A 220,566-nucleotide genomic window follows, 5' to 3' on the forward strand; every position below is an offset into this window, starting at 1 on the left:
GCCAGCGGCTCGTCATCGTGCTCAAGCGCGACGCGGTCGCCAAGGTCGTCCTCAACAACCTGTACAAGCACACCCAGCTGCAGGAGACGTTCGGCGCGAACATGCTCGCGCTGGTCGACGGCGTGCCCCGCACGCTCCGCCTCGACCAGTTCGTCCGCTACTGGGTCGACCACCAGGTCGACGTCGTCGTCCGGCGCACCCGCTTCCTGCTGCGCAAGGCCGAAGAGCGCGCCCACATCCTGCGCGGCCTCCTCAAGGCCCTCGACCGCATCGAAGAGGTCATCGCGCTGATCCGGCGCTCGCCGTCCGCGGCCGAGGCGCAGAACGGCCTGATGCAGCTCCTGGAGATCGACGAGATCCAGGCGCAGGCCATCCTCGACATGCAGCTGCGCAAGCTGGCCGCCCTCGAGCGCCAGCAGATCACCGATGAGTACGACAAGCTCATGGCGGAGATCGCGGACTACAACGACATCCTCGCCTCGCCGGAGCGGCAGCGCGGGATCGTCCGCGACGAGCTGCAGACCATCGTCGAGAAGTTCGGCGACGAGCGCCGCACCCAGATCATCCCCTTCGAGGGCGATGTGTCGATGGAAGACCTCATCGCCGAAGAGGACGTCGTCGTCACCATCACCCGCGGCGGCTACGCCAAGCGCACCAAGACCGACCTGTACCGCGCGCAGAAGCGCGGCGGCAAGGGCGTACGCGGCGCGCAGCTCAAGCAGGACGACATCGTCGACCACTTCTTCGTGACGACGACCCACCACTGGATCCTGTTCTTCACCAACAAGGGCCGCGTCTACCGCGCCAAGGCGTACGAACTGCCCGAGGCCGGCCGGGACGGCCGCGGCCAGCACGTCGCCAACCTGCTGGCGTTCCAGCCCGACGAGCGCATCGCCGAGGTCCTCGACCTGCGCGACTACGGTGTCGCCCCGTACCTCGTCCTCGCCACCAAGCAGGGCCGTGTCAAGAAGACCGACCTGTCGGCGTACGACTCGCCGCGGTCCGCCGGCCTCATCGCGATCAACCTCGAAGAGGGTGACGAGGTCATCGCCGCCCGCCTGGTCTCCCCCGAGGACGACCTGCTCATGGTGAGCAGCGGCGCGCAGGCCATCCGCTTCCCCGCCCGCGACGACGTCCTGCGCCCGATGGGCCGCGCCACCGCCGGCGTCATCGGCATGCGGTTCGACGATGGCCAGGAAGTCCTCGACATGCATGTCGTCCTCGAAGGCGAAGACGTGCTGGTCGCCACCGAGGGCGGATACGCCAAGCGCACCCCCGCCGACCAATACCCCGTTCACGGTCGTGGGGGGAAGGGTGTACTGACCGCTAAGATCGTGGAGAATCGCGGCAGGCTGGTCGGTGCCCTCATGGTCAGGCCCGAGGATGAGGTGTACGCCATGACTGCCAGCGGTGGCGTAATCCGTACACGAGCGGCCGAGATCAAGCAGTCTGGGCGCTCCACGATGGGGGTACGCCTTATGAATCTCGCTGATGGGGACAGTGTGGTCGCCATCGCGAGGAACGTGGAGTCCATCGAGGACACCGAGGCTGAGCCGGACACAGAGTCCGGGGAGGGGAGCGACGCGTGAGACGCCTCGTGGCGCGTCATGACGTGAGTCGCCTCCCCGGGGAGGTTATATGACGGCCAACGCCGGAAAGGGCGCCGACGGGGAGTCCGGGCGTACCACCGGGAAGGGCGGCAAGAGCGGCCCGGGCAAGAAGACCAGCGCCGCGAACAGGCCGCCGACCGACGAGGTGACGGTGAAGAAGACCGACGACAAGGCCAACGAGGCGGAGCCGGCCGATCGGGCGGAGGAGACCGTCATCGACCTGGCCACCAAGAAGGACGGCAGCGAGGACACCGTCCAGGACCTCCGGCTGCCGCCCAAGAAGCCGGACCCCACCGGAGACGCCGCCGGCAGCAAGGACCGGCTCGTCTCCCGGGGTTCCAAGAGCTCCCTGGATGAGGGATCGACCACGGAAACGTCGAAGACGAGCGAGCCCGGCTCCGCGTCGGGTAGGACGACGTCCATGGACATTCCCAAGACCAGTCCAGGCTTCGGCTCCACCGGCTCCGGCCCGTCGTCGTACGGACCCGGCTCCTCCACCGCCCTGGAGCCCGCTCGGCGCCCCGCGGACGCGACGCCGCCCGCCGGCGGCAAGCCCGCCGGGCGCAAGGCGCCGCGCAAGGCCCACCTTCAGGTCGCCCGGTTCGAGCCGTGGTCGGTGATGAAGTTCAGCTTCATCATGTCGCTAGTGTGCTTCCTGGTGCTGTTCGTCGCGGTCACCGTGCTCTACCTCATCCTGTCGGCGCTGGGCGTCTTCGACGCCCTCACCAACACGATCAAGGACCTGCAGGGCAAGACCAACGGCGGCCTAAACCCCGCGAGCTGGTTCTCCGCAGCCCGGATCCTCGGCTACACCGCGCTGATCGGCACCCTCAACGTCCTCCTCATCACCGCTCTGGCGACCGTTTGGTCGGTCATCTACAACATGGCCGCCGACCTCGTCGGAGGCGTCGAGGTCACCCTCAAGGAGGCCGACCAGTAATCTGCGGTCCGCCGCCCCGGAGAACGGGATTCGATTTCCTGTTGGGGCCGACGATCGGGTATGTTTCTCGACGTCGCCCCGGTTGGTTCGACGCGGGGGCGGCTGCATGGGCCTATAGCTCAGTCGGTTAGAGCGCATCCCTGATAAGGATGAGGCCGGTGGTTCAAGTCCACCTAGGCCCACGCGAGGCGGGTCACCATGGTCGGCGCTGAGGCGCCCTCCCGGTGGCCCGCGCTTTGTTTTCCGGGGGGTCGACCCCCCGGAGCCCCCCGATGTGGGGGCTCCGCCCCCACGCCCCCTCTCGGGCTGGGGTTTGCGAAGGCCAACAGGTCGCCGTAGGGCTGAGCCGCCTGCCGTGCCGCGCCTTTGCGCCACCGGTAAGTGCGATCGCAGACTCGCCGACCTCGCGCGACCGATGAAGATCTTGGTCTTCTGGAGACACAGCGAGCCGACCACCTTCCCATTCTGACGCGGCGTGAGCCCCGTGCTTTGCCGAATTCCGCTGTATCGGATCAAGGCGGCGGCGCAAGCGCCGCCGCAGGCCGCCCGCTCCGGCACGCCCTACGGGCGTGCGGCGTGGGCGCCGGTCCCTCCGGCCGCGCCGATCGGGCGGTCCCGGCGAACGAAGACCCCACCGCGGATTCCCTCCAGCGCCATCAGTTCCGAATCGTTCTCGCGGGACGGGCGCAGGGCCGCCGGCCAACTTCACTTCGTTCGCCCTTCGGGTCGCCTTCGGCGATTGGCAGGCCGCCCAGCTCACCAGCCACGGAGGGCTCTTACAACATGCCTCCGGCGGGGGCGCTCAGACTCGGGGATAGTCCCAGACCGCACGCGGCGCACGGTAGTTAGTGGTTGAGGCGGAAGCCGGGTCATCCCCTCTGCCGACGTCCCAGGCCTAGCCAAGCAGACCAGGCCCTACGGGTCGAGGTCGTTCGTCCAGTGGGGCGCTCCACCTCGACCCGTAGGGCCTGGCCCGCTTCCCGATGGGTGGGACGACGACAGACGGGATGACCCGGCAGGGAGGACTGTGCGGACGCCCAACAAGACGAACACGACACTGCCCGCTGTGCGATCTTTGTGGTCCACTACCAGCATGAGTGGCGCGCTCACGAGCCTGATCGCGGTGACCGGAACCTTGCTCGGCTCAGTGGTGACCTACGTCTTTCAGCGAAGAACCGCCGGACGTGCTGAGCGATTTACGCGAGACGAGCGGCTACGACAAGAACGCTTGTCCGCGTACAGCGCTTTCGCCGAGGCGGTGATGGAGTATCGGCACGAGCAGCTCATGCAGTGGCTCCGTCGTCACGGAGAACTGATCGACCCCTCATCGAGGGCGGATCATGGCGAACAAGGACGTTCGCGCGCGGCGGCGTGGCAGGCGAGATATCGGGTCCAGCTTCTGGCCGACGAGCCGAAGCTGATCGAACTCGCCGATGAGGCCATTGACGCGGTGGCTGATATACACCGATCCAAGGACTCCGCTGAGCTAGAGCAGCACGGCAAACGTACGCGGCAACGGGTCGAGAGTTTCATCCGCGCAGCCTCCGCCGACATCCGCTGACACCATGCCCCCGCCGGAGGCGGGAGCGCTGACGGCAGTGACGGCAACGATGACGGCAACACACGCAGACGAAGCCGGACGATCACGATCGTTGGAAGACGGGGCGATCATAGGCAAGGCTTGATCACCTTGAGCAAGATCGAACTGATAAGGATGAGGCTGGTGGTTCAAGTCCACCTAGGCCCACCCGAGGCGGGTGCACCAGGCAGCTACCGTCCCGGCGTGTTCTTCGACGAGCGAGACCGCGTTCTCATGGTCGTGCCCTCTGACACGGACTACCGGGACATTCCGGCGGCAATCTCGAACACGAATTGAGCCGACCTCCCGGCAACGCCGCAGGCCGCCCGCGAGCTTGGGTGAGTCGGTGCTGGTCGCGAGTCAGGGCTGCACACTCACCATCCAGACGTGACCGTCAGGATCGGCGAATACACCGGCGTAACCCCAAGGCTGCTGCCCGGGGGGAGTGATGACCGTTGCCCCGGCCTTGCGGGCCTGCGTGATCATCCGGTCAACGTCGGCAGGTGTGACAACGGGGAGCGTCAGTACACACTCGCTGGTCCCGGGTTCAGCGACCGCGCGATCACCGATGACCCAGCCGAAGCCGCCGGTCGGGATGAACATGACCCGAACGCCGTCGTTGATCACGAACTGCAGTGGTTCCGGAACCCCGTCATCCGCCGGTTCGCCGACCGGCTCGAGGCCGAGTTCCTCGCGATAGAACGCATACGACCGCCGGCGGTCAGCAATCGGCAGACAAACGACGAGGGGCGACGCGGACATCCCGGACACTCCGTACCTCCTGATGATCGGTAGGCGGTTTGACGGTACTGACCCGAGCGGACAGGAAGACTCATCGCTCGGCTTAAAGGACAGGCACGACGTTCGCCGTTGCTGCAACTCAAGTCCACCTAGGCACACGTGCGGGGCAACGATCGTCCGGTGCGGCGATTCCCCGCCGTTATGAAGCGCGCGTCCGTTGGTCCTTCTGGCGCCGGTGGCCACCCGGCGAGCAGGCGTTCGGCTTTCGGCCGCCGCCTCCTCGGGGCCTCGGTCATGAGGACCCGCTTCCGCTTGCGGTACGGGCCCGCGTCCCAAACGGCCGGCGGCCTCAGACTCGGGAATGAGCCAGCCCGGCGCCGTACGGTCTCGGGTTCTCGTCGAAGGCACGAAGTACGCGCGTGCTGGGGTCCGGCGCTTTCCCGTCCCGAAGGCGGTCGGTGAGTAGGAGGTCGGCCAGTTCGAACGCCGAGGCGTGCTCACTCTCGCTGAGAAAAGAGGTCCCGCGGAGTAGGTCGGGATCCCAGCCGTGTGCCAGGGCATAGTCGATGACCGTCCGCACATCCTTCGGGGTCGGATGGCTGTCGTCGGCGGCGCATCCCCACGGCAGGACCGTCTTTGACAACAGGTCCGCCTGGAGCGCATGACGGTCGCGCTCACCGGCCTGGTGACAGATCTGGCCCGTCCATGCGAACTCTCGGCCGTCTGCGTACAGCCTTCGCAACCGCCTTTTCACGCCCGCTCCCCTCGCCGCATCTGGAGGGACGCGCCTACGGTCGCTCGTCCGTGCGACGCGAACGGATTCGAGGCATGCTTGTGCGTGCGCAGCGGCGATGACGAGCAGTTCACGAGCCCGGAGCACGGCGTGGTACAAAGCGCAGGTGACTGACATACCGGGCGCTCGCGTTAAGCCGCGACCCGACTTGGTGGATCGTTCGGCGCCCTTCCTGCCTGTGGGCAGCGATATACGCCAGGTGTTCATCGCCCAAGCCGCACCGAACTTCGGATTTTTCCTTATCACGTACCTCACCGGCCTGACGATGTCCTGGATCAAGTACCGCTGTGTGGCGGTCACCAAGGACGCCATCTATGTGTTGGAGAGCAGCAAACTCTCGGGTGGTGCCAAGCCGCAGTCACTGGTGGCCACCTTGCCGCGCCACACCCGACTCGGCCCGGTTTCTGGTCGATGGGGCCGGATGAACCTCATCGGCGAACGCCACTGGGTTCACAAACGCTTCCATGACCAGGTCGCTGCCGCAGATCGCGATGCCGGTTTCGCGCGATGACACGGCCGACACACCCCAGACTCCGGCCGAGAGACCGTCGCCTGAAATAGAAGCTGGCTCCCATACCACGGATGGTAGAGAGCCAGCAGTTCTAAAAGCGACATGCCCCTTGTGGCGTAGTCGCAGTATGGGTGGTGCGGCTTTGTAACATCCTCAGATGTCCGCTGCCCTAGGCAGCGACATACTTGCGCGCCCGGGGTCACCTCGCGCTCTCACTGGCGTCTACCCAGGCGACGCGTCGTCTCGCCTCAGCGGGCAGCACCGGAAGCCACGCCTCGCCCGGCGGGCGAACCATCACCTGCGCGGACCGTCCCGCCCGGCCGGCGCTGACCGTACCGCTCGCCGCGCCGCACGGCCACAGGTCGACCAGCAAGTGATTCACTGCGGACTGGTCGGTGCTGAGGTCCCTTCCCTGGTGGCCCGGCGGCACCCGGAAGGGGAAATGCGGGGTTCTGGCCGCGACGGACCGCGAATCGACCCCCCGGAAAAGCAGAACCGCCGAGACTTTCGTCTCGGCGGCTGGAAGGCCCGCAGGGTGGACTCCCTGTTTGTCGTCAAGCTTCAGAGAGAGCCGTGCGGCCACGGGCGCGTCGCGCAACCACGGATCGCCCGACGATCGCGCCGAAGTCGCCCTGATATGATCTTGGTGAACGTTCAGCCTTCCTGGCTCGGGACTCGTCCGGCAGGAAGGCTTTTTTCATGCCTGAGGGCGCTTCGCCCAGTGCCGGTGGATCCCTCGGTCACGGCCGGCCGGGACCTGATCAGTGACTTCGGCCTGGAGCCTCGTCATTTCACCTCTTCCGCCAAGGAGACTCAGATGCGTTTCGTTGCCGTCCCGGTAAGGGGGCGTCGCTCAGCATGACCGCACACGTCGGTGACGCGGCGGCCGCAGGGACCTGGAGGCTCGGTGACCTGACGGTCAATCGCATCGGCCTCGGCGCGATGCGCCTCACGGGTGATGCCGCCTTCGATCTCGGTGCGCCGCGTGACCGCGCGCGTTCGATCAGCGTGCTCCGGCGCGCGGTCGAACTGGGCGTGAATCACATCGACACGGCCGCGTTCTACTTCTCGTCGCTCCGGTCGGCCAACGAACTGATCAACACGGCGCTGCGCCCGTACCCGGATGAGCTGGTCATCGCCACCAAGGTCTGGCCGGGCCGGGATTCCTCCGGTGAGTGGTGGTGGGCCACACCGGCGCAGTTGCGCGGTCAGGTCGAGGAGAACCTGCGGCAGCTCGGTCGCGACCATCTCGACCTGGTCAACCTGCGCATCCCCCGGCGGCCGGTCGACTCGATCGCCGAGCACTTCGCGGCGCTGGCCGCTCTCCGTGACGCCGGCCTGATCCGGCACCTGGGCGTCTCGAACGCCACCGCCGGGCACCTCGCCGAGGCCCGGTCCATCGCGCCCGTGGTCTGTGTCCAGAACGCCTACGGGGTCGGCGCGCCGCCCGAGGCCCAGGCACTCCTGCGCACCTGCGGAGAGCAGAGCGTGGCGTTCGTACCGTTCTTCACCATCGCCGGTGAGGGGCGCGAGGCCGGTGCCGGCGGTGCCGAGAGCGCGGAGGTTCTCGCCGTCGCGCGCGCCCACGGTGCGACGCCCGCGCAGGTGCGGCTGGCCTGGGCGCTGCATCAGGGGCCGCACGTACTGGTCATTCCGGGTACCGGCGACCCGGACCATCTCGCCGAGAACGTGGCCGCGGGGTCCCTGCGGCTGTCCGACGAGGAGGTGGCGCGCCTGTCGGGTCAGCCCAGGTAGTACCGGGCATACCAGCGAGCCTGTGAGGCAACGGAGAAGCCCACGAAGTCACCGGCCGCCTCGCAGCTGAGCAGGTAGGCGAGCGCCGCCGAGGCGTCCTCGGAGGAGGCGGCCGCCAGGTGCTCCTTCGTCTCCGCCAGGCCGGCGCCGCAGAGCAGTTGCACATCGATGGAGCCGTGGGCGTCCCAGCTCGACTCCTCGGCCCGCCAGATGGGCAGTACGTCGCCCAGGGCGCCCGCGTTGAAGAGCTGTACACAGCTCAGCTTCAGCAACTCGGTGTCACCATCGCCCTGGCGCCGGCGTTCCATCTCCGTGCGAGTCTCCAGCAGCTCACGGATTCGTTCAAGATCTCCTGCGGATGGACGCAGGCCGTACCGCCGCAGGCTCTCATCCTCGTCCACAGCGGCATTCTCACATGGGCGGCGAGGCGGCCCGTCCGCGGCGGATGGTCACGCGGTTCACTGGAATTGGCCGACTGTTTTCATTTCCTTCACACCGCTCACCGTAGCCATGGCGATCCGGTAAAGCGACACGTGTCGAGTCGCACGATAAACCCTTGGGCCGAACCGTGTTCTGGCGGCCGCCCTCCCGTACGGGGAGGCGGCCGCCAGAGATCACGAGAGCGACGGCACGTTCACCATCGGTACCAGCGACGACGCGGGCCGCCGGAGGTCGCCGAGCCGCGGAAGACGAAGCCCAGCAGCCACAGCACCAGCACGACGAGCGCGATCCACCACAGAACGTGGACGGCGAATCCGGCGCCGCCGAGGATAAGAGCAAGGATGAGAACCGCGATCAAGAGGGGCACTTTTTTCTCCTTTCAGGCCTGGCGTCCTCTTCATGACCGACAGGAAAGCGGTTAAACATCCGCCGTGACGGCTCGCACGGCAAGCACCGGGAAATAACGAATTGTAGATACGTGAACTCGCGCCGTGAACAGATGCCGGTGAGCCGTCGCGGGCCGACCCGCACCGGCGGACGCGCCGCGGCACGCCGGTGCGGAGAGCGTCAGAAGGAGAAGCCGCCCGGCCGCCCGTTGCGGTCGGCGATGAGCCCGGCCAGCGTCGCGACGGCGATCTCCGCGGGCGTACGGGAGCCGATGTTCAGGCCGACCGGCCGATGCACCCGGGCGATCTCCTCGGCCGGTACGCCCAGCTCCGTCAGGAGCCGTACGTGTGGGCCGGGGTGGCGTGGATTGCCGAGCACGCCGATCCACCGGACGTCACGGGTCAGCAGGTCGCGCAGGACGACGCCGAGGTCGGAGCGGTGGTGGTCGGTGACGACGACGTCCGCCGTACCGTCCAGGTCGGCGGGCGGGGCGGTCACCACGGCGGCGGAGTCGTGCGCCGCGGTGGCCGCGCGCTCGGCGTCCGGCTCGAGCAGGAGACATCGGTAACCGAGCTCGCCGCCGAATCGCAGCAGGTGGTCGGCCACCGGCGAGGCGAACACCGCGACGAGCGTACGGTCGCCCACGTCGCCGGGGGTCTCGCCGTGCGCGACGGCGCATGCCGGGTCGTGCTCGTGTCCCTCGGCCATGCCGCCAGTCTCGCACGGGATTCGGCGAGATTGACCTGAAGCATGGTTGAGGTTGCAGGGTGGAGCACCAGACGTGATCGAGCGAGGGAGAGTCCGTGCACGCCATCCGACAGCATGAGTTCGGCCCGCCGGAGAACCTGCGATACGAGGAGGTCCCGGACCCGCGACCCGGTGCGGGACAGGTGGGCATCGCCGTACGGGCGTGCGGGGTGCACCTGGTCGACACGATGCTGCGCAGGGGGACGTACGAGGGGCCGTTCGCGCTGCCGGACCTGCCGATGACCCCCGGTCGTGAGGTGGCCGGGGTGGTCAACGAACTCGGCGACGGCGTCGACGAGAGCCGGCTCGGCCGGCGCGTGGTGGTCCATCTCGGCATGGCGAGCGGCGGCTACGCGGAACGCGCCGTCGCCAACGTGACGGACCTGCACCCGCTCCCCGACGACCTGGACTACGCCGCCGCCGTGGCGATGGTCGGGACCGGCCGCATGACCATCGGCATCCTCGACGTCGCGCAGCCGACGGCGGAGGACGTGGTGCTCGTGACGGCGGCCGCGGGCGGGATCGGCACGATGCTCGTGCAGGCGACGCGGAACCTCGGCGCCACGGTCGTCGGTCTGGCCGGCGGTGCCGCGAAGGCCGCCCGCGTACGTGAGTCCGGGGCCACGGTCGCGGTCGACTACACGGCGCCGGACTGGACGGACCGGGTACGGGACGCGCTGGAGGGCCGTGGGATCACCCTGGTGCTGGACGGCGTCGGCGGACCGGACGGACAGGCCGCCTTCGACCTGCTCGCCCCCGGGGGCCGGCTGGTCGTCTTCGGCTGGTCCGGCGGTGAACCGATCCGGTTCGACTCCGCGGATCTGTTCAAGCGCAGCCTGTCGGCGTCCGTCGCCCTCGGCCCCGGGATCCTCCGTCGGCCGGGCGGTCTGCGCGGTCTCCAGGAGAGGGCGCTCGCCGAGGCGGCGGCGGGCCGCCTCGTCCCGGCCGTGCAGACGTTCGCGTTGAAGGACGCCGCGGCGGCGCATGCCGCGTTGGAGACACGCGCCACCGTCGGCAAGGTGGTCCTGGTGCCGTGACGGCCCGGAGGTCAGGCGGGGGCCGCGGTGTTCAGCACTTCTTGAGCACCGCGCTGATGGCCTTCTTCTCGGCGGAGTCGACGGACAGGCCCCAGACGTACTTCACGCTGACGTAGGCGCGGATGTAGGTGCAGCGGAAGGCGCGGCGCGGCGGCAGCCAACGCGCGGGGTCCTTGCCGCCCTTCTGCTGGTTGACGGGGTCGTCGGCGGTCCACAGCTCGGGGTGCTTCAGGTCGTTGGCGAAGGCGCGGCGCTTGGCGGTGCTCCAGGACCTCGCGCCGGAACGCCAGGCCTCCGCCAGTGCCACGAGGTGCTCGATGTCGACCTTGTGGGGGTTGGTGAGGTACTTCCCGTCGTACGGGCTGTACCAGCGGCCCTTCACCGGGTAGCAGTCGGACCCGACGCGGACATGCGCGCCGTCGCGCTTCAGGACGACCTCGCGGGTGTTGCAGCCGTGGCCCTGGTCGCTCCACTGGGGGAACTTCGCGCGGCTGTACCTGGAGAGCGTGCCCTCGCGGCGTACTTTCAGCCTGGCCAGTTCCTTCTTCGCCGTCGCCGTGGTGGGCGGCGATGGCGGTGCGGCGGAGGCGGGGGTCGCGAGGGCGACGGACAGAAGGGGGAGGGCGGGCAGGAGGGCGGTGACGGCGATCGCGCGTCTCACGGGCAATCTCCTCTCGGGGGGCTTCCCACGCGCGAGAGTCGCTCCCCCGAGCCACGCCGGAGCGATCACAGAGTGAACCGAATATGGCGTTATGTGAGTCAAGTGGTAACTAGCGCCATTTACTGTGCTTTGCGGGTGCTGTCACCCATCAGTGAGGGTCCGGAGGGGCGATGATCCACTCGCCGAGCCAGCGGCGGCGGGCCGGGGCTGGAGTGCTCGATCGCGCGGATCGGTGAAGGGGCGACCGCTCCGGCGCACCGCTGCGGCCTGGCCATCCCCGAGTTGTCCACAGGGTGTGTGGATAAGTGGGCGCGTCCGTGGCGACGAAGTCGGGCTGCGGACCGCCGAAACGGTCGGTTATCCACAGGCGGTGGAGAACATCCTCAGGTCGACAGGGTGATCCGGGCCGTCGGCGATCCGGACACCGTACGCGGGACCGGTCCGAGGCCGTACGCCGGAGTCGAAAGCACAGGTCAGCGCGGATCTCTGTCTGATCGGAACGGGAGACCGTGAGGGGCCCCGCGGATCCGCGCCGTACGTCCCGCGCCGGGCGCCGTCCTTCACTGCCGTGCCGTCCCGGCGCGGCCGTGTCCACATGATGTCCACCGGGTGGTCCGGCTGCGGCTCACTCTCTGATCATCGAGCGAACGAGACGTCGATGCCTTCGCAGCAGGTGCGCCTCAACCGGGTATACGGGGATTGTGAGGCAATTGACCGCCTCGACGCTGAAGAACCATGGAATCCAGATGTTCCGCGACCCACAGGGGGAAGGCGCACGGGCGTGCCGGGGTGGTTGCTAGGCTGCGGTAACGCAGTGCTAGTCGAGGTTTGAAGGGGTTCCCATCGTGAAGAAGCTCATCGTTCTCGCGCTGGTCGCCCTCGGTGGTTTCGCGGTTTGGCGCCGGCTTCAGCAGGACCGGGCCGAGCTGGACCTGTGGACCGAGGCGACGTCGTCCGACAGCTGAGAGATGTCTTGACCGTGCCGGCGAGGGCATACGGGGGGTGGGCGTGGACGACGATTCGCGGATCACGCTCGCCTGTCTTGACCTCGCCGGTACGACCGTCGCCGACGACGGAATGGCCGAGCGCGCCTTCACCGATGCCCTGGTAACCCAGGGCATCGTCGCCGGCACCGACTCCTACCGCCGTGCCATGGCCCGGGTGCACGCCGCCCGCGGCAGGTCCAAAATCGACATCCTCCGCGACGTCTTCGCGGACGAGGACCGTGCCCAGGCCGCCAACCACGCGTTCGAGCAGGCGTACGACTCCATCATCGACCGGGTCGGCCTCTCCCCGATCCCCGGCGCGGAGGCGGCGATCGACGCACTCGCCGCGTCCGGAGTCCGCATCTGCCTGATGACCGGCTTCGGCAGCCGGACACTGGGCCACATCATCGACACCCTCGGCTGGTGGAAACGCGCCGACCTACTCCTGTGCCCCGCCGACGCGGGCGGCCGCGGCCGCCCGTACCCCGACATGATCCTCAAGGCGGCGCTCCACGTGCAGGTCGACGACGTCCGCCACATCGCCGTGTGCGGTGACACCGAGAGCGACATGCGCAGCGGCCGGCGTTCGGGCGCCTCCATCGTCGCGGGCACCCTCACCGGCGCCCACGACCGCGCCCGCCTGGACGCCGCCGGCGCGACCCACATCCTCAGCAGCATCACCGAACTTCCCGAGGTTGTCGAAGCCGTAGGACGCCCCGTCACCACGCCGTACGGCGATCAGGTGGCACCATGACGAGCGGGCAGTCCCCATCCCCCGGTAGGCTGTAGGGCGATCTCCAGGGGCCATAGCTCAGTTGGCAGAGCGCCTGCTTTGCAAGCAGGAAGTCCGGGGTTCGAATCCCCGTGGCTCCACCAGCCAAAACGCCCCCGCCCTGATCAGGGGACGGGGGCGTCGGGCCATTAGCGGGCCATTAGGCCACCGGGACGAGCAGACCACCGGCCGGGCCATCGTCGTCACCCTCCGGCAGCTCCGCCTTGATCCGTGCGTCGAGCGCTTCGGCGATCCGATCGTCAGCGTGCCGAGTCGCGTGCTGGTAGATCAGCGCCGCACGGTCACTGTCCTGCCCCATCCGAGCCTTGAGGTCCGCCAGGCTCGCACCACTCTGCGCGGCAAGGGTGTTGCCCGTATGGCGCAGGTCATGGAAATGGACACCGGACAGGCCCATCTCGTCGAGCGCCCGGTACCAGTTCGCGGCACGGCGGAAACTGCTCCCGCGCAGGAACGCGCCCTTGGCCCCGAGGAACACGAAGGCATCCGAGGCGTCGTCGACGTAGGCATCCAGATGCTCGGCCAGCGCCGGAACGATCACAGCCGGAAAGCTCACGACCCGCTTACCCGCGCGGGACTTGGGCGGCCCCAGGATCATCTGCCCGCCGTCCAGCTCGATGAGCTGTTCCCGGACGCGAACGGTTCGCGCGGCAAGGTCGAGGTCCGATCGCCGCAGCGCGGTCACCTCGCCCCAGCGGAGGCTAGCGAAGGTGGCGAGGAGGACCAGCGCGCGGAATCGCCGGTCATGCTTGATGACCACCTGGCCCTCAGCCGCCAGGAGCCACAGCGCCCGCTCGGCCGCCGCCCGGCTGGAGTAGACCACGGGCGAGGTACATGCCTCTCCGTCCGGCTCGCGATAGCGGAGCTGGAAGCCGCCGGTCTTGAGTTTGCGCACGTTGCCGACCGGTTGACGGCCGAGCAGTTCGGCCAGCTCGAAGACCTCGACAGGACTCAACACCGGCCGCTCGGCCGTCTGCTCGTTGTCCGCCCCCCGAATCCGGCACGGGTTCCGGGGGAGCATCTTGTCCTCATCCACCGCCGTGGTCAGGATCGACCGCAGCAGCCGGTATGACTTGGCCGTCGTCGAGATCGACACACCGGCGCTCAACAGGTTCGCCCGCCAGGTGCGGACCATCTGAGGCGTGATCTTTCGGACCTCGACCTTGCCGAGGCTAGGAATGATGTGGCGCTCCAGGAGCCACGTGTACAGCTCGACCGTCTTGGGCCGTAGGTTCGGCCGCTCTCTGATCCACGTCGCGCCGTAGTCGCCGAGACGAACCCTCCCACGCTCAGGATCAGTCCATTCCCCCGTGATCATCTGAGCTTCGATCAGGGCAAGAGCCCGTTCCGCGTCGCCCTTCCTGGCGTAGGTCGTCTCCCCGGTGCGCAGACGCCCGTCAGGCCCCGGATAGCGGATCTGATAGCGGCCGGACTCTCGCATGCGGACGTTGCCGAAACGGCGGTGACCGCCCTTGTTCGCCATCAGGCAGCCCTCCGCACGTTCGATACGGACATCGGTTCGACGAGCCCGGCGGCGATGAACTCCCGCAGCGCCGATTCGGGGATGCGGACGAACCGGCCGACCTTGACGAAGCGGATGCGTCGTTCGGCGATCAACCGGCGGGGGAAGCGTTCAGACGTCTTGAGTAGTTCGGCGGCCTCGGCCACCGTCAGGAGCGGGTCATCAGCGAGGTTGGTCACGCGGCCTCCTGAGTTGCCGAAAGATCGAGGGTGGTCTTGGCGTGGTCGAGTTGGCGTCGCATCTCCACCCGTTCGGCGATGGAGGCGAGTAGTCGCTGTTCGACCGGTTTCACGTCCGGGTCATCGGGTGGGGCGAGTTCCCAGGCGTAGCGGCCGGGTTGGGCCGGGTGGCCGGTTGCCGAAACGCCGGCCTCGGCCAGCCGGGCGAGAACCCAGTTCTTGCGGTCGTTCTTGTGGTCGGTGAGGGTCTTGCCGGACCACTTGCGGGAGACGAGGACGCGGCGTCCGGCGTAGCCGAGGTATTCGCGGCGGTGTGCTTTGGCCTTGCAGTAGCCGGGCGTGAGCCCGTGGCGGGCGTTTTTGGGTTGGATGCCGTAGCGGAGCCAGTTCGCGCACGTCGGTGAGCACGGTTCGTATCGCAGCGCCTCCAGCATCCGATCAGCGTGATCAGCCTGAGCAGGCGTCTGGGCGTCGTGGCATTCGGCGATGTCCTTGACCAGGTACTTGGTCAGGTAGCCGATCAGCCGGGAGGACTCCGGCGTGCCCGCCATGACGCCTTGTGCGTCGATCTGGCGTCCGAATCGGCCGACGTGCAGTGGTTCGGCGTCGTCGTCATCGAGCGTCTTGAGCGCTTCGGTCCAGGTGGTGAGGGGTTGGTGGGTGTCCGGGTCGAGGTAGGCCCGAGTACGGGCGTCCCAGTACGGCAGGCGCTCCCCCGCGTAGATGACTCGGTCGGTCGAGGGCCACCACACCTGTGTGTAGGTGGCTGCGACGACTTGGCGGAGTTCGGCGCGGGAGATGGTGCCGCGGATTGCCATGTGCAGGTGTGGGGCGAGGCGGCGTTGTGGTTCGACGGCGGCGAAGTACTGCACGTCATAGCCGACGAACCGGCGCAGGTTCTGTACGAACCGGTCCACCAGCTTGGAGAAGTGCAACGCGTCTCGCGCCGCCCGCCGGTAGTCGTAGGTGGCTGGGTCGACCGGTGTCCCGTCGTTCTTCACGCGCCCGTAGGAGTCCAGCGTGAGCGTGAGGAACAGCGACGGCCGGAAGGTCTTGCCGTCCGGTGCGGTGTAGACCTTGCCGACCGTCCGGGCCGCGACCGGCCGCCGGGGAAGGTCAGGCACGTCCTGGCGGCGCTTGGTCGACCGCTTGGGCCGTTCGGGCTTGTCGGTGGGGAGTCGGCCGACGACGCCGGTCTGGGCGAGTTCGGCGTTGATCTCGGTCAGCAGCTCCCGCCACTCCGAGGCATCCTCATCGGCCGCCTCAACCCGTTCGGCCCAGGCTTGGACCTCGGCGCGCTTTTCCATCCAGAAGCGTTGTTCCTCGTCCGGGTCGGCCCGCTCGATCACCGGCTCACTCTCGAGATGCCAGCCCTCCCGGCACTGAGTAGCCCGAAGCTTCCGCTTCCGCTCCGCACACGGCGGGCACACCGAGGCCAGGGTGTGACCGCACGGCATGTTCACGATCGCCGTCTCACCCGTGACCAGGTCGGTCCGGCGCATGGCCACGGGGCGGATGCATACGCCGTGTTCGACGGCGACGGCCTTGACGACCTCACGGGCCAGGGGCGGACGGATCTTGTGCGGAGTCTCCGGCGTGGTCTGCTCGGTCACTTCGCCTCCCTGGTCTTGTCGGTGCCGGGGACCGCCGCCGGCCAACTCACTTTGTTCGCCCTTCGGGTCGCCTTCGGCGATTGGCAGGCCGCGATCCCCTTGCGTCGTGAGTGGTGGGGCATCAAGCGGTCTCCGCCGTCAGGTATTCGCCCATCGCGGCAATGTCGTCATCGGAGACGAAGGCCGCGCGGACCCGGACCGGGTCCGGGGAGTCCTCCAGCCGGACGTAGGCGACGCCCGCGCCGACCTGGGGAATGGGGGAGATGTGGTCGGCGAGTGCCCCGCGCTCGTATGCGCCGTCGCCGAGAACCATGTCGACCTGATCTGCCTCATCCAGCCGCAGCGCGATCCGGGTCGGGAACAGGTTGCGGATGTTGATGACGTCCTTGCGCGGGTCTTGCAGGGCGCCCACGACGCAGATCCCGACCGAGCGGCCTTGAGAGGTCAACGTGGCCAGCGCCGCATCGGCCCGCTTGCGCAGGTCACGGTCCGGGCAGTACGCGGTCAGGAAGGCCAACTCGTCGACCATGACGACGATGAACGGGTCAGCCGCGGTGGCCAGGAAGGTGCGGGTCACACCGCCGAACCGCGCGGCCCGCTTGTGCATCTCGGCCACGGCCGCCTCCAGCAGCGCGACCATGCCGCCCGTCGCGTCGTCGCTATAGCGGTTGAAGATGCCCCGCCCGAAAGCCAGCTCCATGCGCTTGGGGTCGATCCCCCAGACCTGGACCAGGCCCGCGCGCATGGCCGGGAGGAGCGCCCGGACCAGGCCCCACAGGATCGAGCCCTTCCCCGCCCCCGTCGCGCCCGCGATCAGCACGTGCGTGCCGAGGAGGCGCAGCAGCCACGGCGAGGCGTCCTCACGCTTGCCGACCGGCAACGCCGTCAAGTCGACATCACCCCCAGAAGCGGGCACCGGGAGCGCGGGCAGCGGCACCGCCAAGGCGTCACGGCGGACCAACTCCAGCCACACGAACCCCGGCTTGTCGGCCGTACGGACCCGGCACAGGGGGGCCCCGAAGCCATGGGCGAGGTTTTCGGCATGGTCCCGCCAGATCTGTGGAGCCTGCCCGGACAGCATCTTGACCAGGACCCGATCGGTGGTCGCGGTGACGCGGACACGCGTGATGGCGGGCAGGTATTCGCGGGCGTTGCGGTAGAACGCCAGCCCGGACATCACCATCACCGGTTGCCAGTGCCGCCGGTACACCAGCACGTGCCGGACGCGAGCGCGGACGGGGCGGGCGACCAGGCGCACGAACGAGGTCCGCCAGTACGCCGCCCAGCAGCCCAGCCCGAGCAGCACCAGGCCGAAGCCGAAGAGGGGCAGTTGCCAGCCGACCGCGTACACCAGCCAGGCGACCCCGCCGGCCACGATGGTGGCGAGGGGGTGGCGGGCGAGAAAGAGCACCAGGCGCACCAGCGCGCGGACGAGGTTGACGAGCAGGACCAGGCCCTGCGGCATATGCCAGACCGGCGGAGCCCACCGCGGCCCCTCGAACGGGTCGGCCGTCGCCGGAACCATCACGTTGTCCGACGGAGCGTCCTTGCGAAGGCCCATCACCGACCACCCCTCGCCGGGCGAACGGGACGGGAGAGACGTTCGGCCAGGCGCTTGGGGAACAGCACGGTCTGGCCCTTGCACGGTCCGCACTTGGTGGCGGTGGCGTCCTTGGGCAGCGGATTACGGCACACGACGCAGCGCGGCCTTTGGCGTGTTGACATGAACCGATCTCCATTCGGAGCAGCAACGAAGGGTGAGAGATCAAAGGGGGCGGCCGGAAGGGTGAGAGCTTCCAGCCGCCCCGCCTGATGTCACGCCGCAGCGTGACCGGATTGTTCGGCGTGGATGCGCTCGACTTCGGCCAGCAGCGCCGCCGACACGTCGGCCAACCGGCGGACCAGCGCGACATCTTGAGCGGTGACCGCGACGTTGGGGCGCGGGCCGATGTTCACGCTGACCCCGCCGTGATCGATCCCCAGGAACGGCCGGTCCTTGCCCGCGCCGTACAGGTCGATCCGGGCGGACTCGTCCAAGTAGAACGAGGTCGTGACGGACATCGCCTCACCGGGCCGACCGGTGATCGTCGTGAACGTGTAGCCGGAGTTCTCCATCAGGCTGCCGCCTTCCTGGTCGCGCCGTTCCGGTACATCCGCTCGACCTCGACCGCGTACGCCGCCGCGTGCTCCGCCAACGAGCGCGCGAACTCCACATGCGCCGCCGAGACCCGCTCGGGCAGGGTCAGGGAGACCAGCACCCCGCCCGTGGTGAAGGTGAAGACCGGTGTCCGGCGCGCGTAGGACCGGAACTCCGCGCGCGACCGGGAATCGACCGGCAGGGACAGCGCCGAGGCCCGCCCCGTCATCAGGCCGCCGCCGCCTTACCGGCCGCAGGAGCAGCGGTCTTGGCCGCGCCCTTCGGGTCGCGCATGGCCTTGGCCCGGAATGAGTACGCCAGCCGGTTGGTCTTGGAATCGACGTAGGGGGTGACGGTCAGGCCGTCGAACTCGACCGCCGCGAACGGGAAGCCCGCCGGCGGAGCGGGCGGGACGGGCTGGTGTTCGCCGAACAGCTTGACCTTGACCGAGCCCTTGGCGGTCGGGTCGGCGTCGATGATCTCGACCTGCCACACCCGCTCGCCGGTCTCCTTGTCCCGCGCCTGAACCGGGTTGTCCTTGGTGGACTTGTCGAAGTCCCGGACCGGCTCGACCTCGCCCCGGATGAACGCCCCGTGCGGGAAGACGAACCCGAAGTCAACGGGGATCGGACCCTGCAATGCCATCGAACTACCTTTCGCCGACTTCCCGACAACTCGTGTTATCGAGTGATTCGACGATAAGTCGCCCTCGTCAACTCGACAAGTCGAGTTTGGATCTTAGGTGAGTGATCTGGATCACATACCAGATTGGCGCTGGTCAGAGGGTGTATTCGTCCTCAAGCTCATGCAACTCGCCGGGTAGGACAAGCTCAACAACGAGCACGGGACGGCCGGTCACCTCGTACACCGCAGCGGTCACGCCGAGCACCGGAGCGGTCTTGCCGAGGCTGAGCGCTTCGGCTTCCTCGCCAGTCGGGCGGCGCGCGGTCAGCCGCTCGGTGACGCGGCCAAGCCGGACGTTCGCCGCCGACTGCAACCGCTGACGCACTCCCGCCGAGGAGGGGGTGTCCTGATCGAGGCCGGCCGCCTCAGCGATATGCGGCAGGACCCAGTAAGACACCAGCTCACACGGGGCGTCGTCCTGGAACGCCAAGTGCTGCCGCAGCAGCACCGGGAAGTTCTGCGGCACCTCCAGTAGCGCCGCGACCGACGCCGGAGCCGGACGCCGATCGAGCGTCAGCAGGGAACCAGACACGGGCTCGTCCAGGACCGCCCGCGTGGGGCGCTGGTGATCCTCGGCGCTGCCCGTAGACGCCTTAACGAACGACCCGCGCCCGTGCTCCCGCTCGATCTCGCCGCGCAGCTTGAGAGTGTCCAGCGCTTTGACGACGGTCGGCCGGGAGACGCCGAACTCCTGAATCAGCCGGGTCTCTGACGGAAGCATGGACCCCGGCGGATACGTGCCGTCCTTGATACGCCGCCGGATCGTCTGGACGATCTGGATGTACTTGGGCGGCGCGTAGTCCGTGTCTTCCATGACGACCTGCCATCAACTCGACTGGTCGACAGCCTAGCGGCCAGTCAACCGGCCGTCACGACTACCGGACAGGTCCAAACCGCCGCCGGATACGGCCAGGTCGCCGCCGACAAGATCGCTTTGGTCAACTCCTCGGGGTCCACGGCCTCGACCAGACGCCATCGCCCGGCCACCCACACCATCGCCCACCATGACCGCGTGGCCACGCCGAACCAGATCACCACACCGGGGAACCGGCGCGTCAGCACGGCCAGCGCATCGGCGGTCATGACCGGTCGCCGGGCCCCGCGTCACGAAGCCTCAGGTACTCGGCGATCTGCGCTGCCGCCCCCGCCGGGTCGTCCAATCCGTGACGGGCCTGGCCGTCGTACGGCCATACGAACGTCCCGCCCGACAGGTCGACCTCGATCCAAAGCTTCCGCTCGGCCAGCGCTCCCCGCGCTGACAGTGCCGGACGCGCGTCACTCAGCCCGACCTTGACCCCGAGCTTGGCCAGCTCGCGGCACAACTCGGTCAAAAGACCAACCTGCCGACCGTGATTCGACCCGTTCACCCTCGCTCCCTCCGGTTGGGCGCGGGGACCGGTGACGCAGGTGTGAGCGACGAGAAGCCATCCCGTCAGCGCCACCGGCCCCGCAGCTCATCAGGCCGCCGACAATTCGCGACCCGTGCCCGAGCAGCGCGAACACGGCTCCCGACCCGCCGACGCGCTCACCGATTCGCCCGCCCGCGAAACGATCAGACCGCGCCGAGGCGTCACGTACTTCCACCGCCGCCCCTCACAAGCCACGCAGCTCATGGGGGTTTCTTCGTCGTCGCCGCTCATGTCCCACAGACTCGCGAGCGCCGGAGGGTAAACCAATGGCCTCCGGTTATCCATCGGTTGGATAGGCTCCGAGCAGCAAGGGTTACGCGACGTGTTACGGAGCCTTGCGAGGGGATGGCGCCGAATGTCCGGATCAGCGTTCGAGCCGATCAAGCTGCCCGGTTCGGTATGGCGGCATGAGCAGACCAGAGCCCTCCTGCGTGCCCGCGACATCGGGGGCCTGTTCCATCTCGCGAAGAAGTACGCAGGCGCGAGTCAGAACCGCATTGCAGTGGCAACCGGAGTACCCCAGCCCAGGGTTAACGCGCTCATGAGGGGAACCGGCGGCCCAATCCTCCAGCTTGAGGTCTTCGAGCGCATCGCCGATGGACTGAACATGCCAGACGACGCCCGAATCTGTCTCGGGCTTGCGCCGGCCAGCACGAAAACCTCAGAAGTCTCCCAGCCACGGCCGCATCGAAGCGCGGACTCTCCGGAACAGCGTATCGACGACCTCATCGCCGAAATAACCGCCTCTGATACGCAAGGCGACGTCATCGAACAACTCGCGAGCGCAACGCATTCGCTGGCGGAATCACACACACGCATCCCCGCAAGCAGGATCATCGCCGAGGTTCTACGGCTTCACGGGCAGGCACGGGAGCTATCGGCGCGTCGACAGAGGTTGAGTCAGCAGCGCGAGCTATACCGAGTCGAATCACAGCTTCTCGCCCACGCGTGCCTGCTTCTCGGCGACCTTGGGCAGAACTTCACAGCCGACAAATACGGAGCGGCATCAGTCCTCTATGCCCAGGAAGCTGGCGCGAATGAGGCGGTGTCCTGGAGCGCACGCGCCAAGACGCTTAGATGGCAGGACAGGTATATCGAGTCCGCCGACATGGCAAGGCGCGGCTACGACTGCAGCCCTGCCGCCCCTATACGGGTGCAGCTTGCCAGTCAGGAGGCGAACGCCGCCGCGCTGATGGGTGACATCGCCAGAGCGCGGGAGGCGCTAAGAAGGTCCGAAGTGGACGCTGAGACGGTAGCGGCAGACTCCGGTCTCTCCGCATGGTCGTTCCCCGTGACCCGGCAGGCACTCTTCAACCAATCGGTTGCGATCAATGCGGACGATCCCGAAGCGGCGCTTCGAGCTGCCCAGATGGCCGATGAAGCATGGGCATCCGGAACGCCTCAGGTGCTCGCTACCTGGGCGCAGATCCGAACCGGTGCGGCCATCGCACATCTGATGAAGGGCTCGCTCGACGGAACGATCGAGGAGCTTAAGGCAGTGTTGACGCTTGCCCCGGAGTTTCGAGTATCCACGGTCACCGCCTTCCTCGAAAACCTAGAACGACGACTAGGCCATCCTGATTTCAGGAGCAGCAGAGACGCCATCGAACTGAGGCAGAAGATACGGACGTTCAACTCTGCCGCGCCAGTCCTATCGAATGAATCCTGAGGTGGCAGATGAGTCCGCTTCCGACGAAGTTCCATGATCGATGGCTGAACAGACATGAGGCGCAGCAAGGATGCGGGACGATCTACTGGCATGTCCTGATGAACGGCTACCCGGAAGTGAGTGACCTATCTCGACAGGTTCAACAAAGGATCTCGGGATTCCCTGGATTCCACATCACGCCGGACAAGTGGCTTCATGCGACGATCCTGGTCGCGGGTACAACCAGCGAGATATCCCGAGACCAGATGAGCGCGATGCTTCACCATGCATCCCGAACGTTGGAAGACGTCTCGCCGATACCGGTAACCCTTGGCAGGATTCTTTACCATCCTGAAGCGATCATGCTAGGGATTTCACCGGAGCGCGCACTTGATCCCATCCGGGAGGCCGTACAGGCAAGCACGTGCGAGGTGATCGGGACGACCGGCCAGACTCGCAACGCTTCGCGCAGGTGGACCCCGCACGTGACAGTGGCCTACAGCACTGCCGAGCAGGCGGCAGGGCCGATCATCTCGAAGCTCGGGAAGGACCTGCCTCCCCGTGCGATAAGCATTGCCGCCGTGAGTCTCGTCGTTCAGTGGGGCCCAGAACGGCTCTGGGACTGGGAACCCGTCGGTGCTATCCGGCTGAATGGCCAGGAGCGCTGAGAGGTGGCAGCCTGGCGTCCGTGATGTCACGACAGGCATGCTGCGGACTGCGCAACGCTCTGCGGTAGCGCGGAAGTTGCCGAATCTCGCTGTATTGGATCAAGGCGGCGGCGCAAGCGCCGCCGCAGGCCGCCCGCTCCGGCACGCCCTACGGGCGTGCGGCGTGGGCGCCGGTCCCTCCGGCCGTGCCGATCGGGCGGCCCTGGCGGACGAAGACCCAACCGCGGATTCTCTCCAGCGGCATCGGCTCCGGATCGTTCTCGCGGGATGGGCGCAGGGCCGCCGGCAGACTCGCATTCGCTCGCCCTACGGGTGGCCTACGGCCATCAGACGGCAGCCCCGCTCACCAGATCATGGGTCCTGTAGAAGATGCCTCCGGCGGGGGAGCTTCCGGCTCCGGGATGGGAGCCACGCCGGGCACTGGTTGGCCGGTGGTTGAGGTGGAAGCCTGGTCATCCCGTCCGCCGTCGTCCCAGGACGAGCCGAGCAGACCAGGCCCCACGGGTCGAGGTCGTTCGTCCGGTAGGGCGCTCCACCTCGACCCGTGGGGCCTGGCCCGCTCCCCGGAGGGTGGGACGACGGCAGACGGGATGACCAGGCGGATGGCTTACGGAAGGGCTGTGCATTGACAGATCTTGAGCGCGTCCTAGGGAAGGCCCTCGTGGAGATCATCGTCTCTATCGATCTGAGTGATGACGACGACATCGATCCGGACGTGGCAACAAGCCTTCTGGAACCGGTGGCCGCCGTCCTGCAAGGTACGTCCGCTGAGGGTCGACGTGCCCTCGTCGATCTGCTCATCGAGTGTGCAGAGGAGGAGACCGTGCCCGAGCGGAGAATGACCGTCCTGGACCTCCCCGGAGCCCTGGGCCTCATCTAATCGGGGGCTCTGTCCGCAGCCTCACGCCGGGCCATTAGCGGGCCATTAACCCCGGCGATCAAGGGTCAACAGCGGTCACTGGCGGACACATGCTCGCCCAGGTCAACGGCCATATGGGGCAAGATCGGCATGATTTGCAAGCAGGAAGTCCGGGGTTCGAATCCCCGTGGCTCCACCAGCCAAAACGCCCCCGCCCTGATCATGGGCGGGGGCGTCGTGCAATTAACGTGCATGAGGCCGGCCCTGGCGCAGGCCTTATCGGGAGGAGTCGCCTTGCGGAGCGGCCTGTTGCCGAGTTTTTGGCACGGCCTCGACATCAACCGCGGCTGATCAGATTCCAAGGCCTCGCAGGAAGTCTGTGATGGCGGATCGGATCCGGCCTTTCCAGGGATACGTCGTGGCCGGCTGCCCGCCGGCCCGGCTCCTGCGGCTTATGGTTGGCCCATCGGACTCCGGAGGTGCGAGCATGTCGCGCATAGGAAGCCCCGTCCGCGCGCTGATGCGACTCGACGATCGAGTCCTGGGAGCCCGGCTCTACTACCGGCCGCTGCCGCCGCTCCGCGTGGACATCGCCCGTACGGTCGCCGCTGCCACCCTCGTATCGCTGTTCGCCGCCCTCACCGGGAACCTGTTCTTCCTCGTTCTCCCGGCTCCCGCCATCGCCGCGGTCTGGTACCGGCGAGCCCGTCACAATCGCCGATCCGGCTGACCGAGAAGCACCTCCGGTGGGGCCCACAGGCTCCGGAATGCCCAGGCCGAGCAGAGCGGCACCATCGAGGCGCCGACACCGCCGGAAGCGGCGTACACAGGCTGCAGGACCTCCGCGCCGCGCTACCGACCGGTCACCACGGGGCGGTCTGAGGGAATTCCCCACTCGCTCCAGGACCCGTCGTACACGGCCAGCTCCCGGTACCCGGCCAGCCTGGCCGCCAATGCCAGGACGCAGGCGGTGACCCCCGAACCGCAGCTGAAGGTCAGCTTTTCGCGATCCTCAACGAGACCCTCGAAGATGCCTTTCAACTCGGCGGTGGGGCGCATCAGTCCCTCCCGCTGCACCTCGCCGAACGGCAGGTTGACCGCCCCAGGCATATGGCCGCCGCGCAGTCCCGGACGGGGCTCAGAGGCCGTACCGGAGAATCGGTCCCGAGAACGGGCGTCGAGGACCGTTGAGGATGGATCGATCAGGGCGGCCGCCACCTCGTCACCGCCGACGATCCACCCCGGTCGCGGGCGGGCTGTGAAGCTCCCAGAGTGCGGTGCGGGTGCAGGCCGCCCGCTTTCCACCGGCAGCCCGGCTGCTTCCCAGGCGGGCAGGCCACCGTCGAGTACGGCAACCCGGTCGAAGCCCATCGCCTGGAGCATCCACCAGGCTCGGGCGCTGGAGTAGATCCCTGCCGTGTCGTAGACGATCACCGTGCTGTCGTCGTCCAGTCCGAGGGAGCGCATCTCGTCGGTGAACTGGTCTGCCCCGGGCATCGCATGGGGCAGCGGATTGGAGTGGTCGGACAGTGCCCCGTCGATGTCGAAGGGCCGTGCACCCGGGATCCGCCGAGGGGCGCCGCGGTGCACTCCCACCGACGCATCAAGCACGACCAGGCCGGGCGCAGCCAACTGGCGCGCAAGCCAGTCGGCGGTAACGAGCGGGCCGAATGGTCCAGGGGCACTTCCTGTCAACGCCTCGTCGGCTCGTTCCACGCAACGCCCTCCTCGGGACCCGCCCAACCGCGGCCGCATCCTAGCCGGTACGCCTAACGAGCGAGCCGCGTGGCGCGTAAGGCGGTCAGGGATCAGCGACGGTCACCCACGGGTACATGGGCGCAAGGTTTCCTCCGGATCTGCCGAGTGGGCGGGCCGGGCCGGCCTTACCTATCGCATCCCGCGTCGTGGACATCGCCGCAGCGGCGAAGGAGACTGTGATCATGCTCTGGTACGTGTTAACGCTCGCAGGAATCGTCGTGCTGCTTCTGGCGGTCGCCGCCGTCTCCGACCTACGAGGTCGTCGCCGGGGAAAGAGTCCGAAGAGCGCAGGGCGCATATGGCGACCGATCCGCGAGACCCAACGCGATATTCATGCGTACCGCGCCTTCTCACGGACGGTCCGAGGACCGGGCACTGATTGGATGGACCACCGCCGTCGCAGATAGTGATACGGGACAGCCTCGCAGGGCGCAGGGCCGCCGGGGACGTTCGGCGTGCTGGTCAACGACAGCGAACTGCAGGGCGGCAACTACGGGATCGCCAAGGAGAACATCTCCGTCGACGGGCCTGACGACAGCGAGCTGCACTGGAGCAGAACCTTCGGTTGCACCGGCTCGAGCGGCACTCCCTCGTCCTGAACCCGCCGCACGTCCACCCGTCGTTCGCCACAACCCGGCGGGTGGACCTCCGGTCTCTTACTCGGGCCACCCGATCACCTGGTCGAGATGAAGATTCCGGAGAACGGCGTTGGCGAGTTTCGCGCCCGTGACGTCGGACAGTCCGTAGGGACGGATGCCTGTGTTGACGTATCCCAGCCGGGCTCCGGTGAGGTCGGCGTTCCGGAGATCGGCTTCGCGCAGATCACAGGCGGCGAAGTTCGCGCCTCTCAGCGACGCGCCTCGTAGATCAGCGCCTCGGAAGTCGCACATCTTGAACGAACAGCCGTCGAGAGTGGCGTGGCGGAGGTCGGTTCCGATGAAAGAGCAGCGATCGAACCTCAGGTGCTGCGTCCGTACCGACGACAGATCCCGGCCGTCGAAGACCCGCCGGTCCACGGCCGTACCGTAAGGCAGCTCTCCCAGCGATCGCCTCGGCTCGGAACGCACTGGTCGCGCCTACGGGCGTGGCTCGCGGGTGAGTCCTTCCGGCGGTCCCGATCGGGTGGTCGGCGGTGCAGCCTCGTTCCCCGGTGGCTGGGCGCCGCCGTACGTCCTCTGGCGAGAAAGCGGTCGCCGGCGCTCGAACGCCAGCAGCACCAATTCGGGTACTCCGCCCAGCCACCACCACCGTCGTGGAGTATCGGAACGCGCGCGTATCCAGTAGCCGACCGTCCAGGCGAGAAACAACACACCGTAGGAAACGGTCAGTGAGTAATCCGGCGGTACCTGAACACTGCCCATCGCTGCGACCAGCACCCCGACGATCACCCAGACGACGAGCGCCATGATGAAACGGACGATCACTGTCCGAGCTTTTCACACGTGTGCGTTTCCGACTGAATTCCGCTTCGTGACCGTACATTCCGGCCGACTCCGCGCCCGCTCCGGTTACCCCCAAGCCCTTGAAGGAACTCCGCGACGGCGGCTCGGACCGCCTCCGGTCTCTCCAAGTGCACGTCGTGACCGGCTCCCGGCACCGTGACCATGGTCGTGTTCGGCCGATCACGCGCGATCTCGCGCGCGGCGTCGGCGGAGAAGAAGCCGGACTCGGCGAGCACGACGAGGGTCGGACAGGACACCTGTCTCCACTCCGGCCAGAACGAACGCCGAGACAGCTCCACCACGGACCGGACCATGAGCTCGGGTTCGAAGCGCGGCCACCAACCGTCCTGCCGTTCCTCCAGGGCGGCCGCCCAACCCGAGCCCACCGGGCCGCCGCCGAAGAACTCGATCGCCGCATCCTGCGAGCCGAATGGCACGGGCCATGACGCGAGCCAACTCCTGATGGCGTTCGGGAGGTCGGCGTCGGGGTTTCCAGGACCGGCTTCGACCAGCACCAACGCCTGGACCAGGTCGGGGCGGGCGGCCGCCGCGAGCATGGCCGTGTGACCGCCCAGAGACTGCCCGATCAGGACGGCCTCTCCCAATTCCAGCTCGTCGATGATGGTGACGACGTCGGCGACGTAGGCCGCTCGGGACACATCGGCCGGACGCCGCTCACTCGCCCCGTGCGCACGCTGGTCGAAGGCCAGGACACGGTGTCGTTCCCGCAACCACCCGGCGGTCGTATCCCACTCACCAGAGTGACCGGCCAGCCCATGGAGCATTACGACCGGCGACCCGGACCCGCCGTAATCGCGGACCATCAGCCGGACGCCGTGCCTGACCACGCCGCGTTCCACCCGATCCATCCCAAGCCCTCCGTTGCGAATCGCCATCCGACCCATCGTCGGGATGGGTTTGCCGGCCCGTACGGCCGGGACCGTTCTCAGCGGCGCATCCAGAGGAAACCGATGTTGTCCTCCTCGTACTGCGGGATGTCGACGACGGCGAGTGCGCGGCCGGCCAGGTGCGGGGCCGGCGTACGGGTGATCGGTACGGGGCCGGAGGCCGACGGGTGAGGCGATCCACCCGTGCACGCCGCCAGGGCCGCCGCCGCTAACGCGGCTCGGACGATCATGACGCGATCGTATGTGGGGTCTCGTCCGATGTGCGTGCTTCGCCCGCGCCGATGCGCTCGCGCCGCGATCGCGTACGGCAGTGTCCTCGTAGATCAGGCGGGTTCTGAGGAGGTCTCCTCAGGCTGGAGTGCGGCGGTGTCCGGCTTGGCCGGCCCGGCGGGGACCAGCAGGAAGACCTTCGGGCTGAGGCGTTCCATGTCGCCGCCCCGTGCGCAGATGAGGCCGGCGGAGAAGTCGACGAGTTGTCTGGCTTCGTCGTCCGTCATCGCCGTGAGGTCCATGACGACCGGAACACCCTCGCGGAAGTAGTGCCCCACATGGAGCACCTCGTTGTAGTCGCGTGGCCGCAGCCTCTTCACGATGCCCGTCGTGGTGCCCGGCTCGGCTGGTGTCGAGGGAATCAGGAGGAAGACCTTGTGACTGAGGCGTTCCATGTCGCCGCCGCGCCCGTAGATGAGGCCGGCGGAGAAGTCGACGAGTTGTCTGGCCTCGTCGTCCGTCATCGCCGTGAGGTCCATCACGACCAGAACGCCCTTACGGAAGTAGTGCCCCACATACCGGACGTCGTTGTAGTCACGAGGCCGCACTGTCTCGACTATCACGGCCCCAGTCTTCCGCAGCGACCAGGAACATCAAGGCTCTCAGGCGTACGCGCGCGGTCGTGGCGGCAACGGCCGGTGCCATTTCGGGACGCCGAACCCGCGCGGACGGAAAGTGCCCCGTACGCGCAGGTCCGCGCGTACGGGGCACCGCTCCGGCAGGGCCGCTCGGCGGCTCGTGGCCGCGGTCAGCGGCTCGTGGCCTTGCCCTTGGTCCAGGTGGATTCGAGGTCTCCACCGCTCCGCGTCGTCGTCTCCTTGCGGACGGTGTTCTGCGCGGAAGCGGACGTGCCTGCCGCGAGTCGGACCGCGATCTTGTCCTCGATGTCCTTCGGGGCACCGCCCTGGTAGCCGTTGAACATGATCGAGAAGATCAGCGGCTGCCCGGTGTCGTCCTTCACGTAGCCGCTCAGCGCGGTCACGCCGGTGAGCGTGCCGGACTTCGCGTGGACGTTCCCGGCCGCGGGTGTTCCCTTCATCCGCGAGGCCAGGGTGCCGCCGACGAGCTGGTCGGGCTGGCCGGCGATGGGCAGCGCGTTGTACCAGGTCGAGAACCAGGGCTTCGCCTGTACGGCCTTGAGGATGACGCTCACCTGACGGGGCGTCGTCTGGTTCGTACGCGAGAGCCCCGAGCCGTCGGTCTGCTTCACCTTGGTGGTGTCGACGCCGAGCGTCTTCAGGTATCGGGACGTCGCGGCGATTCCCGCCGCGCGGGTGCCCTTGCCCGCGACCTTGTGGCCGATCGCCTTGGTCAAAATCTCGGCGATCTGGTTGTTGCTGAGCTTGAGGAAGGGCGTCGCCAGCTGGGACAGCGGCATCGACCGCCGGGTGGTGACCATCTTGGCGGTCTTGGGGGTCGCGGCCCGCTTTGTCGCCCCCACGACGGTGACTCCGTGGGCCTTGAGCGCGCTGCGGAAGACGTCGGCCGCGTACTGCGTCGGGTTCGGCGCGGTGGAGAGATGGTCCTCCTTCCCGCCGTTCGCCGGGTAGGACCCGGTGATGACGATCGTGTTGGTGCCGTTCGTACGGTCGACCGACACGGTCGAGCCCGTCCCCGCCTTCCCCGTCGTCGCCCGATTGTCGATCTTCACGACGCTCGTCGGAGGATTCAGCGTGACGTTGACGGGCTGCCCCTCCTGGCCCGGGGTGATGGTCACGCCGATCGATCCGGCGTCGAACACGTCGTCCGGTGAGACGTTCAGCGCCGAGATCCCGGCCGCGTAGGAGTAGGGCAGGTCCGACGGGTCCCATCCCGGCGGGGTGTACTGCCGGTCGAACCAGGTGTCGTCGGCGACCAGGTTGCCCTTGATCTTCTTGATGCCCTTGGCCGCGACCGCGGCGGCGAGCTTGTCGTAGTCGGCCGCGCGCAGGGTCGGGTCGCCCGTGCCCTTCAGGTACAGGTTCCCGCCGCGCGTGTAGACGTTCGTACGGAAGCGGTAGCCGGCACCGAGGATGCCGAAGGCCGCGGTGGACGTCTCGATCTTGTTGTTCGAGCCCGGGATCTTCTGCGCGTCGGAGTCACGGTCGTAGAGGACCGCGCCGGTCTTGGCGTTACGGACGATGACACCGATGCTCGCGCCCTTGAGGCGACTGTCCGTCAGGATGTTGTCGATGTCGGCCTTGAGGTCGCCGCTGGTGGCCGCCGTCGGCGTCACCGTGTTCGTATCCGTCTGCGCGAGGGCCACGGCCGCCGTCGCGACGACCGCACCGCCCGCCATTACGGCGATTGTCCCTTTCAAAGATCGACTCATGGCAACCGATGGTAACGATCACGACACGCCGTCTACGCGAGACTTGCGATATTCGCCCGTTATCCGCCCGCGGAATTCGGGGGCGACCATGCGTTGAAGCCGGTGGAAATCCCCGCTGACCTGGCAGAATTCGCCGCTTGCATGGCGCGGTTCATGAGGTGCTCGCGGGCATCCTGACAGTCGGCACCGACACTTCCGGACCCGCCCATCAGCGGGCCGGAAAATGTCGGCGGGGTCGGCCATGCTCTCTCGCGGGTTCCCCGAGAAGAGAGGCCTCCCCATGTCGATCCCTGTCTCCGGCCGGCGCGCAGGCGCGCGTACGGGACGGTCAGTGGACTCATCGGTCCCGTTCTGGGACGGGTCACCGGCCGTTGACCGGCCGTGCCGGGCACGTGTCGAAGGGCGCCGGCGATGACCGAGTGGGAGCGGCGGAGCGTGGTGCGGGTGGTCCCGCCCGCCCGGCCGCGGAAGCTGGCGAAGGTCCCGTTCGTGGAGCTGGCGGAGGGGCGGCTGCAGGGTGTCGTGTCCAGCGGATCGGACATCGCCCGGGTCTATGTGTCCTCGATCGCGGCGGGCACCCACGCGTACAGCTGCGGTACGAACAACAACCGGCCCTGCGGCGGGCTGTACGGCGCCCCGTGCAAGCACCTGCGGGCGCTCGTCAGCGAGGCGGTGCTGCAGTACGGCCTCGACCGCGTCGCCCGCTACCTGAGGGTGGACGTCGGTGAGGGCGAGGACCTGATCAGTCGCCTGGACGGGGGGCCGGAGCGCGCGCCGGCCGCGGGGGTGTTCAGCCGCTTCCTTCGTCACCTGGCCTATCTGGAGCTTCCGGACACGACGGAGCCGATCGCCGAGTTGCAGTGGTTCCCGGCCACGAGGGAGGTGGGCTGATGCTCGGGGTGCAGCTCGCGGCGCTCCTCGACGGCGCGGTGCCGGGGGTGGCGGAGACCCTCGATCTGGTGGCCGGATTCGACGACGCCCTGGTGTACGGCCTGGGCCGGCTGGACGAGGAACAGACGGGACGGCTCGCCGCGATGGCGGGCGCGCTGCGCGACACACCGCTCGGACCCGCGGTGGGCGAGGCGGTCGAGAAGATCACGGCGGGTTCGGTCGGGGACGAGCAGCTGGCCACACTCGCCGGCGCCCGTACCGCACTGCTCGGCGCGGTGCACGACGCACAGCTCGGCCGGTTCGACGCGGCGCTCGGCCGGGCCAGGGCCTCGTGGGAGGAGACCCCGGCCGCACCGGTGGACGGCCCACTCGGTGCGAGCCGGTCGTGGCTGCAGGAGCTGGCGATCACCGGCTGGCGGGGCGTCGACCACGACCTCGTCTCCTCATCCGACCAGGCCATCTCGGCACTGCTGGCCGAGCCGCGCCTGCGCGGGGCGGCGGTGCTGCTCGACGGGCTGGCCGCGGAGCTGCGGGCCTCGTGCCCGGTGGCGACGATGGACCGCGTGCCTGCCCGGCGCTGGGCCGATCTGTGGGCCCGCGCCCTGCTGCTCTCTCAGCCGGGGACGGGCGGCCCCGCGCGCGTCGGCGTGGTCTCGGGGAGGCTGCTGCCGCTCGGCGTCGACGTCCTTGAGCACGGTACGGCCGTGCAGGTCCAGGTCCATGGGGTGCTCGAGGCCGCCGACGGTTCCGCCGCCCGTCTCGTACGGGCGAGCGTGACGGCGGCCAAGGTCGACACGATCGTCGGACCGACGCTGTGGCGGCTGCTGGACGGACATCCCGTGCTGCTCAAGGCACTGGCCGAGCACCGGAGCGTGGACCTGGCGGAGTTGCCCGTCACGGCGGGCGGGGACCTGATCTGGCGGGACGACCAGGCGACCCTGGGGGAACCGGCGGATCCGTTCGCGACGGCCCGGCTCCGGCTCACCGACGCGCTCGCTCCGGCGGTCCCTCCCCTGGAGCGCCACCCGGTGCGGATCGCCGAGCCCGTTCTGCTCGAGGGGTACACGGTCGACGGCGACGCCCTGGCCCTGGACGGGCACACCCTCACGGTCGACCTGGAGCGGTTGCCGAGCTGCGGGCCGTTGACCCCGGAACTGGTGGCGGCCTCCTCGGCCTGCATCGGCCTGGTCCGGTGGGAGGCCGGCCGGTGGACGCTGCAGCCGCTCGCCGTGCGGGCGACGGTCAAGCGCAAGGCCGTGGAGGCGCACGGCGGCGACTGGGCGCTCGGCCCCACGGATCCGAAGGTCGTGAAGGCCGAGGCCAGGGCCGGTGACGCGGTGGCCGTGCTGCGCGAGCGGGCGGGGAGGTTGTTGCGGCGATGAGCGACCACACGCCGGATGAGAACCGGCGGCAGGTGCTCTACTGGCGGCTGCTGGCGCGGATGTTCGACCACGAGGAGCAGCCCGCGCTGGAGGCGGCGAGCGTGGCGATCGTCGAGGACATCGGGCTGCCGCCCGCGCTGCTCGATCCGTCGGTGTCGGTGGACAACCTGGTCCAGCGCTTCCCCGATCTGCAGGCGGAGCTGGACGGGCTGCTGACCGCCGGCGACGACGACCAGCGGGTGCGCCGCGCCGCGCTCGTCTCGAAGCTGCTGCTCAACGTGATGTCGACCGGGTCCGGCAGCGTGACGGCCACGCGGCTCGCCGACTGGCAGCGGGACGCCGGGTGGCTGAAGCGGGCGCTCGGCGCGGAGGGCGCGGCCGAGCTGGCAGGGGTGCTGTCGGGGCTGGAGGGCGACCTCGTGAGCCGGATGCGGCTGCGTGAGGTGCTGGCCGATCCGGCGCTGGCCCGGCAGCTCACGCCGAGCATGTCGCTGATCGAGCAGCTCTTGCGCGACAAGTCGAACCTGTCGGGCGTGGCGCTGGCCAACGCCAAGGCGCTGATCCGCCGCTACGTCGACGAGGTCGCCGAGGTGCTGCGCACCCAGGTCCAGCAGACCAGCGTCGGGGCGGTCGACCGGTCGGTGCCGCCGAAGCGGGTGTTCCGCAACCTCGACCTCGACCGCACGATCTGGAAGAACCTCACCAACTGGGACCCAGAGGAAGAACGGCTGTACGTCGACCGGCTGTTCTACCGGCAGACCGCCAAGCGCACGACGCCCGCCCGCCTGATCGTGGTGGTCGACCAGTCCGGGTCGATGGTCGACTCGATGGTGAACTGCACGATCCTGGCGTCGATCTTCGCCGGCCTGCCGAAGGTCGACGTCCACCTGATCGCGTACGACACCCGGGCCCTCGACCTGACGCCGTGGGTGCACGACCCGTTCGAGGTGCTGCTGCGGACGAAGCTCGGCGGCGGCAACGACGGGCCGGTCGCGATGGCCATGGCCCGTCCGAAGATCACCGACCCGCGCAACACGGTGATGGTGTGGATCTCCGACTTCTACGAGTTCGACCGCTCGCAGCCGCTGTTCGACGGGATTCAGGCGGTGTACCGGTCCGGGGTGAAGTTCATCCCGGTCGGGTCGGTGAACAGCTCGGGACACCAGAGCGTGAACCCCTGGTTCCGACAGCGTTTCAAGGATCTCGGCACGCCCGTGATCTCAGGCCACATCCGCAAGCTCGTCTTCGAGCTGAAGAACTTCCTGGACTAAGAGGAGAACGATGACCGACGAGATGCTGCGCGCCCCGGCCGAGGTCAAGTACGCCGAGGAGCTCGACTGGCTGGAGTCCGTCGACGACGGGCCCAAGCCGTTCTCGTGGCGGCTCAGCCCGCGGATGGTCCGGCTGTTCATCCTGGGCTCCGAGCGGTCCGACGGGCTGGACCGGGAGATCCCGCAGAAGTGGTTCGGCGACCGGAGCTTCGTCGAGCGGAGCATCGTGACGCTCGCCTCCGACCGCGGTCTGCTGCTGATCGGCGACCCCGGCACCGGCAAGAGCTGGCTCGCCGAGCTGCTGTCGGCGGCCATCTGCCGTAACTCGACGATGGTCGTGCAGGGGACGGCGGGCACCACCGAGGACCACATCAAGTACTCGTGGAACGTCTCCATGGTGATCGCCAAGGGGCAGTCCCGCCAGTCGATGATCCCTTCGCCGATCATGACGGCGATGGAGCAGGGGATGATCGGGCGGTTCGAGGAGCTGACCCGGTCGACGAGCGACGTGCAGGACGCCCTGATCTCGATCCTGTCGGAGAAGTACGTCTCCATCCCCGAGCTCGACGACGACAACATCGTCTTCGCCAAGCCCGGTTTCTCGATCATCGCCACCGCCAACAGCCGTGACCGGGGCGTGAACGACCTGTCGTCCGCGCTCAAGCGGCGGTTCAACTTCGTCCGCATCCCGGTGGTGACGAGCAAGCGCAGCGAGGCGGAGATCGTCCGGTTCCGTACCGCCGAGCTGATGCGCCGGCACCGGATCGACCTGGAGGTGCCGCCCACGCTGCTGGACATCCTGCTGCAGAGCTTCGCCGACCTGCGCGCCGCGGCGGCCTCGGCCACCAGCGACGACGAGAAGCTGGAGTCGGCGCTGTCCACGGCCGAGCAGATCGGCGTGCTGGAGGACGCCATCCTGCACAGCCAGTTCTTCGGCGACCGTACGCTCCGGGCGGAGACGCTCGCGGGTTCGCTGGTGGGTTCGCTCGCCCGGCGCAGCCCGGAGGACCTGGCGATCCTGAACAAGTTCTGGCATGGCGTGATCGAGCCGCGCAGCAAGGAGGACGACGGCGGGTCCTGGCAGGCGTTCCTGGAGGGCGGCCGGCAGGCCCTGGGCACGCTGGCATGAGCGGATCGACGCCATCCTCCGACACCGAGGTCGCATCGACGCCGCCCGGCGCCGGACTCGGATCGACGGCGCCCGGCGCCGGGCCGCGGGAGGCCGACGCCCGGGCCGAATCGGCGCCGCCTGCCGCCCGGGCCGAGGCCCGGCGGCCCGGCGCCGCGACCGGGGTGACGCCGGCGGGTCCGTTCGGGGCGCTTCGTTCGCAGCTCCTGGACGCGGCCGCCGCGTTCGCCGGGGAAGGCGCCGGCGGCGCGGATCCGGTGCCCGGCATCCTGGCCGGCATGGTCGACGACGTCGACCGGGCGCTGCGGGAGGAGCTGGAGATCTTCCCGGTCTGCCACCACTCGCCCGCCTCGGCGCTGGCCATGGCGCGGCGGCTGCGCGAGAAGCGGCCGGCCGTCGTCTACCTCGAACTCTGCGAGGACCTGCGACCGCTGCTCGACGAGCTGCGCAACTGCCGGCTGCCCGTCGCGCTGCAGGCGTTCGCCACCGAGCTGGACGACTTCCCGGCGGCGTGGGCGCCGCTCAGCGTGGTGGCGCCCGTCACCGAGGCGTCGGCCGAGTACCAGGCCATCGCGTACGCGCTCGACACGCCCGGCGTCGAGCTGGTGCTGGTCGACCGCTCCACGGACCACGTCTTCCAGTGGGAGCCCCGTACACCGCCCGAGCCCGCGCCCGGACCAGCACCTGCGGCGGACGGCGGCGAGGACGCGGCCCTGCACGGTGACGCGGTCGGCATCGAGATCGGTGACCTGCGTCCCCGCTTCGCCGAGCTCGAGGCGCACCTGCTGCACCACGGCAAGGTCCGGCACTGGTCCGAGTGGTGGGACCAGTACGTCGAACAACCCCTCGTCGGCGCCGACTACGCCACGTACCGCCAGGTCATGGTGATGATCGGCAGCCTCTTCCGGCGGCTGCGCCCGGACCGCGACGCCCGGAACGATCGGGACGAGGACCGCGAGCGCTACATGTGGACCCGCATGCGCGAGCACCTCGCCGCCTCCGGGGCGGACCCCGAGCGGTGCCTGTACGTCTGCGGCGCGTTCCACGCGGCCAGCCGCGTCGAGCAGTTCGGCGTGCGCGCCGACGCGCCGTTCGAGATCACCCCGCGTACGGCGACCCGCTGGCAGTACGGCCTGATCCCCTCGAGCCACTCCGCCATCGAGGCGCAGTTCGGCCTGGCGCCCGGGTCGGTGTCGATCGCCGCTGCCACCTGGGCGAAGGCGGTGAAGGGCAGCGGCGTCACGCCGTACCGGCTCAAGGGCCAGAAGGGGGACAAGCCGAAGGCCGTACGGGCCCGGCGGGCGGCCGATCCGGGCGGGGAGGTTGCGGACCGGCTGTCCGGGTTCCTGTCCCGGCCACCCGCGCCGAGCGGCGTCGACGAGGACGAGCTGCTGGGCTGGTGCGTCGACATCGTCCGGCTGGCCCGCCGCAACGGCTACCTCGCGAGCACGGCCGACGCGATCGCCGTGTACGAGACGTCGATCCTGCTGGCGGGCCTGCGCGGCCGGGGGCGCCCCACCCCGTACGACTTCCAGGACGCCGCGGTCACCTGCATCGAGAAGGACACCGTGCCGGGCCGCCGCGACGTGCGCCGGCTGTGCGAGATCCTGCTCGGCGGCGACCGCGTCGGCCAGGTCGGCTACGAGTCGCTTCCGCCGCTGGCGCGGGACGTGCTCGACCGGCTGGAGCCGCTGGGGCTCGACCTCACCAAGCGCACGATCCAGCGCGCGCTGCTCGACCTCGACGCGAACCCGGAGCTGCGGCCCTGCTCCGACCTGCTGTGGGTGCTGCGCCGCCTGCTGCCGACGGAGGCCGCCCGCCCCATCATGGGCTCGCGGCGGCTGGGCGAGCGCCCCATCCAGGAGAGCTGGGACCTGGCGATCGGCCGTCATCAGCGGTCGATCGTCGAGCTCGGGTACGAGGGCGTCACGATCGAGCAGGTCCTCGAACAGCGGTTGCGCCGGATGGTGGCGGATCCGAAGGCGACCGCCGCGGTGGCGCTGGAGGCCGTGGAGGACGCCATCCTCTACCTCGGCGGCGGGCGGGTCGCCGACGACCTCGGGAACCGCGCCGTCGAGCTCCTCGCCGCCGAGCGGACCGTGGACGACGCACCCGACGTGCTGCGCCGGATCCGCAGGCTGCTCGCGCACTACCGCACCACCGAGTCCACCCTGCCGGAGTGGTGCGGACGCTTCGTCACCGCCGGGTACGCGCACTACTGCACCCTGCTGCCGACCGCGTTCGTGGACGAGGACACCGGCGTCCGGCAGGTGGCGGCCATGCTGGGCTTCCTGTTCGGCATGGAGAGTCTCGCGCTGTCGCTCGGCTGTGACCACTCGCAGCTCGAGCTCGCCGTGCGGCAGTCGCACCCGGAGACGCCGGCCAAGGTCGCACTGCTGTGGGCGGCCCGGTCGCAGCTCGGACTGCTGCCGGTGGCCGAGCTGCGCGCGCGGTACGACGAGTTGCTGGCCAACCCGCTCGTCGTCCCGTCGATCCCGCTCTACCTCAGCGGGTTCGTCCAGGCGCTCGAGCCGGTCCCGTCCCTGGCCCCCGTCGTGGTGGAGGTGATGTCCAAGGCGTTCGCCCGGCTGCCCGATCCCGTCCTTCTCCCCTGGCTCCCCAAGCTGATCACCACGCTGCGGGACCAGGCGGCCGAGCTGGTGCCGGTCCTCGTACGGGAGGCGGGCCGGGTGTTCCCGGCCGCCCTGCCCGCCGTCGACGCCTGGGTCCCGCCGTGGTCGGCGCGCCGGTCGGCGACGTCGGCGGCGGCTCCGGTTCCGGCGTCGGCCCCGGCGGTCGCGGACCTCCTGGCGGCCCACCCGGCGGCGTGCGACGCGGTGGCCGGGCTGCTCGGCCACGACGCCGGATGGCGGCCGGCCGCCGGCGGCGGGGCCGAGTACGAGCAGGTCACCGACCTACTGGCCGCCCACGGCGACACGGCTCACGCCGTGACGGCCCTGCTCGGGAGAGCGTGATCGCGTAGCGGGCCCACCGACAGGCCCCGCTCCCGTACCTCGTCCAGGAGCGCGGGCAGCGCGCCGAGCGTGTTCCTCCACGACTCAGGAGCCGACGTGCAGTCGGAGTCGTGGAGGAGCACGGTCGCTCCCCCTTCGAGGTCGCGCGTGACGGTCGCGAGGACGGACGCGGGGGTGGCCGTACGCGTCCAGTCGCGGCCCCAGTTCGTCCAGAGGACCGGCGTGAGGCCGAGCCGGCGCGCCGCCCGCAACGCCGACGAGCTCAGCACCCCGTACGGCGGCCGGTACCAGCGCGGCACCGTGCCCGTGACGTCGACGATCGTCTCCATCGCCCGCGCCAGGTCGTCGTACGTCGCGGCGGGGCCGCGCAGCAGCATGCAGCGGTGCGCCCAGCCGTGCACCGCGATCTCGTGCCCGGCGTCGACGAGCTCCCTTCCCACGTCCGGCGCCTCGGTCAGCATCCGGCCGAGAAGGAAGAAGGTCGCCGTCACCTCGTACTCGCGCAGCGCGGCCAGGAACGCCGGCGTCGAGCGCGGGTCCGGTCCGTCGTCGAACGTGAGCGCCACATGACCGGGATCCCCGACCCCGGCCAGACCGGGGAACAGACGGCGGCGCAGCGGGCCGATCGAAGTGATCGCCGGTGCCGCGTGCGCGGCGGCCAGAACTCCCGCCGCGGCGGCGGTGGCCCGCGAGCCTCGCCCGCCGGCCCGGAGCCGGGCGGCGCTCATCGGGACGCCTCCACCACGGCGAGCTCCGGCGCGCCCGCCGGCTCCCGGCCCGCGGTCACCGTCGCGTTCCGCTCGGCCGCGAGGGCGGCGACGATCGCCGCCGGGTCCGCCGCGACCGCGCGGTCCACCGTCCGGGGCCCGGTCAGCGCCGTGAACAACGCCTCCGGGAGCAGGTCCGCGTGGCGCGCCCACGGCGCCCAGCCGGCCTCTTCCAGAACGGCGGCGTTCGCCCTGCCGTGGCCGGGGAGACAGCGGTAGCTGAGCACGGGCAGCCCGGTCGCCAGTGCCTCGAGGGAGCTGAGGCCGCCGGCGTTCTGCACCGCGACGTCGCAGGCGCGCATCAGTGCGGGCATGTCGTCCACCCAGCCCAGGGTGATGGCCGCGCCGGATCGGGCGAGCTTCTCGCGCAGCGCCGTGTTGCGGCCGCACACCACGACGGGGGTCACCAGCCCGGTCGCGGCGACGTCGGACACGGTGGCCGCGACGTCGCCGCTGCCCCAGGATCCCGCGGTGATCAGGGCCAGCCGCTCGTCGTCCGGCAGGCTGAAGCGCAGCCGCGCCAGCTGCCGCTCGAGGACCGACGACGGCGGCCGGAACCCGGGGCGTACGGCCGGCGCGCACACCCGTACGTCGGCGGCGCCGAGCCGGTGCGCCTCGGCCGCCGTCGCCGGGTGCAACGCGAGATGCACGTCCACTCCCTCGGCCACCCAGAGTGGGTGCACGGACAGGTCGGTGAGGTACGTGACGACCGGGGCCCGCAGTACGCCGCGCTGCCGCAGCCGGCCCAGCGCCTGGCTCGCGAGCGGGTAGGTCGAGACGATGGCCGCGGACTCCGGAGCGGCCGTACGGGCGATGCGCCGCGCGGCGAGCCCGCTCAGGGCCCGCACCGCCGCCGCGAGGTTCCGCCGCCGGTCCAGGGCGGTGAACAGCCGTTCCCAGCTCTCCGGCGCGGCCCGCAACTGCACGGCGTACGACTGCCGCAGCAGCCGTCCGAGCGAGGCGGGGAGCAGGTCCAGGAAGTCATGACAGTCGACCGAGAACCCGGCCGCGCGGAGCCGCCGGGCCAGCTCGTTCGCCGCGCCGTCGTGGCCGGCGCCGACGCTCGCCGACACGATCGTGACGTGGCGGCTGCCGCCGGGCCGGATGAGGGAGGTGTTCACTGCTCGATGCCTGCCTATGTCGTGGTGGTACCCCGGCCTTGTCGGCCGGATCTCAGGGGAGGAAGGGTCAGGGTCGCCGGGCGGGGGCGGTCAGGAGCGGAGGCCGCCCCGGATGCGGAGGCGTCCGCACGAGTCACCGCGATGGCTGACCCGGACGGTCGTGAACCGGCCGTGCGCGACGGCCAGCCAGCAGAACCCGCCGACCATGAACACGTCGGCCGGGTACCGGCGCGTCCAGCCCGCGAACAGCACCTCGGGGAGGGCCCCGCCGCCGGGGAGCCGGCCCCAGGCGATGGCGCACGGGCCGCCCGGGGAGGCGCCGCGCCGGGCGCCCCGCAGGGTCTCCGGCGCCACCGGCGTCTCGACGACGACGTCGACGAGCGTCTCCGCGTCGTACACCTCCAGCGCGGGCCGGCCCGTCGAGCTCCGACCGAGCCGGACCGCCCATGGGGTGCCGGTCAGCCGGCCCTCGGCGGACGTCGCGCTGGTGGCCATGGGGGGTGCTCCTTCCGTGCCCGGCTTGTCGGGCACGGCACCAGCGTCGCGGGCGGAGGCACTCCAGAGCAGTAGCGCGGTCATCAGATTCGAGGTGGCACCAGGTTCACCTTCGGACCTCCCGCCTGCTCCAGGTAAGCCGCTGACCTGGGCGGACGGGACCGCCATGGGCCGGAGACGCGCGTCGTTAGACTCTCGGCGTGATCACCCCGACGGACGAAGAGATCCGCGCGTTGCACGAGCGGCACGCCCCGACGGAGGCGGCCTTCGAGCTCGTGTACACGCACTGCGAGATCGTGTGCGGGATCGCCGAACAGCTCCTCGCCGACGGTGCCCCGGGCGTCGACGCGGACCTCGTACGCGCCGGCGCCCTCCTGCACGACATCGGCGTCTACCGCCTGTACGACGCCGAGGGCCGGATCGACGAGGCGGGTTACATCCGGCACGGCCTACTCGGCCACGAACTGCTGAGAGACGAAGGGCTGCCCGAGGCCCTCTGCCGGTTCTGCTCGTGCCACACCGGGATGGGCATCACCCGCGACGACGTGCGGAGGCAGGGACTCCCCCTGCCGGTCGCCGACTATGTGGCGGAGTCGCGCGAGGAGGAGTTCGTCATGTACGCCGACAAATTCCACAGCAAGACGGACCCGCCGACCTTCGTCACCTCCGCCTCCTACGCCGCCCGCATCCGGAGGTTCGGCGCGGACAAGGTCGCGCGGTTCACGTCGATGTGCGAGACCTTCGGCGTCCCCGACCTCGGGCCGCTCGCCGCCGAGTACGGGCATCCGGCGGCGTAGGCGGCCCGTTCGTCGGCGGGGGCCGCTTCCCGGCCGGATCTTCACAGATCCCACACAGATCGTCCGAAAGATCTCCGCACGCGTTACCTAGGCTCGCCGCCATGCAACGGATCCTTGTCGTCGAGGATGAGCCCACCATCGCGCAGGCGGTCGCCGACCGGCTGGCGGCCGAGGGCTTCGAGGCGCGGACGGTCGCCGACGGGCCCGCCGCCGTGGTCGCCTTCGGGGAGTACCGGCCTGATCTGGTCGTGCTCGACCTCATGTTGCCCGGCTTCGACGGGCTGGAGGTCTGCCGCCGTATTCAGGCGGAACGGCCGGTACCCGTACTGATGCTGACGGCACGCGACGACGAGACGGACCTGATCGTCGGGCTGGCGGTGGGGGCCGACGACTACCTGACCAAGCCGTTCAGCATGCGTGAGCTGACCGCACGCGTCCGGGCCCTGCTGCGCCGGGTCGAGCACGCGGCGGCGCTGGCCGCCGCCCCGGCCCGTGACGTGCTGCGGCTCGGCCCGCTGGAGATCGACCGTGCGGCCCGCAGGGTCGCCGTCGACGGCGCGCTCGTGCACCTGACGCCCACCGAGTACGACCTGCTCGACTGCCTCGCCCGTACGCCGGGTGCCGTGCTGACCAGGGCGGTCCTGCTGGAGCAGGTGTGGGACTGGGCCGACGGCACGGGAACGCGGGTGGTGGACAGCCACATCAAGGCGCTGCGCCGCAAGCTCGGCGCGAACCTCATCAGGACCGTCCACAGCGTCGGTTACGCGTTGGAGGCCGGGTCGTGAGCGTCATGCACAGGCTGTGGACGGCGCTGCCGCGTCCCCTCGACCCGATGCGGTCGATCAAGATCAAGCTCGGCGTGCTGGCCGTCTGTAACGCCTGTGTCGGCGGGCTGATGATGGTCTGGGGGTACGGCCTGGGCCTCCGCGGCCGGATCACCCTGCCGACCGCGCTGCTGATCTCCATCGTGATCACGCAGATCCTGGCGCACGGCATGACGGCGCCGCTACGCGAGATGACGGCCGTCGCCCGGGCGATGGCGCGCGGCGACTACCGCCGCCGGGTCCGGGTGACGTCCCGCGACGAGGTCGGCGAGTTGGGCAGGGCCTTCAACCGGATGGCCGACGATCTGGCCGAGGTCGACCGCCAGCGCCGGGAGTTCGTCGCCAACGTGTCGCACGAGTTGCGCACGCCCATCGCCGCGCTGCGGGCGATCCTCGAGAACGTCGCGGACGGGGTCACCCCGGCCGAGCCGGAAGTACTCGAAGGCGCCCTGGCCCAGACCGAACGCCTGGGGCGCCTGGTCACCCAGCTGCTCGACCTGTCACGTGTCGAGGCGGGCGCGGTCTCCCTGGACCTGCTGGACTTCGAGATCGGTCCCTTCCTGGAGAGCGCCGTCACCGAGGCCCGAGGCGGCCACCCGGGGCCGGTGTTCACGGTGCGGACCGAACCGGGACTGGTCGTCCGCGCCGACCGCGACCGGCTGCATCAGGTCGTCGCCAACCTGCTCGACAACGCGGCCCGGCACAGCCCACCCGGCGGCGCCGTGACGATCACCGCGACGACGCGCGCCCAAGCCCTCTGCCTGGAGGTACGGGACGAGGGCCCGGGCATCCCGGTCGCCGAACGCACGCGGGTCTTCGAACGCTTCTCCCGCAGCTCAGCATCACCGGCCGGGACCTCCGGCGGCGGCACCGGCCTGGGTCTCGCCATCGCCCGCTGGGTGGTCGACCTGCACGGCGGTGAGATCGCCGTCGCCGATTCTCCCGGCGGCTGCCTCATCCGCGTCCTGCTTCCACAGCCTCCCGAAGGATCGTCATGACCGAGCCTCCGTGGCATTTCCGACCGGACTCACCCGACCCCGGTAAGGCACCGTCGACAGCGGCCGAACCGGCTTTGCCCGCGACGGATCCGCTCGTCCCGGGAGGTCTGCCGCGCCGGGATCCGCTGGTGATCGAGTGGCCCGAGCCGTCGAGGCCGGCGTCGTACGGGCTGTTGGTCCGCGCCGTGGTGACAGGAGCGCTCGCCGCCGCGCTGCTTCCCGGGCGCCCGGGGCTGAATCTGCCGCTCGTCGCGACCGCCGTGATCGTCACCCTGTTCCCGGTCGCCCGCCGGAACCGTACGTCGTTGGTGTTCGCGGTGCTGGCACTGGCGCTGTCGGCACTGCCCCTGCTCGTCGACGCCGGCTGGATCGTCGCCCTGGCGATCGCCCTCGCGATGCCGCTCGGCTCGTACGCCCTGACCGGGGGCCGTAGCTGGATCGAGCTGGCCGGCGGGGGACTCGCGGTCATCCCGGCCGTCTCCCGCGCGGTGCCCTGGGCGGGGCGTGGGGCGATCACGCTCGCCCGTTCCGGGCGCCGGCCGACAGGGCCGGTGGTCGGCTCGCTGCTGCTCGCCGGCGCGCTTCTCGTGGTCTTCGGCGGGCTGTTCGCCACGGCGGACGCCGCCTTCGGCCGGGCCGTCACCGGGCTGATCCCCGATGTCGGGGCGTGGTCCCTCATCGCGCGGATCCTCGTCTTCGGCGGGAGCACCGTCGCCGTCCTGACCGGAGCGTTCCTAGCCACGGCCCGGCCGCGCTTCCGGCGGCCTCCGGCCGCCTCTGACGTCGGCCGTACGCCGTGGGCCATCCCCATCGTCGCGCTCGACCTGCTGTTCCTCGGCTTCGTCGCGGTCCAGGCCGACGTCCTGCTGGCCACCGACCGGGACCGGCTGCTGCGGTCGACGGGACTGACCTACGCCGAATACGCGCGCCAGGGCTTCTGGCAACTACTGGTCGTGACCGGACTGGTCCTCCTCGTCGTGGCCGTCGCGGTCCGGTACGCCCCGGTGAAGAGCCGGGCGGACCGGGCCACCGTCCGTACGCTCCTCGGCCTGCTGTGCGCACTGACGCTCGTGGTCGTGGCCGTCGCGCTGCGTCGGCTCTTCCTCTACGAGGAGGCGTACGGCTGGACGAGGCTGCGGCTGTGGGTGCACGCCTTCGCGCTGTGGATGGGGCTGGTCGTCCTGCTGGTCGCGATCGCCGGCATCCGCCTCAGGGCGACCTGGCTGCCGCGCGCGGTGGCCGCGAGCGGCGCCGTCGGCCTGCTGGCTCTTGGTCTGCTCAACCCCGACGGGTTCATCGCCGCCCACAACGTCGATCGCTTCCGGGACACCGGCAGGGTCGACCTGTCCTACCTGGCGGGCCTGTCCGCCGACGCGGTTCCCGCCCTCGATCGTCTCCCCGAGCCGCAACGCTCGTGCGTCCTGCACCATCTCGCGGAATCGCTCCCCGAGGGGGACTCGTGGACTCGATTCAACCTGTCCAGGGACCGCGCGCGGGACCTCCTCAGCAGGCGCCCGGCCTTCCGGTCGCCCGACTGCTGAGCATCGGCGTCACTTCGCCGTCACTCCGCCGGCCTGCGGACGAGGAGACGGCCGTGCAGGAACCTCTCGGCCTCGCCCGGCTCTCGGCGCATCCGGGCCAGCTCCACCAGTCCGGCCTCGCGTGCCAGGCCCGCGAGGTGGTCGATGGACAGCCGGTAGGCGGTGGTCACCTTGTGGTCGAAGGGCTCGGCCGGGTTCGGCGAGTCGTCGTCGGTGGTGAAGAAGCCGAGCAGCAGGTGACCGCCCGGGGCCAGCACGCGGCCGAGCTCCGCGAACACCGTGGGAAGCTCCGCGGGCGGCAGGTGGATGAAGGAGTACCAGGCGAGCACCCCGTCCACCGAGCCGTCCGCCAGGTCCAGGGCGGTCATCGAGCCCTGTTCGAACCGCAGGTCCGGGTACTCCTGACGCGCCAGCTCGATCATCGTCGGCGACAGATCGATCCCGAAGGCGGGGACGCCGAGGGACCGCAGGTGTGCGGTCACCTGCCCGGGGCCACAGCCGATGTCCGCGACCGGCCCGCCGCCGGCCCGTACGAACTCGGCGAAGGCGCCGATCATCGCGCGGTCCAGCGGGGCCTCGTCGTGGGCGTTGCGGAACATCTCGGCGTACAGGACGGCGACGTCGTCGTACGCCGTCCGGATGGTGTCCAGGGAGGATTCGATCACGGTCGACGACCCTAGCCCAGGGTCATCGACCGGGGCGGAGCACGGCTTCGGCGGCCTTGTTGAGTAGACGAGCGTCGTACGGCCGGGGCCGACGTAGGTGAGCTGTACGGAGCGGTGTTCAGGATTCCGCGATGACGACGAGGTAGCCGTCGAGGTCGCGCAGCCAGATCTCGCGGTGACCGGCGTTCGGGTTGACGTGCACGTCCGTGACGACGTGCGCGCCCACGGCCCGGACGCGCTCCACGGCGGCGTCGAAGGCGGCCGTCGCGAACCAGAGCGCGACGCCGTTGCCGACCGGTCGATCGGGGTCCGCGAGGGCGCCGTGGTGGTGCCCGACCTCGAGCCGGTGGAGCTGCATGATCAGGTGGCCGTCCACCAGCAGTCGCTCGTACTCGGGGCCGCCGTGACCGCTGGTGGCGCCGAGCACCTGCCGGTACCACCGGCCGGCACGCTCGACGTCCACCACGCAGATCATCGGCTGGGGACGCATTCCGGGCATCGGCTGCTTCGTCATGCTCCGACCATGCCCGTACGGCCACGGTCCGAGCTTGGACGAATGGGAGCCCGGTGCTCGGTGCGCGGTGTTACTCGGAGAGACCTCGGCCGAGGGCTTCGGCGATCTCGTCACGGAACTCGGCGCCCGCGAGGTTGTCGCCGTAGTCGCGCGAGTGGACGATCAGTCCGTCCCTGACCCGGATCACCATGATGTACGAGAAGGCGAACGACCGGCCCGAGCGGGTCATGGTGCCGTGCAGGTCGTACTCGGCGACTATCACCTCCGGGTCCTCGGTCTGCCGGAGCACCACCGCGTCGGCCTTGGTGAAGCGGCGCGCCGGGGCGACCGCCTTGAACCGGGCCCGGTGGCCCTCGCGGCCTTCGAAGCGCTTCGGGACTCCCGGCGGCGCGAACGGCAGCTCGATGACGGAATCCGGCGCGTACAGGTCGGCGAGGTCGTCCCAGGCGTTGTCGGCGGAGGCCCGGAGGAAGCGCTCGACGACCTCTCGGGGCGTGGCGGTGGTCGATGTCGGCATAGCAGACTCCAGAAGTCGGGGACCGGTAGAATCGGAGTGTTTGCTCCGGTTGGATGGACGTTACGGAACGACCACTCCGGTTGTCAACGCACGCGGACCGCATCGGTCGGAAGAGGTGAGGCATGCCCGGAGACGCCGACCGTACGGCCGGCGAGCGGCGGGCGGACGCCCGGCGCAACCGCGCTCGTGTGCTGTCGGTCGCCGAGGAGGTCTTCGCGGCCGACGGGCTCGCGGTGCCCCTGAGCGAGATAGCCCGGCGGGCCGGAGTCGGACCCGGGACGGTCTACCGGCACTTCGCGAGCAAGGAGGCGTTGTTCGAGGCGGTGGTGATCGACCGGATCGCCCGGCTCGTCGACGACACCTGCGCCCTGGCCTCCGACGACGATCCCGGAGCGGCGTTCTTCGCGGCGTTCGCCATGGTCGTCCGCCAGGTGGCGGTCAACAAGGCGCTCTGCGACGCGCTCACGGCGGAGTCGGGACGGGCGATGACGGTCGGGCCCGAGCTCAGAGAGCGGTTCCGTGCCGCGCTCGCGGGGCTGCTCGAGCGGGCCCAGGGGGCCGGCGCCGTACGTGCCGACGTGACCGTGGACGACGTCCAGCGCCTCGTGCACGGCTGCGTGCGAATGGAGCAGGCGGGGCCGACGGGGCGGCCCACCGCGATCGTCTGCGACGGGCTCCGGCCCATGGCCTCCGAGCGGCCCGCCGGGCTTCCGGCCGTAACGGAACTCCCGGCCGCGGCTCGTAACGAAACACGGCCGCAGGTGCCCGACGGGTCACGGCCCGGCGCGACGGCGCCCCGGTGCGCGGAGTGCGGCGGATCCATCGCGGCCGCACGCACCGGACGGCCGCCGCGGTTCTGCGGGTCGGCCTGCAGGCAGAAGGCACACCGCCGCCGCGCCCGGAACACCGACCGGCCGCCGCGAACCGGCTGACCACCCCGCACGCCCGGTGGACCGACTGCGGGTTCAGCCGGGATGCGTCCGGAGGCGTCCCGCGATGCGTTCGGCGGCGCATTCCGGACTGGTCGCCGGAAATCGATCTCCAGGGTCCGGGAACCATTCGTAGAATTCGCCGCAGGGGCTCACGGAGATCCACACTTTGGGATCGGCCGGACCGCCACTGACCGACAGTGCCGGTCGGGCGTCACTCATCACCGACGGCAGCCCGAGCCTGGCCAGTTCACGGCACAACGCCACCAGAAGCCGCATTTTCTCGCTGTGATCGGCGCACACCGCCGCTGCCCTCCAACGCCCCCGGAACAGGTCCCTCACCCTCTGGCCATAGCATCCTTCGTCTCGCTGTTTCGTCTCGATGCCATCAAAGGTGCTTTTTTGACGCCAATGTCTTGCCTCTGTCTCCATTCTGTCTCGTCATACGGATAAAGGATGGATAGCCTGGACGTGCACTGACCGTGGCGGAGGGGCGGAATCATGGTGCGGCGACCGATCCTGCTCAACGTCCTCGTCCAGCAGCGGCAATTAATGCGATATGGCATGTTCCGTGCCGCTTATGAGAACGCGGCGAAGAAAGTCGATCGAGAACTCATCGGCACCGCTCCGAGCCGCGCCCAACTGCACCGCTGGATCTCCGGTGGTCTCAAGCGCCTGCCGCACACCGACCACTGCCGGGTCCTGCAGAGGATGTTCCCCGGCTGGACGGCCGATCAGTTGTTCGCGCCGTGCCCGGACGACCTCCTGTCCGCCGAGCCGGCGCCGCCGGCGACGGAGGGCCAGGCGGCCCGGACGCCCCCAGTGACGCGGCGCGAGGCCGCCCCCGCCCACCGCCTGGTGGAGGTCGACGCGCGGAGCGGGCCCGGCCTGCCGCTGGCCGACGTGGCCGCCGTCTTCACCACCCGGGCGGAGTTCACGTACGCCATGCCGCCGCAGGCGATGTTCGACGACGCCAAGGAGATCAGGGCGGCCGGGCTCTCGCTCAACCTCCTGTGCCAGCAGTACCCCGATCAGCGACTGCGGCTCCTGCTGGAGAACGGCGCCCGGCTGGAGTGCCTGTTCCTCGATCCGGACGGCGACGCCATCCAGGCGCGCGAGCGGGAGGAGGGCTACACCGACCACTTCCTGACCACGCTGACGAAGCTCAACATCGAGGTGCTGTCCCGCGTCCGCGACCGGCTGCCGGCCGAGGCGCGGGACCGGCTCTCGCTCGCGGTCTATGACGAGACGATCCGGTTCGGCATCGTCCTGATCGACGGTACGACCTGTGTGATGCAGCCGTACCTGCCGCAGGCCCGCGGCGTCGACTCGCCGACCTTCCTGCTCCACCGTGACCCCGATACGGCGGGGCTGTATAACACTTTTGAGCAGATCTACAGCGAATTGTCGGAACGGAGCCGCCCAGTATGACGACGTCCGTCGGAGCGCTGCTCCCCGTCGCTCTGGACGCCGCCACGATCGCCGCCGATCTGATCCGCTCCCGGGCGCCCGGCCTGCTCACCGCCAAGGGCGACCGGGACATGGCCACCGACCTGGACTACGCCGTCGAGCGCGCCGTAAGGGCGTACCTGCGCGACCGTACGCCCGGCGTGCCGATCCTCGGCGAGGAGGAAGGGGTCACCGGCGACGGCGGCGGGGATCTGCTGTGGGCGCTCGACCCGATCGACGGCACGGCCAATTTCGTCCACGGTGTCCCGTTGTGCGGCGTCTCCCTGGGGCTCCTGCGCAGCGGGCGCGCGGTCCTCGGAGTGATCGACCTGCCGTTCCTCGACGCCCGCTACTCGGCCGCCGAGCACGCCGGCGCCCATCTCGGCGAGCGGCGCATCAGGGCGAGCACGACCGGCCGGCTGCGGGACGCGATCGTCGCCATCGGCGACTACGCCGTCGGGACGGACGCGGAGGAGAAGAACCGGCTGCGCCTCGCGCTGACCGCCGCGCTGGCCGCCGAGGTCCAGCGGGTGCGCATGCTGGGCTCCTCGGCCATCGACCTGGCCTGGGTCGCCGAAGGCAGGCTGGACATCAGCCTGAGCATGTCCAACAAGCCATGGGACACCGCGGCCGGAGTCGCCATCGCCCGTGAGTCCGGTGCCGTCGTGGTCGACCAGGACGGCAGCGAGCACACGGCCGACTCGGCGGCCACCATCGCGGCGGCCCCGGGCGTCGCCGAGCAGATCAGCGCGCTGGTCGGGCGCACCGTGGACGGCCTGGCACTCGCCTGACCGGCACGGCCGGCGGTCCGACGGACTCACCGCCCGATCGGCGGCCTGCCGGTTATGGGACCACGCCCGGTGGCCTGGGAAGCACGCTGCGGATTCATCCTCGTCGGAGGAAGGTCTTTTGGGGAACGGCTGTCCGACGCGGTCGTCACGAACGGATCGAAAGATCGCTACCCTGCTCGCCGTGAGTGGTCGACATCGTGACAAATCGGGCATAACTCAGATCGCCACCGCTTGGCTACGGTGGGTGCCGAGAAGCCACGAGCGCGGTAAGCAGGCCCTGCTGGGCGGTGGGATCCTCGTCGCCGTGGTCGCGGCGATCGTCATGGGAATGACCATCTCCTCTGGACGCGGGGACGAGGAAGCCGCCGGCGGACTCCCGCCCTCCCCGCCCGCGTCGCACGGAACGCCGCTGGTCAGGTCGTCACTGCGCGAGCACACGCCGTCTCCGGGCCTTCGGAGAGCGTCGGCGCAGAGCAGTCCCCCGAACAGCGCCCGACCGTCCCCGACGCGCATTGGGGCTGGCCCGACATCGTCCGGCGCAGGCCCGTCCGCGGCTCCGGGCGACTGCCCGCCCGGGCTCCGCAAGTCACCCGAGAAGTGCAGGCGCGTCCATCGCTGACACGGCGGGCCGCCGTGGGCCGTCAGGAGATCAGGCCGAGCTCCCCGGCGTGCACGCCGGCCTGGAACCGCGACTCCGACTCCAGCAGCCGCATCAGCTCGGCGACCCGCCGCCGGTAGGTCCGCAGGGAGAGCCCCAGCCGCCGGGCGGCGGCCTCGTCGGTGAGTCCTTCCCCGAGCGCCCGCAGCACTCTCCGGCCCTCCGCGTCGACCTGCGGCGGGTCGCGGCGGAGGTACGCGGCCAGCTCCGTGGCACCCTCCCACGTGGCCTCGATCAGCGCGTGCACCCCGCTGATCAGGGCCGGTGACGTGGTGACGGTGAACTCGCGATCGCCGGCCACCGCGGCGCCCGCGAGGATCATGACCCGCCGGTCGATGATGATCGTCTCGTGCGGCAGCAGCCCGGTGCCGCAGATGCGGACCCGCGCGCCGATCGACGCGAGCGTCAACAGGTGGTTCCGCTGCTCCTCGTCCGTCAGCGCGGCGGGGGTGTAGAGCTTGCGGACCACCGGGCCGTCCGTCCGGCGCTGCATCCCGTCGGCGATGGCCTCTCGCGTGTCGCGACGCGACCAGGTGTTCAGGTCCGTGGCCGCGCAGACGAACTCCGAACTCGCTCCCGCGAACAGGTGCCCGGCACGCGCGGCGAACTCCTGCTCGCCGCGGATGGTGATGACCTGCTGATCGCCGCTCACCCCACCAAGTCTGTCCAGTCGGCGGCACGGGAGCAATGGCAGCTTGCTGCCAGTCGCTCGCTCCCACGGCGGCTCCGGGCCAGAGTCGACGTCATGACGACGAACGTGACGGCCGCCGACGGCGGCGACTTCCTCCTCGGTCGCGACCTGCGGGTCAACCGGCTCGGCTTCGGCGCGATGCGGCTCCCCGTCGGCACCTTCGACGGGCCCACGCGTACCCCGGAGAACGGGATCGCGGTGCTGCGCCGTGCCGTCGAACTCGGCGTGAACCACATCGACACGGCCGGCTTCTACGGACGCGACGACGTTCACGCCCACGAACTGATCCGCGAGGCCCTGTCCCCGTACGCCTCGGACCTGGTGATCGCCACGAAGGTCGGGCCGCTGCGGGGGCCGGACGGCATCCCGAGCGGGCAGGCGACGCCCGACCAACTGCGCGGGCTGGTCGAGGAGGATCTCCGGCGTCTCGGGCTCGATCGCCTGGACCTGGTGTACCTGCGCGTCGGCGGCTTGGCCGTTCCCGGCGGCGAGTCGATCGCCGAGCGGTTCGCGGTCCTGGCGGGGCTGCGTGAAGAGGGGCTGATCCGCCACCTCGGCGTCAGCAACGTCGACGCGGACCAACTCGCCGAGGCTCGCACGATCGCCCCGGTCGCCGCGGTGCAGAACCACTTCCACGTCCAGTACGGCGACGACTCCGGGCTGCTCGCCCAGTGCGCGGAACTCGGCATCGCGTTCGTGCCGTTCTTCCCGCTCGGCGGCGGCAACCGGCCGCTCGACCGGGACCGCCTGGCGAAGGTCGGAGCGCGCCACCAGGCCACGCCCGAGCAGGTCGCCCTGGCCTGGCTACTGGCGTCCTCCCCGGTCATGCTCGCCATCCCGGGCACCGGCTCCCTGGACCACCTGGAGGACAACATCGCCGCCGCCGGCGTCCACCTCACCGAGGACGACCTCACCGACCTGACCACCTGACGTGCGCAATCTGCGGAGATTGTCCGTTCTTCTCCTCGGGGTGGTGGCGCGGGGGCGTGCCGGAATCTCGGGGAAGGACGTGTCCGGGGTACCGATATGTAGCCTTTGACCTCTTCCTGGGGTGCGATTACCGAGCATTCGGTCCGCCTTGCCGGGCGGACCGAAAACCGGACCGCAGCCGCAGCCATCAGGGTTGCAGGCTGCTCGGTGTTCTGCGGTCCCCCGCCAGTTGGATACCGGGGTAGATCGTGTCCAGGTCGGTGGGAACGGCCGCCTTGATCTGACGGGTCCGCTCATCGGCGAGCACCTCTTCGGCTCCGGCTTCGAGCGCGTCCAGCGTCGCGGTGACCACGGTCTCAGGGCTGGTCTTCGGGCCTGCCACGTGGGCGGCCATGTCCGTGTCGATGTACCCGGAGTGGACGGCGACCACCTGGGTTCCCTGTCGGCGGAGCTCGACGCGGACCCCGTTCGTCAGCGCCCACGCAGCCGCCTTGGACGCCGCGTAAGAGCCCATCGCCGGATTGGCGAAGAAACTCGCGACCGACAGGACATTGACCATCGCGCCACCCCCATTGCGGGCCAGGACCGGCGCGAAGGCCCGGCACATCGACAGCGTGCCGAAGTAGTTGACCTCCATCTCGGTACGGGCGGCCTTCATCGTGGGGACGTCCACCAGGGGGCTGTCGGTGAGCACCCCGGCATTGTTGATCAGCAGCGTCACATCCGCGCACCGCTGCACCGCGTCCGCGACCTGCTCGGGTTCGGTGACATCCAGCCGGATCGGCACCATGCCGGAGTCGGAGACCAGGTCCGGGTTACGGGCGCCCGCGTAGACACGCCGGGCTCCATGCTCCAGCAGCGTACGGGCGAATACCGCGCCAAGGCCCCGATTGGCGCCGGTGACCAGGGCGACACACCCATCAATTCGCACGCCATCCCCCTATTCGGCAAACAGGCGATGCTCCCGGCTCATCCTCCCGCGATCCTTGGCCGCGCCACGCGTTCGCCAAAGAGGGTTTCCCTACTTGGATACTCTGGTACGGGCATGGCGGGACCGGCCGTCGGGTGGGTCCCCGTGCGCCGCCGAGGGGCGCCGTGCGGATCATCGCCGTGTTCGCGCCCGGCGCGGCCCCGTGCCCGGCGCCGCCAGAGGAGGGTCCATGCCGTTTCCGCTGCCGTCGTACGAGCGGTCCCGCGTCGTCGTTCCGCCGCCCGGGGACACTCCCGGGCACTGGGCGGGCGCGCCCAGCGCCTGCTTGGTGGACGGCGAGATCTATCTGGCGTACCGCCTGCGCCGTCCGATCGGGCGGGGCCGGGGATACGCCGTCGTGGTCGCCCACGCGGTCGGCGGCGAGCGGCCGGAGACGCTGGCCGTCATCGACAGCGACCGGATGTCGGCGGAGTCGCTCGAGCGCCCCGCGCTGGTCGTGACCCCTGAGGGCACCTGGCGGCTGTACCTCAGCTGCGCCACGCCGGGGACCAAGCACTGGCGCGTCGAGGTGATCGAGGCGGCCGACCCGCGCTCCTTCGACCCGTCGACGGCCGAGGTGGTGCTCCCCGGCAGCGACGCGATCGGGGTGAAGGACCCGGTGATCCTTCGTCAGGGCGACAAGTGGCACCTGTGGGCGTCCTGCCATCCGCTCGCCGACCCGGATGAGGCCGACCGGATGGTGACCGACTACGCGACCAGCGCCGACGGCCTGGACTGGACGTGGCACGGCACGGTGCTGACGGGGCGCCCCGGGCGGTGGGACGCGCGCGGCGTACGGATCTCGTCGGTGGTGACGGACGGCGGCCGGACCGTCGCCTGCTACGACGGCCGGGCCAGCGCCGCGGAGAACTACGAGGAGCGCACCGGCATCGCCACCGGCGACGGGTTCGGCATGTTCGAGCAGCAGGGCGCCGGCCCGGCCGCCGTCTCGCCGTACGCCGGCGGCGGCCTGCGCTACCTGACGGCTCTTCCCCTCGGACGCGGCCGATGGCGGCTCTACTACGAGGCGACCCGCGCGGACGGCGCCCATGAGCTGCGTACGGAGCTCATCGCGGCTTGAGCCAGTCGCCGTAGTCCTCGCCGGTGATCTCCTCCAGCAGCCGGATGTCCTCGGTGAAGTAGGGGATCAGTCGTTGCCGGTCCTCCCAGGTCAGCGGCTGCCGAGGACGCCGCTCGCGGTGCAGCGCGGCGAGCAGCGGACCGCGGGCCAGCCGGCGTACCGGCAGGGGCAGGTCCCGGCCGATCCGGGAGCCTGCGCGCAGCGCCTGCCGCAGGGCACGGGTGACCCGGGAGTCGGTCACGTGGTTGGTGACGTTCTCGCGGGGGATCGAGTCGATCACACCGGTGCGTACGCCGAGGAACGCGCAGATCCGGTCGAGGGTCGCGGCGGGCTCCTCGTGGATCCGCCGGTACCTCAGCACCAGCACCTGGTCGCGCGGGAACAGCTTGTAGAGGTGCTGGAGCTGCTCGCCGTAGCGGCTCAGGTCGACGTACCGCCAGAACGCCGCCCAGCCCGCCGCGATCCGTTCGGGTTCGGCGGCGCACGCGTCGACGACGTTCCCGATCGGCTCGAGGCCCGCCGACCACAGGTGTGTCCAGTTGGAGTGCGCCCGCTCCACCGGGTCCCGGAGGACGGCGATCAGCTTCACGTCGGGGATCAGCGCGCGGATGCGGAGCTGGGCGTCCCGGTCGTGGAGGTAGAACGGCGTGCTCTCCCCGCGCGGCGTCCCCTCCGGGGCGGCCGCGAACAGCGCCTCATAGTCCGCTCGCCGCCAGATGTGCTCCCGGTAGGTCTGGGCGTCACCGGGACCGCCGCGGGTGGGCGGCGGCCCGTCGGTGAGGAAGAACTTCGGCTCTTTGACCGGAGACATGAACAGGTCGGGGTGGCGGGCGAGTGCGGCGTGCAGGGCCGTGGTGCCCGACTTCGGGGCACCGATCAGCAGAAAGTCCGGAAGGGCCATTCATCCTCCCCGGCCGGGTGTCCAGCGGTGCGGCAATCATTCCATACCTACCTAAAAACCAGGGAAATATCCGCTGTTCGGACCCTCGTGATTCGGGATGGATGAGAACGATCCGCGCTGATACCCGCAGGCAGAGGCGTCAGCCGTAGGCGTCGATGCCGAGCTTGACGGCGACGGCCACGCCGCAGACGGCGACGATGACGCGCAGCGCCTCACCCGGGAGCCGGCGGACGAGCGCGGGGCCGATCCAGCCGCCCACGAGGAAGCCCGCCGCCAGCGGCAGGACGGCGTCCCACCGTACGGGACCGAACAGCGCGAACCCGACCGCGGCGACGCCGTTGGCCAGGCCCGCGATGACGTTCTTCACCGCGTTGACCCGGACCAGCGGCAGGTCGATCATCGCGGACAGCACGGCCAGCGTGAGGATGCCGCCGGCGGCGCCGAAGTACCCGGTGTAGACGGCGACCGTGAACAGCGCCAGGCGGAGCAGCCGGCCGTGCTCACCCGTGGAGCGTTCCACGAGCCGCCCGGCCCTCGGCTGCAGCAGCAGGATGAGGGACGCGCCCGCGATGAGCCACGGCGCGATCAGCTCGAACGTGCCCGACGGCGTCACCATGAGGAGCACCGCGCCGGTGGCGCCGCCGAGCGCCGTCAGCAGGCCCAGCCGCAGGACCAGTCCGCGCTGCCCGGTGAGCTCCCGCTGGGATCCGGCCGTCGCGCCCACCGCCGTGAAGACGAGCGCGACCGTGTTGGTCACGTTCGCGCTGAGAGCGGGCAGTCCGAGCGCCAGCAGTGCCGGGTAGGACACGACCGACGCGAGGCTCACCACGGTGCTGACCACCCCGGCCAGCACGCCGACCCCGAAAAGGATGGGCAGGTGGGCGGTGATCACCCCATACCAGTAGCACACCGGGGATCACCGGATGAGCCGGGCGTCCCGCCACGGCGTCGGCCACGCCGGCCGATCGCCGGAGCCGGGTACCCGCGCCGAACGCTCGGGTCAGCTCCCGACCTTCTCGGAGACGATGTCCGGGGCGAGCGTGGCGACGACGCCGATGATCTGCCCGACCAGCTCCGCCGGGACGCCCGCGGCGGTGAGCGCGTCCGTCAGATGCCCGGCGACCAGGTCGAAGTGCTCCTGCTCGATGCCGCGGCCCTGGTGCACCGCGCGCATGGGCGCGCCCGAGTAGACCTGCGGCCCGCCCAGCGTCGCGCCGAAGAACTCCACCTGGCGGCCCTTGAGCGGGGCATCGAGACCCCCGCGAAGAAGCCGCTCAACCCCGGATCCGCCAGCACCCGTACGTAGAAGTCGTCGACCACGGCGACCAGCGCGTCCTCGCCGCCGATCCGTTCGTAGATGCTCTGCTCCGCGGTGCTCATCGTGCCGCCTTCCTGGCTCGTCCGTCGGGGAACGAGGCCAGCGTCGAATCCGCCCATTACGACCGGCGCCGCAGGCGGTAACCATGGGGTGACGCTCGGCGCACCGGCTGGCGGCGCGGCTGTGAGATCGGTCGGTGCCGTCGCGCGGTGGCCCGGAGGAGACCGATGCCGGTGTCTCCCATGGAGACAATGGCGTGGTGCGCATCGCCATCCTCGGGCCGTTGGACGTACGGGACGGCAGCGGCCGCCCCGTCGAGATCGGCGGCGCCCGGCTGCGCGCCCTGCTCATCCGGCTGGCGGTCGACGCGGGGCGTACGGTCCCGGCCCAGCGGCTGATCGAGGACATCTGGGAGGACGCGGCGCCCGACCGGGCGGTCAACGCGCTGCAGGCCCTGGTGTCCCGCCTGCGGGGCGTCGGCGGCCGGGAGCTCGTCGCGTCGGCGCCGGGCGGTTACCGGCTGGCCGTCGCCCCCGCCGACATCGACGCCGTCGCGTTCGAGGAACTTCTGAGGACGGCCGACGCCGAGGACGATCCGGCGCGTCGGGTGGACCTGCTCCGGGAGGCGCTCGGCCTGTGGCGTGGCCCGGCGCTCGCGGACGTCGCGGACAGCGCCTTCGCCGTCGGCCCGATCGCGCGGCTCGAGGCCCTGCGGCTGTCCGCCGTCGAGAACCGCGTCGACGCCGAACTCGCCCTCGGCGACGGTGCGCGCCTGCTCCCCGAACTGCAGGAACTGACGGCGCGCCACCCCTTGCGGGAGCGGCTGCGCGGGCAGCTCATGCGGGCACTGTGCGCGGCCGGTCGCCGGGCGGACGCGCTGGCCGTCTACGAGCAGACCCGGCGGGAACTGGCCGACGCGCTCGGGGTCGACCCGTCGCCGCAGCTCGCCGCCGTCCATCTGGCCGTCCTCCGCGGTGAGCCGGAGGCGTCGGCGGCCGGGGACGCCCCGCCGGCCGGGCCACCGGACGTACGTCGGGCGAGGGGCACGGTGACGGGCCCGGCGAAGGGTATGCACAACCTGCCGGCCCTGCTCACCAGCTTCATCGGCCGTGACCGCGAGCTGCGCCGCGTCGCCGGCCTGCTCACCCGCTCGCGGCTCGTCACGCTGACCGGGCCGGGCGGCGCGGGGAAGACCCGGTTGGCGATCGAGGCCGCGGCCCGGGCGGTCGCCGACACGCCGGACGGCGTGTGGTTCGTCCCGCTCGCGCCCGTACGGGACGCGGCCGAGGTGCCGCAGGCCGTCGTCGTCGCCATGGGGATCATGGAGACGGTCCGGCTGATCGAGGCCAAGGAGATCGTGTGGCCGCTGGACCGGCTCGTCGACGCGCTCGCGGACCGGCGGATCCTGCTCGTCCTGGACAACTGCGAGCACCTGGTCGACGCGGTCGCGCGGCTGGCGGACCGGGTGCTGGCCGCCGCACCCGGCGTGCGGATCCTCGTCACCAGCCGGGAGCCGCTCGGCATCACCGGCGAGGCGCTGTGCCCGGTCCCGTCCCTGCCGCTGCCGCCCGAGGACACGGACGTCGAGACGGCGACGGCTCATGACGCGGTCCGGCTCTTCGCCGACCGCGCCGCGGCCGTACGGCCCGGCTTCACGGTCGACGGCGAGACCGTCGGTCCCGTCGTCCGGATCTGCCGCGCACTCGACGGCATCCCGCTCGCCATCGAGCTGGCCGCCGCCCGGCTCCGGGCGCTGACCCCTTCGCAGGTCGCGGACCGGCTCGGCGACCGCTTCCGGTTGCTGACCGTCGGCAGCCGGACCGCGCTGCCCCAGCACCGGACGCTCCGCGCGATCGTCGACTGGAGCTGGGAACTGCTGGACGACGCCGAGCGCCGCGTGCTGCGCCGGCTGTCGGTGTTCACCGGGGGCGCGACGCCGGAGGCGGCCGAGCGGGTCCTCGGGGAGGACGTCATCGACGTGGTCGCCGCGCTCGTCGACAAGTCGCTCGTGGTGGCGGAGGGCGACAGCGAGGTCCGCTACCGGCTGCTGGAGACCGTTCGGGCGTACGCCGCCGAACGCCTCGCCGAGGCCGGTGAGGAGAAGGGGCGCAAGGACGCGCACGCCGCGTACTTCCTCGCCCTGGCCGAACGCGCCGAACCGAAGCTGCGCCGCCGCGACCAGCTGTTCTGGGCCGCGCGCCTGAGCGCGGAACGCGACAACCTCAACGCGGCACTGCGCCATTCGATCGACACCCGGGACGGATCGACGGCGGTCCGTCTCGTCGGGGCCCTCACCTGGTTCTGGGTCCTGCGGGACATGGAGGCGGAGGCCGGTGACTGGGCCACCGAGGTCATGGACACGGTCGGGTCCGACGCGCCCGACGTGTCGGACGGGGTCGAGGACGCCTACGCGATCTGCGCCTTCACCGCCGCGCTGATGAGAGAGATGTCGGGCGGCGACGGGCCGTCTCTGGAGACGCTGAGCGGCGCGATGGCGCGCGCGGTGGCCCGGCTGCCCGAGCGTCCGACCCACCCGGTGCTGGCGCTGGGCCGTCCCATCGCCACCGTCTTCGGCGGCGACCTCGAGGCCTGCCGGCGTGAGCTGGAAGGCATCGCCGACCATCCGGATCCGTGGACGCGGGCCGCGGTGCGCGTCTTCCACGCCTACCTGGCGGTGAACCGGGGGGAGATCGAGCGGTGCCGCGCCGAGGCGGAGCAGGCGTACGCGACCTTCCACGACCTCGGGGAACGCTGGGGCATGGTCGCGTGCCTGGGCATCCTCGCGGAGTCGGCCCTGGTCCGCGGCGCTCCCGAGGAGGCCATCCGGGCGGTCGGCGAGGCCTACGGATACGCGACGGAGGGCGTGACCCCCGAGCAGGGCGGCATGCTGCTCATCCAGCTCGGCCGGGCGTACGGTCAGGCGGGGGACGCCGAACGGGCCCGTGCGGAGCTGTGGCGAGCGATACGGGCCGGTGAGCGCATGGGCGAGTACGGCCTCATCGCCCACGGCCACGTCTGGCTCAGTGAGGTGGCGCGCCGGTCCGGCGATCTACGCGAGGCCCGGGGGCTGCTGGAGCGCGCGCTGGAGACCGTCGAGCCGCGGAAGGCGCGGGTCGATCTGGCGGTCACCGTGGCGACGGTGTACGGCAGGCTCGGTTGTCTCGCCGAAGAGGAGGGCGACCTGCGCTCCTCGGCCGACTGGCACGCCAAGGGCATCGCCATCCTCGCGGATCTCGGGCGACTGCCGATCGACCAGACGGTGGGGGCGTTCGCCGAGGGACTGGCGGCGCTGGCGGCGGGCGCGCGGCGAGCAGGTCCGGGCGGCCGAGATCCTGGGCTGCGCGCACGCCCTGCAGGGCTTCGTCCCTCCGTGGAGCCTGGAGACCGACCGGGCCCGGGCCGCCGCGCTCGCCGCGCTCGGCACCGACGCCTTCGACGCGGCCTACGCCCGGGGCCGACGTTTCAGCCGTTCAGAAGTGCTGTCGCTTGATCAAATTACATGATTACATATCTTCCAGCGTTCCCCGCGCTATGGAGGAAGACTGTGATCGTTGAGTACATCCGGTACCGGGTGCCCGCCGAGCGGTGCGACGACTTCGAGGCGGCGTACGCCCGTGCCGCCGTGCCGCTCGCCACTGCGCCGCAGTGCGTGGAGTACGAACTGACGCGGTGCGTCGACGAGCCGGAGTCCTACATCCTGCGGATCGTGTGGACCTCTGCTGACGATCACCTGACGGGGTTCCGGAACAGCGATAACTTCACCGCGTTCTTCGCCGAGATCCGCCCGTACGTCGAGCAGATCGAGGAGATGCGGCACTACCGGCGCACCGCCGTCGTGGGCCCGGGTGGGTCGGTGCCCACCATGTACGACTGGGCCGGTGGCACGGAGGCCTTCGAGCGCCTGACCGAGGTGTTCTACCGCGAGGTGCTCAAGGACGAGCTCGTCGGGCCGCTGTTCGCCCACATGGACCCCGACCACCCGAAGTACGTCGCGATGTGGCTGAGCGAGGTGTTCGGCGGGCCCACGCGCTACACGGACGGGCGCGGCGGCTATCACCACATGCTGTCCAAGCACCTTGGCAGGGCCATCACCGAGCGGCAGCGCCGCCGGTGGGTCGAGCTCCTTCTCGACGCGGCCGACGAGGTGGAACTGCCGCACGACCCGGAGTTCCGGGCCGCCTTCCTCGGCTACATCGAGTGGGGCACCCGGATCGCGCTCGCCAACTCCCAACCGGACGCGCACCCGATCCAGCAGGCGCCCGTGCCGCACTGGGGCTGGGGCGTCGCTCCGCCGTACGTCGGCGCGTGACGGACACCCGACCCGCCGGTCGGTGACGCCGTCGCCGGTCACCGGCGACGGCGGCGGAGCGGCCGGACGCCGGTCAGCTCGCCAGCTCGCCGGACCCCGGGATCGGCGGCAGTTCGGCCAGCGCCGCGAGTGTGGCCTCGTCCAGCGGCGTCTCCGGCAGCGGCGGGCGCCAGCCGGTCTCCGTGTCGTAGCGCCGTACCACCTTGGCGGGCACCCCGGCGATGACGCTGTGGTCGGGGAACTCCCCGCGCACCACCGCGCCACCGGCGACGACGACGTTCCGCCCCAGGCGGGTGCCGGGCAGGATGATCGCGCCCGCGCCGAGCCAGCAGCCGTCGCCGATGACGACCGAGTCGTTGACCGGCCACTGCCGGCCGACCGGCACGGTCGGGTCGGCGTAGCCGTGGTTCTGGTCGGTGATGTAGACGTACGGGCCGGTGAAGACGTCGTCGCCGATCTCGATCGACTGGTGGCCGACGATGTGGCTGCCGCGGCCGATCGAACAGGCCTTGCCGATCTTCACGATGGGGTCCGGGCCCAGGTCCAGGCCGGGGACGAAACCGGCCGAGATCGTGACGTGCACGCCGACGAGTGTGTCGTCACCGATGTGGATCCAGGGTTCGCCGAACAGCGCACCGGTGGGGAAGCCGATGCAGACGCCCTTGCCCAGATGGCCGAACCGCCGTCCCGCCGGGGTGCTGGGGGTGATCTCGCCATGCTGGCGGACCCATTCCCAGCCCCGGTGCAGAGCCACCGCCACCACCCTGCGGGTCGTGGAACCGATCGACGACCTTAGCGACATGCCGGAAACGGTACGGCATGTGATGTCCGATTTGATCCCCCGATATGGCATCCAGTGGGCGGACTGCGGCGCTGCATCTGTTCAGCGAGAAAGGCCGGCCGGTCCGCGAAGAATTCCTTTTCGGGGGAAAACGGCGGTGAGCCCGGCCGTCAGGCCGGGCTCACCGCCGGTGGACGTCCGTCAGGACGTGCGAGCACGGTCGTCGCTGTCGCTGTCCGACACCGAGGAGAGGTGCTCGGACGGCGCGGACGTGGGCTCCTCGGCCTGCCTCCGCGCGGCGTTGCGACGCGTCGCGACCGCTCCGGCGGCACCGAGCGCGCCACCGGCCAGCAGCAGCGTGGCGGCCATGCCACGGCGGGCCCGCCGCGGCTTCGGCGGTTCGAGGCGTGTCGCCATCTGGCGCATCATCGAGCCGACCCGGGGGGCGAGCTCCTTCTCGATGTACGCGCCGGCCCGGTCGAGGCGCGGCGCGCCCCAGGTTCGGGCGTTGTACAGGCCCGTCGCTGCCATGTCGCGAGCCTGACCGGCCGGTGGGCCGAGCCGGTCAGCCGTCCGCTGCGCGGCGTTCTGGGCGGTCTGTGCCGCGGTCTGGGCCGACTGCGCGGTCCGCTGGGCGGTCTGCTGTGCCGATCGCATGGCGCGCTTCTGTGCCCGGCTGAGCTCGGAGAGGCGCAGCTGCCGCGCGCTGCGCATCGCGCGCTTCTGCGCCCGGGTCAGCTGTGAGCCGCTGAGCTTGACCTGCGGCTTCTTGCGAGTCGTCGATCGTAGGGACATGTATACCCCTCCGTTATGTGCGGTCTCGACCAACCTCTTCCCCCCGTAAGCGATGTCAATCACCGGATCGGTGAGGACGCCGTTCAGCCGTCGGCGCCCCCGGCGGAGGGTCGTTCGGAGGATCGGTGGAGGCCAGTAGCGTTGGCTACCTCAGTGACGTATCCGAACACGCCCACCGAGGGCGTACTCCGAAACGAGGAGGCGGTCTTCATGGCCGGAGAGCTCATCGCGACCCTGAACACCACCATGGGTCCCATCGTCATCCGCCTGTTCCCCGAGCAGGCGCCCAAGACGGTCCAGAACTTCGTCGGTCTCGCCGAGGGAACGATCGAGTGGACGCACCCCGAGACCGGTCAGCGGTCGAGGAACCCGCTCTACAACGGCACGATCTTCCACCGGGTCATCGACCAGTTCATGATCCAGGGCGGCGACCCGCTCGGCCAGGGCTTCGGCGGCCCGGGCTACGAGTTCGAGGACGAGATCGACCCGGGGCTGCGGTTCGACCGGCCGTACCTCCTGGCGATGGCCAACGCCGGGCCCGGCACCAACGGCTCGCAGTTCTTCGTGACGGTCGTCCCCACGCCGCACCTGAACGGCCGTCACACGATCTTCGGTGAGGTCGTGCAGGGCAGCGACGTCGTCGACGCGATCGCCAAGGCGAAGACCGGCCGCAACGACCGTCCGGTCGAGGACATCGTCCTGGAATCGGTGACGATCGAGCGTCGTTAGACGGGTATCCGGACCTAGACGGGTATCCGGCCACAGACGAGAAGGCGACGATGAGCACCGATCCGGCGCAGGCCCCGGCCCCTGAGGCACCGATGTGCTACCGGCATCCGGGCCGGGAGACGTACGTCCGCTGCACGCGGTGCGACCGGCCGATCTGCCCGGACTGCATGCGTTCGGCCGCGGTCGGGCACCAGTGCCCCGAGTGCGTCCACGACGGCAACCGCACGGTGCGCGAGCCGCGCACGGTGTTCGGCGGCCGGGTGCGGGGCCGCCCGGCGGTCACGCTGACGCTCATCGCCCTCAACGTCCTCGCCTACCTCGGGGAGCTGGCCTCGCCGGCGTTCGTCGACCGGTTCGAGATGGTGGGCGGAATGCCCGCGCGCGGCCGGTTCCCCGGGATCGGCGTCGCCGACGGCGAGTGGTACCGCCTGATCACCGGGGCGTTCCTGCACGTGCCGATGAACGCCGGCGGGCTCGGCATCACCCACATCCTGTTCAACATGTGGGCGCTGTGGGTGCTCGGCCCGCAGTTGGAGCACGTGCTGGGCCGGGTGCGGTTCACCGTGCTGTACGTCCTGTCGGCGATCGGCGGGAACGTCCTGCTCTACCTGGTGGCCCCGCTGCAGCCCGCCGTCGGCGCGTCCGGGGCGATCTTCGGGCTGTTCGCGGCGTTCTTCGTCGTCGGTCGCCGGCTCGGCGTCGACACGCGCGGCATCGTCTTCCTCATCGTGATCAACCTGCTGTTCACGTTCACCTTCTCCGGGATCTCCTGGGAAGGGCACGTCGGCGGGCTGGTCACGGGCGCGGTGCTCGCGGTCGCGTTCGCCTACGCCCCGCGCCGACGGCAGAAGGCCGTCCAGGTCGCCGCGTCGGCGGTCGTCGCCGTGCTGTTCGTGATCCTCACCGCCGTGGCCACCGCGCTCGCGTCCTGACCCGCGCGAGCCGCAGCGAGAAGAGCACACCGCACTGACGTCCGCGCGCGTACGCGACGCGCGAGGGAACGCACTCCGCCGACGTCAGCGCACGCGCGGGCGGCCACGGACGTGTCCGCCCGCGGCGCACGGCACGAGAGAAGGCTGGGGACTACTCCTGTGGATAACACACAGGGCAGTCCACAGGCTGTGGATAACCGTGTGGGGAAGTCAACGCCAGCGCGTCGACAGCACCACGCCGACCACGATCACGCCGAACCCGATCAGCAGGTTCCAGTTGCTCAGCGAGGTGATCAGCGGCACCGTCGCGCTGACGCTGGCCGTGATGTAGTAGACGGCGATCCAGGCCAGGCCGAGCAGCCAGCAGCCCACCATCGTCGGCACCAGCCACCTCGGGCTGACCGAGACCTTCTGCGAGCGCTGCGGCGGAGTGTAGACGGCCTTCTTGCGTACCTTCGACTTGGGCACGGGGTCTCTCCTCGGGCGGAACGCGGCCGCACGCCGGGTCCGCGCATGGGTCAATTTGTCAGTTAGCGTAGTCGCTGGTGAGCAGCGTACGACCTTATTGGGGGCGGTGGGGTGTCGCGATGCGGCGAAAACCCGGCAATGGCGGGATGACCGGAGGCGGCCGGCCGTGGCGTTACGCGATCCCCGCCCTGACGATCTTCGCCGGCACCCTGTTCGCGGCCAGCGGAAGCACCGCGCACGGAACGGACCTGCGGGGCGGCGGCCGTACGAAGGTCACCGAGCTCATCGCCCAGGAGCAGCGGCAGTACCAGGGCTCCCAGGCGAGCTACCGCCACCTACGGCGGCAGGTGGAGGGCCTCGTACGGGCGGTCGCGCAGCGCGACGCCCGGGTCAAGGCCGCGCAGGAGGACGCCGACCGCCTCGCGGCCCGCACGGGGTTCGCCGCCCTCACCGGACACGGCGTGCGCGTCACCCTCGACGACGCGCCCACCGGCCGGCGGATCCCCGGCGACCCGGGCCCGGACGACCTCGTCGTCCACCAGCAGGACGTCCAGGCCGTCGTCAACGCGCTGTGGACCGGCGGAGCAACGGGCGTGCAAATCATGGACCAACGTCTGATCTCCACCAGCGCCGTGCGTTGCGTCGGCAATACGCTCATCCTCCAGGGCGTCGTCTACTCGCCGCCGTTCCGGATCACCGCGATCGGAGATCCGGGCCGGCTGCGAGCGGCCCTGGACGCCTCACCGGCCATTCAGGTCTACCGGCAGTACGTCGCCGAATACGGACTCGGGTACACCGTGACAACCCTCAAGAAGACCACGTTGCCCGCCTACACGGGCAACGTGCAGCCCAAGTACGCCACCGCGCTGGAGCCCGACGGTGCGAACTCTCATCCGTAGCCTCGGCGAGCTGTTCATCACCGCGGGGGCCGTCCTGCTGCTGTTCGTCGCGTACGAGCTGTGGGGCACGGGCGCGTACACGCAGGCCGCGCAGCACAAGCTCGACGGCGAGCTCACCCGCGCCTGGGCCGCGCCACCGCCCCGCAAGGCGCCGGGCGCCGTGACCGCCGAGCGCGTCCGCCTCGGCCAGGGCCTCGCCCTGATCCGGATTCCCCGGCTGGGCAAGGGCTTCCACTACGTGATCATCGAGGGCGTCTCCATCGCCGACCTGCGCAAGGGGCCCGGTCACTACCCCGGTACCGCGATGCCGGGCCAGATCGGCAACTTCGTCGTCTCCGGGCACCGTACGACGTACCAGGCGCCGTTCAACCGCCTCGACCAACTGCACCCCGGCGACAAGATCCTCATCGACACCCGGACCCGGCAGTACACCTACCAGGTCACCGGTAAGAAGGTCGTGTCGCCCAGTGACGTCAGCGTCGTCGCACCGGTGCCGGAGCATCCCACCAAGGATCCGACCCAGCGGCTGATCACCCTCACCACCTGCCACCCGAAGTACTCCGCCGCCGAGCGGCTCATCGTCTTCGGGCGGATGGTCGGCTCGATCCCCCGGGTGAACGGAGCGTCCTCCTGATGTACACCTGGCTGTGGCGGCACCTCCCCGGCGACACGGTGACGCGCGTCTACACCGCCGTCGTGGGCCTGCTCGTGGTCGGCGTCCTGCTCTGGTACGTCGTGTTCCCCTGGTTCGAGCCCCAGATCCAGTTCGATCACGGAACGGTGGACGACGGCGGCACGTCGGCTACGGCACCCCCGAGCCCGGCCGCAAAACATCGGTAAAAAGATTCTCGGCGGACCGTGTAACGCCATAGGGGGTCAAGACGGATCAACGAGTGAGGGCTTCCGCCGTTGCCCCCGAGCGGCGGAAGCCCTCCCTCATGTCCGGACCCGCTTCGAGGCCCGGCCCCCGCCGACGGGTGACACGACGTCGGCGAGATCAGAGACCAGGGATCCGTACGACCGACCCGTACGAACGACGCGGCCTCCCCCCGCCGATGATGGGCGGAGGGAGGCCGCGTCGGTGTTCGTCAGAAGCCCGGCCAGCCCGGCCTGCCGGACTGTGTGGGATCCGTGGTCGGATCCGGCGGCTGCTGGGTCTGCTGCTTGGCGACCATCAGGGTCACCGTGCTGCCGCGGTTCGCCGTCTCGCCGTCACCGGGGCTCTGGTCGACGACCGTGCCCGGTGCCTCGCCGTTCTGCGGGTCGACGTAGGTCACCCGAACCGAGAAGCCGTTGCTGCGCAGGTCGGCCTTTGCGTCGGAGAGCTGCTTGCCGACCTCGGAGGGCACCGTGGTCTTGCCGGGACCCTCGGAGATGGTCAGGTTGACCTCGGTGTCCTTGGCCACCTTCGTGCCGGAGCTCGGATCGGAACTGATCACGTAGCCCTTCGGCACGGTCGAGCTGTTGTTCTTGTCCGTGCTGCCGACCTTGAGCCCGGCGTTCTCCAGGGCGTTCTTGGCGGCGTCCTCGCTCTTGCCCCGGACCTGGGGGACGGTGACCTTCTGCTTGCCGGTCGACACGACCAGGGTGACCTCGGTGGTGGGCACCTGGGTCTTCTCGATCTTGGTGTTCTCGGTCGGGGTGACGCTGATGACCTTGCCGCTGTCGACGCTGTCGCTCGGCTTCTTCGTCGTCTTGATCTTCGTGAAGCCGAGCGCCGTCAACTGCTGCTTGGCGGTGTCCGAGTCGTCGCCGACGATGCCGGTCGGGATCGCGACGGTGTTGCTGTCCTTCGCGCTCCCGCCGTTACCGCTGAACATGAAGTACAGCGCCGTCACCGCGCCCACGGCGAGCAGCGCGACGACCACCCCGAGCGCGATCTTCTTGCCGCGCCCCTCCGGCTCGTCCGGCTCCGCGTAGTTGACCGGCGGCAGGTCGTAGCCCATCGTCGCGGGCCGGGTCGCGTGGGTCGGCGGCCCGCCCTGCATGACCTGGGTGCCGGCGTTCATCGCCATGGTCGGCGCCGACACCGGCATGCCCTGCAGCGCGCGCTGGATGTCGCCGCGCATCTCGGCCGCGCTCTGGTACCGGTAGTTGGGGTCCTTCGTCAGCGCCTTCAGGATGATCGCGTCGGCCCAGTGCGGAATCGACGGGTCGAGGTGCGACGGCGCCGGCGGCTCCTCCCGTACGTGCTGGTAGGCGATGGCCACCGGCGAGTCGCCCTGGAACGGCGGGCGGCCGGTGATCAGCTCGAACAGCACACAGCCGGTGGAGTACAGGTCGCTGCGCGCGTCGACCCGCTCGCCCCGAGCCTGTTCCGGCGAGAGGTACTGCGCGGTGCCGATGACCTGCGCGGTCGCGGTCATCGTGGCGGCCGAGTCGGCCATCGCACGGGCGATGCCGAAGTCCATGACCTTGACCTCGCCGCTGGAGGTCAGCATCACGTTGGCCGGTTTGATGTCCCGGTGCACGATCCCGCCGCGGTGGCTGTAGTCCAGCGCGCGCAGGATCCCGTCGGCCATCTCCATCGCCCGCTCGGGCCGCAGCCTGTGCTCTTCCCGCAGCACGTCGCGGAGCGTGCGCCCCTCGACGTACTCCATGACGATGTACGGCACCGGGTTGCCGTCCATGACATCCTCGCCGGTGTCGTACACGGCGATGACCGATGGATGGTTCAGCGATGCCGCGGACTGCGCCTCCCGGCGGAACCGCGCCTGAAACGTTGGATCCCGGGCCAGGTCCGCCCGAAGCGTCTTGATCGCGACAACACGATCAAGACGGGAATCCCGAGCTCGGTAGACCTCGGCCATGCCACCACGCCCGATGACACCATCGAGCTCGTAGCGACCACCGAGTAGCCGAGGCTGAGTCATGTCTCGCACTTTCCCTCGTCGTCTACACCATGCTCTCCGAACCTATCCGCCTGGAGAGCTGCTCACAGGCGGCTGTTCCGGAGAGGTCGACGGCGAATCCGCCGGTGTGGTAGGCGTCGTTGTCGGGGTACTCCTCGTTCTGGTCGGTTTCGTGACTGGCGTCGAGCTCGTCACCGAACTCGGCGTCGGGCTGGGAGTCGTCGGTTCGAAGGTCGAACCCGAGGGTACGGGCCGATCGGTCGGCACGCCAAGATGAGGCCGCCTGGTGTGCTTCGTCGGAGCGATCCCACTGGCGGGCTGGACCCGGTTGCCGTCCACGAGCTTAGTGTGGCCGGGGCTCTTCCACAGCGCTGTGACGGTGAACACGCCCGCGCCGAGGACGACGACGACTGCGGCGCTCACGAGGACCAACCGGCCGACGTGCCCCCGCCGGCGTGCGCGGGCCCGATGCGCCCTCCGCGGCGCGGGCGCGCGCATATGTTCGGTCGCGGGGCCGACCTGAGCGGCTTCGGCCTGGGCGAACGCGGCGGCCGCCGCTGGGCCCTGTTCCGGTGGAGCCTCCCCGGCGACGCCCGCCGCCCAGTCTCCGGCGAGAGGGGCATCGACCGTCCACCCGTAGGCGAGGGCGGTCTCCTCCGCGGCGTCGGCGTCGCCGACGCCCAGCGAGTGGCGGATCGCGTACGCGCCCTCGGCGATCTCCGCCGCCGAGCGCGGGCGGTCGTCCGGATGCTTGGCCAGCATGGCGGAGACCAGGCCGCGGACGGCCGGCGACACCGACGACGGCAGCGACGGAGGCTCCTCACGCACGTGCTTGAGGGCCAGCGCGACCGGCGTGTCGGCGACGAACGGCGGACCTCCGGCCAGGCATTCGTACGCCACCACGCCCAGGGAGTACAGGTCCGCGGCCGGGGTCACCTTCTTGCCGGTCGCCTGCTCCGGCGAGACGTACTGCGCGGTGCCCATGACCATGCCGGTCTGCGTCATGGAGCTGTCACCGCTGCGCGCGATGCCGAAATCGGTGATCTTGACGGTGCCGTCGTCGGTCACCATCAGGTTGCCGGGCTTGATGTCCCGGTGGATGATGCCCGCCGAGTGGGCGACGTGCAGCGCCCGCGCGGCCTGGCCGACGAGGTCCAGGGTCGCGTCGGCGGACAGCCGCCCGTCGCGCGCGAGGATCTGCGACAGCGTCTCGCCCGCGACCAGCTCCATGACGAGGTAGGCCAGGTCGTCCTGCTCGCCGTAGTCGAAGACCTGCGCGATGCCGCTGTGCTGCAGCGCCGCGGCGAACCGCGCCTCGGCGCGGAAGCGGCCGCGGAACGTCTCGTCGTTGAGGTACTGCTGTTTCAGCAGCTTGACCGCCACCGGCCGGCCCAGGAGCCGGTCGGTGGCCTTCCAGACCTCGCCCATCCCGCCGATGGCCAGCCGCTCGTCGAGCGCGTACCGGTCGTTCAGGACGTCTGGGGTGGTCATGGTCAGCGCACCGCCTGGACGATGCGCAGGGCGATCGGCGCCGAGAACTTCGCACCGGTCGACCCCGCCGGGCCCTCGGTGACGACGGCGAAAGCGATCTTCGGGTTGTTCTTCGGGGCGAAACCGACGAACCAGTCCTCGTTGATCCCGTTGACGCCGGTCTCGGCGGTTCCGGTCTTGCCGGCGATGTCGTGCCCGCCGACCGTGCTCGCCGCCGTGCCGCGCTCGACGACCGCGCGCATCATCTCCTGAAGCTGGCCGGCCGTGTCGGCGCTGATCGGCTGCCCGAGCTCCTTCGGCTCGGCGGTGACCAGCTCGGACTGGTCCTGGGCGACGACCCGCTTGACCAGGAACGGCTTCATCATCTTGCCGTCGTTGGCGACCGTCTGCGCGACCATCGCCATCTGCAGCGGCGAGGCGGTCACGACCTCCTGGCCGATGCCGCTGCGGGCCAGGGCGTCGCCGCCGATCGGCTTGGTCGGGTACTGGCTGGTGGCGCTGGACATGTCGTTCTCGACCTCGGTGGGCTTGTTGAAGCCGAACTTGGCCGCCATCGCGCCGAGCTGCTCCTGGCCCTGCTTGATCGCGAGCCGCCCGAACGTCGAGTTGCAGGACGCCGCGAAGGAGTCGATCAGGGCCGGGGCGCCGCTGCACTTCTGCTCGTCGCCGTCGGAGTTCGGCAGCGTCTGGCCCGACTCGGGCAGCCTCAGCTCGCTGGCGTCGACCGACGAGTCCTTGTTGTACTGCCCGCTCTCGATGGCGGCCGCCGAGTTGATGATCTTGAACGACGAGCCCGGCGCGAACGTCTCACGCATCGCGTAGTTCAACATCGGGTCCGGCTTCTGCTTGTTCAGCGCCGTGAAGGCCTTGTTCGCCTTCGTCCCGTCGTGGACGGCGACGTCGTTCGTGTCGAACGACGGGAAGGAGGCCATCGCCAGGATGGCGCCCGTCTTGACGTCGATGGCGACCGCGCCGCCGCGCCGGATCGTGCGGTTCTTGACGCCGCTGTAGGCCGCCTCCTGCGCGTCCGGGTTGATCGTCGTCTGCACGGTGGCGCCCGCGGCCTTCTTGCCGACCAGCATGTCGAACCAGTTGTGCAGCGCCAGCCGCTTGTCCGTGCCGTCCAGCAGGCCGTTCTGCGCCGACTCGAGGCCCGTACGGCTGAACACGCTGACGTACCCGGTGATGGGCGAGTACATCGTGCCCTGGTTGTAGTGCCGCTGGTAGTTCTTGCCGTCCTTGCCGCCGATCTTCTCGGAGTAGGCCAGCGTGACCTTCCCCGCCATGATCGGGCCCCGGTTGTGCTCCCACTGCTGGGCGAACTGCCGGGAGTTCAGCGGGTCGGTCCGCAGCTTCTCCGCCTGCGACCCCTGGAGGTAGTTGATGTTCACGATCAGGACGACCAGCAGGAGCATGCCGGCCACCGCGATCTTGCGGAGCGGCTTGTTCACTGCGTCCTCACCACCTGGGTCATCCCCTCGTCCTGGATCGGCTGCGGCGCGGGCCGCCGCGCGGTGTCACTGATGCGGATCAGAATGGCGATCAAAATCCAGTTCGCGAGCAGCGACGATCCACCCTGGGCGAGGAACGGCGTGGTCAGGCCGGTCAGCGGGATGAGCCGAGTCACACCGCCGACGATGACGAAGACCTGCAGCGCGAAGACGAACGACACGCCGCCCGCGAACAGCTTCGCGAAGTTGTCCTTCGTGGCCAGCGCCGCCTTCATGCCCCGCTGGACGATCAGCCCGTACACGATGAGGATCACCATCGCGCCGGTCAGCCCCAGCTCCTCGCCGAACGAGGTGAAGATGAAGTCGCTGTAGGACAGCGGAGTGCGCCACGGCTCGCCCTGGCCGAGGCCGGTACCGAGCACGCCGCCCTGGCCCATCGAGAACAGGCCGAACATCAGCTGGCTGCTGTCGGCGAGGTACACGCCGCCCTTCTGCTTGCAGACGTCCCAGTGCGTCTGGTTGACGATCTTCCCGCCGATCCGGCAGCCGCCGTCGAAGTACGCCTGCGGGTCCAGCCAGGTGTCGATCCGCTGCGCGACGTGCGGGATCTCCGGGGCGATCAGGCAGGCGCAGGCCAGCAGCAGGACGCCGATCAGCACCCACATGAAGCGCTCGGTCGCGACGTACAGCATGCTCACGAACAGCCCGAAGAACAGGATGGCCGTACCGAAGTCGTTCTCCAGCGCCAGGACGCCGAGGCAGATCACGAAGATGACGAGGATCGGGCCGAGGTCGCGGGCGCGCGGGAGGTTCGCCGGGCCGAGCTTCTTGCCGACGATCGAGAGGCTCTGGCGCTTGTTCACCAGGTATCCGGCGAAGAAGGCGACCAGCGCGAGCTTGGAGAACTCACTGGGCTGGATCGAGAACCCGCCGATCCGGATCCAGATCTTCGCGCCCAGCGCGCCACTGATCGACGAGGGCAGGAAGCCCGGGAGGGCGAGGAAGAACAGCCCGACCGCGCCGATCGTGTACATGTACCGCTGGAGGATCTTGATGTCCTTCAGCACGAACAGCGTGACGGCGAAGAAGACCATCGCGAGCGCCGTCCAGGTGAGCTGCCCGGTCGTCGACGGCCCGATGTAGGAGAGCTTCTTGCCCTCTTGGAGGGCCTTCTTCCAGTCGGCGCTCGTGCTCAGGTCCAGCCGGTAGATCATCGCCAGCCCGAGGCCGTTGAGGAAGACGGCCAGCGGAAGCAGGAGCGGGTCGGCGTACGGCGCGAACCGGGCGACGACGAAGTAGGCGCCGGCCGCGAGGATTCCGAGGCCGATGCCGTATCCGTACATGCCGGCCGGCAGACTGCCGTCGCGCGCCAGCCCGACCTGGGCGAAACCCGCGACGGTGATCACCAGCGCGAAGATCAACATGCCGAGCTGGGCGCTCCGCCGGGGGCGGGTCGCGATCTGAACCTCGGGTTCGGCGGCTGCGGAAGTCATCAGTGAGTGGTGTTCGGCTTAGTCGGGCAGCCGGACTTGCCCGGTTGCCTCTTGCAGAGGTCGGCCTGGTCGCGGAGTTCCTGCACCTTGGCGCGGGCCTGCGTCAGGTCCGTCACGGAGATGCCCTCGTGCACGGTGTCCTTGTCCGCCTTGGGCAGCAGGTTGATCTGCACCGGCGGATTCGACGGCTCGACGACCGTCTCCTCGCAGCCCAGCGTGCTCTGCTGGCCCTTGCCCTTCCAGATCGTCACGACGCCCTTGTTGTCGGCGACGACGAGGTGGCAGACCTGCTTGCGCAGCGTGTTCACGGTGGTGTGGGCCTTGCCCAGGCTGCCCAGGCCGTCGATCGTGTGGGTCACCGACTCCCGCGCCGAGGGCGCCAGGTCGGCGACCTTCAGCGCCGGGCTGGGCCGCTCCTTCACGTGCGACAGCTTGAACCCCAGAAGGTCCTGGTTCATCCCCTGGTAGATGACGACCTGGCCGCCGTCCGCCGCGACGTAGTACTGCCCCTGGACGGTGTTCCAGGCGACGTACGACCCGCCGGCGGCCAGCAGGACGACCACCCCGGCCACCGCCACCAGCCAGGGCCAGCGGCGCCGTCGCCGCCCGACCGCCATCTGCGGCAGCGTGTCTTCGGGCTGCTGCCGGCCGACCGCGGGGATGTCCGCCACGGTCACCGGCGCGGGCTGCTGCTCCCGCAGCGCCGCGGCCCGCTGGGCCGGCGTCTCCGCGGCCATCGCGCCGGGCGGCGGCATGTTCGCCTCACCGCGGCCCCGGCCGGCGTTGTGCGCGGCCCCCGCGGTGATCGAAGCCGGCGGCGGGCCCTGCTGCTGCTCCAGCTCGACCACGTCGGCCACCACACAGGTGATGTTGTCCGGGCCGCCACCGCGGTTGGCCAGGTCGATGAGCTGGCGTACGGCCTGGTCCGGCTCTGCCGCCGTGCTCAGCGCGTGATGGATGGTCTCCGCGCTCACCACCGTGCTCAGCCCGTCGGAGCACAGCAGGTAGCGGTCGCCGAGCTGCGCCTCGCGCAGCGAGATGTCCGGATCGACCTCGCCGCGGCCGTCCAGCGCCCGCAGCAGAAGGGAGCGCTGCGGGTGGGACGCGGCCTCGTCCAGGCTGATCCGACCTTCGTCGACGAGGGACTGAACCAGTGTGTGATCATGGGTGATCTGGAACAGCTCGCCGTTCCGCAGGAGGTACGCGCGAGAGTCGCCGATGTGGACGAGGGCGACCTGCGGGCCGTTCCACAGCATCGCGGTGAGCGTGCAGCCCATGCCCTGCAGCGACGGATCACCCTCGACGATGCTGTGCAGGGTCTCGTTGGCCCGGTGCACCGCCTGCTCGAGGGCGCCGACGAGCTCGTGCGGCGGGAAGTCCCGGTCGAGTGGCTTCAGGGTCTCGATGGCGGCGGCACTGGCGATCTCGCCGCCGACATGGCCGCCCATGCCGTCGGCCACCGCGAGCAGCCGGGAGCCCGCGTACGCCGAGTCCTCATTGCCCTCGCGGAGCATGCCGACGTCCGACCGGGCGGCGAAGTGAATTCCGATGGTCATTTGCGCAGCTCTATGACGGTCTTCCCGATGCGGATCGGTACGCCGACGGGGACGGGTTCCGGCCTGCTCACCTTGGCGCGCCCGAGATAGGTGCCGTTCGTCGAACCGAGATCCTCCACGAACCACTGACCGTTCTGCGAGAAGAGCCGGGCATGCCGTCCCGAAGAGTAGTCGTCTCCGAGGGGGAGCGTGACGTCATTCCCACGACCCATGGTTATCTCCGTCCCGACCAGGTCCATCGTCGTGCCGGCCCGGGCACCCTCGGTGATGACCAGCTTGGTCGGTTCCGAACGCCTGACGCGCGGCGCCGCCGCCTGTCGCGGCGGCCGGGCGGGCTGGGCGGCCTGCCGAGGCCGCTGGGCCTTGGCGGCGGCCTTCGAGCCCCACAGATCGGCACGGATGACGCCCGCGGCCGCGATGACGAACAGCCACAACACGGCTAGGAACGCCACCTTCATGAGCGTCAGGGTGATTTGGTTCATCGGAGTCGGAGCTACTCCCTATCGCGGCGGAACACCAGGGTTGTCCGGCCGAGCGTCACGCGTGAGCCGTCATGCAGGGTCACACGGCGGATCGGCTGGCCGTTCACGAAAGTGCCGTTCGTCGACCCTAGATCAACCGCAACCACCTCCGGACCCTCGACTCTGATCTCGGCATGGTGCCGGGAAACGCCGGGATCGACAAGCCGAAGATCACAATCGGTGCCCCGGCCGAGCAACGTCACCGGAGTGGTCAGATCGTACGTGTGGCTCTGCTGACCCTCCGTGCTCACCAGCAACCGCGGCCGGCCACCCGCGAACCCGCGCGGCGGAGGCGGCATGTCGCTCATCGGCTGGCGGATCTCGCCACCCTCCACGGTGGAGCCACGGATGACCCCGGACCGGATCCGGAACATTCCCGTGCGCAGGTCATCGGCGTTCTCGAACCGCACCCGCACCGGCCCGACGAAGGAGTAACCCTGCTCCTTCGCGTGCTCACGGGCGAGATTGGCCAGCTCCTGGCTCAGGCTGTCGGCGTAGACCTCCAGCCGCTCGCCGTCCGGATGTGAGATCTCGACCACGAAGTCGTTCGGCACCAGCGTGCGACCCTGCGCCACGATCGCGGCGCGCTCGTCCATCTCGCGCTGAATCGCGCTGGCCACCTCGACGGGCTGAAGCTCCGACTTGAAAGCCCGAGCGAAGGCACCCTCGACCATGCCTTCGAGCCGACGCTCGAAGCGCTGTAGGACACCCACGTGCACCTCCCCTCTCCACTGCTAGACGATCGTATCTGTGAGTAGGTTCGCCCCGAGCAACCGATTCGGACCACCGCCGGAATGGTGCTAACCTTTGGACGCGCCCGGGGCGGGTGGCGGAACGGCAGACGCGCACGGTTCAGGTCCGTGTGTCCGCAAGGACGTGAGGGTTCAAATCCCTCCTCGCCCACTCGGTGTTGGGGTCGGCTGGTCGGAAGCTTCGCTTCCTTCCCGTCGACCCCTCGTCGTTTCTTCGGGGGGACGACCCCCCGAGCCCCCCGAGGTGGGGGGCTGCGCCCCCCACGCCCCCTGCGCCCGCTGCGCGGGCTTGGGGGGGCTTCGCCCCCTAGCCATCCGAGGTGGGGGGCTGCGCCCCCTGCGCCCGCTGCGCGGGCTTGGGATTGTGGGGGCTTCGCCCCCCTAGCCATCCGAGGTGGGGGGCTGCGCCCGCTGCGCGGGCTTGGGATTGTGGGGGCTTCGCCCCCTAGCCACCCATGCGTGGGCTCGTGTGGCTGTTTGGGTGGGGAGAAGATCTACCGAGACTTGGTCGGCGTTAGGCCTCGCGCCGGTGTTGTGGGTCGATTTGGCGCAGCATCTTCAGCGCCTTGGTGCCGCCGGGTGGCGGGGCGAAGATCCGCGGTCGCTGGTCCACCGCGGGCGGGGCACCGAACTTGATTCTGCCGAGCTCTCGACAGCCACCTGTCGCCCGCCGCCCGCCTGATGCGAACCACGATCACCGGTTGGGACTGGAACACCACCGCACCACAGGAGAACCGCGGATGATGAGCTCATGGGGCGGCCTCCACGGTCCAGGCATGGCGCGCGGTGCGGGTCAGCCTGCCGTCCATGGGCGGAGCTTGTCCGGGTTGCGGACGGCCCAGATGTGCTTGATCCGGTCACCCGCGACCTCGAACGCGTACACCCCCACGGTGACGTCCCCCAGCTGGGCCATCAGCCCGGGCTGGCCGTTGACCGTGCGCTCCAGGATCGTCACCTTGTCGAATGACCTGCCGGCGATCTCGGTGATGTAACGCGCGACCTGCTCGCCGCCTTCGATCGGGTGGAGCGCGGCGATGACCAGGCCGCCGCCGTCCGCGGTGAAGGTGGCGCCGGGGTCGAGCAGGCCGATGAGGGCGTCGATGTCCCCGGCCTCCCATGCCTGCTTGAAATTCTTGACCAGGCCGGCCTGGTGGGCCGCCGGCGCCGCGGGCGGTCGGACGGTGCGGATGCGGCGGCGGGCCGAGGAGGCCAGCTCGCGGCAGGCCGCCGGGGTACGGCCGGTGATCTCGGCGATCTCGGCGAAGGAGTAAGCGAAGACGTCGTGCAGGATGAGCGCGACGCGCTGGGCCGGGGTCATCGATTCGAGTGTGACGAGGAAGGCCATGCCGACCGACTCGTCCAGGGTGACCCGGTCGGCCGGGTCGGCCGGATCGGCGGTGGCGGTGCCCGCTCGTGTGCTGATCCAGTCGGTACGGTCGGGCAGCGGCTCGGGGATCCATTCACCCACGTAGCGCTCGCGTCGGGCCCGCGCCGAGCCGAGCATGTCCAGGCAGATGCGGCCGGCAACCTTGGTCAGCCAGGCGCCGGGGGACGCGATGGCGTCCTGCTGCTCCCGGGACATGGCATACCAGCGGGCGTACGTCTCCTGGACGGCGTCCTCGGCCTCGGCCAGGGAGCCGAGCAGCCGGTAGGCGAGATTGGTCAGTTGACGCCGCTCGCTGATGATCGCGTTCAGGCCCGCGTCGGACCGGTCGTGTCCTGGCCCCGAGTGGTCGGTCATGGTTCCGCAGGCTCCCTGGATCGGATTGCTCTCACCCGTCCGACGAGATACCGCACCGGATCGTCAGGCCGCCGCGCCGCCTGACCTCGCGGCGGCCGTGGACCTGACATTCCGAGGTGCCGTTCCGTCGTACTGGTGAGCGCTTGAGATTCCACACCGAATGGAAGGGCTGGGGAGCGATGTCCGCGCAACGCGAGGTAGACGAAGCGAAGATCAAGCAGCACGTCGAGAAGATAATCGAAGGAATTCGAGCCAAGGATCTCGAGGGCCTGGAGCGGCTTTACTCGACGGATGTCGTGTCCTTCGACATCGACCCGCCGCTGCAGCATGTAGGAGTAGCGGCGAAATTGAAGAACTGGGCGAACGTGTTCACGCTCTTCCAGGAAGTGAATTATGAGGTCCGCGACCTGGCCGTCACCGCGGGCGATGACGTGGCGTTCGGGCACGGTTTCGGGCGGCTCAGCGGCACGCTGAAGAACGGGATGGCGACGGGCGGCATGTGGGTCCGGGCGACCTTCTGCTTCCGGAAGATCGACGGCGATTGGTTGATCGTGCACGACCAGATCTCCGTGCCGTTCGATATCGCGAGCGGCAAGGGAGTGGCGGACCTCGAGCCCTGACGAGTCGCAGAGACCCGGGCTTTGATGGGACAAGGAGATAATCGTGGCAGTACGCAGTGCGGCCCCTGCGGCCGGGCCTCGCCAAGGGGCCGCCGGGACGACGGCCAAGGATCCGAGACGGTGGCTCATCCTCGCCGTCATCGCCGCCGCCCAGATCATGGTCGTCCTCGACCTGACCGTCATGAACCTCGCGCTGCCGTCGGCACAGCGCGCGCTGAACTTCACCACCGCCGACAGGCAGTGGGTCGTGACCGCGTACGCGCTGTCGTTCGGCGGCCTGCTGCTGTTCTGCGGGCGGCTGGGCGACCTGATCGGCCGCAAGGTGACCTTCCTCGCCGGGCTCCTCGGCTTCGCGGCCGCCTCCGCCGTCGGCGGCGCCGCGGTCGACTTCTCGATGCTGGTGACGGCGCGCGCCGGCCAGGGGGTCTTCGCCGCCCTGCTGGCGCCGTCCGCCCTGTCGCTGCTGGCCACGACCTTCAAGGACCCGAAGGAGCGGGCGAAGGCGTTCGGGGTCTACGGCGCGGTCGCGGCCGCCGGCGGGGGCCTGGGGCTGCTGCTCGGCGGTGCGCTGCTGCGCCGCGGCCCGCTGACCCGGCCCGAGGACACTCCTGCCCGGGAATCGACCCCGCGGGCCACGGCAGCACGACAGTGACACGTCGCCCCACCTCGGAAGGTCCCGGCGCCACACCGGCGCCGGGCGCCGCCGGCACGGTGATCTTGGTGCCGCCGATGAGGGAGATCTGGGTTCCCGTTGGTACCGGCGATCATGCTTCCCTGATGAGAAAAGTCATCACCGCCTGCCGACGCCTCGAACGCGACGGCGGTCAGCGGATCCCCGCGGTCCTGTTGCCGCTCACCGCTCGGACGGGCTCGGTGGACGGCCGGACGGTGGCGGTGACCTGTCCGACACGCTGGAGTTCCACCAGGAGCGATCGGGCTTCGCTCAGCAGCGTCTGCTGGCGCTCGATGCGGGCTATCTGTTCGTCGATGCGCTGCTGGGCGCGGGTGCAGTACACGATCTCGGACGTGTCCTCACGAGGGAGCATCACGACGATGTCGGTGATGTCCAGCCCGACGCGCAACAACAGTTTGATCTTCGCGATCTGCGCGATCGTGGTGTCATCGAACTCGCGGTATCCACGGCTGTCGCGTCGCGACGCCAGGAGTCCCACCGACTCGTAGTACCTGATCGAACGCGGGCTCGCTCCGGACCGCCGTGCCAGCTCACCGATCCGCATCGCAGCCCCTCACGTCGCGCGCCGCCTGTCCACGGCGACGATACGCCCGGGCTTGAGGTGACATCGATGTTAATCGTTAGCGTCCACCTCCCAACGCCTGTCATGGGGCGTCGGTTCCGGTCGCGAAGGAGGGGGTCGCCGGTGTCCGAACACGTTCGGTCCACCCGGGTGTTGCTGGCGTTGACCTGCGTCGGTCAGTTCATGGTGCTGCTCGATAACACCATCGTCGGTGCGGCGCTGCCCACCATGCAGGTCGAGCTGCACACCACCTTGACGGGTCTGCAGTGGATCGTGGACGCCTATGTGCTCGTTGTCGCGATGCTGCTGTTGGCCGGTGGCGTGTTCGCCGACCGGTTCGGTCGCAAACGCTGGTTCCTGACCGGGGTGGCGGTGTTCACGCTGGCCTCGCTCTTGTGCAGTGTCGCCCCGACGCTCGGCTGGCTGGTCGCCGCGCGCATCCTGCAGGGCGTCGGCGCCGCGGCGCTGAGTCCCGCGTCCCTCGCCCTGCTGGCCTCGGCATATCCGCGACCGCGGGAACGGGTGAAGGCCATCGGGCTGTGGGCGGGCCTGAGCGGCGTCGGCTTGGCCGCCGGCCCGGTGGCGGGCGGCGTCCTCACCGAGGCGTTCGGCTGGCCCGGCATCTTCCTGGTCAATGTGCCGATCGGAGTGGTGTCGCTGCTGATGGGGATGCGGGTGCTGGGTGAGTCCCGCAATCCGGCGGCACCCACTCTCGACCTCGCCGGTCAGGCATTGTCGATCCTCGGCGTCGGCGCGCTCACCTTCGGCCTGATCGCAGCAGGCGATCACGGCTGGGGCTCCCCGCTGATCCTCGGCAGCCTCGCCGCGGCCGCCGTCCTGCTCGCGTTGTTCGTCGCCGTCGAGGCTCGCGTCGCGACACCGATGCTGCCGCTACGGCTGTTCCGGCGGCGACTGTTCACCGTTTCCAACGCCGCCATGACCGTGGTCGGATTCGGCCTGATGGGCTCGGCGTTCTTCTTCTCCCAGTTCTTCGTCTTCGTCCAGGGGCATTCGGTACTGCGGGCCGGCATCGAAACCCTGCCCAGCTCGCTGGCCATGGTGATCATCAGCCCGTACGCGGGTCGCATCGCCGCCCGATTCGGCTTCCGCGTCGTCGTCACCACCGGACTGGCCCTCGCGGCGATCGGGCTCCTGACACTGTCCACGGTCCAGCACGCCACCGGCTATGGCGACGTGTGGTGGCGGCTGGCCGTCGTCGGCGTCGGCTTCGGTCTGGCGATGTCACCGCTGACCGGCGCGGCCGTGTCCTCGGTCGATCCTCAGGACGGCGGCCTGGCCTCCGGCGTCAGCAGCACCACCCGGCAGATCGGCGCCATCCTGGGTGTCGCGGTGCTCGGTGCCATCGCCCGCACCCGACAGACTCACGGTGCCACCTTCGAGACCGGACTCGACACCGCGTTCCTCGCCGCAGGCATCGTCACCGCGGCCGGCGCGATCCTGACGGGCCTGTGGCTCGCGCGGAAACGGCCTGCCGAACCGCCCGCGTCCCCGCGCACACCCGGCTCGGTGGAGTCACCCGCGGTCGGCCGATGACGTACGGCGTCCCCGCATCCCGCACCCGCTGTGGGTGCCGGGGTTCGCGGTAGTGGGCTAGGGCTGGCGGCGTCTTTCGCGGGCGTAGACGACGCCCGGCTTTCCGTCGCCGGGGCTGCGGCGGTCGAGTTCGAACAGCTCTATCGCGGCCATCAGTTCGCTCAGCTTGGGATAGCCGTAGTTGCGGGAGTCGAAGTCCGGGCGTTGCTTGATGACGATGTATCCGACGTTCGCGAGGTTGGCCCAGCCGTCCTCGTCGGATGCCGCCTCCACGGCGTTGCGGAGCTGGTTCAGCAGTCCGGGGTCCGCCATGAGGGCCGCGGCGGAGGAGGGCTCGGTGGGCACGGGCGTCTCGTCTGCGGGCGCGGCGGCGCGGTCCGCGTACGGAAGGTTCTCGATGTAGACGAACTTGTCGCATGCCGAGACGAAGGGCTTGGGGGTTTTGCGTTCGCCGAATCCGTACACGGTGAGGCCGGATTCCCGGATGCGCGCGGCCAGGCGGGTGAAATCGCTGTCACTGGAGACGATGCAGAATCCGTCGAAGCGCCCGGTGTAGAGCAGATCCATCGCGTCGATCACCATTGCCGCGTCGGTGGCGTTCTTTCCGACGGTGTAGGCGAACTGCTGGATCGGCTGGATCGACTGGGCGAGCAGGTGATCCTTCCAACCTTTGAGGCTCGTTCCGGTCCAGTCGCCGTAGGCCCGTTTGACGTGGGCGGTGCCGTACTTGGCGACCTCGGCCAGCAGCCCATCGGTGATCCTCGGCCGCGTGTTGTCCGCGTCGATGAGGACCGCGAGCTTGGCGGCGTTCTCACTGACCATGTTGCTTCTCCTTGTCACGCCGTCAGTCGGCCCTTCTGGTCGTCTTCGTGCTCCGGACCGTAGAGCAGGTACCGGTCTACGTACAGCGATACGGGTGCCTGTTCTGTCCTTATTCGGCGTAGACCGAACGTTCTTGAGCGTTCATTCCGACGCGTGAAGAGTTCCTCGCATGCCAGAGAGGACTCGAAGTATGAACGTACGACCGGGCCTGATCGCCGTCGGGTCGGCCGCCGCGCTCGTCGGGGGGATCGCGCTGGCGGGGCCCGCGAATGCGCAGCGGCCGGCCGCCGCCAGGTACCGCTCGGCGCCGCGGTACATCGTCAACAGCGCGACCGGCCTGTGCATGACCGTGCACGGCGGGAGCAGGGCCAAGGGCGCCAAGGTCGATCTGTATCGCTGCGTCGGCGCGGCGAACCAGAAATGGACCCTCGTTCCCATGCGCGACACGCAGCAGATCGTGAACCTCAAGAGCGGCCTGTGCCTCGACGTCCTCGGCGGGCGGAAGGGCAACGGGGCGCTACTGGGGCAGTGGACCTGCAACGGGAAGTCCAATCAGCGGTTCCTCATCACCAGCATGGCCGGCGGCGGCTTCATGATCGTGTCCGCCGTGAGCCTGCGAGAGGTCCAGCCGAAGTATCACGACCGGCGCTCGAACAACCCGATCCACCAGTGGGCCGCCAAGGGGAAGTGGGCCCGGTGGCATCACTGACCGTACGAGCGTTGGGAAGGGGACCCGCGGTGTTGGGACATCACATCAAGGCGCGTGTGCTCACGGTGGTCGCGCTCGGAGCGGCGATGGCCGGGTCGGCGGTGGGGCCGGCCTGGGCGGAACCCGGGCCGAAGGCGTCCCCGCGAGCGGTGCACGCCCTGTCGGGCCCGACTTACGTCGTGAACAGCGCGACGGGCCTGTGCATGACCGTCCACGGCGGGAGCAGGGCCAAGGGCGCCAAGGTCGATCTGTATCGCTGCGTCGGCGCGACGAACCAGAAGTGGACCATCCTCAGCACCACGGGTGTGCTCTACGAACTCGTCAACCAGCACAGCGGTATGTGCCTCGACGTGCTGGGAGGCAGCAAGAAGAACGGCGCCAGGCTGGGGCAGTGGCCGTGCAACGGCAAGACCAACCAGTCGTTCCAACTGTACGGCGCCGCCGGAAAGCGGGACTTCTATCTCCTGGCGCCCCGCGGCAACAAGTACGTGCAGCCGAAGTATCACGATCGGCGTTCGAACAACCCGGTGCATCAATGGGGCAGCAAGGGCACCTGGGCCAAGTGGCATCACTGAGCTCCTCAGCCGAGACCGAGGAGGCCGATGCCGAGGTCGGTCGGGCTGTGGCGCACGGTGTTGCGGTGCCGCACCGTATGGATCAGGCCGGCTTCGCGGAGCACGGTGGCGTGTTCGCTGGCGCTCGCGGGGGCGACGCCGGCGAGGTCGGCGAGTTCCTTCGTTGAGCAGCCGGCGTGCTCGGCGATGACGTTCAGTACGGACGAACGGGTCTGGCCGAGGAGGGCCGCCACGGCGCCTCCCGGCCGGGCCCTCGCCCGTTCCGGAGTGAGGACGGCCATCCGGCGCAGGGGGTCGTCGCTGCACGCCGGATACGTGATGACGGGCTGGGGCTGGACCTCGTAGTCGATGATGGTGCGGTCGCACAACGCCGACGGATGCAGCAACACGCCTTGGCCTTCGAGCATGTGATCATGCTGAGCCCCGTTCACCATCTTGATCTCCAGCACCGGTGGGTCCCACCGCATCCATCGTGGATTCGCCTCCGCCAGGACACGCTCCACGCCACCGGTGAGCCACTGTTGGGCCCGTACGGTGCGGTCCTGGGCGAACAGGCCTTCGATGTTCGCCCAGTAGGGGCCCAGCAGGTGGTCGTACAGCCCGCGGAGTTCGATCCCCAGCTGCTTCAGGAGCGCTCGGTCATCGGCCAGTCGCCGGGTCCAGGACGGCACGGGCTGTACTTCGGCGATCGCGCTCATCTGCGCCCGGATCTCCGCGCGCGGCGTGGCGAGCACGCGGTCCGGTAGTTCTTCCGGATCCCCGGCGCACGTGGGAGGGAACAACGACTGTGCGTAACCGACCACGGGAACGAGCGACAGAGCCATGCGGGCGGGCGCGGTCAGCCGGGCGTCGACGCTTCGCCGCCACGCGTCCAGAGTCGCACGCCGGGTGCGGCTCTGCACCGCCCGCATGGCGATATGCAGCTCGAGGAACGGCATCGCCTTGTCGGCTATACGTGTCCGCGCCAGGTCTTGCGCGGTGAAGTGGAGGCGATAGGCCACGTCTTCCCCCAACCACGTTCGTTCTCTCGGGGAGCATCGGCTCGGCCGGACCGGGATTGAGAAAAGCAGCCGCATTCCGTGGAGAACATCGTGGCAAATACCGATCTCGCCCGCGCGGCTTCTCGGATCTAAGGGTTGCGGGCCGGGTCGTTCTCCGGTGGGCGAAGGCGGTCGCGCAGCTCGGTCTTGCGTACCTTGCCCAGCTCGTTGCGGGGCAGCGCGGCCACGCATTCGAGGCGGGTCGGGAGGTACCACTCCGTCATGCCCGTGCCGAGAAGGTGCGCGCGCAGGTCGTCGAGGGTCGGGGCGGGACCGGTGGGGACCACGAAGGCGCACACGGTCTCCTCGCCGCCGGGGTTCGGCCGGCCGACGATGGCGACCTCGGCGACGGCGGGGTGGCGCAGCAGCTCGTCCTCGACCTCCAGGATCGGGATCAGGAGGGGGCTGCCGATCCGGTCGGCGTCCCTGGAGAGGTAGCGCAGGCCGCCGCTGCCGTCCTCGCCGACCAGGTCGCCGGTGTCGTACCAGCCGTCCGTGGCCGCCGGGTCCCACGTCGGCCGCCGGTCGTGCAGCCGGAAGGTGCCCGCGCACACCGAGGGACCGCGTACGTAGAGCCGGAACGCCCGGTCCCCGGCGGTCGGCTCGTCGGCGACCAGGCGGATCTCGCAGCCGGGAACGGGGCGGCCGATGCTGTGGCCCGTCCAGTCGGGCGGGTCGTCGACGGCGGTCGCGGTGATGCCGCCCGTCTCCGTCATGCCGAAGCCGTTGACGAGGCCCGGCGACAGCCACCGGTGGACCGGGGCGACGAGCGAGACGGGGAGCGGGGCCCCGGTGCTGATGATCAAATGCAGGCAGGGCAGCGGGCGGTGGTGCCGCCGCTGGGCCTCGACGAGCCTGGCCAGCATCATGGGCGCGCCGAGGAAATGGGTGACGCGGTGCCGGGCGAGCAGGTCCAGCCAGACGTCCGGATCCCGGGTGTCGGCGAACACGGAGCTGCAGCCCGTGACCAGGGGCATCAGGACGTTCGTCCGCATCCCCACGGAGTGGGTCAGGTTCGCCGGCGTGGCCGTCCGCGGTTCCGGGATGTCGCGTACGACGCGGTGCCTCGGCCGGGTGCAGGCGTACTGCGTGTTGGCGGTGTGGAGTACGCCCTTCACCTCGCCCGTCGTCCCGGAGGTGAACAGCACCAGGGACACCTCGTCCGGCCCCCGGGCGACGCGCGCCCGGGGACGGGGGTCGGACCCGAGGAGATCGGCGAACGCCAGCGCGCCGGTCGCCGCCGCGTCGCCGAGCACCACGCGGTGGCGCAGCCTCGGCAGGCGGGTGTCCAGGTCGGCGAGGAGGCGGGCGGGGCGCGCGGTCTCCCACCGGTCGACGACCACGCACGCGTTCGCCTCGGTCCCGGCCAGGACGCGCTCGACCTCACGCGCGCCCAGGGTCGCCATCATCGGCACGGCGATCAGCCCCGCGTCCAGGCACGCGAGGCCGAGCGCGGCGGCCTCCCACCAGTTCGGGAGCTGGTAGGCGACCACGTCACCGGGGCGCAGCCCGAGGTCGCGCAGCCCGGCGGACAGCCGGTCGACGTACGCCGCCAGTTCGCCGAAGGTCACGATGACCTCGTGTCCGAGGTCGCGGCGCCAGTTGACGAAGATCGTACGGTCGGGCAGGTCCGCGGCCGCGGTCCGGAGATCGTCGACGAAAGACTCCCGGCGCCACCGGCCTTCCGCGTAGTACGGCCCGGCCCGCGAGGACGGCGGCTTCAGCGACGCGACCAGGTCGCGCATGCCGTGGCCGGGGTGCGACCGCCCGTTCACCGGACCGCCGTGTGCTCGTCGGGACCGAGAGGACGCAGCGTGAGCAGCCGCCGGCGGCGCCGGGACGCCATCCGGCGGAACGCCGCCGTGTCGTTGAGGTGCGGGAACGGCTCGTCGGGCCTGGGAACACCGAGGAACTCGCACAGCGGCCCCCAGCCCTGGCCGACGTCGTACACCAGGAGCCGATGATCGGGTATCACCGCCTGTACGTGGGCGTTGTGCCATGCGAAGACCCGGAGGGCGAAGTCGGGGTCGCCGAAGCGGGAGCCGAAGGTGCCCTCCCAGATCACCCGTTCACACATCCGGCGCCGGACGCGGAGCCCCGCGCAGACCCGGTCCTCCAGCCACATCGCGAGGCCGTGCCATCCCGGCTGCCGGTGGCTGGAACGGTAGATCGTGTCGCGGACGCTCGCGTACCAGCGGGCGGGGTCGCGCACGGTGAGGATGACCGGTGCCTGCCGGTAGACGTCCGCGAGTTCCTGCCAGAAGAAGCACGAGGGCCAGTCGACGGTCGCGCGGTAGCCCGCCAGGAGGTCGTCCCACGCGACCGGTTCGCCGCGGGCGGCCGCTTCCCACCCGCGGATCCGGTCGAGGTCCCCGCCGAGCGAGGACATGTGGTGACAGGGTCCGTGGCCCAGGCGTTCCAGAGCTGCTTTCAGCGAGTAAGTGCCAGTCCGTCCGAGTCCAGCCCCGATGACCTTCAGCATGTGTCACCCCCGTGCGGTACGGCTCTTCTGTGTGAAATCTCGCAATTTGAGATTGTTTGTCTTAATCGTCGAGACATGTTCTAGAGTCGCCGACCATGAGGTCCCCCAACCCCTGGGCCTTGATCGGCCTGTTCCTCGCCGTGGCGGTGGCCGGATGCGTCGCCGTGTTCGCGCTGTCCGCGCGGCCGTGGGCGGTACTGGCGGTGCTCGCCGCCGGAGTCGCGGCCGGAACCATCAACACGATCGTCGGATCGGGATCGCTGATCACTTTCCCCACGCTGCTGGCCGTGGGGCTGCCGCCGATCACGGCGAACGTCTCGAACAACATCGGCCTGGTGCCCGGCGGCGTCACCGGCGTGCTGGGGTACCGGGCCGAGCTGGCGGGCCAGCGCGGCCGGCTCACCCGGCTGGCCCCGGCGTCGGTGCTGGGCGCGCTGGTCGGCGGGCTGCTCCTGCTCAACCTGCCCGAGCAGGCCTTCACCGCGGTGGTGGTCGTGCTGATCGGGCTGTCCTGCGTGCTGGTGCTGACCCAGCCCATGATCAGTCGCCGGCTCGCCTCCCGGCCTCGGCGGGCGCACGGCGGGCCCTGGCTCCTTCTCGGCGTGTTCGCGGGCGGCGTCTACGGCGGCTATTTCGGCGCGGCGCAGGGCGTCCTGCTGGTCGGCCTGCTGGGCATCTTCCTCGACGAGGAACTGCAGCGCGTCAACGCCGCCAAGAACCTGCTGACGATGCTCGTGAACGCGACGGCGGCGGTCCTGTACATCTGCGTCGCGAAGGTCGACTGGTGGGCCGTGCTGCTCGTGGCGCTGGGCTCCATGATCGGCGGCGTCCTCGGCGCCAGGGTCGGGCGCAGGCTGCCGCCCGCGATCCTGCGCGGAGTGATCGTCTGTGTGGGCGTCGCGGCCGTGATCAAGCTCGCCAGCGGCTGACGGGCGGTGGACCGCCGGCCGTCCCGGCCGGCTCATCGATCGGCCTGCCTGCGTCGGATCAGGCGGTGCGGCCGACGATGCCGGCGGACCTCCTCCGCGGGTTCTTCGCCGTCGATGGGGGTGGGCTCGGTGGTGGGCCGAATGCCGGTCGTGCGCCGGAGCAGGGCCCACAGGTGGTGATTGACCTCGGCGGCGCGCTCGAGGGTCAGCAGGTGTCCGGCGCCGGGGATCACCGCGAGATCCGCGCCGGGGATCTGCGCGGCGAGGGCCTCGGCGTGCCGCATCGGCGTGATGAGGTCCCGGTCGCCGACCATGACCAGCACGGGCACGCGGCCGAGCGCGGGCAGCGCGGTCCGCTTGTCGTACGCGATCAGCTCCGCGTAGAAGTCGGCGATCACCTCGATGGGAACGGACGCCATCAGCCGGGCGGTCACCTCGGCGACCTGCTTCGACACGTGGGCGCCGAAGAGGTACGAGCGGGTCAGCAGGAAGGACATCCCGCCGAGCGGCCGGCGCGCGGCGTCCACCAGCCTGGCCTGGTGGCGGAGCGTGCTCAGCGTGACGGGGACCATCCGGTGCAGGACCCGCGCGGTGCGCTCGGGGAGTCCGATGGTGACGGAGGACAGGTCGCCCGAGGAGGTCGAGGCGAGCAGCACCCCGACGATCCGGGCGCCGAACAGCTCCGGATGCGCGTCGGCGAGCCCGAGGATCGCCATGCCGCCCATCGAGTGGCCGACCAGGACGACGGGGCCCCTCGGCGCGGTCTCCTTCAACACCGCGAACAGATCGCGGCCGAGCTGGTCGATCGTGGCGTTCGGCGGAGATCCCCAGCCCGATCGGCCGTGACCGCGCAGGTCCCAGAGCACGACGCGGACCCGGCCGGCCAGCGCGTCGCGCTGGAGGTGCCAGCTCGTGGAGTTCAGCAGGAATCCATGGCAGAACACGACGGTCACCTTCGCCCCACGGGCCTCGCGCACCTCGACGTGGAGCCGGACTCCGTCGTCGGCCGTCACCGTCAGGGTGCGGAGGTCACCGGGTACCGGAACCCGGGTCTCCCGCGTCTCCTCGGGAGATCCGTTCATCCACCAGCTGTGTCTGCTCAGGACCTTGGTGATTTCCGCGAATGACATGGCCACCTCCGCCCGTTGCCGCTCCCAGCTTTTTACGGTGGCCCCTAACTCCAGTTTGAGTCATAGTGAAGGTATTTTCAAAGGCAGGGGCCCTGCCGAAGGACCTCACGACGGTCCCGGGCCGGCCACCGACAGCCGGCCGTCCTCCTCGACGACCTCCGTCCCGAACGCCGCGCAGGCGGTGATGAACCGATCCCGGATCCAGGCGTGGTCGGTGCCGGTGGCGAGGCGGGTACGGGCGTACTCCAGGGTGAGCGGGGACGCCCTCAGCCCCGTGATCGCGGATCCAGCGATGGTGACGAGGAAGACCAGACCGAGGTCGTTGCGCAGGGCCGGGTCCACGGCGTAGTCGTCGACGAGATCCCCGAGGTCGTACAGCACGCGGCCGGACATGCCGTGGAAGACGTGCGCGGAGTGCCCGGCGACCAGGGTCGCCCCGGCGTCGACCAGCGCTCGGGCGGCGGCTCGTACGTAGCGCGGGGGCTCCGTGGTCATGTTGGGGCCCCAGTGCGCCAGCACGAGCACGCGGGCGCCGTCGGCGGACAGGTCGCGGATCCGGCCGGTGAGCCAGTCCGGGACCTCCCGGCGCAGGTCCGCGTACGCGACTCCGGGCCGGTTCTCGCGGGCGGCGAATTCGGCGGGATGGTCCGTGACGCCGAGGACCGCCACCCGCCCGTCCACGGTGTCGAACAGGGTCGGCTCCCGCGCCCGGCGTACGTCGGGACCCGCCCCGACGACCCGGATCCCCACCCGGGCCAGGTGGCCGAGCGTGTCCGCCAGCGCCTCGGGGCCGTAGTCGAGCGCGTGGTTGTTGGCGAGCGTCACACAGTCGATCCCCAGGTCGGCGAGGGTCTCCGCGGCCGCCGGCGGCGCGCGGAAGTGGAACGGTTTTCCGGGGGCGCGCCACGGCTCGCCGCGGGCGGAGACGCAGCACTCGAGGTTGACCAGGGACAGATCGGCGGACCGGAAGATCTCCCGCACCTCATCGGCGAACATGCCGTACGGGCCGCACGCCGCGATCCGTTCCGCGACCCCGCGTCCCAGCATCGTGTCGCCGCCCAGGGCGACCGTCATGGTCACACCGAACTCCCGCCTCCAGGATGGCCGGGGCGACCGCGTCCGGCCAAGGGACCAAGGTCCCCGCTGGGATCGCCCGCCGAGGTCCTCGCGCGCGACCATCCGGCCGAGATCGACGGTCGTCCACAGCCTGTGGATGGAGTCGTACTCTTGGACCCATGCCGGAGCTGCCCGAGGTCGAGTCCCTCGCCGCCTTCCTCCGCGAGCACGCCGTCGGGCGGGCGATCGCACGGATCGACGTGGCGGCCATCTCGTCACTGAAGACGTACGATCCGCCGATCACCGCGCTGAACGGTCTCACGATCACGGGAGTCGCCCGCCACGGCAAGTTCCTCGACCTCGACGTCGACGGGATCCACCTCCTCATCCACCTGTCCCGCGCCGGCTGGCTGCGGTGGAAGGACGCGCTGCCGCCCGCGCCGCCCCGGCCGGGCAAGGGCCCGCTCGCCGTGCGGGTCCACCTCGACGACGGCTCCGGGTTCGACCTCACCGAGGCGGGCACCCAGAAGCGGCTCGCGGTGTACGTCGTGCGCGACCCCGCGGAGGTGCCGGGCGTCCGGTCGCTCGGCCCCGACCCGCTCGGCGCGGCCTTCACGGTGGAGACGCTGAGAAAGATCCTCGACGGGCGGCGCACCCAGATCAAGGGGCTGCTGCGCGACCAGAGCGTGATCGCCGGGATCGGCAACGCCTACTCCGACGAGGTCCTGCACGTGGCGCGGATGTCGCCGTTCAAGCTGGCCTCGAGCTTCACCGACGAGGACGTCACGACGCTGTACGACGCGATCGTCCACACGCTCGGCGAGGCGGTCGAACGCTCCCGGGGCGTGGCGGCCAAGGACCTCAAGGGCGAGAAGAAAGAGGGCCTGCGGGTGCACGGCCGGGCCGGACAGAAGTGCCCGGTCTGCGGCGACACGATCAAAGAGGTGTCGTTCGCCGACTCCGCCCTGCAGTACTGCCCGACCTGCCAGACCGGCGGCAAGCCCCTGGCGGACCGCCGGATGTCCCGCCTGCTCAAGTGAGCCGCCCGCCCGAGGAATGGCGGGGACGAACGCCTGGCACTCCGACGGCGGCACTCGTTCTTGGCACCTCCATAAAGTTGCCGCCACCTGGTGCCGTCGGACGATCTCTAGTGTCTTCCTGATCGCGGGTTCGAGGCTGCGCCATGCGTGCAACCGAATAACCCCGTAAGGGAGAAACAACGAAGAGAAACTTGAATCAGGGGTTTCCTGCCCTGCAATGCCGCATTGGCGAACACATAAGCCATGTGGAAGACGTGCCCTTAAGAAAGGCGCGCCAAGCGGGTAGGAGCATCGGGCAACCGATGGGCTGCTAAAGCCACCCGCCTGAGGACAATAAAAATGGGCAGCAACCTGCCGATCGCCGCCTTCCGCAGCCAGATCGTGGCAGCGGTGGCCGACAGTCCAGTCGTCATCGTCACTGCCGAGACGGGTGCTGGGAAGAGCACCCAGGTGCCCCAGTACCTGCTTGAGGAGGGTTACGACATCGTCGTGACGCAGCCGCGTGTTCTGGCCGCCAAGACGCTCGCCGAGCGGGTGGCCGAGGAGACCGGTGCCTCCCTCGGGGGCACCGTCGGATTCGAGACCGCCCGTGAGAAGAGGGTCAGCGAGGCGACTCGCTGCCTCTTCGCCACCGATGGGCTGGCGCTGGTGCGCAAGCTCATGGGGAGCGGTCAAGCGTCCGTGCTCGTCATCGATGAGGTCCACGAGTGGAACTCCAACGTCGAGACGTTGGTCGCGTGGTGCAAGCTCCAGTTGGAGAATGGCGCCGGCTTCAAGCTGGTGCTGATGAGCGCCACGCTCCAGGCACGGGAGCTGGCGGCCTACTTCGGTGGGGCGCCGATCATCACGGTGCCGGGACGCACCTTCCCCGTGGAGGAGCGGCCGGCGAGCGGTGCCACCCTGGAGGAGGACGTCGTGTCCCTCCTCAGGGAGGGTCGCAACGTACTGGTCTTCCAGCCTGGGAAGGCGGAGATCTCGAAGATCGTGGAGCGGCTGCGGTCGACGCCGGACCTCGACGCCGAGATCCTGCCCCTGCACGGGACGCTGACCCCGCAGGAGCAGGCGGCGGCCTTCAGGCCGTCGCGTCGGCCGAAGTGCGTCGTTGCCACCAACGTGGCGCAGACCAGCGTCACGATCCCGGACATCGACGCCGTGGTCGACTCCGGCATGGAACGGCGGGTCGAGCTGGTGGACGGGGTCGAGGGCCTGTACCTGGAACCCGTCAGCCTCGCCGACCGCGCGCAACGTAAGGGCCGTGCCGGCCGGACCAAGCCGGGTGTGTACATCGACTGGTGCACGCACGCCGGAAGGCCGGAGTTCCCGAAGCCGGAGCTTCTTCGCTGCCGGCTCGAAACCCTGGCCCTACGGCTGGCCGCCGCGGGGTTCGACATGGAGGAGCTGCGGTTCTTCCACCAGCCGGAGCCCGGTGCGATCCGTGACGCCAAGCGCGCGCTTCGCGCGCTGGGCTGCATGGACGCCGCCGGCAAGGTGACGCGAATCGGCCGCCTCGTCGCGAAGCTTCCCGTCTCCGTGCAGTACGCACGGATGATCGTGGAGGCAGACCGGCTGGGCGTCACCGATGACCTGATCACGGTCGCGGCCATCCTCGAGCAGGGAGAGATCACTGCTCGCGTGTGTGACCGATGCCGACAGCTCGGGCGGCAGTCGTGTTCCTGCTGGCGTCTGCTGGCGCAGGGCGAGACGTCCGATGTCATGGCCCAGCTGGCGGTGTACCGCGCCGCCGGGAGGATGTCTCGCAGGGAGATGTCCGCGGCGGGCGTCTTCGTCAAGGCCTTCTACGAGGCCAAGGAGAAGCGTCGGCGCTTGGCCGGTGCCCTCAAGGGCAAGGTCAAGTTCGGTTCGAACGGGCGGCGGGAGAACATCCTCCGGGCAGTGTGCGCCGGGATGGTGGATCATCTGTACGAGCGAGAGTTCGGGGTCTACCGGAACGGCGACGGAATCGGCCGGGAGCTCGCTCGCGAGTCGGTCGTGCGCGACGCGCAATGGCTGGTCGCCCTGCCGTGGGATCTGGAGATCAAGTGCCGCCGTGGTGGCACGAGGGTCCTGCCGCTCGTCCGCATGGCCTCTCCGGTCGATCCGGAGTGGCTGATCGACGTGGCTCCGCACCTGGCGGAGCTGCGGGAAGGACTGAACCCGGTCTACGAAGAGGAGCGGGACGAGGTGGTCTCCACCTCGGAGCTCTGGTTCAACGGCCGGTTCGTCAAGGAGTTCCGGAAGCTCGACCCGGAACACCCCGACGCGGCAGAACTGCGTCGGGTGGGCCGAAACAACCGTCAGTGGCGATCGTGGACCGAAAGGCCCGAGATCGCGCTGCCGGACACGAGTGCCGACGCCATCCCGGAGATCGTCGTCTGCGCCTATGGTGCTGACGCCGAGACGGGGGAGCCGCTGCGGGCCTACGGAACGGTTGCTCCGTACGACTACCGGTGGTACTCCTCCGACCCCTCGTTCAAGATCGTTTGGGGTCGGGACCGGGGCGTGGCCGCGAAGCTCCGTCAGGATGCGGTTTCCACCCTGGAATCCATCCGGGCGGAGGCGGAGCGCCAGAGGCGGGCCGCGGAGGTTCTGTGGCTGGCGGAAGCCGGCGAGCCTCTGCTGTAGCAGGCCTGAAGCTCGAAAGGCTGAGGCCGAACAGCGATGGGCCCCGCGCGTGCGCGGGGCCCATCTTCGGTCAGGAGCCGTCGCGGTTCCCGGTCGCCCGTACAGGCGGTGGTCCCGTGCCGCTCAGCGCGCGGACGGCACCGGGCCGAACAGCGCGACGAGGTTGCCCCACCGTTTGATCTCGCAGCCGTTCTTCCGGTTGAACGTCGCGTCGACCTTCTTGCCGTTCCAGGTTCCGGTGACCGTGGCGGTCTGCGGGCCGCCGTAGATCTGGGTGCACATCTGGCCCTTCGGCGTCGGCGCGAACGGGTCCTGCCCCTTCGCGGCCGCCGCGGCCAGCGCCGCGCACGCCTGGTCGGCCTTGGGCAGGGTCCCGCCCACGGGATCGCAGGTGAGCGTCCAGGTCTTCGGCGCCGACGTCTCCGACGCGCGTACGGTCACGGTCAGCCGGGTCCCGGCCGCAGACCCGGTCGGTGCGGGCGCCGTCGGGGAGGCCGTCGGCGCCGGGGTGCCGGGCACCGCCGACGCGGTGGGGGTCTCGGAGCCCTTGCTCGGCGCGGCCGTCGCGGAACCGTCCCCGTTCTTGCAACCGCCCAGCGCGAGGGCGGCGACGACGATGCCGGGGATGGCGAGGGTCGCTGGTCGCAGTCTGGATGGAGATTGCCTCATGACGATTCGACTCCGGGCGATGGCTCGTGGTTCCTTTGATATGTGAACTCTTTCAGGGAACAGATTCCCGCCGTGGAGGTCGCCAAGGTCCCGGACGACGCGTTCCTGCTGGACGTGCGCGAACTGGACGAGTGGAAGGCCGGCCACGCGCCCCGAGCGGTGCACATCCCGCTGAGCCAGCTCGGCGCCCGCGCCTCCGAGGTGCCCACCGGTGAGGACATCTTCGTCATCTGCCGGTCGGGGGCACGCTCGGCGTCGGTGGTCGCCGCGTTCAACAACGCCGGCTGGAAGACGGCGAACGTCCAGGGCGGCATGCACGCCTGGGAGGCGGCGGGCCGTCCGATGGTCAGCGAATCGGGCGGAGAGCCATACGTCGCCTGACGAGGTACATTTACGGCGGAAAAGTTAAGACCCGCGGGAGCTCGGACCACGACCGGGCTGAGAGGGCGGCTTCACAGGTGCCGCCGACCGCTCGAACCTGACCGGGTAATGCCGGCGTAGGGAGTGTGCCTTGAGCGCCGCCGTCGAAGAGCGATCGTCTGACAACGAGGCCCCGTACACCCTCGACCAACCCGCACCGAAGGTCCTCAGCTTCTGGGACCAGAGCGCGTTCTGGGCGAACCTGGGCGTGAGCCTTCTCGCCTTCTCCGGGGCGTACACGGTGCTCGCCCCGGACGCCCAGGGCACGCCCCGGCTCCCCATCATCGCCGGGATCCTCGCCATGGTCGTCGGCACCGGGATCGGCGGGATCATGCTCGGGCTGGCGGCCGTGCCCGGCACCCGCGCCGGCGTTCCCGCGATGATGCTGCTGCGCGGCCTGTTCGGCACCCGCCTGTCGTACGTCCCCACCGTGCTGAACATCCTGCAGATGGTCGGCTGGGGGACGTTCGAGCTGGTCACGATCGCGGGCGCGGCCAAGGAACTCGCCGGCGGCGGCCCGCGCTGGGCGTACGTGGTCGTGGCGGGCGCCATCACGACCGTGCTGACGCTCTGGCCGCTCGGCTCCGTGCGGGTGCTGCGCCGGTACGTCACCGTCGCGGTCGTCCTCGCCCTCGGCTACTTCTACGTCCAGCTCGCCCGGCAGCCGCTGCCGAACCTCACCCACGGCTCGTGGAGTCACTTCTGGATCGGCGCGGACGCCGCGCTGGCCGTCTCCATCTCCTGGGTGCCGATGGCGGCCGACTACACGCGGCACTCGCGCTCCGAGCGGGCCGCTTTCGGCGCCGCGAGCGTGGCGTACGGCCTGACGCAGGTCGTCGCGTACGTCCTCGGGCTGCTGGCGCTCGCGCTCGTCGCCGGCGACTCCTCGAAGGTGTTCGGCCCGTTCCAGCACGTGGCCCTCGGCACGCTGTTCTTCGCGGTCTTCGTCCTGCGCGAGGTCGACCAGTCGTTCGCGAACGTCTACTCGACCGCGGTCTCGATCCAGAACCTCGTGACCCGCGCGGACCGACGGGTCCTCACCGTGGTGCTGGGCGCCCTGACGACGGTGCTCGCGCTCGCGCTGAACATGGACAACTACTCCGGCTTCCTGACGCTGATCGGGTCGGTGTTCGTGCCCATGCTCGGCGTGCTGGCCGTGGACTTCTTCTGCTTCACCGGGCGGCGCGGCTGGGACGTCTCCGACCGGGCGCCCGCCCGCTGGGGGATGATCGTCGCCTGGGCGGCGGGCATCGCGGCGTACCAGCTCATCAACCCCGGCCAGGTCGGCTGGTGGTCCCGGCTGTGGACACACGCGCAGAGCGCGCTGCACTTCACCCCGGCGGACTGGATGAGCGCCTCGCTCCTGTCCTTCGCCGTCGCCGCAGCCGTCACCGCCCTCCTCGGCGCCTTCCGCCGCCGACGGCCGGCCGCCCGCCCCGACACGGCGCGCGCCTAGCGACAAATCGACACGGTGACCGCGCCGTCCCGACCGCCGGTGTCCTCCTCATGTCGGCGGCACAGAGCCTTGCCATCGGTGTTGACGGGACAAAGCGCAGTGACCGGCCGGAACGCCGCCGGCGGCTTGGCGCCGTCGCATCGGGCGGGTCGTGGGGAGGGTGAGTGCGTGAATAACCCGTCGCGACGGAGGTACGCCGGTCATCATGGGTGTACGGAGCGCGGGGAGGCGATCACCATGGCGCAGTGTGAGCACGACTGGGTGCAGACGGCCCCCAACCAGAAACGATGCCGTAAGTGCGGATTGGTGCTGACCTTCGCGTAGGTGTCCCGCGCGAGTGGCACTATGGGCTCCGTGGGCGCCTCGGATGCGATGATGCGCGCGGCGGTGGCCTCTTCCGCCGACGCGATGATCGCGGTGGACGCCGACCTGACCGTCCGGCTGTGGAACCCTGCCGCCGAGCGGGTGTTCGGCTGGGCCGCGGCCGACGTCCTGGGCCGGCGGCTGCGCATCATCCCTGAGGAGCACACCGCGGAGCACCGCGCCGTCCTCGAACGCGTCCGCGAGGGCGGCCACATCTCGTTCCTCACCAGGCGGCTGCACCGCGACGGCCGGCTGCTCGACGTCCGGGCGGTCGTCAGCGCCATGCGAGACGAGGACGGCGGGTTGCTCGGCTGGGTCGGCCTCTACCGGCCGGTGCGGGAGGACGAGGCCGTCCAGCACCAGACCGCCGAGCGCATCCGGCTCGTCCGGCGGCTCAACGACGTGGTCGCCGACCTCAACACCGAGCCGGCGCTGTCGGCGGTGCTGGACCGGGTCACCTCGGGCCTCATCGAGCTGACCGGCGCGGACGCCGCCGGTTTCGTCGTCATCGAGCAGCAGACCAACACGCTGAAGCTCGTCAGCATGACCGGGCTGCCGCGTAACCTGCGCGACTCGACCGCCGACCTGCGCGCCAGCCTCGTCGGCGAGCTGCTCCGCTCCGGGCGCACGGTCATGCTGGCCACCTCCGACACACGCGCCCTCGGCGACCTGATCTGGTCGGAGCTGGAGGGCCTGCACACGATCGCCGTCGGCATCTCCACCGTCCGGGGCAGCCCGTACGGCGCGCTGTACGCCCTGTTCTCCGGGCGGCGGGCGGGCCACATCGAGCTCGAGCTGCTCGAGCTGTTCGCCGGGCACGCGGGCGTGGTGATCGGCAACGCCCTGCACTACGACGAGGCGGTCCGGCAGCGCCGGCACGAGCAGGCGGTGATCGAGGCGAGCGCGGACGGCATCGCGGTGCTGGACCGCGACGGCGTCGTCAAACGGTGGAACCCCGCGGCGGAGCGGCTCACCGGCCTGACCGCCGGGGACGTCATCGGCCGGCCGCTGCCGTTCCCGCTGCCCGATCTGGACGGCGAGCCGACCATCCAGCTGGAGTCCGGCATCTGGCTCAACGTCCTGCACACCGAGATCGAGAGCCACGCCGAGGTCGTCGTGGACTTCCGCGACGTCACCGAGGCCAAGTCCCTCGAGGCGGCCAAGGACCTCTTCCTGTCCATGACCAGCCATGAGCTGCGGACGCCGATCACGGTCGTGCAGGGGTTCGCCAAGACGCTGGTCGACCGCTGGGAGAAGCTCGAGGAGGCGGACCGGCGGCGGGCGGTCGCGACGATCGCCGACCGCGCGGACGCCCTCGGCCGCCTGGTCGACAACCTGCTGTACTCCCGTGCGGTCCCGAACGGGCTCACCGTCACGAGCGAGCCGTTCGACCTGGCCGGGCTGCTGCGCGGCGCGGCGTACGGCTTCCGTGGCGTGTCCGAGCGCCACACCGTGGAGCTGGAGGTCGCCGACGACCTGCCGTCGGCCCTGGGCGACTCGATGGCCACGGACATCATCGTCGGCCAGCTCCTGGAGAACGCCGTCAAGTACTCCCCGGACGGCGGCGTCATCACCGTACGCGCCGGCGTCGAGGGCGACGTGATCGCGGTGACGGTGGAGGACGACGGGATCGGGATCAGGGCGAACGACCGGGAGCGGGTCTTCGAGCGCTTCGTGCAGGGGGAGGCGGGGGACCGCCGCCGGTTCGGGGGGCTCGGACTCGGCCTCTACATCGTGCGCCGGCTCGCCCGCGCCCAGCAGGGCGATGTCTCCGCGCATCCGCGCGCGGACGGGCTGGAGGGCACCAGCATGCGCTTCACCCTCCCCTACGATCGTTACAATGCGTAACCGGTCATACTTGGGCATACCGCTCAGCAGGGTGAGACCTTCGCCACGTGTTCGAGGTCACAGTTACACGTGGTGTTGGTAACAGATTCCTGTGGCGCGGTTTCCGGGATTTTTAAGTGGGCATTTCGGTCGTTACCGGGGTGACCAAGTTACGGGGAGTATCCGGGGCAACTGCCCGGGGAGGTGAGGGTGTCGAGCGTCGTGTTCCTGCCACATGCGCCGTCCAGCGTCTCGGACGTGCGAAAGCGCCTGTGTTCCGAACTCCGCGCGTCCGGTGTGTACGAGGAGGTCGCGGATGACGCAGCCGTCATCATCAGCGAGTTGATCAGCAACGCGCTGCGGCACGCACGTCCTCTGCCGTCCGGTGACATCCGCGTGTCCTGGGCATACGAGGGCGACCTCATCCAACTGGCCGTCAGCGACGGTGGCTCGATGACCGAGCCGCGTCGCACCCGCGCCGCCCTCTCCTCACTCGGCGGCCGCGGCCTCAGCATCGTCGAGGCGCTCTCGGACGGGTGGGGGGTCTCCCATGAGTCCGACAGCACCACCGTCTGGGCCGAGCTCCGCGCCGCCCAGCAATCCGACAACGGCCATGCCGTCCCCCTGATGCAGCCGTTGCGAATCGCCTTCGACCAGTCCGCCTGAGCCCGCCACCCCGGCGGGTCCAGAGTGCGAACGTCGGCAGAGCGGACCGCTCCTCCACTGCGTGGAGGAGCGGCTGATCGCTCATGCGGATGTCATCTGCGGTGCGGAACGCGGCTGGACGCCGCGTTCCGCACGGTGCAGGCGGCGGCCGGCCGGGGGCCGTGGTCGCGGATGCCCGTCGCGACCACGTATCCGGTGTAGCCGGGGCGAAGCGGCTTGGGGTCGGGGTCGAGGCGGTCCACCCGCAGCTTGGTGGCGCGTTCGGTCAGGGCGGCGCGGACGTCATCCACGCCGACCGACGTGGCGGGCCACCGGATGCCGTCCACGACGTACCCCTGGGAGTTCTCCATGTACTCCGCGAAGAACGGCGCTCCCGGCTTCAGCGCCCGGAGGAACATCTCGTTGGCCTTGTCGAACTCCGAGTGCTGCTCGGAGATCGATTCGGCGACGAAGCCCATCGTCCCCAGATCGAAGTGCCCGGCGGGCAGGTCGGTGAGGATCGATCCGTGCCGCACCTTGGCGATCTTGTTGAGCCGGGTCCTCGCCCACGCGAAATCCCGGTCGCCGATGCGGTGCTCGACGATCGGTCGGACGACCTCCCAGAACGGCTCCCACTCCTCGCCGAGTCGCCGCACCTGCGCGCGGAGGTAGTCCACGACGTCCGGCGAGAAGTCGAGCAGCGTGAGGCGCCGGCAGAAGGGCAGTTGTGCGAGAGCGAGGCCGACACTGGCCCCCGCCCCGCCGTCGACCCCGTGGAGGAGTTGACCGCCGGTCGACGCGTCGAACCACCGCACGCCCCGTTCGAGCATCTCCCGGTCGTCGCCCCGCAGCGACGAGAAGTTGTCGCCCCAGTAGACGCGCGCGTTGAACCGGCCCCAGTCGAACGCGCCGTTCCCGCGGGCGCCAGGGTCCAGGGCGCCCGTTGCTGTCTGCATTGCTGTCTCCTTTGTTCGTGACCGACGTCCTTCGTCGGTCCCCCCGCCACGCCCCTTTTTGGGGCCACCATGTGGTGCGGCGGGGACCGTGCAATGCACGAGACGGGGCTCTCGGCCGCTGAGTGACATGGCGAACGGTGACGTACGTCACATGACCGCGCTGTCGCGGAGCTCGCGGCCTGCGGGAGTGGGTTCTCAGGCTCGGTCCTGCGCTGCGAGTACGGCGACGCCGAGCTCGAGCTCCTGGCCGGCTTCCTGCGCCGTTCCCGGGCGCTGTACGAACGGCAGTTGGAGCGCGCACGAAAAACAGCACCCGGCGCCGAGGGGCGCCGGGTGCTCGTCAGGAGGCGAGGTCCGGCTACACCGGGTCGCGGAGGATGGGGCAGGACATGCAGCGCGGGCCGCCGCGGCCGCTGCCCAGCTCGCTGCCCTGGATCCGGATGACCTCGATGCCCGCCGCCTCCAGGCGGGCGTTGGTCTCGACGTTGCGCTCGTACGCGACCGCCAGGCGCGGGCCGATGGCCAGGGTGTTGTTGCCGTCGTCCCACTGCTCGCGTTCGGCGGTCACCGGGTCGAGACCGGTGTCGATGACCCGGAGCCGGTCGATGCGCATCGCGTCGGCGGCGGCCTCCAGGAACGGCCGCGCCCGCGAGACGCGCAGGTCGCCGTTGTCCTTGGTCACCGTGTAGGCGACGAGGGAGTAGGCGACGGCGGGGTACATCACGACCTTGTCGACGTCGACCATCGTGCAGATGGTGTCGAGGTGCATCGTCGCGCGTTCCTGCGCGATCGGCACCGCGAGGACCGTGTGCGCCAGGCCCGCGTCGAACGCGCGGCGGGCGATCCGCTCCACGCCCGCCGGGGTCGTACGCTCGCCGGTGCCGATGGCCAGGACGCCGGGGGCCAGCAGGAGGACGTCGCCACCCTCGATGTGCTCCAGGTCCGGGTCGTACAGGTGCGTCGTGCCCTCGAACCGCGGGTGGTGGCGGTAGATCACGCGGGTGAGGGCGGTCTCGCGGCGGCGCGCGTCCATCGCGAGGCTCGTGACGGCGACCTCGTCCCCGACCCACACGCTGGAGTCCCGGGTGAACAGGAGGTTCGGCAGCGGGTCGATGACGAAGTCGTGCCGGTCCATCAGCCGGTAGACCAGGCCGCGGCCGGTCTTCAGCTCCTCGTGGGCGAGGCCGGCGACGAGCACCTGGGTGAGGTCCTCGGTGGTCAGGTCGGCGAGGTGGCTCTCCAGGATGACGCGGAGGTGGTCGCCGAGCCGCTGGTCGCGCAGGACGTCGGCGATGGCCTCGCTGCGCGCGTCCTGGTACTCGAGCGTGTCCTGCAGGAGCTCGGTCAGGTAGAGGACCTCGACGCCGTGGTCGCGCAGCGCCTGGGCGAAGGCGTCGTGCTCCTGCTGGGCGCGTCCGACCCAGGGGATGCCGTCGAAGAGCAGTTGATCGTTGTTGCGCGGTGTGAGTCGCTTGAGCTCTGGGCCCGGCCGGTGAAGAAGGACCGTGCGCAGACGACCGACCTCGCTGTCGACGCGATGCACATGAGTCACAGGTGGAGCTTAACCCGGATATTAGGCCCCTGACCTCTTCAGATCGTCTTGAACAGACCAAAGACCCCACAACGGGACAGTTGCCACAACTGCCGCTGCCCGCGTCCGCGTGGGCGTTAAGGTCAGCGACCATGGCGAACCGGTCCTATCTGCTCGTCGGCGACTACAACGGGATCAACCCGGGGTGGCAGGGCGGTATCCCCGGCCTCGAGCATCAGGTGCTCGCCGAGGACGTCTTCTGTGTGCCGTTGCTGTGGCTGGCGATGTTCCGGCCGGCGGACCTGGTGACCGCGACGTTCCCGTCGGAGGACGAGGACGACGAGGAGGACGGGCCGATCGAGGCCACCGCGCCGCTCGCGCCGAAAGAACGCGCGCTCGCCCAGCTCGACGCGGCCATCCCGGTGCTGAACCGGATCTTCGACGGCACCGGGCCGCTGGACGACTACGCCGCGCTGCTGCGGGAGGGCCTGGCGTCCATGCCGGGCCGATCCGTGACGATCGAGCTCTACGAGATCGCGGTGCTGATCGACGAGGAGCAGTTCTACCGGGACCTGCGTACCGCGCTGGGCAGCCTCGACCGGCCCGGCGACCTCGCAGCCGACCGGGCCCGCCTGGCCGACCTGGCACAGCTTCGTGAGGGGCGGCCGTTCCCGCCCGCGCGGCTGGTCCTCGACGGCCTCGACGCGCCGGACGACGACCAGTGGAACCACACCAGACTGCTCGGAACGCGCTTCCTCCGCCCGGTCCCGTGGGAGACCGCTGCGGGAACGCCGGCCTGAAGGTGCGGGACCGCCGGTCCCGCACGTCTCAGGTTCCGCCCGCCGGCGGACGGTCTATCGGGGCGCCACGTCGGTCCACTCGGCGGCGTCGACCCTCTCCGTGCCGCTCGCGGTCTTCCCCTTGCCGGCGAAGCTGGAGCTCCGGATCCGCGAGGTGGCCGGATCGAGGACGAGCCTGCTCGTGCCGTCGGACTGGGTGATCAGCAGGCCCTGCCCGCCGTCGACCCGACCGAGGTTCCTGACCTCCGGGAGCGAGGCCAGCGCGCGGAACGCCGCAGCGCGGACCGCCGGCGGAGCCGGAGTCATCTCGAGCAGTCCGATCAGCGCGCCACTGACGACCTGGTCCGCGGACACGGAGCCATGGCCCTTGCCGACGTCCCTCATCAGGCTGCTGTGGTGGGTGATCCACTTCTTCAGCGCAGACGGGTCGGCGGGCAGCCGCTGGATCTGCTGGAAGCTCAGTTGGGTGTCGCCTACGGTGAAACCGTCGTTCCAGTAGCCGTTCTTGCCCCCGTTCTCCTTGACCGGGCTGGTGGGCGAACCGGTCTTGGCCCATGACCGGCCGTCGCGCCGGGTCCACGTCTCGATCGCCGACGCGCCCGTGGTGCCGCCGGAGGACTTGGTGTACTCGATCTTGACGTGCCAGTACGTGCCGGAGCCCGCCGGCGCGCGCTCCGCGGTGCTCGCCGCCGCCAGCAGCACCTGGCGGCCGGACAGGGACGCCGTCGAGTGGGTGGGCGAGCTGGGGGCATGTGAGGAGCCTCCTCCCACCGACCCCCCGCCGCCCCCGGTGGTGCCGATGACCACGGCGACGGCGGTGGCCCCCGCCACGGCCGTCAACGCCGCGCCGATGACGACGGGGCGACGCGCGTGCGTACGGCGCGGGGCCGGTCCGGTGGACTGAAGTTCTTCGCGGATCTGTGCCATCACGAACTCCTGGACTTCTCGGTGGCGGCCGCTCGGTAGATCCCGTTCCGCCGGTGGCGGGAGCAACCGGGCCAGTTCCTCGCGATCGTCGCGGCCGGGCTGAGTCGGGGTGGTGTTCATCGGGTGTTCTCCTGAGCGGACCGGACCGCGATCTTGCGGTCACCTGCTTCCTGTCCATGGCGGGGCTGCGGTTCCCGATCTTCTTCGGGCGGTCGAAGCCGCCCGGCGTCGACGAGTCTGTGCAGCTTCTTGCGGGCCCTCGACAGGCGGGACCGCACCGTGCCGATCGGAATGCCCAGCGCCTCTGCCGCCTCGCCGTAGTCGAGGCCGGACCACACACAGAGGGCCAGCACCTCCCGCTCGGGTTTACGCAGTGCGGCCAGCGCCGTCCGGACGAGGGCGAGCCGTTCCCGGTCATCGATGCGGCCCGTGACCTCCTCGGTGAAGTCCGGCACCGCTTCCTGCCGAGGGAGACGCGCCACCGCACCGTCGTGCCGACGAGCGGCACGACGTACGTTCCGGGAAACGTTGGTGGCGATGCCGAGCAGCCACGAGCGCAGTGACCCGTCCTCGCCCTCCACGTCGATCCGGTCGCGCAACCGCCAGGCCTCGAGGAAGGTCAGGGAGACGACGTCCTCCGCCGTCGACCAGTTTCCCGTCAGGCGGAAGCCGTGGTTGTAGACCGAGCGGACATGTTCGTCGAACAGCCGGCGGAACGCATCCGGGTCACCGGCCCGTACCCGGGCACGCATACTGATCTCCACGGCACGGGACTGTCCGGTCGGCCTACCGAGTTCCGGTGACCTGAGTCACATCGGCGGTCAGGGCAGGAAGATGGCGTACTCCGCGATCTCCGGCAGGAGGTCGGGGTGCAGATCGGCCGTTGCCGCGAGCTCCTCAGCGGAGGAGAAGCCGCCGACGTGCTCGCGGACGGCCGCGATGTGCTCGGCGAGCTCCGGCGTCACCCCGGAGAACAGGGTCAACGCCTGCGCGGGCACGTGGTTGACGTCGATCAGCCCGCCGTCGTCGTACTGGCGGGGCAGGTCCGGGCGGCCGATCCGCAGCTCACGGGCGAGGACGACATCGGCCGCGGCCTGGTCCCGGGCCTTGCGCCGGAGGTCGCGCCGCTGGTTGGCGGCGGCGACGGCCTGGGCGTTGACGTTGCCGGGCGGCGGCCCGGGAGGAATGGGCATCGGCGGGCCGAGCGGGGTCACCGGACGGCCGTTGTAGAGCAGGACGCCGTACGGGTCGACCGTGATCGTGAGGCGTTTCTCGTTCCCGGTGAGGGCGAGGATGATCCAGACGGGCAGCCACAGCCCGCACAGGAAGATCGTGATGAGCAGGTGTACAACGTGGTTGACCTGGCCGCCGCTGGACATCACCGCCTGGGTGTCGGACTGCGCCTGCACGCGCCATCCCATGGCCGCCTGACGCATGATCGCGTTGTGCAGGATGGCGCGGAGCTGGTCGGGGGGAAGCGTCGGCCGCATCGGCGGCGGTGCCCCGGGCGGTCCGAGCGGCGGTGGCGGGCCGGGCAGTCCGAGCGGCGGGGGCGGTACCGACGGCGGCGGCGGTGCCGGCGGCCACGATGTGGAGTCCGACGGCCCCGACGGGGGCTCGGGCGGACCCGGTGGCGGTCCTGGCGGGAACGCGTTCAAGATCTCCCCCTGTAAGCGGTTCGGTGTGCCGTACCTACATCGACCGGTCCGGCGGATCGCGCGGCGACTCCCCTCGGCTTCGTACGACCCCCTTCCCCGCCCGGTATCAACGAACGGACCGGCTCTCGTGCTCCCAGTACGGCCGGCGAAGATCGCGCTTGAGCACCTTGCCGGTCGGGTTGCGCGGGATGGCGTCCGTCCACTCCACCGAGGTCGGGCACTTGAAGTGGGCCAGCCTGGCCCGGCAGTGGTCGATCAGCTCGCGGTCGCCGACCTCGCCCTCGCGGACGACGATCGCCTTCGGCGTCTCGCCCCACTTGGCGTCCGGCACGCCGATGACGGCGCAGTCGGCCACGGCCGGATGGCTCATCAGGACGTTCTCCACCTCGGCGGGGTAGATGTTCTCCCCGCCCGAGATGATCATGTCCTTCACGCGGTCGTGGATGTAGAGGTAACCGTCCTCGTCGAGGTAGCCGGCGTCACCGGTGCGCAGCCAGCCGCCGGGAAGCGTGGCGTCCCTGGTGGCCTGGTCGAGCGACCAGTACCCCGACATGTTCTGGGCGGACCGGCAGACGATCTCGCCGACCTGCCCGGCCGGCACGGGCTCGGAGGTCGCCGGGTCGATGATCTTCAGCTCGGTGCCGGGGTTCGCGACGCCGGCGCTGCGCAGCCGGCCGCCGTCGGGAACGTGATCCGCCGGGGGCAGGTGCGTGATCGCCCCCGTCGTCTCCGTCAGGCCGTACACCTGCATGAACTCGCAGTCGGGCAGCATCCGCATCGCGCCGTGCAGCACCTCGTCGCTGATCGGCGAGGCACCGTAGATCAGCAGGCGCAGGCTGGTCAGGTCCGCGTCGCGCACCTGCGGGATCTGCTGCATGAACAGCATGATCACCGGTACGAGGAAGATGTGGGTGACCCGGTGCGCCTCGATGCCCCGCGCGATCCCCACCGGGTCGGGCTCCCGGACGAGCACGCAGGGGATGCCGTCGTACACCGCGATGACGGCGAGGATGCAGCCGGCGATGTGGTACATCGGCATCGCGACCATCAGCACGCTTTCGGAGCGGAGGTCCCAGAGCGCCTCGGTCATCGGCACCGCGGTCAGGAAGTTCTCGTGCGTCAGCACGACCCCTTTCGGGCGACCCGTGGTGCCCGAGGAGTACGGCTGGACGAAGACCTGACCGGGCTCGTCCACGCGCTTGGCGTCCCGGTCGGTCCACGCGTCGTAGTCCACGTGGCGGTGACCGGTGCCGCCGACGACGATCAGGTGTTCGGTGTGCTCGAGGCGATCCGCGACGGCGTCCAGCACCGGCAGGAACTCCTGCCCCACGACGAGCACCGGCGCCTTCGCGTCGTCCACGATGTAGGCGACCTCGTCGGCGGCCAGCCGGTAGTTGATCGGGACCTGCACGGCGCCGATCCGTGCCGCGCCGAACAGCAGCTCGACGTAGGCCAGGGAGTTCTTGTCGAGCACGGCGACCCGGTCGCCCGGCCGTACTCCGGAGACCCGCAGGGCCGCCGCGACCTGGTCCACCCGGCGGTCGAACTCCGCGTACGTGACGCGGAGGCCGCCGTAGAGAAAGGCGGTCGCGTCCGGCTTCTCGGCCGCGCGGTTCCGCAGGATGCCCGTCAGGTCCATGCGCGAATCATCCGCGCCCGCCGTGCGGAGGCACAAGACCCGCTGTCAGCTCTTCGACAATTTGCTGATCACCGTGACGATGATGGCGCCGGCGACGGCCAGCAGGCCGAGCCAGATCAGGAACTTCAATGCGGCGACGAGCATTCCGAGGACCGTGAAGAACAGCCAGATCGCCAGCAGGATCCCGATGATGGTGAGAATCGTCCGCCCCATGGAAGCGAGCGTACGCGTTCAGGTCGTGGTCACGGGGCATACCAGGCCGATCCCGGTCACGATCTCGTATCTCCCCTGGCCCCCTGCCTTCGTCCACCGTCCGCCGCCACCCTGTGCACAACCGGTGGACAACTCGTGGACAACGGTGCGGCGCGGCCGGGCGGCGTGCGCGTGCGGGCCCGTGCCTGCCTGGTCAACGCGCTTGTCCCCCTGCTGTGCATCCTGTGGACGACGGAACCCACACCCTGTGGATAACCGCGGCCCCGTCGGGTCCCGGCGTCCTGTCCGGTGTCGGCGGTCCCCAGGGCGTCCGTGGACGGCCGGTTCCATCGGCGGCCGGGATTCCCGGAAATCGCGCTCGATCGGCACCGCGATTCCTCGTGCGCGGAATTCCCGCGGACCGCAGCATCGGTTAACGGGAGCGGAACAATCGCCGCCAGGAATCGGTCAGGACCCCGGAGTCCGGTCGACGGCGTCCTGAATGGCGCGGAAGGTCGGGCACGGCCAGCGCCACATGCACGCCCGGCACCGGCACATCGGATTGCCGATGTCACTGGTGATCCCGCCCGCGTCGCGCGGCTGGTGCAGATCGATGAGGCGCAGGGTCATCTCGCAAAAGGTGATCACGTCGTCGCGGGCGGCGGCGAGAAAGACGATGTCCTCGCGGGCGAGTCTGGCCTTCACCGGAACGAATCCCTCGCGGTTGACCAGGCGGGAGACGTACTGGGTCATGGAACGCCATGAACTGGACTTCTCGGATCTGGTGCGGATCGTCTCCAGACGTTCGCGGACACGGCGGTGTCCGAAATCGCCGGACATGTGGGCGGTCATCGCGCGTCGTGTCACCATCCCAGCTTCTCGCATGGCGACGCGCCGGTGGATGGATTCGCGGACTTCGACGGCGATAATTGAGAAGATCTCCATGTCGCCGCGCCAGGGCCAGAATTGACGGACATTTCCCGCATAAGGTGCAGAAGTCGCGGGCCTGTTGGCAAAGTGCCGCCCATAGCCCGGCAATGTGCAGGACCTAATCCCGTTCGGCTCTGGTTCACCCGCTCCCAGGGCGCTAGTGTGCGGCTCGTGGAGCTAAAGGTCTCGACCGCATCTCAGGGGGGACACGCCGTCGTATTCGTCTACGGCGAGGTCGATCTCTATACGGCACCCAGATTGCAAGCCGAGCTGGCCTCGCTCGTACGCGACGGAGCCGGCCGGGTCGTGGTGGATCTGAGCGGGGTCGAGTTCTGTGACTCGACTGGGATGAACGTCCTGCTCTCGGCCATGAAACGACTCCGTGAACACGGCGGCACACTGGAGCTGGCGTCGCCGCGTCCGGCGGTGCGCCGCATCCTCCAGGTCACGGGCCTCGACACGGTCTTCTCCGTGCACGATGCCCTACCGGCCCTGGAAGGCACCTGACCACCACTACCATCGCCTTCATGCAGGCGGACACGGCCGTCATCATCGCGGCCAAGGATGAACAGGACAGGATCGCCGCGACGGTGGAGGCGGCGGCGTCGTTGCCGGGCGTGGACCTCGTCGTCGTCGTCGACGACGGGTCCGCCGACGCGACGGGGCGGCTGGCCGAGGGCGCGGGCGCGAAGGTCGTACGACACTCGCGCAACCGCGGCAAAGGCGCGGCGATGGAGACGGGTGCCGCCGCCGTCCGGTTGCTGGACGGCGACGTGCCCCGCCATCTGCTGTTCCTCGACGCGGACCTCGGCGACACCGCCCGGCAGGCGGGGCCGCTGATCGAGCCGGTCCGGGCGGGCACGGCCGCGATGACGATCGCCGCGTTCAGCGATCGGGTCAAGCTCGGCGGCCATGGCTTCGTCGTCCGCCTGTCCCGGGACGGCATCCAGCGGCTCACCGGCTGGACGGCGACGCAACCGCTGAACGGCCAGCGCTGCCTCACCCGCCAGGCGTTCGAGGCCGCCCTGCCGCTCGCGCCCGGCTTCGGGGTCGAGACCGGCCTCACGGTCGACCTGCTGCGCCAGGGTTTCAAGGTGACCGAGGTGGAGGTGCCCCTCGCGCACCGTGCCACCGGCACCGACTGGCGGGCCCAGATCCACCGCGCGCGGCAGTTCCGGGACGTCGGGCGAGCGCTCGCCGCCCGGGAGCCCGCCGTGGCGCGGCAACTGGCCCGGCTGCGTCGTGACCCGCGCTGACCGACTGGGCTTCGCGGGGCTGACCGCCGGCGCGCTCGGCCTGGGCTGCTTCCTGGCCGTCGCGCTGCTCGGACCCTCGGTGATGGAGCCCGTCCTGCCCGGATCGGCCGGACAGCCGCCGTACTCCCTCACCGTGCGTCCCTCGGCGCACCTGGTCCTCGCGCTCACCGCGGCCGGCGTCGGACTGTCGGCGCTCGGCCTCGGAGCGTGCCTCTACGCGTCCCGGCGCGGCTGGTGGATCCGGCCGCGGATCCTGCTGATCGCGGGTGCGGTCGCGGCGGTCGCGTTCATGCTCATGCCGCCCATCGGCTCGGCCGACCACCTCAACTACGCCGCGTACGGCCGCATGGCGGTCACCGGCAACGACCCGTACGCCACGGCGGCGCGCGACCTGCCCGCGGATCCGGTGATCGGCGTGGTGCAGGACTGGCGGAACGCCCCCACCCTGTACGGACCGATCGCGACGGCGCAGCAGACCCTCGCCTCGCTGATCGGCGGGGACTCCGCCCGGCTCACCGTCTTCGTGATGTCAGTGACCGAGGTGCTGGCCTTCCTGGCCGTCGGCCTGCTGCTGTCACACGCCGCCCGCGGCGACCGCGACCGCCGGCTGCGCGCCGCGCTGCTGTGGTCGGCCAACCCGCTCATCCTGTACGCGGTCGTCGGCGGGGCGCACAACGACGTCCTCGCGCTCGCCTTCGCGGTCGCCGGGCTCGTGGTGTTCGCGCTGCCCGACCCGCCGTGGTCGAGTCGGCAGGACGCCCGGACGCTCGGCCGCTGCGCCGCCGCCGGGATCCTCATCGGCGCCGGGGCGGCCGTGAAGCTCAACGTGGCGATCGTCGGCGCCGGACCGGCCTGGATCCTGCTGCGCGAGTGGTGGGAGGCCCGCCGTGCCACCGGCGCCGCGCGACCGGCCGTGCGGCCGGGCGCCCGTGCGGCGGCCGTCCGGCTCCTGGCGCTGCCCGGCGCGGCGCTCGCCGTCACCGGCCTGGCGTACCTCATGGCCGGGCCGCACGCGTTCGACCAGCTCGACCGGGCGTCCAAGTCGGTCGCGCTGGCCACCCCCTGGCACCTGTTCGCCGGGACGAACGGCGGACTCCTGCTGACGCTGCCGCGCTCGGCCGTGCAGGACTCCGCCATCCTCCTGACCGCCGTCCTGGCCGCCCTGCTCCTGCGCGCCGCGCCCCGGCCGCGCGTACGGGACGTCCGCGTCGCCGCCGATCCGGCCGGCGAGGACGCCCTGCGGATCAGCGCCGTGCTGGCGATCGCCTGGCTGTTCGCCGCGCCGTACGCCCTGCCCTGGTACGACGGCCTCGGCTGGGCGACGCTGGCGCTCGTGCCCTGGTCACGGCTGGACGGGTTGCTCCTGGCCCGTACGAGCCTGCTGGCCCTGGCCTACCTGCCGGCCCGCGACCCGCGGCTCGCCGGCCTCCCGCGCTCCCTCGACTGGCTGATCACCGACGTGCGCTCGCGGGTCACCCCGTGCTTGCTGACGGCTCTTCTGATCGCTCTGGTCGTGGTGGCGCTTCGGGCCCGGCGAGTTCCAGCGCCCGTACGCTCGCCGCGAGCGCCAGCGGAACCGCGACCGTGAACGCCATCGCGGGGATCGCCACGCCGGAGTCGTTCACGAGCATGCCGACCACCGTCGTGACCAGCGCGGCGGCGAGCGTGGCCCGCAGTGCGGGGGCGCGCTCGTAGGCCATGTGCAGCGCGGCGGCGCGCCAGGTCAGCGGCCGCAGCAGGGCGAAGAACAGGAACCCGACGCCCAGCACGATGATCACCGACAGCTTCCAGTTGCCGAACGTGCCGACCATGCCGAGGAACTTCCGGTAGACGACCTTGCCGGCGTCGCCGCTCGTCAGCTGGTTCCAGAACTCCCCGATGTGGGTCGGGTTCGCCCGCAGCGAGTCCAGGAACGAGATGCCCAGGATGAGCACGGCCCCGGCCGCGAGCACCGCGATCACCCGCGTGGGCCGGACCCGGCGTCCGGCGAGCATGAACGCGAACACGGTGAACCCGGGGATCACCGAGATGATGCCGCCGAAGTCCGCTCCCCACATCGGCCCGCCGTCGATGAGGAGCGCGATCAGTCCGCCCGCGACGACGACGGCGAGCGGGAGGAGACGCCGGTCGCCTCGCCTGGCGATCAGCAGGCCCGCGAGCGCGCCGGTCGCGATGATCAACCCGGTGACCCACAGGGCGTACGTCGTGTTGCCGAAGCCGTAGAACCGGCCGGCGACGACCGGCGTGTAGCCGAGCATGCTGCAGTTCTGCAGGTGGTTCCCGGTCATCACGTCCATGCTCAGGAACAGCGCGGTCGCCCCGGCGACGACCGCGCCCGGCCCGGTCACGGACCGGCGCCACGGCCCGGCCACCGCGGCTGCGGTGATCACCACGACGCCGGCCAGGATCAGGAGCGCCAACGTCAGCGCGGGCTGCCCGCTCCGCCACCACGGGACGGCGTTGGCCAGGAACGACGCCACCGGCAGCGCCCCGGCGGCCAGGGCCAGCACCTTGGTCGCCGCGAGCCGCCGGTCGCTCTTGCGGCGCAGCGCCACCGTCGCGAACGCGTACAGGGCGAGCTGCGCCGCGATGAGGACCATGTAGAAGGGGAAGACGAAGCGGCTGTAGATCCGCGCGTGGGTGTCACGGTCCGCCATCGCGTGCACCACGCGGGACACGGACGCCGACTTCCGGCCGTCCGGCCGCCACGGCGAGCCCACCGCGTCCTTCGGCTGCGCGACGCCGAGCGTGTGCAGGATCGTCGACGTCACGTCGGTCAGCGTGACCAGGCCGACCGTGCGCGTGGAGTTCGCCGTCAGGTACCGCGGGGTGTAGCCCGGCCCGGTGGCCATGGCGACGTGCAGGCGTGAGCTGCCGGTGTTGTCCGACAGGCCGGCCAGCAGCACGGTCGTGCCGGCGGGCGTCGCCCGCAGGATCCGGCCGACCTGCGCGTCGGCGGCCGACGCCGCCGTCGCACGGTCCTTCGGCGTCACCCGGACCTGGTGGCCGTCCACGTCGACTCCGGCGTCGATGTAGGCCCGGACGACGTCGTCGACGTCGGCCACCGTCAGCGCGCAGTGCGCCCACGCGTCGGCGGGCGTCTTGTCGACCGAGGGGAAGTACTGGTCCACGCGGCCGGTACGGTCCGCCGCGCCGACCGCCGCGCCGGGGCCGATCGCCAGCGTGCAGCCCTTGGCGCCGTGCACCGCGTCACCGAGGATGCCCAGCTTCGAGCCGTACTTGCTGTTCGCGTTGTCCTCGCGCATGCCGGGGAAGCCCGGAACGGTCGTGCCGGTCGGCGCGGGCGGCAGGCCGCAACTGCCGTGGCGCAACTGGGAGCGCTGCCCGGCCGACACCGTCAGCCAGCCGTCGATCGGGCAGGTGTGTCCGGCCACCGTCTTCACCGAGAGCGCGCCGACGGCGGCCTGGCCGGTCAGGTTCCAGAGGTTCGGGGTGCCGGTCCGGCGGATGTCGCTCCAGCGCAGCCCGGGAACGCCGATGAGCAGCACCCTCCCCCGGCCGTTCGCGGACGCGCCCGCGGTCTTCGAGGCCGGTCCGGTGGAGGTGGTCGGCGTGGGACTCGCGGTGCCCGGTGTCGGCGACGCGGCGGCCGTCGGGCCGGTGGTGGGGGGCGGACTCACGACCGGGCCGGTCGGGTCGGTCGGTGCGGCGGCCGCCACGCCCGGCAGCAGGCCCAGCGACACGGCCGTGAACACCACCAACGCGGCGACCGCCGTGCCCAAACGGTGACGTTCCGCCTTTCGTGGCCGTGCCACGATCACCTCCGGAATCTTGGGACGTCCCCAGGCTAGTGCCGTGTCCACCATGCTCGCCGGGGTACGCCGCTTTGCGATCTTCGCGTCCCGACCCGGCCGCCCCCCGGCCCCCGGTCGACGTGCCGCCGGGTCCCCGACCGGGTCGCTCCGAGCAGTATTCGACGTGGGACAGGATGGACCCATGGCTGAGCGAAGGACGAAACGCGAGATCGCGATGGTCGTCGCGGGTCTCGCGATCGTCGTGGCCGCGGTGGGGCCGCTCGCGCTGCAGTGGCTGACCAACGCGCCCGACCAGCGGATGGTCGACCTGGACGTCTACCGCTCCGGTGGGCAGGCCGTGCTGCGCGGCGCGCCGGTCTACGACTTCATGACCCAGCCGCCGCAACTGCTGCCGTTCACCTATCCGCCCTTCGCCGTGCTGATCGCGGTGCCGCTCGCCTTCGTCCCGTGGAGCGTCGCCCAGTGGCTCTGGGCCGCGCTGATTCTGCTCGCTCTGACGATCACGGTCCGCTACGCGTTCCGTCCCCTGCTCGCGCGCTTCCCCGGCTGGGCGCCCGTCCTCACCGGGATCATCGTCGCGCTGTGCGCGTACCCGATGCCGCTGCGGGACCAGTTCCGGTTCGGGCAGGTCGACGTCTTCCTCATGGCGATGTGCGTCGCGGACTGCGCCGCACCGCGTACGCGCTGGCCCCGGGGCCTGCTCGTCGGGCTCGCCACCGCGATCAAGCTGGTGCCGGGCGTCTTCATCGTCTACTTCCTGGTCACCGGCCGCCGCCGGGAGGCGGTCACCGCCGTCGTCGGCGCGGCGGTCGTCTCGCTCGGGACGTTCCTGATCCTGCCGGCGGACTCGGCCGACTACTGGTTCCGCGCCCTGTTCGACAGCGAACGGCTCGGTTCGAACACCGCCACGACGAACCAGTCGATCCGGGGGATGCTGCTGCGGGCGTACCTGCCGGACTCCGTCGCGAGTGCGCTGTGGCTGCTGTGCGCGGCCGTGATCGCCTACGTCGGCTTCCGCGCCGCACGGCGTACCGCCCTCATGGGCGACGAGATCGGCGGGATCGCGATCACCGGGCTGGTGGGGGTGCTCGTCTCGCCGGTGTCCTGGATCCACCATCTCGCCTGGCTGGTCGTCGTCCTGGGCGCACTGGTCGGGACCGGGCGCGGCCGGAAGGCGCTCGCGCTCGCCGCCGGGGTGTGGCTGTTCTACGTCCTGACCATTCCGTGGTGGGGGATCGACCTGCTCGCCTACCACATCGGCCCCCGCCCGATCGGACGGATCGTGCAGGACGCGTACGGTCTCGGGGCGCTCGGACTCCTCTTCGTGTTCCATCGGCGACGGTCCGTGGGGAAAATTCCGGAACGAGAATCCGAAAGTGATCGCGTGGATGCGTCGCGTGACGAGCCTCGGGTGGGTACGCTCGGACCGTGATCCTCATCACGATCGCCCTGGCCTCCGTCGGCATCGGGCTTCTCGGCCTCTATACCGGGCTGACCGCTCGGCGCCGCGCGGCGCAGGCGGTCGAGGAGTGCGTCGAGATGGTGCGCCGTCGCCTGGAGACGAGCGCCGACGTCACCGACGGCCGGGCCATCCGCGATGTCGCGATCGTCCACTATGACGCGCTGCGCGAGGACGCCGGCGGCCTGTCCTTCTCGCTGGCCATGCTCAACGCCGCGGGAGACGGCGTCGTGCTCACTTCGATCAACGGGCGCACCGAGACCCGCACCTATGCCAAGATCGTAAGCAGTGGCCGCAGTCTCCAGTTGCTCTCTCCGGAAGAGGACCAGGTCGTACGCGCGGCCAGGCTCGGCCAGGGGCCGCAGATCCGGCTCGACGACGGGCGCGACATCGGCGTGAACGGGCGACCCCCCGCGTCCACGTGACGGGCGACCGGTGCTCATCCGCACGAGACCGCCCGTAACCTGGGATGACGCCGGATCTGTTCAGCAGCGGCATGAGGGGAATCCGTGACCGACGAGAGCCCGCGAAACGCGGCGGCACCGGCCGACCGACCCGAACGCTTCGCGTATTTCGGCCCTGAGGGCACCTTCACCGAGGCCGCCCTCCTCACGCTGCCCGAGGCGCGACAGGGCGTCCGCGAGCCGTTCACCACCGTGCCGATGGCCCTGGACGCCGTCCGCCGGGGTGACGCCGACGCGGCGATGGTCCCCCTGGAGAACTCCGTCGAGGGCCCGGTGCCCACGTCCGTCGACGAGCTCGCCGACGGCGACATGCTGCTCATCACCGGCGAGGTGCTCCTCCCCGTGGAGTTCGCGCTGCTCGTCCGGCCGGGCACCGCGCTGGAGGACATCAAGAACATCTGCACCCACCCGCACGCGCACGCGCAGTGCCGTCGCTGGCTGGCCCGTACGCTCCCGCACGCCCACGTGGCGACCGGGACGTCCACCGCCGGCGCCGCCATGGCGGTCGCCGACCCCACCTCGGGCTACGACGCCGCGATCGCCGCGCCGATCGCGGGTGAGCGGTACGGCCTGGTGCCCGCCGCGGAGAGCATCGCCGACCGCCCGGGCGCGGTGACCCGCTTCGTCCTCGTCCGGCCGCCCGGCCCGCCCACGGCGCCGACCGGCTTCGACCGCACCTCGCTGATGGCGTACCTCACCGACGACCATCCGGGCGCGCTGCTGGAATTCCTCACCGAGTTCGCGGTCCGCGGCGTCAACCTGACCTTGATCCAGTCCCGGCCGACCGGGGACGGCTTCGGCCGCTACCGCTTCTGGATCGACTGCGAGGGCCACGTGGCGGACGCGCGGGTCGGCGAGGCGCTCATGGGCCTGCGCCGCATCTGCTCCGACGTGCGGTTCCTCGGCAGCTATCCGCGCGCCGACCAGGGCCGCATCGAGATCCGCCGGGGCACCCACGACAGCGACTTCGCCGAGGCGTCCGCCTGGCTGCACGCCATCCGCTCCGGCCACGACCTGTGATTCGGCGCGGCGGCGACCGCGGATTCGCCCGGGGTCGCCGCCGCACCGTTCGTGCTATTTGACCTGCACGTAGTCGCCGCTCGTGGCGATCGACAGGTAGGGGGAGTCGTCCCCGAAGTTGGCCACGGCGTACCAGATGCCGGACTTGGTGGCCTTGAACTTCTTCGACCACCGTCCGTACCGGTCGGTGGTCACCGTCGCCGCCGTGGTCAGCGGGGCCTTCAGACCGGGCCGGAAAAGGATCTTCACCTTGGCGCCCTTCACCGGATGCCAGATCTTTCCGTGCCACTGCAGCGTCCCGTGGACCGTCAGCGACCTGCCCTTCCTCACCGGCTCCGGCCCGGCGTTGAAGCCGATGATCCGGGTCCGGTGATAGGTCTTGGGAGCGGCGGTGGACTGCGTCCGGGTGGGCGCCGCGTCGGCCGTGCCGGAAAAGGTGAGCGCGGCCAGTGCGAGGCCGGCGGCGATCGCCAGCGATCTGCGCATGCGGTCTTCCTCCGAAGAGATGTCTCGAGTCCGGACATCATCGGCCATGGGTGAATACAAGATCAATCCATGGGGCCGGGCGGGATTCGAGCACGAGGCTCGGCGAACCAGACGCTGAAACCGGAAGATCCGCAACCTACCCGGCGCCCGTCGGCGCCATTTCCGAGACCTTCGCTCGCGCGGCCGCAGGATCGGCTTCTCATCAGGGCCGGAATCCGCCCGTTCCGCCGACCGGGCCGGACAGCCGAGCCAGGATGCCGTCGTGCAGGAGTCCGTTGGTGACGATGGCGCAGTTCTGGTCGGGGCGCGGCGCGCCCGTCAAGTCACTGAACCGTCCGCCGGCCTCCTCGACGATCACCTGGATAGCGGCGTTGTCCCAGATCTTGCAGCGCGGGTTGAGGCTGACGTCGCAGCGGCCCTCCGCGACCAGCATCTGGCCCCAGAAACAGGCCGAGGCGAACTCGTAGCGCGCGGCCTTCGACAGTTCGAGCAGGCCGGCGACGAGGCCGCGGCGCTCCCAGCGGTCCAGGGCGGCGTACGAGAGGTGGACGTCGGCCAGGTCGTCGATCGCCGACACCCGGATCCGCCTGCCGTCGCGTGCGGCCTCGGGGGCGTCGAGCCAGGGCGGCCCACTGGTGTACGCGCCGTGGTCCCGCGCGGCCCACCAGCGGCGTCCCATCGCGGGCGCCGACACCACGCCGACCGTGATCCGCCCGTGCTCCTCCAGCGCGATGAGCGTCGCGAAGACCTCGATGCCCCGCGTGTAGTTGTCGGTGTGGTCGACGGGGTCGAGGATCCAGCGGCGACCTTCTCCCGGCGTCTCGTCGAACTCCTCGCCGAGGACGCCGTCGTCCGGCCGGTGTTCGGCGATCAGCGCCCGCAGTTCCCGCTCGGTGGCGAGGTCCGCCTCCGTCACCGCGCTCCGGTCCGGCTTGGTCCGTACGTCGAGGTCGGCGCGCCGGAACCGGCTCATCGTGACGGCGTCCGCCCGGTCGGCCAGGAAGAGCGCGAATGAGAGATCGTCCATGCCCGTGACTTTGCCATCCGCGACGGCGACCGTGATCGAATCGTGTTCTCCGCCGGGACAACAGGGAGGCCGCGCCCTGCGTCCTCAGTGCGCAACCAAGATCTTTCTCAGTTGGAGACGGTCACGTGCGCAGACTTTTCGGCCTGCTGGCCGCGCTGGTCATGTCGGTGTCGTTCCTCGCGATGCCCGAGCCGGCGATGGCGGGGGTGGTGTGGAAGATCAAGAGTGCCCGGGCCACGAACACGACGCCCGGCCAGAGCGCACAGATCGAGGTCGCCGCCGCCGCCGACTCGGGGGTGGCGGCCCTGGTCGTGCGGCTTCGCCTGGTCGACGACCCGAACGCGATCGCCACGCTGACCACGTTCGACCTCGTATCCGGGACCGCCGAGGACGGCGTCTGGCGGAGCACCGAGTCGGTGACGATTCCGGACGGGCGGGTGGCGATCGAGGCCAAGATGGCCACCGGGTCCACCGAGCCGGGAAAGTACACGGGGTACGTCACCGGCGGAATCATCGACAACGGCCGGGACGTGAGGGTCAGCGAACTCACGGCCTCCCCTGACTCACTCGATTCGGACCACCGGGACTTCCGCCTCACCGGTCGCGTCGTCACCCAGGCCGCCGACGGCACCGAACAGGGCGCCGCGCACCAGACGATCGACCTGCGCGACACCACGTGGGATCTCGAGCTGGGCCGCACGAGCACCGATGACCAGGGGTACTTCTCGGCGGCGGCGCAGCTGGGTCACGCCGCGCACGTCGCCGCGGTCGCGCTCGCGGACGGGACCTACCGCTCGGCGAAGATGGAGACGGTCGTCCACTACACGGCGCTCCCCACCCGGTTGACGATCAACGCTCCGGCCGAGGGCGGCGTCGTCGGGGGGACCGTGACCCTGTCCGGCCGTCTGGAACACCAGAGCGTGACCGGAGAGTGGTCCGGTCTGGGCGGTGCCACGGTCCGCGTCTTCTCCTCCGGCGCGTCCGGGTCCGAGACCGACGTCGTGACCGGCGCGGACGGCGCCTACAGCGCTCGGGTCACGGTCCGGCCCGGCGACACCGGCTGGGATGCGATCTTCACCGGTGACATGGGCACCTCCGGGATGTACAAGTCCGCGAGCGCGACCGCCAACGGGGTCGTGATCCGTACCCAGCCGCAGATCGTCGACTTCGACGCCGGACGGAGCCGGCCGGGCGGGGCGGGACGGTGACCGTTCGCGGCCGCGTCCTGCGGCCGGCCGCGAACGGCGGGACGGAACCCGCCCCCCATGCCTACGTCGGTATGCGGTTCTCCGCCGATGGCAAGAAGTGGCCCGGCCCCTACGGCTACGCCCTGACCGACGCCCACGGCATGTTCAGCCTCAAGATGCCGGCCGAGCGGGACGGCTACTGGAATGCCTTCGTCGAGAAGGACGACTCGTACCTCGGCGTGACCGGGCCCTCCGACTATGTGGACACGAAGTACCGGACGCGGATCTCGGGACTCAACGCGTCCCCGGAGCCGGTCCGGAAGGGCAGGCGGATCACGGTGACGGGCCTGCTGCAGCGGAACACCACGTCGTGGAAGGCGTTCACGAAGCGGAGCGTGAAGATCTACTTCCGGGCCAAGGGCGGCACGAAGTGGACCTACGCCGGGAGCGCCAAGACGGACGGCCGTGGCCGGTTCACCTTCGGCGCGAAGGCATCGAAGGACGGCTACTGGCGCGCGACGTACGCCGGTGATTCCGCCTACCTGGCCGTGACGAGCGGCTCGGACTACGTCGACGTGCGCTGACCGCGGCCGCCGCGCCGGGCGACGGCCTGGACGAGGCGTCGGAGGACGGCCGCTCCGGCGGCCGTCCTTCGCGAGCCGCGGCCGCTCGGCCGTCCCTGGCCGGTACCGGCTTGCGGATGATCGCTTATCCGGTCGGCTCCGGGACGGGCCGGGCGGTAGCCTCGTCTCTGTGATTGACCTGCGAGCCCTTCGAAATGATCCCGACCGGCTGCGCGCTAGCCAGCGCGCCCGGGGCGAGGATGAGGCCGTCGTCGATGAGCTGCTCGACCTGGACGAGCGGCGCCGATCCGCGCTGAGCGCCTTCGAGTCGCTGCGTGCGGAGCAGAAGAGCTTCGGCAAGTCGGTCTCGAAGGCGCAGGGTGACGAGCGGCAGAAGCTGCTGGACCGGGCCAAGGAGCTCGCCCAGCAGGTGAAGGAGGCCGACGCGGAGTCCCAGCGGCTCGAGCAGGACCTGCAGACCCTCCTGCGGACCGTGCCGAACATCGTGGAGGAGGGCGCGCCCGCCGGCGGCGAGGAGGACTACGTCGTCCTGGAGACGGTCGGCACGCCGCCCGCGTTCGACTTCGAGCCGAAGGACCATCTGGAGCTCGGCGAGCGGCTCGGCGCGATCGACATGGAGCGCGGCGCGAAGGTCTCGGGCGCCCGGTTCTACTTCCTGACCGGCGTCGGCGCGCAGTTGCAGATGGCGCTGCTCAACCTGGCGATGGAGCAGGCGATCCAGGCCGGGTTCGTCCCGATGATCCCGCCGGTCCTGGTCAAGCCGGAGTCGATGGAGGGCACCGGGTTCCTCGGCGCGCACGCGTCGGAGGTCTACCACCTGCCCGAGGACGACCTGTACCTCGTGGGCACCTCCGAGGTGCCGCTCGCGTCGTACCACCGCGACGAGATCATCGACGCGCTGCCCCGGCGCTACGTCGGCTGGTCCTCCTGCTTCCGGCGGGAGGCCGGGTCGTACGGCAAGGACACCCGCGGCATCATCCGGGTGCACCAGTTCGACAAGGTCGAGATGTTCTCGTACTGCGACCCCGAGGACGCGCACGAGGAGCACCTTCGCCTGCTCAACTGGGAGAAGGAGATGCTCGCCAAGGTCGAGCTGCCCTACCGCGTGATCGACGTCGCCGCGGGCGACCTGGGGACCAGCGCGGCCCGCAAGTACGACTGCGAGGCCTGGGTGCCGACGCAGAGCCGCTACCGGGAGCTGACCTCGACCTCCAACTGCACCGAGTTCCAGGCGCGCCGGCTGTCCGTACGTCACCGCGACGACGAGGGCCGGACCCGCCCGGTGGCGACGCTGAACGGCACGCTGGCCACGACCCGGTGGATCGTCGCGATCCTGGAGAACCACCAGCAGGCCGATGGGTCGGTGCGCGTTCCGGAGGCGTTGCGCAAGTACCTCGGCCGTGAGGTGCTCGAGCCCGTCGCACGATGACTCCCCGGGTGGTCGCCACGGACCTGGACGGCACCGTCGTCCGCAGTGACTACACGGTGTCCGAGCGCACCGTGGCGGCCTTCGCCCGTGTCGAGCGGGCGGGCGCCATGCTCGTCCTCGTCACGGGCCGTCCGCCGCGCTGGATGCGGTCCGTCGCGCACGCGGTCGCGCACCGGGGCCTGGCGATCTGCGCGAACGGCGCGATCACCTACGACCTGCACACCGAGCAGGTCGTCGACACGCATCTCATTCCCGTGGACCGGCTGCGCACGGCGGTCGCGGTGCTGGGCGAGGCGCTGCCGGGGCTCGGCTTCGCGGTCGAGCACGACGACGGGATGGCGTACGCGCACGGCTTCGAGCTGTCCTACTGGGACTCCCAGACGACTCCGCCGCCGAGCCCGATCGAGGCTCTCCTGTCCCGACCGGCCGCCAAACTCCTGGCCCGGCACCCCGAGCTGGAGGCCGACGCCCTGCTGGACGAGGCGCGGCGGCTCGTGGGCGACCTCGTGCTGCCCACCCATTCGAACGGCGACCGGCTGATCGAGATCAGTGCGCCGGGGGTGTCCAAGGCCAGCACGCTCGCGGAGCTGTGCGCCCGGCACGGCATCGACGCCGACGACGTCGTGGCCTTCGGCGACATGCCGAACGACCTGCCGATGCTGGCCTGGGCGGGCCGGTCGTACGCCGTGGCGAACGCCCATCCCGAGGTGCTGGCCGCCGTGCACCACAAGGTTCCGGGTAACGACGAGGACGGCGTGGCCCGCACGCTCGAGGAGCTCTTCCCCGCCTGAGCCGGACCCGCCGGCCGCGAGGACGAGGATCGGCGCGGGGCCGGGGCGTCGTCGCCCGGTCCCCGCGCCGCCTGAACCGCTAGAGGTACGGGCCGGACGAGCGGCCGTGACCCGGCTCGTCCTGCTGCGGGATGACGCCCGGCGGAAGGGCGCGCCGCATCTGCTCGAGCTGGGCGCGGGCCGCCATCTGCTGGGCGAACAGTGTGGTCTGGATGCCGTGGAACAGCCCCTCGAGCCAGCCGACGAGCTGCGCCTGGGCGACGCGGAGCTCGGCCTCGCTCGGAGTGACGCCGGTGTTGGTGAACGGCAGCGAGATCCGCTCCAGCTCATCGATCAGCTCGGGCGCGAGGCCGTCCTCGAGCTCCTTGATCGAACGCTGGTGGATCTCCGCCAGGCGCGCCCGGCTGGCCTCGTCGAGCGGCGCCGCCCGCACCTCCTCGAGCAGCTGGCGGATCATGCTGCCGATGCGCATGACCTTGGCGGGCTGTTCGACCATCTCGGTGACCGGTCGTTCCTCCGACTCGCCGTCGCCCTTGAGCTCCCCGGGGATGATGGGCATGCCGTTCGGCCCGACGACGACGACCTGCGGGTCTTCGCTGTTCAGTGGATTGTTCATAGATATCCCAGTCTCACACCGTTAGTACGATCTTGCCGACGTGCGTACTCTCCTCCATCACGCGGTGCGCCGCGGCGGCGTCCGTCATGGGAAGCGTACGGTCCACGATCGGGCGTACGGTCCCGGACTCGAGCAGCGGCCACACGTGCTCGCGCACGGCGGTCACGACTTCGGCCTTCTCCTCCAACGGCCGGGCGCGCAAGGAGGTTGCGTGGACCGAGGCCCGTTTCGTGAGGAGCCTGCCCAGATCGAGCTCGCCTACCCCGCCGCCCTGCAGCCCGATGACGACGAGCCGGCCGCCGGTGCCGAGCGTGTCGACGTTGCGCGGGAGGTACTTGGCGCCGATGTTGTCGAGGATCACGTCGACGGGGCGGGCGGCCTCGACGAAGTCCTCCGTGCGGTAGTTGATCGCGACATCGGCGCCCAACTCCCGGCAGCGCTCCAGCTTCTCCTCGGTGCCGGCCGTGCACAGCACCCGTGCTCCGTGCGCCTTGGCGAGCTGGATCGCCATGGTCCCGATCCCGCTCGAGCCGCCGTGCACGAGGAACGACTCGCCCGGGCGGAGCCGGGCCAACATGAACACGTTGGACCAGACGGTGCAGGCGACCTCCGGCAGCGAGGCCGCCTCGACCGGGCTCAGGCCGCGGGGGACCGGCAGGAGCTGACCCGCGGGCACGGCGACGCGGGTGGCGTATCCGCCTCCGCTGAGGAGCGCGCACGCCTCGTCGCCGACCTTCCACCCGGTGACGCCGTCGCCCACCGCGGCGACGCGCCCGGCCGCTTCGAGGCCCGGATACTCGGGCGCGCCCTTCGGAGGTGGATAAAATCCACGTCGTTGCATGATATCGGCGCGGTTGACACCCGCCGCAACGACGTCGAGCAACACCTCGTCATGACCGATGACGGGGTCGGGTACTTCAGCCCAGCGCAATACGTCTGGATCGCCCGGTTTTTCGATGACGATGGCATGCATGGGCTTCACGGTAGCCGGGGATGCTGAAGCGACACGGTATTGGTCAATGCCTGTGGTGGCTTAGGCTGCGGATGAACATATCGTGCTGATTCATCCACTGCGCGTCCGCGAGGGGGACCTGGTGGCCAAGAACGATCAGGATAAAACGGGCCGTTCTCTTGAAGAGCAGCTCGCGTCTCTTGATGCCATGAACAGCGAGTCCGCCGAGCCGCGGGACGAGACCGCGGAGGAGACCGGGCCGCCGCCCAACCCGTGGACGAACACCCCTCCGGCACCGATGTTCCCCGCGCCGCCGGCCGACCCGGCGGGTGAGGGGCAGTCGGCCGGCGAGGGGCAACCGCCGTACGCCTTCGGAGCGCCGGGGTATCCACCGCCGCCGGAGTTCGGGGTGCCTCCGCAGTTCCCGGGCGCCCCGGCCCAGGAGTACGGCCCCGGCTTCGTTCCCTTCCCGCCGCAGGGCTTCGGCCCCGGCCCCGCGCAGGAGCCGCAGGACGACGCGGCGGCCGGGCAGCGGGACGGCGCTCAGCCCACGCAGGAGATCCGCCGGGAGCAGGAGCCGGCCCAGCCTTACGACGCCGGGCCCGCGGACCCCGACGACGGCGCCGCGCCGTACGACGTGCAGCAGCCGTCCCAGCCCGTCGACTCCGCGGACGACCGGGAGCAGGAGTTCGACGAGGCCGAGCAGACGCGGTTCGAGCCCCGCGCCGCCGAGGTCACCCACGCGGACGGCTTCGAGATGTACGGCGACGGCGGTTACACCGGCTATCCGCAGTACTCCGCCCCGGCGTTCGGCGGCCCGCCGCCCTATTCGCCGCCACCGGCCGGTTACCCGGCGGCCGAGCAGGGCCAGCCCTACGGGGCGGCTCCGGACTATTCGGCGCAGTACCCCGGCACACCCGACTACGGCGCCCAGCAGTACCCCGGCCCGCCCGCCGAGCAGCAGGGCTACCGGCCGCCCGCCGAACAGCCCGGCCGGCCCTACGCCGCGCCGCAGTTCGGCGGCCGGCCCGAGGCCGCGCCGTACGGCCGGCAGCAGGAGGCGCCTCCCTTCCCGCAGCAGGATGGGCCGCCCTTCCCGCAGCAGGACGGACCGCCGTTCCCGCAGCAGGAGGCGCCGGCGTACGCCCGGCCGGAGGACGGCCCGCCGTTCCAGCCGCTGCCGGAGGCGTACGCCCAGCAGCAGGGCGGCGCGCAGACCGCCGACAGCCTCAGCGCCGACACGCTGCTGCGCGGCCGTCGGCAGGCGCCCGCGAACGGCTGGCGCCGCGCGCTCTACAAAGCGTCCGGCGGAGTGATCCACCCCGGTGAGTCCCCGGCCGAGATGCGCCGTCGCGAGCTGCTGGCCCGCGCCCGTACGCCCGTCGCCGGCGGCCACCACCGGGTCGCGGTGATGAGCCTCAAGGGCGGGGTCGGCAAGACCACGACCACCGTCGGGCTGGGCGCCACGCTCGCGTCGCTGCGCGGCGACCGCGTGATCGCGGTGGACGCCAACCCCGACCGCGGCACGCTGTCGGACAAGGTGCGGCTGGAGACGGCGACGACCGTCCGCGACCTGCTCAACGAGCACGAGCAGATCCAGCGGTACGCCGACGTGCGCGCCTACACCTCGCAGGCCTCGTCGCGGCTCGAGGTGCTCGCCTCCGACCGCGACCCGGCGGTGTCCGAGGCGTTCAGCGAGCAGGACTACCGCACGGTCGCGCACGTCCTGGAGCACTTCTACTCGATCTGCCTCACCGACTGCGGCACCGGCCTGCTGCACTCGGCGATGGCGGGCGTCCTCGGCATGGCCAACCAGCTCGTGCTGGTCAGCTCCCCGTCGGTGGACGGCGCCCGGTCGGCCTCGGCGACGCTCGACTGGCTGGAGGCCCACCACTACGGCGAGCTGGTGCGCAACGGCGTCGTCGTGCTGTCCATGGTGCGGTCCCGCAGCAGGAGCACGGTCGACCTCGACCGGCTGCAGGCCCACTTCGAGAGCCGCTGCCGCGCGGTCGTCCGCATCCCGTACGACCCGCACCTGGAGGAGGGCGCGGAGGTCGAGCTGGAGCAGCTGTCCCCCGCGACGAGGGACGCCTACCTCGTCCTGGCCGCGACGGTCGGCGACGGCTTCGCCTGGCCGCGCTGAGGTAGAACGAACGAACGCGAGAGGCCGCCGCCCGGCACGGGCGGCGGCCTCTTTCGGTCGGCGGTGGGTGTGGTGTCCGGTTTCAGAAGATCGGGACGTTCCGCGTCGCGGACCGTGTCGATCTCGACGTTGCGCAAGATCGTCTATCACGCACACTTCTTACCGAAGACGCGTCGGTCGCCCAAAGGAACCGACGGTCGCGCAACGAGAGGACAACCACCATGCTGCAGTTCCAGGTCACGCCGCTGGGTGTCATCGACGCCTGGGAGCGGAAGCCGGAGCGGAAGCCGGAGCCGAAGAGGCCGCGGCCGTACCTCCGAGCCCTCAAGGTTCGAGAGGTCCGATGTCCTGCGACATCACGCGGCGGAGGGTGTGGGATTCGAACCCACGAGGACTGTCCCCAGCCCTGGGCGCTTTCAAGGCGCCTGCACTAGTCCACTATGCGAACCCTCCAAGTGGTGACCACCTTAGCGGGCCGGGCGCGGACCCGTGCGCCGGACGCCGGTCACCGTTTCCGGGCGTCAGCCGACGCGTCGGCGGATGCGCCGCATGTCCTCCTCGGGGAGAGCATCCGCCACGAGCAGCGTGGGGAGCAGGTCGGGCTCGGCGGTCAGGGCGCGGAAGGCCAGCGCGACCGTGACCTCGTGCGCCGGACGGTCCTCGACCGTGATCGGGTCACCGGTCCGGATCTCCCCGGGCTCGATCACCCGGAGGTACGCGCCCGGCAGCGCGGCCCGGGTGAAGCGCTTGATCCAGCCCTGCTCCTCCATCCAGCCCTGGAAGGTGCCGCAGGGGATGCGCGGACAGGACACCTCCAGCAGCACCTGCTCGCCGACGCGCCAGCGCTCACCGATCAGCGCGCCGTTCACGTCGAGGCCGGACGTGGTGAGGTTCTCCCCGAAGACGCCGTCCGGAAGGTCGCGTCCGAGCTCCGCCGCCCAGCGGTCCAGGTCCTCGCGGGCGTAGGCGTACACCGCCTGGTCGGCGCCGCCGTGGTGTTTGACGTCGTACACGCGGTCTCCGGCGAGGCCGACCGCACCGGTGCCCTTGGGACCCGGCGCGGTGACGGCGACCGGTCCGTCGACGGGGCGCTTGTCGATGCCCGTGGTCCCCGTGTCCTTCCAGGGGTTCGGCCGGGGCCTGCCGACGTTGACCGAGACGAGAAGTGCCATGGTCGAACGGTAAGCGCACGGAATGCCGACCGCGACCGATTTGTGCCCCGGCGTGCCGCCACCCGGGACAACAGGGGCGGCCGTAGGCGGGCCCGTCATTCGTAGGCGGCGCCGTCATCCGTACGCAGGGCCGTCGTCCGTAGGCGGCTCCGTCATTCGTACGCGGGGCCGTCATCCGTCCGGGGCCAGTGCCGCCAGTCGAACCCGTCCCGCCATCCCGGGGCGTCGGCCGCCCAGGCGGTGAGGACCTCGTGGACCTGCCAGAGGTCGGCGGCGACGGCCTCGAAGTGGCGGTCCGCCGCGCCTTCGCGGTACTCCACGGCGAACGTCCCGTCGACCTCCCGGTACACCTGCATGTAGTGGCCGGGGCCGGGCGCGTCGAGCCGATCCACGATGAGGTACTGGTTGCCCGGACCGAGTTCGTCGAGCAGCCGGAGGAGGAGCGCGCCGGAGGGGGCGTCGTACGCCGCGCCATGCGCTGTTTCAGCGCGCAATTCCGATCCGCCCATGCGTGTCACGTTATGTGACGCTTCCTGGCTTTAAAAGCCATGGTGTCGACGGCCGGGTTCCCGGTGCCGCGCCGGGCTTCGCCGGATGTCGCGAAGAACCGGTGACCTCGGCGTATCTCCACTATCTTCACTTGCATGCCGAAAAACGAACAGGATCCTGCGGGCAGCACCCAGCAGTTCCGGGCGTTCGCCAACCGGGGAGACGCGCCACCGTCCCGCCCCAACACCGGGCTGATCATCGGCGGTGCGGCCGTCCTGCTGGTGGTCATCGTCGTGGTGGCGCTGCTCGTCGTCTGACGGCGACCCACCCCGACCGGTCAGTGGCCGTTCGCGGAGAAGTGCTGGAAGTCCCAGGGGCCGCCCCACGAGCCGCCCCAGCCCCAGCCGATCGAGCGGAAGGCCCGGACGACCTTGTCACCCGCGTGGATCACGCCGGGATCCTGGCGCTTGCGGTTGCCGTACTTCACGCAGCGCGGATGCTCGATGTGGCCGTTCGAGTGCACGTAGGGGTTCTCGCACGTGTTGAGGTCGACGGCGAGCCCGTACGCGTGCTGGGACCAGTTGCTGGAGCCCGTCGCGTTGCGGCAGTTGAACGCCGAGGTGTTGTCGGCCTCGATCGAGTCGAAGTCGCTGCCCTTGTACTTGTCCACGAGCTCCATGCGCCGGATCGGATAGCGCTGGTCGTACAGCTTGTGGAAGACACCGACGATCTTGGAAGCCACGTGGGCGTTGACCACCATCTCGCCCTCGTGCGGCTTGTGGTCCATGCCCCAGTACGTCATCCGGATCAGCCGGAGGCCGTCGAGGCCGACCGGGCAGCCGGCGTGCCAGGAGTATTTGACCGTCGCGCGCGACGGAATCTTCGAAATCTTTGCGGTGAAGGCCTGCGGTCTCGCCGAGGCGGTGGCGGACGGCGAGGAGGTCGGGGTGGCTGAGCCTGGAGTGGTGGCGGCCGGCGACGTCGCCGCCGGCGCTGCCGGGGGGCGGGCCGTGTCCGACGATCCCCCGCCACAGGCCGAAAGAGCCAGAGCCGCGCCACCCAGGACGGCGGCCAGGGTCAGGCGTTCCATAACGGAAGGATTACATGCGGTCGCCGGTGCTTCGTCCCGAATCGGCGGGCGAACTAGTCTGCGGCTACGGCCGGGGCAGTCGATCCGTGAGGACCGATCATGACGGACACGGGCGAGAAGCGGCGACCGCCCCTCGGGATGCGCGAGATCACCGCCGTGGGCAGCGGTCTCGGCACCTTCATCCTCGTCGACTCGATCATGATGTACTCCGCCCTCGAGATGAACCTCTCCGGCGGTAAGGACTTCAGCCTGCTGGCTCAGGCGCTGGCGCTGCTCCTGCTGGCGTTCGGGCTCGGCGGTTTCCTGGCCTGGAAGATGACCGGTTTCACGCGGCTGTACGGCGTCGGCCTGATGTGCGGCTGGACGTTCATGACGCTGTTCTCGCTCGGCTTCTGCACCGGCCTCAACTCCTGACCCGGCCGGTGCCTTCGTGCCGTCGAGGTCAGCGCACCTTGCCGACCCGCTCGGCGACGGCGCTGAACGCCCGGCCGATGGCCTTGAGGTCCTCCGGGTCGATCACGTCGATGAAGAAGTCCCGTACGGTGGTGACATGATCACGCGCGGCCCGATCGAGGAAGGTGAGGCCCTTCTCGGTGAGCTCGGCGTTGACTCCGCGCTTGTCGTCACCGCAGGTGCCGCGCGAGACGAGCCCCTTGCACTCCAGCCGGGCGACGGTGTGGGAGAGGCGGCTCCGCGACTGGCTCGCGTACTCCGCCAGCTCGGCCATGCGCAGCCGCCGGTCGGGGGCCTCGGACAGGCGCACGAGGATCTCGTACTCGGCGGTGGTCAGTCCGTGCTTGGCCTTCAGGTCGCGGTCGAGGAGGTCGGCCAACCGGACGCTGCCCTCGATATAGGCGCGCCAGTCACGCTGTTGGGCGGCATCGAGCCAGCGCGGTTCGCTCATGCCCTCCATGATATCAGGATGGTTTAATTTTCAACAAGTTTTCCCGGGGTGTGATCGGGCGACTCCGGTGGGCCCTACAGGCGGGTCGCGGCGCGAACCAGCCCGGCGAGGGCGCGGGACCGGCTGTGCGGCGGCCACGCGATCACCGTCGTCACCGTCGGCGCGTCCAGCACCGGCACGGTGGCGACGTCGCGACCCAGATGGGCCCACACCGACTCCGGCAGGACCGCCGAGGCCCGGCCGAGCGCGATCAACTGGAGAAGCTGCACGTGGTCCCGGACCGCCGGACCGGGACCGTCCGGGTACGTGCCGTCGGGGCGGGGCCAGCGCGGCAACGGCAGGCCGGGCAGCGCGGTGACGTCGGCCATCCGCAGGTGGGCCCGGCCGGTGAGGGGATGCCCGGCCGGCAGGGCCACGACCTGCCCCTCCGTGCGCAGTTCCTCGGTGTCGAACCCGACCGTCGAGTCGAAGGGCCGGTGCAGCAGCGCCACGTCGGCCCGCCCGTCGCGCAGCAGGCGCTCCTGCTCGGCGGGCCCGCACAGGAGAACGTCGACGGCGACCGCGCCGGGTTCGGCGGCGTACGCGTCGAGCAGCTTCGAGAGCAGTTCGCTGGACGCCCCGGCCTTCGTGACGAGGACCAGGCCGGGATGGCCGGTCGCGGCGAGGGCGGCGCGGCGGGTACGCCGGTCGGCGGCGTCGACCGCGTCGAGCGCCGCCCGGCCCTCGCGCAGCAGCACCGACCCGGCCTCGGTCAGCGTGACGCTGCGGCTGGTGCGTTCCAGCAGCGTCACCCCGAGCCGCCGTTCGAGCTGCCGGATCGCCCGTGACAGCGGCGGCTGCGCGATCCCGAGCCGCTGCGCGGCCCGCCCGAAGTGCAACTCCTCGGCGACGGCGACGAAGTACCGCAACTCCCGCGTCTCCATGCCGCCACGGTACGGCGGGACGGACCGGCGCCGCGCCCCCGAAGGCCGGCGGCGGGACAGGGCGGCCGATGACCTGGCTCGATACCGGAGCGGTATCGCCGCCTACCTGAACGGTGTTGGTGGTCGCGCGGGGGGCGCGGACAGGATCGAGGGCATGAGCGAACAGACGATCGCGTTGGTCACCGGCGCGAACAAGGGAATCGGGTACGAGATCGCGGTCGGCCTGGGCGCCCTCGGCTGGAGCGTCGGCGTCGGCGCCCGGGAAGAGGAGCGCCGGGAGGCCGCCGTGGAGAAGCTGCGCGCGGCCGGCGTCGACGCGTTCGGCGTGCCGCTCGACGTGACCGACGACGCGAGCGTGGCCGCCGCCGCAGGGTTGATCGAGGAGCGCGCCGGCCGCCTCGACGTGCTCGTCAACAACGCCGGCGTGACCGGCGGCATGCCGCAGGAGCCCACCAGGGTGGACCCCGCGACCGTGCGGACGGCCGTGGAGACCAACGTGATCGGCGTCATCCGCGTCACCAACGCGATGCTCCCGCTGCTGCGCCGCTCGGCGGCCCCGCGGATCGTGAACATGTCCAGCAGTGTCGGCTCCCTGGCCCGGCAGTCCACTTCCACCGACGAGTTGGGTACGGGCCCGATCTCCGCCGCGTACGCACCATCGAAGACGTTCCTGAACGCCGTCACCGTCCAGTACGCCAGGGAGCTCCGCGACACGAACATCCTGATCAACGCCGGCTGCCCCGGTTTCTGCGCGACCGACCTCAACGGCTTCCGCGGCGTCCGTACCCCCGAGCAGGGCGCGGCGATCGCGATCCGGCTGGCGACCCTCCCCGACGACGGCCCGACCGGCGGTTTCTTCGAAGACGCCGGAGTGGTCCCCTGGTGACGGCGCGATAGGCGCTCGTAACGCCGAGGATTTCCGTCGCTGGAACGACGGAAATCCTCGGTGTAAGCATGTCCGCCGGTCCGGCGCTTCGGCGGGAATGATGAGCGGCGTGGATCGTGAGGTGCCGACCGTGACGGTAGAACTATGGCGGTCCGATGCGATCGTGCTGTTCGACTGGTTGGCCGGCGTCGACCTCGATGCCGTGCCGATCACTCATCCGCCGCAGAAACAGGCGCCGGCCGACCTGTTGTCCCGGCTCGAGTGGACCGCCGACACCGACATCACCGGATCGACGGCCGAGGAGATCGCCGCCGCACAGGACGAGGTCGCCCAGGGCATGGGCTGGTAGGGGCTCATTCACAGGTTCGTGACCTCCTGACCGATCAGCGTGCGGCTCGCTGGACGGCCCACGGGAATGATTGAATGTTCAATCATGTTCTACGGGTCGTACCGACCGAGGAGGTTCCGATGCCCGCCGTGACCGCCGATCCGCTCACCTTGACCCGACTGCCCCGCCTCCCGGAGCAGGACACCGCCTGGCGGCCGGTCGCCAAGGTCGTCACCGCCGCCAAGCACCTGGAGGGGGAGGGCTTCCAGGTCCGCCGGCCGTTCCCCGGCATCGACCTGTCGCTGGCCGACCCCTTCCTTCTGCTCGACCACATGGGCGCGGTGGAGTACGCCCCGGGCGAGGCCATGGGAACGCCCTGGCATCCGCACCGCGGCTTCGAGACCGTGACCTACATCATCGACGGGGCCTTCCAGCACCAGGACACCACCGGCGGCGGCGGGCTCATCACCGACGGCGCCACCCAGTGGATGACCGCCGGTGCCGGAATCCAGCACATCGAGCAGCCCACGCCCGAACTGGTCGCCAAGGGCGGCCTCTTCCACGGCGTGCAGCTCTGGGTGAACCTGCCGCGCGCCCAGAAGCGGGTGGCGCCGCGGTACCAGGACATCGAGTCGCGCGACGTCGCGCTGCTGTCCAGCGACGACGGCTCGTCCGTCGTCCGGGTCATCGCGGGGGAGCTGGCCGGGCACCAGGGGCCCGGCGTCACCTACACGCCGATCACCTACCTGCACGCCACCGTCGCGCCCGGCGCCCGGCTGACCCTGCCGTGGCCGCGCGACTTCAACGCGCTGGTGTACGCCCTGTCGGGCCGTGGCCAGGCGGGACCGGACGGGCGGCCGGTGGACGAGGGGCAGCTCGCGGTCTTCGGCAAGGGTGACGCGCTGACCGTCACGGCGGCCGACTCGCAGCCGTCGGCCAGCCGGAACGGCTGGGAGATCCTCGTCCTCGGCGGTCTGCCGATCCGGGAGCCGATCGCGCGGTACGGCCCGTTCGTGATGAACACCCGCCAGGAGATCATCGAGGCGTTCGAGGACTTCCAGGCCGGCCGGATGGGCACGATCCCCGCCGAGCGGGTCCCGCACCGCAGCCCCGCCGACGAATCGCTCGCGTAGGCCTCACCGCCCGCGGAAGCCCCTGCCCTTGTGGGGGCTTCCGTGCTGCCAGGGACATCCCGCCGGATTCCGATGGTGGATCAGGCAACCCGCGTGACTTGTAGGGTTTAAGCGGTCGCAGGCGTCTCATGCCCTGGAGTGGCGGGTTGTCCGTTTTTTCGCGTGAACGGCTCCGTGTCTTCGTCGACGTTCCGGCGTTCCAACGTACGATCATCGCCGTCATCACGCTGAACGGGGTGGCGCTCGGGCTGGAGACCTCGCCCGGTCTGGCCGACGGACACGCCGTGGCCTTCGTCGTGATCGACCGGATCATCGTCGCGATCTTCGCCGTCGAGATCCTGCTGCGGATCACGGCACAGGGAAAGGCGTTCTTCCGCGATCCGTGGAATTGGTTCGACCTGATCATCGTCGGCGTCGCCCTCGTGCCCGCCTCGGAGTCGCTGTCGATCCTTCGCCTCTTCCGGTTCCTGCGCATCCTGCGGCTGATCTCCGTGGTGCCGAGCATGCGCCGGGTGATCTCAGCGCTGTTCTCCGCGATCCCGGGGCTGGCCTCGATCCTGGTCCTCCTGCTGCTGTCGCTCTACGTCGCGGCCGTCATCGGCGAGCGGCTCTTCCACGAGGCGGCCCCGCAGCACTTCGGGAACCTGGGGAAGTCGCTGTTCACGATGTTCACGGTGCTCACGGTCGAGAACTGGCCGAGCGTCGCCGAGGACGTGATGGCCAAAGAACCGCTGGCCTGGATCTTCTTCGTCACGTTCATCGTGGTCACGGCGTTCTTCATCCTCAACCTGCTCATCGGCGTGATCGTTTCCGCGATGCAGACCGAGGTCGACGCCTCGCGCTGGAAAGAGGACCAGGAACTGGAGCTGGAACAGCACAACGCGCTGATGAGCGAGATCCGGGCGCTCAGCGAGAAGATCGACCGGCTCGAGGCCGGCGCACGGGCCGTCGCGGACACCGATCCGTCCCAAGGCGCCGGGTCGCGTCCACGACCGAACGGGTTGGACGAGGTCGAGGTCGGCTGAGAGCCGGCTGACGCATGCCGCTGCCTTTCGAGGTCCGCGCCGCCGAGGGCGGCGAGTACGCGAACGCCCGCGTGCCCGTAGCGCGACGGCGCCAATCCTCAGCCCGGAATCTCTTCGGCACCGCCTCGCGGCGGCTGAACGAAACGCTCGGCGAAGCGGCCCAGGAATGCGGCGAAGAACGACATGTCCACGACTGAACGCCGCTTTCGCCGAGCCTTCGACACGACCGCCGGTGAGGACCGGCGGGGACCTCGTCCATGGAGCGGGAGGGGTGGGCCCCCTCCCGCCCGGGTTCTCGCAACGCGTTCTCCGGCGTGCCGGCTAGCGCGCTACGAGCGTCAGCGGTGCCGCACCGGCAGCGGCTTGCCGTCGACCTCGATGCGAGTGACGGTCCAGTCACCCGCCCCCTTCTCGATCTCGCGCCGCAGTGCGGCCTCTTCTTCCGAGGTGAGGGGCTGCTTCTTCTCCTGCGACATGGTCGCCTCCAGGATGTTCTTGTCCGACCGTGCGTTCAGCACGGGGCTCGCTCCCTTGTTGGAGAGCCAACTGACACTGTCCGGCCAGATCCTGGATCAGCAATCGGAGCGTGATCACGAGTGGTTCCGCCGCTACACCGGCTACGAGCGCCGGTACTCTGCGAGCAACTTGCCCACCGGCTGAAGATCGCACGGCGCCCGAACGTCACGGTTCAGGTCATCCCGGCGGCAGCGGGTGCACACATCGGAGAGCCCGCCTCTCGCCTGGATGTTCAGGCCGAGAGGCGGGCTCTCCGGTGTTCGGGGCGGGGCGTACGGCTTTGCCGGACACGGACGACTGGTCGATGAGTCGAGGGCGTCTCAGCTGACCGCCTGCTTCACGAGCTCGGCGATCCGCGCCTCGACCTCGGGGGTCACCTCGGTCAGGGCGAACGCGACCGCCCACATCGAGCCCTCGTCCAGCTTCGCCAGGTCGCTGAACCCCAGCGTCGCGTAGCGCGTCTTGAACTTCTCCGCGGGCTGGAAGTGGCAGACGACCTTCCCGTCCAGCGCGTAGGCGGGCATCCCGTACCAGAGCTTCGGCGCGAGGGCCGGGGCGCCGGCCGTGATGACGGCATGGACACGCTCGGCCATGACCCGGTCCGAGTCCTGCATCTCAGTGATCTTCGCGAGCACGTCCCGCGCCGCCTCCGCCGCCTTGTCCGCCTTCGAACCACGCCGCGACGCCTTCTTCATCTCCTGGGCGTGGTCCTTCATCGCGGCCCGCTCCTCGGCCGTGAACCCCTCGTACACGCTGCCGGCGGTGTTGCCCATGGTTGATTCTCCTTGCGGATCGCTTGGTGTTCGGGGCCCTGAGAGATGGTCTTGCGTCCATCCGGTGGACCCCATGACGATCAGACTAGAAGTGGCACCGGAAGTCGTGCTTCTCGATTCCTGACCCATCTGGGCGCCTGGGGCGCGACACCCGTGACGAGGCCAAATCCACCCGTCGGGCCGGGTGAGACACATACATGCAGCCTGTACGTACAGGCTGCATGTATGTATGGTGTGCGGCATGACCGACATCGGCGTACTGCTCCCCACGCGCGAGGCCGCGATCGGCGGCGACTGGGACGTGTCACGACTGATCGACTTCGCTCGCCGGGCGGAGGGCCTGGGCTTCGACTCCGTCTGGGCCGGTGACTCGCTGACCGCCCGGCCCCGCGTCGAGCCGCTCACCCTCCTGTCGGCCGTCGCCGCCGCGACGACCACCGTGGGCGTCGGCACGGCCGCGCTGACCGGCGCGCTCCGGCAGCCGTTGCTCGCCGCCCACGCGATCACGACCCTCGACCTCGTCAGCGAAGGCCGGCTGACGCTCGGCCTCGGCGCGGGCTTCCCGTACCCGCAGACGGCGGCGGAGTTCACCGCGGCCGGCGTGCCGTTCACCGAGCGGCTCGGCCGCCTGCTGGAGACCGTGCGGCTGTGGCGGTCGCTGTGGAGCGCGGACCGGCCGGACTCCTTCGACGGCCGCTACTGGCGGTTCGAGGGGCTGGCCGGTCTCCCGGCGGCGGCGCGACCGGGCGGCCCGCCGCTCTGGCTGGCCGGCGCCGGGCCGAAGGCGGTCGACCGGGTCGGGCGGCTCTTCGACGGCTGGCTGCCCTACCTTCCCGACCCGGTGGAGTACGGCAGGCAGCGGGCGGAGATCGACGTGGTCGCCGCCGGGGCCGGGCGCGAGCCCGCGGCGGTCACGCCCGCGCTTTACGTGACCGTGCTTCCGCAGGACGACCCGGAACGGGCGCGGGCGGAGCTGGACGCCTACGTCCGGGCGTACTACGGCTCCTCGCTGGACGACATGGCCACGCTTCAGGCCTTCATCGCGGGCACGCCGGACCAGTGCGCCGAGCGCCTGGCGGCGTACGCCGACGCGGGTGCGCGGCACTTCGTCATTCGTGTCGGCGCCCTGGACGCGTCGCCCCACCTGGAGACCGTCGCCCGGATCGCGGAGGCCGTACGGGCGGAGACGCGGGTCGTCGCCGGGAGCGTCCGATGAGGCGGGCAGAGGTCGTGGCGGGGCTGGCCGGGGAGTACGCGAGGTTCGCCGCGCTGATCGACGGGCTGTCGCCGGAGGAGTGGCGTACGGCGACCCGGTGCACCCGCTGGGAGATCCGTGACGTCGCCGGGCACGTCACGGCGAACGCCGTGGACACCGTCGACGGCGTGGTCGGCACGCGTACGCCCGACGAGCAGGCGCGGGCGTTCCGGGACGCCACGCCGGCGGACCTCGCCGCCCGGTTGCGTGCGGCCGCCGGACGCCTGATCCCGTTCCTGGAGTCACTCGACGACGCCGCCTGGGACCGGCCGGCTCCGAAGGTCGGCCGGTCCATCGGCAACGGTGTTCACACGCTCTGGTACGACGCGTTCGTGCACGGCGACGACATCCGGGCGGCGCTCGGGCGGCCCGGTGACCGCGGCCCCGGCCTGCTCGCGAGCGTCCAGTGGCTCCGCGACGAGCTCGACCGGCTGGGCCGGGGCCCGTTCCGGGTGCTACTCGACGGGGCCGGGGAGTACGCGATCGGTGCCGGTGGCCCCGTGCTGCGCGGCGACCCCCTGCGGTTCGTGCTGGTCGCGACCGGGCGGGCGGATCCGGCGGAGTTCGGGACGGACGCGACCATCAACGTGCACCTACGATGACCGCTATGAGTCTCAAGGTGGAACAGGGCGAGGCGACACGGGCGGCGCTCGTCGACGCGGCCATCGCCCTGTTCACCGACAAGGGCTTCGCCGAGACGTCGACGACGGAGATCGTGCGGCGGGCCGGCGTGACGCGCGGTGCGCTCTACCACCACTTCGCGGACAAGGAGAAGCTGTTCCGCGCGGCCCACGAGGCGATCGAGAAGGACATCTTCCAGCGTGCCCGTACGGTCGCCGAGACGGCGGAGGGCGGGGCGGTCGAGCGGCTGAAGGCGGGCGCCGACGCGTTCCTCGACTCCTGCCTCGAGCCCGCCGTCCGGCGCATCCTTCTGATCGAGGGACCGCTCGTACTCGGCTGGCAGCGCTCCCTCGACTTCGACAATCCATACTGCGCGCGGCGACTGCTGCGGGCCTCGGTCGCGGAGCTGCGCCCGGACGAGGCCCCGGAACCACTCGCTCACCTGCTGTTCGGCGCACTGTGGCAGGCGGGTCTCGTCGTCGCGGCGGCACCGGAGAGGCGCGTGGAGATGGCCGACGCACTCCACCGCATGATCGATAATTTGTTCGACGGGTAGCGAGCGTTCCGCTGACGGGCCCGCCCCGGGTGCGCTACCGTGACCAGAACTTCGAACAATAGTTCGACGTCCGGTATGCGCACGTCTTGAGGAGGCGGGGCCGGTGGCGATCCTCACCGCTCCGGGTGCGACACGGTGCCGGCCGCGCCGTCGCGCGACACGCCGTAGCACTTTCTATGGAAATCTACGACCGCAGCTATATCCGCTCATAGAGTCCGAGAGCGTGGACCCCGTGCGCAATCCCTACGCCCCCGGCGCGGGGCAGCGACCTCCAGAGCTCACCGGCCGCGACCGCGAGCTGCGGCAGTTCGAGGTCGTGCTCGAACGTGTCGCCCACGGCCGCCCCGAGCGCAGCATGATCCTGACCGGCCTGCGCGGCGTGGGCAAGACCGTGCTGCTCAACACGTTCCGGTCGATGGCGATCCAGCGGCTGTGGGGGACCGGCAAGATCGAGGCGCGTCCCGACCAGTCGATCCGCCGTCCCGTGGCCTCCGCCCTGCACATGGCCGTACGCGAGCTGGCCCCCCGGCATCGCGCGCCCGACCGCATCGAGGGTTTCCTCGGCGTGCTCAAGGCGTTCGCGCAGGCCGAGACCGAGCCGGCGAAGGGCAAGACCGCGCCGCGCCGGTGGAACCCCGGCATCGACGTGCCCGCCGCGCGCGGCCGGGCCGACTCCGGTGACCTGGAGATCGACCTGACCGAGCTGTTCGTCGACGCGGCCTCGGTCGCCACCGACCTCGGCGTGGGCATCGCGCTGTTCGTCGACGAGATGCAGGACATCCCGGCCGACGACGTGTCGGCGCTGTGCGCGGCCTGCCATGAGCTGTCCCAGAGCGGGGGACCGCTGATCGTGGTCGGTGCCGGGCTGCCGCACCTGCCCGCGGTGCTGTCGGCCAGCAAGTCCTACTCCGAGCGCCTCTTCCGGTACGCCCGCATCGACCGGCTCGACCGGTCCGCCGCCGACCTGGCGCTGCTCGCCCCGGCCGAGCGGGAGGGCGTGACCTTCACCCCGGACGCCCTCGACGCGCTCTACCAGGCCGCCGACGGCTATCCCTACTTCGTCCAGGCGTACGGCAAGGTCGCCTGGGACATCGCGCCGGAGACTCCGATCAGCGCGGACGACATCAAGGTCGCGGCGCCGGAGGCGGAGGGGGAGCTGGCGGTCGGCTTCTTCGGCAGTCGGTACGAGCGCGCGACCCCGGCCGAGCGCGACTACATGCGGGCCATGGCGTCGCTGGGCGACGACCCGGTGCCGACCTCCACCGTCGCCGAGGAGCTGGGCCGCAAGCCGTCCAGCCTCTCGCCGGCCCGCGACGGCCTCATCAAGAAGGGCCTGATCTACAGCGCGGAGCGCGGTCTGGTCGCCTTCACGGTGCCGCACTTCGGGCACTTCCTCCGGTCCCAGCCGGTCTGAGTCCCGCCGCCACAGCCGCTCTGACGTCGTATATCGGTCTCTTGCGAATGCGCTAGAGAGGCATAGGCGACCCGATCGAGCGAGCGTCGAGCGAAATCTACGCCTCTCTAGTCGCGACGTTAGAGAGCGCTAGAGAACGGTCGAGAGTCGAGTCGAGTTCTCTATAGCGCTTTCTAGTGAACGCGGAAGAGTCCGCTATATGCCTGCAGAGGCCCCCAGGAGGTCGGTGGTGCGCACCACCCGAGCGAACCGGCCGTGGTGCAGGCTCGCGGCCGTCGCCCGGGTGAGCTCCTCCGCGGTCACCGTCTCCCCGTCCGGCCCGACGGCGTCGAAGGTGTGCATGGCGTCGATCGGGTAGAGCACGTCGTATCCGAGGTTGCCGCCCATTCGAGCGGTGGTCTCGTTGCACATGTTCGTCTGGATGCCGATGATCACGATCTGGTCGATGCCGCGCTCGCGCAGCCAGCCGTCGAGGTCCGGCTTGCCGTAGAACGCCGAGTTCACGTTCTTGGTCACGAAGAGGTGGGGCTCGGCGCCCTCGAACGCCGCGACGACGACGTCCTTGAGCGCGTTCCCCGGCGACTCCGGTGCCAACGGCGATCCCTCCGGGCTGTCGTGCCGGACCAGCACGATCGGCCGGCCCGCCGCCCGCCAGGCCCGGATGAGGGCCACGATGTTGTCCTCGGCGGCCGGGTTGTCGCGCCGGCCGAAGTACGGGTCCTCGAAACCCTTCTGGACGTCGATCACGATGAGTGCCGCGTTCGCGCTGAGTTCTGCCATGTCGGGAAGCATCCCCTCGCGACGAGTACCCGACGAGTGGCAGAAAAGTCGACCTACGGTACTTTCCTGCCATGCGTACCGTCGGCGTCGTCGTCTGCGACGGCATCCGCCCCTTCGACTACGGCGTGATCACCGAGGTCTGGGGAGTCTCTCGCCCCGGGTGTTCCGACTTCGAGCTGTGGCGCTGCGGTGAGGGCCCCGTGCGGCTCGAGCACGGCGTCACCCTCGCCCCCGACCGGGGCCTGGCCGCGCTCACCGAGTGCGACCTCGTCGTCATGCCCGGCCGGGTCGACGCCCTCGCCCCCGTGTCCGCCGCCGTCCTCGACGCGCTGCGCGCCGCGTACGAGGCGAAGGTGCCGATCGCGTCGCTGTGCGCGGGGGCGTTCGTGCTGGGCGCGGCCGGTCTGCTCGACGGCCGCCGGGCCGTCACCCACTGGGCGCTGACCGACGCGCTCGCCGAGCGCTACCCCGCCGCCCGTGTTCGACCCGACGTGCTGTTCACCGAGGACGGCGGCATCTGGACCTCGGCGGGCACGGCCGCCGGCATCGACCTGTGCCTCCACCTCGTACGCCGGGCCCGCGGCGCCGCCGTCGCCAACACCATCGCCCGGCGCATGGTCACCGCCGCGCACCGGGAGGGCGGCCAGGCGCAGTTCGTCGAGCGTCCGGTCCCCGCCCCGGCCACCGCGCAGTCCGCCGTCGCCGACACCCTCGAGTGGGCCCGCCACCACCTGGCCGAGCCGCTGTCCGTGGCGGACCTGGCGAGGCGGTCGGGCACCGCCCCGCGGACGTTCGCCCGACACTTCACCCAGCTCACCGGCACCACGCCCGCCCACTGGCTGATCCGGCAGCGCGTCGCCGAGGCGCAGCGGCTCCTGGAGACCACCGACCTGGCGGTCGAGCAGGTGGCGGCCCGCACCGGGTTCGGCACCGCCACCATGCTCCGCCGCCACTTCGCGCGCGTCGTCGGTGTGCCGCCCACCAGCTACCGCCGGACGTTCGCCGGCGTGTAGTCCTTCAGCGTGAGCGAGTTCGCCACCTCGGTGAGTCGCGCGGTGTTGTTGTCGAACTCCGGGACCTCCGCGCCGTCCTCCAGGAGCTCCCGGTCGACCAGCGCGAGCGCCTGGTTGTCGGCGACGAAGTCGCGCAGCTCCGCCTCGTACGCCGCGAACCCGGCCTCGTGGTCGCCGTCGGCCGCCGCCAGCTCGCCGGCCAGGACGTACGCGCCGATGAGGGCCATGCTCGTGCCCTGCCCGGACATCGGCGACCCGCAGTACCCCGCGTCGCCCAGCAGCGCGACCCGGCCGCGCGACCAGCGGTCCAGGTGGATCTGGGCCATGGCGTCGAAGTGGAAGTCCGGCGCGTCCCACATGTACTTCAGCGCGGTGGGGAACACCCACACGTCGCCGATGCGGTCGGCCAGCAGCCGCTTCTGCGCCTCGATGTCCCGGTAGTCGTAGTCCAGCGGCTCCTCGGACCCGAACCCGACGTACACCCGGACCTCGCCGTTGCCGCGCGCGGTCATCACGCCGCCGCCGACGCCGCCCTCCATGCAGAAGGTCTGCCAGCGGTCCAGGCCGAGGAAGTTCGGCGCGGTGTACACCGCGACGTACATCCCGAGGTGCCGGATGAACTCCGTCTCGGGCCCGAAGACGAGCCTGCGGACGTTCGAGTGCAGTCCGTCGGCGCCGACGACCAGGTCGTACGACCGCGCGACCCCGCTCTCGAACGTGACGTGCACGCCGTCCCCGTCCTGGGCGATCGCGGCGATCGAGTCGTCGAACAGGTACTCCACCCGGTCCCCCGTCGCGTTCCGCAGCAGTCCGACCAGGTCGTCGCGCATGATCTCGACGTCGGGACTGTCGAGGTCGCCGCCGCTGAACGTCCGCTCCGTGCTGGAGTACAGCTCCTTGCCGGAGCCGTCGACCATCGACGAGCCGCGCATGTCCGTCTTGAGTCGTCGCATGTCGGGCAGGATGCCCATCCGCTCCGCGACGGCCAGCGCCGTGCCGCGTACGTCGATCGCCTGACCGCCGGGCCGGGGCTCGGCCGCCCGCTCCACCACGGTCACATCGAAGCCGTGGTGGTCCAGCCAGTACGCCTGCGCCAGGCCCGCGATGCCGGCACCGGAGATGAGAACGCGCGTGTTCCGCATGAGAGGCTCCCTGAGACTCGGTTCGGCGCGGTGTCCCCCGCGCAGAACCCAATCTCGTGCCCGCCGCGCACCGCCGGCTGACAGGCCGCTGGCAGCACGCGGTGAACGTACGTCAGCGCGCCATCAGCGTCCCCGACGCGACTGTCGGCAGGTGCGCGCGTGCCGTCGGCGCGTCAGCGCCCCCCGATGGGGCTGTGCACCCGCTGTGGCCCGGAGTCGTCGTCCTGGCGTTCCCAGCCCGAGTCCCATGCCACCCCGGCGCGTACGGCCGCCGATCCCCCGTCGACCGGGACGGCGAACACCACCTCGACCGCCCGGCCGTCCACCTCCCCGGGGTAGACGAGGTAGCGGTGGCAGAGCTCGCGCCACACGTCGGTCGGCTCGGCCGAGGTGAGGGACGCCGCGTGCTCGCGCCACGCGGCGCTCGGCCGCAACGCCGCGTACGTCGCGTCGAGCGGCACGTCGCGCAGCTCGCACGGGATCGGATGCAGCCGGTGCTCGATCGCGTCCACCACCTCGGGGGACACCGCCAGGAACACCAGGCAGTCCACGGCGAGCAGCGCCGCGGACCGGCCGTCCGCCGAGGCGAGGATCCGCACGCCGGTCCCGGGCGCTTCGGCGGCCATGACGGCCGCCCCGGTCAGCACCGCGGCCCGGACCACGCCCAGCCGCCGGGCGGGCGCGGTGCTGAGCCGGCCGAAGCAGCCGCACGCCTCATCCGACCCGCGCCGTACGAGATCGGCGACCACGGAGGTGGCGGTCGCGAAGAACACCACGCTTGCCAGCCGCACCGCGAACATAGAGGTCGTCAGCAGGAGGATGCCGAGCACCGCCTCGGTGGCCCCGACGCCCAGGGCGAAGGTGCCTCCTCGGTACCGGGTGAGGTTCGGCGTACGGCCGTGGGGGAGCGCCTTACCGACGGCCCCGGCCAGGAGCACCACGGCCAGGAACGGAATCTGCACCTCGCGGAACAGTTCGGTCATGGGCCCTCCTTCGTCGGAGGGGCGACACGTGGGATTCCCTCGCTTCGCTCGGTCATGGGCCCTCCTCCGTCGGAGGGGCGACTCGTGGGGCTGCGCTTTTGATTCCCTCGCTTCGCTCGGTCATGGGCGGTCCACTCGTACCGTGACGTTGAAGCATCCGACGTCCAGGTCGCCGCCCAGATCGACGAACGCGCTCCTCGACAGTTCGACCACCCGGCCGCGCGGCGAGGTTCCGCACCGGACGCAGCGGTCGCAGAAGCGGGCGGCCAGGCACCCGCACTCGATGACCGGCACGTGCGCCTCCTGTCCGGTGCACTCGTTGCGGACCCGCAGCACACTGCCCAGCGACAGGTATGGCAGCCGGGTCGCCGGGCCGGTGCCGCAGCCACCGCCGTCACCGTACGGGTCCAGGGCCGGGTACGCCGCGCCGCGCGCGCCGTCGGGATGGTCGAACCACGTCGCCGTGCCGCGCAGGACCCGTACGGAGCCCACCGACCGGCGCGACGTCGGCTCGATCGCGTGCGGGGCCGGCTGGGGTGACGTCTGCGCGGGGCGCAGCCCGAGGACCTCACCGCCCCGCCGGACACCGATGACGTCGAGCAGCGCGCCGGGCTCCAGGCGGGGATGGCGCACCTGCACCCGGCGCAGCGCCTGCGCCGGCACCGTCACGGCCTGGCGCCCGCGATGCGGCCCCGCGTCGACCTCGAACACGTCGCCGACCCGCCTGGTGATCACGCCGGTGACCCGCGTGATGTCGACCCAGATGTGCTCGGCGGCCAGGCCACCGGCCTCGGCCGGGCGCACCACGGCGTGCCGTCCGGGACGCAGGGCCGCGAGCTCGGCGCGGCCGTCGTACCAGATGGAGACGGTCGCCGACATCGGCAGACGCACCTGCGTACCGTCCGCCAGGGCGAGCGTGAGGACGTGGGGACTGGCGTCGACGATCACTCCCTCGATCGCGCGCCGGGGCCAGGAATCGTTCTCTTCCGGATAACGCGGCGCGTCACTGAACACCGCCGCCCGGAGCCGGCGTCGGCGGTGCATTAAATCGCGGGATGGCAGCATGGGGGAAGCTCCGAACATCGATGACAGTGCTCATGGCCGTTGCGACGGGAAGTCGCACGTCAAGCCTTACCCCGTGCGTTCCTTCTGTCGACTCCTTTGTCCAAATCGGCCAAAGATGCCGATAGGTATACGTGACAGTTTTTCATGATTGTCGTGGGACGGGTTGGCTGAAACATGAGGGGCGACTTGATCCACAATTACGGTCCCCGTGCGATCGTCGGCATGGTGTCAGAACGAACTCCCCAGCATGCCGGGCGGTCCTGTGGGAACTGCGTCGCACGATGAGTTCCGTGACTTCGTCGCGGCACGGCGTCCCACGCTCCTGCGCGCCGCCCTCCTGCTCACCGCCGACCGTACCGAGGCCGAGGACCTGCTGCAGGCCGCCTTGGCCAAGACCTACCTCGCCTGGGACCGGATCAAGGACCGCGCCGCCCTCGACGGCTACGTCCGCCGCGCGATGGTGAACATCAACATCTCCTGGTGGCGGCGGCGCCGGCTGGAGGAGTACCCGACCGACGAGATGCCCGACACCCCCGTCGCCGACCACACCGACCGCAGCGAACTGCGCGACGCCCTCGACCGCCTGCTGGACCGCCTGCCCGCCCGCCAGCGCGCGTACATCGTGCTGCGCTACTTCGACGACCTCACCGAGGCCGAGATCGCCGAGGCGCTCGGCGTCAGCGTCGGAACCGTGAAGAGCACCGTCTCCCGCGCCATGGCCAAACTGCGCGAGGACGCCGACGAGGAGTTCGCCGCCCTGGAGTGATCGCCGATCTCGCCGGGAGATGCTGACAAGGGACTGCGCGGAGGGCCACAATCCGGTCACACCCTCGAGCGTGGAGGCCGCCGTGTGGAGCACGATGCAGGACTATCCGCTGACCATCTCCTCGATCATGCGCTACGGCACCCAGATCTTCGGTGACGCCGAGGTCGCGACCTTCACCGGCGACGGGATGCGCCGCACGTCGTACGCCGAGCTCGGCCGCCGCGTCGCCCGGCTCGCGAACGCACTCCGCCGTCTCGGCGTCGACGCCGACCAGCGGGTCGCGACCTTCCAGTGGAACAACACCGAGCACCTCGAGGCGTACCTCGCCGTGCCGTCGATGGGCGCGGTCCTGCACACGCTCAACATCCGGCTCTCCGCCGACCAGCTCGTCTACATCGCCGACCACGCCGAGGACGACATCGTCATCGTCGACGCCACGCTCGTTCCCCTCCTCGCCGCGGTCCTGCCTCGCATGAAGACGGTCCGCCACGTGATCGTCGTCGGGGACACCGACCTCGCGCCGCTGGAGTCCGCCGGCCCGGAACTGCACGCGTACGAGGCCCTGCTCGCCGCCGAGCCCGACACGTTCGACTGGCCGGAGATCGACGAACGCCAGGCCGCGGCCATGTGCTACACCAGCGGCACCACCGGCAACCCCAAGGGCGTCGTCTACTCCCACCGCACCGCGTACCTGCACTCGATGTCCGTCTGCACCGGCAACGCCGTCGGCCTGTGCGCCACGGACCGCGTCCTCCCCGTCGTGCCGATGTTCCACGCGAACGCCTGGGGCCTCCCGTACGCCGCCCTCATGGCCGGCGCGTCGCTGGTCATGCCCGACCGGTTCCTGCAGCCCGAGCCCCTCGTCCGGATCATCGAGGACGAGCGCCCCACCGTCTCCGGCGCGGTCCCGACCATCTGGAACGAGGTCCTCCGGTACGCGCAGGAGAACGAGTCCGACCTGAGCTCCCTGCGCCTCGTCCCCTGCGGCGGCTCCGCCGTCCCCGAGTCCATCCTCCGCGCGTTCGACGACCTCGGTGTCCGGATCGTGCAGGCCTGGGGCATGACCGAGACCTCCCCCGTCGCCTCGGTCGCGCACCCGCCGCCCGCCTGCCCCGACCCCCTGCGTTACCGCACGACCCAGGGCCGCGTCCTCAGCGGCCTGGAGGTCCGCGTCGTCGGCGACGGCGACACGGTCCTGCCCGCCGACGGTGCCTCCGTGGGGGAGATCGAGATCCGGGGCGCCTGGATCACCGGCTCGTACTACAAGGACGAGGACCCGTCGAAATTCCACGACGGCTGGCTGCGTACGGGCGACGTCGGCACCGTCTCCCCCGACGGCTACCTCGTCCTCACCGACCGGGCCAAGGACGTCATCAAGTCCGGCGGAGAGTGGATCTCCTCCGTGGAGCTGGAGAACCACCTGATGGGCCACCCCGACGTCATCGAGGCCGCCGTCATCGGCGTCCCCGACCCGAAGTGGCAGGAACGCCCGCTCGCCTCGGTCGTCCTCCGCGAGGGCGCCACCATCTCCGTCGGCGACCTGCGGGCGTACCTGGCCGAACGCGTGCCCAAGTGGCAGGTCCCGGAGCGCTGGTCCTTCATCGCCGCCGTCCCGAAGACCTCGGTGGGCAAGTTCTCCAAACGCACCCTCCGCCAGATGCACGCCGACGGCGCCCTGGACGTGATCGAAGCCGACTGACCGACATCCCCTGAGGCACCCGCCCCCGGCCCCACCCGCCGCGAGCCAGGCCGTGGCCCGTTCTCGACCGGTGCCTGGTCCCGGCCGTGGCCTGTTCCCGGCCGGAGCCCGGTTCCGGCCGTGGCGCGGGCCCGGATGCTGCGGCCGCTCGGTCCCGGCGAGGTGGCGAGAGCCGGTGCCGCCCGCCCCGACGGTTCCGGTACGTGCCCGCGCCGCGCGCCTTCGCGTCTTACCCCAGCCCCGACCGACCCCGGCTCCGCCTCGGCCTCGGCCTCGCCGGGGCCGGCCGCCTTCGGCGAGCCGAAACACCGCAGGAGCCCGGCCGCGCCTCGCCGTCCCCCGGACTCTTCGCCGCCGCCCTTGTCGTCCACATGCGACAAAAGGGGCGGCGTGCCGTCCACACCGACGGCGAGGTGTCCACAGGGGCGGCGGGGTGATGCCGGGCGCGCTCAGCGCCGAGGGTTTCCGTCGTCAGAGCGACGGAAACCCTCGGCGTAACGGCCTGAGCCGGGGGGCACCATTGAACGCTTTGCTCACAAGGGCTGATGCCCGGTACGCTGTGTGCGGCCTGGTGGCCACCGAGGAGGCTTCGCCTAGTCCGGTCTATGGCGCCGCACTGCTAATGCGGTTTGGGCTTACCGTCCATCCGGGGTTCAAATCCCCGAGCCTCCGCTCTACCTGGGCCTCCTCCGGCGATGATCATCGCCGGAGGAGGCGCCTCGATCTTGTGGTTGCAGTTTGGGTGGCAGTTGTCGCTGTGACCGAGTACGTCGGCCCTTGTGGCTCCTCGGTCTCCGGCCGAGCGAAGACCGATCGTTCGGTCCCCTCTTCGTTTCAGATTTTCTCTGCTTCAGAGAAGTTATGACGGCTAGCCAAATATCGCGGCGATCGCTTGATCTCCGAGGGAAAAGACGCCACGTAAGTGCTACGACAATCACCAGCAGGAATCTCCACCAAGAGAGATCGAAGGCTGCGGCCCTGAGGATATCCAGCATGGTTCACTGCTCTTCGAGTCGCGGCTTCCGGCGATGCTGACGTAGCTTTGGTGGGCGCCTTCGCTTTTCCTGTGGATATTTTTGTTGAAGGATAAGCGTGGCGCTTCCCAGCGTGATTTTGATAATCTTTTTAGTGCTAGTTGCGACTGCTCCTTCAATGCCGATAATCGGATGGGTTAGCGTTGCTGCCACATCGCCTGGATATGGAAAGCCGATCCAGGTTAGCTTCCAGTGATCGTCAGATCCTTCTAGTTGGATCTCCTCGGTCGTTTCCAGTTCCCCGCGTACCTCCCAGAGGGGGTCGGAGAACCAGTTACCGATTGCCCAGGTGTCATCAGGGTCCTTCGTCGTCGCTCGACAGAGAAGTCCTGATAGTAGTAGCTGTGCATCAGGACTCATATTAGGTGTCTGTCGAAGCTGTGCCTCCTCCTGATCTGTCAGGGCGTCCCCTTCGAGCGTTTCTAGGTACGTCGATCCCGGAGGTTTGTCGAGTATCTTCCCTGAAGGATCATCGGTCACAATAAGGCGGGCGCCAGTGGGAATGTGATGTGTAATGTAGGTGCCGTACCCGCGCACCTCTTCTAGTCGAAGGCCGGGGAGCCTGGTGATCTCTCTTGCGGAGCGACGGCGGGGGAGAAGAACACCTGCCACGTTATGTGGCACATCAGTGATCAGCACCAGCTCGTGATATCGCGGCGAGATAGTGATTGTGTAAGACCGCAGTCTGCTGACTCCCCATCCCTCTGAGAGTCGGATCTCCGGTTGTGTATTGAAGAAGCCGAAGGCTAGGAGGGAACGCAGATGGAGCTGTTCTGGCAGGCAGGTATCGAGTCCAGCGGTCTGGTCGCGGGTTGTGCCGGCCTTAGCCGCGACTTTGCTCTCGCTAGTGAACTGCGCTCGTATGCGAGCTACGCGCTTACGGTCACTCTCGGGCATGCTCCACCCCGGTCGCCGCTCGGTCGGCGTTCCAGGTCACATACCTAGTGACTCGCTTAACGTTTCCCCGCGGAGTGGGTGCACCACACCCTCATACAGTCGCCTCAGGTACCGAGCCCCGTGGGACTGCTGATCACCGGGTCTCCGCGAACCGGTTGCGGTGCAGCCTACCACCAGGGTCCGAGATGTGGTGGCCTAACGAAAGACTCCGACGCATACGCCCGCCCACCCGCCTTCGTTCATCAAGTTTGTCGTCGCAGCTCAGCCCCATAGCGCAGACCCCATGCGCTCGCTTGCGTCCTGAACTTGAGGGGAGGCGACGTGGGTGTATCGCTCCGTCGTGGTGACGCGAGCATGACCGAGGATCTCCTGAACGACGCGGATATGTACGCCTTGTTCGATCAGAAGCGTGCCGCAGGTGTGACGGGCGTCATGTAGGCGAGCGTCACGGACACCAGCCTCCTTGAGGATTGCCTTCCACTCTCGCCAGTCCTCCGTACGGCTGATAGAGCGGCCGTTTGGCTGGCAGAAGACGAGACCCGACTCTTCCCACCGGTCCCCCGCCTTGAGACGTTCTGCTGACTGCGCTGCGTGGTGCTTCCTGAGGATGGGAAGCAGTTCGGAAGGGCACTGAAGGGTCAGCTTCCTCTTGCCCTTGCGCTGTCGGAAGGTTTTGCTGCCCCCTTTCCTCTGCGGGCAGTGGTCGGCGTGCCCGGTGCAGTCCTTGCGGCACGTCCTCCTCGGGCATCGATGAGACTTCTTTTTGCAGTCCTCCTGGCAGTCCTCATCGTGCCGATGTTTCTTGCAGTTGGTCGGGCATGGCTCCTTATGCCAGCGAGCCCCGCACTCGTGCGGATCGTTGCAGCCGTGCTGCCATTCAGCGTGCTGGATTTGGAACCACGCCCGGATGAGGCCGGTCTCCAGGTCGACGTAGTCCCAGCGGAGACCGAGGGCCTCGCCCTGGCGGATGCCGAGGGCGAGGGCCACGGTCCAGCGGGCGCCGTTGCGAGAGCGCTTTGCCGCTATGCCGAGTATGCGGCGCGCTTCTTCACGAGTAAGGGGCTTGGTGTCTGGCTCGTCGGCTACCGGGGCATCGATGAGCTTTGCGACGTTGCGGGCGACCTTGTCACGGCGCACCGCGACGGTCAGAGCCCTCGAAAGGATGCGGTGGATCTTCAGGACCGTGCTGGATGACAGGCCGGCCTCGTGCATCTTTTGGTAGGCGGTGTCGAGGTGTTCGGGAAGTAGGCGGTCGAGCCGGTGCTTTCCGAGCATCGGCGTGATCCACAGCCGCGTCTTGCTGCGGTAGTCGTCGAGCGTCCTAGGCGCCATCTTGCCTGACAACACCAGACGCTGGCAGACGGTGTCGAGATAGGTCGCCATCCACTCGGCCACGGTGGGGGCGCGTCCGACCTTGTCCACCTTGCCGGCGTCGCGTTTCGCCTCGAGTTCGCGGATCTTCCTGGTGACCTGGGTTTCGCTTCTTCCCTTACGGTGTCGTCGGTCCGGGGACCCATCGTCCTTGATTCCCATCGTCACCCAGCCGTGCCAGAGACCATCGGCTTCGCTGAAGTAGATGGACGATCTTCCGTTCGGCTTCCTCGCGCCCTTCGCACGGGTCGTCATGGACTGACCTCACTTCCTTCCTGCGGTGCGGAGACGGTTGACGTACGCGTCGAGGGCGGCGGCGGGGATCTTGCGGCTCCGGCCGATGTAGACGGATTCGATCTCGTTCGCGGCGAGGAGTTCATAGAGCTTCGTCCTGCTGATTCGAAGGAGTGCGGCGGCTTCGGGGAGCGTGTAGAGGAGCGGCGTGTCGGGTGCGGTCGTCGTGGTGTTCACCTCCTTCCGGGATCGTTCGTCCGCGCGGACGTCCGGATGTCCTGTGGCCCTACGCGCGCAGGCGCGCGTGAGGACGCGGACGAACGAGCGGTCACGGACGTTGGGCGGCGCGCCAGCGGCCTCGGGAGATCTGCTGGACGCGTCCTGCGTGGGCGTGCTCTTGGAGTCGGCTGTAGACCCAGGTGCGGCCCATGCCCGTGATCTTCATGAGCTGCGAGACGGACAACCCCTTGTCGGGTGCTTCGAGCAGCGCTGCCCAGAGAGCTTGTTCGGGGTCGTCGGCGATGATTTCGGCATCGATTACCTCTACGTCGGGGGTCGTGCGGGCGATGACATCCGCGGACAGGGCGTCGAGACGGGGTCGGCGGTTGCGGTGGGCACGGGCGGTGGCGCGTACGCGCTCGTCGGTGAGCAGGTAGGCACGGGCTCGGCGAGGGACGTCGAAGCCGGGGGCGGAGATGAGGAACTTGCCGGGCGCGTCGAGGGTGTGGGCGTGCCAACCGGCACTGTGGGCGCCTTGGCCGAGGATGAGATCGGTGTCGCGGCGTTCGCGGACGCGGAGGCAGATGCGGATGTCCATCTGGGAGCGGACGGCGCCCTTGCCCATGGCGGCCTGTGTCGGGCGTTGTGTGGCGGCGAGGAGCGTCACGGCGACGGCACGGCCTCGCCGAGCGATCGAGTCCGCATGGGCCATCGCGTCGGGCGACTCGTCGGCGAGTTCGGCGTACTCGTCAGCCACGATGATCAGCGCGGGCTCTTCCGGAGTCGGTATCCACAGGCGAGCGCCTTGGCGGGCGAGGGTGGCTGCGCGGGCATCGAGGATGGTGACGGCATCGGCGATGAGTTCGGCGGCCTGGCGCGCGTCTGTGGCGATCCGGTCGAGACAGGACGCCCAGGGCTGGAGTTCCATGCCGCCCTTGAGATCGATGCCCCAGATCACCACGTCTGGGTAGGCGGTGAGGGCGGCGAGGATGACGTTGAGGATTCCGCTCTTGCCGGATCCGGCGATGCCGGCGACGAGGGCATGTCGATGCAGGAGCCTGACGCGTACAGGTGTGGCGTCCTCGAAGACGCCGAGTTCGACGGGGTCGGCGACGCTCGTGCCGGTTGGTGCGGGCCAGGGGATCGGACGGGCGTGCGGGTCCCTTTCGAGGACATGCAGGACGCAGTGATCCGCACGGGCGGGGTCAGGCTCGACACGGACCGATCCGGGGCGCGTGCCGAGGCCAGACTCGATCGCCGGAAGTCTGTTGACGACGTCGGTGACGGTCTGCCCGCGCTTGAGGGCCAGTCTGGCGCGCCAGCCCCACAGGTCGACGACGGCGGACAGGACGCGTGATCCAGCAAGACCGATCGTCTCGGCGAGGTCGGGCCAGGCGTTCACGGTGCGCTCGATGCGGACGCGGGAACGGCGTCGGCGGTGTGACCACCACGGCGCGCCGCAGATGAGAGCGGTGGCGACGAGCAGGCCGGGGAGCGGCGGCGAGGTCGGCCCGTGCGCGGTCGCCGTGGCGAGCCATCCCCCGGCAGCGATTGCGACGACGGCGGCGTAAGCGCGTTCGATGCCGCGATCGAGCCAGCGCTTACCGCTCGCCACGATGACGGCTACGGCAACGACGGTGAGCGCCAGGACGTCTGGCCAGAGTCCGCGGTGGCCGTGGTGGAGGAACGCTGCGGTTCCAGCGAGGAGCAGCGCCGTGGTGAGGGGCGCGAGTTCGGAGCGGTAGCGGAACAGCCATCGGGCGAGTACTGCGATGGCCTCGTCCGCGTGGCGGTCGTCCGTGACGACGTACAGCGGCATGGGCTCGGAGCGGCCCCACCGGCGACGGCGGGTCGGGTAGCGCTGCCTCATCGGCCACCGTCCCAGAGGTCGACGAGGGCGAGGAGTTCGGCCGCGTGCAGGTCCTCGTCCGGGAGCTGGCCGTGTTCGTCGAGTTCGTCCCGGAGGTAGAGCAGCGGGTCATCCTCGCCGTCCCGCTCGGCGGCGACGGCGGCACGAGCAGCAGCGAGCAGGCCGGCGTACTGAGCGCGGGCGAGTGCGAGCAGCGACCGGAGACGTTCGACCTCGGCGATGAGCATCGGGAGGTCGGCGACGGCGACCCACAGCGCGACGGGTACGCGCGCGGATCGTGCTTCGTGCAGGTGAGTACGGACGGCGTTGAGGTCGAGGGTCGGGCGTGGAGCCCGTTGGGGTCCTGTCATGGGCAGTCCGGCACCTCCTTTCGGTCGGGGACGTCCTTGGGGAGCGGCGCGGCGGGCGTGACGCCGAGTGCGGACAGCAGCGCCTCGGCGGCCGGCACGGCGTCGCCGAGCTGGACGAGCGTGTAACGGGTCTTGACGCCCTGGCGGGCCAGCTCCTTCATGAGGAGGTCGACCAGGGCGTACGGGTCATAGGTCGGCTTGCTCATCGGCGGTGCCTTTCTCGATCAGTTGGCGTCGGAGTTCGGTGGCGCGGGCGTTGCTGACGCGCAACGTCGTTCGAAGCGCGTCACGGGTAATGGGGCGGCCGTCGTTGGCTTCCCGGTGCCGCACGTCGGCAGCGCGGGCGGCGTGGATCAGTTCGTCCTCGGTTCGGTACCGGCGGTGGCGCTTGCGGCGAGTACGGCAGGAGCGCCGGTCGCGGTCGCCGGTACGGTCCTCGGCGGTGGCTTCGATCCGTCCTTGTAGGGCGTGAAGGTGGGCGGTGAGCCCGAGGACGGCGGCGGGGACGGCGCCGACGAGGACGACGATGGGCCAGGACACCGACAGGAGTCCGGTGCGGGCTGCGTGGTACGTCGCGTTGCCCGCAATGCTGGCCGCGATGGCGCCCAGGGCGTTGGAGCGAGCGAAGCGCCGAGCGGCGGCCGACCTCGTCGAGGCGGCCAGCCAGACGCGCGCCGAGGTCATCGCGTAGGCGTCCAGGGTGACGGGCAGGAGCCACGACAGCCGTGACGGCCAGCCGGCGATGTGCGCCAGTCCTTGTAGCCCGGAGAAGCTGGCGATGGCTGCGGACGCGGCGGCGACGGTCATCCCTGCCATGACCCACCAGTCGCGGTCGGCGTTCGTTGGGGGCGTGGTCACGGGGGTCCTCTCAGATCTTGATGCCGGACAGGAAATGAGCGAAGGACCGCACGCCCTGGCGAATCTGCGGCGCGAGAGAGGTGGAGGCGAGGTAGAAGCCGAAGAGCGTGCAGACGACGGCGTGCCAGGCGCGGAGGCCGGCGTAGCGGTACAGGCCGTAGACCAGCGCGCCGAGCACGATGACGAGCGAGACGGACAGCGCCAAGCGGAGATCACCTTCCTTCCGATCGGACCAGGGGAACGGGCTCGCGACGGTCGGGGACGACCGCTTGGAGGTCGTTGCCGCGGGTGTAGTCGGTGTCGGGCTTGCGGACGTGGACGCCGAGGACCGAGCGAGCGAAGGCGGCGAGCGGCGTGGGGGCAGCGGAGTCCAGTCCGGTCCGGGGCGCCTCGCGATGAGTACCGAGGATCACGAGGCCGATGAGTACGAGCGCCGTGGCGGCGAGGACGAGGGCGAGTCCGGTGATCACGATGGCCATCACCGGCTCACCGCCTCGGCGTCGCGACGGAAGATGCGGCGGACGCGCGTACCGCGCCGAGCGCGAGCGGTGCGGCGGAACCAGGCGGCGCGGGCGCGGCACTTGCGGCACAGGCCGAACCGGTACTCCGAACGTGCCCCGCACGGGCACTGGCGCTGCCAGTCGTCCAGGGGGAGGGGACGAAGATGCATCGAGGGCTCCTCTCCGAGCCCACGTCCCGGCGCGGCCTAAGAAGTAAACAGGACTAGTCATGTTCACGATTACAGTGCGCCGTCTTAGCACCTGTCAAGGTCTGGGTTGTTCGCCGGAACGGGGCTCTGGCTTATCGGGATTTCCTTACGCCATCGAGGATGCGCCGATCAGCCGTGACGAGCACCTACATGACTGGACGTGTTCATGACGTCCTGACTAGGGTGTTGGCGTCCCAAGACGTCCTGCGATCCGGTCGGGTAGATGGCGAACGAACGGCTACGAGCAGTCCTGCTAGAGCAGGGAATCACCGTGGCCGCACTCGCCGAGGCGATCAACGTTGACGAGAAGACCGTTGAGCGCTGGATCAGCAAGGGACGCACGCCATACCGCCGGCACCGCTACGCAGTGGCAACGCATCTCGGCGTGGACGAGACCTACCTGTGGCCCGAAGCGCTCTCGAACGAGCAGGTCACAGCGGCCTCCCAGAGCGAACTCATCACCGTCTACCCGGAGCGCACGGCGGTGCCACGGGACGGATGGGGACGTCTCTTCTCACGGGCAGAGCGCGAGATCGGGATCCTCGTCTACGCCGGCCTGTTCATCTCCGAAGACGGCGGCGTACAGAAGATCCTCGCCGACAAGGCGCGGGCGGGCGCGCGTGTGCGCATCCTGCTCGGCGACCCGGAAAGCCCCGAAGTGGCACAGCGTGGCGCCGACGAGGGCGTGGACGACGCCATGGCAGCGAAGATCCGCAACGCCCTGGTCATGTACCGGCCGTTGCGCGCCCTCGAGGGTGTCGAGTTCCGGTTCCACAACACGATCTTGTACAACTCGATCTACCGGGCCGACGACGAGCTGTTGGTCAACACGCACGTCTACGGCGTGACCGCCGCACGAGCGCCTGTCCTTCACCTTCGCAAGGTCGCCGGCGGCGACATCGTGAACACGTACCTTGAGAGCTTCGAACGCGTCTGGGACGGCGCGACACCGATACCGGAGGCGTGACGTTGGGGCGGCGGATCGACTACTACGACGACCCGAACGCGCCGGCCGCCAACAGCCTCGTCCCCTCGGTCAACGTGGTCGTGGTGAGCGACCAGGGCGAGATCCTGCTTATCCGCCGCACCGACAACGACAACTGGGCCGTCCCCGGCGGAGCCATCGACCTCGGCGAATCACTCACGCAGGCAGCCATCCGGGAGACCAAGGAAGAGACCGGAATCGACTGCGAGATAACCGGCCTCGTCGGCATCTACACCGACCCGAAGCACGTCATGCACTACACGAGCAACGACGAGGTCCGACAGGAGTGCTCGATCGTCCTGACGGCCCGGCCGGTCGGTGGCACACCAACAACGAGCAGCGAATCTCGCGAGGTGCGCTGGGTCGCACCGGAAGAGGCCCGCGGCTACCCGATGGACCGCTCAATGCGGCTACGCGTCGAGCGTTACCTCTCCGGGGAGACCTCTCCAGAGATCAACTGATCGGTGCCTCGGACTGCGCTCTCTCGATCGCGCGTACCGACCCGACGATGTGCGGCGACGAGCGTCGGATCGAGCGCGCCACGAGATGGCCGGCACCGTACCGCGACTGGATCTCGGCAAGACGGTCCTCAACCTTAATGGGATCCCCGTCAGGCGTCGTCGTCATGTCGCAGTAGGTCAAGGCATCGGAGAGGAACGGATCAGCAGGCTTGAACTCGCTGGTCAACTCGGTAATCAAGCCACGCTCGTCTGCTTCGTTGATCGCGCACGAGTGGTACGCGACGAGGCTGCACAGCACGTCGTCGGCGTGCTCGACGTACCGAAGGTGACGGGCGCCGTCGAGAGAGTGCAGGCCGGTGTCCACAAGATCAGGGGAGTAGCCGACATCGTGCAGCCATGCGGCGGCTTCGAGGAGATCGGCGTCCTCGCCAAGGATCGGAGCAAGGGTCCGCGCCTGCCGGGCGACACCTTGGCTGTGCGCCCAACGGCGGGGAAGCGGGACTTCGAGCAGCTTGCGGGCGACCTCTTCAGCCCAGTCGGCTTGTCTCATGCGACCGACGCTACGCGGTGATCTTGGGACGTCCACGGACGTAGGCGAGGCGTCTACGGACGTCTACGAACAAAGCGACCCTTGCCGTGACGCGCCTCGATCAGGCCATCTTGCTCAAGGGCGGCGAGCGCCTGGCGTGCCGTGCCGCGCGCGACCCCGTACTTCTCGACGATCGCAGCCTCACTCGGCAAGGCGTCGCCGACTGCCAGGTCACCGCCCTCGATCCGCTTCCGCAGCTCCGCAGCGATGCGGCGGTACTCATACTGCGTCGGTGCCTCGCCACGCACGACGCGCCCCTTGCCCGGAAGTGTCTCGATCAGCCCCTCATCCTCCAAAGCGGCGAGAGCACGACGGACCGTGTTACGAACAACGGCGAACTCATCACACAAGGACGCTTCGGAAGGCATCGGAGAACCGGGCACGAGTTCTCCGCCGCTGATGCGCTGCCGCAGGACCTCGGCAATCTGCGCGTACGCGCCCCATGCGGTCTCTCGTGGGCTCACCGGGCTCCTCTCACTGCGCATCTCCCGTACTGCGTGGCCATGGCAGTCGTATCACTCTGGGCGTCGCTCTTCGTCATGATCGGCGAGGAAGCGCCGTGCCTGCTCTGGATACTTGCCGACCAGGGCCTTAAGGTGCTGAACCTCAACGACCTGAGATGCGCCTGTGAACCGCATGTTGTCGAGCATGGCGTAGAACTCCGCCAGCGAGCGCTGTAGCCCCTCCTCGCGTGGATTCACGAGGACTCCTCGCGCCAGTCCTCGGCCGGCCGCGCATAGCTGCCCTTGTGCGGCAGCGTCCAGACGTACCCGCGCTGCCGGAGATCAGCGATGGCGTCGGAAACCGTACTGCCCGAGACGCCGAACTCCTTAGCCATCTTCGCTTGAGAAGGAAGCTGGCCCCGAGGCTGCCAATCACCGCCCGCGATCCGATCACGGATGACCTCCGCGACCTCCTGGTAGCTCTTCCGCTGTTTGCTCATGCCGACCCCTCGACCAGGCACTCGCACCAGACGATCTTCCCGCCCGTCGGTAGGAGGACACAGCCCCATTCCTTCGATAGCGCTTGTACGAGCACTAGTCCGCGGCCGTTCTCTTCGTCGTCCGTTGCCGCACGCTGTAGCGGCGGCGTGCTGCTGGAGTCCCAGACCTCGATCAGCACGGCCTCAGGCCGTACCGAGAGGCACAGGTAGATGGGCTGTGCCTTCCCGACGAGTGGGTTGGTGCCTTCCGGCATCTGGCGAAGGCCGGTCGCGTTGATGGCGTTCGTCACCAACTCGCTGGCCAGCAGTTCAACGGTGTCCACCATCGAGGGCAGCTCCCAGGCGGCGAGCAGCCATCGCACGTACTGCCGCGCCCTACCGGCCGTGTGTGGCAAGGCCGGCATCAGCATGCAGCTCGATCGAGAGCAATCAGTCATCTTGCGCCTCGCAGCCTGCGATCCGTCCGCGAGCGACGGACCGGGTCGATCCGCCACATGTCCAAATAGGCTCGCGTGAGAGCGCGGACCTCTCATGGGCAGCTAGGGGACGTCTAGGGACGTCTTGTGTTAGCGTCAGCCCAGCCAGCGCGGTTTGGAGGATCGCGGTGAACGATGTCTTGAGGCGTGCCTTCGCTGAGGCCGGCCTGACTGAGCAGGACGTAGCCGCCCGCTTGGGCGTGGATGTGAAGACCGTTCGACGGTGGCTGGATGGACGACGTCCCTACCCGCGTCACCGTTCTGAATTGGCCCATCTCCTTAGCATTGATCAGGCGGAAGTCTGGCGCGCTGACATACAGCCACCATCGCCACGACTGGGTGGCGCAGAGATCGAAGCCTCCTACGCCCACCGCTGGGCCGTTCCCCGCCACGTATGGCACTGGCTCTTCAGTCAAGCCAAACAGGAGATCGGCATTCTCGTCTACTCGGGTCTCTTCATCGCCGAGGACACCGGAATCATCCGCATCCTCGCAAAGAAGGCGCAGGCCGGTCTCCCCGTACGGATCTTGCTCGGCGACCCAAATAGTCCACACGTAGCGGAACGCGGTGCCGACGAAGGCGTAGGCGAGGCGATGGCAGCCAAGATCCGAAACAGCATCGTGCTGTATCAGCCGCTCCGAGACATCGACGGTGTCGAGATCCGACTCCACAGAACCGTCCTGTACGCCTCGCTCTATCGTGCCGACGACGACCTTCTCGTCAACCCGCACGCCTTCGGCATCACGGCCTCAAACGCACCCGTGCTCCATATACGGCACGTCGAGCACGATGACGTGGCCAGCATCTACGTTGATAGCTTCGAGCGCGTCTGGCGGTCAGCCCAACCTCTGGCATGACCCTGAACTCGGCCGTGGACAGGAAAACCCGTGTCGTCGGGAAGGGCGAATGTCGCCCCAACAGTCCGGAAGCTACGCCGCAACCGAGAATGACCGCCCGGTCCGAGACTCCCTCAGAACTGTTTCTGAGTCTTCTAAGCCCCGCCATTACGAACCACCGGTCAGCCACAGGTAAATCAGTTGCAGTAATCATGTCGGCCAAGCTCTGTATGACCTAAGACGTCTCATCCTCGGTGACGATCAGCTCAACATTAGCCTTACCTGGATGACGAACGGGGGAGATTGTCGGATTGGAATAGTCGAATTCAATCAGAGGATAGCCGTTCCGGTAAGCAAAAGGAATCTCGTTATCTGAAATGATAATCTGCACACGGCCGGCGTTGGCTGATGCCTGACTGGCTAGCCGTCCATAGATGGCTGCACATGTGTCCTCTGCCGTATTTAGAGCAAGGCGCGGCCCATCGAGGATCAACAGTGTGGGATAGCGGGTATCGACATCGCCTAGTGCCACAGTCATCAGGGAGGTCCAGTATGCAATCTGGATGGCAGTCATCGCTCCCCCTCCGGGGATAGCGGTCCTGCCGTAGACCTTGCCGTTAACTGTGGGTAGATAGCTATCCGGGTCAACACTCGCAGACTCCACCGCGGCAATCCGCAAATCAATGACGGCGCGCCTAAATTCGGAACCTAGTCGACCGAGCACCACCCTCTTTCGTTCCTCTAGGGCGGCCTTCCGTGATTTGATATCTGCCCTAAGACTCTCCTGCCGAAGCTTTAGGCGCTCTCGCTCCGCCTCCAGGTCTGCTACGCGATCCCATTGTCGTAGCAGGGCTTCGAATTGCTCCTGCCGGGCGCGTGCAGCGGCCAGGCGTTCGGACGCGTCGCTAAACGCTTGCAGCCGAGGCGTGACGCGATGTGACGTACGCATGTCTAGTGAAGCCGTTAGGTTTCGGATCAGTTGTTCCCGGTCGACAATCGCGCGCGTAACCTCCTCAAGTTGCTCTTGGGTAACGTCGATTTGGTCATCCATTTCTTGGAGTTGAGCATTGAGCTGCCTTGTCTCGTACTGGTCTTCTATTGCCAGGCCCTCAACCGGGTCAGTCTGCAAACAAACACGACACGAATCCGAAGGTACATTCCTTTGATTGAGCGATTGCATGCAACGTGGGCACACTGCGAATTCAATGTTGGCTAGGCGCATGCCCGCGTCTTGCATACGGGCCAGCCGTGCGAGGTCTGCATGAACGCGGTCACGTTCGGCGGCGTATTCATCTTTCTGACGCGATAGGGAGACTTTAGCCGCATGAGCGTCGGCGAGGCTCCGTTCAGCGTCGGCAAGAAGGTCTCTAAGGGCCTGCGTCTCTCGATCGATTACCGGATCGATTTCTTCCCGGATCGAATCACGCTCGGCCTCGGCTTGCGCCTGGGCGGCAACAGCCGCCATAAGGTCTCGCTCCGCTTCTAGTCGACCCGTCGTCTGGCTGTCACGAAGAAACGCCTTGACGGCCTCGATATGCGAGTTTTGCTTTTCAATCTCCCCGTTCAAAAGGTTAACTTCAGATTGGAGTGCGAGAATGTCAGGCTCTGTAAGGCCAAACAACAGCTCAAAGACGGCTATGCGTTTTGGAGTATAATAGTCGTCTTGGCTGCCTGCGATATCGCGATTCATCGCATACTGTGGAATATATACGTACTTATATATGTCGGCAAAAGTGACGCGATTGCCAGCTTTGCTGCTCTTGCCCTTCTGCGCTGCAGCTCGCATATCACTGGGCAACCCGAGCTTAGTTAGTAGAAGAGTGTTGATGCTAGGAATGTCATCACCGGCGTGATGGTCCGGCATGCGTTCCTGGGTCAGAAGATCGGTGACGCGAATCTTTTTCCTTTTCCCCGGATCTACACTCCGAGCCAGACGCAATCGGTCCTGGCCGACTGTTATATCAACTACTACATCAGTTACATAGTCGGTCGCCACGGCGGCTAGGCGGGCGTCACCTGCTGCGAAGGCAAACTTGATTAGCTCAAGAAGGGTTGTTTTGCCTACACCGGTAGGACCTGACAATATCGTTAGCTCGGATCGAAAATCGTAACGAACATTCCCCTCGGTCGTGCGCAAGGTGAGCTGATCGATGCGGAATCTGATAGTCACCTGATCACCTGCCGGTGAGGGCGATCCATAAGAGTAGCCAGCTTTTGATAGATGCGGTCCTTTAGCGTATTGCCGGTCATGCCGGCAGATGCTGCTGCAATAGCGTAGCTGCGATCGATCATATCTGCCCAGTTGGGAGTCGTAGCCATCTGAGAGGCGAGCTTTCGGCCGCTAGGAGTTGGCGTGAGCGCAACATTGCCGCGACGGCCTTTCGCATAGCGCACAAGGCCGCGGCCCACGAGCGCGCCAATGATTGCGTAGTACCTGTCGTCCCAAGGCCCATACTTGTAGCGCATCATAGGAGCCTCTACGTCGGTCGGTTCTGCAATCTCTGACGAGCTCAGATGGAGACGCGGATCTTCAGGCTGCAGATCGTCTAGGACCGTGGGGGCTAAGGCTGGATAGCGGAGAAGGAAGTCAAGCTTAGCTAGCTTCGTCAGGCCATCGAGTTTATTTGCATGACCTGGAGTGGCGGAGACTGCAGCGACTAGAAGAAGAACTCGAGCTTGGTGATATGCGAGGTCATCCCGGAGTAGCTGCAGTTCCAGAGCTTCGTATGCAGTGGTCATGCTGCAGTTCCTCGGCGTGCGCGTAGACGGGCGATCTCCGCATCAACATCGAAGCGTTCGCTAAACCAAATTTGGCATACATTCGCGAGATCGCTGATTCCGCCTAGAAGCAGATCAGCATCGAGGCCTACGGGAATTTCCTCAGCTGGAATTCCGTCAATGACGTCCTGTAGTTCATTCCAGAGTGCCGCTCCCCATGGTGAACTGGCGCGTACTTTAGGCGTAGTGGCCTTGTCGCTGATACGCAGGAGGAGGCGACGGAACTTTTCTCGGTCGGCTATGGCGGTAGGATCGCCGCTCATTCGGTTATGCCAGTACCGATGGTAATCTCTTCGTAGCTGCTCTGCTCGCTCGATACTATTATCGGAGCATTCGCCGGCAGCCATCTTTACTGCTGCGCGGGTCATCCGAATAGGAGGAGCGATCGGCTGGTACGCTCCCGGGTTCACGGTAGCGGTGACGATCGCGATGTGGATGTCCTGCATCGTGACGATTCTGTTTGCTAGAGCGCGCTCGCTATCCTCAACAGTGGGAACGCCAGTACCTATAACGGATTCGAATACGGTTGGAAGCGCTCCAGTTGAGTTCGGTCCTGCTGCGCGCATTCGGGTGCGGAAGAGGCCCAATACGGCTTGCCATACGGCTTCTGGTGGTGTTTCGAGGCTGAGGCGATCTACTACAGGTTTGGCGAACATATTCGGTGCGGCGTGGGGAAGGTGAGCGCGCATGACCTGAGCGTGATCAATGCTCAACGCAGAAAGAAACCGCGCGGTTTGTGTCTTCTGTTCATCCAAGGAAAGGGCCTCCTCGCCAGTCCACTCGCGGGGGAGGTGGCTCTCTCCATAAGTGCGAATCGCGGAGTGCAGGCTGTTAACTACCGGCACGTCCTGCTTCGTAATTGAGAATGTTTCATTTGCCAAACGCCGAAGTCGTAGCCGTTTGGCGGCAGCTTCGAGATCTTGTGGAGCCCCGTTTGAAAGACCACCAGTAGTGACCAGCTTGCACGTAGGCTTCTCTTTCAGAGCGTGCCAACGTAGAAACAAATGCGCCAAGCCGCCTTTGTCGGCGAGCTGATTGATGGTCGTGTAAGCGCCAACTTCCGGATCGCGGTGCTTTCCAGAAACAAGCACGGCGTTGTCTCCGTGTACCGCTACCCAGTCTTCATGGTACTCGCAGATGATGCGGCGGTCCTCGTCGGAAGCTAGGCGTCCGTCTTCATCGATTGCATCAAGATAGAGACTGAGGCCCTGGGCGGCAGCCATGGCAGCTTGCCACTCATAGCGGTCAGCTGTGTTGGCGCCAGAGTCATCTGGCTGCGGTACCGTGACCACGAGCTGCGCGGCCGTAGGGTTACCATCACCCGTCATGCGCCCCCACTTTGCTCGACCATAGGTGACCCACAGATCGTCGCATAAATCCTGGAGAAATCCAGAGTCTCAAGCGAAACTAGCCACGGAGACGTCCCGCAAGCAAGGCCTGATGGTGATTTGGCGCCAACCGGAGGGAAGCGTCAGCGCCGTTGTGCCTGGTGGCGCTTCCGCGCCTGTAGGTGATCAGGCATAGGAGAGTGCGGATCATGGGCGACCAGTTTTGGCCACGGGATCCGTGATCGCGTCGGTCGCGCTCTGCCGGAAGGCGCTGCACGGCTTCCGGAGCTCGGGTCGTGGCCGGCCCTGCGCTCCGAGTCCGTTTGTATGGCCGGGAACGGGCTTACCCGGCTATCCTCGCATTGAGAAGAACGCGTCCCTCGCTGTGAGTAGTCACTCGGCTGTTCGCAGGCTGCTGCGATAGGTGGACGTGGATGGTTCTTCAGAGGCTCGGCGGCTTCGTGAAGAAGTGACACGCCACCGCGCGGCGTAGGCTAGTATGTGGCAGCGAGGTTTCATCTCCGTGGCCATGAGTTATCCGGTCGGCGCGTTTCGTCGAGGAGGCCGGGTATGGCCATTCACAAAAACATTCTGCGTAAAAGCTTCACAATGTCTGCTTTGTGGGGCGTTGCCGTACCTGTGACCGGTATCGGCGCGTATCTCCGGAAAGAGTATGTAGCTGCCTTCATCGCGGTCGCCTCGGTGGCTGGGATTGAGGTGGTCTTTTCGCAACTGCGAGCAATGGTTAGGTTGCGTAGCCTGGCTCGGCTAGTCAGAGCATCGGCTAGAAAAGAGCTCGATCCTGCAGACGTTGAACGACTTATCGTGGCGCTGTCTGTCCATGAAGCGGTCTCTCGCGAGAATATCGACGGCGCTAGCATCGCTAAGATCCTTACTTCTTTCCTGGCCCCTGGACGGGGTGTGCGGGCACCGAGGAAGTAAGCAGGGAAAGTCTTCGCCTTGCGGGCGGTCGCAAGTGCCTACTAGGCAAGACCGATCTTTCCCCGCATCGCTCTACGCCGCTGTTTTGGCTTCGTTTTCTTCATGTGACGTTCCCGCGTCAGGTCAGTTGCTTGCTGCCCATTGGCGTCGAATTTGTAACCTACAGCTACCAAGCCTATGGGCCGGGGGCGCTGGTTGCAGTTGGGGTTGCGGTTTACAGAGGTGCGGTGACGTCCGTCGGTGTACGTCGCCGCAGGTCAGATGAGCCTATGCACGCAGTGGCGCAGCTCCCCCGCACTGCTAATGCGGTTTGGGCTTACCGTCCATCCGGGGTTCAAATCCCCGAGCCTCCGCTCCTTGATCAGGGCCTTCCCCGACGAACGTCGGGGAAGGCCCTTGGTCGTCTCTGGGCCCGAACGGCCCCAGTCGCAGTTCCGGCCCCTCGCCCCACAGGGCGTGACCCGGATTCCCCTCCGGGGTGGGCCGACGGCCCCGCCGCGCAAGTTCGCCGGGCAGACTCCACAGTGGCTTCGTCAACCACGGTGGCCGACCGTAGTGGCCGGCCACCGTCCGTTACGCAGGTGTGTCCGGCCGGAGAATGCCCACCAGGGAGTCGATGTCATCGCGTGCCTGGTGGGCGCGGATCGGGTCGATGTAGTCGCGTGATTCGACGATCTCGCCATTCCGGACGCGCATGATGAAGACACAAGGGACCTTGGTCGCCGAACCGTCCGGCTTCGGGAACTCATAGGCGAACTCGGCGACGATCACCTCGGGATCCGCGGTCTCGTGGACGACGACATCAACGACCCGCCGCTCAGGAATCGACCCTCGAGCCTTCGGCGGGACGGCGAAGTGCTCCCGGAGTTCACGCCGACTCGTCAACGGCTCGGCCTCGGGCGTGGCCATCGGGTGCCGGACGTCGGTGACCTCGGCGTACAAGTCCGGCAGCTCGGCGGAGCGACCTTCGGCCACGCCATGGACGAGGCGGAGGAAGACGTCGCGTGGAGTAGTGCTCATAGTGCCTCCTGATCACGGAACAGACGGTTTCACCGGAATATCGCAGAACTTGACCGGCCACCCGTAGGAAAGCCAGATCCTGACCGGCATGGCGGCTCCTGTGGTGGCCGGCGTACCACGGGCCCGTAACCGCCAGAGGCGTCCGGCGGCGGACGCCGGCTCGGGGATGGTCCAGGTAGGCACGGAAATCATGCAGAGTGCGACGGAGCGCTTGCCACCCCAAGCTGCATCGGGACGGTGCTGTGCAAGACATCGCACGCACAAAAAAGATCACCCGAAAGGACCTTCGCCATGGGCGAGATCAAATCCTCCGATCTGACCTGGTCGTTGGGCGCAACGCTGAACTGCCCCGACCTCTCCGAGCTCCGCGACCAGATCAAAGTGGCGCTGAACACGGCGACCATGGCCGGCCTCGTCACCTACGAGGAGATGGCCAAGTTCGTCGACGCGTTGATCGACGCCATGGCGGGCGCCGAGAAGTTCAACATGACGCGGGAACTCGGCCATCCGGGCATCAGTCTGCGCATCAGCATCGTGCGCAATGGCTGGTCGGTCACCCGGCGCACGAGCGGCCGGACCAAGCGCTACACGGTGCACATCACCGCGTCGGCCAAGCCGCAGCTCCCCCAGAGCTGAGGCCGTACACGGCCGGCACCTCCCGCTCGACGGCGGGAGGTGCCGGCTACCTGCCATGGTGGATCACGGGCGAAGGCAGCGCGGTGCCGTGGAGGCCGGTCGCCGAGCGGACGAGTGATGCGACCGCCGGTGAGCGACTGCTGCGCGGCCATGCGATCACCGTGGTGACGTTCGGCGCGTCGACGACGGGCACCGCGACGTGTTCGGGCCACTGCCAGGCGCGGCTGGAGGCCGGGATGACGAGCAGCGTCCTGCCGAGCGCCACGAGCTGAGCGAGCTGCGACTGGGTGCGCACCTCCGGTCCGGGCCCGTCCGGGTAGGACCCGTCGAGCCGGGGCCATCGAGCGATCGGCAGGTCCGGTACGTCGCGGACCTCCGCCAGCGTGAGCTGATCGCGTGACGCGAGCGGATGCGCCGCGGGAAGGATCGCGACCTGGCCTTCCGTGCAGAGGTCCTCGGTGTCGAACCCGGCGAGGTCGTCGAACGGCCGGTGCATGAGCGCCACGTCGGCGCGCCCGTCGCGGAGCAGCCCTGCCTGCTCGCCGACCTCGCACAGGAGGACCTCGATCGGTGCCGCGTCGGGTTCGCTCGCGAGCGCGTCGAGGAGCCGTTGCAGCAGCTCGTGGGACGCCCCGGCCTTCGTCACGAGCACGAGCGGCCGCTTCGGGTCCCCGGCACGCCGCGTCCGGCGCGCGGCGGCCGCCACCGCGTCGAGGGCCGTTCCGGCCTCGCGGAGCAGCACCCGGCCGGCGTCGGTGAGCGCCACTCCACGGCGGTTCCGGTCAAGGAGCCGGACGCCGAGCCGCCGCTCCAACTGGCGGATCGCGCGTGAGAGCGGCGGTTGCGCGATCCCGAGCCGAACAGCGGCGCGTCCGAAGTGCAACTCCTCGGCGACGGCGACGAAGTACCGGAGCTCGCGGGTCTCGAGATCGTCCACGCGAGCAGCCTACCGAGTGATACCCGGTGGGTATCACAGCAGACTGAGTCGGTGTTGGACCCCGAGCGTGCGGCTCGCCGAGCATGGATCGCGTGAACGACACGAAGATCGCGCTGGTCACCGGCGCGAACAAGGGAATCGGTTTCGCCATCGCACAGGGTCTCGGGGCGATCGGCTTCACGGTCGCGGTGGGGGCTCGCGACGATGCCAGGCGCGAGGAGGCCGTGGAGCGTCTGCGTGCCGCAGGCGTCGACGCGTTCGGGGTCGCCCTCGACGTCACCTCCGACGACAGCGTCGCCGCGGCGGCGGCGACCATCGAGCAGACGGCAGGGCGGCTCGACGTGCTCGTCAACAACGCGGGCATCTCCGGCCGGACGGACGGTGGCGCGCAGGATCCGACGACGCTCGACCTCGACGTCGTCCGCACCGTCCTCGACACGAACGTGTTCGGGGTCGTCCGGGTGACGAACGCGATGCTCCCGCTGCTCCGCCGCGCGGACTCGCCGCGCATCGTCAACATGTCGAGCAACATGGGCTCGCTGACGCTGCAGACCGGGCCGATCATGGCCGCGTACGCCCCGTCGAAGTCGATGCTCAACAGCGTCACGGCACAGTACGCCCGCCGGCTCGCCGAAACGAACGTCATCGTGAACGCCGCCTGCCCCGGCTACGTGGCGACCGACTTCACCGGTTTCAACGCCCCGCGGACGCCCGAGCAAGGCGCCGCGATCGCGATCCGGCTCGCGACCCTGCCGGATGACGGACCGCGGGGCGGCTTCTTCGACGACGAGGGCGTCGTCCCCTGGTGACCCCGGACGGACGCGGCCCTGTCATCCGGCACCCAGGTCACCGAGCCGATCCTGGTCGGCGGTCGCGACCGCCGACCAGGAGAAGGTCGACCCCGCCGCGCTCACGCTCGACGGTCGCTCACGCGGGCCTGAGGGCTTTGCGGAGGGTGATCCCCTGTCGGTGGTAGGCCATCCGCTTCTCGTAGAACGGAACCGACAGCGGGCTGCTCAGGTTCGTGTCGGTCACCGCGATCTCCGCGCCCCTTCGCCGTCCCCACGCCTCGGCGGCCGCCATGAGCGCCGTGCCGGTGCCCTGGCGGCGGCACTCCGCGGCGACGGCGAGTGCGTTGATCACAAGGCGTACCCGTGACAGGTCCCGCTGGATCTGCCAGCGGGCGTCGGGCGCCGGCCGGATCACCGCCGCTTCGATGAGTCCGACCACCTGGCCGTCGTCCTCGGCGACCAACCAGGCGGTGTCCTCCTCTCGAGGCTCGCCGATGGCCTGCTCGAACCACTCGACGAGACCCTCGGGATCAGGCTCCTGAACGACTTCCGGCACGATCGCGGCGTAGTGTCGGCCGGCGTCTCGCCACGCCCGCGCACAGCCTTCGCCGTCTCCTGGCCGGATCTCCCGCACTGTGAGTCCGCTCACGCCATCCATCTTGGCCGCCCGTGCGCCGGGCGACTCTCATACGGGGATTCTCAGGAGGGTTCCGCCGCCGTCGATGAGCACGTCGAAACGTACGATCTGCGAACGCGGGGCGACCGTTCCGCCGTGCACCTGAAGATGGGCCGGCGCGCCCGGCACGCCGTACCCCTTGGCCGGGACCGCCCACCCCGTCACCGCGCGCCGTTCCCCGGACCGGGTCACCGCCACCAGCCGGCACGTCAGCGGGCCGCGTATGCCGGCCAAGTCCAGGGCGACCTGTGTCCCCCACGGCGCGCTCTCGGTCGCGACGATCCCGGTGGCGTGGGTCGTCGGGTCGGTGGCGGTGTGGCGTTCGCCCCGCGCGAGGAGGTCGGCGGCGGGGCTGCCGTGATGGTGGGTGTACGCGCGGGGGCCGGTCAGGGCGGCGCCGATGGTCACGCCGCCGGCGACGACGGCGACACCCGCCGCCAAGCCGATCACGATGGTGCCGCGCCGGCGACGGCGCGCGGCCCGGCGCCGGCGCCGCAACAGGTCGGTGACGTCCGCCGGCGGCGCATCGGGGGCGGGCTCGACAGGGGCGAGGCCGCTCAGGAGGTGCCGCATGCCGTCGAGCTCCGCGACCTCCGAGGCGCAGGCCGCGCACCCGGCGAGATGCTCCTCGAACGCACGGCGGTCGTCCTCTTCGAGAAGGCCCAGCACGTAGGCGCCGACATCGGTGTGCGCGACGCTCATCCGGCCATCCCCTGGTCTCTTCCGCCCGGCACGACCCGTCCCGGCGCATGTGATCGACCCTGGCGTTCACCGTATCCGGGCACGGCCGCCGTGCCCACCTCACAGCAGGCCCGGAGAGCCGCGTACGCGGGCCGGACCAGGGGCGGCCGAAGGTCTTCCGGCCGCCCCGCCCCCGACGATTCGGTCCCTGCCCGATCGCGTCTCGCCGGGCGAGACGCGATCGGGCCGGCGAGCGGTCGTCCCGCCCGCGCGGGTCCGATGTCGGCAGGGAGTACGCGAAACGGCGCGCCGGGGTTCAATCGGCCGACGTGGAGATCGGAGCGAGATCCGGTCGCCGGACCGGGGGCCGCCTCAGCCCGTGAGCTCGGCGAGCTTCGTCAGGTCCTCATCGCTCGGGATCCACTGCGCGGCCTCGACGTTCGTACGGATCTGCTCCGGTGAGGTGGCACCGGCGATCACCGAGGACACGGTCGGCTGGGCGGCGAGGCCACCGATGGCCACGTGCAGCATCGACACGCCACGCTGGTCGGCGAAGTCGCCGATCGCCTCGATGGTGTCCCAGTCCGCGTCGGCGTGCATGGCACGCCGGGTGTCGCCGATCCGCGTCCCGGCCGGAGGAGCCTCGTCCCGCCGGTACTTGCCGCTGAGCAGGCCGGACTCGAGTGGGAAGTACGGCAGCAGCCCGACGCCGTACGCCTGGCAGGCGGGTACGAGCTCCGCCTCGGGGTCGCGGTGGAGCAGGTTGTAGTGGTTCTGTGCGCTGATGAAGCGGGCACCACCCGCGGCGCGGGCGACGTAGTCGGCCTCGACGACCTGCCATCCGGCGAAGTTCGAGGAGCCGATGTAGCGGACCTTGCCCTCGCGGACGAGCTCGTCCAAGGCGGCGAGCGTCTCCTCGATCGGGGTCACGCCGTCGGGAGCGTGGTACTGGTAGAGGTCGATGTGGTCGGTGCGCAGCCGGCGCAGGGACGCCTCGACGGCCCGGCGGATGTAGCGCCGCGACCCGCGCGCGCCGAAGTCGGGGCCGTTGGCGCCGCGCATGTCCATCCCGAACTTGGTGGCGACCACGACATCCTCGCGGCGGCCGACGAGGGACTGGCCGAGGAGGTCCTCGGACAGTCCCGGCTCGGCGCCGTAGATGTCCGCCACGTCGAAGAGGGTGATGCCGGCGTCCAGCGCGGCGTCGATGACCTTTCTGGTGCCTTCGAGCGTCTCCGTACGGGTTTTCGTACGGCCCAGGTTGTTGCAGCCGAGGCCGACGACGGAGACGACGAGACCGGAGTCGCCCAGCGGGCGATACGCCATTTCGGACATGCTTCCGACCCTAGTAAGGCAGGCCGGAGACACACGGACAGGGGCGGCCCGGCGAGGGCGGTGTCGCGCCGGGTAGCGCGAACGCGACCGCGGCCGCCGTACGAGCGGCGGCCGCGACCGGGCCGTCCAAGGCCGGCCCGGGACGGCCCAGGCCGTCCAAGGCCGGGCGGCCCCGACCGCCGGGCGGCCGACCGTGCCCGCCCGGTCAGGAGGCGGGGGTGGCCAGCCACGCGTCGATCTCCCGGCACAGCCGGGTCTTGGTCGGCTCCGGGGCGAAGGACGCCTCGACCCCCGCCCGCGACAACTCGGCCAGCACGGCGTCGTCGTACCCGAACGCCGTACGGATCCGGGCGTACTCCTCGGTCAGCGTGGTGCCCACGATCACCGGGATGTCGGTGTTCACCGTCACGACGAGCCCGGCGTCGCGCAGGAGCGGCAGCGGGTGCGCGGCGAACGAGGGGGCCACGCCGAGCGCGACGTTCGACGAGGGGCACACCTCGAGGGGCAGGCCGCGGTCCCGTACCTCGGCGACCAGGTCGGCGTCGTCCAGGACGCGGATGCCGTGCCCGAGCCGCTCGGTGTGACCGACGGTCATCGCCTCGCGGATGCTCGCCGGTCCGCAGGTCTCCCCCGCGTGGTGGACGAGGTGGAGGCCCGCGTCCCGCGCCGACTCGATGACCTCGGCGAACGGCGCGAGGGGATGGACCTCGTCGCCGGCCAGGCCGATGCCGAGGACCCCGTGCGTCGCGTACCGCGCGGCCAGGTCCACCGTGTGCCGGGCACGGTCCACCGAGCGCCGGCGCGAGTGGTCCAGCAGGACCCGGCATTCGATGCCGTACGCGGCCTGTCCCTCCGCGAGTCCCTCGAGCACCGCCTCGAGGGGCATCTCCGGATGGCCGAGACGCTCACCGTGCGCGGCCGCGGTGAAGGTGACCTCGGCGTACCGCGTTCCCTGCGCGGCCTCGTCCGCGCAGAACTCGACGGCGATCCGACGGAAGTCCTCCGGCCGGCGCAGGCAGCCGCGGACGAGTGCGCCGAGGTCGGCGAACCGGCCGAAGTCGTCGAACACGACCGGGCCGTCGGCGGGGGGTTCCGGCACCGGAACGCCGTTGGCGGTCCCGATCTCCCGGAGCGTCGCCCAGCGGATGGCGCTCTCGAGGTGGACGTGCAGGTGGGCCTTTGGCAGGCGGGTCAGGTCACGCACCCGAGGCAGCGTAGGAACCGGATACCGGCATGTCATCTAATTTTCCCCGCCCTCGCGGACGCCGGCGGACGGCCGGGCCAGGGGAATTGCGGAACGCGGGTAATGGCAACATCAAGGATCGGCGTCGAATGAAGCGCTCTTCGTTGCCTGCGGTTTGCCTTTCCGGCTCCCGCCTGGTCTCGCCTGAGCCTCGCCGTGGAGAACACCGCCGCGCGGCGGGTGACCCTTTTACGTAGCGATTCGACGTGCTCCGGCAGACGGGAATGGCGGTGTTAGCCTTTCCACCGGTCAGCAAGAACCTTCGACTTTCGAGATCATCGGCCACCTGGAGAGTGCGTGAAGCGGACCGACTCGTACGCGTGGAGCACATTCTGTGCCGCACGTCCGAATCGCCGCTCAAGCATCCGGGTCTCCGCTCTCGCGGACACGATGGGTGGATCTCGCCAATATTCCGATCCAACGTGATCGTGCGATCCCGCCGCGACGGAAAACCACCCGCATCATCGCTGGAAAAACAGACACCCTTGGGGGACCAATGCGTAAATGGACTGTTCGCGCCGCCCGAGCCCTCCTCGTCGGAGCCGCGTTCGCGGCGGTCGGCGGTGGCATCGCCAACGCCGACAACAACACCACGCGCGGGGACCGCAGCCTCCTCGGCGGCGTGCTGGCGGACGTGACCGCTCCCGTCACCGCCCCGATCACCGCTAACAACCTGCTGCGGAACACCACCGTCAACGCGAACGGCAACGCCGTCAACGCGCTCAGCCCGCGCTCGACCCTGGCCACGGGCGCCGCCCAGCGCCTGCGCTTCGTCAGCCACCACCACGACCACGGCATCGAGGCGACCTCGATCGGCAGCGACGACAAGGTTCACGCGCCGCTGACCGCCCCGATCCTGATCTGCGGCAACGCGATCTCCGACAGCGGTCTGGGCACCGCGACCTGCCGGGGCCACTCGAGCATCAGCAGCGGCAGCGCGGCCTCGCAGGCGAACTCGGCCTGCCCCGCGACGTGCTCGTCGTCCACTCAGGTGACGGCCGAGCCTCCGAAGCCCGCCGCTCCGGCCTGCCCGACCGCCTGCGACGCGGCCCAGCCGCCGGCCCAGACGACCGTCCACCAGGCGCCGGCCTGCGCTCAGGCCTGCTCGCAGCCGGTCGGCGCGCCGGTCTGCCCCGAGGCCTGCAGCCAGTCCTCGGCGCAGGGCAGCGGCTCGTCGAGCACCCACCTGCTCAGCAACGACCAGGTCAGCGCGCCGGTCGCGGCGCCCATCGTGATCTGCGGCAACTCGGGCGCCATCAAGGGCCTGGCGGCGGCGGCCTGCGACGGCGACGCCTCCTTCGCCCGGGGCGGCAACTCCTGACCTTCGGCTCCGATTTCCGCCCGGCCGGTACTCCGGCCGGGCGGTTTTCGTTTTCGCGGAGTTCCACACCCTCGCCCAATCGCCTTATTCGAGGCGGTTGGGCGGCGTTCTGTTTACCGCCGTCTGGTGCTTTCCCGTGTCGGTGCTGACCTTTCTTAATCGGCGGCCGGCTGAAATCCGGATAGCGGGGATTGCGGCGAAAAGGGTAATGGTACGTGTCCCGTCTTTCAGGGTAAGTGTTGCGCTGAAAAGGCTCACTCGCCATTTGGAGGATGGTGGATGAAGTCGACGTACCATGACCGTGTTCCGGCCGGTAAAGCCCGCCTCGGCGCTGCGCGTCCCGCTTTACTGCGATACCCGGTGATCGGCGTCAGCGTGCTCCTGGCGTTCTGGACGCCGTCCGGCGCGGCGGCCCGTACGGAGCGGGGATACGCCGTGATGGCGACCTCGGCGCCGACGCATCGGCAGTTCCGGGTCCTGCACGCCTATGAGCGGTACCTGACCCGGATCGCCGCGCAGCGGGTCGCCGCCCGGCGAGCCGTTCGCTTCGCCTATCGGCAGATGGGCAAGCCGTACCGGTTCGGCGGGGCCGGCCCACGATCGTACGACTGCTCGGGCCTGGCGATGGCGGCCTGGCGGAAGGGCGGGGTCAGCCTGCCGCACCGCGCGGACATCCAGTACCACCTGATCCGGCGCAAGGTCCCGATGAGGAGCCTGCGCCCCGGCGACCTGGTGTTCTTCTCCGGGGCGAGTCACGTCGGCATCTACGTCGGCCGCGGCCGGTTCGTCCACGCCCCGCACACCGGGACGGTCATCCAGCGCGGCTCCCTGACGGGCTGGCGGCGCCGGGCCTTCGCCGGGGCCGCCCGGCCGGGAGCGCCCGCGTACCGGGTGTGGCCCCGATGGGTCCGGACGCTCACGGGCCGACCCCGCCGCAAGGCTCTCGGCTCGGTCTCCGTCCCGTCCCGATCGGCGGCATGGGACGGCCCGGTGTCCGTACCGCGCCGCGGGCCGGCGGGCGCGGGCGGCTCGGCCTCCGCCCCGGCGCGGTCGGCGGCCGTCCCGCACGGGCCCGGGTCCGCGGCGAGCCGGGCGAGCGACGTCGCGGAGCCGGGCGGGAGCCGACCGGCCGCTCCCGTCGGAGTACCCGCGACGATGACCGCTCCGACGGCGGCCGGAGACACCCGGACGACGCCTGGTGGATCTCCGGGGACGCCGGGCGGGTCGCAGGCCTCCGGCGGTTCCGGCTCACTCGACGCCTTGCAGGCCGCACTTGCGGGCTCTGCGCCCACGGGCGGGTGACCGCTCGTACCGAGTCGGTCGCTCCCTGCCTCAAACGGGGCATACTGCGGTGGCTTGACCAGTAACTTCTAGCTCACGGCGCTTTGCAAGGTTTATCCGAGATGTACGGGGCAAAGTGCCTTACGGCTGTCGACAGGGGCGATCAGGGACGGTACATGAACAAGAACGATCGATGTTCGGAGCGCCGACCGGGGTTCAGGCGGTGGGGATCATCGCGGAACGACTCGCGGCCCGCGGCGATCCGTACGCTCGTGGCCGAGCATGTGCACGTGCTCCGGTTAGGGTTGTCCGCCTGTCTCGACCGGGAACCCGACATCCAGGTCGTCGCCGCCCTGTCCCATGGGGACGGCCTCGCGGCGGAGGTGGCGGAGCTGCGTCCCGCCGTCGCGGTCATCGACATCGACCTGCCCGGCCCGGCGGGATCGACGGGCGTGGCACACCTGCGCGAGCTGACCGCGGAGTGCTCCGTCGTGATGCTGGCCGACCGCGGTGACCCCATGGGCGTACGGCGGGCGCTGGCCGTCGACCCGCTCGGCCTGCTCAGCCGGCAGGCGCCGGCCGACGTCCTCATGCGCGTCGTCCGTCAGGTCGCGGTGGGCCGCCCGGTGATCGACCCGGAGCTGGCCGGGACCGCCCGCGCCGTCGAGGAGAACCCGCTGACACCGCGCGAGCTGGAGGTCCTCCGCATCGCGGCGAACGGGGCCACGACCGCGGAGATCGCCGCACGGCTGTCCCTGTCGGTGAAGACCGTGCGGAACCACCTGTCGAGCGCGATCACGAGGATTGCGGCGCGCAACCGGATCGACGCGATCCGGATCGCCAGCGAGCGGGCGTGGCTTTAGCGATCGGGCCGGGTGCCGCTGTCGCGGCACCCGGCCCGATCGGCGCACCGCCGCCGACGCTCTCAGCGGATCGCCGGGCACGTCCCGGAAGGGCCGTGCGCGGGTCGCCGGGAGCGCCATCGGCGGGACGGCTCTCCGGTCACAGCGCACCCGGGAGCGAGGCCGCGCCGAGCGCGTCGAGCAGGTCCATGACCGGCTGCAGCTTTTCGTACAGCAGCAGGATCGGCTCGCCCGGCGCGGAGACGCCGAGCGCGATGCCGACCGCGTCCTTCAGGTCGCCCGCCGGGTGCACGTGGACGTCGGGGCGGGCGTCGACGAGTCCCCGCCTGATCAGCTCGGCCATCTCGCCGGGCCGCCTGCCGCGCAGGTCCTCGTCCTCGTACACCACCACGCGGCCGAAGGAGCGGGCGACCGCACGGGCGGTGTCGATGACCAGTTCGTCGCAGCGGTCGCCGGGCAGCGTGACGGCGGCGACGCAGTCCCGCCGCCAGACCCGCCGCATGAGCTCGCCGACGGCGGCCACGGCCGCCGGGTTGTGCGCGTAGTCGACGACGATCGGGCGGTCCTCGACCTGGAAGGCGCAGCCGCGGCCCGGGTTCAGGTCGTGCGGTTCGAACGTCCGTAGTCCCCGCGCGACCAGGTCGACGGGCATGCCGAGGGCGCGCGCCGCCGCGGCGGCCGCGAGCGCGTTGCCGACGACGTGCCGGGCGAGCCCGCCGAACGACCCGGCGACGTCCGCGGCCGGCAGGATCTCCGACCGGCCGGCGCCGCTCGCCTCGGTGAGCATGCCGTCCTCGACGAAGTACGCGATCCCGCCCGTCCGCAGGTGCCGCTCGACGCGCGGCGCGGCCGCGGACATGGCGAAGTAGCGGACGCTGGGCTCGCGGTCCCGTACGCGGGGACGGTCGGCGAGCGCGGCCGTGCGCGGGTCGTCGGCGTTCAGCACGAGCCGGCCGCCGTGCCGGATCTCCTCGGCGACCAGTGCCTTGATCTCGACGAGGTCGTCGACGGTGGCGATGTCGTCGACGCCGAGGTGGTCGTCGGTGACGTTGGTGAGGACGGCGACGTCGGCGCGGTCGTAGCCCAGCCCGCGCCGTACGATGCCGCCGCGCGCGGTCTCCAGCACCGCGGCGTCCACGGTGCGGTCCGCGAGCACCATGGCCGCGGAGAGCGGGCCCGACGCGTCCGCCCGGTAGACGAGCTCCTCGCCGACGTACACGCCGTCGGTGGTGGTCATCCCGACGCGCCGGCCGTCCTGCGCCAGCAGGTGCGCGATCATCCGTACCGTCGTGGTCTTGCCGTTGGTGCCGGTGACGGCCACGATCGGCACCCGCCCGGAGGTGCCGGGCGGATAGAGCCGGTCGATGATCTCCGCGGCGACGTCGCGGGGCCGTCCCTCGTACGGCGCCAGGTGCATGCGCAGGCCGGGCGACGCGTTCACCTCGATGACGCCGGAGGCGCCGGCGTCCGCCGGGAGCGGCGCGGTGATGTCCGGCAGGCGCAGGTCGATGCCGCAGATGTCGAGGCCGACGGTCGCCGCGACGCGGCGGCAGAGCCGTACGACGTCGGGGTGGACGCGGTCGGTGACGTCCTTGCTGGTCCCGCCGGTCGACAGGTTGGCGTTGCGGCGCAGCGTCACGACCTGGCCGGCGTGCGGCACCGAGTCCGGGGCCAGGCCCTGCCGCGCCAGGTGCGCCAGCTCGGTCTCGCCGAGCGTCAGGCGGGTGAGCGGCCGGTCGTGGCCCTCGCCGCGTGCCGGGTCGGTGTTCGCGACGGCGACGAGGTCCGCGACGGTGGACCGGCCGTCCCCGGTCACCCGCGCGGGGCTGAGCTCGGCGGCGGCGACCACGCGGTCGCCGACGACGAGCACCCGGTGGTCCCGGCCGGGAACGTAGATCTCGATGAGCGCCTCGCCTCCGTCGGCGGAGGCCGCGTGGAAGGCGGCGGCGACCTCGTCGGGGTCCGTCAGCTCGATCCAGACGTTCTCCCCCTGGTGGCCGGCGAGCGGCTTGACCACGACGGGCGCGCCGATCTCCTTGTACGCGGCGATCGCCTCCTCGACGGTCGTCACGACGGTGCCCTCCGGCACCGGCAGCCCGGCGCTCTCCAGGAGCCGCTTGGTGAGCATCTTGTCGCCGGCGGCCTCGACGCCGATCGCCGAGGTCCGGTCCGTCATCGCCGCCCAGACCGTGCGCCGGTGCCGCCCGTATCCGAGCTGCAGCAGGTTCAGGTCGTCGACCCGGCGTACGGGGATGCCCCGCCGCCGGGCCGCCGCGGCGAGGGCGGCGGTGCTGACGCCCAGGCTCGTCCGCTCGTGCGTCGCGGCCAGGGCGGCGAGCTCGGCGTCGAACGCGATGTCCCCGTCCTTCAGCAGGCCGGTCACCGTACGGATGGCGAGGTCGATGAGGTCGCCGACGAGCGGCGTCTCCGCGGGTTCGTCCGCCGGGCGTTCGAGGATGAGGTCGTAGCGTCCCGGTATCCCGGCCCACACCGTACGGCCGAAGCAGACGTCCCGGCCGATCAGCGCGGACAGCTCCAGCGTGACGTGCTCGGTGACGTGCCCGAAGTACGTGCCGCGGGCCATCGCGGTCAGCAGCCCGCCGGGCCGGCCGGCGGAGCAGTGGTGCTCGGCCAGACCGGGGAGCGCGGACACCAGCCGCTCGGCGAAGCCGGGGAAGTCCGTCGTTTCTCGGCCGGTCAGCTCTCCTAAATCGAGCCGGGCGATCACCACCGGCTGCGCGATGTAGACGTTGGGACCGTTCAGCCGGCGCAGATGCTCGAGGTGCATGGTCACTCCTCTGCTGCGGGTACGGGGCCGAACCACGGTTTGCGCTGTTCCATGTCGAACCAGCAGCCGGCCGGAAGGAGATGGAGACGGACGTCGAAGAGGGCCATCGGGTCGTCGTCGCACTCGGCGTACCCGACGGTGGCCTGGTCGGCGTCCACGACGGTCACGACCCCGCTGCCGATCACCTCGAAGCGGCCCTTGCGGACCATGATCGCGGTGTCCTCGTCGATGCCGACGCCCAGCCGCAGGGTGTCGAGCGCGATTCCGCTGAGGAGCCGGGGCAGCCGGCCCCGTTCGGCGAAGTGCATGTCGATGAGCACGTCGTCGAGCAGGCCGAGTCCGGGTCCGATCCGGACCGTGGAGGCGGCCACCTCGTGACCGTCCCCGCCGAGGATCATCCAGCGGCCCATCGCGGTGGCGCCCGCGCTGGTCCCGGCGATGACGAGCCCGTCGGCCGTGAGACGCTGCCGCAGCAGGGCGTTGGCCTTCGAACCCACGAGGCTGCGGATCCGTGACTGGTCACCGCCGCTGAACAGCACGCCGGTGGCCCCCCGCAGTACGTCGAGCGACGCCTGGCTGTCGGCGACGGCGCGGTGCGGCAGCCGGAGTTCGGTGACGGATGCGACGCCGAGCCGATGGAACACGTCGGCGTACTCGGCCGCGACCTGTTCGGGTTTCTCGGTCGCCGTGGTGACTACCACGATGCGGGATTCATCCGCCCCGGCGAGGGAGACGAACTCCTTCAGCGGCCCGGTACCGCAGGTGCGGTTCTCCGCGCCGCCGATGACGAGGAGCCGGCCGTCGCGGCGTCCCTCCTCCGTTATGTCGGTCACGACAGCTAGTTACCCTAATGTCACCTCAAGTAGTCAGATGAATCGTGACACGGTCGTACGCGCGCCCGCGGCGGGGCGGGTGGTCCAGGGCGGTCCTCGCCGGACGGCGGAGATCCCCTGCCACCCGACGCCCGGGCCGCCATCGGCCTGAGGGAACCGGCCGCCGTCCCGCCGGTCTCCGTGGTTCTCCGACGGGCGCGACGTTTCGGACCGGAATCGCGGGGCCGGCGGAATGGCGCCCGGAGCGCGATGAGGCGGCGGGCGAGAAGTCCGCCAGCACGAGAGTGTCGGTGCCGCGCGGTAGGGTCACGAATAATCGCCCTAAAGACCGCAAAAACTGGACTTATGCGTAACGCCGTTCGCCGCACCGACCGCCATGGGTCTCTCCCGCCGAGCCCCCTGGCCCCTCCCCGTCGCCGGTTACGACTCGCTGAACTGGTCGAACGGCTCAGGCGGCCTGCGTGATCCGACAGATCCACTACCTCTGAGGTAAGGGTTGTCTTACCCGCAGGATCTTTCGTCGCCGTTCCCGCGTCTAAGGTTCGCTGGATTCAGCGGTCACCGGAAGGACGTGGGGAAGGTACCGAAAAAGAGAGGCGCTGGTCATCCTCCGAGAGGCACACTCTCTCCGCAAGTGGAGCGAATGGGGGCGCGTAGCCCGGTTTGCTTTGGAGGTGTCCATGCCGCTCAAGGACGTTTATGCTGACGTTCGCCTTACCTACCGCCTTGTCCTGGCGGTCGATGTCGAGAAATACAGCACGCGCGACGCGCGCGGCCAGCTTCGGGCCCAGACCGATCTGCGCAACATCCTCAGCCTGGCCGCGCAGGACGTCGGCCTCGACCGTAGCCTCTGGTACGAACAGGTCAGCGGCGACGGCGAGCTCGCGGTGCTTCCCGAAGACGTCGACGTCTCCCTCGTCGTCGGTGACTTCACCCGCCGGCTCGAGGCCATCCTCGGCGAGTTCAACCGGGAGCGCGGCGGCGGCGGCGGGCGGCTGCGGCTGCGCGTCGCGCTGCACCACGGCACTCTCACCCCGGGGCCGTTCGGCCCGGCGGGTGACGCCCCCATCGTCGTCAGCCGGCTGCTCAACGCCAAGCCGCTGCGCCGCCTGCTCGCCGACCAGCAGCACCGGGACGTCGCACTGATCGTGTCGCAGACGCTGTTCCAGGACGTCGTCCGTACCGGCTTCTGCTGCCTCGACCCGTGCGACTTCGAGCCGGTCCGGGTGAACGCCAAGGGCGTGCTCTACCACGGCTTCGTGCAGCGGCGCGCGGCCGAGGTGGAGATCGTCCAGCCGGTGCTGCGGGCGGTCGGCGAGGCCGGCGGCGCGATCCACGGCGCGAACCTCGTCGCCCTGCCGGGCGGCCGGGGCTGACGACGGCGGCACGGCACCTCCGTGATCAGAGAAGCGAGAAGTCCCAGGAGACGGTGACCGCGGTGGAACGGCCTCCGCCGTCGGTCACCGTCACCGTGGTCTGGCCGGGCAGGACGATGCCCTTCCGGTCCAGGATGACCTGGAGCGTGGCGTGCTCGCCGGCCGCGATCGCGCCGCTCGCGTTGGACAGGACGATGCTCGGATCGGCGCTGGCCGCGGTCCAGTCGACGCTGCCGTCCTTGGCGGTGAGATCGACCTCGCCGGTCTTGCTCGAGGACTGGATGTGAACCGCGAGGGGCGCCACCTCGAGGACGCCCTTGGGCGGCTTCGGCGACTTCGGAGGCGGTGCCGGTTTCGTCGGACGGGTCGACGGGATGAGCTGCGGACCGGTGTTGGGCGGCGCCTGGCCACGGGAGGGCGAGGAGACCGGGGGCCGGGTCAGGATCGGCCCATCGGAGGGAGACGCCGTCCGGGAGGTCGGCGTCTTCGAGTGCGGCTTACCCCCGCCGGGCCATTGCAGGTCCGGAACCGGCACGTTCGGGCCGATGAACATCATCACGGCGACGGCGGTCGCCAGCGCCGCCACCGATCCACCGCTGGCGAACGCCCAGCGCCGCGCCAGCCGGGACGGCGCGTCGGGCTGCCGGGGCATCCCCTCGGCGGTCAGGGCGCCGCCGCGCGCGGCGATCTCCGTCCGGTACCCGGCGAGTTCCGGGTCGGTCCCGGCGTGCAGCACCCGATGGCGGAGCGCGGGAGGCGGTTCGGGCACCGGGACCGCCGCCACGATCGTCTCGGCGTCGGGAGACAGCTGGTCGGCCCGGTGCAGCCGCCGCTGGGCCCGTAGCGTCGTGACCCCGAGGGTCGCGGCCAGGTCCTCGCCGGTCAGATCGTGCCGGTGAACGAGGAAAAGGATCTCCCGGTAGAAGAAGTCCAGCCGGGCGAACGCCTCGTCGTCCGCCATGGCGGCGGGCCGCTTGCGGAGGAGGCAACGCCGCCGCGCCGCGGCGTACAGCCAGGCGCGGAGCCGCTCGCGTTCCCGCAGCCGCGGGGCGCGGCGCGACGCGTCGATGAAGGTGTCGTGCACGACGTCCTCGGCGGCCTTGAGGTCACCGAGGAGCGCCGCACAGTAGTCGTACAGCCGCTCGGCGTAAACGTCGTACAGCGTCGCCAGGGCCTCTTCGTCCCCCTCGTGCAGCGCCTTGACCAGGCGTCTGTCGGCGGTGGGGGCGAACGCTGACCACCTTGCCATGCACGTGCTCCAGGTATCGGACGGCGCGGCTCTGTTTACACCAGTGTCAAGGATAGGTCACAAGATCACCCGAATTACCGCAAAAGCCGTGGCCTCGATCCATTGTGCGGTACGGCGGACTCGAACGTTCCTCACATTTCGGGAAAACCGTGTCACATGCCACAATCCCCCTGCGTGGTGGCTGATCGACGAGCGCGCCCCGTACGCGGCGGCACCGTACGACAGGGGGTTCGATGAGGAGATCACTCCGACGGGTCTGGGCCGTCCTGGCGGCATTCGGCGTACTGACCGGCACGGGCGGAGCCGCTGCCGCGACGACGCCGTCGCCCCGCGCGACCGCCGTCCCGACCGGCGTCGTCTTCAGTACCCCGTCCGGGACCCGCGCCCAGCAGGACGCCGTCGAAAACCGGTTGATCCAGCTGGTCAACGGGGCGGCCCGCGGCTCGACCGTCCAACTGGCGATCTACTTCCTGCGCGACGGCGCCCTCGTCGACGCCCTGATCAACGCGCACCGCGCGCGGAACGTCGGCGTCAAGGTCGTCGTCGACGAACGCAACACCTGGGAGCCGCCCCGGGACACACCGCTGCAGCCCGGGCAGGTCCGCGTCCGCAACGCCGGCGTCGTGAAGCTGGAGAAGGCGCTCGGCACCAAGATCACCGCACGGTCGTTCCTGCGCGTCTGCAGCCCCGACGGCGCCTGCATCGGCACCAAGGGCTCCCCGAAGAACCACAACAAGTTCTATCTGTTCTCCGACACCCTCGGCACGAAGAACGTCGTGGTGCAGGGCTCGGGCAACATCAGCCCGAACACCCGCCTCACCAACTTCAACGAGGCCGTCACCTTCCCCGGCAACAGCGCGCTGTACGGCGCCTACCAGCGCTACTTCAACGACCTCGCGGCGATGCGCAAGAACGCGAACTACTACCGGACGTACAACGCCGGCGCCGTCAAGACCTTCTTCTATCCCCGCCGGGGCGCCACCCCGTGGGAGGCGGCCACCGACGACGTGTACCAGATCCTCAAGAACGTCAAGTGCACCGGCAACAAGAAGGTCGGCACCTCGGACCACCGGACGATCGTCCGGGTCAACATGTTCGAGCTGAACCGCGCGGACGTGGCGCACAAGCTCTTCGACCTGGACGCCAAGGGCTGTTACGTCGAGCTGATCTACTCGGCGATGAGCCGGACCGCCGAGAACATCCTCACCGCGAAGGCCGGGAAGTACCACGGCCCGGTGCTGCGCTGCTCCAAGTTCACCTACCCGGTCCGCGACGACAAGGGCCGGCCCGTCCTCGACCCGAACGGCAAGCAGAAGACCCAGGGCGCCTTCACCCACGACAAGTACCTTCTGATCGAAGGCGTGTACTACGGGCAGAAGGACAAGAAGATCATCCTGGCCGGCAGCCACAACTTCAGCTACAGCGCGCTCCGCGAGAACGACGAGACGCTCCTGCGGATCGACAGCCCGGCGCTGTACAACGCGTACCGCGCCGGCTTCGACGGCGTCCGCGCCCAGATGACGAAGTACCACTCCGCGCCCATCGCCGGCTGCCACTCGCCGAGCGAGGACCTCCAGGCCCGTACGTACCTGCCCAAGCCTGCGGAACAGGAGCTCGAACGCGAGCTACAGGACGAGTACGAGAACTGACGGCGCGCACCGGAGCGGACGGCCGAGTGCCGTACCCGCTGTCGCCAAGGTCGGCCGCCGGCTGAATTCCGTCAGTGGTCCACGCCGTTGATGAGCCTGCCGTCCGTCGACAGCGGCGGATCCGCGAGCTGCGGGAAGTAATGGCGGAAGAACAGATTCGCGGTGAGCTCCCGGCGGCTGCGCACACCGGCCTTGTCGAAAACCGACTTCAGATGATCCTGCACCGTGTACGGAGAAAGGTGCAGGCGCCGCGCGATCTCATTGGTCGAACTGCCCCGGAGCACATGCTGGGTTATCTGGCGTTCCCGGGTGGACAATCCGTAGACGTCGAGAACGATGGCCGTGAGGTCTCTCGCCTCCGCGGGCGCGATGGAAATGGCGGTCGCGGGCTCGCCGCCCTGGTCGACCGTCCAGGCGTGCAACGTCAGCCAGCGGCCCGAGCCGATGGGGGCACGGGAGCGCACCGGCGTGCCGGGCGTCGCCGTACGGGCGCGCGTGGCCAGCGCCTGCACGGCGTAGGGGCATTCGCCGTCGTCGACCGACCCGCTCTCCTGGAGCCGGCCGACCCAGTGCCGGGCGGTGTCCGAGAGCGACCGGATCCGCAGGTCGGCATCGAGCATGATCAGCCCGGGAGCGTCGGGCAGGTCCCCCCGGTCGAGGCCCGACAGGAGCAGCGAACGCCGCAGCGCGTCCGAGGCGGGCCGGCTGAGAGCCTCCGCCAGCGCCACGTCACCCGCGTCGAACGGCCGGCTGCCCGCACCACGGCACAGGACCAGCAGCCCCCAGACCCGATCGCCGTCCCGGAGCATCACCCGTAGCTCGTCCGCGAGCCCCAGCGGTTCGAGGATCTCCCGGTAGTACTTGCTGGTCCCCAGGTCATGGTGGGTGGACTCGCTCAGCACGCTGACCCGGGCGGCCCGCTGGGCGAGCGCGCGAACGTTGTCGACGTCGTCCTGCTCGACGTGCTCGATCTGGAAGAGACGACCCATGTACTCCGGCGGGAAGCCATGGGTGTGCTCGCCGCCGGTGTCCAGCATCGTCGACGGGTCGAGCAGCACCCCGCACCACACGTCCGCCGGCATGACCTCCGCCAGCGCCCCGACGGCGTGATCGATGATTTCGACGGCCCCGATATCGGACCGAAGCTTCAACTGAAATCGCCGGACCGAATCAGCTAATGCTCGATCCGAGCGCCCTTTTGCCACGGTCGCATTGTAGTCAGCCATCCCATAAATCTGGGATAGCCCTGCTTTCTGCCGCGAACCTACCCTCGACATCAATGGGGGTGAGATCAAACGATCTCTCTCGGGTGGGTTTCCGAAAAGAGGAATGTCGTATGGTGCAGTCCACGGGGAACACGCGAACCGAGCCGCCACCGCCTCGCGACCACAGAAGGCATCCCTACCTGTCGTACTGGCTCACCGGCGGCATCGGATCCGTCATCGTCGCGGTCATCGGCCTGGTCGCGACCTTCACCTCGGGCTCGGGCTCGGGTTCGGGATCCGGCTCCGCGCCCGCCCAAGTGCCGGCGCCCGTTCTCGTCTCCGGACCGTCGTCTCCGCCGTCCGCCTCGTCTCCGTCGTCCCCGTCGTCACCGGAGTCATCTCCGGCGTCATCGCCGACGTCCCCCGTCTCGTCTCCGGTGGCCGACACCCCGTCACCCGCCATCGGGACGATCATGGTGCCGGCGGGGTACACCGTGGCCCTGGTCCACGAGGGACAGTGGCTCACCACCCCCGTGACCGCCCGACTGGTCCGGGGAACGAGAGTCCGGATCTACTGCACCGTCGAAGGCGGCATGGTCGCGGGACCCACCGGCCACCAGAGCACCCTCTGGGACAAGATCGACGGCGGCTACATCCCCGACGTGGACGTCGACACCGGAACGCAGCAGCCCATCCGCGGCAACTGCGGCTCCTGACACCCGCCGGACCCGGCTCACGGCGCGGACACCGCGGGATCGAGCGACGGCGGCCTCCGGCGCGTACGCTCCGGCCAGGCCGCCGTCAACCCGGCCCCTGGGATTCGATTCGCGCGCCGAGGTCAAGTCCCGTACACTCTTGCAAGCCAGCAGCCGTAGCTCAACGGATAGAGCATCTGACTACGGATCAGAAGGTTGGGGGTTCGAATCCCTCCGGCTGCGCACCAGATCAAAGGCCCGTTCCGATCAAGGAACGGGCCTTTGTCCTTGGCCATGGGAGCCATGCTGGGAGCCACCGGGTCAGGACCCGAAAAGAGCCCGGCTCATGGGGTCGCGGCAGCCCGCTTGTGGGCGTGAGCACGAGTGTCCGCCGGGACTTCGCCGTCTTGAGTTCGGAGACGACAAGGCGGCGGCGCTCCGCGCCGCCGTTGGCCGCCCGCTCCGGCACGCCCTACGGGCGTGCGGCGTGGGCACCGATCCCTCCGACCGCGCCGATCGGGCGGCCAACGGCGCGATGCCTACGGCCCTGTCGGCACGGAAAGTATCGTCAGTCCCGCGCGCCAACGATCAGGGGAGAGAAGCGCATGGCCGAGGAACACGCAGTCATCGTCCACCTCAAACTCAGCGATGACGGCTACGGCTCCGAGGACGAGCGTGCCACTACCCGCGCGCTTGAAAAGCGCCTGGCAGCCGCCATCGAGAGGGCAAGCGCGGGGGATCTGGACGGCAACGAGTTCGGCGGCGGCGAAGCCGTGCTCTACGCCTACGGCCCACACGGAGGCGACCTCTTCACAGCAATGGAACCCACACTACGAGGCTCCGGCTTCAGGCCGGCATACGCGATCGTCCGCTACGGCATTGCCACTGACCAAGACTGCCGCGAAGACGTCATCCACCTCTAAAGACTCGCCTCCGGCAGGGGCACTCAGGCTCGGGGATGGCCTCGGCCGAGTCCGGTCGCAAGGTTGTCAGTGGTTGAGGTGGAAGCCGGGTCATCCCCTCCGCCGACGCCCCAGGCGAAGCCAAGCAGACCATGCCCCTGGGGCGAAGGTCGTTCGTCCGGCAGGGCGCTCCACCTTCACCCCAGGGGCATGGCCCGCTTCCCCGACGGGTGGGACGACGGCAGAGGGGATGACCCAGCGGGGCGCGCTATGTGAGTTGATGCCGCTGTATCCCGGAGGCGGCGGGAAAGGCCAGCCCGGACCAGGAGCAAACGGCGGTCGTACAGGGTACGGCGACCGCGCAGTGAGTCGCTCTCGACTTCGACGACCGGGAAGCGCGAACGCTGTTACAAGCGTGATGGCGGGGCCGAGGACGGTGGGGATGGCTAGTAGATGCAAGAAGATGAACTGCGGCAAGCCATCGACTCCACGGATGACGGCGACGACGACTGGTAGAACGAACCAGGTCAGCAGCGCGAGTATGAGGACGCCCCAGAACCACCCCTGCTCGAACATCTGTGGCTACCTCCAGGCCGTCGCAGCCGCCGGTTACCGTGCTCATCGTAGGCGGCCCGTCTCTGGCTTCGGAACGAGGATGCGGGTAGCTGATCACGAGCGCATGGGCCGGGTTGCGAAGGGTTGGCTGGCTTCCCGGGAGCCACGGTGGGAGCCACCGGAGCGAACGATCTTGATGTCGGTCGTACGACTCTGGACAGATGGAGCAGCAGGTGCCCAGCGTACGAACCGACCTGAACGACCATGAAGATCGTTTGGGTACCTACGGATCAGAGGGTTGGGGGTTCGAATCCCTCCGGCTGCGCCCAGGTCAAAGGCCCCTTGCGATCTTGCAAGGGGGCTTTTGCCAACGGGTTCGCTAACTCGGCCCTGGACAGCCGTGGACCGAGTTGGACGGTTCAGTCATCCCGCAGCAGGCCAGCGGAAGTCTGTGACAGGTCCTCATGGGTGAGTACAGCTGCGGACTGCCCTACGATCTGATGACCTTCAAGGAGCGCGACCAGGTCGACGCCGAACGCACCGACGCGATCCGAGAGACCGTGTCCAGCCTGCCCGCGCGGCCCGGTACCCGACGCTAAGGAGCCCCCCGACCGTGAAGATCATCGACCGCGTCAAGACGTACATCCGAGAGAAAAAGGGACGCGACCCCCGCTCGACCGACGACCCGCTCGGCGGAGCGGCCGACCCCGCCCCGGCACAGCGCGACCGCGCAGGGCACAAGCAGAACCGCGATGACAAGAAGCTCGCGGTGTCCACGGCCCACGAGGCGCCGGAGCCCGAACCGGCCACCGAGTCGGCCGCGGAACCGGTCATCGAGCCGGCCGCCGAGCCGGCTGCGGAATCGGTCATCGAGCCGGCCGCCGAGCCGGCTGCGGAATCGGTCATCGAGCCGGCTGCGGAATCGGTCATCGAGCCGGCTGCGGAATCGGTCATCGAGCCGGCTGCGGAATCGGCCGTCGAGCCGGTCACCGAGCCGGCTGTGGAATCGGTCATCGAGCCGGCTGCGGAATCGGCCGCCGAGCCGGCCGCCGAGCCGGCCGCGGAATCGGCCACGGCGCCCGCCGCGTGCCCGCGCTGCGGCGCGACCGGTGAGGCACCCTGCACGACCCCGTCCGGCAAAGCCACGAAGACCCACAAGGGGCGCGAGCAATGAACAGCGGTGCTGCAGACTCCCGGACGGGTCCGCGGCCATCTAAAAGGGAATGAGTACGCCCCAGGCGGTCTCTGCCAGACGCGGGTGGTCCCAGAACTGGTCTCATTTGTGGTCGAGATCAAATAACAGTCGTTGACGTACGCCAAGGTCCGCCGGCGTTTCGAGATACGCCTGCTCACCTGCGCAGACGCAGACGTCCACGGATCTTCGAACCGCGTTGCACGCCGCTGCGGCCGCCTGACGGCAGCGGTGACGACAACGACGACAACCACCAGCACACGATCCCAGCCACCGGACGTCGTCCCCCCACGGTCGCGGCGCATCCGCCATGCGCCACCGTCGGCTACGGATCAGAAGGTTGGGGTTCGAATCCCTCCGGCTGCGCACCAGGTCGAAGGCCCGTTCCGATCGAGGAACGGGCCTTTGCCTTTGGCCATGGGAGCCACGCTGGGAGCCACCGGGTCAGGACCCGAAAAGAGTCCGGCTCATGGAGGTTGCGGCAGCATGCTCGGTCAGTTGGGCTTGTCGCGCCTGCCGTAGCTGACCATCAAAGTGCTGCAGATTTGCCGGAGCAACTCGCTCCATTCGCCGCAGACTCACCGCCCACCCAGGGTCGGACGGGACGACCTAGAGCGGCTCTCGAACGAGAGGCGCCAGGCCGGCTGCTCCTAGTCAGGGTTACCGGACTGGAGGGCAGTAGCCTGTCCGTTCGCCGATGCTGTTGATTTCCGCGTTGGACCTGGAGTCACCCGAGTAGTTGATCTGGTCGGTGCACTTCACGCCCGCCTTCACCTGCGTACTCGCCGGAGATCTCGCGCTCTTCTGGGCCGGGACCGCTGTGCTGGGGGGAGACGAAGCCGCGTTCACTGCACCTCCTCCGCAACCGGTCAGGAAGATGCCCAGTGTCACTATTGCGATCGCACCGAAGGTAGCCTTCATCGCTGGCAAAATATCCCCCTCAATTCGCTGTTCCGTGCTCCCCTTGATCGGATCACATGTCTTGCGATGCGGCGCGGCCGGCGAAGTTCACGGATCGAAGACGGGCGCCTTCGAACTGTGGCGCACGGACGGCGGGCGGGCGTCGGGAGAGCCTGGCCCCACCCGCCTCGGCAGTGGTGGAGCCGGGCCCGTTCGACACCCGGATCAGTGCGCAGCTACCGTATTGCGCGCCATTGACTTGGAACGGATTCTCTCGTTCACCGCGCTCTGCGACTTCTCTACGGTGGCTGAGGATCAGCACTTGGCCATCGTGATCTGGTGTGACCGAGTAAAACCCGTCGTATCGACCCGATCTCTGGTCGCTGCCATGGCCCTGACGACAGCTGTGACGACAATGACAACGACCAACGCCTCCGCGCCGTCCGGATGTCCGGCACCTGCTTCAGTACGGGATGCCGGCGAGGATGTCGCGGGCGTCCTTGCGGGCCGGCGTGGCGGCGACGTACACCGGCTTGTCCTCGAATTACCTGGCTTGCGTCTGTGAGCAGGAGCGAAGCCGGATGACGGCCGGCGAGGGGCGGCTGATCCGTCCGAGGGCCGGAGATGTAGCGTGCGCTCCGTGAACGAGCTGAGCTTTCAGGGGAAAGATCGGTATCACCCATCCTGGCCGCATTTTGCGGCGCTGGGCCTCGGGTTGGCCATCGAAGGAGCGTTTGCCTTCTTTCGACTCGGCATCGTGGGCTCCTGCTGGCTGCTGGGCGGTACGGTCGCGCTCGTCGCTCTCGGCATGTCCATGGCGCTTCGAAGCTGGACCACGGTCGGGGCGGCCGGAATAACCATCTGCTGGGGTATCGGGCGTGGTCGTACCTACCCCTGGCGGGAGATCCGGTGGATCGACGTACGCGAGACCAAGAGCCAATATGGGACGGCGCTCACGGCTCGTATCACCCTCGCGGACGGGCGGCGTCGCTCACTGCCTGCGCTCCAGCACAGCACCCGGTACCCCGACCCCGATTTCCACGTGGATGTGCAGCGGGTAATCAACTGGTGGGAGTTGAGCACGGACCCGGCCGCACGGTTCCAGCCGCCGAAGCGGTTGCGGAACCAGCTGACGCCCCAAGCGATCGGGCTCATCCTGGGTCTGCTCATAACGATCATCATCGTGCTCGGCGTCGCCGTAGAGGGCTAGGCGAGCGTACGGTCACGAGCTGCGAGGATGCCGGCTTCTCGCCGAGGGACGCTGCTGACGCTCTTGTCTGCCGGCTGGAGACGCGTACGGGCTCGACATGGTGAGTGGCCAACTACCGCAATCCCTGTGGCGCCGCCGTCCCAACGGTTGACCCGCGATGAAGTCACCGGCTGCCTCTGACCGTGAGGGCGGTCCGAGCCGGTGTTCGCCTCTGAGTGATCAGCGGCAGTGTGACCAGCCGGATTCCCAGTACCCGTAGCTTCCGGCACTGCCACCCCAGTCGATGCACGTTCCCGGGGCGTAGATCTTCACCGGACCGGCGTAGTAAGAGTACTTGCCGTCGTCAGCAACGTGATGGTGGTCGCTTTGTCTCTCGATGATCGTGGCCACTTCGGTGGGGATGCCCACGTTGGCGGTCTTCCAGGCGACCTGGCAGTCGGTGCTGCCGTTGTACATCAGGTAGAAGGTGACGACGTTGTTCAGGTTGTGCTGGTCGATTTCGTGGTAGCCGCTGCCGCATATGGCTTCCGGTGTTGACCCTGCGTCCGCCGGAGCGCAGACTGCCGCGGGGCCGATGAGCGCGGCCGCTGCGGCCAGTCCGAGTACTGCTGTCCGCTTGAACCTTGCCAGATGAACTGTCACACCTCACGAGACGTAAGAGCCCGAAGCGGCGTGACATCCCGGCAATGTGGTACACGTCACGTTGTCGTATCCGGGTCTACCCGCGAATGAAGGCGGCACGGCATGCATGACCGCGGCGGCGACGGCAGCGCGCGGGAGCGGCGGTAACACCCAGAGCAGTGCCATGACCGGTAGCGCGGCCAAGAACCACGCAAGGAGCGCGAAGACGAGCAGTGCCGGCCGGCTCGTAGACAGCAGAAGATCGGCGAGAACTGATCTCGGATCGCGACGCCGTGTGTACCGTGGCATCGTGATCGTGTGATCTCTCCCGGCTTTCGAACATGGTCGGGTGGACCCGCTAGGAGCGACACCGTGCGGACCAAGGGCCGTGGAGCGCCCGACGCGAATTCGCCATGGGACGAGATCGTCACTTTGCTATGGATGGGCGGCCATCACTACCAGGACCACGCCGGTGTTCGACGACCTGTCATCGTCGGTACTGAGTTCGATGTCGTGATCAGCCTCTACCAACGTGATGGCCACGGTCCGGCTGCGGGGGTGGAACATCACTACGTCCAGGCTCCGGACGGACCGCTGAGCCCGGCCCAGGTCGAGTCGATCTGCCAGATGGCGAACATCGTCGCAGCGGCGGTCGGCGACGGCCGCCGCGTCCTGGCCCGTTGCCACTCCGGATACAACCGTTCCGGCCTGGTCGTTGCCCAAGCCCTCATCAATATGGGCTACTCCACCGAAGACGCGATCTTTTTAATTCGCTACCGTCGATCCAAATGGGCCCTGAACAATTCTCTTTTCGTCGATTATCTCAATACCGGACTTGAGGTAGCGAGGTTGTTGACCGGCTTGGGAACGGGCCTTTAGCGTTCGGGGCTGCGGATGCCCTCGAGTAGAAGCGTGACGTGCCTACGCCAGCCACCGGCGCCGGTCATGTTCGCCATGGCGCCACGGGTGACGAGGACGAAGTCATCGGCGCGAAAGTCCTCACGGAGGCGGCCGGCGTCGACGGCGCGCTGCACGATGCGTTCGGTGATCGCTGAGAAATCCGTCTTCTCGGCGGCGATGTCGTTCCAGCTCGGCTCTTCCGGGCCGAGGAGCGCGAAGCGGAACGCGGCGTCGGCCTGTGCGGACTCCAGATAGCCGTACAGCAGCGTCTCGAACGCCGCCCAGGGATCCTCGGCCTCGTCGGCGGCGCGGGCGAGGGTGGTCATCGCCTCGAATCGGCGGCCGATGATCGCTGCGAGTAGCGCTTGCTTGTCGGCGAAGTGCCGGTAGAGGGTGCCGACGCCCAAGCCGGCGCGCTCGGCGATCTCGTCCATCTGCACGGCGTCGCCTCGCTGGGCGAACAGCTCGCCGGCGGCGTCGAGGACGGCCTCGCGGTTGCGCCGGGCATCGGCGCGCAGCGGGCGTTTGGGAGCGGTCATGGTCGCTTCACTCTAGTTGACGGCATGCGGAAGGCGGCTATATTCGGAACCGGAGTTCAGGTTCAGGTTATGGAGGGTCCGATGTTCGTCATCACCACACCGACAGGGCAGATCGGCAGCCAGTTGGTCCGTCAGCTGCTCGACCAGGACAAGGAGGTCCGGGTCATCGTCCGTGACGCCTCACGTCTGGATGACACGGTCCGCGAGCGGGTCGAGACCATCGATGGCTCCCACGACGATCCGGCCGTGCTCGACAAGGCACTGCCCGGGGCCGAAGCGCTGTTCTGGCTCGTCCCGCCGAACCCGCAGGCGCCGAGCGCCGAGGCGCACTACCTCAGTTTCGCCCGGGCGGGCGCCGCTGCCATCGCCCGCCACGATGTCGGCCACGTCGTCGGGGTGTCCAGCGCCGGGCACGGCTGGCCGACGCCGGCCGGCGTCCTCTCGGCGGCCTTCGCGATGGACGCCGAACTCGGCAGGTCCGGTGCCGCGTATCGGGCGTTGTCCATGCCCTTCTACATGGAGAACCTCCTCCGGCAACTCGATGCGATCTGCGGGCAAGGCGCGTTCTACCTGACCTGTGCAGGTGACCTGCCGCTGGCGTCGATCGCGACACGGGACATCGCCGGCATCGCCGCCGACCTGCTCACCGGTCGGTCCTGGACCGGGCAGGAGAGCCTCCCCGTGTTCGGCCCCGACCGAATGACCCCCGACGGGATGGCCGAGGTGATCAGCCAGGAACTCGGGCGTCCGGTCACCTACCGTCGCATGAGCATGGACGACTACGCGTCGCTGCTCCGCTCCGGAGGCGCCGGCGACCAGGCGGTCAAGGACCTGACCGAGGCGTTCGCCGCACAGGACCAGGGCATCTACGACGCGGACTGGGCGACCGCCAAACCCACTGCAACAGACTTCCGCACCTGGTGCAGGGAGGTGCTCAAGCCCGCCGCGGACGCCCGGGCATCCTGACACGAGTGAGGCTCATGACATCCGTCCTGATCACCGCAGGTGGACGTCAGGACAGGTGTCCGACGGATGGAAGGTCGGACCACGACCAAGCCGGCGTACGGATCACGTGTCGCCCGGCGTCGGGGGCGACTCCGAGGTCTCAGGCATCCGATCGGTGGGGCCAGGTCCACCCCAGTGAGCGGGTTGACCCCACTGTGCCTGCGGTGACGCGTCATTAACGTCGCCGTAGTGAAAATGCTGAAGCACGCGGCCGCCGTCGTCGCCGGATCCGCACTCGTATGCCTGGCGCTGCCCATCGCACCGACGGCCGCGGCACCCGTCGCATCGTCGGTCCCGCCGCCGTCGCGGTCGACGTTGGCGCAACAGGCCGGCAGGGTCGTCGCGGCCGGCGTGCCGGGGGTCGACATCGAGACGCGCGATGAGCGTGGCACCCGGTCCGTCGTGGCCGGTGTAGGAGATCTCCGCACCAACGAACCGCCGCGGCCCTCCGGCGAGTTCCGTATCGGCAGCGTCACCAAGTCGTTCACCGCGACCCTGGTGCTCAGCCTCGTCGCGGATGGGCGGATCGACCTTGACGCCCCGATCGACCGCTACCTGCCGGGCGTGCTGCCTTACTCCGAACCGATCACCGTCCGTCAGTTGCTGCAGCACCGAAGCGGTCTGTTCGACTACGGAAGCGTCCTGTGGGCGAATCCGAAGCTCGTGGCCCGGTCGCGATACCGGGACTATGCCCCGGCCGATCTCGTGCGCATCGCCACGCAGAAGCCACTGCAGTTCACGCCCGGCAGCCAGTTCCTGTATTCCAATACCGACTACGTCATGCTCGGCATGCTCGTCGAGAAGGTCACCGGAGACGGCTACGCACACGAGCTGTCCCGGCGCGTGTTGGACCCGGCCGGGCTGCGGCACACCTACCTCGCCGGACACGACCCGCGCCTGCGGCAGCCGTCGGCACGCGGGTACGAGGCCGTGCATTCGCCGACCCGGTTGACGGATCTCACCACCTACAACATGTCCGTCGCGTGGGCGAGCGGCGACATCGTGTCGACCACCCACGACCTGAACCTCTTCTACTCGGCGTTGCTCGACGGGCGACTGGTGCGACCCGCCCTGCTGCGCCAGATGCAGCAGTCCGAACCCGCCTTTCCCGGCTTCGAGTACGGGCTGGGCCTCGGGCACACCGAGATGTGCGGCCAGCAGGTCTGGGGCCACATCGGCGGTGTGCCCGGGTACGGCACCTACAGCTTCACCAGCCCGCAGAGCGCACGCCAGATCACGATCTCGGTCAACCGCAGCCTCACGCTGAGCCCGGCCGCCGAAAATGAGATCAACGCGCTCATCGCCGATGAGTTCTGCGGCGACCCGGCCCAGCGATGAGGTCACCGCGATCGCGTCGACGGTAGCCCTGCTCCGACTCCATGACGGACGCAAAGTGGGCTGTCGGAGACGTTCCTGGATGTGTCCGGGCTGGTGAATGTCGATTCGACGGTCGTCTGTTCGTGTAGACGGTGAAGGGCCGCCGATACGGCCCGCAGGCACGGAAGGACAGAGGATTCATGATCGAGCATCTGCCCCCACCTCGCACGCTGCTGACCGGCCTGGCCATGGTCGAGTCCGCCCGGTGGCACGACGGCCGGCTGTGGTTCGCCCACTGGGGCGCGGGCGAGGTCGTCGCCGTCGACATGGACGGCAATGCCGAGGTGATGGCCGAGGGCCCGCCCAGGATGGGCTGGGCGATCGACTGGCTGCCTGACGGACGCCTGGTGACGACCGGCCCGGCCGTCACCCGTCAGGATCCGGACGGTGCGCTGGTGACGCACTGCGAGCGGGGCGGCAACGAGATCGTGATCGATCCGCACGGCCACATGTATGTCAACGGCTTCGACTTCGACTTCATCGGTGGTGGCACGCCGAAGCCGGGCTGGATCAACCTCGTCGCGTCCGACGGGACCTACCGCCAAGTGGCCGGCGACATCGAGTTCCCCAACGGCATGGTGGTGACGCCGGACGGCTCCACTCTGGTCGTTGCCGAGTCGTTCGCCGGCCGGCTCAGCGCGTTCGACATCCAGGACGACGGTGCGCTCACCGACCGCAGGGTGTGGGCCGAGGGGCAGGGCCCGGACGGCATCTGCGTGGACGCCGAATCGGCGATCTGGACGCAGACCGCCGACACGGCCGCACACACAGGTGATCCGAACGCTCCGGCAGGCGCGTGTGTCCGGGTGCTCGACGGCGGCGAGATCACCCACCGCGTCGAGACCGAACTGCCATGCTTCGCTGCCACCCTCGGCGGTCCCGACGGCCGCCACCTGTTCCTGCTCTGCAACGAGTTCGAGGGAGTCGACCAGATGCAGGCAGTGCAGGCCCGCCGGTCCGCCACGATCTTCGTGACCGAAGCACCGGTCCCAAGGGCGGGCTGATTCCACCGGTCACCGGCCGAACGTGAGCAGAACCCGACGGCGTACAGCCCGTACAGGCGATCGTCGCGGGGCCGCTGGGGAAGCGTGCTCTGCACCCCAGCGGGGTCTAGCCGCATACCTCTACCTGAACAGAGCCCGGCTCATCAATTTCGCCGCCGCGCGCTTGTGGCCCGCCAACAGGCGTGGACGCCCTTGGTGATCATCCTTGTCCGGGTCAGATGTCGAGTTGGTAGCCGTACTCCCGGTGGGTCGGTTCGTAACCGAGACTGTCATTGATGGCGCGCATGGAGCGGTTGCCATCGGCGGTGTCGGTCAGCAGGCCGTCCAGCGCCGGGTGGCGCTCCCCGGCCTGCCGGATCGACTCGGCCTTCATCCACAGGCCGAGGCCGTGGCCGCGATGTTCGGGCAGGACACCGGTGCCGTAGTGCTGGGCGTCGCCCTTCCCGTCGCCTCGTACGACCAGCTCGGTGAAGCCCGCGATCGAGCCGTTCGACTCGTCGATGGCGACGACGGTGTGCAGGAGGTCGCCGCGGTCGCCGACGGCGCGAGCGGCGGCCCGGACGCGGTCCACGTCCCAGGTCTGAGTGCCGTAGTCGGTGTCGCCCATCGGCATGTCGTCCATCGCCCGGCGGGACGCGGCGAAGGTCGCGGCGAGCTCGTCCGGTACGACGCCGTCCCACGAGGCCAGCCGGTAGCCGGGGTGGGGCCGGGCGACGATCCGGGCGAGCCTGTCAGGATCGACCTGCGCCAGGGCCAACCGGGCGTACGTCAAGGTGAGCACCCGACGGAAGTCGCGAGCGCGCAGGAACAGTTCGCCGGGTGAGCCGGCCTCGACCAGAGCGAAAACGTTGCGCCGGCCGTCGTCGCGGGCTGCCCCGGCGGCGGCTGCGAGCAGGCGGGTACCGACGCCGCGTCGCCGCTCGGCGGGGTGGACGGTGAGGTCGAGGTCGGCCCGATGGGTCTCGCCCGGCCGGGTGAACAGGCGCAGAAACGCCGACCCGGCCGGAGTCCCGTCCGGATGAGTGGCCAACCAGGCAAGACGCCGGCTGGAGTGGGTGTGGGCCGGGTCGGTCAGCGGGGTGATACGGATGGACACGCTGTCTCCGTCGTGGGGATGTGGAACAGGGCAGAACGCGAGGTCCCCTGAGGAAAGCTCGTGCGCATGTGCCGTACACCTCCGAAACGACGAGCCCGCCGAGACGCGGGCGACTCGGCGGAACATAACGTCCGGCCGGCCGCGCGGCAAGCGATTAATCGGATGCACACGGCAGGCTCCCGACCAGGTCAGAACCGGTTTTCGCTGATCAACCAGGACGACGGCGTGCGCGTAGCGAGGGACGAGCGGAGGCGAACGTGGAGGAGCGTGAGCTGACCGAGCCGTGGAAGGTCTGTCGCCGACCTCGGTCGCATGGGCGAACGTCGGCCCGGGACGAGACGGTCAGCGGCGTCCGTACCGATCGTCCTGGATCTGGAAGGGCCACGATGAATGGGCCGCTGGACCGAAGGAAGAGTCGCAGTGGCCGTCGCGGGTCACACGCGCAGGAGGGCCTTGATGGCGCGGCGTTCGTCCATCGCCTTGTAGGCCTCGGCCGCCTGGTCCAGCGGGAGGGCGAGGTCGAAGACCTTGCCGGGGTCGATCTTCCGCTGCCAGATCAGGTCGATCAGTTCGGGCAGGAACCGGCGCACCGGGGCCGGCCCGCCGAGCAGGTTGACCTGGGAGAAGAAGAGGTCCTCTCCGCTGAGGCTGACGTCGTGGCTGACGCCGACGAAGCCGACGTGGCCCCCCGCGCGGGTGGAGCCGATGGCCTGGTGCATCGATTCCTGGGTGCCGACCGCCTCGACGACCGAGTGCGCGCCCAGCCCGCCGGTCAGTTCCTTGATCCGCGCGACGCCCTCGTCGCCGCGTTCGGTGACGATGTCGGTGGCGCCGAACTCCCGGGCCAGCTTCTGGCGCGCCTCGTGGCGGCTCATGGCGATGATCCGCTCGGCGCCGAGCTGCTTGGCGGCCAGCACCGCCAGCAGGCCGACGGCGCCGTCGCCGACGACCGCGACCGTCTTGCCGGGCCCGGCATCGGCGGCCACCGCGCCGAACCAGCCGGTGCCCAGCACATCCGAGGCCGCCAGCAGGCTGGGGATCAGGTCGGGTTCGGGGGTGCCGGGGGTGGCGACCAGGGTGCCGTCGGCCCAGGGGATCCGGGCGCGCTCGGACTGGGTGCCGACCTGGGACATGAACACGCGGTGGGCGCAGGAGGACGGATAGCCCGAGCGGCAGATCTCGCAGGTGCCGTCGGAGGCCACGAACGAGCCCACGACGAACTGACCCGGCTTGATGGTCGTGACCTCGCCGCCGACCTCCTCGACCACGCCGACGTACTCATGCCCCATCGGCATGGGCTCGTCGACGGACTCGACGCCGCGGTAGGGCCACAGGTCCGAGCCGCACACACAGGCCGCAGCCAGCCGGATGATCGCATCGGTCGGCTCAATGATCTTCGGGTCGTCGATCTCCTCCACCCGAACGTCTCCCGGAGCGTGCAGGAAAGTAGCGCGCATGATGATCCTTCGTCCTGTTGGTCTCTCAAGCCGTTGATCTGCCGATGGCCGGCCGTACCGTCAGCCGACAGGACCGCCTCGAAGCCGTCGCGTGCCTGGCGGGCCCCTGGGTTCCCGGCACGGTGCTCGCAACCGGTCAAGGGACGGCACTACCCATCGAAGGCGCTGGTCGGCGCGGCAGAAAGGCACTGATGAAAGGTGTACTGGCAGGGCACCCCTACCCGAGGAGAAGCCGCCTAGCCTCGAAAGGGTGGACCACCGCAGCGAGATCCGTGAATTCCTGACCTCCCGCCGGGCCAAGATCAGCCCGCAGCAGGCCGGGCTGCCCTCCTACGGCACCCGCCGGGTGCCCGGGCTGCGCCGCGCCGAGGTCGCCCAGCTCGCTGGAATCAGCGTCGAGTACTACTCCCGCCTGGAACGCGGTGACCTGGCCGGCGTCTCTGACAGCGTCCTGGGCGCCCTGGCTCGCGCGCTGAGACTGAACGACGAAGAAGGCATTCACCTGCGCGACCTGGCGCGCACCGCTGGAACCGGCCCGCGCCGCCGGCACCGCCCTGCCCCCCGCACCGTACGGCCCAGCGTGCAACGACTTCTGGACTCCATGACCGAAGCACCGGCGTTCGTCATGAACGGCCGCGGCGACGTCCTGGCCACCAACGCGCTCGGCCGCGCCCTGTACGCCCCCATGGTCGACGCGGCCCGCGGCGACACTCCCAACCACGCCCGGTTCATCTTCCTCGACGAGCGATCCCACCGGTTCTGGGGCGACTGGGAACGGGCCGCCGACGACACCGTCGCCCTCCTGCACGCCCAGGCCGGCCGCGACCCCTACGACAAGGACCTCACCGACCTCATCGGCGAACTGTCCACCCGCAGCGACGACTTCCGCACCCGCTGGGCCCGCCACGACGTCCGTCAGTACCACCAGGGCAGCAAACCCTTCCACCACCCGGTCGTCGGCGACCTGTGCCTCATCTACGAGTCACTCGACCTGACCGCCGACAACCTCACCCTGGTGGCCTATGGCGCCGAACCCGGCAGCGAATCCGACGACAAACTCCGTCTCCTGGCCAGCTGGGCCGCTGGCGACAACGGCGAACGCCAGCCCTACGAACCCACCCGCCGCTCCACAGACCGGTCGTGAACCAGTTCCCCGGGTGCCGGAAATCGTCGGTCGGCCGTGATGTGATCTGTACGGTCGCGGTCGCGGTCACGTCAGGTCACCGGGACCGATCATGGTCCTCGGGACAGCGGAGGCCTCTGCCGGTCCCGGCTCAAGCTTCGCGTCACCGTTCGGAGAGGGAGACCACCATGGGCACGATCGGCGTGCACGAGTTCGTCAGCCTGGACGGCGTGTTCGAGGATCCACGCTGGACCGCGGATTACGGTTTCACCGAGGCGATGGGGCAGGCGGTCGGCCGGTTGACCGAGTCCAGCTCCGCCATCCTGCTCGGCCGCACCACCTATCAGATGTTCGCCCCGGCCTGGTCGACCCGTACCGCCGCGGAGGACCCGGGCGCCCCGTTCTTCAACGACACCCCCAAGTACGTCGTGTCGTCCACCCTGACCTCGGCCGAAGACTGGCAGAACTCCACTGTGCTCGGCCCGTACGATCCGCAGGCCGTCCGCAGGCTGAAGGACGAGGTCGCGGGCGGTATCTACATCAGCGGCAGCGGCACCCTGGTGCGCGCGCTCCTGGCCGACGGCCTGGTCGACGAGCTGCACCTGATGGTCTACCCGGTCATACTCGGGTCGGGGGCCGAGCTCTTCCCCCACGGCACCCAGCGCACCTCGTTGACCCTCACCGGCCAGGAGAGCTTCGAGAACGGCGTCATCCACCTGACCTACACCCCGGCGGCGACGACCTGAGCTCTGCCCGCCGAGGTGTTCCAGCGGCAGACCGCCCTGCGCCGTCGGGTGGCCGGGTGCGGCGGTCGCGGCCGATCATGAGGGAATGACGTCGCGTTTCTCCGTCGGTCACGGCTATGCGCTCTATGAGGGGCCGTCGTTGGACAGCGCCTTCCATCGTCACGCCGCCTTCCAGATCACCGTCGCCATCGGCGGCGAGGCCGCCATGGTGGACGCCGCCGGGGTCCGCCACCACGCCACGGCGCTCGTCGTACCTCCGATGGTGCGGCATCGGATGGCGGCGACGACGGAGCTGCGCGTCTTCTTCGTCGAACCCCAGTGCGCGTTCGCCGACCGGTTGCGCGAGCGCTCCAGCGGCGGGATCAGCGCGGCTCCCGAACTGCGCCGCCTCGGCGAGAACGACGTCCGGCTCGCCGGCGTACGGTCGTCCGGGGAGCTCGATCCCCGGCTGCTCGCGGCGATGGACGCGCTGGCCGACGAGCCGGTCTCGATGCCGGACCTGGCCGCGCAGGTCGGCCTGTCCCCGCAACGGCTGCGCGCCCTGGCACGCGGCCAGTTGGGCATGCCGCTGGCCCGCTGGCGCGTCTGGACCCGGCTGCGCCGGGCGGTGGAGGCGCTGCGGGCGGGACGGTCGCCGGCGGAGGCGGCCGCCGTCAGCGGCTTCGCCGACCAGGCACATCTGACGCGATGGACCCGCGAGATGATCGGCCTGACCCCGGCGGTCGTGCTGCCGATGCTGCGCCCGTCACCCGCGGAACGCGACGTAGACCGAGATCGAACCGGTGGGGGTTGAGACGACCTCGGCCTCCCGTACATCGCCGAAACCGGCCTCGGCCATCAGCTCCGGCACCACGCCCTCGGCGTTCGGCCGGGTGTCCTCGAAGCCGTCGGCGAACTGCACGATCCGGAACCCCAGGCGCATCAGCCGGGTGCGCTGCAGCCCGTAGTCGGCGATGACCACTTTGCCGCCCGGCCGCAGCACCGCGTGCACCGAGGCGAGGATGGCACGCTTCGTCCTCATCGGGCACTGGTGGAGGACGAGGCTGGACACCGCCGTGTCCACGGCGCCGACGCCCACGACCTCCGGCAGCGCGTCGCCCATGCCGGTCTCCCACCGTACTGTCGCGCCGGCGGCCTCGGCCTTGCGCCGGGCGATCGCCAGCACGTTCCGGTCCGGGTCCATCGCCACGACCCGTGCCCGCGGTTCGGTGCGGTTCAGCAGCAGCGCCGTCGACCCGGTGCCGCATCCCACGTCGACGATCAGCTCGTCCGGCCGCGGCGCGACATGCATGACGGCCAGCGCCCGCCACAGCCGCTCGCGGGTCAGCGCGACGACGGGATCGTAGAGCCGCGTGGGAGCGAATCGTCCCAGCGCGGGAGTGAAGGTCTGCTCGGTCATGCCGGCAGACTCACACCCCGGCGTTCCCACGGTCTTGAACGAACCGCTCGCCGGCTCACCATGCGCAACGCGGGATGGTCTATCGCCGGCCGGCTGAGATCCACCCCACTCCGCCGCACGCCGTCGCGCCGTCGAACCCGCTCGCCGAGGTGATGCTTCGACCGTCGTGGAATCGTCCCGCGCCTAGCGTGCGGGTATGGCTTCACCAGGGAGGAGCAGGATGAGTGATCACACGCCGATATCCGAGTCGGTGGTCGAGCACCCCGAGCGGATCCCCGGCTACACCTACGGCACCGCGGCGTCCGCCACCTCGCCACTGACCCTCCAGGAGCTGGAGCGGCTGAAGGCCGTCGTGGGGCTGACGCCCGAGGATGAGGAGGCGCTGCGCGAGGCGGCCGTGATCCTCGCCGACCAGGCCGACGACATGGTCGACGCGTACCGGGCGCGGCTGGGCGACCTGCCGTTCATGCGCCCTTTTTCCGGTCATCCGGATGGCACGCCCAACCCGGAGTACGGCGCCGCCAGCAAGCCCCGTTTCGCCCGGTTCATCATCGACGCCTGCACCCGTCCCCTGGACCAGGACTGGCTGAACTACCAGCACGAGATCGGGCTGCGTCACACCCGGGCCAAGAAGAACCTCACCGACCACGCCGACTCGCTCGACCACATCCCGATGCGGTACCTGCTCGGCTTCACCGCCGTCGTGATCGCCACGGCGCGCGAGTACCTGGCCGCCAAGGGTGCCTCGCCCGAGCAGGTCGACCGCATGCACGCGGCGTTCACCAAGTCCGTGATGCTGCACGTCACCGTCTGGACCCGGCCCTATGCCGACGCCGCCTCATGGTGACCACGAGGACCGGTGTGCTTCGGACCACTCGGCGTAGCCGGGCCCCTCTCGGCTCGTGGGATTCGGGTCGGGGTCGGTCGGGCGGATGTGCGACGACAGTGGACACTGTGGGGCGTGGAGTTCTTCTGTTACCACCGGGACCGGCCCGGTTCCGCGGCCTTGCGCGGCGAGCTGGGGGAAGAGCACTGGTCCTACATGGACCGGTACGAGAAAGAGCTGATCGCCCGCGGCCCGACCTTCGCCGGCGACGGCGAGACGCCCACCGGCAGCGTGCACATCGTCGACCTGCCCGATCCCGCCGCCGCCCGCGCGTTCGCCTTCGACGAGCCGAACCACCAGGCCGGCGTGTACCGGGACGTGCTGCTGCGCCGGTGGCGCAACATGCTGGGACGCACCATGTGGGAGTTCCCCGGTGGCCGGACCGGCGGCAACCGGTTCCTGGTGCTCGGCCTCGGCCCGGTGAAGGACGCCGAACTCGCTCTGCCGCCCGATCAGGACGAGCTGATCGCCTACGGGCCACTGCTGTCCGACGACGGCACCACCTGGCTGGGTACGGCGGTGCTGGTCAGGGCGCCGGATCCGGACATGGCCCGCGCCGTCCTGGCCTCGGACCGGTACGCCGACATCGAGGTCCACGCGTGGGAGTTCGGCGGACGCCGGTAGCGAGTCCGCGCCGACCGTGATCGTGTCGGTCGGGACGACGATGCCGTTTCCGTGGCGTCGCCGAGTCGCGGTGCCGATGACTTCTGGTCGTTCAGGTGGTCTTACCTGTGACGGCGACCGAGAAGGAGCAGGGCATGCGGAACCCGGCGTTCAAGCGGCTGGAGGCCCTACTGGGCGGATGGAGGATGGAGGCGATCGTCGACGGGCGGTCGATGGGGTTCGCGCACGCGCGATTCGAGTGGGTTGAGGATGCCGCGTTCATGCGTCAGTACACGTACGCCGAACCCGCGGAGGTGCTCGACACCGACTGGGCGGCCCACTCACCCATGCCGGTCACCTCGATCATCGGGCTCGACGACTCCCGCGACGAGTTCACCATGCTCTACGCCGACGCGCGGGGCGTCTTCCGGGTCTACCGGCTCAACGTGGTCGACGGCGTCTGGACGATGTACCGGGAGGCGCCGGGTTTCAATCAGCGCTTCTCCGCGACCTTCGGCTCCGACGGACGTACGATCTCCGGCGCGTGGGAGGCCTCATCCGACGCACTGGACTGGTGCAAGGACTTCGACGTCAGCTACACGCGCGAGGCCTGATCACCTCATCGACCGGCGCTGCCGCGTACCGCTCCCGCTCGCCCTGGAAAAGGATCCGGTCCCGCAGCCAGGCAGCCCGCCGACCACGCGTAGCCGACGATGTCAGGGTCCGTGGAACCCCGCGGCAGAGGCCTCCTCGGGGGAGCAGAAGAAGTGATCGTGGAAGGGCGTCACCATGTACTCCGGGTCCGCGGGGACCGTGTACCAGTAACCGGCGGCGAAGGTCGCCGGGGGCCGCGGCCTCGCTAAGAGCATCACGAGCAGGTACCCGAGCGCAGGGAGCCCGACGACGAACAGCGCCAGCCAGCCCATCGCCTCGAGGAAGTGCATCACGGCCGGAACACGGCCTGCTCATTGGCTGTAGAAGAGCACCGGGTGTTCAGGGTCGGCCGAGCAGGCGAAGAGTCCTCCGGGGCCGACGTCGACCATCATCCCGGTCGGCGTGTAGGCCTGCTCGTACTCCGGTGTCCCGTAGGCCAGGTCACGGTCCTCGATCGCACACCACCGGCCATCGCCCTCACCGTTGTCGAGCTGCAGGAGCAGGGTGGCCGGGGCGTCACAGGCGACGCATGTCAGCCCGCTCGGCGCCGATCCGTGGATCACGGTTCCGCCGATCTTGAAGCCGGGGGCGGTCGACAGGTCCTCGTACAGATCCGTGTCCCGGTCCCATGCCCGGACGCGGTCCTTCAGGTCGTCCGGGAGGTCCTCGAGCCAGGGGTACTCGATCAGCCGTTCCGGATGCAGGACGCACGGACGCGGGATGTAGGTCTCGTAGAACCCGGGGAGTTCGCCCTCGAGATCCGGCTCGGGCGGGGCCTCGAGGATCTCGGTCACCTCGGCGGCCCGCCGCCAGACGACCCGGCAGGGGGCATGCTTACTGCAGCAGTGGTAGCCGACGCACCAGAGGATCTGGAGCAGGTCCGCTCCCTCGGGGAAGGCGATCTCCGGGAAGTCCGCGGCGGTCAGCTGAGCCAGGGCGACCATCGGAGATCCCGGATCCTCTCCGGGATACTGGTCGCAGTCGGGGGCCTCGCAGTGCGGCCATGACTCCGTGGCCGGCCACAGCAGGGGCCCTCCGATGTGACTGTCCCGAGGGCCGGGACTACCGGGTCGGGGGTGCAACCGTACGGTGGTACTCGCGTAGGCGCTCAAGTCCGGGATGATCTGAGCGAGATCTACTGAGGGGGCTTCCGTGGTACGGGTCATCGGGTCATTGTCGTCCATCTCCCGCAGCGCATGACGACGCGTCCGTACGTCCTGCTCAGCGTCGCCACCTCCGTGGACGGGTACATCGACGACACTGGTCCCGACCGGCTACGGCTCTCGAACGAGGCCGACTTCGACCGGGTCGACCAGGTCCGCGCCGAGTCCGACGCGATCCTGATCGGGGCGACGACCCTCCGGCGGGACGACCCGCGGCTGCTGGTGAAGTCCGCCAGGCGACGCGACGAGCGCGAGGCGCGCGGCCTCCCGCCGTACCCGCTGAAGATCACGATCACCCGCAGCGGGGACCTGGACCGTGACCTGAAGTTCTGGCACCACGGCGGGGACAAGCTCATCTACTGCCCCGATGCGGCCGTCCCCGGTCTGCGCGCGCGGCTGGGGGACCTGGCCGACGTCGCCGGGCTCGGCGCCAGTCTCGATCTCGAGGGCATGCTCGATGATCTCGGTCGGCGGGGGGTCGGACGGCTCATGGTCGAAGGCGGCGGGACGATCCACACCCAGTTCCTGACCGCCGGCCTCGCCGATGAGATCCACCTCGCCATCGCGCCGTTCTTCCTCGGCGACCCCGATGCCCCGCGGTTCGTCAACCCGGGCGACTTCCCGTCCGGGCCGGGGAACCGGATGACGCTCGCGGAGGCCCGCACCATCGGGGACATCGCGTTCCTGCGCTACCTCCCCAAGGAGAAGGTCACCTAGTTGTCCTCCACACCGTCCAGCCGCCCCGAAGATCGTCGATGGCTGTCCCTCGCCATCGACCTGGCCGAACAGTGCCCACCCAGCGACACCGCGTTCTCGGTCGGGTGTGTGATCGTCGATGAGCACGGAGCCGAGATCTCCCGAGGCTTCTCGCGCGAGCGACCGCACTTCCACGCCGAAGAGTCCGCGCTGAGCAAGATCGCGCCCGACGACGAGCGGCTGCCCGGAGCCACGCTGTACAGCTCCCTCGAGCCCTGCACACGCCGCAGCTCCCGGCCCCGGACCTGCTCCGAGCTGATCATCGACTCCCCGATCCGGCGGGTGGTCACCGCATGGCGCGAACCACCGGTATTCGTCTCGGACGCCCACGGAGTACGAGCCCTGGAGGCCGCCGGGATCACCGTCGTGGAGATTCCCGAACTCGCCGACGCGGCGGCAGCGATGAACGCCCACCTTCTCGACCAGGGCGGCGACCGCTGACCTCAGGTCAGCGCGGCGACGATTCGCTTCGTGGCCTCGGCGATCAGGGCGTCCACGGGCGGCGTGTGGTACCCGGGCCGGTCGGACATGACGGCGATCACGAGCGGGGCGGTGTGGGGCGGCCACACGATGGCGATGTCGTTGGCTCGGCCGTAGTCGCCGGTTCCGGTCTTGTCGGCCACCGTCCACCCCCTGGGGAGCCCGGCCCGGATGCGTTTCCCGCCGGTGGTGTTGCGGTGCAGCCAGTCCGTGAGCAGGGCGCGCTTGTCGGCGGTCAGCGCGGTACCGAGCAGCAGTTCCCGGTACGCGGCGGCGATCGCCCGAGGAGTGGTCGTGTCGCGCGGGTCCTTCGGCGGGATCCTGTTCAGCTTGGGTTCGTAGTCGTCCATCCGGCTGACGCCGTCGCCGAGCTCGCGCAGATAGGCGGTCAGCCGCGCCGGACCGCCGATGTCGCGCATCAGCAGATTGCCGGCCGTGCCGTCGCTGTAGCGGACGGCGGCATCACACAGCTGCCGGATGGTCATGCCCGTCGCGACGTGGTTCTGGGTGATGGGTGAGATGGAGTCGACGTCGGCCCTGGTGTAGGTGACGCGCTTGTCCAGATGACCGAGCGGGTTCCGGTGCAGGACCGCGGCCGCGGCGAGTGCCTTGAAGGTGGAGCAGAACGCGAACCGCTCGTCCGCGCGATAGGCCATCGTGGCGCCGGTACCGGTGGCCAGGGCGTACACGCCCAGCCGGGCGCGGTGCTCGCGTTCGAGCGCCGCGAACCGCGACGTGCCCGGGGAAGGGGCGGCGCTGCGAGTCGGCGCCGGGGACGCCGTGGAGACCGGGCGGTCACGTGAGTCGCAGCCCGCCAGCGGCAGGAGCGCCGCGGCCACCAGCAGACCACGGCGAGACGGACCGGACCGCGCGACGAACATTCGGCAGTACCTGCTTTCACTTCCCTCGGAGCGCCGCGATCATCTTTCCATCCGGCGTCCTCCCACAGCGCCGGACGCGTACCGTCTGGATCGTGACCACAGATCGGCGCCCTCGCCTGGCCGACGCCTTCCCCGGATTGGTCTCCGACATCGTTGAGGCGCTGCGGATCGTCGATCCATCGGATAACACGATCATGGCTATCACCCACGTTGAGGTCGTCGACGGCCGCGACCTCGGTCCGGCGGCCTGACGCTTAGGAGAGCACTCATGAACGACCGTGGTGACCAAGACCTGTGGGACGCAGTCGTTGCGGCCGAGAAGGAACTCGTCCGCCGCCGAGCCGACTTCTACCGGAACGCAAAAGGTCGATCGGAAGTCGTGAAAGCCGCACTTTCCGGCGATGCCTGGCAGCAGGGCTCCGCGCTCGGCTTCCTGGACTCGCTTTCTGAAGACGCCCCCGACGTGCTGCCCCAACTAGTCGGGCTTTCCATGTCCCACCGATGGGCGCTCCAGGCGCGCAGGGTGGTGCACCGCATACCGCCCGACCGTCTCTGGCCCATGCTCACCCCGATGGTGTCCGGCCTTTTGAAGACGGCTGACGCCGATGATCACCTGCGCTTGGCCGAACTCCTCGCCCATGTCGGAGCATGGCCGCTGCTGCGTCAATTGGCGGACCGGGCGGTCACCCACGACGATCCCGAGATTCGCGAGGTCGCCGAGGACGTAACTCGCAGGTACGGCCGCTTCTGGCCACCACCACCCGCTACGTCTGGACCGGAGCTGTGAAACACCCCGAGGTGTGGTGGTCGGAGTGCCTAGGATTCCTTCATGGATCTCAAAGACGCCTCGTACATGGTCCTTGCCGAATCGGCTCCGCATTCGGATCTGGTGGACGTCGCTCGAGCCGTACACGACGATTTTTCCGCAGGTCGTGAGGTCCCATACTTCGCGCTGACCGGCATGCTCGCCGAAGCGAGCCGCAAGGGGGTGCTGAGCCGACTCAAGGAACGGTACGGCGACGGCACGATCAATGACATGGTCTTCGTGCTCGCCCGTGAAGCGGACCGTCAGCGGACCATCGCCGGAGATTCGCCCTCGAAGCGGCACTGACCCGGCTTGGCTCAGGACGCCCATGCGGCCGCGCATTCGGCTTGCCGAAGCCGGCCGCAGAGCGGCGGAAGTGTGGCATCGTCGCCGACGTGACAGGCACCGAGGCCCGCGAAGACGAGACGACCGCTCGGTCCGCGATTCCGTCCTGGGGTGTACGGATCCTGGCCGCTCCGGTGATCGGGATCGTGATGGGTGCCGTGACGGAGGTCCTGCAGAAGTATCTCGACCTGCCGTGGAACAGCCTGGTGAACGCCGCGAGTCCCTGGCTCGCTCCGGCGTTCGCGGTCGGGGCCCTGCAGCGGCGGCCCTGGGGAGCCGCGGTGGCCGGGCTGGCGACCTGCGTCTTCGAGCTGGTCGGGTACTACGTCACGGCGGCGGCGCGCGGTTACTTCGCCGGGGGCGGGCACGGGATCCTGCTGTTCTGGGGTGGCTGCGCGGTGGCCGGAGGGCCCGTGCTCGGGGCGGCCGGTCGGCTGTGGTGGCGCGGGCACGGCCGACTGCGCGGGCTGGGAGCCGCGGTGCTCGCGGCGGCGTTCCTCGCGGAGGCCATCGTGGCCTACTGGTGGCGCCTCCACTACACCGCGAGCGCCGTCCTGTTCGCGGGACTCGGCGTCGCGGTGGGCATGTTGCTCGGGCTGCGCGGACGCCGCTACGTGGATCTGGCGCGCTGGCTGCTCGTCGTGCTCCCCATCGGCCTCCTGGCGGAACTCGCGCTCGGGCTGGTCTACGACCAGACCTTCTAGACCTCGCCGCGCGCAGCCCGGCCCGGACGGATCCCGAAAGCTATCGACTCACAACTGCTCTCATCACCATGCGGAACAGGTCCTGCGCCTCAGCGGTGCAGCCTTGGCCGCCGCGTTCCAGTGTTTCCAGCTTGTGATCCAAAGCGTTCGATGAGGTGTAGATGAAGAATGGAGTCTGATTGCCGTGCCGGCGGAGGGCGTCGAGCAGTACGTAGCCCTCTTTTGGGCCTTCGCGGCGGCCCATATCCGAGATGATTGCAGCGAACCGCTGGCTCTCGAGCTTCTCCAATGCGTCATCTGTCGAAAGCGATATGCTCACATCGAGGCCTATGGCTTCGAAGGCGCTGCGTTCGTAGGTGTTGAACTGCGGGTTATCGTCCACCCAGAGCAGATGATGACGCCAGTACGGCGCTTCGGCGATCTGCCCGGTCGTCCGAGTCGACTCCCTGACGGCACTCACGATCGTGCGGATGTCATCTGCCGAGGGGTTCTGGTCTTTCTGCGCGGATGCCACGGCCAGCGACGCGGTCGCCGAGAGTACCTTGACGTAGTTGCTCTCGTCCTTGAAATCGCTTGGAGCGAAGAGCTTATTGCTGTGTCTGCTGACGAGCCAGGCGAAGACGCCCAATATCAATACCGGAAAAATGATCAGAAAGTAGATCAAGGGTAGCCTCTCTCCGCTGGAGAGAGAGCTGGCGAAGGTTGTGACGAGGGCGGCCAGTCCGTAGATTAAGACAATGAACAGCGCAATGATGCCGAGTGGATTGCGCGAGAATCTCAGGGCTCTGTCGGCGAATTCGTCGGTTCCGGGATCCACGGTCCTCCTTGCGGCCGAACGGGCCTTGTATCCTACCTGTAGCACCTTAGCGTACATGGCAGGATAAACGTATCCTTCCTAAGATAAAATTCGCTGGCGGTTTTATCTTGATCTTCCGCTATGTGTGGTGGGTGCTCCCGGATGCCATACCGAAAGCTCGGAGAAGCCGGCTCGGCGGGGCGGAATTTCCCGGAATGGCGGCCTGCGGGCGGCCCTTTTTCGAGTCTTCGGCGTGCGTTGCAGGGCCGCGGTCCTGGCGACCGCCGCGTCGGCTCCTCTTGGGCCGTCGCCGCCGCGGCGCCGGCCTACGCGACCGGTTCGTGCGGAGGCTGCGTGGCCGGTGGCGGGGCGCGTGTCGGTCGGCGGGGGCGCAGCTCGGGCGCGAGGGAGCCTTAGGGCCTGTCTCAAAGCCCCGCTGTCCTACTGCGCGGCGCCCAGGCGTCGTCTCAGGTGCGGCTCTCGGTGTCGGCCAGGGCGGCGGCGACGTCGTCGTACATGGGGAGGCGCTGGGCCAGGCCGGTTATCCACAGGACGCGAGCGGTGCGGTACTGGGCGCCGGCCAGGGCGAGGAAGCCGCCTTCGCCGGCGGTCAGGCGCTTCCAGTAGGAGACGACCGTGCTGAGCGCGCTGGTGTCCATGAAGTCCAGGCCGGTCAGGTCGAGGATGATCTTGCCGCCGTGTTCCTTGATGGTCTTGTCCAGGAACGTGACGAGCTCAGCCCGGCTGATGATGTCCAACTCGCCACTGATACGCAGGACGGTGCGATCGCCATGCCGGCTGGAGGATAGTTCGAGCGCTGCCATGGTGCCCCCCTCGGCCTTGGAGGACCCACGGTACCGGTCAGATGTACCGCGCTGTCGGAGAGAGTTCCAATCGTACGACGGTGCCGCTGATTCCCGTACTGATGTGGACGGCCGAGCAGATCTGGCGGGCGACCCAGATGCCCATGCCGCCCTCGGCCTCCGGTGGAGGCGGGCTGCCGCCGGGGTCGGCGAGGAGCGTCCAGGTGCCGCTGTCGTGGATCTCCGCGATGACGCGGCCGTTCTCGGTCCACATGTGCAGCTCGGCGTGGGACGACCCGTGTCGTACGGCGTTCGTGGCGATCTCGTTGACGGCGATCACCAGGTCGCCGAGCAGGTCTTCGTCGACCTTGTATCGGCGGGCGTGCTCCTCGGTGAAGCGACGCACGCCTGGCAGCTGTTCCGCCGTGAACTTCATCTCGTTCATGGGGCCGGCCGAATCGTTCGGTGGTGGCTGCCAGGACTGCGTTATGGAGTGCCTGGCCACCATAACGAGCCCTCGCATGTCTGTCTCACCGTGCCCCTCATTCGAGGTCATACTCATCCGTGCCACCACGACTCAGCTCTTGCCCCGTGTCGTATACCCATTTGGCGAGCTTTGGTGCACGCCGCATTGTCGGGACTTCTCGGGGGGAGGGGTGATCGTCGTGAGCGTGACGGCAGGGGCGGGCCGGCCGGTCGAGCCCCGGGCCGGTGTCTTCGTTCACGGCGGTGGCCTCTACTGAGAGGCGTACTGGGCGCTGTGCGGCGCGCTCGCGGCCCTCAGGGACCTCCGCGCGGATGATCCGGCCGATCTCGCCGGGACGCGGATGAACGCGCGGGGACGGCCGTCGTGGGGACGGCCGGCGGCCGATCCACGCCGGCCCGGCCCCGGAGATCCGGGACCGGGCCGACACGGACGAGACCACCTCAGCGGCCGAACCTGACCTGGCCGCGCGCGTCGGCGGCGAGCCGTATGGAGTCGCCGTCCCGTATCGGCGCCTGTTCGCCCGGTCCCAGCCGTCGGTCGTTGACGAAGGTGCCGTTCGTGGAGCGCTCGTCGCGCACCCATGCCTGGCCGCTGCCGTCGAGGCCGACCACCGCGTGGCGCCGGGACACGTTGTCGAACCGGGAGAACGTGCCGGAGACCGGCGACTGCACCGGGTCCCGGCCGAGGACGAGCTCCTGTCCGGCGCCGACCTGCACCTCGCCCGAGGAGAACTGGATGAAGATCGTGATCTGCTGCGGGCCGGGGCCGCCGCCCTGGTCGTGCAGCGGGCGCAGGCAGGAGACGCAGACCGGGTTGCCGACGTCGGGGATGTCGGCGCCGCAGTGCGGGCAGAACGGCGTGAACGAGGCCGTCGACTCGCCGCCGGTCATGGTCGGCTCGCGCGGCGGCGGCGGCACGTGCGGCGCGCCGGGGCCGCCGTATCCGCCCCCGTACCCCTGCTGCTGCGGCGGGGCGTACTGCTGCTGCCCGCCGTAGGGCTGCTGCTGGTCCTGCTGCTGGTGGCCGCCGTACGGGGACGGGTCCTGCTGCGGCGCGCCGTACCCGCCGGGCTGGTTCTGCGGCGACGGGTACTGGTTGCCCCGCTGCTGGTCCTGCGGCGCGCCGTAGGACTGCTGCGCGCCGCCGTACGGAGACGGGTCGTACTGCTGCTGCTGCCCGCCGTAGGGCTGCTGCTGGTCCTGTTGCGGCTGACCGTACTGCTGCTGGTCCTGCGGGGCGCCGTAGGACTGCGGCTGCTGGTCCTGGCCGTACGGGGACTGCTGCGGCGCGCCGTACGGCTGCTGCTGGTAGTCCTGCTGCGGCTGGCCGTACTGCTGCGGCGGCGCGCCGTAGGGCTGCTGCTGGTCCTGTTGCGGCTGGCCGTACTGCTGCTGCTGGTACGGCGCCTGCCCCTGGTCCTGCGGCGGGTAACCGCCGGGCTGCTGGGGCGCCGGGGGTGCATCCCGCCGGGCCAGGTTCGCTCCGCAGTTGATGCAGATGAGATCCCCTTGCCGTACCGGAGCGGCACAGACCGGGCATGTCAGGGGCGCCATGAAACCTCCCCGGCGTGTACCCCGGAGAGCGAGAGGCGCTCCGTCAGCCGCTCCATGTCGCCCCTCCGAGGAATCCCGATGTAGTAGATACGGTTGTCTTCCACCGAAACCTGCATATGGGGGGTTTCTTCGCCCCTCGCGTCACCATAGCGTTTCCTGCCAAGGTCGCTGACGGTGATGAGCTGTTGGTTCGACGATCCACGCCAGCGAAGCCCCCGATCTGCCTGGTTCAGGCGTTCAATGTACGGTCCCGCGACCACCGCATCACACAACTCGAGGAGTTCGCGGCTGCGGGCGGATCGGCGAAGTCGTGACGCGGCGTATCCGCTGTACACCAGAATGTCGATCTCGGGCGACGCCCAGGCGCGAATGCCGAGCAAAAGCGCGCGCAGCGCCTCCGGCTGCTGGAAGGGCTCGCCCCCCGAGATGGTGACGCCTTCCACACCGGTCAGCGACCGCAACCAGCCCAGAACCGTGGCCACCGGGATGGCCGTGCGCGGATCGGCCGCCCAGGTGTCACGGGACAGGCAGCCGGGACAGTGGATCGTGCAGCCCTGGGTCCAGATGCCCGCCCGGCGGCCGGGTCCCAGGGTGGTGACCGGGAAATGCGCCTTGGCCAACAGCAGTGTCCGCTCCTGGCCACCCGCCTCGTCGGTGATCACCGCAGGTCCAGCCGGACGATGCTGCCGTCGCGGTGCACGCCCGAGACCGTCACGTCGGTGGCCGGCCCCAGGTCGAACAGCGCGCGGGCCAGCGGGTTGATGAAGTAGGACTCCAGGGCCATGCCGATGCCCCGGCCGCCCTTGTCGAGCTCGCTCGTGCACCAGGCGCGCAGGGTCGCGGTCACCTCGTCCGAGAGCCGGAGCTTCATGTGGTGTTCATCACTCACGCGCCGGCAGATGTTGGCCAGCTGCAGATCGAAGATCGTGTTCGCCGCCTCGGGGCCGATGAAGTCGAAGATCACGATGTTGTCGCCGAAGCGGTTGAGCAGCTCCGGGCGGTTCAGTGCGGTGGTGAAGTGATCGGTGATCGCGCTGCGCACCTGGGCCTCCAGGTCCTCGTACGGCATGCCGGGCGTGATGCCGCGGGTGCCGAGGTTGGAGGTGAAGACGAGGACCGACTCGGAGAAGAACGCGGTGTTGCCGCGGCCGTCGGTGAGCCGCCCGTCCTCCAGGATCTGCAGGAACTTGTCGAGGATGCGCGGATGGGCCTTCTCGATCTCGTCGAACAGGATCACGCGGAACGGGTCCTGGCGGACCGCGTTGGTCAGCTCGCCGCCGGCCTCGAAGCCGACGTAGCCCGGCGGCGAGCCGATGAGCCGGTCCCCGGCGTGCTCGGCGGAGAACTCGCTCATGTCGAAGCGGAGGTAGGCGTCCTCGTTGCCGAACACCAGCGAGGTGATGGCCTTGGCCAGCTCGGTCTTGCCGACGCCGGTCGGCCCGGCGAAGAACAGCACGCCGCGCGGGCGGCTTGAGGCGCGGGCGGCCTGCGCGCCCGACAGGCCCAGGACCGCGCGCTTGAGGATGTCCAGGGTCTTGGTGACCGCCTGCGGCTGCCCGACGACGCGGGACGGCACCCGCTCCTCCCCCTCGACGATGCGCCGGCGCAGGTGCTCGCGCTTCCAGGGGTTGTCCAGCACACCCAGCTTGTACGTGCGGACGGCGTCGGGCAGGTCCTGCAGCGGGACGTCGCGCTCCTTGGCGAGCCGGGTGATCTCGATCATCGCCTGGAGCGTGAGGCCCTCCGCCTCCTGGGCGAAGTCGTCGGTGACGTCGACGCCGGCGTCGGTCGCCTCGAACGCGCGGGCCAGCAGCCGCGCGGTCTGCTGCCGGTCGCCGAGGTGGGGCCGCGGGATGGCGATCTCGCGGACCGCGTCGTTGTCGGCGGTGAACCACGGCGGAAGGTCGCCGGGGCGTCCGGCCAGCCAGATGACCGGGTTGTACAGCGGTTTCGGCCGGTCGCCGTCGCCGCGCACCGGCAGCGCGGTCCGGGCCAGCTTCTCGCAGAACACGAAGAAGTCGCGCTCGGCGGGCTCGAGGTCGGTCGGACTGCGCGCGATCCGGGAGGCGTAGTCGATGACGAACGCGGCGCGGACCTGCCGGGTCGGGCGGGCCAGCGCGCTGAGGTACGTGCGGAGGCCCTCGAGGGAGGGGGCCTTCCGCTCGTCGACGCGGCTGCCGAAGAGGCTCGCCGCGGCGTCGGCGGCGGCCTTGTCGTCGGCGGGGTGGACGCGCAGCCCGTCGACGCGATCGTAGACGATCATGAAGGAGTAGCCGCTGCGGCGCAGCGCCTCCCAGAGCAGCTCGCGCAGCGGGAACAACCGGCCCTCGTCGGGGACGAGGAAGCTGTCGTGCAGGTTGCCCCACAGCACGTACTGCGCGTGGACGGACAGGGTGGCGTCCAGCTCGCGGACGAACGCGGGCCAGCTCGCCAGTCGTGTGTCCCCCGAAGGGCCCGGCTGCGTTGTCACCCGCCGAGCCTAACCCGTGTCCGGCCCGTCTACCGGAGGGTGACGACCGCGTGGCCCATGACGGCGGGAACCACGGGGTCGTCACCGGACGGCCGTCTCAGCCGCCGACCGCGCTCGCCGGCGGCGCCTTGTCCTGGAAACCGGCGCCCGCGCCGGCGGCGTCCTTGTGGAAGCCGGCGATCCCGCTTTCGGCCGAGCCGATCGCCGTGGGGTCGGCCTGCCCGCCCTTGAACTTGCCGTGCAGGTCCTTCATCGACGCGCTGAGCTTGTCGATCGGCCCGATGAGCGTCTTGCACAGGGTCGGGTCGGCCTGCGCGTTCGCCCTGGCCCGCCGGAGCTGGTCGAAGGCGAAGATCGCGGCCGCGGCCGCCTTGACGATCGTCCGCTTCCGCTTGGGAGCGCCGCTGTTGAAGGCGCCCTCCCGGAACGGCCGGTAGATGTAGCGCCGGAACGTGCCCGCCGCCAGGCCGGCGTTGGCGAGGAACCGCGTCTTGACGAAATGCCTCTCCCTCTTGGTCGGGCAGGCCGCCGGGGTGGCGGTCTGCTCCTGGGCGCCCGCAGCGCCCGGGGTCGCCGCCGGCGCGCCGGCGGCCGGGGGCTGTGCCTCCGGCCGGCTCTTGGTCCCGCCGCCGCACCCGGACAGGGCGAGCAGCATTATCGAAATGATGACGAACGATTTGCGGAGCATTCGTTTCCCCCGAATAGCCCACTGAGTCGGACAATGTGGATGCGCCCTCGGCATCACACTTCCTTTTTACCGTGCATGTGGCGGCGGCGGTGAATCGCGGGCGTTCGATGGACCGAGTCGGTAAGTGCGATATCGTCATTCGATGTGACAACCCGTAGCTTCTACGCCATCGTTTTGCTGCTCTTGGCCGCGGCCGGCTGTGGCCAGGACAGGACGCCCGCGCCGACGGCCACGGCGCCGACGGGGCCGCCCACCTCGGAGGCGTACAACGCCGACCAGTTGACTCAGGCGCTGCTCACCGACATTCCCGGATATGAGCGTTCAGGAGTGCCGCAATCGGGGCAGTACGGTGCGCTCACCGCGGTGCGAAATTCCCTTCAGATGCAACAGGCGGCGAAATTCGACAAACCCGAGTGCGCGTCGTCGACGCGCGCCGTCTCCTCGAATAAGGCGGTCTGGTCCGCGCCGTCCGCGTTCATCGCGTTCGCCAAGGGGCGGGACCAGACCGCCTCGGAGACGCTGATGGCGGTCGGGCCGGCCGTCGCCGCCCAGCAGGTCGGGCTCCGCGTGCCCGCCTCGTGCAAGAGCTTCCGGACGAGGGTCGGCGACCGCTGGCTGACCGGCTCGGTCGTCGAGGCGCGCGGCACGCGCATCGGCGAGGGCTCCCGGAGCGTCGGCGTCGCGACGACGGCGGGCACGACGATGGTGAAGACCTGGTCCGTCGTGCTGCGCTCGCGTGGGTACCTCGCCGCCCTCACCCTGTACGGACCGGGCGCGACCCAGGACGAGGCCGAACGCCTCGCCCAGCAGGCCTACCAGCAGGCCGAGCGCATCCTGCCGTAGGCGGACCGCCCGCCGCCGAACAACCGCGGGCCGGACTCTAGAGGCGGGATCATCGTCGCGGGTAACGTTCCCGTGGAAGAAGGAGGACGCGGTGGTGGGCAGGCAGGGCCGGGTGACCGGCAAGATCGGTCCAGGCCTGGTCGGCGAGGTGATGATCCCGATTCGCGGCGGGGTCGAGGCGTTCTACGCCTACCCGGCGATCCAGGGGGAGGAGATGCCGGTGGGCTCCCTCGTGGTCGTGATGGATTACCACCCACCGCGAACCGTCTACGTCTCTTCTGCGTCTATTTGACGTCATAACCGCACGGCTCCCTAGGAGGAGCGATGCCGATAGTCGCCGTGGCGATCGGTGTGGTCGTCGCCATCATCATCCTGATCATCGTCTTCAAGGCGATCTGGCGGGTCGCGGAGCCCAACGAGGCGTTGATCATCTCCGGTCTCGGCGCCAGAGCGCACAACCGGGACACCGCCGAGAGTCTCGGCTTCAAGATCACTACGGGCAAGGGCACCCTGATCCTCCCCGGCTTCCAGACCTGCCGGCGGCTGTCGCTGGACACCCGGGTCTCCGGGCTCGAGGTCACCTGCGTGACCTCGCAGGGCATCAAGGTGCACGTGCGAGGCGTGGTGATCTACAAGGTCGGGGACGACTTCACGTCCATCGCCAACGCCGCCCGCCGCTTCCTCGACCAGCAGAAGCAGATGGACGACAAGACGCACCAGCTGTTCGCCGGGCACCTGCGCTCCATCGTCGGCAACCTCACGGTCGAGGACCTGCTCCGCGACCGCGACCGGCTCACCAACCAGGTCCGCACCTCCTCCGCCGACGAGATGGGCAAGCTCGGCCTGGTCGTCGACTCGCTGCAGATCCAGGACATCGAGGACGAGGTCGGCTACATCGACAACCTCGGCAAGCCGAACTCCGCCGCCGTCGCCTCGGCCGCCCGTATCGCGCAGGCCCAGCGCAACCAGGAGGCCACCCAGGCGGAGCAGATGGCCGAGCAGGCCAACGCCGCCCAGATCCGTGACACCGAGATCAAGAAGCGCGAATACCAGGGCCAGGTCGACCAGGCCGCGGCCGAGGCCCGGCAGCAGGTCATCCTGAAGGAGACCAAGAACGCCGAACTGGAGGCCGACCGCAGGGAGAAGGCCCTGGAGGCTGAGGTCCGCAAGCCGGCCGACGCGAAGGCGTACGAGCGGGTCACCCTCGCCGAGGCCGAGCGGCAGGCGGCGGTGGCCAAGGCCCGGGCCGAGGCGGAGTCCACCAAGATGACCGGCCAGGCCGAGGCCGAGGCGACCCGGGTGAAGGGTCTCGCCGAGGCGGAGGCGATCAAGGCCAGGGCCGACGCGCTCGCGGAGAACCAGGAGGCGGTCATCGCCCAGCAGCTCGCCGAGAACTGGCCCGAGATCGTCGCGGCCGGCGCGAAGGTCTTCGGCAACGTCGACAACATGGTCGTGCTCAACGGGGCGGAGGGCGTCGAGGACATGCTCGCCAAGGCGCTCACCCTCGGCGGCACCGGCCTCGGCGTCGCCCGCCAACTGCTCGCGTCGATGAACAACGGGCAGCAGGACCTCGCCGTCCGCAACGGCAGGCCGGCCGCGCCGGACAAGGCCGTCGACGCCGGCGGCGCCGCCTGACCGACGGGGCCGCCGAGGTCGCATGGAACGGCCCGCCGAGGCCGCATGAGACGAAGGTCCGGAGCCCTCGCTCCGGGCCTTCGGAGGCCGTGCGGCCCGATAGCGTACGGGGTATGACCGACGCGCGGGTTGCCGTCACCGTCGATCTCGTCGTCCTCACGGTTCGCGAGCATCGGCTCTCCGCGCTCGTCTGGCGCCGTGACCGGCCGCCGTACGCCGGGGCCTGGTCGCTGCCCGGCGGTTTCGTCCAGCTCGACGAGGACCTGCCCGTCGCGGCCCAGCGGTTGATGGCCGAGCGGGCGGGCCTGGCCGGGGTGCGCGTGCACCTGGAGCAGTTGGCGACGTACGGCTATCCGGACCGCGACCCGCGCCAGCGGGTGGTCAGCGTGGCCTACCTCGGGCTCGCCCCGGATCTTCCCGCCTCCAGCCGGGCGCAGGTGCTGTGGGACCCGGTCGACGACCTGACCGAGCGCGACAAGGCGGCGTTCGACCACCGCCGCATCCTCCTCGACGGCGTCGAGCGCGCCCGCGCCAAGCTGGAGTACTCCCCCCTCGCCGCGGCGTTCTGCCCGCCGGAGTTCACCGTCGCGGAGTTGCGGCGGGTGTACGAGATCGTGTGGGGCACGCCGCTCGATCCCCGGAACTTCCATCGGAAGGTGACCAACGCGGAGGGGTTCCTGGTGCCGACGGACCGTACGACGACGCGGGACGGCGGACGGCCCGCCCGGCTGTACCGCCGGGGCAGCGCCGAGTCACTCCACCCGCCGATGATGCGCCCGGCAGGGTGATGGGGCATATGTCCGGTTTTGGTACCTTCCTTGGCATGTCCGAGGACGTTGCACGAGAAGTCGTACGCCAGATGATCGGCGAGGTCGGTGAGGAAGGCGTCGCGGCGATGGGGCGGATGCCGGGCCTCGCCGCCGCCGTCGACCAGCACGCGGCGGCGATCCGCGACATCGTCGCGGGGTCGGGCCAGGAGCTCACCCTGCGCGTCCTCCGGGAATACCTCGAAGGCTTCACCGACGCCGCCATCGAGCGGGGCTGGTGGCCGGACGAGGAGTTCGACTGGGAGACGATCCGGGTGGTCGCCGTCTGCTCGCTCATCCAGGAGCTTCAGGAACTCCGTTAGCTCCCCGGCCGTACCGCGGATCTCTAGGGTCTGTCGTGGGACCCCGGCGGTGCGCCGGGCGTCTCGTGTGGCGGCGGCGTCCCGGTCGCCGTTCCGGCGGGCTCGTGCCGTTGTTCGGTCGGCGTCCCGGCGCCTCGTGCGGCGTCCTCGCGGCCGCGTGCGTACGCGCCGGTCCGGGCCGACCTCGCCTCGGTCTCCGCCCGCGTCAGCCACTGCTCCCAGCGCTGCTGCATCGGCCGGATCATCCCGCCGCCCAGGCCGATGGCGAGGATGGCGCCGATCGTGGCCAGAACGGTGATGAGCACCGGCTCGGTGACGGTCGTGGCGATGCCCACCTGGTTGAGGGCGGCGATGACGCCCAGGGCGATGATGAAGATCGAGGTCAGATTCGCCAGGAGGCGGCCGTACGACAGCCCGCCGAGCGCGCCGCCGAGGAGGTCGCGGACCCCGTGCGCGATGGCCGAGGCAAGGATCACGATGATGACGGCGACCGCCAGCTTGGGCAGCCAGGCCACGATGGAGCGCAGCACGTTGCTGACCGGGTTCGGCCCGAAGACGCTGAATGCCAGTTCGAGGGCGACCAGCAGGATCGCGTAGTACACCAGCCGCGCCAGGAGGCCGGCCGCGTCGTACCTGCCGCGCCGGAGTGCGTCGGCCACCACGCCTCGCTCGGCGAAGCGGTCGAAGTTCAGCCGCCGCAGGATGGCCGCGACCACACGCTGGATCACCTTCGCGACGATCCAGCCGATGACCAGAATGATGATGAAGACGATGATCTTCGGCACGATCCGCCCCGCGGCGTCCAGCCAGCCTTGCAGGCTCCTGCCGATATCGGTCTGCGCAAGGGTGCTCATGCGATCTCCCCCCCCGATGGCGCGGACACCTTTTGTAACGGTTAATACCCCTATATCGGTTTTCGCACTCTGGCCACCCGTCGGTGGCGACAGTGGCCGGCGCCGCTTCGTAGAGTGGCCCCGTACGTCTCCGTCCCGGGAGGACAAGGGTGTCCGAGCAGCGCAGTCCCCGTTTCCGTTCCGTGCTCGACGACTACGTCGCGTACAAGCCGGGCAAGGTCGCCCGGTCACCGGAGGGCCGGTCGTTCAAGCTCTCGTCGAACGAGTCACCGTACGGGCCGTTGCCCTCGGTGCTCACGGCGATCGGTGAGGCGGGCGGACTCGTCAACCGTTACCCCGACAACGGCTGCGTCGCGCTCATCGAGGCGATCGCCGAGCGGTTCGGCGTCCCGCCGGAGCACGTCGCCGTCGGCTGCGGTTCCGTCGGGGTCGCCCAGATGCTGCTGGAGGCCGTCGGCGAGCCCGGCGTCGAGGTGGTGTACGCCTGGCGGTCCTTCGAGGCCTACCCGACCCTCGCGGACCTGGCCGGCGTGACCTCGGTCCGCGTGCCGCTGACCGAGGAGACCCACGACCTGCGGGCGATGGCCGACGCCATCACCGACCGGACGCGGCTGATCTTCGTCTGCAACCCGAACAACCCGACCGGCACCGTCGTCAAGCGCCCGGAGCTCGAGGCGTTCCTGGACCGGGTGCCGGAGGACTGCCTCGTCGTCCTGGACGAGGCGTACCACGAGTACATCCGGGACCCCGAGGTCCCCGACGGGCTCACCCTGTACGGCGACCGGCCGAACGTCGCCGTCCTGCGCACCTTCTCCAAGGCGTACGGACTGGCGGGCCTGCGGATCGGCTTCATGGTCGCGCACGAGCCCGTCGCCCAGCAGGTTCGTAAGACCTACCTGCCCTTCACGGTGAGCTCCGTCGCCCAGGTGGCCGCCATCGCCTCCCTGCGGGCCGAGGGCGAGCTCCTCGAGCGCGTCGAGGCGACCGTGAAGGAGCGCGAGCGGGTCCGTGACGCGCTGCTCGCCCAGGGCTGGACCGTGCCGCCGACCGAGGCGAACTTCGTGTGGCTGCGGCTCGGGGAGGACACCATGGCGTTCTCCGCCGCCTGCGACGCCGCCGGGGTCAGCGTCCGGCCGTTCCCCGGCGAGGGCGCGCGTGTCTCGATCGGGACGCCGGAGGAGAACGACGCGTTCCTCGCCGTCGCGGAGGCCTACCGCCGCGCCTGAGTCGGGGACTCGACGGCCGGCCCGCCCTCGGAGCCCGGCTCCGGGGGCGCGGCCGTACGGGGACGGCGCTCCGTCGACACGACGAGCCCGACCCCGAGGATGATGACCAGTCCGCCGGCGAGGATCGTCCACGAGGCGTGCTCGCCGGCGAACGCCACGCCGAGCAGCACCGCCACCGCCGGATTGACGTACGCGTACGTCCCGACGAGCGAGATCGGTGCGTTGCCGAGCAGCCAGACGTACGACGTGAAGGCCACGAGCGAGCCGAAAACGATCAGGTAGGCCAGGCCCAGCCAGGACGCCCGCGAGACCTCGCCGACGTGCAGCGCCTCCCCGCGCCCGAACCCGGCGGCGAGCAGGGCGAGCCCGCCCGCGGCCATCTCGTACACGCTGGCGGCGAAGGGGTTCTCCGGCATCGGCAGCCGGGAGGACAGGAACGATCCGATCGACCACGACAGCGACGCGAGCAGGATCACGACCACACCGGTCACGTCGCCCGAGCCGCCGCCGTGCGTGAGGGTCAGCAGCGCCAGCCCGCCGAAGCCGACGAGCACCCCGCCGACGGTCGCCGCCGGCGGCCGGTCGCCCGTGCTCACCCGGAACACCACCAGCCACAGCGGAACGCTCGCGACGAGCAGCGCGGCCAGGCCCGAGGACATGTGCTGCTCGGCGATGCCGACCATGCCGTTGCCGCCGGTCAGCAGCAACAGGCCGATGAGGGCGGCCGTGCCGAGACGGCGCCACGGCACGCGCAGCACGGAGGGGCCCCGCAGGATCGCGAGGACGGCGGCGAGCACGACGGCGGCGACGACGAAGCGGATCCCGGCGCCGATCAGCGGCGGCATCGTCTGGACGACGTAGTGGATGCCGAGGTAGGTCGAGCCCCAGACGACGTAGACGATCGGCAGGGCCACCCAGGTCAACGGCGGACGTGAGTCATGAGTCTGTGTGGTCATGGCTCATTACACGGTAGTGGGTGCGACCTTCTTCGCGCCACGCTCTTTTCCGACCTCGAGCCCACGGAGCCGGCCATTCGGGCATGCGGCGCGAAGAGGCCGTTCACCCGGCGAGACGTCGCGGTTCAGCCGCAGACGTAGTCGAAGGCGCCCGAGGCCCGCAGGCCCGGCCCGCCCGACTGGACGATCTCCAGAGTGGCGACCGCGTGCAGGGTCCCGTCGCCCCTGACCGTCCAGCGCAGCGGGACCTGGACCGAGTGCTGCCCCTTGCGCACGCTCTCGGACAGGACTCCGGAGACCTGGCCGTCGCTGCGCCGCCAGCGGTACCTCACGTCGCCGTACCCGCCGTTGGTCCGGATCGTCCCCACGAGCCGTACGGTCGTGTCGCAGGACTGGACCGAGGTCGGCGCGCTCACGCTCACGCTCGTCACCGTGACGCCGGGACCGCCACGGAGCAGCCACCACACGACCAGGCCGGCGAGCACGGCGACGCCCAGGGTCAGCAGGCCGCCGACGATCCGTCGCCCGAGCCGCCGGCGCCGCCCGGACCCGCTCCACTTCTTCGCGACCTCGGGCGGGACGCCGGGCCCGAACCGCAGCGTCACCCCGTCCCGGGACCGCTCCGGAGCCGCGTACGGCACGACGTCTCCGGGTTCACGGGTGGCCGACGCCAGGGTCTCGTCGGAGTCACGCCGGTTCCCCTCGGAGTCCCGCCAGGCCTCGTCCAGGTCGCGCCATGTCTCGTCCGTGTCGCGCCGGGTCCCGTCCGTGTCGCGCCGGGTCCCGTCCGTGTCGCGTCGGGTCTCGTCCATGTGTCATCCCCCTCCCGTCGCAGGGCACTGTCCGGATCCCTTGGCCGAGAGGCCGCGGGAGGAGGCCACGGCGGTCACCGTGCCGGCGCATCGCTGGACCGACCCGGTGACCTGCACCTGGTGGTCGCCGGGTCCCCGCACGCTCGTCGTGCCGCCGGACCCGGACAGCTCCCCGGAGGAGAAGCTCACCGTGACGTCCACGGTCCCGGGGCCGCTGACCGTCACGGTGACGGTCGCCGTCACCGGATAACCCGCGGCCGCGGCGCCGTCCGGGGCCGAGCCGACGCTGACGCCGTCGACGCGGAGGTCCGTGACCGTCGTGGCGACGCTCGCGCTGGGGGTGGGCTTGGGGACCACGACCACGGGCTTGGTCGGGCCCTCGGCCGGAGCGGTCGTCGTGCCGGGAGAGCCGGTGGTCGGTGTCGTCGTCTCGGACGAGGGTGTCGACCCGGTCGGCGTGGCACTGTCCGACGGCGTCGTGCTCGGCGACGGCGAGGCGGTGTCGCCGGGAGAGGGGCCCGGCTCGGCCACCACGGACGGCGTCGAGGTCGCGGTCGTGCCGGCGCCGAGGCGGTGGTGGGAGCCGGCCAGGACGTACGCCCCGCCACCGCCGGCCAGCAGCGCGCCGACCGCCATCCCGGCCACCACCATGAGACGGCTCTTGCCGAGGCGCGTCAGCGCCAGCGCCGTGCCGCCGGTGGGGATGGGCCGGGCGAGGGGGAACAGGTAGGCCAGCAGGGCGGCGAGGGCCGCCAGGCGGACCCGGCCGCGCTCCTCCCAGCCCGGGCCGTAGCCGGCGATCGCCGCGTCCTCGAGCTCGGCGAGGAACGCCTCGGCCGACGCCGGCCGGTCGGCGAAGTCCTTGGCGAGGCCGCGCGTCACCAGGCCGCGCAGCTCCACCGGGACCCGGTCGACCGGGATCGGGTCGAGGCGGTGCGCGGCGGCCAGCGCCCACAGCCCCTCGACCGGGTAGGGGCGTTCGCCGGTGAGGCATTCGTAGAACACGGCGGTGGCCGCGTACACGTCGGTGGCCGGTCCGACGGTGCCCGTGATCCACTGTTCGGGCGCCATGTAGGCGGGCGTGCCGGAGGCGGTCGCGCGTTCGTCCGCGCGGACCGCGATGCCGAAGTCCGCGAGCCGGCTCTCGCCGTCGTCGCGGACGAGCACGTTGGCGGGTTTGTAGTCCCGGTGGACGACCCCCGCGGCGTGCGCGGCCGCGA

General features: G+C 69.7%; 237 protein-coding genes, 6 tRNA genes, 1 pseudogene and 1 riboswitch (2 of these 245 cut by a window edge). Of the genes and pseudogenes, 117 read left to right on the forward strand and 127 right to left on the reverse strand.

The features are described from left to right. The 5 genes from gyrA to ABD978_RS40160 form a co-directional block, all read left to right on the forward strand. Positions 1-1,589, forward strand: partial view of a DNA gyrase subunit A gene (gyrA, locus tag ABD978_RS40140; RefSeq protein ID WP_345366315.1) — the 3' portion only. The gene continues 928 nt to the left of window position 1, outside the view; 1,589 of the gene's 2,517 nt are visible here — the last part of the coding sequence; its start codon lies beyond the left edge, outside the window; the stop codon is at positions 1,587-1,589. A gap of 49 nt (positions 1,590-1,638) precedes the next feature. Continuing rightward, on the forward strand, positions 1,639-2,550 hold the full coding sequence (locus ABD978_RS40145) for a DUF3566 domain-containing protein (RefSeq protein WP_345366317.1): 912 nt from the start codon (positions 1,639-1,641) through the stop codon (positions 2,548-2,550). A gap of 108 nt (positions 2,551-2,658) precedes the next feature. After that, positions 2,659-2,732: transfer RNA gene (locus tag ABD978_RS40150), tRNA-Ile, on the forward strand. Positions 2,733-3,643: 911 nt separating this feature from the next. Beyond that, a complete protein-coding gene (locus tag ABD978_RS40155) occupies positions 3,644-4,111 on the forward strand; it encodes a hypothetical protein (RefSeq protein ID WP_345366319.1) in 468 nt (155 codons plus the stop codon). Positions 4,112-4,240: 129 nt separating this feature from the next. Beyond that, on the forward strand, positions 4,241-4,426 hold the full coding sequence (locus tag ABD978_RS40160) for a hypothetical protein (protein ID WP_345366321.1): 186 nt from the start codon (positions 4,241-4,243) through the stop codon (positions 4,424-4,426). A gap of 63 nt (positions 4,427-4,489) precedes the next feature. On the opposite strand, the gene ABD978_RS40165 is transcribed toward ABD978_RS40160, so the two are convergent. Further along, complete coding sequence (locus ABD978_RS40165) at positions 4,490-4,891, reverse strand: VOC family protein (RefSeq protein ID WP_345366323.1); 402 nt, start codon at positions 4,889-4,891, stop codon at positions 4,490-4,492. An 878-nt stretch (positions 4,892-5,769) separates the two neighbouring features. Here ABD978_RS40165 and ABD978_RS40170 point away from each other — a divergent pair. Both ABD978_RS40170 and ABD978_RS40175 read left to right on the forward strand, forming a co-directional pair. Further along, positions 5,770-6,174, forward strand: a complete 405-nt coding sequence (locus ABD978_RS40170) for a hypothetical protein (RefSeq protein ID WP_345366325.1) — start codon at positions 5,770-5,772, stop codon at positions 6,172-6,174. Between the two features lie 858 nt (positions 6,175-7,032). After that, on the forward strand, positions 7,033-7,929 hold the full coding sequence (locus ABD978_RS40175; protein WP_345366327.1) for an aldo/keto reductase: 897 nt from the start codon (positions 7,033-7,035) through the stop codon (positions 7,927-7,929). Here ABD978_RS40175 and ABD978_RS40180 read toward each other — a convergent pair. The 3 genes from ABD978_RS40180 to ABD978_RS40190 all read right to left on the reverse strand — a co-directional run bounded on the left by ABD978_RS40180 (position 7,917) and on the right by ABD978_RS40190 (position 9,465). Beyond that, positions 7,917-8,330 (reverse strand): hypothetical protein, encoded by a 414-nt coding sequence (locus tag ABD978_RS40180; protein ID WP_345366329.1) that lies wholly within the window; start codon positions 8,328-8,330, stop codon positions 7,917-7,919. The genes ABD978_RS40175 and ABD978_RS40180 overlap by 13 nt on opposite strands. Before the next feature lie 233 nt (positions 8,331-8,563). Beyond that, positions 8,564-8,737, reverse strand: a complete 174-nt coding sequence (locus tag ABD978_RS40185) for a hydrophobic protein (RefSeq protein WP_345366331.1) — start codon at positions 8,735-8,737, stop codon at positions 8,564-8,566. A gap of 200 nt (positions 8,738-8,937) precedes the next feature. Continuing rightward, positions 8,938-9,465, reverse strand: coding sequence for an XdhC family protein (locus ABD978_RS40190; protein WP_345366333.1), 528 nt, complete (start codon positions 9,463-9,465; stop codon positions 8,938-8,940). A 95-nt stretch (positions 9,466-9,560) separates the two neighbouring features. Here ABD978_RS40190 and ABD978_RS40195 point away from each other — a divergent pair, with 95 nt between their 5' ends. Further along, complete coding sequence (locus tag ABD978_RS40195) at positions 9,561-10,541, forward strand: zinc-binding dehydrogenase (RefSeq protein ID WP_345366335.1); 981 nt, start codon at positions 9,561-9,563, stop codon at positions 10,539-10,541. Between the two features lie 31 nt (positions 10,542-10,572). Here the strand turns inward: ABD978_RS40195 and ABD978_RS40200 are convergent, their stop codons facing one another. Then, complete coding sequence (locus ABD978_RS40200; protein WP_345366337.1) at positions 10,573-11,202, reverse strand: HNH endonuclease family protein; 630 nt, start codon at positions 11,200-11,202, stop codon at positions 10,573-10,575. Between the two features lie 845 nt (positions 11,203-12,047). On the opposite strand from ABD978_RS40200, the gene ABD978_RS40205 reads away from it, so the two are divergent. From ABD978_RS40205 to ABD978_RS40215, 3 genes are all read left to right on the forward strand, one after another. Continuing rightward, a complete protein-coding gene (locus ABD978_RS40205; RefSeq protein WP_252785262.1) occupies positions 12,048-12,167 on the forward strand; it encodes a DLW-39 family protein in 120 nt (39 codons plus the stop codon). Between the two features lie 43 nt (positions 12,168-12,210). Further along, positions 12,211-12,942, forward strand: coding sequence for an HAD family hydrolase (locus tag ABD978_RS40210; protein WP_345366340.1), 732 nt, complete (start codon positions 12,211-12,213; stop codon positions 12,940-12,942). Positions 12,943-12,988: 46 nt separating this feature from the next. Continuing rightward, a tRNA-Ala gene (locus ABD978_RS40215) sits at positions 12,989-13,064 on the forward strand. 56 nt (positions 13,065-13,120) lie between these two features. On the opposite strand, the gene ABD978_RS40220 is transcribed toward ABD978_RS40215, so the two are convergent. From ABD978_RS40220 to ABD978_RS40270, 11 genes are all read right to left on the reverse strand, one after another. After that, positions 13,121-14,461, reverse strand: coding sequence for a tyrosine-type recombinase/integrase (locus tag ABD978_RS40220; RefSeq protein ID WP_345366342.1), 1,341 nt, complete (start codon positions 14,459-14,461; stop codon positions 13,121-13,123). Next, positions 14,461-14,679, reverse strand: coding sequence for a helix-turn-helix domain-containing protein (locus tag ABD978_RS40225; protein ID WP_345366344.1), 219 nt, complete (start codon positions 14,677-14,679; stop codon positions 14,461-14,463). Before ABD978_RS40225 ends, ABD978_RS40220 begins: the two co-directional genes overlap by 1 nt. Next, positions 14,676-16,292 (reverse strand): replication initiator, encoded by a 1,617-nt coding sequence (locus ABD978_RS40230; protein ID WP_345366346.1) that lies wholly within the window; start codon positions 16,290-16,292, stop codon positions 14,676-14,678. The genes ABD978_RS40225 and ABD978_RS40230 overlap by 4 nt, the downstream gene beginning before the upstream one ends. A gap of 121 nt (positions 16,293-16,413) precedes the next feature. Next, entirely contained in the window at positions 16,414-17,853 is a 1,440-nt protein-coding gene (locus tag ABD978_RS40235; protein ID WP_345366348.1) for an FtsK/SpoIIIE domain-containing protein, read from the reverse strand. Next, positions 17,853-18,017 (reverse strand): hypothetical protein, encoded by a 165-nt coding sequence (locus ABD978_RS40240; protein ID WP_345366350.1) that lies wholly within the window; start codon positions 18,015-18,017, stop codon positions 17,853-17,855. Before ABD978_RS40240 ends, ABD978_RS40235 begins: the two co-directional genes overlap by 1 nt. Before the next feature lie 90 nt (positions 18,018-18,107). Continuing rightward, on the reverse strand, positions 18,108-18,407 hold the full coding sequence (locus ABD978_RS40245; RefSeq protein ID WP_345366352.1) for a hypothetical protein: 300 nt from the start codon (positions 18,405-18,407) through the stop codon (positions 18,108-18,110). Further along, complete coding sequence (locus ABD978_RS40250) at positions 18,407-18,658, reverse strand: hypothetical protein (protein WP_345366354.1); 252 nt, start codon at positions 18,656-18,658, stop codon at positions 18,407-18,409. The genes ABD978_RS40245 and ABD978_RS40250 overlap by 1 nt, the downstream gene beginning before the upstream one ends. Further along, positions 18,658-19,074, reverse strand: coding sequence for a plasmid replication, integration and excision activator (locus ABD978_RS40255; protein WP_345366356.1), 417 nt, complete (start codon positions 19,072-19,074; stop codon positions 18,658-18,660). The genes ABD978_RS40250 and ABD978_RS40255 overlap by 1 nt, the downstream gene beginning before the upstream one ends. A gap of 133 nt (positions 19,075-19,207) precedes the next feature. Further along, positions 19,208-19,927 carry a GntR family transcriptional regulator gene (locus ABD978_RS40260; protein WP_345366358.1) on the reverse strand — a complete coding sequence of 240 codons (720 nt, stop codon included), beginning with the start codon at positions 19,925-19,927 and terminating at the stop codon, positions 19,208-19,210. A 44-nt stretch (positions 19,928-19,971) separates the two neighbouring features. Continuing rightward, complete coding sequence (locus tag ABD978_RS40265) at positions 19,972-20,196, reverse strand: hypothetical protein (protein ID WP_345366360.1); 225 nt, start codon at positions 20,194-20,196, stop codon at positions 19,972-19,974. Next, complete coding sequence (locus ABD978_RS40270; RefSeq protein ID WP_345366362.1) at positions 20,193-20,444, reverse strand: hypothetical protein; 252 nt, start codon at positions 20,442-20,444, stop codon at positions 20,193-20,195. Before ABD978_RS40270 ends, ABD978_RS40265 begins: the two co-directional genes overlap by 4 nt. A 433-nt stretch (positions 20,445-20,877) precedes the next feature. Between ABD978_RS40270 and ABD978_RS40275 the strand changes: the two genes are divergently transcribed. The 4 genes from ABD978_RS40275 (at position 20,878) to ABD978_RS40290 (ending at position 24,427) form a co-directional block, all read left to right on the forward strand. Further along, positions 20,878-22,191: a hypothetical protein gene (locus ABD978_RS40275; RefSeq protein WP_345366364.1), complete on the forward strand. Its 1,314-nt coding sequence runs from the start codon at positions 20,878-20,880 to the stop codon at positions 22,189-22,191. An 8-nt stretch (positions 22,192-22,199) separates the two neighbouring features. Further along, a complete protein-coding gene (locus ABD978_RS40280) occupies positions 22,200-22,838 on the forward strand; it encodes a 2'-5' RNA ligase family protein (RefSeq protein ID WP_345366366.1) in 639 nt (212 codons plus the stop codon). A gap of 661 nt (positions 22,839-23,499) precedes the next feature. After that, complete coding sequence (locus tag ABD978_RS40285) at positions 23,500-23,718, forward strand: hypothetical protein (RefSeq protein ID WP_345366368.1); 219 nt, start codon at positions 23,500-23,502, stop codon at positions 23,716-23,718. Positions 23,719-24,184: 466 nt separating this feature from the next. Beyond that, complete coding sequence (locus ABD978_RS40290; protein ID WP_345366370.1) at positions 24,185-24,427, forward strand: hypothetical protein; 243 nt, start codon at positions 24,185-24,187, stop codon at positions 24,425-24,427. A 122-nt stretch (positions 24,428-24,549) separates the two neighbouring features. On the opposite strand, the gene ABD978_RS40295 is transcribed toward ABD978_RS40290, so the two are convergent. Further along, positions 24,550-25,413 (reverse strand): sulfurtransferase, encoded by an 864-nt coding sequence (locus ABD978_RS40295; RefSeq protein ID WP_345366372.1) that lies wholly within the window; start codon positions 25,411-25,413, stop codon positions 24,550-24,552. Between the two features lie 497 nt (positions 25,414-25,910). On the opposite strand from ABD978_RS40295, the gene ABD978_RS40300 reads away from it, so the two are divergent. Further along, positions 25,911-26,054 (forward strand): hypothetical protein, encoded by a 144-nt coding sequence (locus tag ABD978_RS40300; RefSeq protein WP_345366374.1) that lies wholly within the window; start codon positions 25,911-25,913, stop codon positions 26,052-26,054. A gap of 57 nt (positions 26,055-26,111) precedes the next feature. Here the strand turns inward: ABD978_RS40300 and ABD978_RS40305 are convergent, their stop codons facing one another. From ABD978_RS40305 to dacB, 6 genes are all read right to left on the reverse strand, one after another. Then, entirely contained in the window at positions 26,112-26,471 is a 360-nt protein-coding gene (locus tag ABD978_RS40305) for a pentapeptide repeat-containing protein (RefSeq protein WP_345366376.1), read from the reverse strand. A 60-nt stretch (positions 26,472-26,531) separates the two neighbouring features. Further along, positions 26,532-26,879: a hypothetical protein gene (locus tag ABD978_RS40310; RefSeq protein ID WP_345366378.1), complete on the reverse strand. Its 348-nt coding sequence runs from the start codon at positions 26,877-26,879 to the stop codon at positions 26,532-26,534. After that, complete coding sequence (locus ABD978_RS40315; RefSeq protein ID WP_345366380.1) at positions 26,876-27,766, reverse strand: alpha/beta fold hydrolase; 891 nt, start codon at positions 27,764-27,766, stop codon at positions 26,876-26,878. The genes ABD978_RS40310 and ABD978_RS40315 overlap by 4 nt, the downstream gene beginning before the upstream one ends. 77 nt (positions 27,767-27,843) lie before the next feature. Next, positions 27,844-28,035, reverse strand: coding sequence for a hypothetical protein (locus tag ABD978_RS40320; RefSeq protein ID WP_345366382.1), 192 nt, complete (start codon positions 28,033-28,035; stop codon positions 27,844-27,846). A 93-nt stretch (positions 28,036-28,128) separates the two neighbouring features. After that, complete coding sequence (locus ABD978_RS40325; RefSeq protein ID WP_345366384.1) at positions 28,129-28,623, reverse strand: cell division protein SepF; 495 nt, start codon at positions 28,621-28,623, stop codon at positions 28,129-28,131. Between the two features lie 200 nt (positions 28,624-28,823). Beyond that, a complete protein-coding gene (gene dacB / locus ABD978_RS40330) occupies positions 28,824-30,353 on the reverse strand; it encodes a D-alanyl-D-alanine carboxypeptidase/D-alanyl-D-alanine endopeptidase (RefSeq protein WP_345366386.1) in 1,530 nt (509 codons plus the stop codon). A 444-nt stretch (positions 30,354-30,797) separates the two neighbouring features. Between dacB and ABD978_RS40335 the strand changes: the two genes are divergently transcribed. Genes ABD978_RS40335 through ABD978_RS40355 form a run of 5 tightly spaced genes read left to right on the forward strand, consistent with a single transcriptional unit; the run spans position 30,798 to position 38,034 of the window. After that, entirely contained in the window at positions 30,798-31,277 is a 480-nt protein-coding gene (locus ABD978_RS40335; RefSeq protein WP_345366389.1) for a hypothetical protein, read from the forward strand. Then, on the forward strand, positions 31,277-32,659 hold the full coding sequence (locus ABD978_RS40340) for a hypothetical protein (RefSeq protein WP_345366391.1): 1,383 nt from the start codon (positions 31,277-31,279) through the stop codon (positions 32,657-32,659). Before ABD978_RS40335 ends, ABD978_RS40340 begins: the two co-directional genes overlap by 1 nt. Next, positions 32,656-33,930 (forward strand): vWA domain-containing protein, encoded by a 1,275-nt coding sequence (locus ABD978_RS40345; protein ID WP_345366393.1) that lies wholly within the window; start codon positions 32,656-32,658, stop codon positions 33,928-33,930. Before ABD978_RS40340 ends, ABD978_RS40345 begins: the two co-directional genes overlap by 4 nt. 10 nt (positions 33,931-33,940) lie before the next feature. Then, complete coding sequence (locus ABD978_RS40350) at positions 33,941-35,059, forward strand: ATP-binding protein (protein WP_345366395.1); 1,119 nt, start codon at positions 33,941-33,943, stop codon at positions 35,057-35,059. Further along, positions 35,056-38,034: a hypothetical protein gene (locus tag ABD978_RS40355; protein ID WP_345366397.1), complete on the forward strand. Its 2,979-nt coding sequence runs from the start codon at positions 35,056-35,058 to the stop codon at positions 38,032-38,034. The genes ABD978_RS40350 and ABD978_RS40355 overlap by 4 nt, the downstream gene beginning before the upstream one ends. Here ABD978_RS40355 and ABD978_RS40360 read toward each other — a convergent pair. The 3 genes from ABD978_RS40360 to ABD978_RS40370 all read right to left on the reverse strand — a co-directional run bounded on the left by ABD978_RS40360 (position 38,001) and on the right by ABD978_RS40370 (position 40,417). Next, complete coding sequence (locus tag ABD978_RS40360) at positions 38,001-38,762, reverse strand: polysaccharide deacetylase family protein (protein ID WP_345366399.1); 762 nt, start codon at positions 38,760-38,762, stop codon at positions 38,001-38,003. The genes ABD978_RS40355 and ABD978_RS40360 overlap by 34 nt on opposite strands. After that, positions 38,759-39,922: an MGDG synthase family glycosyltransferase gene (locus tag ABD978_RS40365; RefSeq protein WP_345366401.1), complete on the reverse strand. Its 1,164-nt coding sequence runs from the start codon at positions 39,920-39,922 to the stop codon at positions 38,759-38,761. Before ABD978_RS40365 ends, ABD978_RS40360 begins: the two co-directional genes overlap by 4 nt. A gap of 90 nt (positions 39,923-40,012) precedes the next feature. Next, entirely contained in the window at positions 40,013-40,417 is a 405-nt protein-coding gene (locus ABD978_RS40370; protein WP_345366403.1) for a hypothetical protein, read from the reverse strand. Between the two features lie 200 nt (positions 40,418-40,617). Here ABD978_RS40370 and ABD978_RS40375 point away from each other — a divergent pair, with 200 nt between their 5' ends. The 4 genes from ABD978_RS40375 (at position 40,618) to ABD978_RS40390 (ending at position 44,577) form a co-directional block, all read left to right on the forward strand. After that, positions 40,618-41,214, forward strand: coding sequence for an HD domain-containing protein (locus ABD978_RS40375; protein WP_345366405.1), 597 nt, complete (start codon positions 40,618-40,620; stop codon positions 41,212-41,214). A 101-nt stretch (positions 41,215-41,315) separates the two neighbouring features. Further along, positions 41,316-41,999, forward strand: a complete 684-nt coding sequence (locus ABD978_RS40380) for a response regulator transcription factor (RefSeq protein ID WP_345366407.1) — start codon at positions 41,316-41,318, stop codon at positions 41,997-41,999. Between the two features lie 5 nt (positions 42,000-42,004). After that, positions 42,005-43,036, forward strand: coding sequence for a HAMP domain-containing sensor histidine kinase (locus ABD978_RS40385; protein WP_345367420.1), 1,032 nt, complete (start codon positions 42,005-42,007; stop codon positions 43,034-43,036). A gap of 128 nt (positions 43,037-43,164) precedes the next feature. Next, positions 43,165-44,577 carry a DUF4153 domain-containing protein gene (locus tag ABD978_RS40390; RefSeq protein WP_345366409.1) on the forward strand — a complete coding sequence of 471 codons (1,413 nt, stop codon included), beginning with the start codon at positions 43,165-43,167 and terminating at the stop codon, positions 44,575-44,577. A 20-nt stretch (positions 44,578-44,597) separates the two neighbouring features. Here ABD978_RS40390 and ABD978_RS40395 read toward each other — a convergent pair whose 3' ends face one another. From ABD978_RS40395 to ABD978_RS40405, 3 genes are all read right to left on the reverse strand, one after another. Beyond that, positions 44,598-45,242 (reverse strand): class I SAM-dependent methyltransferase, encoded by a 645-nt coding sequence (locus tag ABD978_RS40395; protein ID WP_345366411.1) that lies wholly within the window; start codon positions 45,240-45,242, stop codon positions 44,598-44,600. Positions 45,243-45,360: 118 nt separating this feature from the next. Next, on the reverse strand, positions 45,361-45,756 hold the full coding sequence (locus tag ABD978_RS40400; RefSeq protein ID WP_345366413.1) for a VOC family protein: 396 nt from the start codon (positions 45,754-45,756) through the stop codon (positions 45,361-45,363). A 70-nt stretch (positions 45,757-45,826) separates the two neighbouring features. Then, positions 45,827-46,273, reverse strand: coding sequence for a nuclear transport factor 2 family protein (locus ABD978_RS40405; RefSeq protein ID WP_345366415.1), 447 nt, complete (start codon positions 46,271-46,273; stop codon positions 45,827-45,829). A gap of 122 nt (positions 46,274-46,395) precedes the next feature. Here ABD978_RS40405 and ABD978_RS40410 point away from each other — a divergent pair, with 122 nt between their 5' ends. Continuing rightward, on the forward strand, positions 46,396-47,205 hold the full coding sequence (locus tag ABD978_RS40410; protein ID WP_345366417.1) for a TetR/AcrR family transcriptional regulator: 810 nt from the start codon (positions 46,396-46,398) through the stop codon (positions 47,203-47,205). A gap of 33 nt (positions 47,206-47,238) precedes the next feature. Here ABD978_RS40410 and ABD978_RS40415 read toward each other — a convergent pair whose 3' ends face one another. After that, on the reverse strand, positions 47,239-47,634 hold the full coding sequence (locus ABD978_RS40415) for a hypothetical protein (protein ID WP_345366419.1): 396 nt from the start codon (positions 47,632-47,634) through the stop codon (positions 47,239-47,241). A gap of 69 nt (positions 47,635-47,703) precedes the next feature. Here ABD978_RS40415 and ABD978_RS40420 point away from each other — a divergent pair, with 69 nt between their 5' ends. Both ABD978_RS40420 and ABD978_RS40425 read left to right on the forward strand, forming a co-directional pair. After that, the gene (locus ABD978_RS40420; protein WP_345366421.1) at positions 47,704-48,633 is read left to right on the forward strand and encodes a DUF5919 domain-containing protein; all 930 of its coding nucleotides are present in this window, start codon (positions 47,704-47,706) and stop codon (positions 48,631-48,633) included. Next, positions 48,630-49,442 carry an inositol monophosphatase family protein gene (locus ABD978_RS40425; RefSeq protein ID WP_345366423.1) on the forward strand — a complete coding sequence of 271 codons (813 nt, stop codon included), beginning with the start codon at positions 48,630-48,632 and terminating at the stop codon, positions 49,440-49,442. The genes ABD978_RS40420 and ABD978_RS40425 overlap by 4 nt, the downstream gene beginning before the upstream one ends. Before the next feature lie 641 nt (positions 49,443-50,083). On the opposite strand, the gene ABD978_RS40430 is transcribed toward ABD978_RS40425, so the two are convergent. Further along, positions 50,084-50,752, reverse strand: coding sequence for a DNA-binding response regulator (locus ABD978_RS40430; protein WP_345366425.1), 669 nt, complete (start codon positions 50,750-50,752; stop codon positions 50,084-50,086). 93 nt (positions 50,753-50,845) lie between these two features. Between ABD978_RS40430 and ABD978_RS40435 the strand changes: the two genes are divergently transcribed. Further along, entirely contained in the window at positions 50,846-51,721 is an 876-nt protein-coding gene (locus tag ABD978_RS40435; protein WP_345366427.1) for an aldo/keto reductase, read from the forward strand. 187 nt (positions 51,722-51,908) lie between these two features. Here ABD978_RS40435 and ABD978_RS40440 read toward each other — a convergent pair whose 3' ends face one another. Then, positions 51,909-52,652: an SDR family oxidoreductase gene (locus ABD978_RS40440; RefSeq protein ID WP_345366429.1), complete on the reverse strand. Its 744-nt coding sequence runs from the start codon at positions 52,650-52,652 to the stop codon at positions 51,909-51,911. A gap of 229 nt (positions 52,653-52,881) precedes the next feature. Between ABD978_RS40440 and ABD978_RS40445 the strand changes: the two genes are divergently transcribed. Further along, positions 52,882-53,772: a glycoside hydrolase family protein gene (locus ABD978_RS40445; RefSeq protein WP_345366431.1), complete on the forward strand. Its 891-nt coding sequence runs from the start codon at positions 52,882-52,884 to the stop codon at positions 53,770-53,772. Here ABD978_RS40445 and ABD978_RS40450 read toward each other — a convergent pair. The 3 genes and pseudogenes from ABD978_RS40450 to ABD978_RS44130 form a co-directional block, all read right to left on the reverse strand. Further along, a complete protein-coding gene (locus ABD978_RS40450) occupies positions 53,759-54,673 on the reverse strand; it encodes a sulfotransferase family protein (RefSeq protein WP_345366433.1) in 915 nt (304 codons plus the stop codon). The two genes, ABD978_RS40445 and ABD978_RS40450, sit on opposite strands and share 14 nt — an antisense overlap. A gap of 139 nt (positions 54,674-54,812) precedes the next feature. Then, positions 54,813-55,583, reverse strand: a complete 771-nt coding sequence (locus ABD978_RS40455) for a sulfite exporter TauE/SafE family protein (RefSeq protein WP_345366435.1) — start codon at positions 55,581-55,583, stop codon at positions 54,813-54,815. Positions 55,584-55,673: 90 nt separating this feature from the next. Beyond that, positions 55,674-56,110: pseudogene (locus ABD978_RS44130) on the reverse strand (group I truncated hemoglobin). A gap of 140 nt (positions 56,111-56,250) precedes the next feature. Here ABD978_RS44130 and ABD978_RS40465 point away from each other — a divergent pair. Continuing rightward, a complete protein-coding gene (locus ABD978_RS40465; protein WP_345366439.1) occupies positions 56,251-59,481 on the forward strand; it encodes an AfsR/SARP family transcriptional regulator in 3,231 nt (1,076 codons plus the stop codon). Between the two features lie 54 nt (positions 59,482-59,535). After that, complete coding sequence (locus ABD978_RS40470; RefSeq protein WP_345366441.1) at positions 59,536-60,300, forward strand: globin domain-containing protein; 765 nt, start codon at positions 59,536-59,538, stop codon at positions 60,298-60,300. A gap of 73 nt (positions 60,301-60,373) precedes the next feature. Here the strand turns inward: ABD978_RS40470 and ABD978_RS40475 are convergent, their stop codons facing one another. Together ABD978_RS40475 and ABD978_RS40480 are read right to left on the reverse strand one after the other, a co-directional pair. Continuing rightward, positions 60,374-61,102: an acyltransferase gene (locus ABD978_RS40475; protein WP_345366443.1), complete on the reverse strand. Its 729-nt coding sequence runs from the start codon at positions 61,100-61,102 to the stop codon at positions 60,374-60,376. Between the two features lie 180 nt (positions 61,103-61,282). Further along, on the reverse strand, positions 61,283-61,876 hold the full coding sequence (locus ABD978_RS40480; RefSeq protein ID WP_345366445.1) for a hypothetical protein: 594 nt from the start codon (positions 61,874-61,876) through the stop codon (positions 61,283-61,285). Between the two features lie 210 nt (positions 61,877-62,086). Between ABD978_RS40480 and ABD978_RS40485 the strand changes: the two genes are divergently transcribed. Together ABD978_RS40485 and ABD978_RS40490 are read left to right on the forward strand one after the other, a co-directional pair. Then, entirely contained in the window at positions 62,087-62,605 is a 519-nt protein-coding gene (locus tag ABD978_RS40485) for a peptidylprolyl isomerase (protein ID WP_345367422.1), read from the forward strand. 50 nt (positions 62,606-62,655) lie between these two features. Further along, positions 62,656-63,537, forward strand: a complete 882-nt coding sequence (locus ABD978_RS40490) for a rhomboid family intramembrane serine protease (RefSeq protein ID WP_345366447.1) — start codon at positions 62,656-62,658, stop codon at positions 63,535-63,537. A gap of 210 nt (positions 63,538-63,747) precedes the next feature. On the opposite strand, the gene ABD978_RS40495 is transcribed toward ABD978_RS40490, so the two are convergent. Beyond that, positions 63,748-64,005: a cell division protein CrgA gene (locus ABD978_RS40495; RefSeq protein ID WP_345366451.1), complete on the reverse strand. Its 258-nt coding sequence runs from the start codon at positions 64,003-64,005 to the stop codon at positions 63,748-63,750. A 119-nt stretch (positions 64,006-64,124) separates the two neighbouring features. On the opposite strand from ABD978_RS40495, the gene ABD978_RS40500 reads away from it, so the two are divergent. From ABD978_RS40500 to ABD978_RS40510, 3 genes are read left to right on the forward strand one after another with little or no spacing between them, the layout of a single operon-like run. After that, the gene (locus tag ABD978_RS40500; protein ID WP_345366453.1) at positions 64,125-64,904 is read left to right on the forward strand and encodes a DUF881 domain-containing protein; all 780 of its coding nucleotides are present in this window, start codon (positions 64,125-64,127) and stop codon (positions 64,902-64,904) included. Continuing rightward, on the forward strand, positions 64,885-65,538 hold the full coding sequence (locus ABD978_RS40505; protein ID WP_345366455.1) for a class E sortase: 654 nt from the start codon (positions 64,885-64,887) through the stop codon (positions 65,536-65,538). The genes ABD978_RS40500 and ABD978_RS40505 overlap by 20 nt, the downstream gene beginning before the upstream one ends. Further along, positions 65,538-65,744, forward strand: coding sequence for a hypothetical protein (locus ABD978_RS40510; RefSeq protein WP_345366457.1), 207 nt, complete (start codon positions 65,538-65,540; stop codon positions 65,742-65,744). Before ABD978_RS40505 ends, ABD978_RS40510 begins: the two co-directional genes overlap by 1 nt. 248 nt (positions 65,745-65,992) lie before the next feature. On the opposite strand, the gene pknB is transcribed toward ABD978_RS40510, so the two are convergent. From pknB to ABD978_RS40545, 7 genes are read right to left on the reverse strand one after another with little or no spacing between them, the layout of a single operon-like run. Continuing rightward, positions 65,993-67,777: a Stk1 family PASTA domain-containing Ser/Thr kinase gene (gene pknB, locus ABD978_RS40515; protein WP_345366459.1), complete on the reverse strand. Its 1,785-nt coding sequence runs from the start codon at positions 67,775-67,777 to the stop codon at positions 65,993-65,995. Between the two features lie 42 nt (positions 67,778-67,819). After that, a complete protein-coding gene (locus ABD978_RS40520) occupies positions 67,820-69,247 on the reverse strand; it encodes a serine/threonine-protein kinase (protein ID WP_345366461.1) in 1,428 nt (475 codons plus the stop codon). Positions 69,248-69,249: 2 nt separating this feature from the next. Continuing rightward, positions 69,250-70,698, reverse strand: a complete 1,449-nt coding sequence (locus ABD978_RS40525) for a peptidoglycan D,D-transpeptidase FtsI family protein (RefSeq protein ID WP_345366463.1) — start codon at positions 70,696-70,698, stop codon at positions 69,250-69,252. After that, complete coding sequence (locus ABD978_RS40530; protein ID WP_345366465.1) at positions 70,695-72,191, reverse strand: FtsW/RodA/SpoVE family cell cycle protein; 1,497 nt, start codon at positions 72,189-72,191, stop codon at positions 70,695-70,697. Before ABD978_RS40530 ends, ABD978_RS40525 begins: the two co-directional genes overlap by 4 nt. Then, the gene (locus ABD978_RS40535; protein WP_345366467.1) at positions 72,191-73,747 is read right to left on the reverse strand and encodes a PP2C family protein-serine/threonine phosphatase; all 1,557 of its coding nucleotides are present in this window, start codon (positions 73,745-73,747) and stop codon (positions 72,191-72,193) included. Before ABD978_RS40535 ends, ABD978_RS40530 begins: the two co-directional genes overlap by 1 nt. Continuing rightward, entirely contained in the window at positions 73,744-74,229 is a 486-nt protein-coding gene (locus ABD978_RS40540; RefSeq protein ID WP_345366469.1) for an FHA domain-containing protein FhaB/FipA, read from the reverse strand. The genes ABD978_RS40535 and ABD978_RS40540 overlap by 4 nt, the downstream gene beginning before the upstream one ends. 11 nt (positions 74,230-74,240) lie before the next feature. Then, positions 74,241-74,981: an FHA domain-containing protein gene (locus ABD978_RS40545; RefSeq protein WP_345366472.1), complete on the reverse strand. Its 741-nt coding sequence runs from the start codon at positions 74,979-74,981 to the stop codon at positions 74,241-74,243. 107 nt (positions 74,982-75,088) lie between these two features. Between ABD978_RS40545 and ABD978_RS40550 the strand changes: the two genes are divergently transcribed. Further along, positions 75,089-75,171, forward strand: a tRNA-Leu gene (locus ABD978_RS40550). A gap of 642 nt (positions 75,172-75,813) precedes the next feature. On the opposite strand, the gene sigJ is transcribed toward ABD978_RS40550, so the two are convergent. Further along, entirely contained in the window at positions 75,814-76,761 is a 948-nt protein-coding gene (sigJ, locus tag ABD978_RS40555; RefSeq protein ID WP_345366474.1) for an RNA polymerase sigma factor SigJ, read from the reverse strand. A 116-nt stretch (positions 76,762-76,877) separates the two neighbouring features. Here sigJ and ABD978_RS40560 point away from each other — a divergent pair, with 116 nt between their 5' ends. Both ABD978_RS40560 and ABD978_RS40565 read left to right on the forward strand, forming a co-directional pair. Beyond that, on the forward strand, positions 76,878-77,381 hold the full coding sequence (locus ABD978_RS40560) for a YybH family protein (RefSeq protein ID WP_345366476.1): 504 nt from the start codon (positions 76,878-76,880) through the stop codon (positions 77,379-77,381). Between the two features lie 43 nt (positions 77,382-77,424). Further along, the gene (locus ABD978_RS40565; protein WP_345366478.1) at positions 77,425-78,033 is read left to right on the forward strand and encodes an MFS transporter; all 609 of its coding nucleotides are present in this window, start codon (positions 77,425-77,427) and stop codon (positions 78,031-78,033) included. A gap of 172 nt (positions 78,034-78,205) precedes the next feature. Here the strand turns inward: ABD978_RS40565 and ABD978_RS40570 are convergent, their stop codons facing one another. After that, the gene (locus tag ABD978_RS40570; RefSeq protein ID WP_345366480.1) at positions 78,206-78,619 is read right to left on the reverse strand and encodes a MerR family transcriptional regulator; all 414 of its coding nucleotides are present in this window, start codon (positions 78,617-78,619) and stop codon (positions 78,206-78,208) included. Between the two features lie 141 nt (positions 78,620-78,760). Between ABD978_RS40570 and ABD978_RS40575 the strand changes: the two genes are divergently transcribed. Further along, positions 78,761-80,191 carry an MFS transporter gene (locus tag ABD978_RS40575; protein ID WP_345366482.1) on the forward strand — a complete coding sequence of 477 codons (1,431 nt, stop codon included), beginning with the start codon at positions 78,761-78,763 and terminating at the stop codon, positions 80,189-80,191. Between the two features lie 57 nt (positions 80,192-80,248). Here the strand turns inward: ABD978_RS40575 and ABD978_RS40580 are convergent, their stop codons facing one another. After that, positions 80,249-81,013: an NYN domain-containing protein gene (locus ABD978_RS40580; protein ID WP_345366484.1), complete on the reverse strand. Its 765-nt coding sequence runs from the start codon at positions 81,011-81,013 to the stop codon at positions 80,249-80,251. A gap of 190 nt (positions 81,014-81,203) precedes the next feature. Between ABD978_RS40580 and ABD978_RS40585 the strand changes: the two genes are divergently transcribed. Then, positions 81,204-81,722 carry an RICIN domain-containing protein gene (locus ABD978_RS40585; RefSeq protein WP_345366486.1) on the forward strand — a complete coding sequence of 173 codons (519 nt, stop codon included), beginning with the start codon at positions 81,204-81,206 and terminating at the stop codon, positions 81,720-81,722. A 29-nt stretch (positions 81,723-81,751) separates the two neighbouring features. Next, positions 81,752-82,297, forward strand: coding sequence for an RICIN domain-containing protein (locus tag ABD978_RS40590; protein ID WP_345366488.1), 546 nt, complete (start codon positions 81,752-81,754; stop codon positions 82,295-82,297). Between the two features lie 5 nt (positions 82,298-82,302). On the opposite strand, the gene ABD978_RS40595 is transcribed toward ABD978_RS40590, so the two are convergent. From ABD978_RS40595 to ABD978_RS40605, 3 genes are all read right to left on the reverse strand, one after another. Continuing rightward, entirely contained in the window at positions 82,303-83,298 is a 996-nt protein-coding gene (locus ABD978_RS40595) for a winged helix-turn-helix domain-containing protein (RefSeq protein ID WP_345366490.1), read from the reverse strand. Between the two features lie 128 nt (positions 83,299-83,426). Continuing rightward, entirely contained in the window at positions 83,427-85,112 is a 1,686-nt protein-coding gene (locus ABD978_RS40600) for an AMP-binding protein (RefSeq protein WP_345366492.1), read from the reverse strand. Continuing rightward, on the reverse strand, positions 85,109-85,819 hold the full coding sequence (locus ABD978_RS40605; protein WP_345366494.1) for a sulfotransferase family protein: 711 nt from the start codon (positions 85,817-85,819) through the stop codon (positions 85,109-85,111). The genes ABD978_RS40600 and ABD978_RS40605 overlap by 4 nt, the downstream gene beginning before the upstream one ends. Before the next feature lie 95 nt (positions 85,820-85,914). On the opposite strand from ABD978_RS40605, the gene ABD978_RS40610 reads away from it, so the two are divergent. After that, the gene (locus tag ABD978_RS40610) at positions 85,915-86,748 is read left to right on the forward strand and encodes a sulfite exporter TauE/SafE family protein (protein WP_345366496.1); all 834 of its coding nucleotides are present in this window, start codon (positions 85,915-85,917) and stop codon (positions 86,746-86,748) included. 32 nt (positions 86,749-86,780) lie between these two features. Here ABD978_RS40610 and ABD978_RS40615 read toward each other — a convergent pair whose 3' ends face one another. Together ABD978_RS40615 and ABD978_RS40620 are read right to left on the reverse strand one after the other, a co-directional pair. Further along, positions 86,781-87,878 carry an alpha/beta fold hydrolase gene (locus ABD978_RS40615; RefSeq protein WP_345366498.1) on the reverse strand — a complete coding sequence of 366 codons (1,098 nt, stop codon included), beginning with the start codon at positions 87,876-87,878 and terminating at the stop codon, positions 86,781-86,783. A 105-nt stretch (positions 87,879-87,983) separates the two neighbouring features. Next, the gene (locus ABD978_RS40620) at positions 87,984-88,952 is read right to left on the reverse strand and encodes a CapA family protein (protein WP_345367424.1); all 969 of its coding nucleotides are present in this window, start codon (positions 88,950-88,952) and stop codon (positions 87,984-87,986) included. Between the two features lie 161 nt (positions 88,953-89,113). Between ABD978_RS40620 and ABD978_RS40625 the strand changes: the two genes are divergently transcribed. Together ABD978_RS40625 and ABD978_RS40630 are read left to right on the forward strand one after the other, a co-directional pair. Then, positions 89,114-89,974: an Fpg/Nei family DNA glycosylase gene (locus ABD978_RS40625; protein WP_345366500.1), complete on the forward strand. Its 861-nt coding sequence runs from the start codon at positions 89,114-89,116 to the stop codon at positions 89,972-89,974. A gap of 339 nt (positions 89,975-90,313) precedes the next feature. Further along, positions 90,314-92,596: a helicase-related protein gene (locus ABD978_RS40630; protein ID WP_345366502.1), complete on the forward strand. Its 2,283-nt coding sequence runs from the start codon at positions 90,314-90,316 to the stop codon at positions 92,594-92,596. Between the two features lie 123 nt (positions 92,597-92,719). Here ABD978_RS40630 and ABD978_RS40635 read toward each other — a convergent pair whose 3' ends face one another. Beyond that, positions 92,720-93,265: an SSI family serine proteinase inhibitor gene (locus ABD978_RS40635; RefSeq protein ID WP_345366504.1), complete on the reverse strand. Its 546-nt coding sequence runs from the start codon at positions 93,263-93,265 to the stop codon at positions 92,720-92,722. Between the two features lie 42 nt (positions 93,266-93,307). Between ABD978_RS40635 and ABD978_RS40640 the strand changes: the two genes are divergently transcribed. The 4 genes from ABD978_RS40640 (at position 93,308) to ABD978_RS40655 (ending at position 97,997) form a co-directional block, all read left to right on the forward strand. Next, entirely contained in the window at positions 93,308-93,646 is a 339-nt protein-coding gene (locus ABD978_RS40640; RefSeq protein WP_345366506.1) for a rhodanese-like domain-containing protein, read from the forward strand. 23 nt (positions 93,647-93,669) lie between these two features. Continuing rightward, positions 93,670-93,786: riboswitch (TPP riboswitch) on the forward strand. Next, positions 93,777-95,141, forward strand: a complete 1,365-nt coding sequence (locus ABD978_RS40645) for a purine-cytosine permease family protein (RefSeq protein WP_345366508.1) — start codon at positions 93,777-93,779, stop codon at positions 95,139-95,141. Its footprint overlaps the riboswitch before it by 10 nt. Positions 95,142-95,486: 345 nt before the next feature. Continuing rightward, the gene (locus ABD978_RS40650) at positions 95,487-97,352 is read left to right on the forward strand and encodes a sensor histidine kinase (RefSeq protein WP_345366510.1); all 1,866 of its coding nucleotides are present in this window, start codon (positions 95,487-95,489) and stop codon (positions 97,350-97,352) included. A gap of 201 nt (positions 97,353-97,553) precedes the next feature. Continuing rightward, positions 97,554-97,997 (forward strand): ATP-binding protein, encoded by a 444-nt coding sequence (locus tag ABD978_RS40655; RefSeq protein WP_345366513.1) that lies wholly within the window; start codon positions 97,554-97,556, stop codon positions 97,995-97,997. A 92-nt stretch (positions 97,998-98,089) separates the two neighbouring features. On the opposite strand, the gene ABD978_RS40660 is transcribed toward ABD978_RS40655, so the two are convergent. Beyond that, positions 98,090-98,932, reverse strand: coding sequence for a hypothetical protein (locus tag ABD978_RS40660; RefSeq protein WP_345366515.1), 843 nt, complete (start codon positions 98,930-98,932; stop codon positions 98,090-98,092). Positions 98,933-99,290: 358 nt separating this feature from the next. Beyond that, positions 99,291-100,484, reverse strand: a complete 1,194-nt coding sequence (locus tag ABD978_RS40665; RefSeq protein WP_345366517.1) for an arginine deiminase — start codon at positions 100,482-100,484, stop codon at positions 99,291-99,293. Positions 100,485-100,615: 131 nt separating this feature from the next. Here ABD978_RS40665 and ABD978_RS40670 point away from each other — a divergent pair, with 131 nt between their 5' ends. After that, positions 100,616-101,263 (forward strand): hypothetical protein, encoded by a 648-nt coding sequence (locus ABD978_RS40670; protein ID WP_345366519.1) that lies wholly within the window; start codon positions 100,616-100,618, stop codon positions 101,261-101,263. 54 nt (positions 101,264-101,317) lie between these two features. Here ABD978_RS40670 and ABD978_RS40675 read toward each other — a convergent pair whose 3' ends face one another. The 6 genes from ABD978_RS40675 to ABD978_RS40700 all read right to left on the reverse strand — a co-directional run bounded on the left by ABD978_RS40675 (position 101,318) and on the right by ABD978_RS40700 (position 106,624). Continuing rightward, complete coding sequence (locus ABD978_RS40675; protein WP_345366521.1) at positions 101,318-102,310, reverse strand: CU044_5270 family protein; 993 nt, start codon at positions 102,308-102,310, stop codon at positions 101,318-101,320. Then, on the reverse strand, positions 102,307-102,954 hold the full coding sequence (locus ABD978_RS40680) for an RNA polymerase sigma factor (RefSeq protein WP_345366524.1): 648 nt from the start codon (positions 102,952-102,954) through the stop codon (positions 102,307-102,309). Before ABD978_RS40680 ends, ABD978_RS40675 begins: the two co-directional genes overlap by 4 nt. Positions 102,955-103,011: 57 nt before the next feature. Beyond that, on the reverse strand, positions 103,012-103,680 hold the full coding sequence (locus ABD978_RS40685) for a ComEA family DNA-binding protein (protein ID WP_345366526.1): 669 nt from the start codon (positions 103,678-103,680) through the stop codon (positions 103,012-103,014). A 274-nt stretch (positions 103,681-103,954) separates the two neighbouring features. Beyond that, positions 103,955-105,487: a long-chain-fatty-acid--CoA ligase gene (locus ABD978_RS40690; protein ID WP_345366528.1), complete on the reverse strand. Its 1,533-nt coding sequence runs from the start codon at positions 105,485-105,487 to the stop codon at positions 103,955-103,957. Between the two features lie 45 nt (positions 105,488-105,532). Continuing rightward, positions 105,533-105,700 carry a hypothetical protein gene (locus tag ABD978_RS40695; protein ID WP_345366530.1) on the reverse strand — a complete coding sequence of 56 codons (168 nt, stop codon included), beginning with the start codon at positions 105,698-105,700 and terminating at the stop codon, positions 105,533-105,535. A gap of 447 nt (positions 105,701-106,147) precedes the next feature. Then, positions 106,148-106,624, reverse strand: a complete 477-nt coding sequence (locus ABD978_RS40700; protein WP_345366532.1) for a hypothetical protein — start codon at positions 106,622-106,624, stop codon at positions 106,148-106,150. 156 nt (positions 106,625-106,780) lie between these two features. Here ABD978_RS40700 and ABD978_RS40705 point away from each other — a divergent pair, with 156 nt between their 5' ends. The 3 genes from ABD978_RS40705 to mptB are packed head-to-tail and all read left to right on the forward strand — an operon-like array spanning position 106,781 to position 109,453. Then, a complete protein-coding gene (locus ABD978_RS40705; RefSeq protein WP_345367426.1) occupies positions 106,781-107,116 on the forward strand; it encodes an STAS domain-containing protein in 336 nt (111 codons plus the stop codon). A 20-nt stretch (positions 107,117-107,136) separates the two neighbouring features. Beyond that, positions 107,137-107,865, forward strand: a complete 729-nt coding sequence (locus tag ABD978_RS40710; RefSeq protein ID WP_345366534.1) for a glycosyltransferase family 2 protein — start codon at positions 107,137-107,139, stop codon at positions 107,863-107,865. Then, the gene (gene mptB / locus ABD978_RS40715; RefSeq protein ID WP_345366536.1) at positions 107,852-109,453 is read left to right on the forward strand and encodes a polyprenol phosphomannose-dependent alpha 1,6 mannosyltransferase MptB; all 1,602 of its coding nucleotides are present in this window, start codon (positions 107,852-107,854) and stop codon (positions 109,451-109,453) included. Before ABD978_RS40710 ends, mptB begins: the two co-directional genes overlap by 14 nt. On the opposite strand, the gene ABD978_RS40720 is transcribed toward mptB, so the two are convergent. Continuing rightward, a complete protein-coding gene (locus ABD978_RS40720) occupies positions 109,338-111,374 on the reverse strand; it encodes a hypothetical protein (protein WP_345366538.1) in 2,037 nt (678 codons plus the stop codon). The two genes, mptB and ABD978_RS40720, sit on opposite strands and share 116 nt — an antisense overlap. On the opposite strand from ABD978_RS40720, the gene ABD978_RS40725 reads away from it, so the two are divergent. The 4 genes from ABD978_RS40725 (at position 111,364) to pheA (ending at position 114,584) form a co-directional block, all read left to right on the forward strand. Then, a complete protein-coding gene (locus tag ABD978_RS40725) occupies positions 111,364-111,615 on the forward strand; it encodes a hypothetical protein (protein WP_345366540.1) in 252 nt (83 codons plus the stop codon). The genes ABD978_RS40720 and ABD978_RS40725 overlap by 11 nt on opposite strands. Before the next feature lie 207 nt (positions 111,616-111,822). Further along, entirely contained in the window at positions 111,823-113,073 is a 1,251-nt protein-coding gene (locus tag ABD978_RS40730) for a glycosyltransferase 87 family protein (protein WP_345366542.1), read from the forward strand. Then, on the forward strand, positions 113,070-113,525 hold the full coding sequence (locus ABD978_RS40735) for a DUF4446 family protein (RefSeq protein WP_345366544.1): 456 nt from the start codon (positions 113,070-113,072) through the stop codon (positions 113,523-113,525). Before ABD978_RS40730 ends, ABD978_RS40735 begins: the two co-directional genes overlap by 4 nt. Before the next feature lie 84 nt (positions 113,526-113,609). Next, positions 113,610-114,584, forward strand: a complete 975-nt coding sequence (gene pheA, locus ABD978_RS40740; protein ID WP_345366547.1) for a prephenate dehydratase — start codon at positions 113,610-113,612, stop codon at positions 114,582-114,584. Between the two features lie 54 nt (positions 114,585-114,638). On the opposite strand, the gene ABD978_RS40745 is transcribed toward pheA, so the two are convergent. Beyond that, positions 114,639-115,070, reverse strand: coding sequence for a hypothetical protein (locus ABD978_RS40745; RefSeq protein ID WP_345366549.1), 432 nt, complete (start codon positions 115,068-115,070; stop codon positions 114,639-114,641). A 202-nt stretch (positions 115,071-115,272) separates the two neighbouring features. Next, positions 115,273-116,097, reverse strand: coding sequence for an inositol monophosphatase family protein (locus tag ABD978_RS40750; RefSeq protein WP_345366551.1), 825 nt, complete (start codon positions 116,095-116,097; stop codon positions 115,273-115,275). Between the two features lie 125 nt (positions 116,098-116,222). Here ABD978_RS40750 and ABD978_RS40755 point away from each other — a divergent pair, with 125 nt between their 5' ends. From ABD978_RS40755 to ABD978_RS40770, 4 genes are all read left to right on the forward strand, one after another. Beyond that, on the forward strand, positions 116,223-117,305 hold the full coding sequence (locus ABD978_RS40755) for a hypothetical protein (RefSeq protein WP_345366553.1): 1,083 nt from the start codon (positions 116,223-116,225) through the stop codon (positions 117,303-117,305). Then, positions 117,302-117,868 carry a hypothetical protein gene (locus tag ABD978_RS40760; protein WP_345366555.1) on the forward strand — a complete coding sequence of 189 codons (567 nt, stop codon included), beginning with the start codon at positions 117,302-117,304 and terminating at the stop codon, positions 117,866-117,868. The genes ABD978_RS40755 and ABD978_RS40760 overlap by 4 nt, the downstream gene beginning before the upstream one ends. Before the next feature lie 169 nt (positions 117,869-118,037). Further along, positions 118,038-119,297, forward strand: coding sequence for a serine--tRNA ligase (gene serS, locus ABD978_RS40765; protein ID WP_345366557.1), 1,260 nt, complete (start codon positions 118,038-118,040; stop codon positions 119,295-119,297). Next, a complete protein-coding gene (locus ABD978_RS40770; protein ID WP_345366559.1) occupies positions 119,294-120,088 on the forward strand; it encodes an HAD family hydrolase in 795 nt (264 codons plus the stop codon). The genes serS and ABD978_RS40770 overlap by 4 nt, the downstream gene beginning before the upstream one ends. A gap of 79 nt (positions 120,089-120,167) precedes the next feature. On the opposite strand, the gene ABD978_RS40775 is transcribed toward ABD978_RS40770, so the two are convergent. Further along, on the reverse strand, positions 120,168-120,704 hold the full coding sequence (locus ABD978_RS40775; protein ID WP_345366561.1) for a bacterial proteasome activator family protein: 537 nt from the start codon (positions 120,702-120,704) through the stop codon (positions 120,168-120,170). A 13-nt stretch (positions 120,705-120,717) separates the two neighbouring features. Continuing rightward, positions 120,718-121,677 (reverse strand): NAD(P)H-quinone oxidoreductase, encoded by a 960-nt coding sequence (locus ABD978_RS40780; RefSeq protein ID WP_345366563.1) that lies wholly within the window; start codon positions 121,675-121,677, stop codon positions 120,718-120,720. A gap of 82 nt (positions 121,678-121,759) precedes the next feature. Between ABD978_RS40780 and ABD978_RS40785 the strand changes: the two genes are divergently transcribed. Further along, the gene (locus tag ABD978_RS40785) at positions 121,760-123,799 is read left to right on the forward strand and encodes a nucleotide-binding protein (RefSeq protein WP_345366565.1); all 2,040 of its coding nucleotides are present in this window, start codon (positions 121,760-121,762) and stop codon (positions 123,797-123,799) included. Positions 123,800-124,163: 364 nt separating this feature from the next. On the opposite strand, the gene ABD978_RS40790 is transcribed toward ABD978_RS40785, so the two are convergent. From ABD978_RS40790 to ABD978_RS40800, 3 genes are all read right to left on the reverse strand, one after another. Then, positions 124,164-124,252, reverse strand: a tRNA-Ser gene (locus ABD978_RS40790). Between the two features lie 68 nt (positions 124,253-124,320). Further along, the gene (locus ABD978_RS40795) at positions 124,321-124,971 is read right to left on the reverse strand and encodes an MOSC domain-containing protein (RefSeq protein WP_345366567.1); all 651 of its coding nucleotides are present in this window, start codon (positions 124,969-124,971) and stop codon (positions 124,321-124,323) included. A 152-nt stretch (positions 124,972-125,123) separates the two neighbouring features. Beyond that, entirely contained in the window at positions 125,124-125,480 is a 357-nt protein-coding gene (locus tag ABD978_RS40800; protein WP_345366569.1) for a hypothetical protein, read from the reverse strand. Between the two features lie 135 nt (positions 125,481-125,615). Between ABD978_RS40800 and ABD978_RS40805 the strand changes: the two genes are divergently transcribed. Then, positions 125,616-125,777 carry a hypothetical protein gene (locus ABD978_RS40805; RefSeq protein ID WP_345366571.1) on the forward strand — a complete coding sequence of 54 codons (162 nt, stop codon included), beginning with the start codon at positions 125,616-125,618 and terminating at the stop codon, positions 125,775-125,777. 20 nt (positions 125,778-125,797) lie between these two features. Here the strand turns inward: ABD978_RS40805 and ABD978_RS40810 are convergent, their stop codons facing one another. Beyond that, positions 125,798-126,550 carry a M15 family metallopeptidase gene (locus ABD978_RS40810; RefSeq protein ID WP_345366573.1) on the reverse strand — a complete coding sequence of 251 codons (753 nt, stop codon included), beginning with the start codon at positions 126,548-126,550 and terminating at the stop codon, positions 125,798-125,800. Positions 126,551-126,649: 99 nt separating this feature from the next. Here ABD978_RS40810 and ABD978_RS40815 point away from each other — a divergent pair, with 99 nt between their 5' ends. Further along, positions 126,650-126,964: a hypothetical protein gene (locus ABD978_RS40815; RefSeq protein WP_345366575.1), complete on the forward strand. Its 315-nt coding sequence runs from the start codon at positions 126,650-126,652 to the stop codon at positions 126,962-126,964. A 28-nt stretch (positions 126,965-126,992) separates the two neighbouring features. Here the strand turns inward: ABD978_RS40815 and ABD978_RS40820 are convergent, their stop codons facing one another. Next, a complete protein-coding gene (locus tag ABD978_RS40820; RefSeq protein ID WP_345366577.1) occupies positions 126,993-127,454 on the reverse strand; it encodes a MarR family winged helix-turn-helix transcriptional regulator in 462 nt (153 codons plus the stop codon). Between the two features lie 74 nt (positions 127,455-127,528). Then, positions 127,529-128,377, reverse strand: a complete 849-nt coding sequence (locus ABD978_RS40825) for a LysR family transcriptional regulator (protein WP_345366579.1) — start codon at positions 128,375-128,377, stop codon at positions 127,529-127,531. A gap of 154 nt (positions 128,378-128,531) precedes the next feature. On the opposite strand from ABD978_RS40825, the gene ABD978_RS40830 reads away from it, so the two are divergent. The 5 genes from ABD978_RS40830 (at position 128,532) to ABD978_RS40850 (ending at position 131,946) form a co-directional block, all read left to right on the forward strand. Continuing rightward, a complete protein-coding gene (locus tag ABD978_RS40830) occupies positions 128,532-129,263 on the forward strand; it encodes an SDR family oxidoreductase (RefSeq protein WP_345366581.1) in 732 nt (243 codons plus the stop codon). 130 nt (positions 129,264-129,393) lie between these two features. Further along, a complete protein-coding gene (locus ABD978_RS40835; RefSeq protein ID WP_345366583.1) occupies positions 129,394-129,612 on the forward strand; it encodes a hypothetical protein in 219 nt (72 codons plus the stop codon). Between the two features lie 119 nt (positions 129,613-129,731). Beyond that, a complete protein-coding gene (locus ABD978_RS40840; RefSeq protein WP_345366585.1) occupies positions 129,732-130,724 on the forward strand; it encodes a pirin family protein in 993 nt (330 codons plus the stop codon). A 128-nt stretch (positions 130,725-130,852) separates the two neighbouring features. Further along, complete coding sequence (locus ABD978_RS40845) at positions 130,853-131,749, forward strand: ion transporter (RefSeq protein ID WP_345366587.1); 897 nt, start codon at positions 130,853-130,855, stop codon at positions 131,747-131,749. Positions 131,750-131,763: 14 nt separating this feature from the next. Beyond that, positions 131,764-131,946 carry a hypothetical protein gene (locus ABD978_RS40850; RefSeq protein WP_345366589.1) on the forward strand — a complete coding sequence of 61 codons (183 nt, stop codon included), beginning with the start codon at positions 131,764-131,766 and terminating at the stop codon, positions 131,944-131,946. A gap of 141 nt (positions 131,947-132,087) precedes the next feature. Here ABD978_RS40850 and ABD978_RS40855 read toward each other — a convergent pair whose 3' ends face one another. Continuing rightward, positions 132,088-132,267 carry a hypothetical protein gene (locus ABD978_RS40855; protein WP_345366591.1) on the reverse strand — a complete coding sequence of 60 codons (180 nt, stop codon included), beginning with the start codon at positions 132,265-132,267 and terminating at the stop codon, positions 132,088-132,090. A 78-nt stretch (positions 132,268-132,345) separates the two neighbouring features. Here ABD978_RS40855 and ABD978_RS44135 point away from each other — a divergent pair, with 78 nt between their 5' ends. Continuing rightward, positions 132,346-132,573, forward strand: a complete 228-nt coding sequence (locus tag ABD978_RS44135; protein ID WP_425550820.1) for a Scr1 family TA system antitoxin-like transcriptional regulator — start codon at positions 132,346-132,348, stop codon at positions 132,571-132,573. Positions 132,574-132,585: 12 nt separating this feature from the next. On the opposite strand, the gene ABD978_RS40860 is transcribed toward ABD978_RS44135, so the two are convergent. Beyond that, positions 132,586-133,038, reverse strand: coding sequence for an iron chaperone (locus tag ABD978_RS40860; RefSeq protein WP_345366593.1), 453 nt, complete (start codon positions 133,036-133,038; stop codon positions 132,586-132,588). 241 nt (positions 133,039-133,279) lie between these two features. Between ABD978_RS40860 and ABD978_RS40865 the strand changes: the two genes are divergently transcribed. The 4 genes from ABD978_RS40865 to ABD978_RS40880 all read left to right on the forward strand — a co-directional run bounded on the left by ABD978_RS40865 (position 133,280) and on the right by ABD978_RS40880 (position 136,884). Beyond that, positions 133,280-134,254: an LLM class flavin-dependent oxidoreductase gene (locus ABD978_RS40865; RefSeq protein ID WP_345366595.1), complete on the forward strand. Its 975-nt coding sequence runs from the start codon at positions 133,280-133,282 to the stop codon at positions 134,252-134,254. After that, a complete protein-coding gene (locus ABD978_RS40870; RefSeq protein WP_345366597.1) occupies positions 134,251-134,895 on the forward strand; it encodes a maleylpyruvate isomerase family mycothiol-dependent enzyme in 645 nt (214 codons plus the stop codon). Before ABD978_RS40865 ends, ABD978_RS40870 begins: the two co-directional genes overlap by 4 nt. Positions 134,896-134,900: 5 nt before the next feature. Further along, positions 134,901-135,470, forward strand: coding sequence for a TetR/AcrR family transcriptional regulator (locus ABD978_RS40875; RefSeq protein WP_345366599.1), 570 nt, complete (start codon positions 134,901-134,903; stop codon positions 135,468-135,470). 232 nt (positions 135,471-135,702) lie between these two features. Continuing rightward, complete coding sequence (locus tag ABD978_RS40880; RefSeq protein ID WP_425550821.1) at positions 135,703-136,884, forward strand: AAA family ATPase; 1,182 nt, start codon at positions 135,703-135,705, stop codon at positions 136,882-136,884. A 195-nt stretch (positions 136,885-137,079) separates the two neighbouring features. On the opposite strand, the gene ABD978_RS40885 is transcribed toward ABD978_RS40880, so the two are convergent. Then, positions 137,080-137,664: a cysteine hydrolase family protein gene (locus ABD978_RS40885; protein ID WP_345366603.1), complete on the reverse strand. Its 585-nt coding sequence runs from the start codon at positions 137,662-137,664 to the stop codon at positions 137,080-137,082. Between the two features lie 71 nt (positions 137,665-137,735). On the opposite strand from ABD978_RS40885, the gene ABD978_RS40890 reads away from it, so the two are divergent. Continuing rightward, positions 137,736-138,677: a GlxA family transcriptional regulator gene (locus tag ABD978_RS40890; RefSeq protein WP_345366605.1), complete on the forward strand. Its 942-nt coding sequence runs from the start codon at positions 137,736-137,738 to the stop codon at positions 138,675-138,677. On the opposite strand, the gene ABD978_RS40895 is transcribed toward ABD978_RS40890, so the two are convergent. From ABD978_RS40895 to ABD978_RS40905, 3 genes are all read right to left on the reverse strand, one after another. Continuing rightward, the gene (locus tag ABD978_RS40895) at positions 138,650-139,819 is read right to left on the reverse strand and encodes an FAD-dependent monooxygenase (RefSeq protein ID WP_345366607.1); all 1,170 of its coding nucleotides are present in this window, start codon (positions 139,817-139,819) and stop codon (positions 138,650-138,652) included. The two genes, ABD978_RS40890 and ABD978_RS40895, sit on opposite strands and share 28 nt — an antisense overlap. Before the next feature lie 173 nt (positions 139,820-139,992). Beyond that, positions 139,993-140,802, reverse strand: a complete 810-nt coding sequence (locus tag ABD978_RS40900) for a MauE/DoxX family redox-associated membrane protein (RefSeq protein WP_345366608.1) — start codon at positions 140,800-140,802, stop codon at positions 139,993-139,995. 120 nt (positions 140,803-140,922) lie between these two features. Continuing rightward, positions 140,923-141,846, reverse strand: coding sequence for a hypothetical protein (locus ABD978_RS40905; RefSeq protein ID WP_345366610.1), 924 nt, complete (start codon positions 141,844-141,846; stop codon positions 140,923-140,925). Positions 141,847-142,114: 268 nt separating this feature from the next. Here ABD978_RS40905 and ABD978_RS40910 point away from each other — a divergent pair, with 268 nt between their 5' ends. The 3 genes from ABD978_RS40910 to ABD978_RS40920 all read left to right on the forward strand — a co-directional run bounded on the left by ABD978_RS40910 (position 142,115) and on the right by ABD978_RS40920 (position 145,004). Then, positions 142,115-142,633, forward strand: coding sequence for a SigE family RNA polymerase sigma factor (locus tag ABD978_RS40910; protein WP_425550822.1), 519 nt, complete (start codon positions 142,115-142,117; stop codon positions 142,631-142,633). A gap of 82 nt (positions 142,634-142,715) precedes the next feature. Further along, the gene (locus ABD978_RS40915) at positions 142,716-144,332 is read left to right on the forward strand and encodes a fatty acid--CoA ligase (RefSeq protein WP_345366614.1); all 1,617 of its coding nucleotides are present in this window, start codon (positions 142,716-142,718) and stop codon (positions 144,330-144,332) included. 582 nt (positions 144,333-144,914) lie between these two features. Next, positions 144,915-145,004, forward strand: a tRNA-Ser gene (locus ABD978_RS40920). A gap of 326 nt (positions 145,005-145,330) precedes the next feature. On the opposite strand, the gene ABD978_RS40925 is transcribed toward ABD978_RS40920, so the two are convergent. From ABD978_RS40925 to ABD978_RS40970, 10 genes are all read right to left on the reverse strand, one after another. Continuing rightward, positions 145,331-146,005, reverse strand: coding sequence for a hypothetical protein (locus ABD978_RS40925; RefSeq protein WP_345366616.1), 675 nt, complete (start codon positions 146,003-146,005; stop codon positions 145,331-145,333). A 519-nt stretch (positions 146,006-146,524) separates the two neighbouring features. Continuing rightward, positions 146,525-147,889, reverse strand: coding sequence for a tyrosine-type recombinase/integrase (locus tag ABD978_RS40930; RefSeq protein ID WP_345366618.1), 1,365 nt, complete (start codon positions 147,887-147,889; stop codon positions 146,525-146,527). Between the two features lie 9 nt (positions 147,890-147,898). Continuing rightward, on the reverse strand, positions 147,899-148,105 hold the full coding sequence (locus tag ABD978_RS40935; RefSeq protein WP_345366620.1) for a helix-turn-helix domain-containing protein: 207 nt from the start codon (positions 148,103-148,105) through the stop codon (positions 147,899-147,901). A 91-nt stretch (positions 148,106-148,196) separates the two neighbouring features. Further along, entirely contained in the window at positions 148,197-149,957 is a 1,761-nt protein-coding gene (locus tag ABD978_RS40940) for an FtsK/SpoIIIE domain-containing protein (protein WP_345366622.1), read from the reverse strand. Beyond that, entirely contained in the window at positions 149,954-150,307 is a 354-nt protein-coding gene (locus ABD978_RS40945; protein WP_345366624.1) for a hypothetical protein, read from the reverse strand. Before ABD978_RS40945 ends, ABD978_RS40940 begins: the two co-directional genes overlap by 4 nt. Continuing rightward, positions 150,304-150,513: a hypothetical protein gene (locus tag ABD978_RS40950; RefSeq protein ID WP_252803073.1), complete on the reverse strand. Its 210-nt coding sequence runs from the start codon at positions 150,511-150,513 to the stop codon at positions 150,304-150,306. Before ABD978_RS40950 ends, ABD978_RS40945 begins: the two co-directional genes overlap by 4 nt. After that, positions 150,494-151,165, reverse strand: coding sequence for a DUF2637 domain-containing protein (locus ABD978_RS40955; protein ID WP_345366626.1), 672 nt, complete (start codon positions 151,163-151,165; stop codon positions 150,494-150,496). The genes ABD978_RS40950 and ABD978_RS40955 overlap by 20 nt, the downstream gene beginning before the upstream one ends. Before the next feature lie 10 nt (positions 151,166-151,175). Further along, positions 151,176-151,370: a hypothetical protein gene (locus ABD978_RS40960; protein ID WP_345366628.1), complete on the reverse strand. Its 195-nt coding sequence runs from the start codon at positions 151,368-151,370 to the stop codon at positions 151,176-151,178. Positions 151,371-151,377: 7 nt separating this feature from the next. Then, entirely contained in the window at positions 151,378-151,644 is a 267-nt protein-coding gene (locus ABD978_RS40965) for a hypothetical protein (RefSeq protein WP_345366630.1), read from the reverse strand. Continuing rightward, a complete protein-coding gene (locus ABD978_RS40970; protein ID WP_345366632.1) occupies positions 151,644-151,835 on the reverse strand; it encodes a hypothetical protein in 192 nt (63 codons plus the stop codon). Before ABD978_RS40970 ends, ABD978_RS40965 begins: the two co-directional genes overlap by 1 nt. A 262-nt stretch (positions 151,836-152,097) precedes the next feature. Between ABD978_RS40970 and ABD978_RS40975 the strand changes: the two genes are divergently transcribed. Both ABD978_RS40975 and ABD978_RS40980 read left to right on the forward strand, forming a co-directional pair. After that, positions 152,098-152,841: a helix-turn-helix domain-containing protein gene (locus ABD978_RS40975; RefSeq protein ID WP_345366634.1), complete on the forward strand. Its 744-nt coding sequence runs from the start codon at positions 152,098-152,100 to the stop codon at positions 152,839-152,841. A 2-nt stretch (positions 152,842-152,843) separates the two neighbouring features. Then, complete coding sequence (locus ABD978_RS40980) at positions 152,844-153,320, forward strand: NUDIX hydrolase (RefSeq protein ID WP_345367428.1); 477 nt, start codon at positions 152,844-152,846, stop codon at positions 153,318-153,320. Here ABD978_RS40980 and ABD978_RS40985 read toward each other — a convergent pair. The 5 genes from ABD978_RS40985 to ABD978_RS41005 are packed head-to-tail and all read right to left on the reverse strand — an operon-like array spanning position 153,313 to position 155,256. Then, a complete protein-coding gene (locus ABD978_RS40985; RefSeq protein ID WP_345366636.1) occupies positions 153,313-153,870 on the reverse strand; it encodes an HD domain-containing protein in 558 nt (185 codons plus the stop codon). The genes ABD978_RS40980 and ABD978_RS40985 overlap by 8 nt on opposite strands. A 53-nt stretch (positions 153,871-153,923) precedes the next feature. Then, positions 153,924-154,373: a GntR family transcriptional regulator gene (locus ABD978_RS40990; protein ID WP_345366638.1), complete on the reverse strand. Its 450-nt coding sequence runs from the start codon at positions 154,371-154,373 to the stop codon at positions 153,924-153,926. A gap of 51 nt (positions 154,374-154,424) precedes the next feature. After that, complete coding sequence (locus tag ABD978_RS40995) at positions 154,425-154,610, reverse strand: hypothetical protein (protein ID WP_345366640.1); 186 nt, start codon at positions 154,608-154,610, stop codon at positions 154,425-154,427. Continuing rightward, entirely contained in the window at positions 154,607-154,852 is a 246-nt protein-coding gene (locus ABD978_RS41000; RefSeq protein WP_345366642.1) for a winged helix-turn-helix domain-containing protein, read from the reverse strand. The genes ABD978_RS40995 and ABD978_RS41000 overlap by 4 nt, the downstream gene beginning before the upstream one ends. Continuing rightward, complete coding sequence (locus ABD978_RS41005) at positions 154,849-155,256, reverse strand: ATP-binding protein (RefSeq protein WP_345366644.1); 408 nt, start codon at positions 155,254-155,256, stop codon at positions 154,849-154,851. The genes ABD978_RS41000 and ABD978_RS41005 overlap by 4 nt, the downstream gene beginning before the upstream one ends. A gap of 200 nt (positions 155,257-155,456) precedes the next feature. Between ABD978_RS41005 and ABD978_RS41010 the strand changes: the two genes are divergently transcribed. Further along, a complete protein-coding gene (locus ABD978_RS41010; RefSeq protein ID WP_345366646.1) occupies positions 155,457-156,185 on the forward strand; it encodes a helix-turn-helix domain-containing protein in 729 nt (242 codons plus the stop codon). 214 nt (positions 156,186-156,399) lie between these two features. Here the strand turns inward: ABD978_RS41010 and ABD978_RS41015 are convergent, their stop codons facing one another. The 4 genes from ABD978_RS41015 to ABD978_RS41030 all read right to left on the reverse strand — a co-directional run bounded on the left by ABD978_RS41015 (position 156,400) and on the right by ABD978_RS41030 (position 162,232). Further along, positions 156,400-158,334 carry a hypothetical protein gene (locus ABD978_RS41015; RefSeq protein ID WP_345366648.1) on the reverse strand — a complete coding sequence of 645 codons (1,935 nt, stop codon included), beginning with the start codon at positions 158,332-158,334 and terminating at the stop codon, positions 156,400-156,402. Beyond that, the gene (locus ABD978_RS41020; protein WP_345366650.1) at positions 158,331-158,903 is read right to left on the reverse strand and encodes a hypothetical protein; all 573 of its coding nucleotides are present in this window, start codon (positions 158,901-158,903) and stop codon (positions 158,331-158,333) included. Before ABD978_RS41020 ends, ABD978_RS41015 begins: the two co-directional genes overlap by 4 nt. Further along, the gene (locus tag ABD978_RS41025; protein ID WP_345366652.1) at positions 158,900-160,270 is read right to left on the reverse strand and encodes a hypothetical protein; all 1,371 of its coding nucleotides are present in this window, start codon (positions 160,268-160,270) and stop codon (positions 158,900-158,902) included. Before ABD978_RS41025 ends, ABD978_RS41020 begins: the two co-directional genes overlap by 4 nt. A gap of 1,515 nt (positions 160,271-161,785) precedes the next feature. Beyond that, the gene (locus ABD978_RS41030) at positions 161,786-162,232 is read right to left on the reverse strand and encodes a nuclear transport factor 2 family protein (RefSeq protein WP_345366654.1); all 447 of its coding nucleotides are present in this window, start codon (positions 162,230-162,232) and stop codon (positions 161,786-161,788) included. 291 nt (positions 162,233-162,523) lie between these two features. Between ABD978_RS41030 and ABD978_RS41035 the strand changes: the two genes are divergently transcribed. Beyond that, positions 162,524-162,868: a hypothetical protein gene (locus ABD978_RS41035; protein WP_345366656.1), complete on the forward strand. Its 345-nt coding sequence runs from the start codon at positions 162,524-162,526 to the stop codon at positions 162,866-162,868. A gap of 46 nt (positions 162,869-162,914) precedes the next feature. Here ABD978_RS41035 and ABD978_RS41040 read toward each other — a convergent pair whose 3' ends face one another. Next, positions 162,915-163,805, reverse strand: a complete 891-nt coding sequence (locus ABD978_RS41040) for a LysR family transcriptional regulator (RefSeq protein WP_345366658.1) — start codon at positions 163,803-163,805, stop codon at positions 162,915-162,917. Positions 163,806-163,888: 83 nt separating this feature from the next. On the opposite strand from ABD978_RS41040, the gene ABD978_RS41045 reads away from it, so the two are divergent. Continuing rightward, positions 163,889-164,614 (forward strand): SDR family oxidoreductase, encoded by a 726-nt coding sequence (locus ABD978_RS41045; RefSeq protein ID WP_345366660.1) that lies wholly within the window; start codon positions 163,889-163,891, stop codon positions 164,612-164,614. Between the two features lie 118 nt (positions 164,615-164,732). On the opposite strand, the gene ABD978_RS41050 is transcribed toward ABD978_RS41045, so the two are convergent. From ABD978_RS41050 to add, 4 genes are all read right to left on the reverse strand, one after another. After that, positions 164,733-165,152, reverse strand: coding sequence for a GNAT family N-acetyltransferase (locus ABD978_RS41050; RefSeq protein ID WP_345366662.1), 420 nt, complete (start codon positions 165,150-165,152; stop codon positions 164,733-164,735). A gap of 129 nt (positions 165,153-165,281) precedes the next feature. Then, the gene (locus ABD978_RS41055; RefSeq protein WP_345366664.1) at positions 165,282-165,974 is read right to left on the reverse strand and encodes an anti-sigma factor family protein; all 693 of its coding nucleotides are present in this window, start codon (positions 165,972-165,974) and stop codon (positions 165,282-165,284) included. 351 nt (positions 165,975-166,325) lie between these two features. Beyond that, positions 166,326-167,288 carry an aldo/keto reductase gene (locus ABD978_RS41060; RefSeq protein ID WP_345366666.1) on the reverse strand — a complete coding sequence of 321 codons (963 nt, stop codon included), beginning with the start codon at positions 167,286-167,288 and terminating at the stop codon, positions 166,326-166,328. Between the two features lie 205 nt (positions 167,289-167,493). Next, a complete protein-coding gene (add, locus tag ABD978_RS41065) occupies positions 167,494-168,492 on the reverse strand; it encodes an adenosine deaminase (RefSeq protein ID WP_345366668.1) in 999 nt (332 codons plus the stop codon). 535 nt (positions 168,493-169,027) lie between these two features. On the opposite strand from add, the gene ABD978_RS41070 reads away from it, so the two are divergent. The 3 genes from ABD978_RS41070 to ABD978_RS41080 all read left to right on the forward strand — a co-directional run bounded on the left by ABD978_RS41070 (position 169,028) and on the right by ABD978_RS41080 (position 171,996). Continuing rightward, complete coding sequence (locus tag ABD978_RS41070; RefSeq protein ID WP_345366670.1) at positions 169,028-169,852, forward strand: chaplin family protein; 825 nt, start codon at positions 169,028-169,030, stop codon at positions 169,850-169,852. 360 nt (positions 169,853-170,212) lie between these two features. Further along, on the forward strand, positions 170,213-171,154 hold the full coding sequence (locus tag ABD978_RS41075) for a C40 family peptidase (RefSeq protein ID WP_345366672.1): 942 nt from the start codon (positions 170,213-170,215) through the stop codon (positions 171,152-171,154). A gap of 251 nt (positions 171,155-171,405) precedes the next feature. Continuing rightward, a complete protein-coding gene (locus ABD978_RS41080) occupies positions 171,406-171,996 on the forward strand; it encodes a LuxR C-terminal-related transcriptional regulator (protein ID WP_345366674.1) in 591 nt (196 codons plus the stop codon). A gap of 139 nt (positions 171,997-172,135) precedes the next feature. Here ABD978_RS41080 and cphA read toward each other — a convergent pair whose 3' ends face one another. Both cphA and ABD978_RS41090 read right to left on the reverse strand, forming a co-directional pair. Further along, positions 172,136-174,784 carry a cyanophycin synthetase gene (gene cphA / locus ABD978_RS41085; RefSeq protein ID WP_345366676.1) on the reverse strand — a complete coding sequence of 883 codons (2,649 nt, stop codon included), beginning with the start codon at positions 174,782-174,784 and terminating at the stop codon, positions 172,136-172,138. Between the two features lie 2 nt (positions 174,785-174,786). Next, entirely contained in the window at positions 174,787-175,617 is an 831-nt protein-coding gene (locus ABD978_RS41090) for a cyanophycinase (RefSeq protein WP_345366678.1), read from the reverse strand. Positions 175,618-176,297: 680 nt separating this feature from the next. Here ABD978_RS41090 and ABD978_RS41095 point away from each other — a divergent pair. After that, on the forward strand, positions 176,298-176,993 hold the full coding sequence (locus ABD978_RS41095; protein WP_345366680.1) for a hypothetical protein: 696 nt from the start codon (positions 176,298-176,300) through the stop codon (positions 176,991-176,993). A gap of 25 nt (positions 176,994-177,018) precedes the next feature. On the opposite strand, the gene ABD978_RS41100 is transcribed toward ABD978_RS41095, so the two are convergent. Continuing rightward, the gene (locus ABD978_RS41100; protein ID WP_345366682.1) at positions 177,019-178,242 is read right to left on the reverse strand and encodes a sigma factor; all 1,224 of its coding nucleotides are present in this window, start codon (positions 178,240-178,242) and stop codon (positions 177,019-177,021) included. A 233-nt stretch (positions 178,243-178,475) separates the two neighbouring features. Between ABD978_RS41100 and ABD978_RS41105 the strand changes: the two genes are divergently transcribed. Then, positions 178,476-179,891: a phospholipase D-like domain-containing protein gene (locus ABD978_RS41105; RefSeq protein ID WP_345366684.1), complete on the forward strand. Its 1,416-nt coding sequence runs from the start codon at positions 178,476-178,478 to the stop codon at positions 179,889-179,891. 71 nt (positions 179,892-179,962) lie between these two features. On the opposite strand, the gene ABD978_RS41110 is transcribed toward ABD978_RS41105, so the two are convergent. Together ABD978_RS41110 and ABD978_RS41115 are read right to left on the reverse strand one after the other, a co-directional pair. After that, complete coding sequence (locus ABD978_RS41110) at positions 179,963-181,117, reverse strand: LuxR C-terminal-related transcriptional regulator (RefSeq protein WP_345366686.1); 1,155 nt, start codon at positions 181,115-181,117, stop codon at positions 179,963-179,965. A 175-nt stretch (positions 181,118-181,292) separates the two neighbouring features. Next, the gene (locus ABD978_RS41115) at positions 181,293-181,559 is read right to left on the reverse strand and encodes a hypothetical protein (protein WP_345366688.1); all 267 of its coding nucleotides are present in this window, start codon (positions 181,557-181,559) and stop codon (positions 181,293-181,295) included. A gap of 10 nt (positions 181,560-181,569) precedes the next feature. On the opposite strand from ABD978_RS41115, the gene ABD978_RS41120 reads away from it, so the two are divergent. From ABD978_RS41120 to ABD978_RS41145, 6 genes are all read left to right on the forward strand, one after another. Continuing rightward, entirely contained in the window at positions 181,570-181,812 is a 243-nt protein-coding gene (locus ABD978_RS41120) for a hypothetical protein (protein WP_345366690.1), read from the forward strand. A gap of 149 nt (positions 181,813-181,961) precedes the next feature. Continuing rightward, positions 181,962-182,034: transfer RNA gene (locus ABD978_RS41125), tRNA-Arg, on the forward strand. 362 nt (positions 182,035-182,396) lie between these two features. Continuing rightward, a complete protein-coding gene (locus tag ABD978_RS41130; protein ID WP_345366692.1) occupies positions 182,397-182,714 on the forward strand; it encodes a hypothetical protein in 318 nt (105 codons plus the stop codon). A 998-nt stretch (positions 182,715-183,712) separates the two neighbouring features. Continuing rightward, the gene (locus ABD978_RS41135) at positions 183,713-183,847 is read left to right on the forward strand and encodes a hypothetical protein (RefSeq protein ID WP_345366694.1); all 135 of its coding nucleotides are present in this window, start codon (positions 183,713-183,715) and stop codon (positions 183,845-183,847) included. Between the two features lie 14 nt (positions 183,848-183,861). Next, on the forward strand, positions 183,862-184,422 hold the full coding sequence (locus ABD978_RS41140; protein WP_345366696.1) for a hypothetical protein: 561 nt from the start codon (positions 183,862-183,864) through the stop codon (positions 184,420-184,422). Positions 184,423-185,980: 1,558 nt separating this feature from the next. Next, positions 185,981-186,550, forward strand: coding sequence for a PH domain-containing protein (locus tag ABD978_RS41145; protein ID WP_345366698.1), 570 nt, complete (start codon positions 185,981-185,983; stop codon positions 186,548-186,550). Positions 186,551-186,769: 219 nt separating this feature from the next. Here ABD978_RS41145 and ABD978_RS41150 read toward each other — a convergent pair whose 3' ends face one another. Next, positions 186,770-187,192, reverse strand: coding sequence for a hypothetical protein (locus ABD978_RS41150; protein WP_345366700.1), 423 nt, complete (start codon positions 187,190-187,192; stop codon positions 186,770-186,772). 351 nt (positions 187,193-187,543) lie between these two features. Between ABD978_RS41150 and ABD978_RS41155 the strand changes: the two genes are divergently transcribed. Continuing rightward, positions 187,544-188,050: a protein-tyrosine phosphatase family protein gene (locus ABD978_RS41155; RefSeq protein ID WP_345366702.1), complete on the forward strand. Its 507-nt coding sequence runs from the start codon at positions 187,544-187,546 to the stop codon at positions 188,048-188,050. Here ABD978_RS41155 and ABD978_RS41160 read toward each other — a convergent pair. Continuing rightward, positions 188,047-188,610: a TetR/AcrR family transcriptional regulator gene (locus tag ABD978_RS41160; RefSeq protein WP_345366704.1), complete on the reverse strand. Its 564-nt coding sequence runs from the start codon at positions 188,608-188,610 to the stop codon at positions 188,047-188,049. The genes ABD978_RS41155 and ABD978_RS41160 overlap by 4 nt on opposite strands. A gap of 81 nt (positions 188,611-188,691) precedes the next feature. Between ABD978_RS41160 and ABD978_RS41165 the strand changes: the two genes are divergently transcribed. From ABD978_RS41165 to ABD978_RS41175, 3 genes are all read left to right on the forward strand, one after another. Continuing rightward, complete coding sequence (locus tag ABD978_RS41165) at positions 188,692-189,576, forward strand: NAD(P)H-binding protein (protein ID WP_345366706.1); 885 nt, start codon at positions 188,692-188,694, stop codon at positions 189,574-189,576. Between the two features lie 234 nt (positions 189,577-189,810). After that, a complete protein-coding gene (locus ABD978_RS41170) occupies positions 189,811-190,953 on the forward strand; it encodes a serine hydrolase domain-containing protein (protein WP_345367430.1) in 1,143 nt (380 codons plus the stop codon). A 179-nt stretch (positions 190,954-191,132) separates the two neighbouring features. Beyond that, positions 191,133-191,996 (forward strand): SMP-30/gluconolactonase/LRE family protein, encoded by an 864-nt coding sequence (locus tag ABD978_RS41175; RefSeq protein WP_345366709.1) that lies wholly within the window; start codon positions 191,133-191,135, stop codon positions 191,994-191,996. 214 nt (positions 191,997-192,210) lie between these two features. Here ABD978_RS41175 and ABD978_RS41180 read toward each other — a convergent pair whose 3' ends face one another. Further along, positions 192,211-193,092 carry a GNAT family N-acetyltransferase gene (locus tag ABD978_RS41180; RefSeq protein WP_345366711.1) on the reverse strand — a complete coding sequence of 294 codons (882 nt, stop codon included), beginning with the start codon at positions 193,090-193,092 and terminating at the stop codon, positions 192,211-192,213. A gap of 434 nt (positions 193,093-193,526) precedes the next feature. Further along, a complete protein-coding gene (locus tag ABD978_RS41185; protein ID WP_345366713.1) occupies positions 193,527-194,549 on the reverse strand; it encodes a zinc-dependent alcohol dehydrogenase family protein in 1,023 nt (340 codons plus the stop codon). A gap of 250 nt (positions 194,550-194,799) precedes the next feature. Between ABD978_RS41185 and ABD978_RS41190 the strand changes: the two genes are divergently transcribed. The 3 genes from ABD978_RS41190 to ABD978_RS41200 all read left to right on the forward strand — a co-directional run bounded on the left by ABD978_RS41190 (position 194,800) and on the right by ABD978_RS41200 (position 197,211). Continuing rightward, positions 194,800-195,693 (forward strand): helix-turn-helix domain-containing protein, encoded by an 894-nt coding sequence (locus tag ABD978_RS41190; protein ID WP_345366715.1) that lies wholly within the window; start codon positions 194,800-194,802, stop codon positions 195,691-195,693. A gap of 167 nt (positions 195,694-195,860) precedes the next feature. Beyond that, positions 195,861-196,418, forward strand: coding sequence for a dihydrofolate reductase family protein (locus ABD978_RS41195; protein ID WP_345366717.1), 558 nt, complete (start codon positions 195,861-195,863; stop codon positions 196,416-196,418). Between the two features lie 85 nt (positions 196,419-196,503). Then, positions 196,504-197,211 carry a helix-turn-helix domain-containing protein gene (locus ABD978_RS41200; protein ID WP_345366719.1) on the forward strand — a complete coding sequence of 236 codons (708 nt, stop codon included), beginning with the start codon at positions 196,504-196,506 and terminating at the stop codon, positions 197,209-197,211. On the opposite strand, the gene ABD978_RS41205 is transcribed toward ABD978_RS41200, so the two are convergent. After that, entirely contained in the window at positions 197,164-197,817 is a 654-nt protein-coding gene (locus ABD978_RS41205) for a class I SAM-dependent methyltransferase (RefSeq protein WP_345366721.1), read from the reverse strand. The two genes, ABD978_RS41200 and ABD978_RS41205, sit on opposite strands and share 48 nt — an antisense overlap. A 220-nt stretch (positions 197,818-198,037) precedes the next feature. Here ABD978_RS41205 and ABD978_RS41210 point away from each other — a divergent pair, with 220 nt between their 5' ends. The 3 genes from ABD978_RS41210 (at position 198,038) to ABD978_RS41220 (ending at position 199,920) form a co-directional block, all read left to right on the forward strand. Next, positions 198,038-198,664, forward strand: coding sequence for a protoglobin domain-containing protein (locus ABD978_RS41210; RefSeq protein WP_345366723.1), 627 nt, complete (start codon positions 198,038-198,040; stop codon positions 198,662-198,664). Between the two features lie 114 nt (positions 198,665-198,778). Further along, on the forward strand, positions 198,779-199,327 hold the full coding sequence (locus ABD978_RS41215; protein ID WP_345366725.1) for a YciI family protein: 549 nt from the start codon (positions 198,779-198,781) through the stop codon (positions 199,325-199,327). 107 nt (positions 199,328-199,434) lie between these two features. Beyond that, the gene (locus tag ABD978_RS41220; protein WP_345366727.1) at positions 199,435-199,920 is read left to right on the forward strand and encodes a hypothetical protein; all 486 of its coding nucleotides are present in this window, start codon (positions 199,435-199,437) and stop codon (positions 199,918-199,920) included. Positions 199,921-200,022: 102 nt separating this feature from the next. Here the strand turns inward: ABD978_RS41220 and ABD978_RS41225 are convergent, their stop codons facing one another. Both ABD978_RS41225 and ABD978_RS41230 read right to left on the reverse strand, forming a co-directional pair. Beyond that, positions 200,023-200,253, reverse strand: coding sequence for a hypothetical protein (locus ABD978_RS41225; protein WP_345366729.1), 231 nt, complete (start codon positions 200,251-200,253; stop codon positions 200,023-200,025). A gap of 18 nt (positions 200,254-200,271) precedes the next feature. Further along, positions 200,272-200,904, reverse strand: a complete 633-nt coding sequence (locus ABD978_RS41230; RefSeq protein ID WP_345366731.1) for a hypothetical protein — start codon at positions 200,902-200,904, stop codon at positions 200,272-200,274. 252 nt (positions 200,905-201,156) lie between these two features. Here ABD978_RS41230 and ABD978_RS41235 point away from each other — a divergent pair, with 252 nt between their 5' ends. After that, positions 201,157-201,840: a RibD family protein gene (locus ABD978_RS41235; protein ID WP_345366733.1), complete on the forward strand. Its 684-nt coding sequence runs from the start codon at positions 201,157-201,159 to the stop codon at positions 201,838-201,840. Then, complete coding sequence (locus ABD978_RS41240; protein ID WP_345366735.1) at positions 201,841-202,320, forward strand: cytidine/deoxycytidylate deaminase family protein; 480 nt, start codon at positions 201,841-201,843, stop codon at positions 202,318-202,320. Positions 202,321-202,322: 2 nt separating this feature from the next. On the opposite strand, the gene bla is transcribed toward ABD978_RS41240, so the two are convergent. Then, positions 202,323-203,240: a class A beta-lactamase gene (bla, locus tag ABD978_RS41245; protein WP_345366737.1), complete on the reverse strand. Its 918-nt coding sequence runs from the start codon at positions 203,238-203,240 to the stop codon at positions 202,323-202,325. A 92-nt stretch (positions 203,241-203,332) separates the two neighbouring features. Between bla and ABD978_RS41250 the strand changes: the two genes are divergently transcribed. The 4 genes from ABD978_RS41250 to ABD978_RS41265 all read left to right on the forward strand — a co-directional run bounded on the left by ABD978_RS41250 (position 203,333) and on the right by ABD978_RS41265 (position 205,094). Further along, on the forward strand, positions 203,333-203,491 hold the full coding sequence (locus tag ABD978_RS41250) for a hypothetical protein (protein WP_345366739.1): 159 nt from the start codon (positions 203,333-203,335) through the stop codon (positions 203,489-203,491). Between the two features lie 17 nt (positions 203,492-203,508). Then, complete coding sequence (locus ABD978_RS41255; RefSeq protein WP_345366741.1) at positions 203,509-204,027, forward strand: hypothetical protein; 519 nt, start codon at positions 203,509-203,511, stop codon at positions 204,025-204,027. Between the two features lie 42 nt (positions 204,028-204,069). Then, positions 204,070-204,351 carry a hypothetical protein gene (locus ABD978_RS41260; RefSeq protein WP_345366743.1) on the forward strand — a complete coding sequence of 94 codons (282 nt, stop codon included), beginning with the start codon at positions 204,070-204,072 and terminating at the stop codon, positions 204,349-204,351. An 89-nt stretch (positions 204,352-204,440) separates the two neighbouring features. Continuing rightward, positions 204,441-205,094 carry a DUF6518 family protein gene (locus ABD978_RS41265; protein WP_345366745.1) on the forward strand — a complete coding sequence of 218 codons (654 nt, stop codon included), beginning with the start codon at positions 204,441-204,443 and terminating at the stop codon, positions 205,092-205,094. 40 nt (positions 205,095-205,134) lie between these two features. On the opposite strand, the gene ABD978_RS41270 is transcribed toward ABD978_RS41265, so the two are convergent. The 7 genes from ABD978_RS41270 to ABD978_RS41300 all read right to left on the reverse strand — a co-directional run bounded on the left by ABD978_RS41270 (position 205,135) and on the right by ABD978_RS41300 (position 211,858). Next, positions 205,135-205,911, reverse strand: a complete 777-nt coding sequence (locus ABD978_RS41270; RefSeq protein WP_345366747.1) for a response regulator — start codon at positions 205,909-205,911, stop codon at positions 205,135-205,137. 446 nt (positions 205,912-206,357) lie between these two features. Beyond that, a complete protein-coding gene (locus tag ABD978_RS41275; protein WP_345366749.1) occupies positions 206,358-206,714 on the reverse strand; it encodes an STAS domain-containing protein in 357 nt (118 codons plus the stop codon). A gap of 37 nt (positions 206,715-206,751) precedes the next feature. Continuing rightward, positions 206,752-207,129, reverse strand: a complete 378-nt coding sequence (locus ABD978_RS41280; RefSeq protein ID WP_345366751.1) for an ATP-binding protein — start codon at positions 207,127-207,129, stop codon at positions 206,752-206,754. A 491-nt stretch (positions 207,130-207,620) separates the two neighbouring features. After that, positions 207,621-208,733 (reverse strand): FHA domain-containing protein, encoded by a 1,113-nt coding sequence (locus ABD978_RS41285; RefSeq protein WP_345366753.1) that lies wholly within the window; start codon positions 208,731-208,733, stop codon positions 207,621-207,623. Then, the gene (locus ABD978_RS41290) at positions 208,721-209,395 is read right to left on the reverse strand and encodes a 4Fe-4S single cluster domain-containing protein (protein ID WP_345366755.1); all 675 of its coding nucleotides are present in this window, start codon (positions 209,393-209,395) and stop codon (positions 208,721-208,723) included. The genes ABD978_RS41285 and ABD978_RS41290 overlap by 13 nt, the downstream gene beginning before the upstream one ends. Beyond that, positions 209,392-211,203, reverse strand: a complete 1,812-nt coding sequence (locus ABD978_RS41295) for an AAA family ATPase (protein WP_345366758.1) — start codon at positions 211,201-211,203, stop codon at positions 209,392-209,394. Before ABD978_RS41295 ends, ABD978_RS41290 begins: the two co-directional genes overlap by 4 nt. A gap of 97 nt (positions 211,204-211,300) precedes the next feature. Further along, complete coding sequence (locus tag ABD978_RS41300) at positions 211,301-211,858, reverse strand: hypothetical protein (RefSeq protein WP_345366760.1); 558 nt, start codon at positions 211,856-211,858, stop codon at positions 211,301-211,303. Positions 211,859-212,035: 177 nt separating this feature from the next. Here ABD978_RS41300 and ABD978_RS41305 point away from each other — a divergent pair, with 177 nt between their 5' ends. The 5 genes from ABD978_RS41305 (at position 212,036) to ABD978_RS41325 (ending at position 215,498) form a co-directional block, all read left to right on the forward strand. After that, positions 212,036-212,734 carry a hypothetical protein gene (locus ABD978_RS41305; RefSeq protein ID WP_345366762.1) on the forward strand — a complete coding sequence of 233 codons (699 nt, stop codon included), beginning with the start codon at positions 212,036-212,038 and terminating at the stop codon, positions 212,732-212,734. 91 nt (positions 212,735-212,825) lie between these two features. Further along, a complete protein-coding gene (locus tag ABD978_RS41310) occupies positions 212,826-213,026 on the forward strand; it encodes a hypothetical protein (protein WP_345366764.1) in 201 nt (66 codons plus the stop codon). 32 nt (positions 213,027-213,058) lie between these two features. Then, complete coding sequence (locus tag ABD978_RS41315) at positions 213,059-214,369, forward strand: flotillin family protein (RefSeq protein WP_345366766.1); 1,311 nt, start codon at positions 213,059-213,061, stop codon at positions 214,367-214,369. A 113-nt stretch (positions 214,370-214,482) separates the two neighbouring features. Then, positions 214,483-215,157 carry an NUDIX hydrolase gene (locus ABD978_RS41320; RefSeq protein WP_345366768.1) on the forward strand — a complete coding sequence of 225 codons (675 nt, stop codon included), beginning with the start codon at positions 214,483-214,485 and terminating at the stop codon, positions 215,155-215,157. Positions 215,158-215,192: 35 nt separating this feature from the next. Next, on the forward strand, positions 215,193-215,498 hold the full coding sequence (locus ABD978_RS41325) for a DUF6401 family natural product biosynthesis protein (RefSeq protein ID WP_345366770.1): 306 nt from the start codon (positions 215,193-215,195) through the stop codon (positions 215,496-215,498). Positions 215,499-215,521: 23 nt separating this feature from the next. On the opposite strand, the gene ABD978_RS41330 is transcribed toward ABD978_RS41325, so the two are convergent. Beyond that, positions 215,522-216,352, reverse strand: coding sequence for a mechanosensitive ion channel family protein (locus tag ABD978_RS41330; protein WP_345366772.1), 831 nt, complete (start codon positions 216,350-216,352; stop codon positions 215,522-215,524). A gap of 149 nt (positions 216,353-216,501) precedes the next feature. Between ABD978_RS41330 and hisC the strand changes: the two genes are divergently transcribed. Beyond that, entirely contained in the window at positions 216,502-217,578 is a 1,077-nt protein-coding gene (hisC, locus tag ABD978_RS41335; protein WP_345366774.1) for a histidinol-phosphate transaminase, read from the forward strand. Here hisC and ABD978_RS41340 read toward each other — a convergent pair. The 3 genes from ABD978_RS41340 to ABD978_RS41350 all read right to left on the reverse strand — a co-directional run. Continuing rightward, a complete protein-coding gene (locus ABD978_RS41340; RefSeq protein WP_345366776.1) occupies positions 217,563-218,534 on the reverse strand; it encodes an EamA family transporter in 972 nt (323 codons plus the stop codon). The genes hisC and ABD978_RS41340 overlap by 16 nt on opposite strands. A gap of 125 nt (positions 218,535-218,659) precedes the next feature. Next, positions 218,660-219,346 carry a hypothetical protein gene (locus ABD978_RS41345; RefSeq protein WP_345366778.1) on the reverse strand — a complete coding sequence of 229 codons (687 nt, stop codon included), beginning with the start codon at positions 219,344-219,346 and terminating at the stop codon, positions 218,660-218,662. Positions 219,347-219,349: 3 nt separating this feature from the next. After that, positions 219,350-220,566, reverse strand: the 3' portion of a protein-coding gene (locus ABD978_RS41350) for a serine/threonine-protein kinase (RefSeq protein WP_345366780.1). 361 nt of this gene lie beyond the right edge of the window; only the last 1,217 of its 1,578 coding nucleotides appear in the window; its start codon lies off the right edge, out of view; its stop codon occupies positions 219,350-219,352.

The organism is Actinoallomurus liliacearum (genome assembly GCF_039542035.1).
In the GTDB taxonomy this organism is placed as follows: Bacteria; Actinomycetota; Actinomycetes; order Streptosporangiales; family Streptosporangiaceae; genus Actinoallomurus; species Actinoallomurus liliacearum.

Excerpts from the sequence above, each read along its gene's own strand:
- ABD978_RS40145 (WP_345366317.1), top strand. The coding sequence starts at position 1,639 with ATGACGGCCAACGCCGGAAAGGGCGCCGACGGGGAGTCCGGGCGTACC.
- ABD978_RS40730 (WP_345366542.1), top strand. The coding sequence starts at position 111,823 with ATGGCTGAGCGAAGGACGAAACGCGAGATCGCGATGGTCGTCGCGGGT.
- ABD978_RS40870 (WP_345366597.1), top strand. The coding sequence starts at position 134,251 with ATGAGGCGGGCAGAGGTCGTGGCGGGGCTGGCCGGGGAGTACGCGAGG.
- ABD978_RS40675 (WP_345366521.1), bottom strand. The coding sequence starts at position 102,310 with ATGAACACCACCCCGACTCAGCCCGGCCGCGACGATCGCGAGGAACTG.
- ABD978_RS40795 (WP_345366567.1), bottom strand. The coding sequence starts at position 124,971 with ATGGCACTTCTCGTCTCGGTCAACGTCGGCAGGCCCCGGCCGAACCCC.
- ABD978_RS40975 (WP_345366634.1), top strand. The coding sequence starts at position 152,098 with ATGGCGAACGAACGGCTACGAGCAGTCCTGCTAGAGCAGGGAATCACC.
- ABD978_RS40370 (WP_345366403.1), bottom strand. The coding sequence starts at position 40,417 with ATGGCCACCAGCGCGACGTCCGCCGAGGGCCGGCTGACCGGCACCCCA.
- ABD978_RS40965 (WP_345366630.1), bottom strand. The coding sequence starts at position 151,644 with ATGGCCATCGTGATCACCGGACTCGCCCTCGTCCTCGCCGCCACGGCG.
- ABD978_RS40970 (WP_345366632.1), bottom strand. The coding sequence starts at position 151,835 with ATGCATCTTCGTCCCCTCCCCCTGGACGACTGGCAGCGCCAGTGCCCG.
- ABD978_RS40605 (WP_345366494.1), bottom strand. The coding sequence starts at position 85,819 with ATGCTGAAGGTCATCGGGGCTGGACTCGGACGGACTGGCACTTACTCG.
- ABD978_RS40940 (WP_345366622.1), bottom strand. The coding sequence starts at position 149,957 with ATGAGGCAGCGCTACCCGACCCGCCGTCGCCGGTGGGGCCGCTCCGAG.
- ABD978_RS40950 (WP_252803073.1), bottom strand. The coding sequence starts at position 150,513 with ATGAGCAAGCCGACCTATGACCCGTACGCCCTGGTCGACCTCCTCATG.
- ABD978_RS40250 (WP_345366354.1), bottom strand. The coding sequence starts at position 18,658 with ATGACGGGGCGGGCCTCGGCGCTGTCCCTGCCGGTCGATTCCCGGTCG.
- ABD978_RS40825 (WP_345366579.1), bottom strand. The coding sequence starts at position 128,377 with ATGGAGACGCGGGAGTTGCGGTACTTCGTCGCCGTCGCCGAGGAGTTG.
- ABD978_RS40265 (WP_345366360.1), bottom strand. The coding sequence starts at position 20,196 with ATGACCGCCGATGCGCTGGCCGTGCTGACGCGCCGGTTCCCCGGTGTG.
- ABD978_RS40815 (WP_345366575.1), top strand. The coding sequence starts at position 126,650 with ATGACGGACACGGGCGAGAAGCGGCGACCGCCCCTCGGGATGCGCGAG.
- ABD978_RS41315 (WP_345366766.1), top strand. The coding sequence starts at position 213,059 with ATGCCGATAGTCGCCGTGGCGATCGGTGTGGTCGTCGCCATCATCATC.
- ABD978_RS41170 (WP_345367430.1), top strand. The coding sequence starts at position 189,811 with ATGCTGAAGCACGCGGCCGCCGTCGTCGCCGGATCCGCACTCGTATGC.
- bla (WP_345366737.1), bottom strand. The coding sequence starts at position 203,240 with ATGTTCGTCGCGCGGTCCGGTCCGTCTCGCCGTGGTCTGCTGGTGGCC.
- ABD978_RS40780 (WP_345366563.1), bottom strand. The coding sequence starts at position 121,677 with ATGCATGCCATCGTCATCGAAAAACCGGGCGATCCAGACGTATTGCGC.
- ABD978_RS40350 (WP_345366395.1), top strand. The coding sequence starts at position 33,941 with ATGACCGACGAGATGCTGCGCGCCCCGGCCGAGGTCAAGTACGCCGAG.
- ABD978_RS41330 (WP_345366772.1), bottom strand. The coding sequence starts at position 216,352 with ATGAGCACCCTTGCGCAGACCGATATCGGCAGGAGCCTGCAAGGCTGG.
- ABD978_RS40650 (WP_345366510.1), top strand. The coding sequence starts at position 95,487 with ATGGGCTCCGTGGGCGCCTCGGATGCGATGATGCGCGCGGCGGTGGCC.
- ABD978_RS40155 (WP_345366319.1), top strand. The coding sequence starts at position 3,644 with ATGAGTGGCGCGCTCACGAGCCTGATCGCGGTGACCGGAACCTTGCTC.
- ABD978_RS40905 (WP_345366610.1), bottom strand. The coding sequence starts at position 141,846 with ATGCACCGCCGACGCCGGCTCCGGGCGGCGGTGTTCAGTGACGCGCCG.
- ABD978_RS40810 (WP_345366573.1), bottom strand. The coding sequence starts at position 126,550 with ATGGAACGCCTGACCCTGGCCGCCGTCCTGGGTGGCGCGGCTCTGGCT.
- ABD978_RS40380 (WP_345366407.1), top strand. The coding sequence starts at position 41,316 with ATGCAACGGATCCTTGTCGTCGAGGATGAGCCCACCATCGCGCAGGCG.
- ABD978_RS40900 (WP_345366608.1), bottom strand. The coding sequence starts at position 140,802 with ATGACCGAACTGTTCCGCGAGGTGCAGATTCCGTTCCTGGCCGTGGTG.
- ABD978_RS40610 (WP_345366496.1), top strand. The coding sequence starts at position 85,915 with ATGAGGTCCCCCAACCCCTGGGCCTTGATCGGCCTGTTCCTCGCCGTG.
- ABD978_RS40865 (WP_345366595.1), top strand. The coding sequence starts at position 133,280 with ATGACCGACATCGGCGTACTGCTCCCCACGCGCGAGGCCGCGATCGGC.
- ABD978_RS40570 (WP_345366480.1), bottom strand. The coding sequence starts at position 78,619 with ATGCGGATCGGTGAGCTGGCACGGCGGTCCGGAGCGAGCCCGCGTTCG.
- ABD978_RS40420 (WP_345366421.1), top strand. The coding sequence starts at position 47,704 with ATGGTGCGGCGACCGATCCTGCTCAACGTCCTCGTCCAGCAGCGGCAA.
- ABD978_RS40800 (WP_345366569.1), bottom strand. The coding sequence starts at position 125,480 with ATGGGCGGATCGGAATTGCGCGCTGAAACAGCGCATGGCGCGGCGTAC.
- ABD978_RS40175 (WP_345366327.1), top strand. The coding sequence starts at position 7,033 with ATGACCGCACACGTCGGTGACGCGGCGGCCGCAGGGACCTGGAGGCTC.
- ABD978_RS41055 (WP_345366664.1), bottom strand. The coding sequence starts at position 165,974 with ATGAGCGTCGCGCACACCGATGTCGGCGCCTACGTGCTGGGCCTTCTC.
- ABD978_RS41205 (WP_345366721.1), bottom strand. The coding sequence starts at position 197,817 with ATGACCGAGCAGACCTTCACTCCCGCGCTGGGACGATTCGCTCCCACG.
- ABD978_RS40450 (WP_345366433.1), bottom strand. The coding sequence starts at position 54,673 with ATGGCCCTTCCGGACTTTCTGCTGATCGGTGCCCCGAAGTCGGGCACC.
- ABD978_RS40890 (WP_345366605.1), top strand. The coding sequence starts at position 137,736 with ATGCGTACCGTCGGCGTCGTCGTCTGCGACGGCATCCGCCCCTTCGAC.
- ABD978_RS40240 (WP_345366350.1), bottom strand. The coding sequence starts at position 18,017 with ATGTCAACACGCCAAAGGCCGCGCTGCGTCGTGTGCCGTAATCCGCTG.
- ABD978_RS40280 (WP_345366366.1), top strand. The coding sequence starts at position 22,200 with ATGAGTCCGCTTCCGACGAAGTTCCATGATCGATGGCTGAACAGACAT.
- ABD978_RS40445 (WP_345366431.1), top strand. The coding sequence starts at position 52,882 with ATGCCGTTTCCGCTGCCGTCGTACGAGCGGTCCCGCGTCGTCGTTCCG.
- ABD978_RS40245 (WP_345366352.1), bottom strand. The coding sequence starts at position 18,407 with ATGGAGAACTCCGGCTACACGTTCACGACGATCACCGGTCGGCCCGGT.
- ABD978_RS40490 (WP_345366447.1), top strand. The coding sequence starts at position 62,656 with ATGAGCACCGATCCGGCGCAGGCCCCGGCCCCTGAGGCACCGATGTGC.
- ABD978_RS40985 (WP_345366636.1), bottom strand. The coding sequence starts at position 153,870 with ATGAGACAAGCCGACTGGGCTGAAGAGGTCGCCCGCAAGCTGCTCGAA.
- ABD978_RS41235 (WP_345366733.1), top strand. The coding sequence starts at position 201,157 with ATGACGACGCGTCCGTACGTCCTGCTCAGCGTCGCCACCTCCGTGGAC.
- sigJ (WP_345366474.1), bottom strand. The coding sequence starts at position 76,761 with ATGACCGACCACTCGGGGCCAGGACACGACCGGTCCGACGCGGGCCTG.
- ABD978_RS40885 (WP_345366603.1), bottom strand. The coding sequence starts at position 137,664 with ATGGCAGAACTCAGCGCGAACGCGGCACTCATCGTGATCGACGTCCAG.
- ABD978_RS41175 (WP_345366709.1), top strand. The coding sequence starts at position 191,133 with ATGATCGAGCATCTGCCCCCACCTCGCACGCTGCTGACCGGCCTGGCC.
- ABD978_RS40400 (WP_345366413.1), bottom strand. The coding sequence starts at position 45,756 with ATGACGAAGCAGCCGATGCCCGGAATGCGTCCCCAGCCGATGATCTGC.
- ABD978_RS41195 (WP_345366717.1), top strand. The coding sequence starts at position 195,861 with ATGGGCACGATCGGCGTGCACGAGTTCGTCAGCCTGGACGGCGTGTTC.
- ABD978_RS40485 (WP_345367422.1), top strand. The coding sequence starts at position 62,087 with ATGGCCGGAGAGCTCATCGCGACCCTGAACACCACCATGGGTCCCATC.
- ABD978_RS40385 (WP_345367420.1), top strand. The coding sequence starts at position 42,005 with ATGCACAGGCTGTGGACGGCGCTGCCGCGTCCCCTCGACCCGATGCGG.
- ABD978_RS40425 (WP_345366423.1), top strand. The coding sequence starts at position 48,630 with ATGACGACGTCCGTCGGAGCGCTGCTCCCCGTCGCTCTGGACGCCGCC.
- ABD978_RS40660 (WP_345366515.1), bottom strand. The coding sequence starts at position 98,932 with ATGCAGACAGCAACGGGCGCCCTGGACCCTGGCGCCCGCGGGAACGGC.
- ABD978_RS41135 (WP_345366694.1), top strand. The coding sequence starts at position 183,713 with ATGGGTGAGTACAGCTGCGGACTGCCCTACGATCTGATGACCTTCAAG.
- ABD978_RS40345 (WP_345366393.1), top strand. The coding sequence starts at position 32,656 with ATGAGCGACCACACGCCGGATGAGAACCGGCGGCAGGTGCTCTACTGG.
- ABD978_RS40360 (WP_345366399.1), bottom strand. The coding sequence starts at position 38,762 with ATGAGCGCCGCCCGGCTCCGGGCCGGCGGGCGAGGCTCGCGGGCCACC.
- ABD978_RS41340 (WP_345366776.1), bottom strand. The coding sequence starts at position 218,534 with ATGACCACACAGACTCATGACTCACGTCCGCCGTTGACCTGGGTGGCC.
- ABD978_RS40475 (WP_345366443.1), bottom strand. The coding sequence starts at position 61,102 with ATGTCGCTAAGGTCGTCGATCGGTTCCACGACCCGCAGGGTGGTGGCG.
- ABD978_RS40695 (WP_345366530.1), bottom strand. The coding sequence starts at position 105,700 with ATGGGGCGGACGATTCTCACCATCATCGGGATCCTGCTGGCGATCTGG.
- ABD978_RS41210 (WP_345366723.1), top strand. The coding sequence starts at position 198,038 with ATGAGTGATCACACGCCGATATCCGAGTCGGTGGTCGAGCACCCCGAG.
- ABD978_RS41275 (WP_345366749.1), bottom strand. The coding sequence starts at position 206,714 with ATGGCAGCGCTCGAACTATCCTCCAGCCGGCATGGCGATCGCACCGTC.
- ABD978_RS41100 (WP_345366682.1), bottom strand. The coding sequence starts at position 178,242 with ATGGCAAGGTGGTCAGCGTTCGCCCCCACCGCCGACAGACGCCTGGTC.
- ABD978_RS40435 (WP_345366427.1), top strand. The coding sequence starts at position 50,846 with ATGACGACGAACGTGACGGCCGCCGACGGCGGCGACTTCCTCCTCGGT.
- ABD978_RS40775 (WP_345366561.1), bottom strand. The coding sequence starts at position 120,704 with ATGAACAATCCACTGAACAGCGAAGACCCGCAGGTCGTCGTCGTCGGG.
- ABD978_RS40405 (WP_345366415.1), bottom strand. The coding sequence starts at position 46,273 with ATGCCGACATCGACCACCGCCACGCCCCGAGAGGTCGTCGAGCGCTTC.
- ABD978_RS41230 (WP_345366731.1), bottom strand. The coding sequence starts at position 200,904 with ATGGTCGCCCTGGCTCAGCTGACCGCCGCGGACTTCCCGGAGATCGCC.
- ABD978_RS40335 (WP_345366389.1), top strand. The coding sequence starts at position 30,798 with ATGACCGAGTGGGAGCGGCGGAGCGTGGTGCGGGTGGTCCCGCCCGCC.
- ABD978_RS41345 (WP_345366778.1), bottom strand. The coding sequence starts at position 219,346 with ATGGACGAGACCCGACGCGACACGGACGGGACCCGGCGCGACACGGAC.
- ABD978_RS40535 (WP_345366467.1), bottom strand. The coding sequence starts at position 73,747 with ATGACCATCGGAATTCACTTCGCCGCCCGGTCGGACGTCGGCATGCTC.
- ABD978_RS41185 (WP_345366713.1), bottom strand. The coding sequence starts at position 194,549 with ATGCGCGCTACTTTCCTGCACGCTCCGGGAGACGTTCGGGTGGAGGAG.
- ABD978_RS40750 (WP_345366551.1), bottom strand. The coding sequence starts at position 116,097 with ATGGACGATCTCTCATTCGCGCTCTTCCTGGCCGACCGGGCGGACGCC.
- ABD978_RS41035 (WP_345366656.1), top strand. The coding sequence starts at position 162,524 with ATGGGCGAGATCAAATCCTCCGATCTGACCTGGTCGTTGGGCGCAACG.
- ABD978_RS40685 (WP_345366526.1), bottom strand. The coding sequence starts at position 103,680 with ATGCGGCCGACGCTTCCCCCCGACCAGCTCCGCGCCATCCTGCACAAC.
- ABD978_RS40480 (WP_345366445.1), bottom strand. The coding sequence starts at position 61,876 with ATGTCCCTACGATCGACGACTCGCAAGAAGCCGCAGGTCAAGCTCAGC.
- ABD978_RS40190 (WP_345366333.1), bottom strand. The coding sequence starts at position 9,465 with ATGGCCGAGGGACACGAGCACGACCCGGCATGCGCCGTCGCGCACGGC.
- ABD978_RS41260 (WP_345366743.1), top strand. The coding sequence starts at position 204,070 with ATGGATCTCAAAGACGCCTCGTACATGGTCCTTGCCGAATCGGCTCCG.
- ABD978_RS41325 (WP_345366770.1), top strand. The coding sequence starts at position 215,193 with ATGTCCGAGGACGTTGCACGAGAAGTCGTACGCCAGATGATCGGCGAG.
- ABD978_RS41005 (WP_345366644.1), bottom strand. The coding sequence starts at position 155,256 with ATGCCGGCCTTGCCACACACGGCCGGTAGGGCGCGGCAGTACGTGCGA.
- ABD978_RS40585 (WP_345366486.1), top strand. The coding sequence starts at position 81,204 with ATGAACGTACGACCGGGCCTGATCGCCGTCGGGTCGGCCGCCGCGCTC.
- ABD978_RS40510 (WP_345366457.1), top strand. The coding sequence starts at position 65,538 with ATGTACACCTGGCTGTGGCGGCACCTCCCCGGCGACACGGTGACGCGC.
- ABD978_RS40625 (WP_345366500.1), top strand. The coding sequence starts at position 89,114 with ATGCCGGAGCTGCCCGAGGTCGAGTCCCTCGCCGCCTTCCTCCGCGAG.
- pknB (WP_345366459.1), bottom strand. The coding sequence starts at position 67,777 with ATGACTCAGCCTCGGCTACTCGGTGGTCGCTACGAGCTCGATGGTGTC.
- ABD978_RS40540 (WP_345366469.1), bottom strand. The coding sequence starts at position 74,229 with ATGAACCAAATCACCCTGACGCTCATGAAGGTGGCGTTCCTAGCCGTG.
- ABD978_RS40415 (WP_345366419.1), bottom strand. The coding sequence starts at position 47,634 with ATGGAGACAGAGGCAAGACATTGGCGTCAAAAAAGCACCTTTGATGGC.
- ABD978_RS41200 (WP_345366719.1), top strand. The coding sequence starts at position 196,504 with ATGACGTCGCGTTTCTCCGTCGGTCACGGCTATGCGCTCTATGAGGGG.
- ABD978_RS41110 (WP_345366686.1), bottom strand. The coding sequence starts at position 181,117 with ATGGCTGACTACAATGCGACCGTGGCAAAAGGGCGCTCGGATCGAGCA.
- ABD978_RS41095 (WP_345366680.1), top strand. The coding sequence starts at position 176,298 with ATGCCGCTCAAGGACGTTTATGCTGACGTTCGCCTTACCTACCGCCTT.
- ABD978_RS40850 (WP_345366589.1), top strand. The coding sequence starts at position 131,764 with ATGCCGCTGCCTTTCGAGGTCCGCGCCGCCGAGGGCGGCGAGTACGCG.
- ABD978_RS40320 (WP_345366382.1), bottom strand. The coding sequence starts at position 28,035 with ATGATCGTCCGAGCCGCGTTAGCGGCGGCGGCCCTGGCGGCGTGCACG.
- cphA (WP_345366676.1), bottom strand. The coding sequence starts at position 174,784 with ATGCACCTCGAGCATCTGCGCCGGCTGAACGGTCCCAACGTCTACATC.
- ABD978_RS41255 (WP_345366741.1), top strand. The coding sequence starts at position 203,509 with ATGAACGACCGTGGTGACCAAGACCTGTGGGACGCAGTCGTTGCGGCC.
- ABD978_RS40620 (WP_345367424.1), bottom strand. The coding sequence starts at position 88,952 with ATGACGGTCGCCCTGGGCGGCGACACGATGCTGGGACGCGGGGTCGCG.
- ABD978_RS40690 (WP_345366528.1), bottom strand. The coding sequence starts at position 105,487 with ATGGACCTGACGGGCATCCTGCGGAACCGCGCGGCCGAGAAGCCGGAC.
- ABD978_RS41285 (WP_345366753.1), bottom strand. The coding sequence starts at position 208,733 with ATGGCGCCCCTGACATGCCCGGTCTGTGCCGCTCCGGTACGGCAAGGG.
- ABD978_RS41320 (WP_345366768.1), top strand. The coding sequence starts at position 214,483 with ATGACCGACGCGCGGGTTGCCGTCACCGTCGATCTCGTCGTCCTCACG.
- ABD978_RS40745 (WP_345366549.1), bottom strand. The coding sequence starts at position 115,070 with ATGCGCAGATCGCTGGCGATCGCCGCCGGCCTCGCACTGGCCGCGCTC.
- ABD978_RS40520 (WP_345366461.1), bottom strand. The coding sequence starts at position 69,247 with ATGACCACCCCAGACGTCCTGAACGACCGGTACGCGCTCGACGAGCGG.
- ABD978_RS41000 (WP_345366642.1), bottom strand. The coding sequence starts at position 154,852 with ATGAGCAAACAGCGGAAGAGCTACCAGGAGGTCGCGGAGGTCATCCGT.
- ABD978_RS41165 (WP_345366706.1), top strand. The coding sequence starts at position 188,692 with ATGTTCGTCATCACCACACCGACAGGGCAGATCGGCAGCCAGTTGGTC.
- ABD978_RS40340 (WP_345366391.1), top strand. The coding sequence starts at position 31,277 with ATGCTCGGGGTGCAGCTCGCGGCGCTCCTCGACGGCGCGGTGCCGGGG.
- ABD978_RS41280 (WP_345366751.1), bottom strand. The coding sequence starts at position 207,129 with ATGAAGTTCACGGCGGAACAGCTGCCAGGCGTGCGTCGCTTCACCGAG.
- ABD978_RS40770 (WP_345366559.1), top strand. The coding sequence starts at position 119,294 with ATGACTCCCCGGGTGGTCGCCACGGACCTGGACGGCACCGTCGTCCGC.
- ABD978_RS40895 (WP_345366607.1), bottom strand. The coding sequence starts at position 139,819 with ATGCGGAACACGCGCGTTCTCATCTCCGGTGCCGGCATCGCGGGCCTG.
- ABD978_RS41120 (WP_345366690.1), top strand. The coding sequence starts at position 181,570 with ATGGTGCCGGCGGGGTACACCGTGGCCCTGGTCCACGAGGGACAGTGG.
- ABD978_RS40945 (WP_345366624.1), bottom strand. The coding sequence starts at position 150,307 with ATGACAGGACCCCAACGGGCTCCACGCCCGACCCTCGACCTCAACGCC.
- ABD978_RS41045 (WP_345366660.1), top strand. The coding sequence starts at position 163,889 with ATGGATCGCGTGAACGACACGAAGATCGCGCTGGTCACCGGCGCGAAC.
- ABD978_RS40875 (WP_345366599.1), top strand. The coding sequence starts at position 134,901 with ATGAGTCTCAAGGTGGAACAGGGCGAGGCGACACGGGCGGCGCTCGTC.
- dacB (WP_345366386.1), bottom strand. The coding sequence starts at position 30,353 with ATGGCGGGCGGTGCGGTCGTCGCGACGGCGGCCGTGGCCCTCGCGCAG.
- ABD978_RS41300 (WP_345366760.1), bottom strand. The coding sequence starts at position 211,858 with ATGCTGCTCGCCCTGTCCGGGTGCGGCGGCGGGACCAAGAGCCGGCCG.
- ABD978_RS40615 (WP_345366498.1), bottom strand. The coding sequence starts at position 87,878 with ATGTCATTCGCGGAAATCACCAAGGTCCTGAGCAGACACAGCTGGTGG.
- ABD978_RS40930 (WP_345366618.1), bottom strand. The coding sequence starts at position 147,889 with ATGACGACCCGTGCGAAGGGCGCGAGGAAGCCGAACGGAAGATCGTCC.
- ABD978_RS40840 (WP_345366585.1), top strand. The coding sequence starts at position 129,732 with ATGCCCGCCGTGACCGCCGATCCGCTCACCTTGACCCGACTGCCCCGC.
- ABD978_RS40355 (WP_345366397.1), top strand. The coding sequence starts at position 35,056 with ATGAGCGGATCGACGCCATCCTCCGACACCGAGGTCGCATCGACGCCG.
- ABD978_RS41030 (WP_345366654.1), bottom strand. The coding sequence starts at position 162,232 with ATGAGCACTACTCCACGCGACGTCTTCCTCCGCCTCGTCCATGGCGTG.
- ABD978_RS41105 (WP_345366684.1), top strand. The coding sequence starts at position 178,476 with ATGAGGAGATCACTCCGACGGGTCTGGGCCGTCCTGGCGGCATTCGGC.
- ABD978_RS41130 (WP_345366692.1), top strand. The coding sequence starts at position 182,397 with ATGGCCGAGGAACACGCAGTCATCGTCCACCTCAAACTCAGCGATGAC.
- ABD978_RS40315 (WP_345366380.1), bottom strand. The coding sequence starts at position 27,766 with ATGGATCGGGTGGAACGCGGCGTGGTCAGGCACGGCGTCCGGCTGATG.
- ABD978_RS41115 (WP_345366688.1), bottom strand. The coding sequence starts at position 181,559 with ATGGCGGGTGACGGGGTGTCGGCCACCGGAGACGAGACGGGGGACGTC.
- ABD978_RS40710 (WP_345366534.1), top strand. The coding sequence starts at position 107,137 with ATGCAGGCGGACACGGCCGTCATCATCGCGGCCAAGGATGAACAGGAC.
- ABD978_RS40275 (WP_345366364.1), top strand. The coding sequence starts at position 20,878 with ATGTCCGGATCAGCGTTCGAGCCGATCAAGCTGCCCGGTTCGGTATGG.
- ABD978_RS40260 (WP_345366358.1), bottom strand. The coding sequence starts at position 19,927 with ATGGAAGACACGGACTACGCGCCGCCCAAGTACATCCAGATCGTCCAG.
- ABD978_RS40830 (WP_345366581.1), top strand. The coding sequence starts at position 128,532 with ATGAGCGAACAGACGATCGCGTTGGTCACCGGCGCGAACAAGGGAATC.
- ABD978_RS41060 (WP_345366666.1), bottom strand. The coding sequence starts at position 167,288 with ATGTCCGAAATGGCGTATCGCCCGCTGGGCGACTCCGGTCTCGTCGTC.
- ABD978_RS40235 (WP_345366348.1), bottom strand. The coding sequence starts at position 17,853 with ATGGGCCTTCGCAAGGACGCTCCGTCGGACAACGTGATGGTTCCGGCG.
- ABD978_RS40910 (WP_425550822.1), top strand. The coding sequence starts at position 142,115 with ATGCCGGGCGGTCCTGTGGGAACTGCGTCGCACGATGAGTTCCGTGAC.
- ABD978_RS40845 (WP_345366587.1), top strand. The coding sequence starts at position 130,853 with ATGCCCTGGAGTGGCGGGTTGTCCGTTTTTTCGCGTGAACGGCTCCGT.
- ABD978_RS40725 (WP_345366540.1), top strand. The coding sequence starts at position 111,364 with ATGAGCAGCACCCTCCCCCGGCCGTTCGCGGACGCGCCCGCGGTCTTC.
- ABD978_RS40255 (WP_345366356.1), bottom strand. The coding sequence starts at position 19,074 with ATGGCATTGCAGGGTCCGATCCCCGTTGACTTCGGGTTCGTCTTCCCG.
- ABD978_RS40580 (WP_345366484.1), bottom strand. The coding sequence starts at position 81,013 with ATGGTCAGTGAGAACGCCGCCAAGCTCGCGGTCCTCATCGACGCGGAC.
- ABD978_RS40290 (WP_345366370.1), top strand. The coding sequence starts at position 24,185 with ATGTCGCGCATAGGAAGCCCCGTCCGCGCGCTGATGCGACTCGACGAT.
- ABD978_RS41160 (WP_345366704.1), bottom strand. The coding sequence starts at position 188,610 with ATGACCGCTCCCAAACGCCCGCTGCGCGCCGATGCCCGGCGCAACCGC.
- ABD978_RS40530 (WP_345366465.1), bottom strand. The coding sequence starts at position 72,191 with ATGACTTCCGCAGCCGCCGAACCCGAGGTTCAGATCGCGACCCGCCCC.
- ABD978_RS40860 (WP_345366593.1), bottom strand. The coding sequence starts at position 133,038 with ATGGGCAACACCGCCGGCAGCGTGTACGAGGGGTTCACGGCCGAGGAG.
- ABD978_RS40700 (WP_345366532.1), bottom strand. The coding sequence starts at position 106,624 with ATGGAGATCTTCTCAATTATCGCCGTCGAAGTCCGCGAATCCATCCAC.
- ABD978_RS40410 (WP_345366417.1), top strand. The coding sequence starts at position 46,396 with ATGCCCGGAGACGCCGACCGTACGGCCGGCGAGCGGCGGGCGGACGCC.
- ABD978_RS41070 (WP_345366670.1), top strand. The coding sequence starts at position 169,028 with ATGCGTAAATGGACTGTTCGCGCCGCCCGAGCCCTCCTCGTCGGAGCC.
- ABD978_RS40820 (WP_345366577.1), bottom strand. The coding sequence starts at position 127,454 with ATGAGCGAACCGCGCTGGCTCGATGCCGCCCAACAGCGTGACTGGCGC.
- ABD978_RS41020 (WP_345366650.1), bottom strand. The coding sequence starts at position 158,903 with ATGACCACTGCATACGAAGCTCTGGAACTGCAGCTACTCCGGGATGAC.
- ABD978_RS40635 (WP_345366504.1), bottom strand. The coding sequence starts at position 93,265 with ATGAGGCAATCTCCATCCAGACTGCGACCAGCGACCCTCGCCATCCCC.
- ABD978_RS40805 (WP_345366571.1), top strand. The coding sequence starts at position 125,616 with ATGCCGAAAAACGAACAGGATCCTGCGGGCAGCACCCAGCAGTTCCGG.
- ABD978_RS41025 (WP_345366652.1), bottom strand. The coding sequence starts at position 160,270 with ATGACGGGTGATGGTAACCCTACGGCCGCGCAGCTCGTGGTCACGGTA.
- ABD978_RS40630 (WP_345366502.1), top strand. The coding sequence starts at position 90,314 with ATGGGCAGCAACCTGCCGATCGCCGCCTTCCGCAGCCAGATCGTGGCA.
- ABD978_RS40500 (WP_345366453.1), top strand. The coding sequence starts at position 64,125 with ATGCGGCGAAAACCCGGCAATGGCGGGATGACCGGAGGCGGCCGGCCG.
- ABD978_RS40220 (WP_345366342.1), bottom strand. The coding sequence starts at position 14,461 with ATGGCGAACAAGGGCGGTCACCGCCGTTTCGGCAACGTCCGCATGCGA.
- ABD978_RS40670 (WP_345366519.1), top strand. The coding sequence starts at position 100,616 with ATGGCGAACCGGTCCTATCTGCTCGTCGGCGACTACAACGGGATCAAC.
- ABD978_RS40165 (WP_345366323.1), bottom strand. The coding sequence starts at position 4,891 with ATGTCCGCGTCGCCCCTCGTCGTTTGTCTGCCGATTGCTGACCGCCGG.